Below are 209658 nucleotides of genomic sequence, written 5' to 3' on the forward strand. Positions count from 1 at the left end.
AACCACTTTCACAGGTTCCGCTCCATTACGGAACTCTGTTGGTGTCATACCAAACTCGCGTATGAATGCACGAATATAAGATTGATGATGGCCGAACCCATATTCTTGCGCAATATCAGAAATTCTTAGGCTGGTATGAATTAAATCAAGTAGACTTAAAGCTAATTTTCTGGATCTGACATATTCCAATAAGCTTAAACCCGTTGCTTGTTTGAATACTCGATGCAAGTAAAACTTGCTAAGGTATGCATTAGAAGCAATGTCGTCAAGAGTAATTTCTAATCGAATATTTGCCTCTATCCAATTAATGGTCTCCGACAATCTGTTTGTTAGGTATGGTTCGCTTTTCATTGACTGATTGTTCTCCTTAACAAAAGAGCAAGAAATGTTACTTGCGGAGTTTCAAAATGTTTATAATTTGATTATGTACTACATTGAGATAATTTGGAAGCCAAAGACTATCCCATTAGTAGTTTTAACCTGTTAAGGGGCCTGATTATGTGGGTTTTGAGGACGACACGAGCTACATGAACAGCATAAATTTGACCAAGGAGAACCAGGTATGAAAACATCCGTAAAAATAGGAATGATTATGATAGCTATGATTATGGCGGTTAGCGGGTTGTCACCATTTCTAGCCCATGCCGAGTCAAGCGACAAAATACAGAAAATTGAGAAATTTATTGAAAAACAACGAAATATCAGTAAAATCCCAGGGATCTCGGTCGTCATTGTTGAGAAGGGGAAGACGATATATCAGCAAGGCTTTGGATATGCAGATCTTAAAACGAAACAACCAGTAACTGCTGAAACGCGATTTGAAATCGGATCAACAACGAAGGCATTTACAGGGTTAGCTATTTTGCAATTGGAAAAGGAGGGATTGTTAAACCGAACGGATGATGTCCAAAAGTACATCCCTTGGTTGAAATTGAACTACAATGGGGAGCCACAAACCATTACGCTCAATCAGCTTCTTCATCACACGAGCGGAATCGCCTTCAATTCGATCACGCATATTCCGGAGAGTAATGCAGATAATGCCCTTGAACTAACCGTCAAGACATTGTTGGGTCAGGAGTTAAATCGCAAACCAGGAAGTTCTAAGGAATACGCAACAATCAATTACGATGTACTGGGTCTCGTTATAGAGGTGGTGACGAAGAAGCCTTATGATCAATATATGAAACAGCAGATTTTAGAGCCAATCGGAATGAAAGATTCTTTCGTTGGACGACATCAAGTGCAGTCCGCTGAAGTGGCAACGGGCTATAAAATAGGATTTATGAAAGCTCAGACTTACGAAGCGCCAATTTATCGAGGAAATATACCGGCTGGGTATCTAATCAGCAATACGAATGATATAGCAAAATGGATGAATCTTCAGTTAGGGAATGATCCGAGCAATGCAATCGACAAACAGATCGTACAAGCATCACATATCCCGGATCAATCCGTAGAGCCTTCTAAACACGATACCTACTATGCGAGCGGCTGGGTAGTCCAGATGAAAAAAGATAAGCCATACATATATCATGAAGGAGAAAATCCGAATTTCTCCACGTATTTCATCATGCAGCCTGACGAACAGGTGGGTGTAGCGATTTTATCCAATATGAATACGACCTTTACAACAGCTATAGGTCAAGGCGTAATGGATTTTTGGGAAGGAAATGACGTCAACATTCAGCATACCTCTATCTACCAAAAGCTAGACCAGATCTTGACCATTACATGTATCGTCGTCGGCTGTTTTGGTGCATTGTTTGCCTTATTAACTGTGAAAATTCTACGGAAGCTTGCTAAAAAGCAGCGCATGTGGACTTCGTTGAGCTTCAAGAGGATTCTCTTCCTTCTCCTACACACATTGATCGTGGCAGCCATATGGACAATCATGATCATGCTACCAAAGATTTTTCTTGGTGGATTGCCTTGGTCATTTATAAAAGTATGGGCCCCAACGACCATAACAGTGTTCCTTTATAGTGTCCTAGTCGCAAGCAGCATCTATTATATTTATAGCTTATTGCTTGGTTTTACCAAGAAAACGAAATTTTCTTAAAGTTAAAACAGTTCTTCGCGAGGGAGTTTAACTAATTATTGATCTCAAACCTCTGCAATCTATTGCAGAGGTTTGTTTACGACATTGTGGCGGATGTTGGTTTATTAATAAAATAAGGAGTAGTGATTTCATGGACGATTATGTAGGAATAATCATTGCGTTATTGCTAGGGTTTGGATTCCTGTTTATCAGGAAATCTAAACTGTATACAAGCAATTTGATAGCACGATTGACAGGCTATGCACTTATACTAATGAGTCTTTTAATTGTTATTTTTGTAGTAATAGCACATCTTTCCCAATCATCACACAGATATGGACACTAGAAAGAGGATATCACGATAGCGCATAAGCAACTTATCACTGGTGAGGATCAAGAAATTGTTTATGTCCAGGAGACTACTCCTTACCTAATAAGCACAAAAAAAGCCCGCCAACCAATTAAGGTCAGAGGGAATATTCGTACAAAACAATAATGTATTTAAAGTTTTGGATATCTGTGCTCTTTTTAAGGAAGGAACCTAAATTGATTAAGGTTTGATTGTATTTATTTACCACAGGTGATAATGTTTGAATATAAAACCAACTTAATTGGAATTATTTGATGGGAGGTTATGCTTCGTGTCAAGAATAGCGAAGAATCTAACAGAACTTATTGGAAACACTCCTTTATTAGAACTTTCGAATTTCACAAAACTGCACAGTGTCCAAACAAAAATTATTGCTAAACTGGAATACTTTAATCCTGCGGGAAGCGTAAAGGATCGTATTGGTTTTGCTATGATAAAAGATGCTGAGGAAAAAGGATTTATTAATCAAGATTCTATAATTGTCGAGCCTACAAGTGGTAACACAGGGGTTGGACTAGCCTTTGCGGCTGCAGCACTTGGTTATAAGTTAATTATTACTCTTCCCGAAAGTTTCAGCTTGGAACGCAGAAAACTCCTGATCGCCCTAGGGGCAGAACTAGTTCTCACACCCGCACCTGAAGGAATGTCTGGGGCGATAAAAAAAGCTGAAGAAATAGCTGCGGGCATTCCTAACTCATTCATTCCGCAACAATTTAAAAATCCAGCTAATCCCGAAATCCATAAGAGAACCACTGGTGAAGAAATTTGGAGGGATACAGATGGTGATGTGGATATTTTTGTTGGCGGGGTTGGAACTGGAGGAACAATCTCTGGCGTCGGTGAAATTCTCAAAGATCGTAAACAGTCAGTTAAGATTGTAGCTGTTGAACCTACAGATTCTCCAGTACTTTCTGGAGGGAACAAAGGAGCACACAAAATCCAAGGAATTGGTGCGGGTTTTGTGCCGGATAACTTTAATAGATCAGTGGTTGATGAGATTTTACAAGTGAAAAACGAGGAAGCATTTGAGACAGCTCGTCAGTTGGCTAGGAGTGAAGGTTTGCTCGTGGGTATTTCATCAGGAGCCGCAGTCTTTGCTGCTGTCCAGCTTGCGAAAAGACAAGAAAACAAAGATAAAAAAATAGTCGTGCTTCTTCCCGATACTGGAGAACGCTACTTATCGACAGCACTATATCCCGAAGCTTAGATTACACCATAGTTGGATAACCAAAAGAGGTTGCCTTACAGTAGCCTCTTTTGCACTCCCTCGAAATTATTTAATTCCCTCACGCAAGCTCGTGTATTCACAGGATTTCATCCCTATTAGAATTCAGTAGAAGAATGAGTGAGTGTGGGCTTGTAATGTTGAGTCGTTAGAAGGTGTGCGGGAATAGAGGTAGGGGTAGCCTCACCCAATTAGTTCCATATACTACACGTATTCTCCACAGTGCCCTTACCGATTCTCACTCCTATGTCTCATGTTTGAAACCATATGTTACACTTGACTACTAGAAGTTGGATAGGGGGAGCATATGAAAAAAAGCATACTGATGTTAGTTGTATTAGTCGGACTAATTTCTATAGGATATTTGGCTTTTTTGCTTACAACTAACGGAAATAATAGTAACAGTACAAAAATTATTGAGCAAAATATTGTTAAATTAAAGAATGAAAATCGTACTGCAAAATTCGCTGATATTACTCCTTTTGTTTGGGATAAGGCTTTTATAATCGAGGATCCTTTTCTCAATGAAGAGGCTCTAGATAGGATTGTTGGGGCTAAATGTAATTTGGATAGGTTAGAAACTGATATTAAACGTAGAATTATATTTGTGAATGAAGGGAAATTTGTATTCGATTACATTTATGATATCAGAGACTTCATGTATAAATATGTTGGAACAACAGTGCTAACAAAAAGTAGTTCCATTCTTGTAGAGAAAGGAACTACTGAAACCATCATCTTAAAAATAGAACAATGATTATATTTTGACGTAAAAAAGCCGCAGAAACGCGGCTTTTTCATTTTATGGGGTAAAGTTCTTGTCAATTGGTGATGACAAGAACTTTATCCCATTTCCGACAGATCACCTCTAACGGAATAGGAAGAATATATCCAAAGAGAGCAATTGCATGAGGCCCTCCTGATACTGGATGATCCCTATCGACGCGCTTATATATAGACATTATGGTATGATGAATTAGATGGAAATTTGAGGAATAAAAGGAGAGGCGAACATGTCGAAATCGACGGAATATTCGGAGTCGGGGAACCCGATCTATCGCTATAGCGATAGACAGAATGAATGGCGGCCTCCGGAGTACGGGGAAGAAGAATGGATCAAGAAAATCGAAGACCACGTGCGCCAGCATATCGGTGAAGTCGATTCCGTTTTCCACGAAATCCTATCGGATGTCGTTCATATTGATGTCCACATCATAAACCCGACTCCCGAACGCAATTATTATACTTTATTCACAACGGGCATGAGCTTTATGCCCATGAATACGCCAGAAGGAGCGGAAGGCTACGAATACGCGGAATTGATGATCTGCTTGCCGCCGGACTGGCGGATCTCGCAAGAAGATTTACAAAATCCGGATCACTATTGGCCTATTCGATGGCTGAAAATGTTGGCCCGTTTTCCCCATGACTACGACACTTGGCTAGGCTGGTTGCATACGATGCCTAATGGAGATCCGGCCGAACCGCTATCGCAGCAAACGGGGATGAGCGGAATCATTTTGCTGCCTCCCCTTGAAGTGAACGAAGATTTTCTTTCGCTAGACATGGAGGATGGGCGTACCGTACACTTCTATGCCATCGTCCCTCTCTATTCGGAAGAAATGGACTTCAAGTTGAAGCACGGCAGCGACCCGCTGTTGGATAAGTTCGAAGAATATGACATTAACGAGATTATCGATTTGAATCGGCGCAATACGTGCAAAGCTGACTAGAAGTTTTGAATAATGCCTTTGAAGATTAAGATGGTATGTCATGCAAGGAAAGAGGCAGTTGAGGGGCAATGTATGGAACATAAATTAACATTGATTAAGGTTTTTGCTGGCACAAATTCACAGGGAGCAGTTTTAGAGGAGCTTCCTGCAGAATACCTAAGCGATCAAAAATTCAAATTATGTGCATCTCCAGGGCTAGCTCTAGGCCTTGCGAAAGGAGATACAATAAAACTCCATCCCAACGGAGATTTTGAATTAATAAAACATGGTGGAAATTTCTGCATTCAAATTTACAAAGAGCAGCCTATCAAAGAAAAGATAGAAGCAGCTGAATCTATCGTCAAGCGAGAGCTTTCCGGTTCTTTAGATGGATTTCATAATGGCTCGATTGCTTTCACCGCTCCCATCAGCAATGGATTTTATGCCACCAATCATGTTTTCAATAAAATTAGAGATTTATTGGAATCCGAATACTATTACTCTAATATCTACAAAAATCTATATAATTTTGAAGATGAAGAGTTAGTTAGTTGGGCTAAAGATCTGGATTAATCGTTTCAAAACGTCAGTTCTTCCGCACCACGCACGATCTCTGGGATGGAAACCTCATGGTGCATACCCAAAAGCTCAAGATGCGCAGGAGCTACCCAACAATGATCAGAAACCACTGCGCATTTGTTTCAAAGGTTTGCTAAATACTAAAGTATGTTTTAGACTTGTCTTATGATGAAAAAACGATGTATAGATATCCTTATGATTATGGTGGGAGCGTTCCTTTTTGCCTTAGCGATTAATCTGTTTGTTATTCCGAATGAGTTTGGTGAAGGTGGGGTTACGGGGATTACCATCATCCTTTACTATCTTTTTGGATGGTCTCCAGGGCTCATGAGTCTGATTTTAAACGCCATTTTATTAATAATTGGTTATAAATTTTTGGATAAGACGACGACGGTTTACACCATTATTGCTGTCATATTCAATTCGCTTTTCTTATATGTAACAGCGAGTTGGCATATTGCCTCTAATGAATTGATGATCAACGCTATATTCGGAGGCGTATTCGCGGGCGTGGGGATAGGTTTGATCATACGAGTTGGCGGAACAACGGCAGGGAGTACCATCTTAGCTCGAATGATGCATAAGTATTTGGACTGGAATATTAGTTATGCGCTCTTGTTCTTTGATTTGATTGTTGCTTTCTCCTCTTATTTCATTATTGGTGCGCAAAGTCTGATGTTTACGATTGTCATGCTCTACATAGGGACCAAAGTGATGGATTTCATTATTGAGGGGATTAGCTCTAAAAAGGCGGTTACGATCGTATCCAAAGAGCAGAATCAAATTGCCGAACAGGTGAATGTGGTCATGGATCGTGGCGTTACTGTTATTTATGGGCATGGACATTATACAAAAATGCGGAAAGAAATCCTTTATATTGTGATTAGCAAACAAGAAGTGAGCACACTGAAGAAAATTGTGAAATCGATTGATAAAGAAGCGTTTATTACAATTCATGATGTTCGTGATGTATTTGGTGAAGGGTTTGTGGATATTTCAAAATAAGTAATAGAGGAAAGTACAAGCGTATCCTTTTAAGAGGGTACGCTTTTTTGTATGCAAGGAATAAAAGAGCAAGATTACGATAGTCATTTCTCGTAAATTAAGGATACACTATAGAGAGAGGCAAAGAACGGATTGTAAGGAGGAGATGGAATGACAGTTAACCAGGTATACAACGAGCACACCCTAACCATTGTGCCTACAGGGACATTCTCTTTTGCAGTGAATCTAGGTTTTTTGGCACGATCGGCAAATGAATGCATGTATGAGATCGACAATCATACTTTGTATAAGGTAATACCTGCTGCAGGTGATCACGTACTTGCGGAAATCAGGAGCACAGATGACAAGTCCATCGAGGTAAGGCTCTTAAGCAAAGGTGTTCTATCTGCGGAGCACATCCGCTCGGTGCAGCAGTATATGATGGATTGGTTCGACCTCGATACGGATCTGGAAGCATTCTATGAAGTAGCGAAGAGTGATGCGCTGCTCCGTGAGGTGGTTGGACCTTATGATGGGTTACGAATTTTAGGTATTTCAGATTTATTCGAAGCGCTGTGCTGGGGGATTCTAGGCCAGCAGATCAATTTGGCTTTTGCTTATACGTTAAAAAGAAGACTGGTCGAGCAGTTCGGCACTGCCTACTACTGGGAGGGACGCACGTTGTGGACGTTTCCTACGCCAGAGGTACTTGCTAAAGTCGCGGTTACAGACCTAACGCCGCTGCAAATTACGACCCGCAAGGCCGAATATATCATCGGGGTAGCGAAGCTTATGACAGAAGGTGAGTTGTCCAAGGAAAGCTTGCTGCAGCATGGAGATTTGAGATCGGCAGAAAAAGATTTAGTGAAAATCCGCGGCATTGGGCCATGGACAGCGAATTACGTCTGTATGCGCTGTCTGCGGTATCCGTCTTCTTTTCCAATTGAGGATGTAGGCTTACATAATGCGATCAAGCAGCTGCTTCGGATAGATAAAAAGCCCTCAATCGAAGAGATTCGAGGACTTTCTACAGGTTGGTCAGGCTGGGAAGCCTATGCGACTTTCTATTTATGGCGAACAATTTATTAATAGGCGTTTATGACTTCAAATTTTTTGTATTAGTGTGAACCAGTCACCTTATTTTCAACTTCCAACACATCAAGTAGGAACATAAAGATCGGAATACCGATGATCAGACCCCAGATGCCCATGAAATGTTCGGCGAAAATAAGTACCAAGAACGTATAGAAGATCGGCAGATTCGTCTTTGCAGACATCAGCTTCGGATTCAGGACATAGCTCTCAAGTGCGTGAATGAATGCAATGAAGATCAGGATATATACGACATACATGATGCCGCCAATACTGTAAGCAATCGTACAGAGTGGGAATAAGGAGATAACCACACCCGCAACTGGAATGAGTCCAAGCACGAAAATCATCAGTCCCAGACCGATTAATTGTGGGAAGCCCATGATCGATAGTGCAATGACAGACAGTATACAGTTTACAATTGCAATGATGAATTGTGCCTCAATCACTTTGCCAAAGGAGTTTACGAACTTACGACCGAAATAGGCTAACTCTTCATAAACGGCGCCCGCTTTACTTGATTGAAACTGTGAAGTGAATCGAATAATACGTTCCTTCTCAAGAAGAATAAATAGGCTGAGAATAAGAGCAATAAACACTTGGACGCCAAGCTTTCCAATGTTAGCCGCGTATTTGTATAAAAAGTTAAGGCCCTGCTCGATGTAAGTGGAAATATTAGCTTCTTTTGTCATCGAGATAATATAGTTGGCGATTTCATTTTCTTGTGGCTGATTAAAGAACCATTTTATTTGCACAACGAGCTGTGAGATTTGTTCGACGATGACTGGAAGGTACTTAATAATAACAAGGACAAATCCTGTGACGAATGCAATATAGAGTAAGATGACGATAATTTTCGAATTAATTTTGACAACCTTATCGAGCTGGGAAGAGATGAGTTTCTGCAGTTGATTCATTAAAAACGTGAAAATGAACATGATGAGAATTAAGTTGAGCATATCTCTTACTGCATACAGCATGGCAGCAACCACGACTAGGATAATCAGTCGTTTGAACTCTTTACTTTGAAAAAAGTTAGTAACCATAAACGCTCCTATCCGGGATTGTATTTTTATACCTAATTATACTGTTTAGAGTGTCTGTTATCAAATGACGAGCTGTATTTTTTTTCCTCTAAAGAGAAAAGCCACTTTTCTATAATGAGTCTTTCTCATTATGTGAAAAGTGGCTGTATTCATTCTAGATTATGCTGCTTCATCTTGTAGTATAACGCTCCCCGCGAAATTGCGAGTAAACGCGCCGTCTTAGACTTATTGCCCTTTGTTGCTGTCAACGCTTCTTTGATACGCGCTCGTTCAATCTGATCGGCCTGCACGTTAAGAGGCATGGCTTGTTCGGTCAGATTTGTTAACGTCGTTACTTTAATCGTGGGTGGAAGATCTTGTAGGGTAACGACCCCGCCTTGGGAAGCAATAAGAATATGCTCAATCGCGTGTTTAAATTGTGGAATATTGCCTGGCCAGTCAAATGAAGCCAGTGCAGTCACAATTTCAGCACTGAGTACAGGAGCGGGTTTACCCATACGACGAGCGGCATCACTTAGGAACATTCGACTAAGCTCAGGTATATCTTGTTTACGTTGTGAAAGGGAAGGCACCTGTTTAATCTGGAAAGCATAAAATAATTCCTTCAACAAAACGCCGCTTTCAACCAAATGTTCGTAGTCGCTAGGTAAGGATGCGAAGAGGCGACAGCGTAGAGGAATTGACGTCGAGCCACCAATACGTGTGAATTCGCCTGATCTTATGGCTTGCGCCAGCTTCTCTTGTACACTGTGAGGCATCGCTTGTAAATCTTTTAGAAACACACTACCACCTGCGGCTTCTTCTAACTTTCCTGCACGAGCTGCAGAATTGTCACTGAGCATACCGCCTTCAAAGCCGAATAGCTCCGAGTCCATCAGTCCACCTGGAACAGAGCTGCAGCTAATCGCGACGAAGCTATTATTTTTCCCTGCACTTCGTGATAACCATTGGGCAAGTGCCCGTTTACCGACACCTGCGTCACCTGTTAATAGAAGTGGGAAGTTGAGACGGCTGAGATCAGATGCTGCACCGATTTCTTCTTTTTTAAAAGGAAACGCAGTGTAGAGATGCTCATCGCTTGTTTTATCATAAAGCTCACCATTGAGCTGCACATATTGGGTAATATTTTGTTCGATCGATATCGCACCAAGCAGACTGCCATCATGATCAAAGACAGGAAGTGCATTGATCATAACATGCATGTCTGGCCGAGGCTCATGATAAACGTGATGAACGGGACTGCGACTTTCCATCACTTGATAGAGCATGACAGACTCTTTTTGAAAAAAATGGCCAACATGCTGTCCCACAATTTCTTGGGCAGTGATTTCATAGGTGCGTTCAGCAGCTTCATTCCAATACAACACGACGCCTTCCGTATCGACAACGGTAACGGCATCGTTGACACCAGCTAGAATTGCGGCCATAAATGATTTCATTTTGGACATTGTGTCGAACATCACGTCACCACCCTATCATTATGCGATTTTTAATTATCTCAATTATCGGTCTAAATAGTGATTCTAGTATATATAAGGAATTGTAAAAGTTCAATTACTAGGAGGAACAATATATTAACAGAATATTTAAATGATTTTGAATGTAAGGGTTTACAGGGATCTGAAAAATGATTATAATTTAATCAAAACATTCATAACTGTCTAAAAACTGACACTTTCCGAGAGAGGGAGGCACAATTAATACATGGAGACGTTACTGCAAAATGCGTTTCTCTTTTTATCCAAAAACGGGTTTGCCAATCGGGCAGCGAAGAAATACGGCCTGCGCTTTGGAGCTAGCCGATTCGTAGCTGGAGAACAGATTGCACAGGCTATCGATGCGGTAAGAGAACTGAATAAGCACGGAATTGTAGCGACACTGGATCACTTGGGTGAATTCGTATCGACCAAGGAAGAGACGCTGCACGGAACAGATTGCTGTATCCGCACATTAGATGCCATTCATGAAGCGCAGGTAAAATCGAATTTATCACTTAAGCTCACTTCGCTCGGGCTCGATATTTCAAGAGAACTATGCATGGATAACATGCGTCAAATCTTGGATCGGGCGAAGCAATACGGCAATTTTGTACGGATTGATATGGAAGACCATGCGCGCAATGTTGCCTCATTGGATATGTTCTATGAATTGCGCGAGATTTATGGAGAGACGATCGGCATCGTGATTCAGGCGTATTTGTATAAGAGTGAAGCGGATATTGAGGCACTTAATCGTTATAAGCCGAATTTGCGTCTAGTGAAAGGTGCTTACAAAGAACCGGCAGAAGTAGCGTTCCCTCGTAAAGCGGATGTAGATGCTAACTATATTAAAATTATTGAGCAGCACCTGCTCTATGGCAACTATGCAGCTATCGCAACGCATGACGAGAAAGTCATTGAGCATGTGAAGCAGTTCGTGAAGATGCATAATATCCCGAACTCACAGTTTGAATTCCAAATGTTATATGGCATTAAAGTCCAACAACAAAGATCGCTTGCCAACGAAGGCTACACCATGCGTGTGTATGTACCTTACGGCAACGACTGGTACGGCTATTTCATGCGTCGTCTGGCTGAGCGCCCTGCGAATGTTGGTTTTGTTCTGAAATCCATGTTTAAAAAATAATAAGTGTAAGGAGCGTGTTCAAAAAGTGTAACGGAGGAGAATAGAAGCAACTGTAGGAGCGAAGCGATCGCCTTTGAAATCGTGAAAACACCATATAATCTAATCAAATTTCACGATTTCAACAGCGACCGGAAGTGCTTCTTTTCTCCGCAGTGATCAGACTTTTTGAACACGATCTAATTAATAATTATTTTATAAAATATCACCCCAGGGGGAATGAAAAGTGGCAGTTACTCCATACCGTGTAGAACCATTTACAGATTTTACAAACCCAGTTCATAAAGAAGCAATGGAAGTTGCGCTTCGCAAAGTAAAGGGCCAATTGGGCCAATCTTATCCACTTGTTATTGGTGGGGAGAAGATTACAACGGAGCGTCTGATCAAATCGATCAACCCAGGCGATACGGATCAACTTGTGGGTACAGTATCCCAAGCGGATCAAGCACTTGCTGAGCAAGCGATGACAGCAGCTACGAAGACATTTGAAACTTGGCGTTTTGTGGATGCACAAGCACGCGCTGGATACTTATTCAAGGCAGCAGCTGTGATGCGTCGTCGCAAGTTCGAGTTCGCTTCTTGGTTAGTATACGAAGTAGGTAAGAACTGGGGCGAGGCAGATGCGGATGTGGCAGAAGCAATCGACTTCATGGAGTTTTATGGACGCGAAATGATTCGTTATGCAGAGCCACAACCACTTGTAGCACTTGATGGCGAAGACAATCGTCTTACTTACATTCCACTTGGTGTAGGGGTTGTTATTCCACCTTGGAACTTCCCGCTTGCGATTATGGCAGGTATGACATGTGCGGCGCTTGTATCTGGTAACACCGTGATCTTGAAGCCAGCCTCCACATCTCCTATTATTGCAGCTAAATTTGTTGAACTAATGGAAGAGATCGGTCTTCCTGCAGGCGTAATTAACTTTGTACCTGGCTCAGGTGGTGAAATTGGTGACTTCTTAGTCGATCACAACTCCACACGTTTCATCTCATTCACAGGCTCACGTGAAGTGGGTTTACGCATTAATGAGCGTATCGCTAAGCAAGCGCCTGGTCAGAAGTGGATGAAGCGTCTCGTTGCTGAAATGGGTGGTAAGGATGCAGTTGTTGTTGACGCATCTGCGGATGCTGAAGAAGCAGCAACGGCAATCGTACAATCTGCATTTGGTTTCCAAGGACAGAAGTGTTCCGCAGGTTCCAGAGCAATCGTACACCAAGACCTTTATGATGAAGTGTTGGAAAAGGTTATTGCGAAAACAAAGGCATTACGCGTAGGTTTAGCAGAAGAAAATGCACCGATTGGTCCAGTCATTGATGCTAGCGCTTATCATAAAATTTTGGAATACATTAGCATTGGCAAGGGTGAAGGTCGCCTTGTTGCAGGTGGAGAAAAAGCAGAAGGTAACGGCTACTACATCCAGCCAACTGTTATTGCAGACTGCTCTGAAGATGCAAAAATCATGCATGATGAAATCTTTGGACCTGTGCTTGCGGTTTGCAAAGCAACAGATTACAAGCATGCAATCGATATTTTCAACAACACAGAGTACGGTTTAACAGGTGCATTCTTGTCCAACAACAGAGAGCACTTGGAGTATGCACGTGACAACATGCACTGTGGTAACTTGTACTTTAACCGTAAGTGTACAGGAGCGCTTGTAGGCGTTCACCCATTCGGTGGATTCAACATGTCCGGTACAGACTCCAAAGCTGGCGGACGCGACTACCTGATGCTGTTTACACAAGCGAAGTTGGTATCGGAGAAATTCTAAGATAATTACAAAGGCGGTAAACGAGTAAATGAACGAACCTCTAACTGGAGGCACTGTTCGTAAGGCTCGTTTACCGCCTTTTTTACCCTAGATATCACTTGCTATGAATCGTATACTAGTAATAGAGTACGTGTAGCCATTTGGTGGTATGAAAGGAGAGATTCATAATGAGCAATGTGACGATTACAAAAGATACTTATGGCGATTGGGGTCAATGTTTATACGTATCCAATGGTACAGTTGAGCTTGTCGTGACGATAGATATTGGACCGCGTATTATTCGCTTTGGATTTGTTGGGGAAGAGAATCTTTTACTAGAAGATACAGAAGCGAAGATTAGACAGGACAGCGAAGCATTGGATGTATTTGGTGGTGGAGGTTGGAAGCTGTATGGGGGTCACCGTCTATGGACAAGCCCAGAAGCATCACCTCGTACATACTACCCGGACAACAACAAAGTAAGCTATGATCTGATAGATAACGGTGTTATCTTAACGGCAGATGTGGAAAAATGGAATGGCGTTCGTAAAATCATCACGATTCAAATGAACCCGACAGGTGAAGTTGAGCTTAATCACAAGATTGTGAACGAGAATGCTTGGCCGATTGAGCTTGCACCTTGGGCAATTACGGTGATGTCGACAGACGGCACAGCGATTATTCCGCAAACCACACGTGAAACAGGCTTTTTACCGAATCGTATCGTATCCCTATGGCCTTATAGCAAAATGGACGATCAGCGTGTCACTTGGGGCGAGAAATTTATCCTCGTTCAGCAGCAGCCAACTGCCAACAGTTCATTCAAGCTCGGGACAAATAACGAAGCAGGCTGGGCAGCCTATTACAAGAATGATAGTTTATTCGTAAAGTATCATAAGCATGATATCACTGCGACTTACCCGGATCATGGCGTGTCGTTTGAGTGTTATACGAATGAGATTATTTTGGAAATGGAAACGCTAGGTGCTTTGCAGAAGCTGCAGCCGCAAGAGGCGTGTGAACATCAAGAAAGATGGGTTTTAACCCGGGTGAGTGATCTGCCGCTTGGTGATCAAGAAGGGTTAGAACAAAAGCTGAAAAGCCTCGTGTAGTTGTGGAAATGAGGCAACTGAATAGCGCGTAATAGGAAGGAACTATTCTCAAATGAAGTTAAATTAGAGGATAGTTCTTTTTTTGTAGACAATATGTCAGAAAATACAATAAAATCAGTTATATTGGCGAATATTTGAAGATCATCCCGAAAGGAAATGTGATATGTCGATTCCACAGATTCCGATTACAAAAGATAAGGTCGCGGTACAGGCTCGTATCAAGCTTTCTAAAGCGAGAACGGCAAGAAAAAGTTTGATTAGCGGAGTTTATATTGTGGTTTTCTTTCTGCTGGTGCAGTGGGGGATTAGCTCCTGGTATTCCCTAGATCGTCTATATCACTATCGGATGGATTATAACATGTTCAAAGACAATCCACGCAATGTTGATGTGGTTCTAGATGCGATGGCTGCCAAGATTAAGAAGAACAAGTTAACCGACTATATCATCATCCTTGGGGATTCTGTGACGTTCAGTACACCAGTCCGCTCGGGCGATTCGTTATCGTATTTTTTAGAGCAAGAGATAAAGCAATCTTATCCAGGTGCTGCGGCACCACCTGCCGTATTTAATCTATCGATTCCAGCGATGCAGTCGGGTGATTTGTACACGCTCCTACTGAAGCTAGATGAACGCAACATCTCCACCGACAAAGTGATCATGGATGTACGGTATTCAAGCTTTGTTGCACGTACACCTGATCCACCGATCGTATTTTGGTTAAAAAATGATCTGAAGAACGCAAATCCGGCTACATTCGGGGACATTGAATCGCAGCTTAAGCAAAACGGCTATAAGGCTGGTACGGCGTGGGATCGCTTCACAGATTTCTTAGCACGCAGCGTATGGAGCCACATACCGATGTATGCATATCGAGATTTTATCCATCGCGATCTACTTGCTTCCTATAATAAGATCGTCAAAGGCATTGAGCCAGACGATGTGCTCGGAGATACTAGGCCCTGGTATGAGAAGGAAGGGCTTGCCGAGATGCTCAAAAAGCCCGAGTATATGAGCGGGTTTATCGATAAACCTTTTGACATGACCGAGAAGAACTTAAATGTGTATATGATGAACCGTATATTCGAACACCAGAAAGGCAAGCACACGCTGGTGTTCATGTCCGGGACGAATGAAGAATTGTCGAAGGAATTTATCCAGACTCCGGGTTATCGGGATAATTTGAAGCGTCTGGATGCTTATTTTGCCGATAAGCCCGTGGACTATGTGAATTTGCAAGGGGCTATTTCGACTAAGCTGTTCTCTGACCATACGCACTACATCAAAGAAGGTTATCAGATGCTTGCCCACCTATTATGGTCCAATTGGAAACAATAAGGAGTTGTGACAGAGGATGCAATTCAGCTCGCTGCTATTCATCGGGTTTCTCATTACCGTCTTTGCTTTGTATTATGCAGCTCCTAAGCTTCGTCTGCCGATGTTCGCGGTTGCTAATGCGGTGTTCTATGCGGTTGCAGGTGTTGGGTATCTAGTCCTGTTCTTCACAGTGGTCGCACTTGCATATGTATTATCTCGGAAGCTGGATAGTCGGCATGGGCGCAAGTACTTAATTGCGGGACTGGTTCTTGTTATCGGGAACCTCGTATTTTTCAAATATTCCTTATTCCTCCTACATAACTTGGAAAATATATTTTCGATGCATCTGAATGTAAAAGGGACGATTTTTGAAAATTTAATTTTACCGATCGGGATTTCCTTCTACACGTTTCAACTCATTGCCTATATGGTTGATGTGTATCAGAAGAAGCTGTCACCAAGTAAAAATCTATTGGAGTTCTGGGTGTTCATTTCGCTCTTCGCTCATTCGATGGCAGGGCCGATCTTACGCGGCAAGGAATTCTTCCCTCAGCTTCGCGCAATGAATACGGTACGATTTAACCACGTTAATATTAAAGTTGGGTTATTTTATATCGGGATGGGATTATGTAAAAAGGTACTGCTCGCCAATTTACTTGAACCGCATGTACGTGTGTTTTTTGAGCGGGGTGGGGAGCTTGGTGGAGCAGAAGCTTGGGTAGCGGCATACTTGTTCGCATTCCAGATCTACTTTGACTTCTCCGCTTATAGTGAGATGGCGATTGGAATCGGGCATCTATTCGGATTACGGCTTGATGTGAACTTTAGAACCCCGTATATAAGCAGCAATCCGAGCGAGTTTTGGCGCAGATGGCACATCACCCTATCCAACTGGATTCGGGACTATATCTATATTCCACTGGGTGGGTCCAGAACGGGTAAAGTGCGCGTCTATGTGAATCTAATCTTGGCGATGACGATCTCGGGGTTATGGCACGGAGCGGCTTGGAAGTATATCGTATGGGGCTTTTACCAAGGGGTATTGTCTGCCGGGCATCGGGGTTACAGCAAGTGGTTGACGAAGATCGGATTGGGATCATTAACGGGCAAGCTGTGGTATAAGCTGGTGACGGTCTTCATTTTCTTCCATATGACGGTGATCGGTTGGGTGTTCTTCCGCGCAGCGAATATGACAGATGCCTTGCATATGGTGAAGAATATGCTGTATTTCAATCCCTTGCATATACCTTCATCTCTTTATAAGTATTTGATTATGATCGTACTGCTCTATGCACTGCATGTATTGGAATATGTCATCGTGCAAAAGTTCCGTTCGTGGTCGTTCGTCTGGCAATCTCGGATTCCAACTTTCATCCGCTCAGCCGTATATACAGGTATTATCCTGATTTGTTTGTTTATGTTGTTAAAAGGAGAGCAGAGCACGTTTATCTATTTTCAATTCTAGGAATCAGGAACCTTGCTGCGGCGAGGTTTTTTTGTTGTTTGTGGTAAACTATACAGAAACATCTAGATCCGACATCAAGAAGCAGGAGGAAACAAGTTTGAATGCAACAACACTAACGATGCTGATGCAGCTTTTTGAGCGGGCTGCCTTATTGCTCATTATTATCTTTTTTATGATCCGCATATCGAATGTCAAACAAGTTCTTCAAAAGGATACACGCTCCCCGAAAGAATACGCCGTTATTACCCTCCTATTTTGTTTATTCGCCATCTTTGGGACTTACTCGGGCATCTCTGTAGAAGGATCACTCGTCAATGTACGTATTATTGTCATTATGTCCGCCGGAATTTTGTTCGGTCCATGGGTCGGTATTGTTGTCGGTATTGTGTCAGGTATTCATCGATATTTGATCGATATTGGCGGTGTGACGTCGATACCTTGTTTAATTACCAGCATAATTGCGGGCTTCGTAGCAAGCTATATTCATCTGCGAACGATTAGTTCCAAACGTTGGATCGTAGGGATTATCGCGGGGATGGCTTGTGAGGCGTTAACGATGGTACTTATCGTCTTCTTCGCACATCCCACAGAGCTTGGTTGGGATATCGTATCCAAAATCGCAGTACCGATGATTTTAGGTCAAGTGAACGTAGGTTTAATTGTTTTATTGATTCAGAGCGTCGAGTCGGAAAAAGAAGGAATCGCTGCCCGTCAGGCGAAGCTTGCGCTGGATATTGCAAACAAAACATTACCCTATTTTCGTTCCATCAATTCGGAGTCCCTACATAAGATCTGTGAAATAATAAAAGAAGACATACAAGCGGATGCTGTGGCAATTACGGACTTGCGACAAGTTCAAGCTTATGTAGGGTTTGGTGAGGAACGCTATTTGATGCGTCATGAAATTATTAGTGAGTTAACGAAGAAGACAATTCGGACAGGTCAATTCGAGATTAGCAATCACGCCTTGGACGAGTCGATGCCAGGCATTCAATCCCTTCTCGTTATTCCACTTCAGGAGCGAGATGAGGTGACGGGCACGCTTAAAATTTATTACCGCAAAGCACATAAAATTACGTATCCCTTACAGACGATGGCTGTTGGACTGTCCCAAATTATTTCCACTTTAATGGAAGTTTCGCGGGTTGAGGAAATGAAGGAGATGGCCAATAAGGCAGAGCTGAAGGCGCTCCAGACGACCATACAGCCACACTTTTTGTTCAATGCACTCAACGCAATTGGATCTTCCATTCGCACGAAGCCAGATAAGGCGCGTGAGCTAATTGTTAATTTATCGGGATATATGCGCTATAACTTGGAGCTGACGGATGAAGTGATTGATATCCATAAAGAACTGGAGCAGGTTCGTAATTACGTGGAAATCGAGAAAGCCCGGTTCGGCAATCGGCTGAACGTGATCTATGATGTGGATGAAGTGGCTGTCAAAATTCCAAGCCTTGTGATTCAACCTCTCGTCGAGAATGCCATCATTCATGGCATTTTGAAAGTGAAAGGCGCTGGAACCGTTACGATTTATGTCAAAGAAAAACGGGATACGGTTCGAATAGGCGTTGCAGATACAGGTATTGGGATTGATCAAGAAGTCATTGATAATGTGATGAACGAGCGAATCGCTGCGCATCATATAGGGTTATTCAATGTGCATAAACGTGTTCAACTGCTTTACGGCCAAGGGCTGAGTATACAGCGGTTAATGAAGGGGACAGACATTTGTTTTGATATACCAAAGGAGCCATCATGAGAGCCATAATTGTCGAAGATGAATTTCTCGCAAGAGAAGAATTGGAATTTTTGATCACTGCGCATAGTCGGATTGAGATTGTCGAGCGGTTTGAAGATGGGCTGGATGTGCTGAAATATTTGCAGGAGCACGAGGTGGATGCGATTTTCCTCGATATTAATATTCCGTCTTTAGACGGCATGCTGCTCGCGAACAATATAAGCAAATTTACCCGCAAACCACTTATTATTTTCACAACGGCATATAAAGAACATGCTGCGGAGGCTTTTGAACTCGAAGCTTTCGATTATATCTTAAAGCCTTATGATGAACGAAGAATTACAGCTATGCTGCATAAATTGGAAGCGGCGTTCGAAAGAACGGAGAATAAGGTCGTGAAAGGTGCAGGTGCTAACTCATCTTCTGGCAAACGAATCAATCTGCTGAAGAATGATAAGATTATCGTGACAGATTCCGCGGAAATCTATTACGCTGAGGCGCAGGAAAAGGTGACGAATGTGTTCACTAAAAGCGGATCGTATATTATGCCGATGAGTATCTCCGAATTTCATGCAATGCTGCCACAGGATCAATTCTATCGCAGTCATCGTTCCTATACGGTTAATTTGGCACAAATCCATGAAATTGTTCCATGGTTCAACAATACGTATTTGCTGCGGCTGCGAGATTGTGATACTGAAATTCCTGTTAGCCGCAGTAAAGTGAAGGAATTCAGGCAGTTAATGCACATTTAAAGGCAGTTCATTCCGATATTCTGTCATCTCATGACGCTAATGATTTGGGATTGCTTTAATCTTGTATGATAAAGCTACAACAAGAGACATTAGCAGAATGAAAGCGGGGGATCGTGGTGAAATCGAATGTTTCATTGACGCCTAAAGTAAATCGTTGGTTGATCGTGCTTGGTACGATTATTGTTCAAATGGGATTAGGTACCATTTATACTTGGAGTTTGTTTAATCAGCCGCTTGCAGATAAATTTGGTTGGGGGCTGAGTTCCGTCTCCATTACTTTTTCGATTACGAGCTTTGCGCTAGCTTTTTCAACGCTTTTTGCAGGTAAAATTCAGGAACGTATTGGTATTCGGCGTTTAGTTCTAATCTCGGGTATTGTGCTCGGGTCAGGCTTGATCTTCAGTTCCATGGTTTCATCCTTATGGCTCATCTATCTACTCATTGGTGTTGTCGTTGGTTTCGCAGATGGTTCTGCGTACATTACATCGCTTTCGAATTTGATCAAGTGGTTTCCGAATCGTAAAGGGCTTGTTTCCGGTATTTCAGTTGGTGCATTTGGGTCAGGCAGTCTGATTTTTAAATATGTGAATGCAGGCTTCCTTCAATCATACGGCGTTTCGCAGACATTCTTATTTTGGGGCATCATCGCCATGGTGATGATCGCGGCAGGTTCATTCCTACTACGTGAAGCTGTAGTAACTACTGATGCAGTGAATGGGAATGAAAAGCAAGGCGTGCAGCGGAACTTTACTGTACGAGAAATGCTGCGTACCAAAGAAGCTTATCTCTTATTCGTTATTTTCTTCACAGCATGTATGAGCGGTTTGTACTTGATTGGCATTGTAAAAGATGCGGGCGTTCAGTTGGCAGGGCTCGATGTGGCTACAGCAGCAAATGCAGTTGCGATGGTAGCGATCTTCAATACAGCCGGTCGTATTATCCTGGGAGCATTGTCCGATAAAGTGGGTCGGATGAAAGTGGTAGCAGGTGCCATATGTGCAACCGCGGTATCGGTTCTAGCTTTAAACTATGTACCTCTGAATGTGGGTGTTTTCTTCGCTTGTGTTTCCGTCATTGCGTTTTGTTTCGGCGGTAATATTACAGTGTTTCCTGCCATTGTGGCTGATTTCTTCGGATTGAAGAATCAGAGCAAAAACTATGGGGTCATTTATCAAGGCTTTGGTCTTGGGGCTCTAACAGGTTCGTTCCTGTCGGTGCTGCTAGGTGGATTCCACGTGACATTCATGGTCATTGCTGCAATGTGTGTGGTATCGCTTATCATTGCATTCTTTATTAGCTCTCCTAGTGAACGTAAGCCCGAAGAGAATAAGAAAGCCGTAACACTTCGTTCTCAGCGGCAAGCCGGATAAGGAATTGGTGATTATAAATATAGAGACAGGACCTTCGATCCGTTGTATGACGGAAAGGGGGTCTTTTTGTATTTTTAGATAAGAAAATAAAGATTAAAAGACGGTTTCATGGTATAAAGTTATTAAACTTATTGAATATTTCGCGTAAGAGATACGAATGAACGGGAGGTTTGAAAAAGATGAAATCCGGTAAAATTGTTTCACTTAATATTAGCAAACCAATCACAGTGCCATATAACAGAACGGAAGTCTCGACTGGGATTTTTAAGAAACCCGTACATGAGGGATTAATGTTGTCTAGAGAAGGTTTTGAGGGTGATGGACAGGCGGATACGAAGCATCATGGGGGACCCGATAAAGCGGTGTGCGGTTTCTGTTATGAGCATTTCCCATTTTGGTCACAAGAACTGGGTAGGGAATTGGAATTCGGCGCATTCGGTGAGAATGTAACAATAGAGGGGATGCTTGAGGATGACGTCTGCATCGGCGATACGTTCCAATTGGGCGAAGCGGTCGTGCAGATCACGCAGCCAAGACAGCCATGCTTTAAGTTATCTGTGCGGTACGATGCACCTAAATTACCTGTGCAGATGCAGGATACAGGGTATACCGGATATTATTTTCGCGTGTTAAAAGAGGGCTTGGTCACTTCCGGTTCCGAGCTTGAGTTGCTAAGTCGTCATGAATTGGGGATTACAATTAGCTACGCCAATCGCATCATGCACCATGAAAAGACGAATATGGAAGGTATGCAGAACATTCTCGCTGTGGATGCCTTGTCGGATAGCTGGCGTGCCACTTTCACAAAGCGAATCGATGGTGTTGTGATCGATACGAGTGAGCGTCTCCAAGGTAAAAGTTCATAATTATTTCATGATACAAATCGTACAATTTCGGTCTAGGTTGGAATGATTCTTATTAGATATAGAAGAGAGGAAGTGTTGTATTTCTAATTAATGAGGTGAAATGAATGACAGACAATAATCGCTTAACGACGAATCAAGGTACACCTGTGGGGGATAACCAGCATTCACGAACGGCTGGGCGCAGAGGACCAACATTGCTGGAGGATTATCATCTAATTGAGAAGCTAGCGCATTTTGACCGAGAACGTATTCCAGAGCGGGTTGTTCATGCACGTGGAGCGGGCGCGCACGGGGTGTTTAAGGTTGAGACGAGTATGGCGAATTACACGAAAGCGGCCTTTCTACAAGAGGTTGGACAGGAAACGGATGTACTGGTAAGGTTTTCAACGGTTATTCATGGTCAAGGTTCACCAGAGACGGCAAGGGATCCTCGTGGATTTGCGGTTAAGCTGTACACGGAAGAGGGCAACTACGATATTGTGGGTAATCACCTTCCCGTCTTTTTCATTCGAGATGCGATGAAGTTCCCCGATATGGTGCATTCATTAAAGCCTGCGCCGGATACGAATATCCAAGACCCGAATCGGTACTGGGATTTCATGACGTTGACACCGGAATCTACGCATATGTTGACGTGGTTATTCTCAGACTATGGAACGCCAGCGAATTATCGTCAGCTTGAAGGTTTTAGTGTACATGCGTTTAAGTGGATTAATGCAGAGGGCAAGTCTGTCTATGTGAAATACAAGTGGAATCCGCTCCAAGGTGTACGGAATTTGAGTGCGGAAGAAGTGAGTGAAGTTCAAAGCGGCGACTTCAACCATGCAACGAGAGATTTATTTAATCATATCAAGGATGGTAATTTCCCGCATTGGGAGTTCCTTGTGCAGATTATGGAGCCTGCAGATTACGATAAGCTGGATTTTGATCCACTCGATCCGACGAAGATTTGGCCGGAGGATCTGTATCCTTTTCAAAAAGTAGGGACAATGACGCTCAATCGTAATCCAGCTAACTTCTTCGCTGAGGTGGAGCAAGTTGCATTCACGCCAAGTGCGCTTGTGTCGGGAATTGAAGCTTCGGAAGATAAGCTGCTTCAAGGGCGATTGTTCTCCTATCCCGATACACAGCGCCACCGTCTAGGTCCGAATTACTTACAGATTCCAGTAAACTGTCCGTATGCGCCAGTACGCAATCATCAGCGGGACGGTTACATGCAGACGAAACAGGACCCTTCAACGATTAATTATGAGCCGTCGCGTCATCAAGACAATCCGAAGGAAGATGCTGCTTATCGGGATAGTGAGCCTGAACTAAATGGAAATATTACTAGGCAGCGTATTGATAAGCCGAATGACTTCGTGCAAGCGGGGGAACGTTATCGGACATTCTCAGAGTCAGAGCGGGCGAACCTTATTAACAACTTAGTGAATGACTTGAAGCAAGTGGATGAAGAAGTGAAGCTGCTTGCCATTTGCAACTTCTTCCGCGCTGATCGTGAGTATGGGGAAGTACTTGCGGAGAAGTTAGGCGTTGATATTGGGCCATTCTTGAGTAGAATGAGCTAAGGGATAAGGAACAGTTACAATCCTCCCCATCTTTTGATAGGTGGGGAGGTAAGGAGATCTACCTGCTAAGTAGTAGCGGGTAGTTTTTTTATTTGGGCTGCTTTCGGCTTTGGATGATAGTAAAAACCAGATTTGCAATAAAAATGACGATTAATATGCCAATCAAAAGATTGGTAGTAGAGAGGGACTTATCTAAATGTCTGATGGCGGTGTCGACTCTGAATAGTGAGTTATTTGTCGATGAAGAAACCTCGCCTAGCGATTGATTCATATCATTAAAAAATTGCTTGATTTGGGAAAGGTCCATGGTCATCCCCCTACATTTTAGATGATGTGATTCTGTACATAGCGTACCTTTTCAGAAGGGGAGAATATACAAATAATTGTAAAAAATATCATTAATTTAATGTTAATTTAGGCGAACTTTATAATTTCCATAACAAAAACCACCCACTATTTTGTGGGTGGTTCTGTATGTTTGAATCATTTTTTAATCTGCAAAAAATTATAAATCCCCTGCGCGCTTTCAGCGCGAGTAGTCGTCCCTTGCGGATTGAACGTAATCTTAGACTCCCCAACCATCAAACCTAGCTCTATTGCACGATGAACAGCATCTTTCGCCCAGGAGCTAATCGCGGCCTCATCGAGTAGAGCATGCTCAGCCTTAGCTTTGTCTGCTTCATCACGCTTGTTCACGAGAGTTACCCCGCAACCAAATTTATATTCCCACGCCCTTACCAGCATCGCAGCCATTTGTTCACGCGTCATTTGTGCATCGGGATTGAATGTATGGGTGTCGTACCCGTACACGAGCCCAGCTCCTGAAGCTGCATGAACTTCTCTGTAATACCAAGCATCTTCACTCACATCCGCAAAAGGAGTCGTCGGCACAATATGCGGCAGATGGAGCGCTCGCGTCAACATGGCTGCAAACTGTGCGCGAGTCAGCGAAATATCTGGTGCAAAAGCACCTGTAGATATTCCCGACACCAGATTCTGTTTCCATAGGGATTGAACAGCATCCTGTGCCCAATGTCCAGCCATATCGTCAAAAATAAGATTAGGGTCAATCGGCTTAGCAGGATTAGGTGTCAATTGCAAAGCCGCATAGGCATCTACACGTCCATGCCCATATAAATTGTTATTACCCAATGGAACAGCCGATTTTTGCAAAATATCCCGTACTTCTATATTCGATAATCCAGGATTTTTAGATAAGATGAGCGCCGCCACACCTGCGACCATTGGTGTAGCCATCGAAGTGCCAGATAAGCTTAAGAAACGACCATCGAGTCCGATGGAATAAATATCTTCACCCGGTGCCATAAGATCTGCACCCCGCGCAGAATAGTTAGAAATTAGATCCTTGTCGTTCACTGCGCCTACGGCGATGACTTCGGGATAGCGAGCAGGGAAGTCAGGCTTAGCCAGCCCTATATCGTTACCTGCTGCGGCAACGAGAAGCACGCCTTTGCTGTGAGCGTATTGAATCGCTTCACGAATGATCTTGGAATCACCATCTGAAGAAGGTGCGAAATCATTGCTGCCCAGACTCATACTTAAGATACGCACGCCTTGATCTGCCGCATAGCGGATCGCTTGGGCCGTACTTTCTTCCGTTCGCCCTTCTGGACCCCAGGCATTAATAGGTAGGATCCTAACCCCAGGTGCAACACCTGAGATGCCAATCCCATTACTCCCATCCGCTGCAAGGATAGCTGCAACATGCGTCCCGTGATTTTGCTTTACTTCATGACCTTCTTTACCAAACACACTATGAGATCCAGCGGTTTGTCTCGCCAACTCGGATAGTCCAGTGTTAATTCCAAGGTCAATAATCCCGACCTTGATTTGCGAAGCGCCTTTAGTGATCTCCCAAGCCTTTAAAACGTTCAACTGCGCCAAGTAATATTGGCGCTGTAATTGAGGATCTTCCAGCGGAAGCTGGGTCACACCATGCCGCTCATTCCAGCGCTTGAAGGCGGCGATTTGAGCCGCATATTTAGGGTCATTTTTCAACCAATATTCATGTTCAAGCCTTCCAGCTTCCTTAGGTGCAGGTGCGATCGGTTTTTGCTCGAGCACGGTGCCTGCCGAAGTTTCATCCGTTTCAAAAGGGGGCTGTAGTACGAGCGTATACGGTTCATTCACAACGGCTGGTGTTTGGTTGTCTGTATATACTTTAATCCAGTATTTACCTGGTGAGAGCGTTAGATCGACACTTAATAAATAGCCCCACTTGATTTCTAATAGAGATGCTTCCGCAATGACCTTCTGGTTGCAGTCTAATACATCGAAATGGATGCCTTGTGGACCATCAACGCTCAGGTTGCCCAGCTCAATATTTATCTTTTGTTCACGATCGATATGTAAAACGTAGTAATCAACATCAGTCACAACGTCATTAATCATGCCTGTCACATCGCTATTGGCGGTGATGGGTGTTGCAGTGAAAGGCGTATTATTGGGTTCTTGCTCATAAATTTGAATCGGATACAGCAGGGGATCAATCTCAGGTTCATTGGCAAGGCTCTGAGCGAGCGCAGAACTTGTTACATGAAGGGCGAGAAGCGCGCTTGTAGCCGTTAGAAGCCATTTGTTCAAGTGAAAGTCCTCCTCAAGTTGAGTCTTACACCCAACAATAACATAAATGGTCTGTTAAAAGTTTACTGAGAGGTTACAAATTATACAAAAAAAGGACGAGCAAACCACAAGGGCTTGCACGTCCTTTCCCAATCAAAATTCATTTATTATTTCTTAGCTGCAGCATAACGAGCGTTAACTGCTTCCCAGTTCACAACGTTCCAGAACGCTGCAATGTAGTCAGGACGTTTGTTTTGGTAGTTCAAGTAGTAAGCATGCTCCCATACATCAAGACCAAGAACAGGAGTTAAACCTTCCATGATTGGAGAGTCTTGGTTTGGAGTGGAGGAGACAACAAGTGCACCTTCAGCGTTCACGCTTAACCAAGCCCAGCCGGAACCAAAACGAGTTGTAGCTGCTTTTGCAAAATCTTCTTTGAACTTCGCGAAACCGCCAAGCTCGCTGTCGATTGCAGCTGCGATTGCGCCAGTTGGCTCGCCGCCGCCGTTAGGTCCGATGATTTCCCAGAATAGGGAGTGGTTCGCATGTCCGCCACCGTTGTTGCGTACTGCTGTACGGATATTCTCAGGAACCGCGTCCAAGTTAGCGATCAAATCTTCAACAGATTTAGCAGCAAGTTCGTCATGACCTTCAAGTGCAGCATTTACGTTTGTTACGTAAGTGTTGTGATGACGATCATGGTGAATCATCATTGTTGTTTCGTCGATGTGTGGTTCAAGTGCGTTGTTCGCGTAAGGTAGAGCTGGTAATTGGTATGCCATGTTAAATTCCTCCTTGGAATGTTAGATCTTATAGTCGTATTATCCATAACTTTCTATAAAAAGTCAATATAAATGTATAGAAAGTACATATAAAAAATAGCCGATCTCACGGCTGTTCTTTATTCGCTTTAGATTTATCTGGATTTGAGATGACATACACACATTTATTACCGTCTTTAGCCAAGCATTCCGTTCGGGTAATATCCACATCGAGCAACGACTCAAACAATTTTAATTCGCACTGACAAGCCTGATTATATTGATTCGCGATTTGCGAGATCGGGCAGTTGAATTCTTTTAGAATATAATCACCATTATCCGCTTGCTCCAGTTCGGTCATATAACCGCTCGCATTCTGAATTTCGGAGAGGATACTGACCTTTTCGCTTAAATCCTTGTTATGCATCGAAGCTCGATATTTCTCTTGAAGCTTTTGTTGGCGTTTTTCAAATAGCTTTTCTACCATCTCATCACCCTGCTCATCTGCAAGTACATCCAGAAAGTCCAGTGTGAGCTGATGATAATTTTTCGGAAAGAGGTCTTCTGCTTGCTCTGTTAATGTATATACAGAAGTAGGTCGCCCCATGGATTGACGCAGGAGAGAGGATTTAATTAATCCATCACGTTCCAAAGTCTGAAGATGACGACGAACTGCCATTTCAGTAATGTCTAGATTGTTTGTAATATCTCTTGCGCTTAGTGGACCGCTAGTTTTAAGCATGTTCAAAATGATTTTCCGAGTGGAGAGGTCTGGTTCGTTCGTTTTCATTTGAGGTCACCCCCTTCATATTGTTCTACAATTATTGACATTTTAACTGATCCATGGTGATAAGTAAATTATGAAACTAAAAAGTATAGAATATTGCAGAAACATAATTGACAGGTAAGAGGTATTTTTTATTCTAATATTAGTATACTTATATATATGATAATTATACGAAGGAGAGATTAAAATGTACGATATTATTATTATTGGAGCAGGTCCAGCAGGTGCGAGCGCAGCGATTTTCAGCAGCAAGGCAGGTCTGAAGACATTGGTACTCGACAACGATAAAGGCATGACAAAGCGTGCATGGATCGAGAATCATTATGGTGTGCTTGAAATCGATGGCCCAAGTATGGTGGAATTAGGGAAGAAACAAGCTGCTAAATTTGGTGCCGAGTTAATTGAGGCGAAGGTTACTTTTGTCGGAGAAGCGGAACAAGGATTTGTCGTTGAAACGGAAAATGAGAAATACGAGGGAAGCCATGTCATTCTAGCAACGGGTCTATCACCAGAGCTTGCAGAAAATAGTGGGCTTACAATCATAGATGGTACAGAACCACGCATTAAATATGTGGCTGAAGTGGATGAATTCGGTCGTACATCAACACCTGGAATTTGGGCGGCAGGTATTGCTGCTGGTGTGAGTGTCCATTCCATTATTACAGCAGGTGACGGGGCAAGGGTAGCGATTAACGTCATTAGTGAAATTAAAGGTCAACGTTATGTGGACCACGATGTGCTTCAAGCATAAATTGCTATCGTTTTAATGGGATTTTCACGTGATTACTTGTCTAATTTTTGATACAATTGGAGCTTCAACATGTATGAGAAAAAGGAGTGCTGTAAAGTGGTAAAAGAAGTGATCTCGACAACACAAGCGCCAGGTGCGATTGGTCCATATTCACAAGCGATTCGCTTAGGCGACATGGTTTATTCATCCGGTCAACTCGGAATTAATCCTGAAACAGGTGAACTTCCAACATCAATTGAAGCACAGACGATTCAATCTCTTAACAATATCAAAGGGATTCTTGCGGCATCTGGCATGGATATGGGAAATATCGTGAAAACGACCGTATTCCTCAAGGATATGGACGATTTCGTAGCGATGAACGATGTGTACAAGACCTATTTTGCAGAGCCTTATCCAGCACGCAGCACTGTAGAAGTTGCTCGCTTACCGAAGGATGGCTTGGTAGAGATTGAATTTATCGCATCATTTTAATTGAATTCAATTTTTGTGAAAATGAATGCTAAGAAAAAGGGAGCAGCCACATAGGCCGACTCCCTTTTTTTAATTCAAGTTATTCAAATACGTACTTAAGGCCACCATGTTAAGAATCGTAATTTTATGGTTCTTCATCGCGATGATGTTTAATTTCTTAAGCTGATTGAGAAAACGGTTGACGGTTTCACGGCTCGTGCTTGCCATGGAGGCGACATCTTGATTGGTAAGGGGAAGATTGATAAGTAGTCCTTCGGGTTGATCCACACCATGCTTGCTGCTTAGACGCTGAAGTACAGATGCCACACGCAAATTGACATCGCCACTACTGAATTCTTGGAGCTTGGTTTGCAGATCACGGATTTTGCGGCTCATCATTTTCATGACTTTGACAGAAATAACCGGGTTATCAACGAGTAGTTGCTCGAATGCTTGAATCGGGATAACCGAAACAATGGACTCTTCCACGGCTTCTGCCGTTGTATGGTAAGGCGATTCATCGAAAAAACCGGAATGAGGGAACATTTCACCCTCCTTAAGAAAGTTTAACGTATGTTCGTTACCAAGCACGTCGACTTTATATATTTTAATAATGCCGTTAATTAGGAAAAAAATACTTGTTCTTGGGTCGCCTTCTTTAAAAAGGTTCGATTTACGAGGGATTGTACAGGTATGCGCGATGTTCGCGAGTTGAAGCAATTCCTGTTCATCGAGCTCGCTAAATACAGGGACAGAAGAGAGCATCGCTTGAAATCGAATCATCTTATTCACAATATGAAATCACCTCAATAGATTATAGATGTATCTTGTTACATTACAAAAACGTGTGAAGAATGTAAAGTTGAAGTATGGTAATATAGGAGAAGGCATTATAAAATTTTCCAATTTAGGGCGGGAGGGATTATATGAATCTCGCAGGGCACAGGATGACCGGCTTTCGTTCTTGGGGTCGCTGGAAACGGTTCTTGTTCGTGATTGCGATTATGATCTTCGTAGGTTCCAATTTGTTGTATTTAACACCTGCGGGGGCCAAGCTTCGTATGTTGTTAGCGGAGACAGCGATAACGACACAACATCGAGATTGGGCATGGTTTTTCGTAGGTGGAGCAAAGCGCGATGAGATGGTGCAAGCTTTATTTGAACTCAGTGATAAAAATGCTGAGCTTCCCCAGGATATGAAAGAAGTAGCGGTAAAAGAAGAAGAAAAACGTCAAGGCGATTTAATCAAAGTTGAAGATATATCCGGCAGTCGTTGGGTCGGGAAAAAGATGTACGTCTATGATCCTAAAGCGATTCGGATCGTTGTACCGAGTAAGCAGGGCGCAGGAGAACGTGTATCGTCCATGGTGCAGCGAACGGGAGCCCTTGCGGGTGTGAATGCAGGTGGATTCATAGACCCAGGTGGATTCGGGAATGGATTTGCGCCGATTGGTGTTGTGATGTCGGGTGGGGAAGTTTTATTTAATGATACAGCAGAGACAACCCCGCAGCATATTGTCGGATTTACGAAAGATGGCGTACTTCTCATTGGGAAATATTCAACCAAAGAATTAAAAGAAAAAGAAGTCACAGAAGCCGTATCCTTCTATCCTCGTATCATTGCCAATGGCCAGCCTTTAAATGTTGACGGTGGAGGCATTCACCCACGAACGGCTGTTGGACAGCGCAAAGATGGTGTTGTGATCTTCGTCGTGATTGACGGTCGCCAAAAGCATAGTGTGGGTGCGACTTATCGTGATGTGCAAGATTTACTTCTTGCTGAAGATTGCGTGAATGCAGGGTTCTTAGACGGAGGTTCTTCAGCAGAATTAGTCTTAGATGGAAAAGTGGCATCGAAACCATCGTCTCCAGATGGTGGTGAAAGACCCCTTCCTACGGCATTCCTTGTATTCGAAAAATCGAGTGATGTGAAAGTGAATAATATCTGGGAAGGACTTAAGAGTATTGATCCAGGAGGTACATATGATCCCGAGAAGTCTTGGTACAATAAGAACAAATCTCCATCACCAAGTCCAAGTACAAAGCCAGGAACATCGCCATCTCCAGGTAAAAATTCACCAGGAACTAGTCCGTCGCCAGGTAGCAGTGTGAAGCCAGGTTCTAACTCACCACAACCTACTAAATCACCTGGAGCTTCGAAGTCTCCAGATCCGCAAAGCTCGAAGCAGCCTGAGAATCCGACTTCGAAACCTTCACCGAATCAGGCAAAACCAGAGACAAGTAAAAAACCAGATTCGTAGGCTACTCCTTGCAATTATTATAAGAGATTCCAGCTTATGATAGATTATCAAAAGATTTTATGAATTTTAACAACTTCCACACAAATTCACTAGATTATCGGTTAGAATAGGGATGTTGCTATATTTAAGTGATATAGAACCATTTTTTCTTGCCATAGTTAAAATTGAGAGGGGTATTTCAATTGAAAAGAAAACTTAGTGTCTTGATTTCTGCAGGTGTGCTTGCATCAGCGCTTGCTGTTGGTAGCGTAAGTGCAGCACCTCTACAGCCCGTAAAACATTCGGACTGGATGCAAAAGAAAGCAATCGTTGTAGGGGATCAAAGCGGAGATATTGCTTTGAAACGTTCTGTAACATTAGCAGAAGTTGTATCTTTAGTTGCTAGAGTAAATGGTAACACGACGAAAGCAGCTTCCGGTGCACACTGGGCAGCAGGAGCAATTGACGCAAGTCTAGCAGCAGGTGCTATCACAAAAGAAGAATCATTGAAACCTGAGGCAACTCTATCAGCTGGTCGCATTGCTGAAATTTCAGCTAAACTAGGTGTTAAACTTGATTTGACTGGTGACAGCGCCGTAACAAGAGAAGCATTCATCGAGGCGCTTGGTAATGCTGTTACTTCCCATATTACGATTGGACATACGAACGATGTGCATGGACATATCGTTGAGAATAAGAGTAGTAAAGAGTTTGGTTATGCTAAAATGGCAACATTGATTAACGAATGGCGTAAAGAAAACCCGAACTTCTTCTTGCTTGATGCAGGGGATACGTTCCAAGGTGCAATCTATGCGAATCAATTTAAAGGCGAGTCGCTCTTGCCAATTTTGAACCACTTGGCGTATGAGGCGATGGCTGCTGGTAACCATGAGTTTGACTTTGGTGCAGACCAATTGTTGAAACTTCGTGATCAATTGAAATACCCAGTAATCAACGCCAACGTATTTAAACAAGATGGTTCTGAGTTCTTGCAGCCCGTACATTTTGCTGAAATCGGTGGTAAGAAGTTTGCATTCCTTGGATTTGTAACAGAAGAAACGCCAATTCTTACACACCCGGATCATGTAAAAGGTTTAACGGTCAAGAACCCAGTTGAAATTGCTAAGAAAATCGTGCCTGAACTTAAAAAGAAAGCAGACCATGTCGTTGTTGTATCACACGTAGGTGTGGACATCGATGAGCAAATTGCGAAAAATGTTCCTGGCATCGACTTAATCGTTGGCGGACATACACATACACCTTTAAAAGAGCCGAAATTGGTGAACGGTACATACATCGTACAAGATTGGGAGTATGGTAAATCTTTGGGTCGCGCGGACTTGTTCTACTTCAAGAACGAACTTGTTCAATTCTCTGGCGGATTGAAAGAGTACGATGAGAAAGTAGCAGCAGACCCAGCCGTTCAAAAAATGGTGGACGAAGTAGCGAAAAAAATCGACGATGCACTTAACATTGTGATTGCTAAAGCTGAAGTGAACCTGGATGGAGATCGTACACAAGTACGTTATAAAGAAACAAACCTTGGTAACTTAACGGCTGATATTATGCGTGAGCGTACACAATCTATTCCTGGACATGAAGCAGATGTAGCCATCACGAACGGTGGAGGAATCCGTGAAAAAATCGCTGTAGGTGATATCACGAAAAAAGCGCTTCAAACGGTATTCCCATTCCCGAACACTTTAGCTGTTGTTGAAGTGAAAGGTAGCGACCTGAAAGCTGCTCTTGAGAACGGTGTGAGCCAAGTGGAAACAGGTGGCGGACGCTTCCCACAAATCAGTGGTATGTCCTTTACTTACAACCCTGCAAAACCAGCAGGTTCCCGTGTAGTTGAAGTGAAAATCGGCGGTAAAGAGCTTGACTTGAATAAATCCTACAAAGTAGCTACGAACGACTTCATGATCTCTGGTGGCGATGGCTACGAGACATTGAAGCAAAAGAATGCATTAAATACAGGCATAACGCTCTACGACTTGATGGAAGAAGCTATCATTAAAATGAAGACGCTAAATCCGAAGACAGAAGATCGTATTGTTGTTGTGAAATAATAAATGTATACGTAAAAATACTTCGCAAGCAGCGAGTGCCCAGCCTATTCAGGTTGGGCACTTTTTTTCCAATATTAAGGATATAAATAATTTACTAGATTAACCAAATGAGTTAAAATTGGTAGGAACATGCATGGATTAGGAGGATAAATTATTTTTATAAATTTCAGAAGAATGAATATTTTAACGGTGCATATACAAGGGGGCAAATCATGATGAAATCGAAAAAAGGAATATTGCTAGGCACGTCTATGTTAGTGGCAGTAGCTGGTTTTGGACTTATAGGTAATGGGAGTTTGTTGCAGGCTAAGAGTGAAGATACAAGGGTATCTGCAGTGGTTTCAAAAAGTTTTACAGATATACAGTCCCATTGGGCGGAAAAAGATATCGTAAAAGCAGTCGAAAGTGGAATCGCATCGGGTTATGAAGATGGAACATTTCGTCCTGATAACAATGTGACTAGAGCAGAATTTATTAAGTTGATGGCAAGTAGCTTAAAGCTACCTGTTCAAAATGGAGGTTCGAATTGGTATGACCGCTATGTAGAAGCTGCAACTAAAGCAGGATTTTATAAAAATGATTTCACAGTAACGAGCTTAGATGAAGTAATTCCTCGTAAAGAAATGTCGATGTTAGCAGGCAGAGCTGCAGGACTCAAATATGAATATGGTGCTATTGAGGACAAACAATGGATGTGGGAAGCAGCTAAGGTGGGGATTATTCATGGGGAAGGAAATGGCGAGGTATCACCTGATGGATCAACGACAAGAGCGCAAGCAATTGCAATTGTAAACCGAGTAACGGATATCAAAGCAGGGAAGAAGTTGCCGGTTGATAAATATGCGATTTCTGGGGCAGAAATTTACTGGCATAAGACGAATATTATGTCGATGTTGCCAAGGTATTTTTCCAAGATGTCTGTAAAAGGATCGAATAGTAATGAGTATGAAAAATTTCGAGATGATTTAATGTATGTGGAAGAAGCTGATGGGAATTACATTGCGGAGACGGAGAAGTTCGTGGTAATTGACCTAGACGATCCGAATGATCCGAATCGCCATTTAATTCCTGATGGATCTAAACGTTATGATGTATCCAACAGGAAAGTTGTAGATTTACCGACGAATAATGCGTATGTAGTTGTATCTGTCAATAAACTTACTGTGAAGAAAAACGTTGCTAACTTTGACTCAATTATGAGTGCATATGCAAAAATATCGAGTCGTCTAAGCGATGTAAATGATTCGACGAATAGGAGATTTCAACTAGATCCATTGGAAGTTAATGACCCGAATCAATTTTCAAATGGAGTACTGAAAGTAAAGGAAAATTCCATAACCACCTATGTTACAGGTCAAATTTTCCCTAAAGGAAACTATGTATCTGAACCTTTTGGAAAAATCATTTTTAACGTTATTAGCAAATTTAATAGACCAATCCCTGAATTAATGAACACAGGAACTAAATTAGAAATTAATAACTAGGAGGGACTATGAGAAAATATTGTTCTACTTTGCTTGCAATAAGTCTTATCATTGGGTTATTTCCTAGACTAGCTATTGCTGCTGAGCCTGACTATGTTGTTGATCTACAAGTGCCGGATTCTTATGTAATTCAAAAATATAAAGACAATATTATTAGTGGTTATTCTAAGTGGACCTATGATAATATCACCATTCCTGCCCCACCTCCAGGGAAGAATATAACTGAGGTTTCCTTAAGAAATAAAATTACTAAAGAAAAAATAGGGAAGCCACTTTCTAAAGTAGGTGGGAATATATTTAAAGTAGGAGATATCCCAAGTATTAATACGATCGAGGTAACAAACTCGGAAGAGACAAGTGTCGGAGATTTTACATGGTGGCGTGGGGAAAATAATCAAAATGTTTGGATGTATGACTTTGAAGGAAGGCGTATGTTCTATTGGAATAAAGGAGTATATGACCAACCCCAAGCTTCAGGAGCGTTATGGGCAAGCTTACCACGGACAGGTAATGAAACAGATGGAGGGCCATTTCCACCAGACAAATCAAGGTTTGTATCAATTGATTCCGGTGGAGCAAATAAAGGGGATACACCGATTACACGTGGAGATGAAGCATGGGATTATCGGAATCATGATATTAAAACTACTCAATTATCTGATCAAAGTGGATCTATAAAAGTTGATTTAGAAAAACTAAAGGATGTAAAAGTAGATTATGATCCGATAATTGGTGGTTCAAGCTATCCTTCAGTTAAAAAAGTTGTAACGAAACAGCTTGATTTAAAGTCAAAGAAATTACATTTTTGGTACTTGGCGTTATTTGATATTAAGGGGATAGAAATAAGTACCTCCCCGAATAGAAAAATTCAGTTTAACAACAATTGGGAATTGACTTTCTTAGATAAAGTATATGAGTTCCCTCAGATAGAAATTGTCGCATATTATGAAGATGGTGAAGAATGTAAACCTGGAGATCCCGGTTGTGATCCTGGTCCAGATCCAGGCGGCGGAGATTGTTCCGCCACCCTCACTGGTCCCAGCGACGCTTCATCCATGACTGGTGAAGCGAGCGATCCCCAATCCGATGGCGTCATCAAAGCCGACACGCGTCATGCCGAGCAATTCGATGTTCTGCAAGGCATCCCAACCTCAGAAAGCTTATATGCCAACGCCTTTGGACTCGAATATTTGTTCAAGAACAAATTTACGAACAAAAAGGGCAAATATACGTTTAAGGTAACGGTAACCAAAACGTATCACATGACGTGGGAAGAACCTGGTGGTAAGGATAAAGACGGCAAGCCACTACCTCCGGTTAAAAAGGAAGACACGAAGACCGTTAAGAAAGATTACGATATCAATCGAGATTTCTCGTATTGGGTGATCGATAATCTGGAAGTCAATAAGATTGAAAAAGCCACGATGGAGAACTATGCACTAAGTGGAAGTGTCGAACTTACACCAAGCGGTTACACGCCTCCAACAGTAGATGCTAGAAACGCGGATGCCGTATCCGACCATGTTAAGCCTGCATCTTGTAAAAGTGTGGATTTAGGCACGCAGGAGGTATCAGGTAAGACACCACCTTCCGAAGACTTTAAATCGAACGCGGATGGAGCTGTTGGAAAAAACCAAGTGAAGAATGATTTTCTTAACTTTAATGGATCTGTGATCATGGATGATTCAGCGACAGAAACTTCAGCACCTTCACCTAGCCAAATTCCACAACCACAGCGCATTAATGAAAATGTCCTCTACGGAAGTGGGTATGTAATCAGTAAATCGCTTATCAACAAGGCTGACCAGCCTTCAAGTGGGACCATTTATTATAAGCTCATCACACCCGGTAACATTAAGGGCGGGGCCGATAAGAATTTTCCGATCAACAACATCAATACCGTTACGGTACATACCCCAGTTGTTATCTATGCATCCATCTCGGATGATAAAGCACATAATCAGAAGACAGTACCTGCATGGGAGCGATCTGCGACTATTCTGGATCGACCATTCACGGTCTATATGCCGACAGATGGGCAGCATCGCAACATCCCAGGCTATGGAGATCGAGATTATGCGAAGTATGTAAGAGATAAGCAGGTATGGTTCCCTTTTGATGTATATAGTGGGGATAAGTCGATTTTTTACCCGAAGGAGACTTGGATCTCCATACCTGTTACACAAATAGCAACGACTTTTTTTATGCCAGTGTGGGTCGATGAAGGATTCTATGACGTGTTATTCCGTACGATTGCGGAGAACGCACCCGATCCTTTTACAAATGAGCGTCATGCGAACTTGGATCTGATACATCACGTCGCATCAGATGTAATTCCTGTTGATGTAGTTGGTAGACTTTATGATTTTCGAATCACAGACATTGCAGATTTTAATTGGGAAACTGTATTTAGAAAGAAGCAAGGCGATAGCACACATACCGGCAACTACTATTGGACAGGTCCGAATCAGATTGATGGTGATGCGAGAGGGAATCAGGCTCCATTCCTACTGCCAATTCGTCAAGGTAGTCATCCCGAGCAGGGACATCGCAATGTTGCGGTGAAGACGGGGTATACGTTCAAGTTTGATATGAAAACGAAGGGTGACATGTTCCGATTCGGGGATTCGATTCGCGTTACGCCAACCTTTTACTATGTAGATAAGAACGGTCAGAATAAGCAAGAGGTCGATCTGTATTATCATTCGGATGATAAACGTTTTATCCGCATTGGGTCCGTAGACGATGTTCTGAAGAAATACATGGTGCTGGATCAACGGCTGCGTAACATCCCTGCCAGCGAGATCGCAAGATCGTCCAACGCCCTGTGGGAGTTATATGCATCCCTTCAGAATTGGAAAATGGACAAAGCAACCTATGGCGGAGCCTATGCGGATCATGTAAAAGAAAAGACCTATATCGGCGGTTACAATATTGAATTACTGCCTTCGGACGTACGTACTTTCATAGGACAGCAAGCCGTACCACAAGGAGTGAATCCATATCGAGTAAATGCCGCAGAGCAGCAATGGTATGGTGAATACAGCATTCCAGCTGCGGCCTATGTGGTGAAGAAGGGTACGAACATTCCGGATTATGGCATCAAAAATGTACTGGACGAGAAATCACCGATATTCCTGAAAAATGGCTACATCATCGTCAATTTCAATCTAGAGACGATTCAGAACAAGGATCTCAATCATCCTCATCTCCAATATATTCACACGCCAGCGATGCTGCAAACGGATCCGAACCGGAATCAGTGGACCCTAGAAGGGTATCGTCGGAGCTTTACAGATCCATACGGGGTGACGTTTCAACTGCAAGATGGGGACGTGCTGTTCTACCACGCGGACCAATCTTCCTATGATGATTTCCGATCAGGGGGAACACACTAACGCACTACACATAGTCGTACAAGAGGTCATTGGATGAGTCGTCCAGTGACCTTTTTTGTGTAACTGTATAAGACTTTATTCCGAGGTCTGCCAGATGGTTGAACGATCTATAACCTGCCTTTGAATCGTTTTGTTGGCACGAATTATGGTATGATAATTGGATAGTAGACTAGGATTTAAGGAGGTTACACATAGATGAAATTAGATGGACAACCAACGATTACGATTTGTTCGGATTCGGTAGGGGAGACCGCGGAGACGGTGGTAAGAGCGACGATTCGTCAATTTTATAACCATCCCGTTCGTTTACGGAGGATTAGTCATCTTCACCAGGAATCAGACATTCGTATGGCGGTGCAAGAGGTTGCGAGCACAGGCGGTTTTATCGCTTATACACTCGTAGAGCCAGAGCTTCGCAAAGTGATGAAGGAAGAGGCAAGACGCCTTCAGGTGCATGCGGTGGACGTCATGGGCCCGATGATGCAAGCTTTTATCGATACGTTTGGGGACTCCCCAAGCCGTAAGCCAGGTCTGCTGCATACGCTGGATGAAGATTATTTCCGTAGGGTAGAAGCCATTGAATTTACGGTTCGGTGTGATGATGGACGTGAGACGAATGCGATGCCAGAGGCGGATATCGTCTTAATTGGGGTGTCGCGGACATCGAAGACACCCCTGAGTATGTTCTTAGCACATAAAGGCTTTAAAGTAGCTAATCTGCCGCTATTGCCTGAGATGAAACCCCCAGCGGAGTTGTTCCAAGTACCAGGTTCACGAATTGTGTGTCTGACGATGGACTTCGAGCAAATGTTTAAAATAAGAACGGAACGCCTGCGCGCGCTCGGCTTACCTGATGGCTCCAAATATGCGACCAAGCAGCGAATCACGGAAGAATTGGATTTTGCTAAAGAGCTTGCGAAGCAGCTAGGCTGCCCTATTATTAACGTGACCGATAAAGCGATTGAAGAGACAGCGGGTATTATCTTGGAATCGTTTATTATGCTATAAGTCCAAGCTCCTTATCGAATGAGCGTGAATAAATAACCGTATATCCCTACACTTAGCACGAGTAAGAGAGGGATCCCGAGGCGGAAGCTGAGATGCTTGGTTTTGTGACGTTTGCGAATCATCGCAATCTGTGCACCAATGGCACCGCCGCATGCAGCTAGCAGGAATAGCTTTTTCTCAGGAACGCGGCGCTGATGCTTGACCGCACGGCGCTTGTCGTTTGCCATGGTTCCATAACTTACGATATTCATGATGACGAATAGACCGATTAACAAGAGTTGTAGATTGTTCATCCATAACACCCCTCACTTCAAGATTAATGATGTCCATTATATACGATGTGAGGGTGGGTTAGCGATGTTCAAGGTTTATTTCGTAGACGACGTCTGAGTTAATTGCTTGCGCAGCAGTATCGTACAGACAATAGGCGAGCTGCCAATGACAAGAAGTAGAATGCTAATAATAAGCGGATCTGTACGCCAAGACAACACCATTATAAAGACGATAACCCCCAGTATGCGGCCTGCATTTGAAGCAAGTTCTCTTAGAACGATAAACTCCTCCCGTAATCTGACATTTTCATCATTACTGCCAATAAGGTCGAATACGGCTGAGGTAATGGGTAGGGTGTAAAGCGGAATGAATAAAGAAGTCCCGACACCAAAGAGCAGCAGAGTCGTATAATCGATCCGCCAGAAAAAAGGAACAATCAACCCCGCCATACTGATTGCACCGATTCCCATACTTATGCTTCTCCACGTTCTCTTCAAATAACGCCCTACAACCCAAAAGCTCACAAAAGCGACACCTGAAGAAATAAGTGCAAAGTTGCCAAGCTTTTGCTCACTAGAAGTCGCGATATAGACGAGCAGTCCGATTATAAACCCAAACACACCTTCTCTAAACCCTTGTGCCGCGAGCGCTCCACAAATTCTTTTCCAAGGCGTATTCTTATTCTTAAAATGGTCCCAGCTATGTGACCACGCATACACCCCAACTGGCTCACGCTTCGTCAAACAAAAGCTGACGATCACGCCAAGAATAAAGATGCCCATAGAAATGGAGAAAATTAGCGAATACCCCCGCTCATCGGGCATATGTACAATGATGAAACCGGAAATCCATGGCGCAATCATCCCGGATAATGAACCGAGTGCGCCAACCCATCCATTAAACCGATCTCGGTCATCTGGGCTTGTCACCTCAAAGTAGATAACATTATAGGCAACCCAGAATAACCCCGATGCAGCACCTTGCAAAATACCTAGTAACCACACATAGGACACGCTGCTTGTCCCTAGGATCAACACGCATAAATAGAATACCGCAGATGCAGCAACTCCAACTCGCAGACAGTTCATCTTATTCCCTTCCTTGACCCATTTGCCAGCAATCCAGAACGTGAGTGCCATTGTAAGATATGTCATGAGTGTGAACCAGCCGATTACGGTATAATCGTTACTAGCTTTCCACAAGTATACGCCTACGAATGTGCTCGATAGTGCATTGGCGGCAGCGAATAAGCTGTTAAGAATAATGAGCCAGAAGAAAGAACGGTCTTGTTTATTTTTCTTATCATCTTTTTCAAAATATGGCATGTGAACCACCTTTATTTCATCCTTGTGAATTGGACTATATTTCCACTTGTTTCCCAGGTGCAAAACATGTACTATGGTATAGTTTTGTGTCTAATTATTTTGAAAAATACTACGAGATGTACATCATGGAGGAAGATACGTATATGCAGATTCAACCTGTAAAAATTACGAACGCTGACCCGTCAGCGCTTGGATTATTCGGACTAGCGATGGTTACGCTTGTCGCATCCACACAAAAGCTAGGTTTAACAAGTGGTGTGGCATTTATATTGCCTTGGGCAATCTTTTTAGGTGCATTTGCCCAATTGTTTGCCTGCATTAACGATTCCAAACGCAATAATGTATTTGGAACAACTGCATTTGGTGCATTCGCATTTTTCTGGTTCGCAGTAGGTGCCGGTTGGATGATTGAAGCTGGCGTATTCGGTTCTACGCTTGCAGCTGCCGTGGATCATAAACAGCTAGGCGTAGCTTATATCGGGTATTTGATTTTCTCCTTATTCATGACTTTCGGCGCGATGGGTACGAACAAAAACTTGTTTATTATTTTCATCTTTATTGATTTCTTATTCATAGGTTTATCTGCTTACTCCTTTGAGATCGCACCTGAGACTATGAAAACTGTTGCAGGGATCTCGGAGTTATTGATTGCCCTTGCAAGTTTCTACGGTTGTGCAGGCAACGTGCTCAATCAGCATTTTGGAAGATCTGTTATCCCTTTGGGTAAGGCAATCATTCCCGTTACTAAAAAATAATGAAAATAAAAAACAGCGCAGGTCATAGACCTTGCGCTGTTTTTTTAGTGACCAATTGCGAAGTACATGCAATTGGTCTTTTTTTACATTGGATAATAAGTTCTGTATCATTAGAGGTAGGCTATTATTTCGTTTTACGAAGCGATTGAATTTCTTCCATCACAACAGCGGCAAGATCGGAATTATCGAACAGGGATAGAACACCAAGTAAGGTGTCATGCTCGATCTCACCGGCTTCTTCCTTGGGTACGGTTAGCTCCAACATTTCCACAAGTGCAGGGCTTGTCTCCTGATGCGGGTATGCTTTGCGATATACCTCTACAGGGTCGAGATTGTGATTCACGCACCACTGGGCGAACACAAGCGCCATCATGCGCTCATCACGTTCATAGTTTTGGCGAAGCTGCTGTTCCATTTCTTTTTGCGTCATATCCATCATTTATATTCCCCTTTAATTAGCTTGTTTCATGTACCTTTAAACATAGAGCGCAAGCTCATAAATGTCAAACCTACAAAGAGGCGGTTGTTACTTATGGCAAGAGAACGTTATGAGAATTTAGATGGTGTCCCAATGTCTAATTCATTCGGACAATTGATGAAATGGCGTCAGGAACGTCGGAAGAAAGTAAAGGATTTCTCATTCGCAGTCGCGGCATGCCCGAATAAAGAAGTTGCGTATCTCGGAGCTAATCGGACGGTAACGACCGTGACGTGGATCGGGCATTCTACATTTCTCATTCAGCATGGCGGATTAAATATCATAACTGACCCTGTCTGGGCAGGGAGTATGGCGCTTACGAAGCGACTTGCACCACCGGGACTTACGTTGGATGAACTGCCTGCCATTGATGTGATTCTACTCTCTCATTCCCATTATGATCACATGCATGTAGCGTCGCTACGAGCGATTGAGCGCAAACATCATCCGCTCTTGCTAGTACCAAAAGGCTTGAAGGTGAAGATGGTGCGTAAGGGATTTGCGAATGTGCAAGAGTTGGCTTGGTGGGAGCAGACGGCTGTAAAAGGAGTAGAAATTCATTTTGTCCCGACCCAGCATTGGACAAAACGTACCCTACTTGATACGAATACATCCCAATGGGGTGGTTATATAATTCGGACATCGGCAGATGATCCGCGTACGGTTTATTTTGCAGGAGATAGTGGTTATTTCCGTGGATTCAAAATGATTGGTGAGCGCTACAACATCCACACCGCATTAATTCCGATTGGAGCCTATGAACCAGAATGGTTCATGAAGGCGCAGCACGTTAACCCAGAGCAGGCGGTTCAGGCTTTCCTAGACGTTGGAGCGGAGCAGTTCATTCCGATGCACTATGGCGCATTCCGTCTAGCAGATGATACACCTAAGGAAGCGCTGGATCGGCTGAAAGCCGAATGGGATAAGCAGGGATTAGCGAAGGAACGACTGCATATTCTTTTACATGGAGAGACATTGGGAATGGAGCAGGGAAACGTATAGTGCTAATGTGCACAAGCTGTACATAGATATGAGGGAAAAGTTTAAGCGGATAGAAAGTAGGAGGTGGCGGTCGTCATGAGGAAGTTTTGGGTCTATTATATCGGACTGCTTGTTGGATATGGGACCATAGTCGCTTGGTATGTGTGGAAGGGGAACTTTTTTGGCGTAGACGCCAGTTTCTCCGGTACGCTGATTGATCCGCATACCTTTATGACAAATGATCAAATTCACCGTGCAGAGATGATGTCGAGGCTGGGAACGTGGTACTTTTTTGTACAACCTTTTTTGATGATTGGGGTATTAATTGGGTTGTTCCGATTTTCAACTGGTCTTCGGACGCTTATCGAAAAATGGTTCCGCTCACCGTTCCTGCAGTTTCCTGCATATGTGCTCTTTTTCTCGCTGGCGCTTACGCTTATTTTCGTTCCACTCCAATATGCTTTCCATCTCTTCAGCCGCACGTACGGGGTGTCTAAAGAATCTACAGCCATGTGGATCACGGATTTAATCAAGAGCTTTTGGTTGGAATGGCTTGGAACTGCATTTGTATTCGGCATTATTTACATTCTGCTGCGTAAAGTCCGTAAACGTGCGTGGCTCTGGATGTGGATCATTACGATCCCACTTACACTATTTGCAACATTTTTGCAGCCCGTTGTGATCGATCCACTCTTTCATACGTTTCAACCTCTTCAAAATGGGGAGCTTAAACAAAATATTTTACAATTGGCCAATCAAGCGCATATTCCGGCTAATGATGTGTACCAAGTGAACATGTCGGAGCGGACGGGCGGTATTAATGCGTATGTGAACGGAATCGGTTCAAATGCACGAATTGTGCTCTGGGATACGACACTTGAGAAACTGCGGACAGACGAAATTTTGACGATTATGGCACATGAAATGGGACATTACGTGGAGAAACACATTTACTGGGGGCTTGCATTTGGATTGATATCGAGTCTTGTGGTGATTGGCGGGGGCTTCTGGCTGTTTACCTGGGCGATAGGAAAGTGGGGCAGCCGATTCGAGATGCGAGGTCGGGGGGACTTTGCTGCGTATCCGATGCTGCTGGTTATCATTACTGTACTGAGCTTTGTGTCAAGTCCGATTCAGAATGGATTTTCTCGGATTTTGGAGCACAGGGCTGATGTGTATGCAATGCAACTGACACATGATGGCGATGCTGCAATCCGTGCTTTTCAGAAAATTGCTAAGGAATCACTTGCTCCTGTGACAGAGCCAACTCTCGTACAGTGGTTTACCGGCTCACATCCGACGATTGAGGAAAGAATGGTTTATTTTCGAACTTATTCCTCATCCATCGGCGATTGAAGATGATCGTCGTACGTATCGATGTATAACTGCTTGTTACCGCCAAGCACTGCGTAGGTGACGTCCTTCACTTCCAAGTGGTGTTTCATTAATTGCTTGTTGAGCCAATCGGGAGTAAGGTTATTCTGGGATAAGTTCTTATCAATGACTGTACCGTCCATAATGAGCTCGATCGGTAGTTTTTTCTCGGTTGGTGAAGCGATCCATAGATCTTTGCGGGTGACAGTCCGATACTCTGGTTTCTTTAATACGGTTAATATACCATTGATTTCTAATATGGCATACAGTACCTCATTAATATTGAAAATATCGCGCTCACGCAGCTCCTGATTCAAGGAATCCAGGGTGTAGCGCATTTTCCGCATGTTTTTTTCTAGTATTTTACCATTTTGAATAATGATTGTAGGGTCGCCTGCTAATAGCTTCCGAAACTTTCGGCTTTTGAGGGCAATTTGCGCGACGATTAGGATGATAGCGGCGAACAGTAAAAGGGAGAAGGCCAAGTGAAGCACTTTGTATGTAGTATTAAACACGATATTTGCCGTAATCACGACGAGTGTAATCGAGGATATAAAATCAAAATACGTCATTTGCGCTAATGTTTGCTTCCCTAAAACGCGTGAGGTGAGCATCAGAATTGTAAAAGCACATAGGGCGCGAAGCGTAATTTCCAAGTAAATGTTCATCATATTCCTCCGATAACGAGATAGGTTTAAGTAGTAAGATAACCTCTATCATTGTTACCACGTTGGAGTGAAAACAAACCCCCTCTTCTCTTTGTTCACAAGGTAAGAGGGGGTTATTTTGGAACAGATTATACTTCGTTGTTATTTGCACTTTGACGTCTTGTCATTTGCTGCCATACCGTGCCTTCGGCTTCTTGTCCGCTTTCGATGCGCTCAAGTGCGATATTCGCTTGCATGCGAACTTCAAATTCCACGTCTTCTGCTGCTTGGCGCAGTGCTTCTAGAGCTGTTTCATCGCCTACTTCGTATAAGAATCGAGCTGCACGCCAGCGAACGAGCTTGTTGTCATCTTGCAGGGCTCCGATCATGGCTGGAATGGCGGCTGGATCGCCGATATCGGATAATGAATCGCCTGCTGTGCGGCGAAGAACAGGAGAGCGATCTTGCAGCATTTCATATAGATGCGGCAGCACGGCTGGGTCTTTAATTTGACTTAACAAGACCATCGCCAGACGACGAATAGACGTTTGCTCATCTTGAAGAAGTTGGACAAGTGTCGACATCGATTCAGGTGATGGATCGATGGAGTCTAACGCTGCATAGCGCTTTTTCCAATCTTCATGTTGAAGTTGTGTTTGGATTTCTTCCGGTGTTAATTTGCGTTTCACAATCTTGCTTTCCTCAGACAGAGCTGCGTATTCGGCCACACTTTGTGCAGCTTGCTGCATCAACAACTTTAATGTCTCATCGTCGTAAGATGCATCGACCTCTTGAACAATGGTTTCTAGCACTTCGTTTAGTTCACCATAACGTGTGCCAAACTCGTCGAGATGACGCTCTTTCAATAAGCTGGGGGAGGCAGCGGTAGCTTGCATTGCAGCATCATTAAATCGTTGTGGCATAGCTGCTCGAACTTCCTCTGCTCCAGCACGAACCCGTACTTGCAGAGGGATGCCGCGGAATTTTTGAAGGAATACTTGTACTTCGCCCCATGCATCGGTACTAGCATCCACAGTTTGCACTTGAGCCCTTTGATCTTGATTGCCGAACACCTCTCTGGCTGCGGCTAAGATGAGCTGCCAGTCTCCTTTTGGCTTACGATCTAGCGCGATGAAATCTGCGGCCAGAAACACACTCTTCACATCAGGAATTTGAAGGAGTTGCTGCACATATTCGGGTGCGCGAGATGCATTGTCTTTGTCATATGTCATTCGAACGCCATTAGGCTGTGATTGATCCATCGTTAATTTCATGGAGTTAGGACTTGGCGTCGGTTCAATTGAAATGATCTTCATCGGATAAAATCCTCCTTAATCGTACAGGCGATGCTCGCAAAAATAAAAATAACCCCAAACGCTCAGCGTTTAGGGCTAGAATGAATCAGTCCAAATCGACTAGGTTGCGATTTAAGTAATTGTCTAAAGTTTTGGTAAGGTCAAAAACCGTATGGGCGAGATCAACATTCTCAAAGAAATGCTCGCACTGACTGCGATAAGACACTTCTTCATCATAATGAGACATGTAACGCTCGATATCAGTGTCAGATTCCCCATTTTCTTTCATACGCTGTAATAACGTTTTGCGGTCTACATAGATCAAGATCCGGACGAGTTTATCGCCGTACAATTCTTTTAATGTAGAAGCTCCGGCTGAGTTCAGGATCAGGAACGCGCTTCCACGCTCTCGCAGCATCGTAGCAACATCTTGGCTTTTTACACCGTAAAAATGATTGTCAATCTGTTTGACCTCAAGAAACTCATCGTTATTTTGCGCGTTTGCAAATTCGACAGGGGAGATGAATCGGTAGTCTTGACCCTCTACCTCCGTTTGGCGGGGCGGTCTAGTCGTATAGGATAACACCTGCTTAACGCCTAGTGTGGCACCAGACATTTCGGCTACTGTTTTGCGACCTGCACCATGGGGGCCCGTGAATACGAATAGTATTTCGTCATCTTTCAATCTGTACATAGAATGAACACTCCCTTCTTTGGAAAACCTCGTTGGGATAAATACTTGTGTCTTCGAGTCTCAACAGTCCAGCAATGGGTCAATGTTATTCTTTATTGTAGTTTATTTTATATGCGAATGCCAGTAATAAACATTCCGAGCGTTGATCTTTTTATATAATTACTGAATTTTTAATAAAAAAATGACATTGATGAAATATGATCCATCAATGTCATTCGGGTATCCTATCGTGCATTTAAATTAACGTTTACGGCTACCGCCTTGCTTGCGTCCGCCACCAAAGCTACTGCGTGCGCTGCCGCGACCATCACGTTGCTGCGCCTCGCCGCGGCCACCGAACCCGCCGCGCGTCGCACCGCGCTCAGCGGCATCGCGCGCCCCGCGTTGCTGCGCCTCGCCGCGACCACCAAACCCGCCGCGCGCCGTACCGCGCTCAGCACCATCGCGTCCATCGCGTTGCTGCGCCTCGCCGCGGCCACCAAACCCGCCGCGCGCCGTACCGCGCTCAGCACCATCACGCCCGCCGCGTTGCTGCGCCTCACCGCGACCACCAAACCCGCCGCGCGCCGCACCGCGCTCAGCACCATCGCGCCCGCCGCGTTGCTGCGCCTCGCCGCGGCCACCAAACCCGCCGCGCGCCGTACCGCGTGTATCGCTGTCGCGACCTTCCCAGCGCTGTGAACCGCCATCGCGTCCGCCACGCTTCGCTTGCGCTCCACCGCGTGTATTGCCACCACGCTCACTAGACCCCTCACGTTCAGCTCGAACACTGCGTGTAGCTACGCGATCTGCACTGTTGCGTGCTGCACGTTGTGCGGAACGCTCTACACGTTCGATGATACGCTCAGCTTCGCTTTCAGTGCTGCGGCGCCATGGACCTTGTGGCACCTCAGACTCACCATCACTGCTGCCGGAACGTTGTCCACGTTTGAGCACGTTGCGTTGGTACTCACTGCGTGTCTTACGTCCGCTATCACGTCCACCACGATCGTTCCCCGTAAAGCGACTGTTTCCACGGTCACTACGGGATTTCCCTGCGTTACGTCCTTGTGAAGTCGTATAGGACACTTCATCTTGACGCTCATTTGATTTTGTACTTGTGTACTGTCCGCGTTGCTTTTTAATCGAATGTCCTAATGTACGTTCAATCAATTCCAAGCTATTGCGATCTCTTGCTGTCGCAAATGTAATCGCAGTTCCGCGCTCTCCAGCACGACCTGTACGACCAATACGGTGAATGTAGCTCTCTGCATCAGGTGTGATGTCATAGTTGAACACATGTGTAACACCTTCCACATCAATACCACGTGCAGCAACGTCCGTTGCAATCAGAATTTGGATTTTCGCTTCGCGGAAACGTTTCATTACACCTTCACGTTTCGCTTGGCTTAGATCCCCATGCAGCTCATCCGAAGAGAAGCCACGTTCTTGTAAGGCTTCATTAAGAGCAGCAGCACGGCGCTTTGTACGGCAGAATACAACCGCCAAGAATGGTTTTAGATCAATTAGCATTTGGCAGAGTGTATCTTCCTTCGCGCGATCCGTAGTCTCGACAACAATTTGTTCGATTTCTTTGATTGTCACTTGTTTCGGCTCAATCCGAATTTCTTTTGGCTCACGCATATATTGCAACGCTAGTCCCCGAATTGCATTTGGCATCGTTGCAGAGAATAGCATCGTTTGACGGCGATAAGGTGTTGCTTGAATGATTTCTTCTACTTCTTTCAAAAAGCCCATGTGCAGCATTTGATCCGCTTCATCAAGAACAAGCATCTTAATTTGGCTAAGATCGACAGAGCCACGGCGCATGTGATCAAGCAGGCGCCCAGGTGTTGCTACAACCATGTGAATGTTGCCTTTTAACTTGTGAAGTTGTTTTTCAACATCTTGTCCACCATATGCAGCTAACACGCCGACACCCATTGTGGGTGCGAGTTTATTCATTTCGGCTGTAATTTGGATGGCTAACTCGCGAGTTGGAGTTAAGATCAATCCTTGAATCGCAGCATTCTCCGTCCGAATCCGTTCAAGCATCGGTAGTGCAAAAGCAAGTGTTTTACCCGTACCTGTCTGAGCTTGCGCAATAACATCACCGCCAGCTAGAGTAGGGGGGATCGCTTCTTTTTGTATTGGAGTAGGGTCTGTTATTCCATTTTTTGAGAGTACATTTACGAGCTCTGTACGTACGCCTAAATCGGCAAAATTCAATGTCATTTGGTTAAAAGTCTCCTTTTTCTCTACGATCAAATCCGTAATCGGAATATCTAATTATAACCTTTCACAGCAAAACCGCAAAAAATACTTGAATTGAGCGTTTTACTTTACATTTCTTCATTAATATAGAAAAAAACCTTGTAATAAATTTCGCATGTGATTGACTTTTTAGAACAATTTGTGAACTATGCTCAATGGGGCGTCCAATTCGATTGACAAAGAAGTATACTGAATTTATATTAAATGAAGTGTGATGTGGTTGGTTGACAATGGGTTAAGTTCGTGCTAAAAATAATGGTTTTGAAGTGGGGTTGATGAACTTTATGAGTCAGTGGAAAAAGATGTGGCGTCTTGTCCCCCTATTTGCGGTGATGTCGCTTTTACTTGCAGGCTGCGGTGATCCTTCTCAGTCAGCATTACTTCCAAGAGGTCCTTATGCGCAGGGCCAATTTGATCTGATGATGCTAAGTATTATCATCATGGTCTCGGTCGTAGTCGTTGTATTCTTAATTTATTTCTATGTTATTATTCGTTTCCGTAAGCGCAAGGGACAGACAGGCGTTCCAAAGCAAGTTGAGGGAAGCCATCTGTTAGAGGTGATTTGGACAGTTATTCCAATTATCCTTTTGGTCATCCTAGCGGTTCCGACAATTAACACAACGTTTAAAAGCTCAGAAGATTTGAGAAAAGACAAAGACGCTCTTCTAGTCAAAGTTACTGGACACCAATTCTGGTGGGAATTCGAGTATCCGACACTCGGCATACATACAGCACAAGATTTAGTTATTCCGGCTGGTAAGAAGATTGCGTTCGAATTATCATCCGCCGATGTAACGCACTCTTTCTGGGTTCCGTCACTTGGAGGTAAAATCGATACGAACGTAGGTAGTGGTGTGAATACGTTACCATTGCAAGCAGATGAGCCTGGTATTTATCGCGGGAAGTGCGCAGAGTTATGCGGGGACTCGCATAGTTTGATGGACTTTAAAGTTATCGCGAAGACGGATGCAGACTTCGATGCTTGGGTGAACAAGATGAAGACACCTGCTACGGTATCAGCAGATGCACAAAAAGGACAGGATCTGTTTAAACAAAATTGTATGAGCTGTCACGCAACAGATGTGAAAACAGGGTCATTCGGTCCGAACTTGAACGGATTTGCAAGCCGCGAGAAAATCGCAGGTATCCTCAAGCATGACGACGCGAATCTAAAAGCATGGATTAAAGATCCACAAGAAGAAAAAGTCGGCAATAAGATGCCGAAAGTGCCTTTAAAAGACAACGAAATTGACGAAATTGTGAAATACTTAAATACCTTGAAATAAGAATTTTTGGAAAAAAGGAGGTTAACACGTTGGCACATGCTCATGGGCATCATCAAGTGAAACGATATAGTGGATTAATGGATTGGCTAACCACCGTTGACCACAAAAAAATCGGTAAGCTTTACTATTTCGCAGGCGGATTCTTCTTCCTCCTAGGCGGACTTGAAGCATTACTTATTCGTCTTCAACTCATGTTTCCAGGTTCCAAATTGTTTATTGGTACGACTTTTAATGAATTGACAACGATGCATGGTACAACCATGATTTTCTTGGCAGCGATGCCATTGATCTTTGGTTTTATGAATGCACTCGTCCCTCTTCAGATTGGGGCGCGGGACGTTGCCTATCCTTTTGTTAACTCACTCGGATTTTGGTTATTCTTCTTCGGGGGAATCCTACTGAACGTATCTTGGTTAGTTGGCGAAGTGCCTGATGCTGGTTGGACAGCATATGCACCGTTATCTACGCTTGCTGAACATTCCGGTATGAACTTCTACGTGCTGGGTCTTCAGATTGCAGGTCTTGGTACACTAATCGGGGGCATTAACTTCCTCGTTACGATTGTTAATATGCGTGCACCAGGAATGACTTTCATGCGTATGCCGCTGTTTACTTGGACAGCTTTCATTACATCCGCGCTTATCTTATTTGCTTTTCCTGCGATTACAGTAGGTTTAGTTGAATTAATGTTTGATCGTATTTTTGGCGGTGCGTTTTTCGATCCGGCTAGAGGTGGTAACACCATACTTTGGGAACATCTTTTCTGGATCTTTGGGCATCCAGAAGTTTATATCTTGATCTTACCCGCATTCGGTATTATCTCTGAGATCGTAAGTACATTCTCATCGAAGCGTTTGTTCGGTTACAGCTCCATGGTATTTGCTACGATTTTGATCGGTTTCCTAGGTTTCATGGTGTGGGTTCACCACATGTTTACAGTAGGTATGGGTCCTGTTGCTAACTCGATCTTCGCGATTGCAACAATGGCAATTGCAATTCCAACTGGGGTTAAAATTTTCAACTGGTTGTTCACATTATGGGGGGGACATATCCGTTTCTCCGCCGCGAACTTGTGGGCAACAGCGTTTATCCCAACTTTCGTAATGGGTGGTACAACAGGGGTTATGCTTGCAGTTCCTGCTGCTGACTTCCAGTATCATGATTCTTACTTCGTTATCGCTCACTTCCACTACGTGTTAGTTGGTGGTTTGATTATGGGTATCTTCGCTGGTTCTTACTACTGGTGGCCAAAAATGTTCGGTAAAATGCTGAATGAAACATTAGGTAAAGTACATTTCTGGACGTTCTTTATTGGGTTCCATTTAACATTCTTCCCGCAGCATTTCCTAGGACTTATGGGTATGCCACGTCGTGTGTTTACATATGACGGTGATGTAGGTTTGAACGCAGGTAACTTAATTTCTACAGTTGGTGCGATGTTGATGGGTGTGGGTGTTATCATCTTCATTGTGAACATCCTAATTACGAATCGTAAGAAAGTGGATGCTCCTGCTGATCCATGGGATGGACGTACACTCGAGTGGACGATTCCTTCACCGGCACCAGAATATAACTTTAAACAAACGCCACTTGTTCGTGGTTTGGATGCATTGTGGAAAGAAAAAATGGCAGGTAACAAAGAGATGACATATACAGAGCCAGTTGGTCCCATTCATATGCCTTCACCATCCATCTTACCTTTCATGATGTCCGTTGGTTTAACAATTGCAGGTTTCGGATTTATTTATGCACATAAAATGAACAACACGTACTGGTTAGCAATTGCTGGTCTCGCAATGACTTTGGTTTGTATGTTCCTTCGTTCCATCAAAGACGACCACGGTTGGCATATTGAAGTGGAAGAACTTGAAGACAAGGAGGTCAAATCATAATGGCTGCTGATCATAACGGTGCATTACCAGCACATCCTGAGAGAGCAACGCTTGAAGGGAAGAATAAAATATTAGGGTTCTGGCTTTTCCTTGGTGGAGAGGTAGTACTCTTTGGTACTCTGTTCGCAACCTATATTGCTCTTCGTAATTCAGTTCCAGAAGGAGATCCGACTGCAAGTCACCTATTTAACTTAGGTACAGTTGGCCTTTCTACATTCATCTTGCTTACTTCATCATTAACAAGCGTATTTGCAATGATGGCGATGCATAAACAGAAAATAAAGCCTTTGCTTGCTTGGCTTGCAGTTACCGTATTGCTTGGACTGTCCTTCTTAGGACTTGAAATTTATGAGTTCGCTGAGTATATTCATGAAGGTCATACCTTTACGAAGAATGCTTTCTCAACTTCGTTCTATACGTTAGTTGGTTTCCACGGAGGTCACGTATTATTCGGGGTTCTCTGGATCACACTTTTAATTATACAAGGGATGAAAAAAGGATTGACGGTCGTTACGGCTCCGAAATTTTATGTTGCGTCCTTGTATTGGCACTTTATCGACGTCGTGTGGGTGTTTATCTTCACGGTGGTGTATCTAATGGGGAAGGTGGGTTAAGATGGAACAAGTACAAAATACTGCTTCATCGAACAGACGTCGTAAGCCTGAAAGCCCGGCTCCGCATTTCTTATCTTACATCGTATCGATTTTGTTAACGATGTTGGCATTCGCAGTTGTGATTTACGGGGATTTAGATCGTTCATTTATTCTGATCTTCATCTTTTCACTTGCGATCATTCAAGTTATTTTCCAACTCGCATATTGGATGCATATGAAAGAAAGAGGTCATGTCTACGCGGCAATCGGTCTCATCTTCGGATTCATTATTGCACTGACTGCAGTTGCGGCTGCTGTATATTGGACTTGGTGGTAATCAAGTAATCGTTTATTAAAGTTATTGTAAAAGTGGGGGTTAGCTTTGTTTAGAAGCGCCCCCTTTTTTATTAGGGGTTTTTTCGAAATCTCATTCAAAAAGAGCATAGAAAGGGAGATGTACGTGATGGATCACACAAATGCAATGGGGCATTCAGCTACTTTTTTTCAACTTTGGAGTCCTCTACTCATCTTGTTTCTCTTCGTTGTAGGTCTTCTGTATTATCGACTAGTAGGCTCCTGGAGAAAGAGCTTTGCCAATTCTGAACCGGTAAGCATAAAGCAAAAAGCGGCTTTTTTTACAGGGATCATTTTATTTTATATTGCACAAGGCAGTCCGCTAGATTATATTGGGCATCATTATTTGTTCAGCATACATATGTTGCAGCAATCGATTTTGTATCTAATTACACCGATATTTATCATTACGGGTTTGCCTTCATGGGCATTAGAACCTGTATTCAAAGTACGCTCGATCAGAGTGATTATGAGATTTTTCACAAGTCCATTAATCGCAGTATTGTTGTTTAATCTGCTATTTTCGGTCTATCATTTGCCTCTTGTGATGGATTTCGTTATGATGAATGAACTGGCACGGCTTGGCTATCACTCGATGCTGTTATTCACAGCATTTACAATGTGGTTCCCTGTATTTACGACAATCCCGGGTTATGGTTCTATGACGGGGCTCAAGAAAATGGGCTATATTTTTGTCAATGGTGTACTTCTAACACCAGCTTGTGCGCTGATCATATTCGCGGATACGCAGCTGTATGAAATGTACAAGGGTGTTGTACTACCGTTTGACTTCTTGCCGCTTATGGATGACCAACAGCTGGGTGGCGTCGTGATGAAGATTGTGCAGGAGCTTGCTTATGGGTTTGTACTGTATAATATTTTCCGAAAGTGGTACAATTCAGAACGGGTGCATGATGATGAGTTGTCAGATGAACCTCAAGAAGGTGTAGAATATAGCCATACTTGGGAGCCAGTGAAATCGTAGCGTTCATTCATTATTATTAGGAAATAGGTGAGTAATTCGTATGCAGATTATGCCAACGTTCTCCACACTTTGTATCGTCATTAGTGCTATCTTTGTCGGTTTTGGTTGGTATCATATTGTCAAAGGAAATCGTCAAACACACGAGAAGTTGATGCTTTGGGGAGCAGGGTTCGCGTTAACATTTTTTATCGTCTATGTGTCTCGTACCGTATTCGTGGGCAATACGATGTTTAACGGACCGCAGTCCATCAAGCTGTTTTATCATATCTTCTTGTTTTTCCATATTGGACTTGCTACAACAGGCGGTGTGCTCGGTTTAATTACACTGTGGTTAGCATTTAAGAAAAAGTTCATGAAACACCGTAAAATCGGGAAGACAGCCGCGATCGTCTGGCTGCTGACTGCTCCTACAGGAGTAGCGGTATATGTGTTGCTTTATATCTTATATCCAGGCGGCATGTCAGAGCCGGTATGGAAAGTTATTTTTGGTATTCATTAATTGAACATGCGTGTAGGAAACGAAAAACAACCTCGTGATGGGGTTGTTTTTTTGTTTTTTTCAGAGAATAATGATTGCAAAATTTTCTAATCCGAGTATACTGTTCATATAGATATACACACTATACAATGTATACACTTTGAAAAGTGAAGGTGATCATAATGACGAAGTGGCAAGGGATTAAATTTCTAACGAAGAGAGAGTTTACGAACAGTAAATCGATGTATGTAGGGGCAATTGTATTTATAGGAATCGCGTTTGTCGTGATCGTATCGATGATGATGGTGACGAGTGAGAGAGGGGTAAAAGGTTTAGATTCAGGTGCGGTCTATTTTCCGATTAATATGATTACTATATTTTACTTAGCGATGACGGGCTTTGGTATCAAATCATCCTATATGAAGAACTACTGGAAAACAGATACTTTTACAAAAGAAGTTTCGTGGCTCAAGCTAATGCCGATCTCAAGTAAACAAATCGTGATCTCTAAATTTATTAAATTTACTATTCTTATTGTTGCTCTCGATACAATTCTATTCTGCTTGTTGTATACGGTGAAATTGAACGGAGTGCTTGATTTCTATGGCGTAACAGGTTTGGAGTTTATTCAGATGGCGCTTGTCATTATTGGTTACTCCATGTTGACTGGCAGCTTGTATATGTGGATGGAGATGTCGCTATCAGGTAAATGGTACTTTATCTTGAACTTAATCATCCTAATCATTGGCACCATTCTCCTTATTGTATTTGGTTTAAAAATATCAGTTTGGGAGTTTATTGCAGATCAAGTTAAAACATATAGTTGGATTGCCCCCGGTGTGATGATTCTGCTAGGCATAGTTGCAATGATAGGCGCAGGTAAAATCATCGAATCCACGATGAACAGACGTGATTTGTATATTTAACAGATGTAGTTAGAAAGTAGGCGAGAAAGGTGCGTATACCTATTCAAATAACGAATGATAGTGCAGAGCCTCTATATTATCAGATTGAAGTGCAGCTGAAGGCTTTGATCTTAAGTGGTCAATTGGCTGAAGGAACATTGTTACCATCGATTCGAGAGTTAGCTCAACAATTATCTTGTAGTGTGATTACGATCCGCAGGGTGTATCAAGATTTGGAGAATGAAGGTATCTTACGAACGAGGCAAGGCACGGGAACATTTGTGGCAAGTGTGGGGCAGACGGTGAGAGATAACTATCGGACAGAAGCTGTTCTTAATGCCATGAAGGAAGCAATTCTGACAGGGATACGAGTAAAATGTACGGATGAAGAGCTGAAGGATATTTTTGCGAAGGCCTTATTAGAAGCAAGAACACATGAGAATGCATAGGGAGCGAAATGAGATGGGAGTTAATTACGCGGTATCCATGAATGGCGTGCATAAGCGTTTAGATACTTTTGAAATCGGACCGATTGATCTGAAGCTAGAGGAAGGCTTCGTGTATGCGATTGTAGGACCGAATGGGGCAGGGAAGAGTACTTTATTCTCGCTCATGATGAATGCCATCAAACCAGACCAAGGCCGTATTGCGCTTTTCGGTAAGTCTTACAAGAATGAGGAATCCGCAATTAAGCAGCGTGTTGCCTATACATCCAACCGTCACATGTGGCAAGAGGCAGAGGTTACGAAGGTAAAAGATTTGGTTGACTTTGAGTCGGCTTGGTATGCCAATTGGGATGCAGATCAATTTGGGAGACTTTCAGCGAAATTCGGGATCGATCGCAATAGCAAGCTTCAGAAAATGTCCACGGGTGAGCAGCAGCGTTTGGCAATAGCACTAGCCTTATCCAAAAATCCGGATCTTCTCATTATGGATGAAGCGACGAATGGGTTAGATTTTATGACATCGAAGTTAATCATGGAACAAATCGGACAGTTTATGGATAATGGTGGGAAAACAGTCGTATTTGCAACCCATATCCTAGACGAGATTAAGCGATTAGCAGATTATATTATTTTGCAGGAAAATGGAAAGATCATTGGAATATTTGAAAAAGATGAGCTCTTAAGCAGTTGTAAAGCGTATTGGATCGAGAGGCTACCACAGCATGCTGAAAAAATCCAAGGCGTGGTACGTGTGGAAGGAATGGGAGGAGCAACAGGGCCAGTTCGCATCATAACAACGCAGGCACAGGAAACCGAACGTGAGCTTGTGAAGCAGCAAATCCCGATCATCAATGTGGAATCACTTGAGCTAGATGAAATTTTATCATTTTATATCATGAATGAATAACGTCATGAACAAAGGAGAAAGATCGATGTTTAATCTTCAATTGGAAAATGTGACAAAACGATTTGGCGATAAGATCGCGGTGAATGGCAATCATTTTAACGTAAAACCGGGTGAAATTTATGGGCTATTAGGTGCCAATGGAGCAGGCAAGACGACGACAATGCGGATGGTACTTGGACTTACTGCACCGGATGAAGGGCGCATTTTGTGGAAGGGGAAGGGCTACAACAAAGAACTGCGCGCAATCATGGGGTATTTGCCAGAGGAAAGAGGATTATATCCCAAAGTGAAAGTTAGTGAACAGCTCGTGTACTTGGCACAATTAAAAGGGATGACGCGTAAAGCAGCAGATGCATCGCTCAAAGCATGGTTAGATCGCTTTGAAGTTCCTGAATATTATAACAACCGAGTGGAGGAACTTTCCAAAGGGAATCAGCAGAAGATCCAATTCATTGCAGCTGTGATCCATGATCCTGAAATTCTCATTATGGATGAGCCGTTCTCCGGCTTTGACCCTGTGAATGTGGAACTACTTAAGAAAACGGTGACGACACTTCGCGAGCAGGGGAAATCGATCTTGTTCTCCAGTCACCGGATGGATCATGTGGAGGAGTTGTGTGAGAATATCTCGATTCTACATAAATCACAGACGGTGCTGCAGGGTAATTTGAAGGAAATCAAAGCAACTTTCCCTAAAGAACGCGTGCTGCTGGAAACATCAGATAGCGTGGCGGGATTGGATCAAATTACAGGTGTACAATCAGTTAAGGAGAATGCGATAGGGTATGAAATTCGGATTGCGAAACCTACTGCTGCGCGTGAAATCTTGGAGCATGCGATGGCTCAGACGCAAATTAATCGATTCCAAGTGATGGAGCCGACACTAAATGAAATCTTTATTAAAAAGGTAGGTGGATCTCATGAATAGTATTTTTACAGTCATTAAGTTTACATTCATGACGGCGTTTACGGCGAAGTCGTTCAAAATATCATCTCTCATTATGGTACTTCTCGTTACGATTGGCATTAATCTTCCGGCTGTTATTAGTCAGTTTTCATCCAATGAGCCGGATAAAGTAGGGGTATTCGCAAGTCAGACGGAAATCGCAGCTAAACTGGATGCTTTCTATAAATCGCATAAAGCGCCAACCGTGCAAATTGTGACATTACCAGGTGGAAGTAAAGAAGCCAATGAGCAACTTGGAAAAGAAAAAATCAAATCCAAAGAGATCAAAGGTTATCTTGAAGTGAGTGACCAAATTGTAGGTGGCTTCCCGAAAGTCACTTATAAATCGGATGATACGAAGAATAGTGCGTTAATGAGAGAATTACAAATGGGACTACAGGCTGTGAAGACAGATGGTATCCTGAAAAATATCCCGAAAGAGCAGCTGGATATCATTCAAGCGCCGATCGCATTAGATACACTGCAAATTTCGACGAGTAATGAGGCAGTGGGTGGCGGTAAGACAGAAGGTGAAATGATCATGTCCTATATCATGGTGTATGCCATGTTAATGCTGCAATATATGAGTATCATGATGTATGGCACTGCCGTTGCGACAACGATTACACAAGAGAAAAGCACGCGCGTGATGGAACTACTGGTTACGAGTGTAGATTCCTTGAAACAAATGTTAGGAAAGATTATTGGAACATGCTTTATCGCTTTATCACAGTTGGGTGTACTCGGTATAGCTGCGGCTATTAATTTGATGCTGCCACATAATCAACAAGAGATTAGTTCCTTAGGTATTCATCTTTCGGATATTCCGGTAAGTACGTTCATCTATTTCATTATCTTCTTCTTGGGTGGGTTCTTCCTTTACGCTGTGTTGTATGCTGCTGTCGGATCGATCGTAAGTCGAGTGGAGGATGTCGGTCAAGCGGTCATGCCGATTATGTTCTTAATGATAGCAGGCTTCATGGTGAGTATGGTTGCTCTGCAAAACCCGAATGCAAGCCACGTTGTCGTGATGTCGTTCATTCCATTCTTCTCCCCACTGATTATGTTCTTGCGAATCGGTATGGGGAACCCGGAACAGTGGGAAATTCTTGTGTCCATTGCTATTCTGATCGTATCAACAGGCTTCTTCACTTGGCTCGCAGCGAAGATTTATCGTACAGGTGTCATGCTGTATGGAAAGCGTCCGACGATTAAGGAGCTTCGAAGAGCGATGAAGGCGTTTAAGGCTTAGGATATTGATAAATTAGAAAACCGATAAAAGAAGTCCTATAACTAGGGCTTCTTTTATTATTAAGACAAAAAATAATACTAAATTAAAAAGAAACAAATATAAGCTTATAAGCGTTAAAAGTAAAATAAAACTATTTTAAGGGAGCTGAATTTATAATGAAAAAATTCTTTTTATGAAGATCAAGATACGATTTCTATCATGAAAGAACCTACAAATCATCTCGATGAGATTTCTAAGAAAACTTGGTAAGTCGAATATCGATTAACCCCGGGGCAGGATCAGAATCAAGTTACAACTATTTTTGGGAATCCATCTAATACATGGGTAGATACGGCTACTCAGTCCACAGTTTGGGGATACGATTTCTCTGCAAGATCTGATTATCAATATAAGCAGAAGCTTCTTTTTGACGTGGATGGATTGTCAAAGAAAGATCTCGAAGCACAATTGTACATTACTTTGGCGCTAGATCATAAAATTAAAGAATTCTCATATGCCTATACACATTCATTAGGTTCTGAGAAGTATATTCGCTTCTACTATGTTCACCCTGATGGCTGCTCTACGACAAGAGGACTTTATGAATGAGAGTGAAACTAATTAAAAATATTCTAAGTGAAGGACTCGATCCTGATTGTAGAACGAATATATACTTTAATGCTCATTGGGGATTCTTCATTTAAATGGATAACATGTGAATGGAGTACTTCGTCTTTAAGATAGGAGAATAAAGCTCTCGACTTGACTTGGTGATTTAGGCTCTGGGCTCTAATCTGTGGTAGTATGTCTCGGTATGCATGGGATTCAGGTAGTACAACGTTAGATTTATTAAATGATATTCGAAATAATACTAGCAAAGAGAATGAACCCATTAGAAATAGATTACAGAAAGCAAATTTGGTTACAATCGGCATCGGAGCTAATGACCTTCTTCAAAGCTATAATCTAAAAGTGATAAATTCACAAAACGTAATAAAGACAATTAGTGTAAATCTTTCTGATATAATAGATGAAATTAAAATAATAAATCCATCCGTTAAAATTTACATTGTCGGGTACTTCAACTTACTACCACAGAAAATAAAAGAAGTTAGTGAAAAATTTAATTATGATTATCCAGAACTTAATACGGATTTAGAAGAAATAGCATTAAAGAAAGAAGCGGTATTTGTAGGAACAGAAGAGGTTTTTAAAGATAACTACAGAGACTTTCTGCCAGTGATTGGAGATGTTCATCCAAACGAGTTAGGTCATGAAATCATATCAAAAAGAATAATTAGAATTATTAATAAATAAATTTTAACTATCGAATGACTGTAAAGAAAAATGAATTAAACTAATGGAAAACTATAGTTTAGGATCTGCTTGGTGGCTGATCCTTTTTTGATTATTGAAGTAAAGGGCAGTTATCCAATGTTAATATCTTAGCGATACAAATGACTACATATAAATACACCATTATTAAACCGCGATAATATGCGAAGGACATAATGACTTTAGAATAAATAATTCCAATGATTTTTAAAGGGGCTCAATCCCTATGCTGTCTAAAAAAGAATAAAGGAGCTGCTGCTACGGTGAAACAGATTACTCTTCGTCTATCCCAAAATTCCGATGTTGAGACAATTGCTAATTTACGGGCAATTGTACTACGAAATGATTTAACTAGGTTAGGAAGGTTTGATGAAGAGAAGGTTCGTCAACGCTTCCGTAATTCATTTGACTCAGATCACACTTGGATTATTGAGTCAGATTCTTCATTTGTTGGCTGCGTAGCTTTTAAACCAACGTTAGATGGGTATTTATTGGAACATTTTTATATTTACCCCAATTACCAAGGTAAAGGGGTCGGTAGTCATGTATTAAAAAAATTGCTTGAACAAAAAGATGTAAAAGGAAAACGCGTAACATTAAATGTCTTACAAGGAAGCTCTGCTAAACGTCTTTATGAACGGTTTGGTTTTAAAGTTGAAAGTGAGGATCTCATAGACGTTTACATGTCTGTGAATGTAGAGGAAAATATTAGAACCGTCTAAGGAATGTAATAATGCTCTCCCTAAAGTGGTATATTCGATTACCTTGAATCTCAAGTAAATGTATCGGTGGTTAAACTAACGGGACACGATAGTTCCATCAAACAACCAGGACGAGGCTGCCAGTATGATCGGCGGCCTCGTAAAGCTATTGGGCAGGTTAGTTTGGTGGCTGTCTTGAATATATGGAATAGCATACTCAGTTACTTTTTAGTAAGGGGGCAAGCGAATGCATCAACTAATTTATGTTGATTGGAAAGGGAACATAATATAGCTTGTAGTAACGAAGACTGGTTGTGCTAACGCAGAACGAGAGCGCTGCGGTATTGACTGTCCGCAACTCCTCTTTTAACGTAAAGTAGTATACCAAAAAATATATTTTAAAAGGAGGAATTTATTATTGATTCTTAGAGAAAAAAGAAAGATAAGAGGATGGAAAAGGCTGAAGAAGAGAATAGAGAAATGGAAGCAAAGAGTGATTAATTTGGACATAGATCACCTAATCCAATACCAAAGGGACTACGCAAAGTTATGGATACATCCCTTTTATGCCATACCCCGTAGGACACCTCCAACCTGGTATAACAGGCTTTTGCTTGATGCAGTATTTGATGTTTATTTTCATTGGCATGAACGAATGAAGAGTACGAATGGGCAATTTTATCTGAAAATATGGCTATTTGATCCACATTTTATTAATACTCAGATTGTTGTAGCTAATAAGGATGCCCTTCATTTTTATGACAACACGTTTGATACAGCTATTCAAGACGAGAAGTTTCCTTTTCAAAAATTCACTTACCTTAAAGAAAAAATTGAGAAGTACACTTGGAAGTTACATATTGATAGTGACGTCTACACTGAAAGTGATTTGATTAACGATATAAAAAATGGTTGGAGAAGTGAAAAAGAAATACAAAAAGTAATGAACAAGGCATACAAGTCGGAAAGCATTAACTTACCAAACAATGAGTTTGACAGAACATTCAGTGTTAAAGTAGGTAATGTATGGATCGGTTCGTTAAAAAGTGATGATTGAGCTAACGCAGAACTATATCTACATAACTTGATCAAAAGCTGGCCATTGCGAAAGCCAGCTTTTTCTTATTACAAAAAACATTTTTTCATCTCCCGAGTGAGAGTTTTCGCTAATATTGCTCGTCTATATAGTATAGAACTCCAAGGAGGCTTAGCAGTGGAGGAATGTGTAGATCGAAATGAGAAAAATAGTGAAATACAATGGATTAGCAGTGTGCTTGATGGCCGTAAAGAGGATTACGCCTTTGTGGTGAACCGATACAAAAATAAAATATACGGCCTACTGCGGGGAATGGGGGCGGATCACCAGGATGCCCAAGACCTGACTCAGGAGACCTTTATTAAGGCATACCGAAAACTGGCTTCGCACGACACAAATAAAAGTTTTGCTGCATGGTTATATACCATAGCGGCTAACCTGCTGAAAGACATGCGGAGAAGATCACATCACACGGAGTGGCCAGCGGATCCACCTCCCGATCATCCGCCCAGTGAAAATCCGGAAATGGTTCTGCTTCAGGAGGAGCAGCGCACGGAGGTTCAGGTCTTGATCCAGCAGTTGCCACTCAATTACCGGATCGTGCTAGTGCTACGCTATACGAACGATTTGAGTTACGTGGAAATGAGTGAAGTTCTGGATGTACCACTAAACAAAGTCCAGAATGATCTTTATCGGGCCAAAAAGAGATTAAAACAAATGATGACTGTCGAGGAGGTGAGGACCGATGGAATGCTTAAGCCCCGTTGAGATGGAAGAATACGTCCTGGAAGCTCCTTCGTCCCATAAACAACAAATGGCCGAGCATATCGCCATCTGCCCGAGGTGCCGTTCCCTTTACCATGACAAACTCGAACAGCAAGCAAGATGGTCACAAAGGTTGTTCTCGGAAGCCTTACCTGATTCGTTTACCACCAAAGTGATGGCAGCGCTGGAGCAAGTAGATCTGGAGACAAATACAATGAAAGAATCGCTGCCAGAAACAATGACGACGATCATCGTAGGCTCCCATGAGCCCGCGACCATCAACGAAAATCCACCTACAGATGCCGGAAAAAGCTTGTTCAAGCAAAGAGGCGCAAACTTTTGGAAGCTATCGATCGGAGCGGCTTCGCTATTGATTCTTTTGAGTACCGTGATTTTGCATTCCGGTCCAACACTGGCGGAGACGCTCCGTTCCCTATTTACGCGTGATAACGTCGACATCGGACTACTTCGGGCGCAAGAGTTTGGTTTGGTGGAGCATCCGAACATTAAGGTTAAAGATAAAGGTTACACTGTCAAAATTGATGAAGCGGTAGCAGACCCTACCAGAGTTATCCTGGCACTACAGTTGTTCGGACCAGATGGAAAGCATGACAGAGATAGGCTTGTTTTGACTCCGGAGAACAGCATTAAGATTAGGGACGATAAGGGACAAATCGTTGGAAATATGTATGACATGGGAATGACGAATGATTATTACTATCTGGTCGCCAACTTTCCAGAACCTCTTCAAACAGAAAGGATTACGATAGAAGGTCGTATTACCCAGTTAGGCAACGAAATCCAAAATGTCCCTTATCTTATAGGACAATGGAACTTCAATTTTTCAATCGATATGAAAGAAGCTAACAAAAAAACGACCGTTACTCCACTGAAGGGAAGTTATACAGCTCCGGGCGGTATGACGGTTCGAATGAAGAGCTTGACCCGGATGGTGCAGGGTATCCGATTAGAGCTTGATACCGAGCTCAATGAGGAAGCACTAGTCCGCTCACCCGGTGAATTATGGAAGCAACAAGGCTTGAAGTTTCATTTCGAGGATATGCAGGGAGACGAGATTCATAGTGTCAACACGAGAAAGCGGCAGTATAGAGACAGTTTGATGACGGAGTCCCATCTCCCCGGCGACAAGCCTGGATTGATGCATTGGAGCTATACGTTCAAATATTTACCGCAAGACACCCCCAATACTTTCGTGTTAGATGGTTATTTTGTCTCAGAACGTGATGGTGCATCGGTCCAGTTTGAACCTACCAAATTGAAAGATCAACCAGTTCCTTTCCGATTTGACGGTGATGATCTCATGTTAGAAGATTTCACAGTAGAGTCCCCACCGAATACAAATGGAAAAGAAGCAGAAGGTGCCTTACATCTGAGCGGAAGATTACGGAATGAAGATAGCTACAGCCAATGGATATTAAGACTTCCTAATAGCAACAAAGATTATATGATCACTAAACGCGGTGCCTCGACCACGGAAGCATCAGGGTGGAAAAATGGCTATATTATACTGGGCGGAGCACAACTAGGAGGGGCATTCGATTTCCGTGCCAAAGACCTAACCGCAATACCAGATCGGCTCCAGCTGATTCGCACGGTAGTGGATCGACTTTATACCAACATAGATTGGTCCATAACGATGAAGGAAGAAGTCAAGCGACAGTAAATGCACTGTTGTGCTAACGGATAACAATAGATCAATAACGCTTATTTTACGAAGTCTAATAAATATTAACAGTAGTATTCATGGTCTTGCCAACAAAATGATGAAGTGATGAGAGTATGAAATGGTTATTTTTTGATTAAGTTCTTTATAAAAATAAGAAAAATATGGGTTCTTTTTGAGTGGGGGATTTTCATCTATAACAAATCTCATCTATAACTGAAATATCAACATAAAGTCTCTATTATTAAGCAACTAAGTCTCATTTAAAATAAAAAGATTACTCGTTTTTGCAATCTTTTTATCTCAACTATAGACGTTACTCACAATAGAAAACCTTGATAACCCAATTTATTGGTATATCAAGGTTTTTTCTGTTAGATAATTGATAGCCGCTCCTAAATTAGTAATATTTACAAGTAGCCTTTTAGTCACTATTTATAAATAATTTATTTATAAACTTGGGTGTAATTAACACATTCATTAAGGTGGAGAATTAAATGGCTAAAAAAAGGATATTAAAATTAATTGTGCTATTTATTATAGGTATATTTTCCGTCGTATACATAGCCCGAAAAGACGCGATATCTATTGCTACTAAAGGTCAGGGTAAAGGTAATTATGTTGTGACAAAAATGGATGTTGTTTGGTTTAAAATGTCCCCTTATTGGAGTATTACTCTTGAAGGAAATGGAACAAAGAGAACGATCCTCGTTGACCCCTTCTATCGAGAAGTATTTGCTGAATCTGGAGCATAGTAGGAACTGGAAATATATTTTGACGTTAATGGAATTATGGTAAGGACACTGGCCTTAAAATTATGAACGTTGTAAACAATTGTGGGGAGATAATTTCTAGCAATTGAAATTATTCTCTCTAAGTCTTTTTTTAACGCAAAGATAGCTGAATTAGCGAGTAGAGAACCTTGATAGCCTTATTATTTGGTATGTCAAGGTTTTTTGGTGATTTAAGGCGAAAAGGAAATCATCAAAAACAGTCACTTTTGGTAAAATTTTGTTGATAATAAATTGAGAATTGATATAATAGGTTTTGTAATATGAACCAATAATTAGGAGATCTATTTATAACGGCTGTAAAGGAGACTTTGTCACTCAATATTAACAGGCTTGTAGTTTAACAGGAGGCTGTTCAAATACAGGACGTTGTTGCTAGTCTTATAAGACTACAGCACTTGAAAAGCTATCGAGGGTATCCTTCGATAGCTTTTTAGTAATAAGCATGCTAGATGGTATTCATTTATCTATTAAGCTAGGCAAGCATTGCCATAGACGGAATCGATATTAAACATGAGTAAAGGGGAATAGCTATGAGTCAAATTGAAATCAGCGATTTAACCAAACGTTATTTAGGAGATGGGACGGAAACACAAGCAGTTCGCAGCATTAACCTCACATTGCAACAAAATGAGTTTACAACGATTGTGGGAGCATCGGGTTCTGGAAAGTCCACATTGCTTTCACTAATCGGTACGCTTGATGCCCCATCCAGTGGCAATATCTTGTTTGACAATGTGGATGTATTCAAATTGCGCTCGAACAAACTCGCAGATTTCAGATTCGAGCAAATCGGCTTCGTATTCCAACAGTTTCACTTGCTGCCGACATTGACAGCGCTGGAAAATGTTATGTCCCCGCTCATGGCAGGCCGTGTTACGTACAACAAAGTGGATCGAGCCAAGCAACTGCTTGAGCAGGTGGGTTTGGCTGGAAAGCTGCAATCGCTTCCATCGCAGCTATCTGGCGGTGAGCAGCAGCGTGTTGCCATCGCAAGAGCGTTAGTAAACGAGCCCAAGTGGCTGCTTGCCGATGAGCCGACAGGCAATCTTGATACCGAGAACAGTCGGTTAATATTCGAGTTAATAGGTGAACAGCATAAGACAAGACAATGTGGGGTTATTTTTGTCACCCATGACCGCAAGCTTGCCGACAAAGCAGACCGCATGATTGAAATGAAAGACGGTGAAGTGATACGTGATACCGGATCGACGATTTCTAATTCAACATCCGAGGTGATGTTGCCATGATCCGATTCATATGGAGCAACTGGTGGCGGCATAAGCAACGATTCATCTTACTGCTGGTAGGCATTCTCATCATTAGCTCCGGTCTGACATTCCTTTCTACACTAACAGAATCAAATTTTGGTACGGTGTCGGAGACGCTCGAGAAGAAGTGGAAGGCATCCTATGACATTGTTGTACGTCCGCCCGGCACCCGTAGCGTGACCGAAGAGGATCAATTGTTTGAGCCGAATTTCCTCAGTGGTATCGACGGTGGCATTTCTGTGCAGCAGTATGAGACCGTTAAAAAAATAACGGACGTTGACATTGCGGCACCGCTTGCAGTAGTTGGGTATCTGACGGACACTATTCGTTTTGAAAAATTTCCACTTCCAAGCGAAAAAGGCATATATCGGATTACAAATAGAGTTGAAGTCAAAGGCGGCATGTCGGGCGATTATTATGAGACTAAAAAATATTTTAATAAAGGGGTTGCCCTGCCGGAAGCTGGCAAACAATCTTTGTATGGTGTATATAATTTTAGCGAAGTAGATTTTTCAACTTTTTTTCAGCGGTTACTTGTCGGCATTGATCCGGAGCAGGAAGCACGGCTTGTTGGACTTGACAAGGCTATAATTGGAGTTGATAGAAGCCGCTATTTTAACGCTAATGATACTAGTACGGTCATATTCAATTCCAAATCTGATGTAGATGATGATAGTTGGGAAGCGCAGTTGCCTATTCTAGTTAGTAGTCAGCCTTTTGTAGATGAGAATTATACAATCAAGGTGGAACGTCTGGATTTGCCGCTGCAAAATGACGAACAGGTAAGGCAAACAATGGGGATGGTTAAAGAAAAAGGTGGAGAGCATTATTTAAATACGGTAAAAGCGGCTCAAAGCCTAATTGAACGCTCGAATAATTCTGCAAAGGCTTATGAAATTTTTACTCAATCCCTTACAGGTATAGACCCATCAACGGGAAAAAAGGTTCAGAATGTAACTGGTAGCATAGGGGGTACCCATTGGCTTATGTTCAAGCCATCAGCCTTGCAGATGGACAAAGTCACGAGTCCATTTGGGGAAAAGTGGCCCAATGCTTACCGCAGCCAACCTGTACCAAATATGGTTCCGGAAGAATTCGATAATCAGCGTTATGTGAATTCTTATCGCGATTTCAAACCATTCGTAGATCCTAAAAAGTTACCAGGTATTATCATTCATCCGAATTGGGTCGGAATCTATGATCCGGGTAAGCTGAGGCTATCGAAAGACCCAGCTAGCGAAACACCGCTTGAGACGTACCGAGTTGCTTCCGCCAAACATGTGCTGGACGAGAACGGCAAGCCGGTAAACCCGCCGGAAAGCGTATCTGCGACTTATAATCCACTTGGATTACTTACAAGTCCTCCAACGATGCTAACAACGATTGACGGTGCGACGAAGATGTTCGGCGACAAAGCCATATCCGCTATACGCGTAAAAGTGGCAGGCATTACTGATATATCGGAGGAGAGTCAGGCTAAGGCTAAGCGCGTAGCAGAAGAAATTGAGCGCCAAACCGGCCTTATCGCTGATGTGCTTCTGGGTTCTTCACCACACCCGACCCTGATCCAAGTGCCGACTAACGGCGATATACCTGCGGTTGGCTGGATTGAACAAACATGGATGAAGATCGGTGAAGTGACAGGGCTCTTCCAAGAAACACAAATGGGTTTTAGTATCATTATGCTGCTCATATTACTGGTTGCTGTGTTGTATGTGCAGGCGACCCAGCTCGTCTCTTTATTCATGAGACGAAAGGAATTTGCCGTACTGCTCGCCGTCGGTTGGCGACCTGCTAGACTGAAGCGAATGATCGTACAAGAAGCGGCCATTCTCGGACTCTTCGCAGCAGCAGTTTCCGGAATAATCGGCGTGGTTATGCATCTGTACAAACCAGATCAAATCGCACTCTCAAGAATAGCGTTGTTTGCAGGAATAGGCCTGGTTGTATACTTGCTTGGATCTATATGGCCCACTGTGCTTGCAGGTCGTATTAAGCCCTATGAAACGATGCGGACAGGGGAAATAACGAAACAAGCACGTAGGCTTGTAAGGACGAGAGGCATGTTCACGATGGCGCTTAATCATTTTCTCGGGAAAATCGGTCGCTATTCGCTTTCCATTGTATCGATCGCACTTCCGACAGCGCTGCTCGTTCTGCTCTTGTTTATTACGAGCAGACTAAAAGGTATTCTTTATACAAGCTGGATTGGTCAGTATATATCCGTACAGATCGGTCCGCAGCATTATGCTGCCGTAGCCGTGACACTCATGATCTGTATTCTTTCTACAGGAGAAATCGTCTGGCAGAACGTGAACGAGCGAAGAGTGGAATTGTTTCTTTTAAAAGCAATCGGCTGGAGAAGCGGAGCGGTCCGCAAACTTATTTTGCTAGAAGGATGGATCTGTGGTCTACTCGCGGGACTAATCGGATATGGCATTGGATTATTGTTTGTGTGGTATATGTACAATTCGGTTTCTTGGTCGGACGCACTGACCTTGCTGCCGATATGTGCATTGCCCATGCTTGTGGGACTCCTTTCTGCGTGGATTCCAGCGGAATTTGCCGTTCGCGGCTTTCCAGTAGGTTCAACTCAAACCATTTACTCATCTAGCAAACGGACGGAGCGGTTGTTCTTCGCAATTGCGACAGCAGTCGGTGTAATTGTGCTCGTGATTGGAGGTAAGCTGGCATATGATTATGTACCCAAGCTTATCGCAGCGAATGCTTCTAAAACGCCAGCCATACAAACTAACTTGATAAAAGAAAATACAGAGATGACTATAGGCGAGCTGAAAAACTTTCAGCCTCAACCCATACCAAACGGCAACAAAGCAGCGTACGATCTGTCTCTAGAGATGGAACAATCGGGACGTTTTCATGTAAAGGCCACAATCGATGTAACTAACGTTTCTTCTAATTCTTGGGATAAACTGGTATTTTATATGATCCCGAATATGTTTACGGCACAGAATAAAACCGTGGCAAACCTTGGGGAAGCAGAATTACGAATAAAAGAAGTACGAGTGAATGGCGCACAGGTGACTTACGACTTACATTTAGACACATTAGCCATTCCAGTATCGACACCCGTTCGTCAGAATGAAGCAGCAAAAGTAGAGATTGTTTATGATTTTACAATGCCTGAACCAGGCTACAGTTTTTCCAAAGTGCAAGACAACTATTATCTCGGACAATTTTATCCGATGCTTGCTGCTTATAACGGTGGATGGATCAAACATGAAATGTTTAAGGCTTATACCACGCACATGACGGATTTCTCTGATTTTACGGTTCGCTATCAACTGCCCGATGGATATACATTGGTTTCGTCTGCTGATGATGAAACCGCTGCTACTGCAGCCAAGGGGCAATTGGATATTAAGAAAGTTAGAGAATTGTTTATTGCCATCGTTAAAGATATGGTGATACGCGAACAAAAGGTAGGCAGCACAGAAGTGCGTGTCATAGGCAAGCAAGGCGACGAAGCTTACATCGAGAAGACGTTGGACGAAGCGGTTAAGGCGATGTCCTATTTTGAGCAGACGGTTGGTCTGTATCCGCGCAAACAACTGGATATTATCCGAGATGGATCGGCTAATGAGTATCCGGGTATTATCACAGTTGGAAATTTCACCAAGAACGAGCAATTCATGACTCTGTTGCATGGCGGGATAGCCAGGCAGTGGTTTTACGGAATTGTTTCAAGCGATCCGGATGATGCAAGGTTCTTAAGTTCAGGTTTCGCCGAACTCATGGCAGGATTGTATCGAATGGATCACGAGAAACTCGATGAAAACGCCAGCTTCCAGTACATGAAACAATGGAAGTCCAGATGGCAAGCAAACCGCAAACCGGCAAACTTACCGACTGCCGAATATGAAACTGAAATAGATGTTTTAAGTTATAGTGTCTCTCAACCCGCTCTCAAAATGTGGGAGCTTTTCACCCAATACAACGGTATTGAGACAGCCAAGGCTTATTTGAAAGCTTTTTATAGCACATACGGATTCAAAACAGTCGATACGAAGGAGTTCGTCCGATTCACCAAAGCGTACTTCTTGATGCAGGATGACAAGTTCTTTGAGTCATGGTTAAAGCTATAGAGCATATCGTTTCCGGATTATATGCCGATTTGAATGAAAGAGCTGAAGTTCCTTTTATGAAAGGGGCTTCAGCTCTTGTGTGTCTTCAGCAATGACTTCGCCACCAGCTTGTGCTTGGGAGTTGAGCTTATCTTGCAGCAAGATTCAGCCGATACATAAGTTGTACCAATTGTGTGATGTAAAAATATCTTTAAAAGAGATCTAGCTTATACGGCAAAAGGTTGCGATTAATGGCAGACTTCTCCGCACGACAAGATATGAAATCTGCCCAAATGCAATATTACCAAATTAATGGTCATGGTGACATTACGGGTATTACGGATAACAATGGCAAAGTCTTGAATAGTTATACTTACGACATATGGGGAGGTCCTGAGAAAGAAGAAGAGACTGTTCCTAACGTCCTTCGTTATTCTGGAGAGTACTGGGACAGCACAACAGGCTTACAATATCTTCGTGCACGTTGGTATGACCCAAGCATGGGCCGTTTTATGAGCGAGGATACGTATAAGGGACAGATGGATAATCCGTTGAGTTTGAATGGGTATACGTATGTGAGTAATAATCCATTGAAATATATTGACCCTACCGGTCATTGGGAAGAAACTGATGTTAAATACAGCTCAGCAATCCAAGATGAGATTAAATATCTAACTGGTTTGTGGTATGCCGCAGATGGCAATAGTGACATGCAGAAACAGATTCAAAATGCCGCAAGTGTTTTGAGGAATATTGGCGATACTAATGCAAATTATACTGTTTTAAGATTAAATACGTTTATACCATTAGATTCTGTTTCAATACCGGGTGGACCAACATTCTCGGGAGATGGAGCAAATAGAGGATTTGATGTTAATTCAATGGCAGTAAGAACTCAGCAGTACATTGTTGTTGATATTGATATGGGAGCAACAACAGCAAATTATGTTGGTGTAACCCACGACTTAACTTCTGGCGAGCAACAACGAGCATCTAATTCTGGAATGTCAGTAACTTCGCTTCGTCAAGAAGATACTACGTTTATACATGCTACCATCAGCGAAGGGAACCCTCTAGTTTAAAGGTGCACCCAAAATTGATTATGATGGTTTCATTAACACAAGTGATGGTAGAGCGGCAGGTGTTGCTAATAATTTCCGGGCTTATGAAATGTATATGAGAAGAAATGGTAGAAGCTATGGGATATTACATCAATAATCAATACTTGCCGGAAAACCCTAAAAGTATATTAGCCCCATTTATGCTAGTTGACATTTTTAACCATAAAATATTCCATAAATAAGGGGGGATGAATATGAGGTTTGCAGTTGGAACAATTTACTCAATAATCGTATCCGCAATTCTTATAATGGTTATAGACAGACTTACAGTATCACAAAATTCTCTAGGTACGGGCTTTTTTATTGCAACAATATATGTCCCTCCGATAGTATTTATCTCTTGTTTATTGGGAGAAGGGTGTATATATCTATTCAAAAAAGTTTCTATTGATAATGTTGCATTTATGTTTACCTTTTTCCTTGTTCTGGGCTTTTCTTCAGGAATCCTTGTATTAAAATTGTTTTTTTATCAGAGCGATAATTTAACTATTCCGTTAGTGGCAACAGTTGCATCCATAAGTTTCTATGTTGGAAGAAATTTCTTTCTGACTAAGTAACGGATCCTTCTTTTTCTATTTACCACAATGCGACTAACCATCGTGTTGTGGTTTTTTCTTTTTCCTGGTTCTTCGCTATACTCCAGACAGCCCTCAAGGAAAGCACTTGACCGCTGTTCTAATCTCTGAAATAGGGTAAGAAGGCGGTAAGGGTTATTGTGCTCTCGAGCTCCGAGCGTTGGAAGACGGAGCTTATAGGCGGTCATGTAGACCATCGCGATGCATGGGATGGAAATTTAGGTTATTGGAATTTTCTGGTGACTACACACCGCCAGGCTGATTTTTAAGGTCCAACTCTAGGAAATATTTCATATGGCTATTTAGGAAAAGTCTTTGGTTTTACAGATGAAAAATTATATTATGGAGCAGGGGTGGCCCAAAAAATATCTAGAACCTCATTGTCAGAGTGGGATGCAGCTCCTTATTATGGTGATGACCCATTCGAAAATTACAATATTCAATGGGGAATCAATATCTATAATAAATGGTATTCTAATTAATTTTTAAAAAGATTGGGTGATGCAATGAGAAAGAACCACAAGCAATGGCATTCTGATGATGAATTACATAATAATGAAAAAGCCGCTCGAAAAATATCAATAGGTGTTATTTCTGTCCTAATTTTTCTAGTAGTAGCTATAATATTAATTGCTTATTTTATTATCAGAAACATTTTTACAGGCATGTGCGGACTAACAAATTGCTAATTTGGAATATTTCCAAACCACAATGCGACTGAAGTGACCCCATAAAGTTAGACAGGTTATTTTCATTAGGCGACTTGTTGGGCATGAGTTCGGTACTGTTCCGGACTCATGCCTTTTAGTTTTGCCTTACTTTCAAATTCCTTTAAATACGGAAATTCAGATTTCATAATGCCAATGAAGCTCTCAATGACGGCGTTATCGTAGCAGTTGCCTTTGGGGGACATACTTTGCTTAATGCCACGTTCTTCAAGAGCATGGAATCAAGTGAATAGACTGGTCTAAAGTTGATCCAATTCAGCAAAAAAACCCTTTTTTTAAAAGCCTTTTCAAAGTATTTTTCAACATCATTACACTTCCTTCACCATTTATGGTTCATCCCATACACTTTTGTGAGTACGCGACTCGAAAGACTATTGTGTAGTAAAATAAGGATAGTGTTCAATGTATTACCAAATTGGAGATCGTCTACTAATTGAGCAGAGGAGCAAATAATCATGAATGTAAAAATATCTTTAATTGCCGCAATGGATAACAATCGGGTGATCGGTTACAAGAACGATATGCCCTGGCGTCTGCCTAAAGAGTGGGAATATGTAAAGAAGACGACAATGGGTCGTCCTCTTATTATGGGTCGCAAAAACCATGAATCGATCGGCAGAGCGCTGCCAGGTCGTCGCAATCTGATTTTGACAAGAGATCTAGCTTATACGGCAAAAGGCTGCGAGATTGTCCATACGGTTGAAGATGTGTTCACCAGTTGTGCGCAGGAGGAAGAGATTTTTATTTTCGGTGGGGAGCAAATCTATCGATTATTTCTTCCATACGTGACGAAGATGTACTTAACTAGGATTGACCATGAGTTCGAGGGAGATACCTATTTTCCAGAAATCAATGAAGCGGAGTGGAATGAGGTTTCCGTGGTACAAGGGGTGACGGATGAACAGAATCCGTATCGATATCGTTATCATGTGTATGAGAGGCGGAGTTGAATGAATGAAAAAGCTGATTTACTTAATGCTATTAATAATCGTATGGGGTACGACGGGCTGCAATGAACGCTCCGTAACTTCAACCATGGAGCCGACTCCAGCACCTGTAAGTACATCAGCTTCGACACCTAGTCCCACACCCAGCGCTGCTATCAATCATTTCATTCCTTATGCTGATCATGTACCTATCAATGAGGAAGTGATGAGTAGAGAAGAGCGTAAGAAGCTGGATGAGCTTGGACAGGAAGTAGTCGCATTGCTTGATGATTATGTGTACGTTTTTAATCTCAATATTCCACAAAAGGGAGAAGACAAGTTTGGATCCGTTGATCCTGCGGGCAATTTCTTTCCTGGCAAAGATTTTATCACCATCAAAGCGACGCCTACTATTACGAGTAATGGGTCTGATGTGAACATTGCTGCATACGTGGAAGTTCGGCACGAACCTCATGATGTAGATCCCTATTGGAAAGGGAAGAAAAAATTTAGATTTACAGTGTCAGGTGATGGTTCGCTGAGACTCGGGTACTGGAATGAATCCGCAGATGATATGGATGTGACACATTCGGATTATAGTCATTTAATTACCATAATGCCTAATGAAAAAAAGATCGCTGACCTGAATAATAATCGTACTTATATAAGTGTGAATAGCACTCAGCAAAATGGCGACTTCGGAATAAAAGTGTCAACACGTTACCATGATGGGGATACTAGGGTTACAGGATTCTTACCGACGACCGAAGATTGGGAGAATCACATCACGAAGAATAGCATAAGTATTTCAGCCCTCCCCAATATGGACAAAGCTTGGATCTTGCTACATTCCGACCCCGGAGCGGGTATGATGTCCAAATCCCTCTACACGACAGAGAATAACGGAACGAATTGGATCAAAGTGACTGAGCTTGATCAGACGATTGATGGCTATGTAACAGGTGTTTCTTTCCGCGATGAGAATGTGGGATGGATAACAGCAACCCAACATGGTGCAGAACTGCTTCCTTTGTATCGGACGAAAGATGGAGGAAAATCTTGGACACCTCAGAAGATTGAGATCCCCCAAGGCTATAAGTATGGAAACTGTTATCCACCTGTTTTTGATGCCACAGACTTAAATACAGGGCAATTAGTCATTGAATATGTATCCGATTTGGAGACAACACGACCAAGTAAAAGAAGGGTGAAATATACAACAAATGATGGAGGAGACACGTGGTTAACGAATGAAATTGTACCGATTCCACCAACTCACTATCTAAATCCCAATTCATTTTCAGATCCCATTAAACAGAAACTAATGAAGGTTATTGTTCAAAATTTGAAGGCGTTCAACGAAAGAGATAAAACCGCATTCGTGGATTCATTTTCAAAAAAGGCAACATACCAAAAAGAAAGTTTGTATGATTACCTAACTCAACAGGAAAATATGATCCTTATTAATATGGAAAAACCGGAGTTCGATCCTAAAAGTACTGGCGGTTCCTATTATGCGATTTCTCTTCAATTGAGTTATTATGATCTGGACACAAATGAAGTGAAAAAGAGTACATCCACCTATTATTTCGATAACGAAGAGAATAATAGTGATGCATGGAAAATAGGCGCAATCGATTAGTTCAAATTCATCGTATAAGGTGGGATTGAGATGAAAATTATCATTGCTCCGGATTCTTTTAAAGAAAGTATGACAGCGATGCAAGCAGCAGATGCGATTGAACAAGGCATGAGGTCAATTTTAACGGATGCCGAATTTGTAAAAGTACCGATGGCAGACGGTGGCGAAGGTACGGTGCAGTCTCTTGTCGATGCCACAGACGGGGAATTGATTCACCTTGAAGTGACAGGACCGCTTGGGGAGCCGGTAGATGCATTCTTCGGGATGCTTGGGGACGGAAAGACGGCGATTATTGAGATGGCTGCCGCATCAGGTCTTCACCATGTTGCGAGGGAGCAGCGTAATCCGGTTCTTTCAACAACCTATGGAACAGGTGAACTGATCCTTGCTGCACTAGATCGTGGGGCAGAGAAAATCATCATCGGACTCGGTGGCAGTGCAACGAATGATGGCGGAGCGGGTATGGCACAAGCACTCGGCGCAAAGCTGCTGAAAGAGTCGGGCGAAGAAATCGGCTATGGCGGCGGGATGCTGAATTTGGTAGATCGAATCGTACTGAACCAGATGGATGATCGCATTCGCGATGTACAGTTCGTAGCCGCGTGTGATGTAGATAATCCTCTAACAGGGGAGCGTGGGGCGTCAGCCATTTTTGGTCCGCAAAAAGGGGCTACCCCCGAAATGGTACAATTCCTCGATCATAATCTCGCACATTATGCCGTGAAGCTGACAGAAGCAACAGGCAAGGAAGTTGTGGAACAGCCGGGGGCAGGAGCCGCAGGAGGTATGGGCGCAGCCGTACTCGCCTACTTGGATGCGGAGCTGAAGTATGGTGTGGATATTGTGATTGAAGCGGTTGATCTGGCTAAACAAATGGAAGGTGCCGATCTTGTCATTACGGGTGAAGGGAAGATCGATCATCAGACTGCTTTTGGTAAAACCCCAATGGGCGTTTCGATGACAGCTAAAGCACAGGGTATTCCTGTCATTGCACTCGCAGGCATGGTCGCACCTGGTAGTGAGGCGGTTCATGAGTATGGTATTGATGCCTTGTTCTCCATCGTACCGGGTGTAACAACTCTTGAAGAGGCATTGAAAGATGCGGAATCAAATATGATTAGAACGGCTCGGAATATAGCGATATGTGTGAAGCTGGGGAAGGGGATGAAGTAGTATCCTATTAGCATCCAATCCATACAAAAAAAGCCCCGCATCCCATTAGCTGCGCGTTCTAATTCATGCGCTCAAGCCAAATGTCATGAGGGGCTTTAACCAACTTAACTCAACGCCTGAAACAACATGGCCTGCGAGCTCCCTGCACTAGGAAAGCGCATCACGAACGATGCCCCGCCACTGGCTAAGTTATGTGCGGTGATCTCCCCGCGACAACGTTCGACAATGGCGCGAGAAATCGCAAGACCAAGCCCGGTCTCGCCGTTATTGCCTTTAATAAATCGCTGAAACAGATGGGGGAGTAAGGAGTTTGGAATGCCTGCTCCATCGTCTGTTACTTCAATCTTAATGCTGCTATCTTGTTTGGATACATAGATCACAATCTGATGCTTCGCATGACGAATTGCGTTACCGACAATGTTAAGTAAGGCTTGCAGTAGTTTCTCATGATCGGCTTGAATGTGGAACTTGGATCGATATTCTATATTGTACAAAATTTTAATCTCCAGTCCTTGTTGGATAAGCAGTGGACTCACGCGTTCCACAGTCTCATTGAGCAGCTCAGGCACGTCAACATCACTTGGTTGAAAGATCCCATCCTCACTTTCAAGCTTGGCAAGAAGGGTCATTTCGGTCACGACTCGCTTTAAGCGTTCGCACTCATTTGCGATGATGTCTAATCCCTTACTTGCTTGTTCCCCTGTGAAAATCCCGTCTCGTATCCCTTCCGCATACCCTTGTATAGACATCAGTGGCGTTTTTAATTCATGGGATGCATTTTGGAAAAATTGCTTCTGCGCTTGGTTATAGCTGCCAAGTTCCGTGGCCAGTTCACAAACACTTCTGGAAACCTCACCAATTTCACCACTAGATTTCACCCACTGAACATCGGAAAACTGTCGATTTTTCACTTTCTTCAGTTCTTCTTTAAGTTTCGCAAGTGGTGTTACGATTCGATTCGTAATGAGCATGCTGATCAGGAATGCGATGACACCCCCGATGGATAAGATGAGCATCATTCGATTGAATAATGCTTGCTGCATGACTTTGATTTCGCTTATGGGCGTGGATAAGACGAGCATGGGCGCACTCGATACCACATTGCTAGGCTGTCGGTAGTTCCCGAAGGTTTCAACAATATATTTATCGTCGTTAATCTTGTCCTGTAAGAAATTTTGCATATCTTCCATATTCATTCGCAGCATATCTAGACCATTACTAATTGATTGGGAAGTGCTGATGCGAAGAGGGAGGATGTGCGTAGGTTCAATAAGTGCTAATGCTGCCGATATGACAGTTTGTTCGGTTGCTGTACCTGCCCGCTGTACGTGTTCTGCAAGCACGGGTGCACCCTCAGTTAGCTGCGCAATGTTATTCATGATGTTGCTGCCTTGCGAACGCATTTGGTTTCGTTGATTTTGGATTAAAGTATCGAACAGCAAGGGATAGATGGCTATAGCCGTCACAACCAATACGCATAGTAGCAAGGAGCCGAAAGCCAAGTACAAGTGATATTTGAGCTTCATTTAGGCCATTTCTCCTTCCATTCGCAAGCGATAACCGTACCCCCATACCGTTTCAATCAACAAATTTGGCAGTTTTTTTCGCAGTCGCTTCACAAGATCGTCAATTGCACGGTCACTGCCAAAATAATCGTTCCCCCACACGAGTGTTAAGAGCTCGTCCCGCGAAAATGCACGATTCGGGCGACCCGTTAACGATTGAAGCAGCGCGAACTCCTTGAATGTCATCTCAATTTCTTGATCCATCCAGAAGACGCGTCTTTCATCTAATTCCAGCTTTAAATGACCAATCTCTGTACATGGATTCGAAGATGGTGCGGGCAAGCTCTCTTTATACAGATTCATCAGTTCAAATCGATGGAATAAACGCTTTACCCGCGCAACAAGCTCCCGTGGGCTAAAAGGTTTCGTTAAATAATCATCACTACCAAGCTCAAGCCCCAATATTTTATCGACCTCCTCATCACGCGCAGAGATCATAATGATTGGCACCTCAGCTTCCTTACGAATATGACGGCATAGGTCGTACCCACTCATACCCGGGAGCATAATGTCGAGGATCCACATGTCAGGCGGCTTATTGTTCCACAACTCAAGAGCAGCTTCAGCATTATCCAGTCCGATGGTTTCATAGCCCTCTTTATGCAGATAGGCTTCTACAATTTCACGTATATGGTTATCGTCATCAACTACAGCGATTCTATAATTGCTCATGGTTTTATCTCCTGCGTTTTTATGGAGTGTGTTCAAAAAAGTCTAACTTACAGTCATTCTAACAAATATCGGGTCCAGAATGGGCGTTTCCATACTTTTTCCACACTTCTTCCAAAGTTTTGCCAGAGGTCATCTGTACAATATATGAATATCGAGTTGTTGCGGCTTCTCCAACTCAGCTTTTTACCTATGGAGGCGTTACTTTATGAGAACTAAACCTCTAGCACGGAAGGAGATCCTTGCAGCCCTGTGCTTCATAGCTCCGAGTCTAGTTGGATTTTCGATCTTTTATATCATTCCTTTTTGTCAAAGTGTTTTTAACTCCTTTATGGATGAATTCGGCACTGGCGGCCTGACGTTTGCTAATTATCAAGACTTGTTCACGAGCTCATCCTTTCAAAAGGCATCTAGCAACACATTCTGGTTTACACTCACGAGCGTGCCGATTATTGTGGTCTTGTCCTTAGGACTTGCGTTACTACTGAATCAACGTGTTTTTATTCGGAACTGGCTGCGTACTTCTTATGTACTGCCTCTCGTTGTGCCGGTCGCTTCAATTGTACTGATTTGGCAAATCTTATTTGATTGGAATGGTTCCTTTAACGCACTCCTTACTTACATGGGGTTCGAGCGTATCGATTGGATGAAATCCGACTATGCGAAGTATGTCATCATTCTTATTTATGTCTGGAAAAACGTGGGGTACAACATCATCTTGTTTTTAGCGGGTTTACAAAATATTCCAGATCAATATTATGAAATTGCGAATATAGAAGGCGCTAGCCCTACTCGTAGATTTTTTGGAATTACATTGGTGTACTTAACACCTTCAACTATTTTAGTTATTCTCATGTCGATCTTAAATTCATTTAAAGTATTCCGGGAGACGTATTTAGTTGCAGGAGCTTATCCTCATGACAGTATCTATTTGCTGCAGCATTATATGAACAACATGTTCCTATCGCTTGATATCCAAAAACTTTCCGCAGCAGCGACGCTGATGGCGATCTGTATCCTTGTTCTTGTTTTCATCTTGTTCCGCGTCGAGAAGTCGTTCCGGTCATTTATGGAGTAGTAGGAGGTAGTGATGAGAAAAGAACATATAATGCCTGCGCTGCGAACAATTATTTTGCTCGTAATCGCTGCCCTGCTTTTAGTACCTGTTGTACTTACATTCGTTAATTCTTTCATGTCTGAACGTGAAATTGTCGCGAATTACAGCATGCTAGGAAGCAAAACTACAAATGAGTTTGTCAATTTAAAATGGATTCCGGATTGGGTTTCTTTTGCTCAATATGCTAAAGTGCTTGTTTCCACACCGCAGTTCCTTCACATGTTCTGGAACTCGGTTTTCATGGTCGTGCCGATTATTATCGGACAAGTTGCTGTATCTGCACTTGCTGCATTTGCATTTGGTAAGCTGAACTTTCCGGGTCGAGACACGATTTTTTTCATCTATTTGATTACGATGTTGATGCCTTTCCAAGTTACCTTGGTGCCTAACTATATTATGGTTGACCGATTAGGTCTATTGAACAGCCCAAGTTCGATTATATTCCCTGGTATTTTCGCTGCTTTCGGAGTGTTTCTATTGCGCCAGTTCATGCTTCATATTCCATCGGTCTATATGGAAGCTGCCAAGATGGATGGAGCAGGGTATTTGCGGACGTTCTGGACCATTATTGTACCTATGGTAAAGCCAGGGCTTGCAGCACTTGTCGTCTTGTTGTTTGCTGATCACTGGAACATGGTGGAGCAGCCGCTTATCTTCTTGCAAGATGCGGAATTACAGCCGATGTCCGTATTCTTATCACGGATTCAGAAAGAAGCATTCGACGTTGCCTTTGCGGCTTCTGTCGTTTACATGGTGCCGATGATGCTGCTGTTTTTGTGTGCAGAAAGGTACTTTATTGAAGGTATACAGCTTTCGGGTATTAAAGGGTAATGAGAAGGGGGATTAGTCAATGGTAGCCAATCGACAGCGCCTGAAGATCATAGCTTTTGCTGTGTTCTTTCTCCTTTTGGCAGGCTTGACGTTATTCAGTAACACCTTTCAGACAGCGATGCTGCCGAAAGTAACAACAGGAAAGGCGGAGAAGAAAAGCTTAGCACATACCATTAAAGGAAGTGGGACGATAACAGCAAAAAACAAGTCCGATTTACCAAGTGAAAGTGGTGCGAAAGTAATGAAGGTTCAGGTGAAAAAAGATGACGTCGTGAAGAAAGGTCAAGTTCTCGCGACGTTCGATACGAGTGAAGCAAGCCAGGCGTTACTAGATGAGGAAGCGCGGTTTAAGAAAATGAACTTGAACCGTGACGCGTTAAAAGAACAATATATAACCGCCCAACAAGAGAGCAATGAAGAAGTCATTACGAAAGCAAAGCGTGATTTGGAAAGTGATGAGCTGGATATGGAAATTGCGCAGCGAAAAATCGCGAGTATGCGCAAGGATCTGGTGAAGAAAGGCTCGATTACGGCTCCTTTTGATGGAAGAATTATCAATGTGAATCTGACGGAAGGTATGAACGCAGGTCAAGGGCAACCTGCATTTACGATGATGAAGAATGAGGATGGTTTTGAATTCTCCTTCACCATTGATGCAGATGCAGCAGGTCATCTTGATATCGGCGAGGTCATTAAATTTGATACGAAAGGAGAGAAATTAGCACAAGGTGAAGGGAAAATTTCTGATTTCAAGGATGCTGCCGAGAGCAGTGGAGGCGGTGACATGAAGTCGAAGTCGAGTAAAGATACGCCTGCTGGTGGTGCTTCGGATGGAGCAGATGAACAAGCCGAGCCGAAGAAAAAAGTCGTCGTCACTGTAAGTGGAGGAGACTTCATCGGTGGTGAACGGGCGAATGTCTCCTTAGAGAAGCAAGCCAAAAAACAAGGATTAGTCATTCCAAAATCATGGGTGAAAAAAGATAGCAAAGGAAGCTACGTCTTTATCATTCAAGAGAATAAAAGTGCATTAGGCAATACCTATACTGTTAAAAAAACGTACATCACAACGGGAGAAACTAGCGGTGACGAAATCATCGTCCTATCTGGCATTAGCGCCAAAGATGAGATCATCATCGAGACAAGTGAACCCCTGCAAGAAGGCAATCGCGTTCGATTACAATAAAAAAAGGGTGATCTAAAGTGAGGAAAATAATCGCAATTCTCATACTTACAGCCATGATGGTCTTGACTGCATGTACAGGCGGGGGTAAACCATCCGCAGACGGTTCATTATCCAAAGAGACCAAAACCGTCACTATTGCAGTGATGCACGCAGACCCATTATTAAAACAAGCAGCAGCTAAATTCCAAGAACTTCATCCTAACATTCATATCGAAATCAAAGAGCATATGGCAACAAGTGCGTCCGAGGGTAACGCAATGAGTGCGGCGAATTCGCAGGCAGATATGGAGAAGTTCATTCAGACGGTAACGACACAGGCGATATCGGGTAAAGCTTCCGACATCATTGCGATGCAGGATTTGCCGCAAGACAAATTCGTCGATAAAAAAATGCTAGTCAACCTTAATGATCTCATGAAGAAAGATGCTTCTTTTGACAGCAATAAGTATTACACGAACATCTTGAAGTTTTCGCAAAATGGAGATGGGCTTTATGCAATGCCATTCAACTTTACACTTGAGGCCATTTCAGGTAATACAGAGCTGTTGAACAAAGCGAACATCACGATTAAGGACGATTCTTGGACTTGGGAACAGTTCCGCGATATTGCGAAGAAGTTGAGGGAGCATACAGGAAATGATCATTTTGCCTTCGTTAATGTGTTCCCGAATCAATTAATCGCCGAATATGTGGCAGATAATTACGCAGAACTCGTGAAGCAAGGAAAGGGGAACTTCGATTCTGATGTCTTCCGCGATATGATGCGCCAAATTAAATCCTTGTATGAGGAAGGCGTGCTCCAAGCAGAGTTTACGTATGACTACAGTAAGGCGTTATTTGCCAAGTCAGGTCTTTACGATCCAGAGCAAGCGTTGACGACTCTACTGACTCCGAATAACCAGTTGTATCTGAAACCAACAGCAAATGGAAAATCCAAAGGTGGCTTGTTCCAGACTTATTTGACTTTAGGGATCAACAGCAAGTCGAACGTTCAAGAAGAAGCATGGGCATTCATGAAGTTTCTACTATCCGATGAGATGCAATCTTCTCCGGATATGAAAGGTCTACCCTTATCTAAAAAAGTGCTTGAGAAGCAATTGGGAGATATGAAAGAGCAGATCATGAGCGGAAAGTTGGAACTGCCAAAGGGTAAACCAGATAAGAAGCAAGTAGAGGAACAAATCCTGGCCGTGGGAAAGCTTATTGCATCTGCAGGTATTAAACGTACAGGAGACTTTAAAGTCGAGTCCATCGTGATGGAGGAGTTTGAAGCTTACATGAACGGACAGAAATCGGCTGAAGATGTAAGCAAGATCATCCAAAATAGAGTAAATACGTACCTCGGAGAATAATGGATAGAGAAAGAGAGGGTGTAGTATGAAAAAGAGAATCGGCCTCCAAATAACCCACCTTGCATTAACGACGACACTCGTATTTACTTTGGCAGTACCATCTGCTTGGGCGTCATCGGAAGGCTCAGCACCTAATCTGATCACGGAGGTTGCTTCCTTGGCTGGACAAGATTCAGTTTCCTTTGTTTTGAAAAATATTCGGCTGCTGCCGCAAAAAGGTAACAGTACCGTTGCTTTCACCGTAACCGTTAAAAATGATAGCAGTGGATCTATTGTACTAAGTGATTACATGGCTCGGCTCAAAGATGCCTCTGGTAAGACCTATCTTACTCGAATTGCCCCACAGGATAAGACCAAGCGGAGACTAGCTGCGAACGCTACGCAGGACATTACCTACTATGCGCAGGCAGATGGCAAAGTGAATCTGAATGGCCTATCTGTAGAGATCATCAAATGGGACTTCAGTAAGCCCAAATACGAAGCAAGCCAAGGAGCCCTGACTGTTCCTGAGAATTTCACAGGTGTAGCAGCAGATGGAGGAAGTGAGGCCGTCTTCATTGGCGACACAATGATTCAGATGTCTGTCTCGAAATTCCATATGGTGAAAAGCGGTGAGAGTTACATCTCGAACCTATTCATAGATTTGGATAACAGGGGTCATGCAGCTGTTATACCACCGGAATATCAGTTCTTTATCCGTACTAAAGATGGCTCGACCTATCCGATTTCAAGAAGAGATGAGCTGCAGAGTATTAATCCGAATACTACAGTCAAGTGGCGTTTAGCAGGTTTGATCCCGGCATCTGTAAGCCTAGAAGGCTGGCAGCTGCTTGTAGCCGAACATTCAGAGGCAGCCAAGCTTAATGTGCCTATTGCGGCATTCGAACTAGCCGGTGTTGAGCAAAGTGCCGAGGGTACAGATAAGCAGCTTATGTTTTGTACGAACTCAGGGATGTACAAGGGTGAGCAGGGCAGTATGTACCGCGTGCCATGGGAGGATCAAGATGTTATCACGACGAATGTGACAATCTACAATGACGACAAGAATCATTCCCTTCCCGTGCCGAAACTTGAGGCTTATTATGTGCTTGATGGCAAAGCAAAAGTGAAAGTCAATGTCATTCAAACTTCACGTACGCTTGAAATCGCACCAGAGGGCAGTGAGACGTTACAAGTTGTAGGGAAAATACCGATTGATCAACAATTCAAGACGATTAAACTTGTGCTGCAAGAAAAAGCATCCAGTGCTGTGGATGCGAAGTCTGTTGATGTTCTGGCATTCTCAGACCGATCCGGGCTGCCACGAATCCCATTCTATCGTGCAGGCGATATCTATAAGACGACTAAAAATGGACTCAGCGTACGTCATGCCAGTTATGTTGTGAATGCTGTGAATCGCTATATGGGGACACATAGTGAAATATTTGCTGCGCAGGTCGAAGTAGAGAACTTAGAGAAACGTCCTACGAACCTTTCACAAATTGTGGCTTACCTCCGAACAGAAGAAGGCGAAGTATTCCCAACACAAGTGTCTGTTGCGAAGGGGAAGGTAGGTCCGAGAGGTAAAGCGATACTCGAAATTTGGAGCGAGATTCCACTTGGTTACATAACATCTTCCTTGCATCTCGTCCTAGGTGATGCCGTAACAGGCGATAAATTAACCGAGGGAGAGGCCGTAGCAGATAGCTACATCAATCCTGTTGGTATGTGGCTGCCAGATGAGAAAACGGCGGTAGCCAAGGACATCAAGCAAGTGGATATTTATCCGTACACGATAAAATTCAACAATCTGGATACGGGCAGTAAAGTGCACGACTTCTCCTTCAAGCTTGACTACGAAATTGCGAAAAGCAAGCTTGCGCAAGTAAGTACTGAAGGTCATAATCTCGTTATCTCCATCGAAGATGAAAGTAGGTTCAACTTCTTCGAGAAGTCATATAATGTGAATGAATTCGATTCACCCGCGAGTAGTGGCAAAGACGGCGGTAGCGTCATGAAGGTGGGTAAAGGCCAACTTTCCTTTACTATTCCGAATACGAGTACCTTCATGAACGAAGATACCTATAAGTCAGGTACAATTAAAATCTACGATGAATTCCAAGGCAAGCGTAAGCTCTTGGCTACGCAGAAAATTACCTTGTTCTCGATTATTGAGAAAAAGGGTAATAACTGAGTAACCCTCATATACAAGGTGCAGTCACTCAAAACTTTTGAGAAGATTGCACCTTTTTTCTGTATAATTTGATCATTCCTAAAGACAACATGTTACGTCAAATAAATGAACGGGTTGACTTCTCCTTTGTGTACGAAGAACTGAAAGAGCGTTACTGCTTGGACAATGGGAGAAATGTAATCGACCCGATTCGGAAGTTTAATTATTTGCTGTTGAAGGGCATCTTTTGAGCGTGGCATTGATGCCTTGTTCTCCATCGTACCGGGTGTAACAACTCTTGAAGAAGCCCTAAAGGATGCAGAAGCGAATATGATTCGAACAGCTCGTAGCGATGTGTGTGAAGCTGGGGAAGGGGATAAAGTAAGCTCGTCTAAGTTATGTACGATGATCTCTCCGCGACAACGTTCCACAATGGCGCGAGAAATTGCAAGAAGTTCTTCTTTAAGTTTCGCAAGTGGTGTTACGATTCGATTCGTAATGAGCATACGGATGCTCCTCACTACGTGTCAGGTTGACGGTTATTCAAATGGTCATATGTTACTACACATGAAGATAGAAAGTCCACTGCATCGCGCACTGACGCATTGTTTATTGGAGATCTGGATAAGAAATCAATGGATAAATTATCATTATTTACATGAGATGGTGGTATTATTGACTATGGAGATAATCTAGCCATAACTTTTATGAAACACCATGATATTAAGATGGTTACTGCATGGGATGGTAATTTAGGGTATTGGAATATATTAGGAGATTACACCCCTTGGAAATCGTTCGATCAAGAACAATTTTATATAAATCCATATACAGGGAGGTAGTGATGATAAAACGTTTTCTAGTAATTTTAGTAACATTAATAATTGTTGGTATGATGTTTTTGGGTTATTTCATCTGGTACAAGCCTTTATTTACAGCCAAAGAGATTAAGATAATAGAAATTACGCGATTACAGACAACTAAAAAGGTAGCCTCTGGAGGCTGGTGGACTTTTCAAAATGATAGTGTTTACGAAAATTATAATAGGAACAACGGTTATGGTATAACCCTACCCAAAGTAGATTTTTCCAAGAAAAACTTAATCTGCTCGGCAGGGCGTGAAATTGAAAAATTAACATACAGCGTAGGAAGTAGTAGAGAACTTGGCTATAAGGATGTTTACCTTGGAAAAGTTATCTACAAAACGGAATATAATCCTCATATTATTTATGTTTACGAAATAGATAAATTCCCAATAGTTAGTGATAATGCGTAACAAGCAAAGCCACCGTGTGACTAACCATCGTAGTTTTATTTTTCCTTTCAGGAAAAAGGGGGATTCATTTGAAAAGTGTTGTTTATTTCGGCCTTGCTTTGGTTATTTTTTCAATATATCCAATATATTTTATAACGCAAGAAATGTTGATCGATGCAAACATATCATCAAAATTCAAAATTGAGGTTATGTCTGTTGATATGAAGAACTCCAAAAATTCGGAACGCCAATGGTTAATAGCCTCAACTCAATTTAAACAGCATAATATTGAGTTTCTGGCAGAAGACATAGAGTCTGGACCTCCGACAGTAAAGAATGAGAGTAGGCTAGTTAATATAACTATAAAAGTTGATAAAACAGTGGAGTCAACTCCTGTAAGACAGGAGCTCTTTTTATATAAAAATGATTCACATTTTAAATATTGGAATTATACGTTCAGAGTCAAAAATACTGATGATAATCATGAGGAGATAGCGATCGTTCAAAACTTAACTCAAGGTAAAATAGTTGAAAAGCAAAAATGGAGAGTTATACACATTAATGAAAATGGGCAAATGAATGAAGAAGTATTTTCTTACCTTGATAGAGGAGAACATTTGTTAGGTGTGAAATTATTACAGCGATCCCAACAACCGGTTGGATTTAAATCTGATATCTTAATGTACTATCCCAGCATCATCTTTCCTAACATTTATCCTTTGGTGACCTTTATACTTGGGATTTTAATTATTATAGTTAGTGGGATTTTCTTACTAATTAATCGTAAATTCTAAATTCCGTTGCGATTATTTATAAAAGTGACAGCTCTTAATACACATTGCACAGAAACCTTGTTACTAATGAAAACCAATGAACTGTTTGACGCTTACTTTGATACAGATCCAAGATCCATTAAATTAATTGGAAAAATGGAACTGTAGGATATACAGGTAAAATGCTAGATGCGAAAACCGGCTTAATAGATTACGCTGCAAGATGGTATAGTGCAAGTAATGGTAGATTTACTACGCAAGATACGTTCAAGGGAAAGGTCATTGTTGTTCCTTCCGCATCAGGTGTTAAGACTGCTTATCCTATTCCATAAGATTTCATTAACCATGAAAGGGTTGAATCAAAATTTTCAGGATGGAGCTAATCTTAGAAGGGTCATTGGAAAAGGGAATAACCGAAGAGGATCTGTTAATGTATGAATTGGAATTAGATGATGTAGTGGCGATAATAATTAGTATATGTGAGGTTTTTGAATCGTCAGAAATTGTATCATTTTTTGTTTCCGGTTTTGGGCAAGAGAAATGGCCTGTTGATTGTAGAACTGATTTAGCGACAATCATTGAACAAATCCCGAACGTTCTAGAAAAAATAAGAAAAGGTAAATATTCTTTCCAATTGGATTTCTATGAACAAGGCATTGAACGACAGCTTTTGTTTGAAGAAGATAGTAGCTTGGTAAAAGTAACCTGTGTTAGTCGAACAAACTGGATACCCAATCCAAGTACTATCCATATGGAAAGAGACGAAGTTTTAACAATGTTTGAGAGTTTATACAAGAATTTTTTAGAGTATAGCCAAGTTCTCTGCATTGATTTAACCAAGAATCCTTTAATGGCTGATTGGAAAAAATAATATACTTTGACCGTGAGGGTAAAAAATCCTCAAGGTCTTTCTTTACCCCCACACAGTGCCGATTGAAGCTACCATTGTAAAAATGACACACATAACCCTTGCAATGCCGCTATAAAGTTTTCTTCAATTTGGTTATACGCACATCAATGCTTGAATTTTATACCCTAAATAACGCTTTAGCGTTACAGTTACAGGTTAATTATGGTCAGATACCACCATGATTAACCTGTTTTTTGTTATCTTCGTTTTCTTGTCGTTTTTTCAAAATCTATTGTAATTGTAGGATACCTTACTACGATATAGACGGTGGGAAGGAAATCAAACCCAAAAGTATAATCGCGACAAATCGGGAAATTCATGTGTTAAAGGCTAGCCACCTTGCCCTCTAATATAGCCCGAAATTCATTAAAAAATTTCGGTTTGGCACCAATTTCTCCACCAGATTTCACCCATTGCACACCGGAAAACTGTCGATTTTTCACTTTCTTCAGTTCTTCTTTAAGTTTCGCAAGTAGTGTTACGATTCGATTCGTAAGGAACATGCTGAGTAGGAATGCGATGACATCCCCATGGATAAGATGAGCATGCCGATGCTCCTAACCACTTGTCAGGTCGTCGGTGGTTGGGAAGGTTTGAGCTTCATTTAGGCAGAGAGTGATCATCGTCCTGGAGAGCGAAGCGCTCGCCTTTGAAAACATGTTCCAACCCTAGGCATCCTTCTATTCAAAAAGGGAACATGTTTTCAACAGCGATGGAAGGACGATGATCACTCTCCACCCAAGAAAACTTTTCAAAATTAGTTGTTGACGAAAAGTAAGTGATGGTGTATATTTAGTTTAAATTAAAGAATCTTGAATTAAAGATAAATATTCAAGCACAATGTACACGAATGACCGGAAGGCGCCAAGGTCATTTCGAAGCAGAGTAGAAGAGGCATTTAATCACTTTCGATCACATATCTTAATTTAAAGATAGTTAGTTGGAATCATACAAATTTTGAGGAGGAATTTATATCATGTTAGACACAGGTTTATTGATTATTCGTTTGGTTGTTGGTTTACTATTTGTAGGGCACGGTGCACAGAAGCTATTCGGCTGGTTTGGCGGATATGGACCGAAGGGAACAGGCGGTTGGATGGAATCCGTCGGCATTAAGCCAGGGGTAATGATGGCTGTTCTTGCAGGTCTCATGGAACTGCTCGGTGGATTGTTCTTCGCTGCTGGTTTGTTCACATGGGTTGCCGCGGCATTGATCGTTCTTGCCATGTTGGGCGCAATTGTTAAAGTACACATGAAGAATGGATTATGGGTAACAGCAAATGGGTATGAATATAACTTAGTGCTCGTTGCGGTTGCAGTTGGTGTTGCATTGACCGGAGCAGGCGCATATTCCATCGACGCACTGCTATAAGATAAATAATTTGTTACACATATAGAGCGTGTTTAAAAAGTCAAACGGAGGAGAAAAGAAGCAACTGAAGGAACGAAGTGTTCGCCTTTGAAATCGTGAAAATACCATATAATCTAATCAAATTTCACGATTTCAACAGCGACCGGAAGTGCTTCTTTTCCCCGCAGTGATCAGACTTTTGAACACGCTCATATAGAATGGGGGATTCCAACAATGATTCAATTATTTCCAGCTACATCACGATACACAGCCGACCATGGCTGGCTAAAAAGCAACTTCAGTTTTTCTTTTGCCGATTATTACGATCCTGATAATATGAGCTTTGGTGTTATGCGTGTACTCAATGATGATGTCGTACAGCCGCATCACGGGTTTGGAAAGCACTCACACCGTGAGATGGAGATCGTATCCATCGTTCTTCGCGGTCACCTCAAGCACGAGGATAGCACAGGTCAGTCGGCGGTAACGACATATGGTCAAGTACAGCGGATGTCCGCGGGCACGGGTGTCATGCACTCGGAGATGAACGGGGGCGATGACGAAGTCCATTTCTTACAATTATGGTTCATGCCAGAACGTAATTGTCTAGAGCCATCTTATGAGACAACGGATTTTGACCTATCCCGAATGAAAAATAATCTGCTGCCTGTCGTATCCAAGCAATCTGGTCCGAATGTTGCACATATTCATCAAGATTTAACGATTTATATGGGTGAGCTTGAAGCAGGTCAAACCATCGATTTTGTACAAAAAGAAAACCGACGTACCTTCGTATTTGTAACAGAAGGCTCTATCACCATCAACGACACGTCCGTACTTGGCAAGCGCGACTCCGCCCGTATAACAGAGGAAACCCTACTGAAGTTACAGTCTTCTTCTGGTGCTGTATTCATGCTGATCGATCTACCGTAAGGAAACATATTGGATTTCTAACAAAAAAACGCCATAATAGGACTATGGCGTTTTTTATTTTGCCTTCTGAATAAAGATAGAAAAGAGGTGTTTCGTGGTGAATCTTACGGTGACCAAAGATGCAGTTGCATGCTTTAAGGATGTCTGGGGATATCAATCAGGTGAACACGTTCGGATTTTTGTACGTTACAGTGGAGGCGGGGAGGATGCTTTTGCATTCGGCATTTCCAGACATAACCCGATCCGCATGGCAATTTCCCACGTTGAAGGCGAGATCACATTTTTCATGGAAGAAAATGATGTGTGGTTCCTGAATGATAAGAATCTGACAGTCGATTGTCAGAACGAAGAAATCAAGTTTGTGCTTACTTAAACTTGCTTTGTTGATAAGAGACTTGCACCGATGTGCAGGTCTTTTTTGATTGCGTAATTATACATATCTAGTGATCTACTAACATACATAAATAAGGATGAATCATAATCAAAGAGGTGATCAAGTGGACGACAGATTTGATCAGCAGGATATTAATACGAATAAATACATTGCGCTTGTGGGGTATATTCTCTTCTTCATTCCTTTGCTTGTTGCAAAAGACTCCCGGTATGCGACTTATCACGCAAATCAGGGGTTGATTCTGCTCATTTGCACAGTTGGGGTGAACTTCATACTTACCCTAATCCCGTTTTTCGGGTGGATGCTAGTACCATTGCATGGAATGTGTATGCTTATATTGTTCATCATCGGTGTTATGAATGCTGTGAGTGGAAAAGCAGTTCCGCTTCCTGTGATCGGTAATTTCACGATTATTCAACATCGTTAAGATTACTCGTTTTCTCGGTGACAAAACCAAGGAACGCAAACATTTTGCCACCGACTTCAACAAAGTGTACAGGCTCTACTCTTCACCGTATCCGAACCATAGGATAGCTGCCTTAATGGAATTCAGTTGATACATAATGGTCATGGATAAGTAAATCATTGCCGTTGGGCTGTTGCCTTGAACAATAATATAAATCTGCAAAGCTAAGTTAATAAAGTTAGCAAGAATCCAACCGATCCAAGAAATAGCTTTTCCTTCTACCATCAAATATTGGGAAATAACTTGGACTAAGAAAACCAAAACGTTAAGCACGATGACCCACATGGGTGCATCACCTGGCAGAATCGTACCGCCATAGAAGTAGAGAACAACAGAACCAACCAAAGCAATGATGACTGAAATATATAAATTGGATTTCGTGACTTTCGTGACTTCAATTTCTTTTCCCATCGTAAAGAAGCCTTTTAAGTACAGAGCAGCGCAATAGATACCTACGAAAACATTCCCTAACAAGCCAAATTTATAGTTATTAAACGTATCGAATAGAGCTCCAACTACACCCAAACCACTGGCAGTTTTCCCATATTGATTAGCGAAGAGCAACACGATCACCATACCTAGAATACCGCCAATAAAAGAGGTGACGAGAAGGAGATCAAGGGTTCCGCTATAACTGTAATAAGTACTAGCAATGACCAAAGTGATCCCAATAATGAGCCATAAAGTGTCCCACGTTTTGCTTTTTAAAACTTTATAAATTCCTTGTTTCATGCGCCTATTCCTCCTCAGTTAGAACTGCTAATGCCAATTTAATAGACTGCAATTCTCCAATTTTCATTTGCGTTTCTCCTGAAACTAATTCATTGACTCCATATGCCAGAGATTCCATATAAGGCACTACGTTATTGAGAATCGATAAGGTTTGAAGTCCTCTTAAACCGCCAACAACATAGAGGGTACTTGTTTCCATATCTGCGCCTAAAACTTGTTTATGCGACCAGAAATCTTCTACTTCCTTGTTGTTGTCCATATAAAAACCGTCATGGCTTCTTGCGATTCCAGACTTCACTGGAATTTCAGTTTGCTTTATTGCTCGCATCAGAAGCTCACTTGATGGAATCGCCGGGAAAAACTTTGGAACGTATTTTTCAGTTAAGCCTTCATCACGAACAGCGCCCGTTACGACCATAATTTCACCAACCTTGAAGCTACGGTCCATCGCACCACAGCTTCCTGCACGAATCACTGTTTCGACACCAATCGCTTTTAGCTCCTCCAAAGCAATGGCCATTGAAGGTGCTCCAATACCTGTTGACAGGACTAAAATCTTTTGTCCCTTAAAGGTACCGATCGCAGATTTGAACTCTCGATTGTACGTAATATCTTTTGGATTTTCCAAAACCGATTTCACAATATCTACTCGGGCTGGATCCCCTACCACAATCGCTTTTTTAACAGCCAACGATCCATCCAACTGAATATGGGGTTGCTTTTCCATCATTTCCACTCCTTTGAACCCAGCTCAATCAATAATTTAGGGTTCCGTATTTTGATAACGCCATTATCCATTTCAATCAACTCTAAATCCTTCATCTCTTTTAAAACGCGATCGACACTGCGTGGAGTAGAACTAATCTTTTTTAATAGCGTCTTTCTTTCTATATAATCGTTCTTGCTTAAAGAACTTAACACCGCAACAACTTGGCGTTTCGTGGAAAACAAACTATACGACTCGATTCTTTTGCTTAATTGATAAATTTGTTCACATAATGATTCTGTCAAATTTCTGGCAAAGCCTCGGTCTAATTCCATCCATTCCATAAAAGAATCTCGAGACAATTTTAATAACACCACATCACTTAAAGACTGCACAGAAGAGCTAAAAGGAATTTCCCGAAGGAGCTCATGCTCACCAATAAAATTTCCTGGTCCATAGATGTCCAACGTTATCTTTCGACCCGAATCACTTAAAATAAAAATGTCTATTTTCCCTTGAACAACGATGTAGAGTTCAGAATATATGGTTCCTTGCTCAAGATTAAACCTTCCTCTTGCGTACTCTTTAACTTGAAATTTTTTAAGAACCGAATAGGGGCAGTGTTTTAGCAGCTCTGCAATTTCTGGAGAACTTTCTATAATCTCAATCAGTCTGTTCACACATCTCTTCCTTTCTTCAGTAGTGGCAAAGTATGGACCCAGATATTGATTTTCGAATTCGTTTTATTTTTCACTAACATTGTATCAAAGAGGACATGTGAATTAAACGACAATTATCTTCATTACGAAGTAAAATGAAATCGTTTTCATATTTTCAGGTAGACAAATGTCTATATGTCGTGATTCCTCGTAATACATTCACCCTGTTCGTCTACCGAAGGGATCATGCTGCCAAGCTGCAGTCACGATCCCTTTTTTCTATTTTCCCCCTTACAACTCCGTCCCGCTATATGCAATCCGATACTCCCTTGGGGACATGTGGTACCGTGCACGGAACACCCGATGAAAGTAACTGTAATTCGCAAATCCTGCGCTCTCTGCAATGTCCTCCAGCAGCATATTTGTTAGCAGCATGCGCTCGCGTGCCATACTGAGGCGTACATCCAGCGCATACTGTCCAATACTCTGTCCGAACACTTCTTTAAAAAGATGAACTGCGCGGGACACGCTAATGTCGAGGTGCTGTGCAACATCTTCAAGCTTAAAAGAAGTTATTGCATGTTCTTCAATATAGTTTTTGATCCGGTAAGCGAGAAACGCGTTCCCTTTATTAGATGGCTGTTCCGAGAGAATACGGTCGATGTTGAGTCCTAATATTTTGAGCAAATACTGACTGATTTCATGGCTTGTATCCCACAGACGGCGCTGCTCCATCGTCATTTGACGAAAGATGGTGAGGATGCCCTCATTCAGAGGAACTTTAATCTTATGTGGGCGATGCTTTTGGTTCCACCATTCATCCATCCAAGCTCCCTTCGCAAAAATATAGTAATCCCCGCTCATAATACGCTTATCACCCGTGGCTTGCAGTTCTTGATCAATGATGAGTTCATAGGGATCGTTAGGCTTAAACAACATCATATCTCCTGGTTCGATGAGCGTTAGTTCGTTATGAATAAGGGCTCTACTGAAACCTTCGGTCTGAATACGGATTAAATAGTTCTTGAGTCGTTCAATGGTATGGAAAGGTCTAGAGTGATACGCATACCCAACATGCAGAACTTCGCATTCTTCACTTCCCAACTGTGTCAATGCCATAAGAACCTCCTGAAAAAAGATAGTAGCCAGATTGTGCATGTTTTTATTCGTTTCGTCATTTTATTATACTTGTTTTTTTACTATGATAATAATATGGATCATCATCATGAAATCACTATCAATTGACAATTAAACAGTTAGATTGAATAGGAGGAATGGAAGATGAGTGGGTATAAGATTGGGCTGCAATTGTACACGGTGCGTGATGCAGCGGAGCAAGATTTTGAAGGGACTTTACGTGAAGTTGCGAGACTTGGTTATCAAGGTGTGGAGTTCGCAGGTTATGGGGGATTAAGTGCCGATCAGTTAAAGACGCTGCTCGATGAACTGAAACTTGAAGTCGTAGGGACACATGTGAGTTATGAGCGCATGTTGGAGGAGCTTGATGACGAGATTGCTTATAACCAAACACTTGGCAACCGCTATTTAATTGTTCCTTATATGGTAGGGGAAAAGCGTTCAGATGCGGATGCTTGGAAAATAATTTATACCAATCTTCAAGAGATCGGTGCAAAATGCGCGGAGCAAGGTATGGTACTTTGCTACCACAATCATGATTTTGAATTGTTAGCGGATGTAGATGGGGCGCTTGCATTGGATGCAATGTTCGCGGCTGTGCCGGCATCTGACTTACAAGTTGAACTGGACACATGTTGGGTTTATGTAGCGGGTCAAGACCCTGTTGCTTATATGAAAAAATATGAGGGAAGACTCCCTCTCGTTCATTTTAAAGATATGAGAAGGTTGGAAAATGGGGACGTTCAGACTGTCGAACTTGGACTAGGCGAAGTGCCGCTTCAACCTATTGCAAATACAGCAGAGCAGATTGGTGTCAAGTGGCTCGTCGTCGAGCAGGATGAGTGTCAGAAGCCGTCGCTAGAAAGTATCGCGAACAGTATGCAGTGGATTCGTGAGCATTTGAATATAGGGGGACAAGGAAATGAGTAATCGTATTGTGCGTGTAGGGATTATTGGTTGTGGAGGAATTGGGGTAGGTAAGCATTTGCCAAGTCTGGCTAAATTGAAGCAAGTTGAGATCGTGGCGTTCTGCGATATTGTAGAGGAGCGGGCAGTAAAGGCGGCTGAACAATATGGTACATCGGATGCGAAAGTGTACACGCAGTATGAACAATTGCTGCAAGACACGAGCATTGAAGTGATTCATGTCTGTACCCCTAACGATTCTCACTGTGAAATCTCAGTTGCTTCGATGGAAGCGGGTAAGCATGTCATGTGTGAGAAGCCAATGGCGAAGACAGCGGCACAAGCAAGAGAAATGCTGGATGCATCGCGTCGAACAGGCAAGAAATTGACGATCGGGTACCAGAACCGTTTCCGCCCAGACAGCCAATACTTAAAGCAAGTGTGCAGCGATGGGGATCTTGGAGATATTTATTTTGCCAAAGCGTTAGCGGTTCGCCGTCGTGCTGTTCCGACTTGGGGTGTATTCTTGGACGAAGAGAAGCAAGGTGGGGGACCACTGATTGATATCGGCACACATGCCCTCGATTTAACACTTTGGATGATGGATAACTATAAGCCGAAGATGGTCGTAGGTTCGGTGTATCATAAATTAGGCCAGCGTGAAAATGCTGCGAATGCGTGGGGACCCTGGGACCCCAAAGAATTCCGTGTAGAAGATTCCGCATTCGGTTACATCACCATGGAAAATGGAGCAACGATTGTGCTAGAGTCCAGTTGGGCACTGAACACGCTGCAAGTTGGTGAAGCGAAGACCGTGCTGTGTGGGACAGAAGGCGGCGCGGATATGGAAAAGGGACTTCGTATCAATGGTGAGAAACACAGCAGAATGTTTGTGAATGAAATTGATCTCGCAGGCGGAGGCGTGGCCTTCTATGATGGCAATGTGGAGAAGGATCAAGACGTGGAAGCGCGTCAGTGGATTGAATGCATTATCAATGACACCGAGCCAGTTGTAGATCCCGCACAAGCGCTTGTTGTGACAGAGATTTTAGAAGCTATATATGAATCCGCTAAGAGCGGCAAACCAGTCTATTTTAATTAAGGAGGTGCAATTCCATGAAATTAGGCGTATTCTCAGTCCTATTGGGCAATCGACCATTAGAAGAAGCACTCGACTATATTGCGGCACAGGGGCTGACAGCAGTTGAGATTGGAACGGGAAATTATCCGGGAAATGCACACTGCAATCCAGATATTTTGCTAAACGACGAGCAAGCTTTGAAGCAGTTCAAGCATGCCATCGAATCACGCGGTTTGATGATCAGCGCACTAAGCTGCCACGGCAACCCTCTTCATCCGCAAAAAGACATCGCACAAGCGTTTCACGATACGTATGTGAAAACAGTTGATTTAGCAGAGCGTTTAGGCGTTGAAGTTGTGAATGCATTCTCAGGCTGCCCGGGTGATCACGAAGGAGCTAAGTATCCGAACTGGCCGGTGTCACCGTGGCCGAATGATTATCAAGACATTCTGAAGTGGCAGTGGGAAGAGAAGGTCATCCCATACTGGACCGAGTGGGGGAAATATGCAGCAGATCGTCATGTCAAAATCGGATTGGAGCTGCATGGCGGTTTCTCCGTGCATAGCCCAGGTACACTCCTTCGCTTACGTGAAGCTGCGGGTGAAGTGATCGGAGCGAACCTTGATCCAAGCCACATGTGGTGGCAGGGTATCGATCCTGTTCAGGCGATCCACATTCTCGGTAAAGAAGGCGCGATTCACCACTTCCATGCCAAGGACACATCCATTGATCCGGTTAACATTCATAAACACGGGATCACGGACATGCAATCCTATGCCTTAACTCAAGAACGTGCTTGGCAGTTCCGTACGGTTGGCTTCGGTCACGATCTCAAAACATGGGCCGATATGATGAGCGCCCTGCGTCTTGTGGGTTATGATTATGTTGTCAGCATCGAGCACGAAGATGGTCTCATGTCCATCAACGAAGGCTTCACTAAAGCCGTTCATAACCTCCAACAAGTTCTCATCGAGGAACCAGTTGGCGGTATGTGGTGGGTCTAATCGGGTAGTAATCATATTAATCGTGTAGTCATGAAAAAGCCAACCAGCTTACCCTGGTTGGTCTTTTTGCACTCTAACACTATTTTCCATGGTTATTTTATCTTTTAATGACACTTTTACCCTACAAACACGTATAATTAGGATAGACAACCCGAATAGGTGGTGAGAACATGGATGTATGGGTAATATGGGCAATCATTGGCGTGGTTCTGATCATTGCAGAGATGATGACACTAACCTTTTACTTGCTTTGGTTAGGGATAGGTGCTTTAGCTGCTGGACTAACTTCTATACTGCTCCCGGATTCGGTGGTGATTCAAGTATTAGTCGGCGCTATAGTCGCGATATTGCTGACGATCTTTACTAAACCATTAACTCGCAAAGTAAGGCATTCCAAAGGCTTTAAAGATGCCGCAGACGACATCATTGGCAAGCAGGGTGAAGTTATCCAGACGATTGAAGTCGGCACACTTGGCATTGTTAAGGTTGGGGGCGAGATGTGGAGCGCGACTGCTGCGGAAAATATTGAGCAAGGTGAGAAAGTAATTGTTGTAAGTAAAGGTAGCACTTTAATTGAGGTAACGAAAATGGGAGGTATTTAAATGACGTGGATTCTAATTGGTATCATTGTTGCGTTTGTCATTGTATTTGCTGCACTAACAATCAAGATTGTTCCTCAGCAGCGTGTAGGTGTTGTGGAGCGATTGGGTAAGTACAACCGTTTGCTTAGCCCGGGACTTAATATTGTCATTCCTATTATCGATCAAGTGCGTAAATATCATGATCTACGTATTCAACAAGCGAATGTACCCCCACAAACTGTTATTACTAAAGATAACGTGCAAGTGCAAATCGATACGATTATTTTCTATCAAGTAGTCGGTCCAGAGCAAGCTACATACGGCATTTCAGATTATGTATACGGGGTGCGCAACATCTCGACAGCAACCATGCGTCAAATTATTGGTAAGCTGGAGCTGGATGAGACATTATCCGGCCGTGAGAAAATTTCAGTGGAAATTCGGGTAGCCCTAGATGAAGCAACGGAAAAATGGGGCGTACGTATCGAACGTGTTGAGGTTATTGACATCAAGCCACCTTCCGATATTCAAGAAGCAATGGATAAGCAGATGAAAGCAGAACGTAGTAAGCGTGCGATTGTTCTAGAAGCAGAGGCAGCGAAGCAGGATATGATTCTCCGTGCTGAGGGGGATAAGCAAAGTAAGATCCTTAAAGCTGAAGGGGATAAAGAGGCACGTATTCGTGAGGCAGAAGGTCTTGGTCAAGCGCAAGAGCTTGAAGCCATTGGTCAAGCTAAAGCGATTCGTGCTGTTGCTGAAGCGGAGCGTAATCGGATTGAGATGTTGAAAGAAGCGGGACTTGATGAGAATGTATTAACTTATAAATCATTCGAAGCGCTTCAAGAGCTGTCCAAAGGACCAGCGAATAAAGTGTTCATTCCAACGCGTGCAGTGGAAACACTAGGCTCGATCGGGGCCATTGGTGAGATGTTCAAGGCAACGAAAGATAAGTAATTGCTAGAAGTGGAAAGCGGCCCAATGAGGGTCGCTTTTTATTTTGTAAGGAAATAAAGTTCCATTATCGTGCTTGAGACCGACATGCAATTCAACCTTCGGTTGCTAGGAAGAGGGGAGGAGATTTTCTACAATTACATTAAATAAACGATTGAACATGGAGGTAAGGATATGAAATTACAAATGTTAGGTAAGAAGCTTTCATTTACTAAAAAAGGCTTTAAGCATGCAGATAAAATCAATAAGAATTACAGGGCTCGAAAATACATCGGTCTAGAGACTGAGATTGATTTCAATCTCGGGAAGCTAGGACTAGAGCAAATTTTTGTGTACAATAATTTTAAATAATGGATGGAACAGTGGAGGTTAAGGTCATGAACCTACGATTTTTTGAAAGAAGTCTAGTTGGACTTGTGCTCATAGGAATTGGAGTATTGTTCGTACTTCAGTTTACAGGTGTGATCGAAGTGAATTTGAGCATCGGGTACATCATCAGAACGTATTGGCCGGTTATTCTGATTTATTCGGGGTTAAGAGGATTACTTGCACAGCGGAATTATGGCTTTGGAGCAAGTATTGGGAATATCGTGCTCCTAGGTATCGGTTTCATATTTCTATCAAGAAATTTAGATTGGATGTACTTCAGTTTTGGAGATATGTTTCGTTATATGTTACCCGCGATCTTAATTATTCTCGGCATTAAATTGTTATTCTCACATAATAAGAAAGATAATTCCAAGTATGACAAGTACGATATGAATGATAGTAAGTATGATTACAATGACGATGATTACAGCTCCAATACGGGTCAATACTCCTCGAAATATGATCCTAAGTCAGATCCTAAGCCAGATTACCATTATGTGAATACGTATTCTACATCGAAAGCGGAGAACCGCAGTACGTTTATCGGAGATGTACACATGGGTAACGATTATTGGGAACTGCGTCCAATGAATATTTCCCATTTTATCGGAGACACAACGATTGACTTAACGAAAGCAAGTATTCCTTATGGCGAGACGAAGCTGAATATTTCAGCTTTTATCGGGGATGTGAAGATTTTCGTTCCAAGAGATATGGACGTTGAAGTAAAAGTGACAGTGAATACGTTTATCGGGGATATGCGAGTATTCGAAAGACGTGAAGACGGGTTTATGCGCACGATGAACATGGAAACGCCATTTTACAGTGATGCCCCTCGTAAGCTGCGCATAAATGTGAGTATGTTTATTGGCGATGTTCGTGTTAAGAAGATTGGATAAGGTGAGTCGGATGCTGAAATTTCGGGGAATGAATATCAAGTGGCGGATCATGTCGAGTTTTTTTATTCTAAGTTTATTAGTCATTGCTGCAAGCTTTATCGCGGTGTACGGCTTATTCCCTAATTACAGTATGACGATGGAAATGAAGGCAAGCTGGGTCACGATCATCATTCTTCTCGGGCAAATTGCAGGCTATTTGGAAGGCAGATATGTACAGCGTAAGATGGATGCTTTGTACTTAGCCATGCTAGAGCTTTCCAAAGGTAATTTTAAGATGAGGATGAAGGAAGAGTCGGAGGATTCTTTTCAATATATCTACAATGCATTCGATCATCTGGCTGTCAGCTTTCAAGAGCAGGCAGCTTTGCTTCAGAAGATGGGGATGCAGGATATGATTGAGAAACAGCAAATTATTGAGGAGGCCGTGCTTGAAGAGCGCAGACGTCTTGCTCGTGACCTGCACGATACGGTCAGTCAAGAGTTGTTCGCGATTCACATGTCCGCCTCTTCTTTGCCGAAAATAATCGAGCTCAATCCGCAGGCGGTTTCGAGTGTCATGGATCAATTGATTGAAATGTCCAATCATGCCCAAAAGCAAATGCGAGGGCTCATTACGCAGCTTAGACCAATTGAACTAGACGGAAACTCTTTGGATGAAGCGCTAGAGAAGTGGTTTCCTGATTATTGCCGTGCGAATGGGTTGCAGGGGGAGATGGACATCGTTCTCCAAGAAGAGATTTGTACGGAAGCAATTGAACATCAACTGTTCCTCATTATTCAAGAGACGATGGCGAATGTCGTCAAACATGCGGCGGCCTCACACGTCACACTCAGTCTTCATGAGTTCGAGTATCAATACGTCTTGCAGCTAACGGATGATGGCATTGGCTTTGACCGCAGCACGATTGCCAATACATCACATGGTCTAAGCACGATACGTGAGCGAGCACAAAAGCTAGGTGGGGATGCACAAGTGATAAGCAAGCTTGAATCAGGGACAAGAGTAAAGGTGCAGATCCCGAAGTTCACAGACTCACCAGAAACAAATGAAGAGGAGAATGAACAATGAGTGCAGGGATTCGTGTCATGCTTGTTGATGATCACCAGATGGTGAGAGTCGGCTTAAAAACATATATTATGCTTGATCCGAGGTTTACCGTCATCGCTGAAGCATCGAATGGGCAAGATGCATTGAACCAATTGGCAGCGATGGATGCAGATGCACGGCCTCATGTCATATTGATGGATTTGTCGATGCCAGTGATGGATGGAATTGCAACAACACAAGAAGTGAGCGCACAATTTCCTGATTCCAGAATCATTATGCTGACGTCATTCCTCGAAGAAGATAAGGTCGTGAAGGCAGTTGAAGCAGGTGCACTCAGTTATGTGCTCAAGACGGTTTCTTCCGATGAATTGATTCGTGTGATCGAGAATGCGGCGCAAGGCATCCCGACGATGAATTCCGAGATTTCACTGGCGCTGACAAGAGGACTTCGACAACGGACAACGCAGCAGGATGATGCGGAAGGCTTGACACTGCGTGAGAAAGAAGTCCTGACGCTTATTGCCGATGGGAAGACGAATAAAGATATTGCGGAAGCCCTTTTTATTAGTATCAAAACAGTAAAAACCCATGTGAGCAACCTGCTCATGAAATGCAATCTGGACGATCGTACACAACTTGCGATTTATGCGCATCGCAAAGGATGGGTGGATGTCCAGAACTAATGTGGTAACGTTTTCCAATTTTTAACGCAAAAAATATGCGGTGTCTACTAAGCTAATTTTCGGTGCGGAAATAAGTCGAATGATGTAACTTTATAGATAGTTAACGAACCTTTCAGTCGACAAGCTTGTAGGAGGACACGGTAATTGATAAGACACGTATGGGGTTATATAGGGATCTTTGTGATCTGTGTACTTTTTTTTGTGTTCATTCTTCTAAGCATGGAACCGCCCTCGAAATCCCAGCCCTGTAAGACGAAAATTGAAACATCCAGGAGCGGGAATTGAATAGTGAAAAACCTGACTTCATCAGAGTCAGGTTTTTTAATTTGGATTGTCGCCTTCATCACGTTTATTTTTGAGTAAAGCAACTTCCTGAATGAGTCGGGTCATTTTACGATGCATTCTAGAGATGACGGTTGTGAGATGAAGGATAATAATAAGTGCGAATATGTACCCGAGGAAAAAGAGAAGAGAAGGCGCATACACAACATGAAGCATTCTTGCGATCCGCTCCAGTAATTTCGGAAATAGGGACAGTACAAGCATGATGATACCCACAATAAACCAGAGGATCGAGTAACGTTCCTCCAGTTTTTTTCGCCGTATCAGCTCAATGACGATAATTAAGAATAGAAGACAAAAGGTAATGGATACACGAAAAATAATCATACCTTTACTCTCCTTCGAGTTCGCAGCAATGTCATGAATACAGCAAGTGAGACTTTAATCATATAGTACACCGATTTAAGCGGTGTAATGGAAGACATGCCGGTCTCTCTATTGTGCATGAGGACAGAGGTTTCTTTCACGTTGTAGCCCAATCGCTCCAAGAGCACGATGGCTTCGACTTCGGGATAATCATCGGGGTAGTAATTCGCAAACACCTCGATGACGTTACGATTTGCTGCGCGAAATCCAGAAGTCGGGTCTGTAAAACGTTTATTGGTGCTAAAGGAAATAAGCCAAGAGAAAAATAAGATACCGATTCGGCGCGAAAAACTGGAGCGGTACTCCGTCTTCTCGACAAATCGGGAACCAATCATACAATCGGCATCCCCGGATTTAATCCCTTGTAATAAAGGCTCTAAATATTCAGGATCATGCTGTCCATCCGCATCCATCTGTACGGCAATATCATAGCCGTGACGTAAAGCATACATATAACCGGTCTGCATGGCTCCACCGATTCCGACATTCACTGGCATCGTAATGACATGAGCAAGTTTCGTGGCTTCTGCAATCTCGACTGTACGATCACGAGATCCGTCATTAATAACGACGATATCTACTTCGGGATGCAAACGTTTAATGGCGTGAATAACCGAATGAATCGATCCTTCTTCGTTATAGGCAGGAATAATGATGAGTGTGGACATAGTGACCTCCTTACCTTTTGGCAAAATACACGAGATTGCGGATACAAAGCTGCGCAAAATAGGCACAAATGATCATAAGAAACGGCATCATGCCGATGGTATAACGTGCTTCAGGAATGAAGAGTAATTGTACGGCGAGAAACAGCAGGAAATTGATAAATAAGAACCTTACACCACGAATCCAGAACGATCCAAGAAACCCGAGGGCAAAGCCGAAGTAAACAAGCCCATAATGTAAGCCCCTAAGGAACTTTGCGTACCAATAAGGAACAAATAACGGGTAGGGTCCTAAATATAAGGTTTTGATAAACATATTGCTTGTTTTTCCAATGGTAAACCACTTGATCCATAACCATGGATCGGTTCTTAAGCCTTCTTTTACACGACGAATACCTTCTGCCATCTCATCCTCTCTTGCAATTTCTTTCCATGGAATCGTACCTCTCAGATAAGGATCTGTACCACCTAAGAATGGATTAGCAGATCCGCCCTTGGAGATGAGAATGAGCTCATGGAAAGTTACGAGATTTCGAATCCACCAAGGGAGCATGACGAGGGCAAATGCGCTTAATCCCCATACAATTTGTTTGATGAACAGTCTATGCTCTCGAATCATCAAGAAGATATACGGTGTTGCAGCAACGATAATTGCATTCGGGCGAATGAGAACGGTAATTCCGAGTAAAATTCCACCCCAGATATGATCTTTAAACCGATTGTGCTGCATGATTCGTACTTGAAAATAAATAAGACCCATAAAACTAGTCAGGAAGATCGTTTCGGTTAAGATAAGTGAGGTCATCCAGACATAAGTCCCGTATACAGCGGCGAAGGAAGCAGCAATTAATCCTGTTGCGCGATTGAACAATCGCAAGCCGATTAAGTAAATGAGCCATATGTAGAGGAGCGAAATGAACGCTTGAAGATAACGGAATGCCATGTGTGTTTCTTGAATGTCTGAATAGCCGAATATAGAGAAAACCCCGACAAGGAATATCGGAAATCCCGGGGTAACAAGTGTATTGGATTCTTCGCGAATATAGCCGTATATGCCTTTTTCAATGATTTGAATGGCCATATTTGTATAATTTTTTTGATCCCAATTGACCGGTTCAAATTTAGTATTGGCTATGTAGTGCAGTCGGAGACAAAGCCCGATTAGGAGGATGATGAGAATAAAATATTTCCCAAAATCATGAGATATAGATTTGGCGGCTGACATGTTGTGAATCTCCTATCTATACTTGAAGTACTTTAAAATTCCCCTGTAATCATCGGCGTCCCGAGTGTGATAGACCATTTGTCCGTTTCCGAATTTAGATGCATCGAGACTTGTAGTTTTACGGTATGTCCACCGCTTGAGACTGCATCATTCAGGAGCTTCGTATCGTAAGAGACGACAATAGTGCGATCCTCGGCATAGCGTTCAACTTCTGTGGCTTGGAACTGATTATTCACCTGTTCAAGTAATGCGGATGCAGATGTCGGATCTTGAATTTGAAGCCCTTTTACAAGGAAGTTCCACTTGGCTGCCAGGTTATGGCTATGCATCGAAAGTTCGGATTGCTTGGTCCAATCCAATAATGTTTGTATCCCTTCAGCATGCGCCGCTGTACCTTTGACCAGTAGATAGGTGCTGTTATCGGATAATCCGACAAGTTTAAGTGTAACTTCCATTTGATCATCGTATTTCTGGGAGCATGTATATGTAGGATGCCCTTCTTCTTCGGTTAACATGCCTGCCGGGAGTTTAAATTGTTCACAAATGATTGCGCCTTGATCTTTTAAATCAGATAAATCCGTATAAGGTGTATAGGTAGTGCTGATTTTAGCGATAACATTCGGGTTTATCGTGCTTTGCTTCAAAAGTGGTCTCGATTGATCGAGCAAGATTGCGAAATCTTGGGTCGGAGTAGAGGGAAGGGGTTGTGCAGTAGTGACAATGACTTGTTGCTTACTCCATATGACGAGTAGCGTAATAATGAGGCAGCTAATGAATGAAAAGGATCTTTTCATAGGATGCAACTCCTTCTATGAATCTAGTAATCTCATACAAGTAGCATTGCCATAGAGAAGAGCATATATACCTTTATATTTAAAATCATTCTCAAAAAAAGAACCCATGCACATGGCATGAGTTCTATCAGACTATTAATATTAAAGCGCAATACGGCGCGCAGTTTGGTAGTTTTTATCCCAGTAGCCAGTTAGCTTGGAATACGTTACACCTTTAGAACCGGAAGCATTAAGCATGGTATTGTTACCTACGTAAATACCAACATGTCCAATATCATAAGGACGGCTAGGGATTTTGAAGAATACAAGATCGCCTTTACGTAAATCTTTACGTGCTACAAATGTACCTTGTTTAGCTTGATCACGTGCAGTACGGTTTAATTTAACCCCATAATTTTTAAATACATGCATCGTAAAAGAAGAACAGTCGAATGTTTTGGTTTGGTTGGTAGAAGCACCGAATTGGTAAGGTGTGCCTAAGTATTTCGCACCGTAAGCAATCATTTGATCGACTTTGGACTTGCTAGCTGTTACCGATTTATTCGTGCTCGTGGTTGCCGCTTGTGCATTTGCTGGCGTCATCGCGAACATTCCTGAAAAAGCGATTGTAAAGGTAATTGTTAATACTGTAATGCGTTTTGCCCATTTATTTGTAAAAGTAGGTGTCGTAGTTGTATTCATATGTTGTTACCTCCTTGGGTTGTCTGGTTGCTTGTCCGTTTGAACAACCCAAGTATAACAAATGAATTTACAGGGTATTTTTTACAAAAATGCATGCGTTATGGGCTTGGCGCGGGTTTGCGCCTTTTTATTAGAAAGCGATTAAAAACCGATTAAAATTAAAGATGCTTACAAAATCAATCTTTACGAGGGACGCGAATTGTCGCTGTTGTACCGACATCCACCTTGCTTGTAAAGCGGATTGTTCCTTCATGTAAAGTAACGATTTTCTCAGCAATAGCAAGGCCTAGGCCGACGCCTCCAGATTTACGATTACGTGCTTTGTCAGCTCGATAAAACCGATCGAACAAGCGGGGGATACTCTCCTCTGGAATACCGATTCCTTCATCAATGACTTCGATTTTGAGATGACGTTGTTCTTTTTCCACGACGAGCTGAATCGGTTTTTTACTGTATTTAATGGCATTATCCAGAAGGATGATAAGCAGTTGCTTGATTTTCTCTGGATCTCCGACCATCGTCAGTGGCGCATCCTGATCGTTAATAAAACGCGTCTGAATGCTGCGATTAAATGTATGTTGAATAGAGGAGGCAGTCGATTTAATTAAGGCTGTTAAGTCAAAAGGAACCCACTTATTTCGCTGCGCTTCATCCGTATCCATAATGGTAAGCAAGTTGCGTGTCATTTCTTTAAGTCGGATCGCCTCCGAATGAATGGCTTCAAGCGCTTCTTCACGAAGTTGTGGATCGTTAGCTGCCCAGCGACGGAGTAAGCTTGCGTAGCTTTCAATAATCGTCAGTGGCGTACGCAGCTCATGAGAAGCATCCGCAATAAATTGTTTTTGTTTCTCGAACGTTTCTTCCAGTCTGCCCATCATATCATTGAAAGTCATGCCAAGCTGAGAGATTTCGTTATGCTTCTCAGCAGGGTTAATTTCCAAACGGCGGAAAGTACCGCTTTTTTGAATGGCTTCCATCGTTTGCGCAAGCTTTTGAATTGGGTCAAAGATGATTTTGGCATAAAAATAACCACCCACAAGTGATACGATAATCGCACCGACTGATGCAAAGGCCAGAATGGAAATCAGCATGGCAATATATTTATCCAATGTTTCAAGCTGACGGCCAATTTCAAGAATCTCGGGTTCATTATTGATATCGAGAATCGGTACTTTAACGAACACAACAAAGCCCTTCCAAGGATTAAATCGGAGCGATGAGCTTGGATGAGTCAAGTTTGAATACTTGGCGGGTGTGCTCGTCAACGATTCTTCTGACCCCAGAACATGCTTAATATTTGAATTTTTATCAATAACACGAATCATTTCAGTGGGAAGCAGAAATTCTTTGATGAGAGTTGGATCTTTCCAGAACTCTGGCTTGTCCATAAGTCTTCTTTCGATCAGCGTCGCTGCTTTTTTTTGAAGTAACTCGATCTCTGAATTTGCACTCGCATTCACGAAGAAATAGAACACGAAGATGTTAAACAGAATCAGAATAATAATGAGCCAAAAAGAAAGAAGGATCGTGAGTTTTAATTTAAGACTCATTCCCGTCACTATCCTTTATGAGATAACCCACACCACGCAGGGTGTGAATGATTTTGGTAGGGAAACCTTTTTCTATTTTTTGACGCAAATAACGGATGTACACATCAACAATGTTCGTATCTCCAACAAAATCATAGCCCCACACATCGGAGATAATATCTTCACGCGTACGCACTTCACCCTTATGTTCCAATAAATAGTGCAAAAGCTCGAATTCTTTAGGCGTTAGCTCGATGGAATGTTCACCGCGTGTCACTTCACGACTACGTGGGTTCATTTGCAAATCATCCACAGATAAATATTGATCCGATTCTGCTGCTGTAATTTTCGTCGTAATGCGGAGTAAATTACGGATGCGTGCAAGTAATTCTTCAATGGCAAAAGGCTTTGTCACATAATCATTAGCACCTTGGTCAAGTCCAGATACGCGATCTGGCACTGCATCACGCGCAGTAAGTAAGATGACCGGCACAGTCGTATTTGTCTGTCTCACGCGGCGAAGCACTTCAAGTCCGCTAAGCTCTGGTAGCATGATGTCAAGTAGAATAAGGTCCCACTCCCCCCCTTGGGCAAGCTCTAGTCCTTTACGTCCGTCATCGGCATGTTCAACTTCATATCCTTCGTGTTGCAGCTCCAATTGGAGCACACGTGCAATTTTCGTCTCATCTTCAACAATTAATATTTTACTCAAGGTAAATAGCCCCCTTTGAACAACTTGGTGTAGTATTTGGGAAGTCGGATTAAACTATGTGGAAAAAAAGGCAAAAGCCTTACCCTTATTATACAGAAAATAAAGGTAAGGCTTAAATTTATCGCAAAATACAATATTAGGCTTTAGGAATTACGATTTCAGTTGAAGTCAATTTATCGTAGAAATCTACCAATTTGTTACGGTCTTCGGATGCAAGTTGAGCAATTGCTGATCGTGGATGCTCATCTAATACACCTGCGATCATGTAAGGAATGAGGTAGCCCCACTCAATTTTCTCGCGAAGTGCAATCATATGATGCTCAATAAGCTCAAGAACTGGTTTTACATCATAACGAGGGTTTTTCAAATATGAAAGAAGTAATTCTGTCGTACAGTTACCTGCCCCACGACCCATTCCATATACAGAAGAATCAAGGAATGTGACACCTTTGTCAGCACCCATAATCGTATTGGAGAAGGCAAGCTGCATGTTATTGTGCATATGGAGACCCAGCGTTTTCTCAGGAATTAAACGTTGGAACTTGGTTACCATGTAATCGACATCCTTGTGATCCATGGAACCGTAGGAATCCACAATATATACGAGGTCAACTGGGCTGTTGTTAATCGCAATGAACGCCTCATTCAGATCATTTTCCATGACATGTGAGAGCGCCATAATATTAAGGGAAGTCTCGTATCCCATGTTGTGGAATTTCTTTACAAGCTCAAGACCTTTATCGAGATCGTGATTATAGCAAGCAACGCGAATCAAATCCAGCATGGATTGTTCACGTGGTAAAATATCATTCTCATCAACACGACCGATATCCACTAGAGCAGATAGTTTCGTGTCAGTTTTTTGTGGGATAACTTCTCTTAGAAATCCTTCGTCTAGAAAACGCCAAGGTCCAGCGGGTGCGCCTTTTAAGAGTTTTGGTGAATTTTTATAACCAATCTCCATATACTCGACGCCAGCGGCGCTTAATCCTTTGTACATGTCTTGAACAAACTCGACACTAAAATCCCAATTATTAGTAAGTCCTCCGTCGCGGATCGTGCAATCTAGAATTTTGTGATCATATTGCTTCATGATTAATGCCCCTCTCCCGGGTAGTCCGGCGTTATTTTTTAGCAATCATTATCACATTTTGAGAGATGGCTTGTCAAACTATTTAGATAAAAGATAATTTGCCGATGATCGGCAGAGGACGCATCAAACCACCGATTGCATTTAAGATACCAATGATCGCAAGGAACACAAATCCAATATTAAGAACGGGCATAAGAGTCCATCCAATGACAGGGATTAATCCTAAAAATACGTTGCATGCGAGAAATGTTAAAAATAGCACGAGTCCTTGATTGCAGTGGTACATCGCATATCGGGAATGACGGGCTGTAAGTAAGGGAATGAAGAATAAAAGGTAGGCGCTGGCTGCAATTAATTTACCGCGTCTTGCATCTGGATTTCGATACATGGTAATTACACCTCGGTTTCCAAGCAGGATTTGTCCTTGATATAGAATTTATTTCGTCTAGCTCATAAATTCTAAGTATCACCTTAAGAAACGCATCCGTCTTTTAAGACGGTACAACCGTTTCTCCTTGTCTTCATCCTATGCGATTGCATGAAATGTATGAGTCTTGTGCAAGCTAGCAGAAGAAGATATCTGCATATGAAGGGAGAAATTATGATGAGCTCCGCTCCGATCTTTTTTCAATTTCAATCAGAGGCAGAAGCAAATCTTGCGTTAGGTACACTGGAGGAGTTGGGTTATCAGGCCGCGATAAGCAGCCAGACAGGTCAGCCTGTCGTGCATATTCACATCGATCGGCAAGATTTAACCTCTGCATTAGAAATTGCGCAATCCTTTGGTGGCAATCTAATGGAAGGTAACGTGGGGTCGGAAATTGATGTACTCGCAAATGCCTATAACATGTATATGTACAGTGACGTGTATGATGGCGTGCCAATCCCAGCGCATACCGTCAATGAGGATTGGCAGGATTCGTTCACATCATCTGTAGATGAGGGAGAGATAGAGGTCAACACCTTGTCAGCAGAAGAGGATTTAAACGGATTTGATGCAGGCATACATATTTGAAAATGGTGGATAGGAAAAGACGCTCAACACCTACGGTGAGAGCGTCTTTTCCTATATGAATTAATATTTTAGCACACGTTTTGCGTAAATATAAATAAATGGAATAATGACAACCCATTTAAAAGAGGTATCAATTTCATACATGCCGAGAAACCATTCTAGAAAAATACTAATAAATAGACTCCATATACCACCAATTAATATAAGAATGAATTCTCTTTTAGTTCTTTTTTTCATCATATCACCCATTTTAAAAAGCATTCAAAACCAATCATTTACAAATTTTACCACAAATTAATCTTTTTGAAAATCATTATTTACGAGGTGTTTATGCCATTGTTTCAGAAGGTCTTTCGTTCATATTCAGTTCATATTAGAGGGTTATGCTTCTTGTATAAAGAAATGATCTGGATAGGAGATAAGGAGAGATAGATATGAACAATGAAGTTGTAACAAGACAAGGTGAGGGGAACGATCCGAAACAAGCTTCGGCGGGATTGGGTCAGTTTTATCGGTTGATTAAGGAGACGAAGCCTTCCAGGCTGCTGCTGACGATCGCTTTAGCGATGAGTGTGATTTCCACATCCGTGGGGCTTATTATTCCACTTTTTACAAAAAACTTGGTGAATAGTTTTTCTCTAGCTTCTATGGATACGATGCAAATTGTGATGCTTGTTGCGACATTCATCGGGCAGGCGATTGCAGGTGGGGTATCGATTTATATTTTGAACCATATTGGGCAGGGAATTGTTGCAGGGCTTCGAGATCGGTTATGGAAAAAACTGCTCATTCTTCCCGTTCCGTATTACGATAATCACCGTACAGGTGAGACGATTAGCCGCATGACCAATGACACCGGTGTAGTGAAAACACTCATTACCGAACACCTTGCCAGCTTAGTGACAGGATTGATCTCCATTGTGGGTTCAACGTCCATTTTGCTCTACCTGGATTGGCAAATGACGTTAATTATGTTCCTAGCCGTACCTCTTGCTGCAGCTGTTCTCGTTCCACTTGGACGCAAGATGCACAAGATTTCGATTGGTATGCAGGATGAGACAGCAAGCTTTACAGCAACGATTAACCAAGTGCTATCTGAAGTACGTCTTGTTAAAGCCTCAAACGCAGAATCAAGAGAATACAAAAATGGTCAGAAAGGGATTAAGAGCTTACTTCGTTTTGGATTAAAAGAGGCGAAGGTGCAAGCTTTAATTTCACCGATTATCTCATTCGTTCTATTAGTATTACTTGTTGTTATTATCGGTTATGGTGGTGCTAGAGTATCGTCTGGTGTAATCACGGCAGGTGATTTAGTTGCCTTCATTCTGTACTTATTCCAAATCATCTTGCCAGTCACACAGTTGTCCACGTTCTTCACACAGCTGCAAAAGGCGATGGGAGCAACGGAGCGCATTATTACAACTCTCGACGCAGAGGAAGAAGATTTAACAACGGGACGCGAACTTCAAGTTGCTAATCAATCGATTACGGTGGAAAATCTCACATTTGCATATGATACAGGCGAGACGATTCTACAAGATTTGAACTTCACAGCGGATTCGGGTAAAGTGACAGCCATTGTCGGACCGAGTGGTGGAGGGAAGACGACGTTATTTTCAATATTAGAAAGATTTTATAAGCCGAGTAGTGGTACGATTAAGTTTGGAAACGAGCCAATTGACACGTATACGTTGCAGTCTTGGAGAAAGCAGATTGGGTATGTGTCACAAGAAAGTCCGCTTATTGCAGGGACAATTCGAGATAACATCTGCTACGGGATTGATAAAGAGGTAACTGAAGAGCAAATTCGACATGCGGCACAGATGGCGTATGCCAGCGACTTTATTGAAGAATTCCCGGATCAGTATGAAACAGAAGTGGGCGAACGTGGCGTAAAACTCTCTGGTGGTCAGCGTCAGCGCATCGGGATTGCACGGGCATTGCTTCGTGATCCGCAAATCCTGATGTTAGATGAAGCGACATCCAGTCTAGATACCAAATCGGAAATCGCTGTACAGAGTGCGTTGAACAATTTGATGGTAGGACGTACAACGTTCGTGATTGCGCACCGTCTATCCACCGTTGTGGATGCAGATCAGATTTTGTTTATTGAAAAAGGCCACATTACAGGTAAAGGTACACATGAGGAATTGTTTGATTCCCATGAACTATATCGCGAGTTCGCAACGGAACAGTTCCGTTTAGCTGAACAGGGGGAACTTGCCTATGACTCAATTGTTAATCGTTGATGATGACCCGCATATCCGTGAGCTGGTAAGGCTCTTCTTACAAGGGGAAGGGCTTGATATTAGCGAGGCATCAGATGGAGAAGAGGCCTTAAGGATGTTCGAATCAATGAAATTTGATATGGTCATTCTCGATATTATGATGCCGAATATGGATGGTTGGGAGCTGTGTCGTAGACTTAGAGAGTATTCCACAGCGTTGCCGCTGCTCATGCTGACAGCCAAGGGGGAGACAGCGCAGAAGGTGAAAGGGTTCAATCTAGGGACAGATGATTACCTTGTCAAGCCATTTGAGCCGCAGGAACTGGTTGTAAGAGTCAAAGCGCTGCTGAAACGCTACCGAATTGAGGTATCCCAGACGGTGCGCATTGGAGATTTAGAACTGAATCGGAAAACTTTTGAGATCAAGTCAGGGAATCACTCCCTGACCTTGCCGCTCAAAGAGTTCGAACTGCTGTTCAAGTTAGCAAGTAACCCAGGCAAAACTTTTTCCCGAGATCAATTGATCGAACAAATCTGGGGCTTTGATTACGAAGGTGACGATCGAACGGTGGATGTGCATATTAAAAGGCTCCGCGAACGGTTCCCGGAAGCGCAATCTAGCTTCGTCATTACGACGATTCGGGGACTGGGGTACCGATTGGAGGATCGTGGATGAAGAAGACAAAACTCTGGCGAGTTTTGAAAAGTATCGGAGGGTCCATTCTCATGCTAGGATTGCTGTCAGCCTGTTGGGTGGCAGCCTACTACGGTACGTCCTGGTTGTACGGTTTAATAGGAACACAGCCGAATGAGATTATCACGCAGCTCATCACAATGATCACGGGATTCTTTATTCTTGGTGGCATCATGATCACCATTTCACATTTTACCCGTTCGATGCATTTGGATCACTTCAAAGTGATGATTGATGCACTAAAACGGATGGCCAAAGGTGATTTTAGCGTGAAAATTAAGGTGGATGAACATAGGCACGAGCATCCGTTTCATGAATTAGCGCAGAGCATTAATGATATGGCGCTTGAACTGGGGCAGCTTGAGCAGATGAGGCAGGATTTTATCTCTAACGTGTCGCATGAAATTCAGTCGCCTTTGACTTCAATTAGTGGTTTTGCAAAGGTACTCCGCAGTGATCAATTGACGCCAGAGGAGCGAGATCATTACTTAACGATCATTGATAAAGAGAGTATGCGACTCGCAAAACTAAGTGAGAATTTATTGAAGTTGACGTCGCTGGAGTCGGAACATCATCCTTTTGAACAAAAAGAATATCGCTTGGACAAGCAGCTGCGCCATATTATCCTTGCGTGCGAGCCGCAGTGGGTAGAGAAATCGCTTGAGATGAACGTAGATCTTGAAGAAGTGGCTTTGCAAGCGGATGAAGATCAGATGAGTCAGGTGTGGATTAACCTTATTCATAATAGCATCAAGTTTACCCCCAATGGGGGAACGATTGGTATTAAACTTACCCAAAAAGGTGATGAGGTCGTGGTGCGAATCCGTGACACGGGTGTAGGCATTGCGACCGAGCATCATGCGTATATCTTTGATCGCTTTTACAAAACCGATAAATCTCGTAACCGAAGTCTAGGCGGCAGCGGGCTGGGATTGGCCATTGTAAAAAAGATCGTAGAACTGCATAGCGGCACCATTCAGGTGCAGAGCGATTTAGGTGCGGGAACGGTGTTTATTGTAAAGCTGCCCCGATCAGGGAAAGTTACGAATGAAAGATAAGACTGTCTATCGGTCCGAAAGGGGCTGTGGGGCGGTCTTATTTTTATGTAAGTCCAATGTCATGTGTTACTGCCATTTCTTCAGCGCAATGAGTGAAGCTTCAATTTCTGTGCGGGGCAGATTGCCTGCATCAAGTTGGTCATTATCCAGTGCAAGTAATCTCTCATAAAAAGAAAGACCATCCTCAACAAGAGTCGCAATTTGCATACCGCCAATGGATCGGTCATCTACAAGCATGGCAAAGAGAATATCCTCAGCTTGGGCATAGCGGCCTTGTTGTTCGTAGTGAGCCCATACTAATCTGCCAATCTCAATGGGTAAGACATAGGACCGCAGGTCGCTGATGATCGCATCGATTTCCTTTATTATTTCGGGTTCTGGCTCGTCGTTATTGGCACAAATGAGGTGAAGATGCAGGGCTTTGAGTAGGTTGTGGTGATGATCTTCTTGTTCTTTCTCTGCTTGCTTCGCACCACTAGATTGAGGGGCATTTGCAACTTGTAATAGTTTGGCTAAAGCCGTAAGTCTGTCTGTGTCTAGTACACCATGTTGGGTAAACATTTTCACAAGCTCATTAACTTGCAAGGAACGCAGTAGATTCAATGTTATGCCGTAATTTCGCTTAAGAAATTCATCGATCGTTTGCTGGGCTTGAATCGGTTTCTGCTCCTTCCGCAGTCCCATTACCTCTCCAACGACTTTTGTTAGTTGTTCAATTTGGCGCATTAGGTAATCACTTCGGAACATGGCAACACCTCCTATATATCTCATTATACTAATTATAAAAATAAAAGTTGCAATACTGCTAGTTTAACAGGGTTCCTTTTCGAGTAAGAGCAGCCTCTAAATCATATTCCGCTACAAATTCTCCGCCGCACTTTTCCCCGCCGTATACCCCGTCCATCAACTTCGAGCCCATTGGTGGAAATGAATTTATATAACAAAAATCGACATTATTTTACAATATTATATATTTATCTACAAAATAACCCTCTATTTTATTAATTTGTTTAACTATATGATTATAAACAGAATTTTAAAATAATTAATTCTGTTGGACAATTAGGAGATAGTAGGTAAGGAGAGTATTTATATGAATAATAAAGATACGAATGACGAATTAAAAAAGAAAGTGGCTGAACTTGAACAACAAATTAAAATAATACAGGAGGCTAGCAAGTCTAAGATTAGTTGGAAACATGTTATAGTGACGTTAATTATCTCAATTGCTTTAAGTAATATTTTCTTTATGATCCTAGTTAATTTGATAAGATGACACGTTGTATTACTTATAATGCCCACCAATTCGTAATGATCTTTCTCCAGCTTGCCACGCGGAAGTAAATGAAGATGCTTATAGAATAGCGATTTTTACAGCTTCATATATTGCGTTAGTGTTGTTTGACGGGTCAAGCAGTTTCATCTGTCTAGAGAAGCCTGTAGGACTTTAAAAGGGGCTACATATACAAATCGATATATTCCTGCACCAGAGTATCCAGGAACAAACATTGAAATGCAGGTAGGAGATATTTTATATTCACATAAAACTTTCGTATTATCTACTTGTTAAATGTTCTATAATGCCATTAGAAACAGAATTTTAAAAAGAAGATTGTAGTGGGTTTTATAGTTTTTTCAATAATTTCGCTCCAAATTAATGCAGGAATTGAGAGGAGTTATAAATGAGTAGGAAAAAAAAATTATAAATATTATTAAAATTATCTATGGTATTTTAGGAGTCCTTCTAATAATTCCGGAATTATTCATGATATACGGTTTATTTCAAACTATCCGCGAAGAACAAGTTATGGGTTTTTCGATCATGTGGGTATATGCAATGGGTTTCATCTTATTGTTCTTCTCAAGATCTGCTTGGAAGATAATGAGCTTAATAATCGTTTCCCTTCTAATTGGGTTATGGGCATTGTATGTTTTAAGTTCTGAGTTACCATCACGAGGATGGTAGTCGTCATTAAGAATCCGCCCAGCACGCAAGTCAATTAGTCCATCGAATCGCGCCTAGTGAACAATGTGTTATTCGTCAAAAAAAGCTGCTCTACAGTCACCATGAATGACCGTAGAGCAGCTTCTTTTATGAGGTGTACGCCGCACTCTTACCCGCCGTATACCCCGTCGTAAACGCCGCCGTAATGTTATATCCGCCGGTATATCCATGAATATCAAGAATTTCCCCACAGAAGTATAGCCCATCCATCACCTTGGAGCCCATCGTCTTCGGATCGATCTCCTTCAAATTCACACCGCCGCCTGTAACGAACGCCTCTTCAATCGATAACGTGCCATTTACGATAATCGGATATGCTTTGAGTAGATCGATCAGCGCGAGCCACTGTGTTTTCGGCAGATTGTGATATGTCAGGTCCTCCGCAAGCTCCGCACGCTGCAACAGAAGCGGGATCAGGCGGTCAGGAAGCAAGCCCTTCAGCACGTTCTTGATCGACTTCTTCGGTTCGTTAGCAAGCATCGCTGTTGCTTCTTGGTTCAGTTCCTCTTTATTGTGATTAGGGAATAGATCCACAGTGAGCGTAATATCCCGTACAGAGAACTGCTTACGCAGCTTGACGACGAATTGAGTCCATGCGTGAGTCCTAAGCTATTTTAATGCAACACTAGTGGGTGGAAATGAATTTATATAACAAAAATCGACATTATTTTACATTATTTTATATTTATCTACAAAATAACCCTCTGTTTTATTTATTTATCTAAATATATGATTATTAATATAATTAAATTCTGAATTTATAAATTATTTAATCGGTTTTTTAGAAAATTTATTAAGTTATTATTACTAATTGAGGTGTGAGGTGGATATTCCAAATCTAGTAAGAGAGAAGATTGTAGTAGGTTTTAGAGTCTATTTCAATAATTGAGAGGAGTTATAAATGAGCAAGAAACAGATATTTCTAGATATTGCTAAAGTTCTCTATTTTATTTTAGGACTCCTTCTGGCGCTTCCTGTTTTCTTATTGATTTACGGTTTATTTTCGACTACCCGCACAGAACAAGTTATGGGTTTTTCGATCATGTGGGTATATGCAACGGGTTTCATCTTGCTGTTTTTTTCAAAATCTGATTGGAGAGATAAAAGCTTAATAATCGTCTCCGTTCTAATTGGGATATGGGCAATTTATGTTTTAAGTTCTAAGTTACCATTAAGAGGATGGTAGTCATCCAATACCGGATGGCTTCTTGAATTCAAGCGACTACGTAGTAAGGAAGTAGAGAAGATTCGCTCCAAATTAATGCAGGAATTGAGAGGAGTTATAAATGAGTAAGAAGAAACAAATATTTCTAGATATTGTTAAATTCCTCTATGTTATTTTAGGATTCCGTCTGATACCTTCATTTTTTTTAATGATATTCGGTTTATTTAGCACTACCCGTGGAAACCAAGTAATGGGTTTTTCGATCATGTGGGTGTACGCAACGGGTTTCATTTTGTTGTTCTTTTATAGATCTGCTTGGAGAGATAAAAGCATAATAATCGTCTCCGTTCTAATTGGGTTATGGGCACTTTATGTTTTATGTTCTGAGGTACCATCACGAGGATGGTAATCAAAAAAAAGCTGCTCTACAGTCATGAATGACCGTAGAGCAGCTTCTTTTATGAGGTGCCCGCCGCACTTTTCCCCGCCGTATACCCCGTCGTAAACGCCGCCGTAATGTTATACCCGCCGGTATATCCATGAATATCAAGAATTTCCCCACAGAAGTATAGCCCATCCATCACCTTGGAGCCCATCGTCTTCGGATCGATCTCCTTCAAATTCACACCGCCGCCTGTAACGAACGCTTCTTCAATCGATAAGGTGCCATTTACGATAATCGGATATGCTTTGAGTAGATCGATCAGCGCGAGCCACTGTGTTTTCGGCAGATTGTGATATGTCAGGTCATCCGCAAGCTCCACGCGCTGCAACAGAAGCGGGATCAAGCGCTCAGGAAGCAAGCCCTTCAGCACGTTCTTGATCGATTTCTTCGGTTCATTTGAAAGCATCGTTGTTGCTTCTTGATTCAGTTCCTCTTTATTGTGATTAGGGAATAGATCCACAGTGAGCGTAATATCCCGCACCGAGAATTGCTTACGCAGCTTGACGACGAATTGAGAACAGCGAAGTACAGCAGGGCCCGAAATGCCAAAATGCGTGAACAGCATATCGCCTTCGTGCTGAATTGTTTTCTTTCCTTTTGGACTCCATACGGTTAACGTAATATCCCGCAGTGCCAACCCTTGCAGCTCTTTACTGTGCACCCAAGGTTCACTAGATGTAAGAGGAACTTCGGTCGGATACAAATCTGTAATCGTATGCCCCGCAGCCTCTGCCCAAGCATAGCCGTCACCAGTTGAACCTGTGTGCGGAACCGATTTACCTCCCGTAGCAATGACGACCGCACGAGCGTCTATTTTTTCACGAGAATGTAATTCGATGCCTTTAACCATGCCACCATTGTCATAGCGCACAGCCTTTACAGGGGAATTCGTGCGAATGTGCACACCAAGTGCACGAACTTTGGAAACGAGCGCGTCTACAACCGTCTTTGCTTTATCCGACACAGGGAACATGCGACCGCGATCTTCTTCTTTTAACGCAATACCCATCTCTTCAAAGAAATAGATAATATCTTGGTTCGAAAATGTATCTAAGGCGCTGTACAGAAACCGTCCATTGCCTGGTATATGTTTAATCAATTCATCTAAGTCCTTTGCGTTGGTCACATTGCATCTGCCGCCACCGGAAATGCCGAGCTTACGCCCAAGCTTGTCCCCTTTATCCACTAAGCAAACTTTTGCTCCATGCTCAGCTGCTGCGACACATGCCATCAGTCCAGAGGGACCACCGCCAATTACTATTACATCGTATGCCATAAAATCTCCTTGTATCGTTCGTTTTAGAAATAAGTGTTAACTATAAAAATCGATAATAAACTGCATGAATTGTGCTATTTCTTCGGTCTCATGTCGATGGATCAGATAGGTTGAAGCGACTGGAAGCACAAGATCATCCGTATTCACCTCTAGAATTCGACCTTCCATCAACTCCCGAATAACAGTGGATCGAGGCAAGAATGAAATCCCTAACCCTTCTTCGATAAAACGCTTCGTAATATGGACCTGCGATACTTTCATCGTCCGAATACGTGAGAACTTGATCCGAATTTCATTGAGCAGTCCATCCCAATATTCGGGGTGATTGTGAGTGAGAATGAGATGATTCTGCAGCAGCATTTCCAAGTCCATGTGAGGTGCCGTTTCAAAATCATTACCATCATGCGGTACGATCAGCAGCACAGGATCTTCTTTGAGCTTTTGTGTGTGCAAGCCGACTTGTGGAGCACGCATGCGAGTGAGTCCAATATCTGCTGTGCCGCGAATGACGGATTCTCCGATTTCGATGGATTCCATGACATCAATGGCAACTTCGATATCAGAATGTTGGGCAAGAAATCGGCTTACGATCGTAGGTAGTGTGGAGGCAGCAATCAGTGGGGATACCGCGATACGAATCTTTTTACGATAACCTTGTCTCCAGCTTTCTAGATCGTGAACACCTGTTTCTAATGTATGAATCATCTCCTGAGCATAAGGAAGAAACCTTCTTCCGGCTTGAGATAAATGTACATTGCGACCACGCCGCTCGAATAAAGCAATACCGAGCAGTTCTTCCAGATGTTTAATGTGCATCGTGACAGTCGGTTGAGCGAGATACAATTGCTCGGCAGCTTTGCGGAAATTCTCATGTTGTGCCGTTGAAACGAACGTTCTTAGCCATTGAATATCCATCTTAATCTCCTTGTGTAAATTAATAAAGAATTATAATCAAAAATAGCATTTTAATTTAATATTCATAACTATCTCGTTATTGTACACTAAACATAAGAATATTGAAAAGGAGTCATGAACAAGATGATGGTAACGGGATTAGCGGGAGTTGTGGCTGCAGATACGGCGATTAGTTTGGTAGATGGCGAGAAAGGTCACTTAGTATATAGAGGTCACTGGGCGAGCGATTTGGCAATTAACAAGACTTTTGAAGAAGTTGCTTATTTATTGTTGAACGGACATTTGCCGAATGAATCGGAGTTGCATGCATTCGATCAAGCTTTAAAAGCAGAACGTCAATTACCTGAATATACAAAGACGATCATTGATTCCCTGCCACAAGACATGGATATGATGAGCGTGATGCGTACCGTGATTTCCAGTCTAGGCACAAGCGATTATAGCTTTGAACCGACTTATGATCAAGCGCTTCGCATGATCGGTATCATGCCTACGATTATTGCATACCGTTACCACAGCAAGCAGGGGACAGACTTTGTCGAGCCTGATCTTGCTTTAGGTCATGTTGCTAATTATCTTTACATGCTAAAAGGTGAGGAACCTGTACACGCGCATGTGAGAGCACTTAGTGCCTATTTTGTTCTGACGATGGAGCATGGAATGAATGCTTCTACCTTTGCTGCACGGACGATTTTATCTACACAATCTGAAATTGTATCTGCGATCACAGGCGCGATCGGCGCGATGAAAGGTCCTTTACACGGTGGTGCACCGTCAGAGGTTATTGCGATGCTAGGCGAGATTGGAACAGTTGAAAACGCAGAGCCATGGATTCGTGGGGTTCTTGAAAATGGTGGTCGCCTGATGGGCTTCGGACATCGCGTTTACAAGACCAAAGACCCGAGAGCAGAAGCGCTTCGTGAAGTCACCAAGCAGCTTGAAGGCGAAGACCCCTGGCTTGACTTCGCAATTGAAGTGGAAGAAATCGCAATTGGACTACTTGATGAGTACAAACCAGGTCGCAAGCTGTACACGAATGTGGAGTTCTACGCAGCAGCTGTCCTTCGTGCGGTGAACATGCCAGAGGACTTGTACACACCAACATTCACAGCAAGTCGCGTTGTAGGTTGGTCTGCACACGTACTTGAGCAAGCGCCGATTAACCGCATTTTCCGTCCGCAATCTACGTATGTTGGTTCTATGCCAACGGAGTAAGGAATATAAGGGCATTATTTGATATCAAAATAGAAGCACGTCTCTTTCACGAAAGTTGTGGAGGGGGCGTTTTTGTTTATGATGAAACTCAGAATCTGAGTTTTCTTTCTGTTTTCTCGTTAGTTAACGAACACTCCCAAAACAAGTAAAGAGCAATCTCGAAAGAGTCTGCTCTTTATCCCTTTTTAGTTATTGTTTTGATTAGCTAACGATTGGACGGCATTAAGAAACGCTTCGCGATATTTCTTCTCTTCTTCCATTGCCGATTGAAGCATGGGAAGCAGTAAATTCATCTCCGCTTTCGAACTGTCACTCGCACCGGTTCCGTTTGCCAGGTTGAGCAGAAAAGTGTACACGAGCATTAAGCTGGAATAGTTATCCGTATAAGATAGCGTAATGGCTCGGCCCCCAGCCCCCCCAGTTCCCCCATTCGCAGTAGCATTGACTTGCGCCAAAGGGGGGACGACTTCTGATGATGTCGTATTCGTATTGATGTCTTCCACCATTGATCCCACTCTCGCTTTCATATGATTTTAATCATCGTCGACTTCAATTTCCACATCTCCGACGACCGTTACATTCCCGCCGTTACCACCGTTACCGCCGTTTCCAGCTCCGCCGGCTCCTCCGGTACCTCCAGCTCCGCCAATGCCGCCGTCACCGCCGTTTTGATTGGAGGAATTCGATAGAGTAATGTGAGTAACAGAGGTGCTAGCTCCTCCGTTACCGCCGTTACCGCCGGTAGCATTGCCAAATACTGAAGTAGCATCCCCTCCGTCACCGCCGAATGACGCCGATTGCGACGAAAAGGTGCTATTGGTTATTGTAGATACATTGGCCTGGTTCACGCTGTTGTGAGTGCTGTCGCCGCCGGCACCGACGCCGCCGACGCCGCCATTGCCGCCGTTACCACCACCGCCGTTACCGCCATTGCCGCCTGTGCTCTGAATCTGTCCTTCTTCTGAATCCGTCATTTCAGTTCACCCCCCTCTTTATTTGGATCGCTCGTTTTGAGCATTTTTTATTAATTCGTTTAAGTCTAGATCTACAATCGCAACTCCGTTAAACATAACCTGCAGTCTTCCATCGTCATTCTTTATGCTTAACGATTGGTTATGCGTTGAATTCAGTCTCTCAAGCAGTTGGTTCATAAAAATATCATTCAAACTCCCTGTCGAAGAAACTACATCTTGGCCATTAGCGCCGATGGAAGCAGGAGAGCCGTCCATACCACTTTGCCCATCAAAACCGTCCATACCAGGTTGCCCTTCACCATTCATTCCGTCGGACCCTTTAATCATCGCTTTCACCTCCCAATAGTACATGTTTATTCTAATTTCATGCGATGGTTTGTATATCTGTCTTTTAATCTAGCAAAAAGGGCGTATTAATATGTTTATATAGGTAGAGAAGATCGCAGATAATCAGTCATTAAATCTTAAATTGTTTTTATTCGACAGCACCATGCGAGAGATTTCGACAAAATAATTGTATATAATTTCTAATTAAGATAATCTAGTGTCAGCTCAACTATGGAGGGAAATGTGAAAATATGGTTACGGCTTTTATTTATAGCAATCATTATATTTAATGCGTTATCATTTGTATGGTTTCTTCTAGGATCAACAGCATATTTCCAAAGAGGTATGGATATTATTGGAACTACTGGTTTATGTGGAGTTGGTATTCCAGTTCTATTGTTCGCAATCGTATTTACGATACTACTCATTATAGGATGGACTCCGAAGAGTGGAGCAGATTATGTACGAATTTGTGTGGGTTTAGGATTATCAATACTACTCTCTGTCGCTCTGATTCAAAGTGTTAGCACCTATGGCTGGGTAAAAGAAAAAATAGAAAGTGACACTTTAAAGAAGACTTCAGACGAAAAGTATGAATATCGAGTGGATTTAATAAACTTGTTTCAAAGAAACAGTCGTGCACGACTTTATCTTAAGGATATTAGCTCAGGTAAGGAAACCTATATCCCGATTGAGATTCAGACAAGTAAGATAGTGGTTCTTGGGGTAGGTAAGGTCAATCACTGGGTAAAACTTGAGCTAACGGACAATTCATCACAGTATACTTTGTATACGACAAAGGAACTTGGCATACCTGAAGAGAAATTCAAAATAGACATCATAGCAGGAACATCAAATAGAATGAATTAAAATCAAAATTATTCAAACTACAGGCGATCTGAACTGCCCCCCAATTGTTAGACACAAACTAACAATTGGAGGTGCAGTTTTTTCTATGACCAAATAAAGTACAGTTAAAAATGGCTGCTATATTTAATATTGCTAGTCACAGTACCTTATTAAGCTGGCACTTCAGTTCCCTCCTCAAACCCTAGATTCACCGGATGGTCGGGAATCTCAATTTTCTCCTCCAAATTCGTCGAAGGTACCTCGTCCCCAACAATATCAAACTGCAAACTATCAATCCACACTTGACCTTTTCCCGTAAGCAATACGCCGAAATGAATGCTATCACTATCCTCAGCTACATCTAACACAACGCTATATCGTGTCCAGTTCGTGTTACCTGTGATCGGGCGATTGCTCATGTTATCGAACTGAATGTTATCAGTATCTTTTCCATCAATTCGCATCCACATGCCGCACCATTGTTCCACATTCTTAGTCGCGATGAATCCTGATAATTGCAGTCTTTGGCCTCTGTAGTTATTGGCTTTGAACATCTGCATGATCGTGCCAAACCCGCCCATACTATTGCCTTTTCCATGTAAATATCCAGATGCTTTGCCATGATGTGTTTTCGTATAATCGCTACCCATTTCATATTCAGATGGGTGTGTTTCATTAAGTGTCCAGCCATAAGGCTCTTTCGTTTGTTGGTTCATATTCGATTTTCTCTCCTTTTTTTGTGCAATACTAGACATCACGAGTCGGTACTGACCGGGTGTCATCTGAAACATTCTTTTAAAAGCACGGCTAAATGCCTCTTGGGATTCAAATTGGTAATCGAGCGCAACGTCCAAGATACGTCGATTTGATGTAATAAGCTCACTCGCTGCATTTGACAGCCTTCTTTTTCGAATGTAATTCGCAAGTGTCATCCCCATATAGCCATGAAACATGCGGTGAAAATGATACTTCGAAATCGCTGCATGATGCGCGATCGTTGTTAGATCTAATTCATTTTTCAAATGTTGTTCAATAAATTGAAGAGCTGTTTGAATTTCCGCTCCGCGTTCGTTAGGTATCAATTTTATATCACCTGCACTTTCTAAGGTAAGTATATCGCACTCGAAACCTCATTCATTTGATATTTCTTGCTCGATATGCATGATTCAATTCATTTTTATGATCATAATAATCTCGAAATAAGATGAAGGGATTTTGATATGAAAAATAAAATGAAAATCAACATCTCGCTTTTTGTTCCATTAATGGCTCTTCTCGTCATGGGTGGTTTTTACTGGTACTACTCGAGCAGCAGTCCGGATGAAGACAACAAAATAACGATTGCACAAGGAGATAGCCCACTGTTTCGATTTATAGTTACCCACCTCATGGATAAAAGTGGCGGCATCTATACGAATCTGCGAACAGATTTACCCAAAGTCGAACATGTGGCATCCAATCATGCTATGCTGCTGGAATCCAATGGCCTTTTGATGCAATATGCGCTACATACGGGGCGACGCGATTTATTCGATGGACAGCTTCGATTTATTACTAAACATATGCAAGGATCAGACGGGCTGTTGCGCTGGAAGTATGAGGGACCGCATGGAGAGAAAGCGAAGACGAATGCGTCACTTGATGATTTACGCGTAATCAGGTGCTTACTTGATGCACATGATAAGTGGGGAGAAGCAAGTTACCAGACATATGCCTTGTTGTTAGGAGATGCACTGCTCAAGGCAAATCGGCAGAAGGATCTGTTAGTCGATTACTATGACATGACAACAAAACAGCAAGCCAATCAGGTTACAGTCTCTTACTTGGATGTCCAGACTATGAAACGTTTAATGGCGTTCAATTCGAATTGGGCACCAATTTATGAAGCAACTCTATCCCTTCTGACGAAGGCTCAGCTTTCATCTGGACTTTTTATGAAGACATTTGATTTAAAGAGCAACCAGTGGATGCTATGTGAGGGTAAGTTCAACACGATTGACTCACTTATATCAGCTATACATGCAATGGAGGCCGGATTGCCTACGAGTCGAACGATAGATTGGCTGCAGATGACATGGGCACGAGATGGCAGGTTATTCGCCTATTATGATACATCCGGCAACAAATTGGATCAGATCGAATCACCAGCTGTGTATGCGTTAGCGGCGAGATTGGTGCATAAAGCAGGTCTTCATCAGCTTGAAGATCAGCTTGTACAACGGATGCAGCAATTCGCGGTGCAAGACTCTTCATCCCAATATGTAGGCGGGTATGTGGATCTGGCTTCGTTACAGTGCTATTCGTTCGATAATTTACAAGCTTTATTGATGGAGGCAGAAAGGAATTCCATACATGAAAAACAATGACCGCATCTATGTTAGACTACTTTTAGAATTCTTGTTCTTCATACTCATGGCATTATATTTGATGTTTACGATTCAGTGGCACCCACTTAACTATTTATGGTTCATGATTGTGGTTGTGCTTTCCTTATTTTCATTCATGAACACATTGTTGGCTGCACTTGTTAGCTCGATTATCGTGGTTTTTGGGTATAGTACGTATATCCTGATCCAGATTTTCATGCTTCAGACAATCGCAGAAATAACATTTAATGATTTGGTGTGGTTGATATCATTTCCAGTAGCGGCATTTGTCGCGGCTTATCTTGGTGAAGAAGTACAACGTATGGTTAACAGTATTAATCAATATGAAAATAAATATGAAGATCTTGTCTGGGTGGATGAAGTAACCGGTTTTATGAATAGGCGTAAATTCCAATTGGAATGGCAGGAAGAAGTGCAGCGTTCGATTCGCTACAAACGTAATGTGACTGTACTGCTGATGGAAATCGAGTATTTTGACCAGTTTCAAAAAGAATACGGATATGAGCAGACGAATGTTTTATTGAAAAAGGTTGCCGAGCATGTGGACGAGGTATTGCGTAGTATAGATAAAAAATATTATTTTGCTGACGGCATCTTTGCGGGCATCTTGCCTGAGACAGAAATCGGAAATATTGAAGTTGTCATGAATCGAATGGAAGAAAAGTTCGATAAGATCGAAGTGAATCGGGCAAATCGGAAGCGGAAAGTGAAGTTAAACCTGAAATTTGGATCTGCAGGATGTCCGGCTGATGGAACAGATCCCGATGAACTCTACGATCAAGCCAAACAAGGATTAATGCAGTATGTTAAATAAATCGCTGCCGATTAAAGTGATTATCTTGCTTAGCATTTTTATGGCAATGATCGGTCCGGTGAATCAAGCTCATGCAGCAGTCAAACAATGCTTAATCGTATACAATGACATCAAACAAGAGTCTATAGCACGGGCGATCTGGGATTTGACGGGGCATTTTAATGTGAATGCTCGTATTGTTTCGCAAACTCAAATAACCGCTAAAGCACTTGAAGGTATTGATTATGTGATTGCCGTTAGTGAACATGGGAAAACAGATTTCACAGCATTACGACCGATGCTAAAGGACAGGCCGATTCAAGTCATGTGGGTGGGTGGAGAATCAGGTGAGGCAGGGCTTCATAAACGAACCATTATTGATGTGACGTACCGAGGAATAAAGTATCCTATGCGTAATCATGTGATCTTGGACATACCCGCGCCTAAGAGTACGGATGTGAAAATAACAGCATCGGATGGGAGTCAATCCTATACGCTTGGTTACATGTCAGACCAGGAGTGGGGTTTTGCCTCCATTCAATTACTGGATAATATTGGATTGGTTTTTGCCGACTGGCTACATGATTTTTTCGGGGAACCTCATTCCAATAAGCATGAAGCTTTTCTACGTATTGAGGATGTCAGTCCGATTACAGACCCAAGTAAACTTAAGGAAATTACTGATTTTCTTGCCGAGAGGCAAATTCCATTTATGATTGCGACGATTCCTGTATATGTGAATCCAGACACGGGTAAGAAAATATCTTTGCAGGATCGACCTGAAATTGTAGATGCACTGAAGTATGCGGTAGCAAACGGTGGCAGCATCGTGATGCACGGATTTACGCATCAATATTACCAATCCGAGACAGGTGAAGGATTCGAATTTTGGGATGCCGAGAAGGATCAACCCATTCCCAATGAGGAGAGTTACACAACGGAGAAGCTGGAGCGGGGAATCGCTCAACTTATGCAAGTCGGTTTATATCCTTTAGCCTTTGAACCCCCTCATTATGCCATGTCACAACTTGGTTATCAGATTGCACATCGTTATTTTTCCACTATGATTGCTTCTGTTCAATTGACTGACAACACGTATAAAATCTCACACGCCGTTCCGTATCGAAGCCGTTACCAAAGTAGTGGTATGGCAATTATCCCTGAAACCTTAGGTTATGTACTCGATGAACCCGGTCATATTCCGTTAATGATCACGCATCTGGAAGAACTACTGCTTGTGAGGGACAGTGCACTGGGTGCATTTTACCACACGACTTTACCCATTGAGCTGTTAAAAGAATTAGTGGATGGTCTTCAGAAACACAAGCCAGCATTTATCGATCTGAAAAACGAGCATCATCAGGTGCACACTGATTATGCAACGATCAATTCGAACGATGGTCAAATCATTCCAATGATTACAAATCAAGAGAAGTTTGACGCAGCAGTGGGCAAGAATATAACACGTTCTGAACCTAAGTGGATTTCCAATTTCTCTTTCTTTTTTACATGGGGAATTGCTGTTGTGGTCGGTTTATTCATTCTTTTATTCCTTATTTTTATGATCCTACTCAAAAAGCGTAAAAAATATCGACTGTTTCAGGAGGAGGATTCTTCGAATGATCGGTAATTATTTATTTCTGATTGCCTTAATGTCGATCTGGGTTATGCTGCTTTATCATATGTTTTTAACGCTTGGTGGCTATTTATATTCAAATAAGCTGGAGATTGATGGTCCAGATCCGATGCCAGCTGACGAGAAAACATGGCCAAAAGTATCGATCATGATTCCTGCACATAATGAAGATATCGTGATCAGACAAACATTACATGCAATGGTGGCACTCGATTACCCGAAGGAACTACTCGAAGTGATCGTAATTAATGATAATTCGTCAGATCGAACAGGTGAGATTGTTGACGAGTTTGCTGCTCAATATTCGTTCATTATCCCCTTGCACACCTTCCCTCCAGATGGCGGAAAAGGCAAGTCACATGCGCTTAATCGAGCCTTGAAGATTGCCAAAGGTGAGCTTATTGCTGTATACGATGCAGATAATACGCCGGAGAAAGCTGCGGTTAAGAATTTGGTGTCGGGTCTTATTCATCGCCCTGATGTAGCCGCGGTTGTTGGTAAATTTCGCGTGATTAACGCTAAGAAAAACCTGTTAACGAAGTTTATTAATATTGAGACGATCAGCTTCCAATGGATGGCGCAGGCGGGTAGATGGTTCTGGTTCAGCATTACCACAATTCCAGGTACAAATTTTATGATTCGTCGATCGGTGCTGGACAAGGTTGGTGGTTGGGATGAGAAGGCCTTAGCTGAGGATACGGAGCTTAGTATTCGGGTGTATGAAGCCGGATATGTAATTCGATTCTACCCACTCGCAATAACTTGGGAACAGGAACCAGAGACATGGAAGGTCTGGTTTAAACAGCGGACACGATGGGCAATGGGTAACCAATATGTCATTTTTAAATACATGAAACAATTGTTTCGACTCAAAAGAAAACGGATCTTATTTGATATCATTTACTACTTTTTCACATACTTCTTATTTTTAGGTGGCGTGGCCTTATCCCATTTTTTATTTATCGCAGGGCTTGCAGGTTGGATGCAAGTATCAGTTCCGGGTCCATTTTTACTTATCTGGGTACTGGCTTATGTGCTGTTTATTGTTGAAATTATGATTACATTGGGAATTGAACGAACCGAGATGCATCCTCAAAATTTTTTCATCGTGATCCTTATGTACTTAAGCTATTCTCAGCTTTGGTTAGTGTTGGTCATTAGGTCCTTTTATTTACAAATTAGGCATGCAATTAAGAAACAAGAAATGAAATGGGATAAAACGCAGAGGTTTGAATCCTAAGTAAGGAGAATGGGCATGTCGAATAAATCTTGGAACTATACCATCAAGATAGGAATGACCATCCTGCTGCTGGGATCGCTCATTCTAACACCTACTGCACAAGCAGATGAGGCTACGGAGAATCTACCTCTATTTTCAAGTGATATTGTGAATAAGGAAATTCGCAATCGGAACGATTATTATTTTGAAGTAAATACAGCCAGACAAGTACTTGATGGTTCCTATCTAGAATTATTCATCAGTCATTCTAGCATGTTGAATCCGAAGCAGTCCGTTATTACGGTGCTGTTGGATGATGTGCCGCTGGATAGTAAATATTTAGATGAAAGCAATGTAGACCGGACGAGCTATCGTGTGGATCTAAGCAAGCATATAACGAAGTCAGGGTTTCATAATGTGTCGATCGTGTCTAATTTGGTGGCGAGAGGAAATGTCTGTGATGATTTGAATAACCCAGGGAACTGGATGATTATTCACAAGGACAGCGTCGTTCATTTGAATGTGGCGAATATCAACAATACGCCAGATTTAAAGTGGTACCCGAATCCTTTTATTGAAAAAGGAAGTTTAACACCCTTAAACACCATCTTCGTCGTACCCGATGCGATGAATACGGCTGAACTTCAAGTGCTCGGTAAACTTTCAGGGTTCTTTGCCAAGCAAGTACCAGACAGTCGTCTGAACTTTACGGTTTATGTAGAATCAGATGTTACAGATGATCTGCTAGCAGGTCGTCACAGTGTTTGGATGGGTCACAAGGGTGGTTGGAAAGACAAAGGAATTAAAGTATCGGATGAAGCAAGTAAACTTGTTACGGATCCTGCAAAAGGGTACATAGCACTTGCTCCCTCACCATGGAATTCAACCAAGTCGGTGCTCATGCTGGAGGCAGATGAGAAAACGATTGGTAGAGGGGGCGATTTGCTCACAGAGCCAACGTTCTATTCACAATTGCAGGGAGCGGGTATTCAAATTCCAGATACAATAAAGCTACCTAATCCATCTCCACAACCTTTAAATGCATCTGGAAATAAGGTCACTTTCGAACAATTAGGATATCCAGATATGGTGATGGAGAACGCGGCTATTGGGAATACACATATCGAATATACATTTCCTTCGGAATGGGAAGTGGACGATGAACTGAAATTGAAGCTCCTATATCGTCATTCCAAGGCATTGAATTTTGCGGAGTCTGTCTTGACGGTATCGGCAAATAACACACCCCTTGCAAGTAAATTCCTAAGTGCGGAATCCAGTGATACAGGCATTCTAGAATTGACAATTCCGAAGGATACCATTGCTGGAAAATCGAGCTTGGCTCTAGATATATCTTTTCAACTGTGGACTACGAAGGATCGAGATACTTGTGCAGAAGCGAGTCCTCATCTAGGGGAATGGGCGATTATTGATAAGACATCCTTCTTGACAGTACCTTTTCATGATCGGCAGAACTATCAGTTAAGTAACTTACCAGCACCGTTTATTAAAGGTGGAAAGTGGGATAGCACAACATTCGTTCTTCCTGAACATCCGACCTCCAAGGAACTAAGTTTATTTGCGGCTGTAAGAAGTGCGATGGGAAAAATGGCAAGTACAGATGAAGAAGCGACGATAACACTTACATCCGCAAATTTAAAATCTGAAGTTACAGATCGGAATATGATTGTAATTGGGGGAGTGGAGACGATCTCACCGCTGTTTTGGGAAGGGGGGACGATCCCTTTTCGAATGAATGGGAAGACAATAGTCCCAACGATGTCTGATGTTCAACTTCTTCCACAGGTGCAGAATCAAGCAGCGATACTAAGCCTTTCACCAGCACCATTTAATAAGTCTAAGTCATTACTGCTGTATACAAGCATAGAGCGTAATGGGATTAGCGAGTGGAACGAGATCCTTCGTAATCCGGAGCAAGATGGGAAATTGAAGGGGACTTTCGCGCTTGTCGATTCCATTGGCCGCGTTCACACTTTTGAAGCTAAGACAGAACCTAAGAAGCCAGGCTTTTTTAGTCATTTAGGAGACAAGCTATCACTTGAGGGACATCCTTTACTATTTAGGTTTGCCATTTCTATATTATTTGTTGCTGTAGTGGCAGTCATTGGTATTGCCTTATGGAAAATGAAAAAGCGCAAAAAAGGACAAAAGGGTCATTGACATCAAATTCAAATCGCGCTATAACTGAGAATATAATAGTATATTCCCATTTAATTCGTTGACGAGAAGGAGTACGCTTGCGTTTCTGTTCCCTAGAGAGTTGGCACCTGCTGAAAGCCAATGTTCAGAACCTAGTCGAATATCATCTCTGAGAAGTAAAGCTGAAATGGATAGTAAGCTTTAACGGTTTCCTCCGTTACAAGGAGCACGTATGATTGTACGTGACAAAAGATGCTGCCCTTGATCTTTGTTATCCATATCTATTTGGAACAAGAACCTCGGCAGAATTAGGGTGGTAACGCGAGCTTACAAATCTCGTCCCTTGCGGACGGGATTTTTTGTTATTTTAATCCAAATCAAAAGAAAGGGTGAGAAAATCATGGAATCGGTATACACGACATCTGCAGTCACAGCAGAATCAATTGTCCGCGCGCACCATACTTTGAAGGAAGTCGTCCAGAAGACGCCACTGCTTAGAGATCCGAACTTATCTGACAAATTCAATTGTAACTTGTTTTTAAAACGGGAAGACTTACAAATTGTAAGGTCATTTAAAATTCGTGGTGCCTATCACTTGATTCGGAGCTTAACAGATGAGCAATTAGCAAAAGGGATCGTTTGTGCGAGCGCGGGTAACCATGCTCAGGGGGTTGCATTTTCTTGTCAATCACTTGGTATTCATGGCAAAATATTTATGCCAAGCACAACGCCACGCCAAAAAATCTCACAAGTCAAAAAGTTTGGTGGATCCTATGTGGATGTCATTTTGATCGGTGACACTTACGATGATGCTTATGCGGAAGCAATCAAAACATGCAATGAAATGGAAATGACGTTTGTCCATCCGTTTGATGACCCGCATATTATTGCAGGCAATGGTACGGTTGCTATGGAAATCATGGAAAGCATGGATTCGCCAGTTGACTATTTATTTGTAACGGTCGGTGGTGGAGGATTAGCTTCAGGTGTCGGTACATTTGTCAAAATGTTCAGTCCACATACGAAGGTGATCGGCGTTGAACCAAGCGGTGCGACTTCGATGAAAGAAGCTTTCGAGCATAGCGGAGCGATTACAATGGACACCATTGATAAATTCGTAGATGGAGCAGCTGTGAAGCGTGCAGGTGATCTGACGTACCAGATCTGTAAGGATGTTATTGATGAGCTTGTTGCTGTACCAGAAGGTAAAGTATGTACAACTTTACTTGAGCTTTATAATGAGAATGCGATCGTGGCAGAACCAGCAGGTGCGCTTCCGATTAGTGCGCTGGACTTTTATAAAGATGAGATTGTTGGAAAGAATGTCGTCTGCATCATCAGTGGGGGGAACAATGACATTGATCGGATGCAGGAAGTAAAAGAACGTTCGCTGATTTATGAAGGATTAAAGCACTATTTTACCGTTAACTTCCCACAACGGGCCGGTGCTCTGCGTGAATTCCTAGATGAAGTGCTTGGACCCAGTGACGATATTACAAGATTCGAATATACGAAGAAGCATAACAAGGATAACGGACCAGCGCTTGTTGGTATTGAGCTTAAGAGCAGAGAAGATTATGAGCCACTGCTTGAACGAATGAAGCAAAAAGGAATTACGTATAATGAACTGAATAAAGATCCGTTCTTATATAATTTACTAATCTAATAGATACAATACGATTCAGGCTTCAAGTGATGTGAACACCGCGTCATTTGGGGCCTTTTGTTTATCTCATAATCCCTTGCCAGACAAGGGTCTGATCGGGACTTATCCTAGAGTCTGAGAGGTACCCCGACCTTGGTCTAGTACCAAATACCGTCGTGAGTCTGTTTTGGCAAAGATCGATTCGGTCTACAATAAGTACATGAAGCACACGAGAAACAAACGAAAGGTGGTGAAAAAGAAATGGCTTGGAATCGAAATTCAGGATTGGCATTAGCGCTTATCGCAATCGGTGGTATTATTTTACTTAACAAGTTCGGTTTCATCTTCGGCCCGATTATGTCATATGTTATTCCAGTAGTTCTCATCGCACTTGGTTATTATGGAATCAAGAGAGGAAGCACAATGGGCTGGATCGTAGCGACTGTGGGTGTATTGATTCTTCTAGCGAAGCTTTCAACAATCTTCATTATTATCACAGCGGTCGTGCTTGTAGGAATTGGTGTAACCATGTTAACAGGCAAAGGCAGATCGAGAGTATAGAAGCATAATATAAGCAGCATTTAAACATAAGGTAGGTGGAGTGATAACAATGAGTATATGGAAACGGATGAGAGACATCACAGTTGCTACATTGAATGAGCGATTGGAATCAGCAGAAGACCCAGTTCGGATGTTAGATCATTATCTCGCTGGAATGCGTGAGCAACTTCGACAGTCAGAGCGATTGCATCAGCAGTGCGCAATCCACGCGAATAGCCTCAGACAGCAATACTTAACAGCACTCGAAACAAAGGAAAAGCGCGAGTCGCAAGCACTGCTTGCACTTAAAGCAGGCGAGGATAACATGGCACGCATTGTTCTCCACGAGAAGATGCAAGCCGAAGAGCGCTGTGAGCAGTTTAAGAAATTATATGAGCAGACCAAAGAATCTCTAACGGATATGGAAGATCAGCTTGCTGAGCTTCGCTCCGATTACGAGGAGGCTGCAAGTAAACGCAGTTACTACATGGCTCGCATGGAATCGGCACGATTGCAGCATCGTATGAATGCACGTATGAATGCGATGGGTGGCAGCATGCCGCAGGTATATAATCGAATTGATGAGCGTGTAACAGATATGGAATTAGAAGCGAGAAGCATGCGTGATCTACGTAGAATGACACAGGAGGGCGCGTATAACCCCGGTTATGGTCAAGGGCATCCAGAACTTGAGCAAGAACTGGAGAACTTACGCAAGAAACTTAAAGGAGAGGGGTAAACATCGATGTCCACGTCAAAATTATATCGTTCACGTACGAATAAAAAAGTTGCTGGACTATGCGGTGGGCTATCCGAAGTACTTAATATCGATGTAACTCTGCTTCGTCTGGTCGTGGCAGTAGCGGCCATCTTTACAAGCGGCGCGGTCATCTTAGTGTACTTTGTAGCCGCCATGATAGTTCCTAAAGAACCCAAATATACGGATCACTATGATCCTTACGGCCACAGAGGGCCATATAACAATCCATTTAATGACGGTAATTTTGCAGGCAGATCGGACTTTAGAAGACCTGAGCCACCGCCAAGACCGGGCCAGTATCGTGCTACTTATGAAGCACCACAGCAAACCGACAATATCGATGCCATGATGAAAGATATCGAGAAAAAAGCGATGCAAAAAGAAATCGAAGAATTGCGTATAAAGCTGAATCAATTAGAAAAAAACCAAAACAAAAATAATGATACTAAGGGAGATGTGTAACAATGGGCGTATTTTCAAGAATTAAATCAATGACAGTAGCATCTATTAATGAAGTGTTAGATAAAGTGGAAGATCCGATCGTCATGCTTAACCAATACATTCGTGAGATGGAAGAAGAAATTGCGAAGTCTGAAGTGACTGTTGCTCGTCAAATGGCAAATGAGCGCAAGCTAAAAGGCCAAATGGAAGAAAACCTTCGTCTAGCTGCTGAGCGTGAATTCAGAGCAAGTGCAGCTCTCAAAAATGGTAACGAAGCTGCAGCGCGTCAAGCGTTGGAAGAAAAATTACACTATGCAGAAAGAGCAAATGATCTGGCTGATCTACATGCATCTTCCAAAGCACAAGCAGAAGAGTTGACACAACAATTGCACGAAATCAAGAATGAGTTCTACAAAATGCGTAACAAGCGCAACGAACTAGTAACTCGTGCTCAAATGGCAAAAGCGAAAAAACAAATGGCTCAAACGGTATACAATGGTTCCATCGAAGCAGGCACAGCATCACGCGGCTTCCACCGTATGGAAGAGAAGATCATGCAAATGGAAGCGGAAGCTGATGTGGTTCGCAGACCATACTCCGGTACAGGGGCATATGGCGGTCAAACTTTCGTTGACCCAACAAAGCAAGCACAAGTGGATGAGCAGCTTGAGTTGTTAAAACAAAAATTAAACGATAACAACTAATAGAGATCAGATAATTATCGGATAAGAAGATGAGAAACAGGCGGTTACTGCGAGGGCAGAGCCGTCTTTTTTCTTGGGTTTTTTTGATGGCAAATATAAGGTCCAATCCCAACAATTTAGCTTCCTCGGTTGTTTCCTTCTCGGTCATACTAGGTGTACAAGGGGGGAACGGCATGTGTAGACATTTGTTTACAGTAATGATAATCGGGCTTGTGATCAGTGCTTGCTTGACTGGCTGCCGAATAGGCATGAAAGCGAAAGATCAAGGATTAGATGGATCACATCTCATACCTACACCACAGACGTTGAGTACACCACAAGCAACGAAAGTGCCTAATCGTACCATAACACCATCTATACAGCCCTCACCTATACCTAAGTTAACCATTCAGAATAAGCCTGTTAAGAAAAGTAATGTGAAACCTGCAAAGTCAGTCAATAATTTACCGCGCACAGGTCGTAAAATTGCCTATTTGACATTTGATGATGGTCCATCGCCCATAACGATGCGCGTGCTCGATACGTTGAAAAAATATGGCGTTCATGCGACATTTTTTGTGAATGGCAATCCTTCTCCACTCGGGATCTCGTTATACAAACGAATGGCAAGTGAAGGACATGCTATTGGTAATCATACGTATTCACATCATTATGCTTCCATTTATCGATCCCCCCGTGCCTATCAACAGGACGTAGACAAACTTGGGAATTTGCTTGAACGTGTAGTCGGGTATCGACCTACTATTATGCGTTTCCCTGGTGGTTCGAACAATACAGTTAGCCACAGAGCTGGTGGTCCCTACGTGATGAATGCGATAACAGCCAAGATGATCGCAGATGGATACACGTATTTTGACTGGAATGTGGACTCTGAAGATGCTTCAGGGCGTAAGATGGGCAGTAACGATATTTTCCGATCTGTACGGTATTATACAACGGGTCAGCGCAGGGCGATCGTGCTCTTACATGATGCAGCAGGTAAACGGATGACGGCGGAAGCTCTACCTGATATTATTAATTATTTAAAGGGACAAGGATACGAATTTGATGTTCTAAGACGTACATCGTATACGTATCAGTTCTTAAGGCCGTAATTGAAAAGAGGGGGAACATGCCGTCCATTGTAGAAGTAGGACCATTAGTCATTAAAGGAGTCTTATTAACCCTTATATTGAGCTGCCTTGCTGGATTTTTATATTTGGCTTTGCAGCTTAGAAAAACAGCTTATGCCAAGTCACCGCTTTATGATATTTTTGCAAGCGCCCTGTTGATTCTTTTTTTAAGTTGGAAATTGGGTCCGCTATTATCTGAACCATCTTTATTGTGGGAAAACCCGATTAAACTGCTCGTAGTCGCGGGATCCGCAGATGGGATGATTTTTGGCGTCATATTAGCGCTTGTATTCGTGCAAGTAAAGATGAGAAAGAAAGGGCTTTCCGCACTTCTTGTACTTGATGCCGGGAGTTACTTTGCCATAGCTGCCACACTTGTATATCAAATATTGACACCCGTGTATGGATATGCAACAAAGTTGCCTTGGGGAATAGCGGACGAGTACTCGATCATGTCATACCATCCGATTCATCTCTATATGGGACTCTTGTGTGGAATCGGTATTGCGATTTTGTATGTAAAAAGGTCTGCATGGAAGCTCGGGGAGGGTGCTGTCGCACACTTTGTGCTCATGCTCTTCGGTGTTGGGGGTTTAGGTATTAGCTTATTGGCACCGCAGCAGATCGCTTTTCTTTATTTAAGCAAGATACAGCTCTTATACATTGTATTTGCACTTGCAAGTATCGCCCTTACTCGGCTTCATCCGGTAGGCATAGAGGCGGGAGGGGATGTACATACTAACGCTGGAAAGGAGTGAGAGCCACTATGCCAGCAAATAACGGAAATTCCAAAGAACAAGAGCGTCAAGCTCAACAAAACAAATCGAGACAAGATCAACCGGGAATCGATAAAAAATTAAATGGCCCTAACCGCCCTTCGACCTAAGTCGGAGGGTTTTGTATCCCACTATGAGTAACGATAAGCAGAAAAAGCCGTTGGATCCTTTTGAAATTGAATTCTTATCTAAGTTCGAAAAAGGGCGCGGTCCGAGAGAAGTATTCGTGAATGAACATGGCGTCGTCATTGGGGATCATGAATATGCATCTCCACAGTCACCGCTCGAGCAGTGGACAGCAAATACGGATCCTGCGATTATGTCAGGTGAAGAATGGGTACATCCGTTTAAAGATGTAGGATTTCAGATGGAGAAGAACCGCGATTATTTTGAAAAGGGGATTGAGCCGCAGGCCGGCATCCTTACACATCCCACAATAAACAGTTCGGAGCCTGAATCAAATAGGGATTAGCTCTTTGCTTTCACTTTGACTAAAGGTATAATAAGATTAGAATGATTATTAAATACTTTTATACGTTTAGAGGAGTGAATGTGCAGTGTCAATGTCGTTTGATGCATACATGAAAGATATGATTAGACCGATGCGCGAAGATTTAACTCGTGCTGGTGTAACAGAATTATTAACACCTGAGCAAGTAACAGAAGTGATGGACAATACAAAAGGAACAATGCTAGTTGTTATCAACTCCGTTTGCGGTTGTGCAGCAGGTCTATGCCGTCCTGGTGTTGTACGCGCTCTTGAGAATGAAGCGAAGCCGGAACACCTTTACACGGTGTTTGCTGGACAAGAGAAAGAAGCGACTGCTAAATTGCGTGAGTACATCACAACGTACCCACCTTCATCGCCTTCGATCGCTTTGTTCAAGGATGGCGAACTTGTTCACTTTATTCAACGTCACCAAATCGAAGATCGCTCTGCTGAAATGATCGCAGCTGATCTTGTTGGGGCATTCAACGAATTCTGTAAGTAATCACATCGTGAAGCTTGAGACCAGTCCAATGTGGGCTGGTTTTTTATTTTGGAAAAAAAGGGAAAGTGGTGCCGGGAGCGAAAGTAAAAGTACGATTAATAATCAATTACAGTTGGAAGAAAGGTTATCAGGTCATGAACAAATCCAAGACATCCATTTGGAGGCAAAATCATTTTCTTGCATTATGGGGATCAGAGAGCTTTAACGCCATGGCACTGCTCGTTATGCAAGTTAGTATTATGGTCAAAGTGTATGAGCAGACAAATTCCTTGATGGGGTCGGCTTCCGTACTTGCGCTTCGTTCACTTTGTAATTTTATTGGTGGACTGACGGGCTCTTATTTCATCGATAAGTTTCCCTTATTGCGCTTACTTCGAATCTTAAACCGTTCGAGGTTCGTGCTATCGGTTATTATGGGGACACTAGTCTTCATGGATGTTTCCATCATGTACATATTGATCTTGTATTATTCCTTTACACTCATCGCCTCGTGGTATGGTCCATGTCGCTTCGCACTTATTTCACTTGTCGTGGATCGTGAATCTTACATGCAAGCACGAAGTTCGATTACGCTTGTGAATCAACTGATCTCAACAGCAGGTTGGGGGATTGGCGGGGTCTTGACTATGTATGTGTCTTTTTCGACATTAATTTGGGTGACTTGCGGATTCTTTTTCCTGTCTAGTCTATTAAATAGTCGAATTCGTGTGACGACAACGTCTGAGACTCTGACTAGCAATAAGAAACAAATGTCTTCCTTGAACACGTTGTTCACAACGCCTATTATTCGTACGATTACGGTGATCGAAGGACTAGAGGGACTAGCAAATGTCATTTGGTCTTCTGCGTTTTTGCTGACTTTCACCCATGTTGTGCTGCAAGCAAATAAAGAGTGGTGGGGCTATATTAATGCTTCCTATTTCATCGGCGCGATCTTAGGGAGCTTGATGGTCATGGTCTATTCGCGAACTTTTCAGAATAAGATGGGGACGTTAGTTACGCTAGGTGCTGCGGGAATGGGCATCCTGACACTTCTATTCACATTTGTGCCGATTGCCCCTGTATCTGTTCTTTTGTGTATTCTGATGGGTCCCTGCTATCAAGCTAGGGATATGGGGCTGTCCGCTATCTTTATTGATAACGTAGATCCAGTGAAAAGGGCGAGTATATCGGCTGCGAAAAATGCTGTCTTATCGCCATGGAATGCTGTAACACTGATCTTAATGTCATATATGGCAGAGCTCACTAACATGACAACCGTCTATGCTTTTGCAGGCGTACTGTATTTAGTAGTTGCTGCGATGATCTATAGGCAACCTGGTTTCCGCAAGTCTAGTTATTTAAAACATGAAGCAGTAAAAGCTTAATAGGTAGAAAGGGTGCTTTTCCATATGGCTAATAAATCTAGTGCACTTCCGAAATGGTTTCTTGTTATTACATTAATTGTACTAGCCGTAGAGATTGTCAGTTTCTTCTTAATCAAAAATATGTATTGGCGTAGTGGCGGGCAGTTCGCCACGTCTGTTTTTTGCTGTGCGTTTGGTGTGAAAGAGTGGAGAGGCAATAGAAAGATTGCGATCGCGTTTATAGCCCTTGCTGTTATGTCCTTCTTCATATCTCTACAAACGTTATGGATTGGGAAGTAGATAAAAGTGGCAGTCATGGATGATGATCGATATCCTAGACTGCCACTTCTATTTGTGAATGAAGCTTATTTGGTTTGAGGCGCTTTGATCCAAGCGTTACCTAACCAGGATACGATTTCTACCCATTCCACATTATTTTTATCTTTCTTTTTGCCAATCACAGTCACGTTTTGCGGTGATGCTGCGAATAGAACTTTACCATTGATGCCATCGTACACATTTGTTAATGTCTTAAGTTGCAGTTTATTTACCGTTGGTTGTTGGGCATCTTGATTATCTTTCCACTCTTCAGGTGTCATAAAGAAGCTATACTTCAAACTCTTGATGTGTTTGAACAATTCATTATAAATTGCGAAATCTTCACCACCTGGCTCGAACGGGTTCGATTGAGGACCGTTGAATGTCACGACAAGGTTATTTTCTTGGGCAAGGACTCCTCCCATATTAGGCTCATCTTTATGCTGCTCCCAGAATGCTTTGTCATAGACCGTAATACCAGCAAGGAATTGTGGGGATTGATCGCCAGAAGCATCTTTATGCTTCGGTTTATACATCATGTACGTTGCAGATTTTCCTCCAGAGATGTCTTTTAATTGCTCAGCATTCCGTTCAACCATTTGCACACTGTCTTTCCAATCACGTGGAACGATAAAGGTATATCCACCTTTTTTGCTATGGTAAGAGTTAATCGCTTCATTCATGGAAGATTTCTTATTGGTTTGCGTAACACGGAATTTCCCCTTTTCTTTATCGAATGCAAGGGTGGATTGCTCATAGCCAAGTGTCTCTGCATTGGACTCCCCTGTAATTCTTGTTGTGCTAATGAGCTCGTATACGCCATCTCCGTTCTGATCCACAGGCTCTAAGTGGTTGAACACTTGTTCTTGAGTCATATCTTCAAAAATAACTTTTGGTGCATCGCCAGCAAAGGAAACAATTCGGTTACTTACGTATCCGCCACTTCCGCCAGTATCTGCTGTCACCATAATATCTTCTTTGTGATCTCCGTTAAAATCACCTACGAAAGAAATGTATGGGTCATATCCAGCGTACTCTGAAATTTTACTTTGTAAGATACGCTCTGTCTTTCCATCTTGTACGACCAAATTCAAGTTCTCAACATAAGCATCTTTGGGATCTTCTTTTGTACCAATTAGGACGATGTGATCTGCTATACCATCGTGGTTAATATCTGCCCAGTCTTGATTGATTACATACGTATTTGGCTTTGTATCTATACCCTTCATTACAAAAGGTTTACCAGTTTCAATTGAAGTCATTTGCTCCGCATAGGCTGCGGAAGAAAGAGTGGCAAGGGCGACAACGACGGATGTTGCGGTCAGGACTAATTTTTTCATTATGTACACCTCGTGTTTGGTTAGTTAGTCATATGAGCTTAGAAATAAAGGAAAGTATTTCATAAACTGAATGACTTAATCACATCTTACAACAAGATTTCCCCAAGCGAGTTACAACATGGTTACAACCTATTTTATGCCTCGTTCTTCCATACTTCGCCGTTAATAAGGGAGGGAGGTCGAACGCCTTGCACAGCACATAACAGATTTCGAACAGCCAGTTTTTGCATTTCGATGCGTGTGGCTATTGTTGCAGAGCCCACGTGCGGAAGCGTGACAACCTTGTCCATACGAAGCAGCGGATGGTCTTGCGGGAGTGGTTCCTTTACGTAAACATCGAGTCCTGCAGAAGCAATTACGTCTTCTTCCAATGCGCGAACTAGCGCAGCTTCATCGACTGTTTTACCCCGTGAGCCGTTGATGAAAATAGCGGATTTTTTCATGAGCGCAAATTCACGCTCACCCATAAGATTCGTCGTCTCTGGCGTTAATGGTGTCATGAGACAGACGTAATCAGAGCGGGTCAACAGCTCATCTAGGGAGCAATAGCTAGCATCAAGTTCTTGTTCAGCTTCGACTGCACGTGAACGATTGTGATACAGAATCGGCATATGGAAACCGAGTTTTCCACGTCTGGCGATGGCTTGTCCAATTCTTCCCATCCCGATAATACCGAGAGTTTTGCCATAAACATCATGACTGTACAGATCGGTTCCGACAGAACCGGTCCACTTGCCTTCTTTTACATAACGATCAAGTTCTGGTATACGTCTTGCTGCTGCCATAAGCAGTCCGAACATCAGGTCTGCAGTCGTTTCGGTGAGTACATCTGGTGTATTGGTCGCCATGATGCCGCGAGCGGTAATAGCAGGCATGTCGAGATTGTCATACCCAACGGTGATATTGCTGATAACACGAAGCTTAGGTGCGAGTTCTAGACGTTCATTGCTCACCTTTAATCCACTGCCAATAATGGCGTCTGCCTGTGGTAAAGCTTGATTCATTTGATCACGAAAATCGGGTGCCTTCGGGTTCAGGGCAATGACCTCACAGACTTCGCGAATTTCTTCTAACAGATAGGGTTCAAGCTTGGAATAGACGATAACAACGGGCTTGATGGACATGAATAAACACTCCTTTTTCCGATAAAATAACAATTGATTTCATGCTAGCACAACCCTGTAAGCGTTGTCGATGCTCGTAGAGGGCAAAAAGAGGAAAGGCGCATTTTGTAATCTCAGGAGTTAGGATTATACTAAGTGAATAAGCACGAATTTGCGTACATATTTAAAGGGGGTCAAGTACATGAGCTTGCAACAAGAGATTATTGCCAGACTTGGCGTACAGCCAGAGATTGATGTCGATCAGGAGATCCGCAAGCGGGTCGATTTTTTGAAGGATTATGTATTAAAAACGAACGTTCGCGGGCTTCTAATTGCGATCTCAGGCGGGATCGATTCAGCGGTCGCGGCCGGGTTGTGCCAGCAGGCAACAGATGAGCTAACGGCAGAGCAGGGGAAGGAATACAAGACAGTTGGCGTGTTCCAACCGTATAGCACACAAGAAGACATCGAAGACAGTTATGCGACAGCACGTGCGTTCAATATGAAGCACCAGGTGGAGACGAACATTGAGGATGCCGTCGATGAGATCGGTATCTTAACGGAGTACGGGATGAAGCAGATCGGTGTGCATCAACATATTAGCCGTGCAGGAAAAGGCAATGTGAAGGCGAGAACGCGAATGGTTGTGCAGTATGCGCTTGCGTTCGACTTGAATTTGCTGGTAGTGGGAACCGATCATGCCTCGGAAGCAATTACAGGTTTCTACACCAAATGGGGCGATGGTGCGGTCGATATTACACCGCTTAGTACGCTGAATAAACGCCAAGTACGTATGCTAGCTGCGAAGTTGGGTGTGCCGCAGAGCATTCTGGATAAAGCGCCGACAGCGGGTCTCTGGGAAGGTCAGACCGATGAGAATGAGCTGGGTATCACGTACGAAGATAACAGCAATTACTTAGAGGGCAAACAAATTGCGCCTGAGATTCAAGAAAAGTTAGAGCGTCAGTACAAGAAGACAGAGCACAAACGTTCATCGATTCCAGGTATTTAAGAAAAAAATAAACGAGCCATCAGGATTTTTATGTCCAGTGGCTCGTTTTCATTATTGTTTCACCATGTACTTATTTTTGAATTCGTGTGCCAGCATACTCATCGTAATGGAATCATGATATTCGTAATTGTAATAGAGCACATCTCGCATTCTGCCTTCTTGTACAAATCCAATCTTCTCATAGGCGCGAATCGCACGTTGATTAAACGCATACACATTGAGCTCAATACGATGGAGATTGAGTACACCGAATGCATGATGGAGCAGTAAGCGAATCGCTTCAGGTCCATATCCTTTACCGTAATCTTCTTCGTCAAAAATGGTTATGCGCATATGCGCACTTCGATTGGTTTCATCCATGTCCATGAGTACAATATCGCCAACGCTTTTTTCATCCTGCTTGCGAATAAGAAGTAGATCGATTCGAGTCGAATCGGAAGAGATGCGTTCTACGAATTTTTCAATCATATCCTGTGAAAATATTGTTTTCGTGCCAGTCAATCTTCGCGATTCTTCATGAAATAAGGTGCTGTGGTAAGCTTCTACATCTTGCAGAGTGAACGGTCGGAGATACAATCGTTCACCTTCAAGTACTCGTTTATTGGTCTGCATATCTGCACAGTCTCCATTTCTTTTTTCACAATAAAATCTTATGCAATAACATACGAAGAATAAACAACGATCCCTACTATAACAACGATAAGCACCAATAGTGAGATCCAGCTAACAGGTCTGGCAAAATTGAGCGTCCAACCAACCCCCATTCTTTTTTCAACAAAGATGGAAGGGTCATTCGGATTGAAGTAAATAGCGCCAAGCTTCCAAAAAGCATCATCATTTCTAAAATGTTGACCAGCTCCTGCATGGGTATTGTGAGCTGCAACGCGGCTGCCACCTTGACCCGTCGTGAATGCCAGCCATATTATGCCAAGCAGGACGATGGATACGAACAAATGAATGATATAGGTCAGGATTTGAATGTCCCAAGGATATACAAAATTCCACTGAATGATTCCCAAGAGCAGGATGACGGATAGACCTATGACCAACAATAAGGTGGAAGAACGACGACGAAACAACAAGTCTTGCTGACGAGACACTTCAGGCTTGGAAACATCGATGATTTGTTTACTTGAACGAATGGAGTAGTTCAAAATGAAAAATAAAATGAACATGAAAATTTGAAGAACTTGAGGCATGAATACAATGCCATACGATTTGTTTGCTATGGAGATAATATTACCTTCAAAATCGAACTTCATTGCAATTTGCGCTGGAATTTGGTCATAGTGCGATAAGGTGAAAAAGAAACATCCAACGATGATTGCTGCATGAAGCACATACCACCAATTCGAACGGAGTGCCTGTTTACGAGAAGAGAGATCAATCGCAATACGACTGAGCTGCTGTGAGTTCCAATTATGAATGATCTTTAACTTCTTCATCCGGCTATAGAATAGGAAGGACACAATGGAAGAACAAGCAATTATTCCAATTATGCTTAGCGGAAATACGGTCCCCAAAGCATTCGTCTTTCCACCAATTAGATACAGACATCCTGAAAAAAGAATAATCATAAGCACCGTCATGATAAGCGCATATTGTTTTCTTAACGCTTTTAAAATAGGTGAATGGTAGATTTCCTCGGAGATCGATATGCCGAAGCTGACAGTTTTCCTTGTAAAATAAGGACTGAATATCAATAAGATCGACATCGGTACGAACATCGTCACCATATACAACCAGATCCAAGTATTCATCTGGATCGCTCCCTTACTTAGGATTTTTGATTTGTTGATACATCTCACTCACAATTTCTTGAAGCTGCTCCACTGACATCGTTCTACAGATTGCTTCGGCGATGATAGGTCGAAGCTCCTGTTGCAGCTTTTCTTCATATTCCTTCGTTACACCTGGCATGCTATCTGGCTGAATGACGACTCCTTTTTGTCGGTGAATTTGAATGAATCCATCTGCTTTCAGTAGGGTGTAGGCTTTATTCACTGTATGCAGGTTAATGCCAATATCAGCGGCTAAACTCCTTACAGATGGGAGTGGGTCACCGGGTTTGAGTTGTCCACTCGCAATCCCCTCCATGATCTGATTGACAAGTTGTGCGTAAATCGGTGTCTCGGATTGTAAGTCTAATTGAATGATCATCTGTACAGCTCCTTTAATTGGTTGAGCAACTGTTATACATAATATATAACAAATATTATTTGTATGCAAGAGTTAATTGCCATGTGCATGTGAATTTTTCCTCGTCTATTATAACGTAAAAAAAACACCTATGGATGTCCATAAGTGTTCATGTTTCGATATCATACGATTTTTTTGGAAAAATCACAGAACAACAGGTTCTTGTCCAAAATCATCCCGCATGAGCAGTTCAATTAAGCGGCTCGCGGCAGCTTCGGCTGTTAGAAGGTCGCCAGATTGTTTCAGATCGATAAATCGTTGTACTTGTTTAAAATTTTCTGCGCTCGTCTGCCGAATTTGTTCCTGCATTCCCGTATCGATCACGCCTGGAGAGACAGAAGCGAGCCTGACGGGATGCTGCGCTTCGGACTGTTCCATGGCTGCGCAGCGGGTAAAATGATCGAGCCCAGCTTTCGCTGTGCAGTACGCGCTCCATCCGTGGTAAGGTTTTTTGCCTGCGCCGGACGAGATGTTCAGCACACGCTTATCAATCGGGGATTTTTCCGCCCATTTGATAAAGTTCGTCGTCAGCAGCATTGGGGCAATGAGGTTGATCTTAATATTTTGATCGATGGATTCAGAATCACATTTGTTGAGGGGAGCCATGGGATGCAGGGTCCCCGCATTGTTGATAAGGTAAGCGGCCGTTAATTCAGAGAGCTTCACCTTAGCAAATATACGAGCTGTCAGTGCATCGATATGCTCGGTTGCTGTGAGATCGAATTCCAGGTTGTCCAGCTTCACTCCAGCCTCGGATGCAAGCGCGATAAGCTTCATATTCTTGTGACGTGAAATGCAAATAATGTGACGGTTTGGTGCAAGCAATTGCTGGGCAAAGGCTTCGCCAAGCCCACGTGATGTACCTGTAAGGATGATAAGTTCCATGGATTTTCCAGCCCCCTATTTTCTCTAAACCAGCAAGTAAGTGATGATTTCATTGTACCAAATACATATAATAAATACCATTAATGTAAAAAGTTCGGTGTATTTAAGGTGGTTAGCTTTGCCTGTCGCTTGACCTTTCATGTGTGTTAAGTAATGATGAATGTGAGTAAATGATCTTGCAAGTGAAGGGAATAGGACCTTAATGATTAGTGGTATTGGTAACGATATTATTCAGATTGATCGGATTCGCCGTGTACTAGAGTCGACTGCTTCCGAACGTTTTCTGGAAAAAATATTAACACCTGCCGAGCGTCAAATGGCTGCGAAGCGGCAAGGGCGCTTGTTCGAGTTTGTAGCAGGTCGTTTTGCAGTGAAAGAAGCCATTGTCAAAGCGCTTGGCTGTGGGATTGGTTCGGTGGTCGGTTTTCAAGATATGGAGATCACACCAGATGAGCTAGGGAAACCGTATTGCAAGTTATCTGATACTTGTGTCGAGCGATTAGGCTTACCCGAAGGTTATCGAATTCATGTTAGCATTTCACATAGCGAAGGACTAGCAGCAGCATTTGCAGTCGTTGAAATTTAGAGCTTTCACATATTTACATCCGCTACAAACTCCATTATGATAAAAATATTCATATTTATGAAACTTAGTTTCATTTAGTGAAACTTTGAATCGTGGGAGGCTGTTAAGGATGAGTTATGCTTTCGTAGGAATTGATCATGTACAACTTGCTGCACCAGCAGGGTGCGAAGAACAGGCAAGAGCTTTCTATGCCGATTTATTGGGGTTACCGGAAATTCCGAAGCCCATTAATTTGCAAAAACGTGGTGGCGTCTGGTTTAAATGTGGCAATCACGAAATCCATATTGGGGTGGAAGCTGCTTTCAAGCCTGCACGCAAGGCACATCCAGGTTTTGAAGTGAATGACCTTCCAGCTTTACGTGATAAATTTATTCAAGCAGGCTTACCTGTTGTTGAAGAAGAGCAGATCGAAGGTAGACTGCGGTTCCACACGGAAGATCCATTTGGTAACCGCTTGGAGTTTATAGAATATTTATAGGTCACTTATCTTATTCAGATTAGTCAACGATCTGCTGCTTGAAAAAGAAAAAAGGAGCTTACGCTCCTTATCTTGTATTAACTATAGGTGTCCTTCTGTATAGTAACCGTGTTGGGTTGCCATATAGAAGGATTTTTTATTTTTTCCACATCTTAAGCTGTACAGCCGTAGCTAACATCGAAACGCCGCCACATGCGGAAAGAATAAGTGGGGAGTAGCCGAGATAGAGGATGCTGAGTGCAGCAGTCAATGCGAAGAACCATATTCCGATCCAAGCTAAGGTTCGTCCGAGTAATAGACCAAGTGCTACGAGACCAGTAGCAAGTAAGAATGATTGGAAGATTGGGATAAAAAATAGGTTGACTGCACCGATTCGTTGCAGGATCCAGCAAGCCAGAAGGAACAAAAGCATCGGAATAATGAATAAGGCCGTTACTTGCGAATTTGTACTCCATGCGGGTTTGCGTAAGTTTAAGCAAATCACAATCACACTGATGACGATGGCGGTGAGAAAAAGATATGTATTCCATCCTTCAACATTGTACTTTTTTTCAGCAAGTAAAATAGCTGCTCGGACAATCCACTCCAAGCCCCAAATGAAGAAGAGCGGGATGAGGACGGATAGGTTGTTGACCATGTTTTTTCTTTGGTTGAACAAAATAACAAGCCTCCTAAACGGGTTTCAAGTATAATTATTATAACGCTTAACGGATGGAGAAGAAAGAAACGATGACAGAGCTTACTCATAATATACAAAAAAACTATTTTTCAACGCATTTATTAGCATGGTATCGCGAGCACAAGCGTGATTTACCTTGGCGCCGCAGCCGTGATCCTTATTATATTTGGGTATCTGAAGTGATGCTGCAGCAGACCAGAGTGGATACTGTAATTCCGTATTGGCACAGATTTTTGGACAAGTTCCCGACTGTTCAGGCATTGGCAGAAGCACCGGAAGAAGAGGTGTTGAAAGCTTGGGAAGGGCTTGGTTATTACTCCCGTGCACGTAATTTGCAGTCAGCTGTTCGTGAGGTGCATGAATGTTATGGCGGGGTGGTGCCAGATGAGAAAGAAGCGATTTCGTCTTTAAAAGGGGTCGGTCCTTACACCTCAGGTGCAGTACTTAGCATTGCCTATAACAAGCCAGAACCTGCAGTAGATGGCAACGTGATGCGGGTGCTGTCCAGATATTTTAATTTGGATGACGATATTGCGAAGCCGCGTACCCGTGTCAGGATGGAAAGCCTTGCACAGGAGCTCATTCCCGAAGGTGCGGCAGGCGATTTCAATCAAGGTTTAATGGAACTTGGAGCAACTGTATGTACGCCGAAGTCACCGAGCTGTCTGACTTGTCCCGTTATGGAACATTGTGCAGGGCGCATTGCAGGGAAGGAAGAAGTTCTGCCGGTGAAGACGAAGGCGAAACCGCCGCGTCCGGAGAGACGACTTATGGCTTTGATCGAAGGGACAGGCGAGCATGCAGGCAAAGTGTTGATTCGTCAACGTCCACAGGAAGGATTGCTTGCACGTATGTGGGAACTGCCGCATATGGAGCTTGAGGCTGATGGGAATCTGATTAAGGCCGACCCGAGTACGAAACTTGAAAAGAAGAATACGAAACCGAGCAAGTGGGTGAAACGTGATACGGAGTCCAATCCACTATTATTTAACCAACAAGATGAAAATTACGGTACACAGCTACGTGAACATATGCTGACACAGGAGCATATTCCCCTAGAGATCGGTGAGTGGATGATGGATGTGGAGCATATTTTCTCCCATATTCAATGGCAGATGAGCGTGTATCGCAGTCGCATTGCGGACGAGCAAGCTGGATTACCAGGATTCTTACCTTTTCATTACCGCTGGTTGTCGCAGGATGAGATGGAGCGGTATGCCTTTCCGAATGTATTCTTACGCGTATTAGAAGCCTATTTTGATCGATAAAATCGGATGAAGTGAGGATGTTTATATGGTTAAGGAAGAGTATATCATTCGCATGAATAAGGTCATTAATTATATCCAGCATCACTTGGATCAAGACCTGTCTTTGCATAAATTAGCTGAGCAGGCCGCGTTCTCCCCGTTTCATTTTCACAGGGTGTTCAAGCAGGTGATGGGTGTGAGTGTGAATGAATTCGTACGCCGTGAAAAGATCGAGCGTGCGGCTAAGATGTTACTTCATAACCCCAGTGCGGCACTCACTTCGGTTGCACTAGATTGTGGGTTCTCTTCTGTATCGACATTTTCACGTGCATTCAAAGAACGATTTGGCGTCAATGCGACGCAGTATCGGGAGCAATATCTTAAGCGACGAAATAGCAAGATTTGCAAAGTGGATAGCAAGAATGGAAAAGCAGAATTCCTTGCGGGCAGTTATGATAGTCGTACAGCAGCGGCCGCTGAGACTACGATCCAAAGGGGTTATGAAGCGATGAATGTTGAAGTAAGAGATTTGTCCAATTTACATGTAGCTTATGTTCGAGTTTATGAAGGTTATGAACCAGGTGAACTAAGCTCGGCTATTGATCAATCATTTAACAAGGTATGTGGATGGGTTGAGGCAAGAAATTTATTCACACCGGATACAAAGGTAATGGGCGTATTTTATGATGATTCGATAGTGACTTCGAGCAGCAATCGCAGATATGATGCAGCGGTCACGATTCCAGACACCATTCAAGCAGGAAGTGATGGCGTAGATACTCAGGTTATTCCTGCTAGTCAATATGCGGTTTGTAGGATCGAGGAGAGCTCGATGGGATCAGCAATCGCGAAGATGGATGATGCATTTGGCTATATGAAAAATGATTGGCTGCCATCAAGTGCTTATCAACTTGTCGATCAGCCATTAATTGAGATTTATGTCAGCGGGCCGAACGCACCGACGATCGTTATTGAGGCTTTAGTGCCGATTGCACCGAAGTAAGATCAAGCACATTCAAGCTCATGAACATAAAACAAGCACACAAGAATCCGTGAAGCGGCATGCTTCCTGCGAATATCTGGTGTGCTTGTTTATTTATTATAAAAATGACTTACTTCTTAGCTGCAGCATAACGAGCGTTAACTGCATCCCAGTTCACAACGTTCCAGAACGCTGCGATGTAGTCAGGGCGTTTGTTTTGGTAGTTCAAGTAGTAAGCATGCTCCCAAACATCAAGACCAAGAACAGGAGTTAGACCTTCCATGATTGGAGAGTCTTGGTTAGGTGTGGAGGACACAACAAGTGCGCCTTCAGCGTTCACGCTAAGCCAAGCCCAGCCGGAACCAAAACGAGTTGTTGCTGCTTTTGCAAAATCTTCTTTGAACTTCGCGAAACCGCCAAGCTCGCTGTCGATTGCAGCTAGGATTGCGCCAGTTGGCTCGCCGCCGCCGTTAGGTCCGATGATTTCCCAGAACAAGGAGTGGTTCGCGTGACCGCCACCATTGTTACGTACTGCTGTACGGATGTTTTCAGGAACCGCGTTCAAGTCAGCGATCAAATCTTCAACGGATTTAGCAGCAAGCTCATCATGACCTTCAAGTGCAGCATTGACGTTAGTCACGTATGTGTTGTGGTGACGATCATGGTGAATCATCATTGTCGTCTCGTCGATGTGCGGCTCAAGTGCGTTGTTTGCGTAAGGTAGAGCGGGTAATTGGTATGCCATCATTAAAACCTCCTAAAGGGTATGTATGGTTGTGAAGCGATACTATAAATTATGGCGTATTTCCATTCGTAAAGCAATCTTTCGTTTTACTCTATAAAGCGATTGAGGGCTTATTAGTCCTGTTTTTATTATAAAAATACCGCCTCCAACAATCGCATCAAGCGATCGAGGGGAGCGGTTTTATTTTAACCCATTATTTGTATGTCACTTGAATGGGCGTCCATTCTCCAGCCACTGTCTGACCGTGTAGGGATGTGCTGCCTTCAGGCGAAATGTCTTTCTCTGTCATAATACCAAGTGCAATTTTGAAGCCGTTAAATTTGATTGGCACGCGCTGCTCGCGGCGTACTTCCACACCGTTCACGAAGAAAATAATCTCGTCTGTTCCACGATTGTACGTAATGCGATACGTATTGAATTCACGAGGTTTAAAGTCTGTTGCTTCTTTAAACACGCAGAAGTAACGCGTCGCATCCATTGCGGGAACCGTGACACCTGGGAATGGCAGAATCGCATACACACTTGCATACTTGTCATTGCTCACGAAGAAATCGAGCGCAGCACCTGTGGAGAAGTCCATCAAGTTCAAGGACACGAAACCATCATACAAGTCGCCGGGTGCTGTACCTTGTGTACGCGAGCGAATTTGTAATTCAAAGCTAACTTCCTGCTCATCTTCGACAGGGAATGTTTCCACGGAATAATACATGTGCTTCGCATTATCGAGGAATTGGATCTTGTCATTGGAACGGCTAAGCGGCGCACGCACATATAGAATGCCATTACGCACAATAACGGTTGCATCAGGTTCGCGGAACGTCCAGAATGAACCGTCCGGAAGTGGGAACCCACCCATCTCCCATACTTGACCTTCATTAAGAATGGTATCAAAGCTGCCAACAGTCAGTTGTTTTTCCATTCGAATAAACTCCTCTCAGATGTAAATGTATATTAACCAATTAATCTTTGAATTAGTAAGCATACGATCATAATCATACCGCTTCGAAGTGTCAGCTTGAGTGAAGCGACCATGAGGGGACCGTACGCGTGAGATGGATTGTGTGTGCCCAGTTTTCGGTAGATCGCCCAAATCGGGTAAAACACAATAAGTGTCAGTAGGGCATATAGCGGAAATGCCTTGAACCATACAGCAACGCCGAGTGAAATGGCAGCTAGAATCAGGATAAAGCGTGAGAATATAAGCGCGCGCTTTTCACCCCATACGACAACAAGTGTCCGTTTGCCAGATTCTTTGTCTGCTTGCCAATGTAAAAAGTGATGGTTAAACAAAATTAATGTCGTTAAAAGTCCGATCGGGAGTGATGCAAGTAGTGCTTTTATATCGTAAGTGCCTGTCTGAACGTAGTAGCTGCCAAGCACAGGAAGAACTCCGAATGCAATTAGAATTGCAATTTCACTATAACCTTTGCCACGATAACCGAAGCGAATAGGTGGAGCCACATAAAAGTAAGCAATGAGAGCACCTAGAATCCCATACACCCATACCATGGGTCCGCGTGACACGGCGAGTATGACCCCGCATACGACAGTAAGCAGCAGCATGCTCCATGTCCATGTCGCAAACTTTTTCTCTGGAACGAGATTCCCAGTTAATAGACCCGAGTGCGTTCGTAGTGTGTCCTCCGTGACGGCTTGTACTTTATCTACTCCATTGCGATAGTCCCACAAGTCATTGACCATATTCGAGAAAAGATGGAGACTGCACGCACCAAGCAGTGTGAGCAGGAACCAGCCTACAGAGAACGTTTTGTTCCAAGCAACTGCGCCAACGGCTCCAATTAAGACAGGGAGTACCATCACAGGTATGACTTGAAAACGCGTGGCTTTAACGAAAAGAGCCCATTTGGTCATGCCATTACCTCCTATACCTGATGACTATGAAAACATGAAAAACTTAGGAAGTAGGAGTGACCCGATCCCTAAGTTTAAGTATGTTTTGATAATATCAAATATATAGGAGATTATCTATATCGTTATTATGGGAAAATACGAATCTAGTCTAGTGATGAGCAGATTTCAATTAGATTGCCATCTGGATCGCTCACGTAAGACACAATTTGTCCCCAAGGTTTCTCCAAAGGTTCCTTAACAACCGTAACACCTGCTTGGCGGAGCTGCTCAATTGTAGCTGCCACATCCGTGACAGTGAATCCAAGTTCATAGGTACGAGAGTGGTGGTCAGGGATGTCTAGACCTGTTATTTCACGAACACTTTCTCTTGTATTTATAGCTAGAATCGTCGAGCCTGTATCAAATTCGATATAACTATCATGTTCACCGCGGATTGGCAATCCGAGCAAATCTCGGTAAAAGGTGAGAGATTCTTGCGGATGATTCGTGTACAAAATCACATAGCGTAGCGTTAGTTGCATAACAAACAGCTCCTTTATAATAAGTTAGAACATACATTCGTCATATTGTGTGAAATTCCTTCTTAAGGAAATGTAAACGCTTGATATAAAGCGCTTTCACGAGAAAAACGGAGAATTTTGACGATTTTTGCGTTTTCGTTTAAAATAACAGCAGGATTTCGTAAAATATTGTCGTAATCTTTTTCTAAATATCATCGTGTTGTTTGTCGTACTGATCGACTTCCATTGCCTTGACGGTAGCCGATTGAAAAATACCAAAAAGTGGGAGCGATTTCAATGCTTATTCGTGATTTTCAACTGTCTGATCATGGTTCAGTTTCTATGTTACTAGAAGATACACTTAGCGAAGAATGTTTTGTAGAAACGATGCAAGCTTTAGGTAGACAATTATCATGGGATAGCGAATTAATTTTGGTGGCAGAAGTAGAAGGTCAAGTCGTGGGTACGATTATTGGAACGATCGATAACAATAAGGGATATTTTTATCGTATCGCCGTGACAAACGGGTATCAGGGCAAGGGGATTGGCATGTCCATGGTCAATGCGCTTAAGCAGCGTTTTCAAATGAGACATGTACAGAAGATCTTGATTAGTATTGATCGTCATAATGAAGTAGCGATCCCGGTATATTTATCGGCAGGCTATCAAGAAACCGATTTTGCCAGATCACCTGAGCGTCTTAGTATCGTCAAAAAAGTCATGTAAGAATTGACAAATAATTTTAACTTTTATATCATATCGATTCTCTAGTTTACCTTGGGAAATGATATGATTTTTTATTTTTATAGGGTACAATTATAACAAAGATTAGACCAATAAATAAGGTGAAAGGGGCTGTCGTAAAATGAATCCATATTCTTCTTGTGTGATTAAAAGCTATAAACACGACGGTCACTTGCACCGGATGTGGGTGGAGAATTGGATGGTTCCCAAACAGCTTCTGCATGCGGATCATGCGGCTAGGTCCATCACTGTTACCATTAATGAATATACGAAGATTATTGAAGGGGATGGCAAGGAGTGGACAAGCCGGATACCTGGCGTCACTTTTTTCATACCGAATGAATGGTTTAATATTGTGGCCCTATTGGTTGATGAGGGTGTTAGATATTACTGTAATATCGCTTCGCCACCAGAGATCAGCGAACATCTAGTGACTTATATTGATTACGACCTCGACGTCACGGTGTCACCAAGCGGATTCGTACAAGTGGTGGATCAGGATGAATATGAACTGCACAGGATGCAGTATACGTATACGCCAGATGTGGAAGAACACGTAATGCGGGGACTTGATAGCCTTCTAGAGCGAATTAAGGAGCATGCTCCACCGTTTGGGGAAGAGCAGGTTATGACCTATTATCAAATGTGGAAAGAGAGTATGCCTGATCGGCAGAGGTGAATGGCTTGCAATGGGATATAGACGAGGCTTCGCCTCAGGCATGGAAACAGCTTAAACAAGAGTTAAAAGACGCAGCATCGGAACTTGGCATTGATTCGATTGGATTTACATCAGGGAAGCCTTTTGAGGGTTTGAAGGAAATTTTACAGAACCATCGGGATAAAGGGTTTGAGTCGGGCTTTGAAGAATCGGATTTGGATAAAAGGGTACAACCGGACCTCAGCTTCGATGGTCCGTTATCCATACTTGCGATTGCTGTTGCATATCCGTCAAAGCTCCAAGATCCGCCGCGCTCCGAACCGGGCGCTTATCGGGGAATGATTGCAAGAAGCGCATGGGGAATCGATTATCACCATGTCCTTCGCGATCGCTTGGCTAAACTTGAAAATTGGCTAAAAGAAAGAGTTCGCGGCGTACGGACGTTAAGCATGGTGGATACCGGCGCTTTCGTGGATCGGGCTGTGTCGGAACGTGCGGGCGTTGGTTTTATCGGAAAGAACTGTGCGGTTATTACCCCTGAATGGGGCTCTTGGGTGTACTTGGGGGAAGTCATTACGAACATTCCATTTCCTGAGGATACGCCGATAACTCAATTGTGCGGGGAATGTACGAAGTGTATTGATGCATGCCCAACAGGTGCGCTAGTAGGACCAGGACAATTGAATGCGTCGCGATGCGTATCCTTTCTTACACAGACCAAGGGTGTTATTGAAGATGATGAACTGAAGAAAAAGATCGGTAATCGGTTATACGGATGTGATACGTGCCAGATCGTATGCCCTTTTAACAAAGGGAAGAATTGGACCCATCATGAGGAGCTGCAGCCCGATCCAGAGATCGTAAAGCCGCTGCTCATTCCACTGTTAACGATGGGTAATCGCGAATTTAAAGAAACATATGGCATGAGCGCTGCCGCTTGGCGAGGCAAAAAGCCGATTCAACGCAATGCGATTCTCGGGTTAGGTAATTTCAAAGATCGTTCAGCAGTACCTGTTCTTGGGAAGTTATTGAAAGATGATCCAAGGCCCGATATTCGGGCGACAGCAGCTTGGGCACTTGGCAACATTGGTGGCGAAGAAGCGTTGGATGTCATTCGCAAGGCGAAAGCATTTGAAAATGATGACCTCGTACTTAAAGAGCTTGAGCGTTCACAAGAGAGGTTGATGCAGGTCATCACAAGTGATGAGGGAGAGTGAACCGATGAAATCAACAACGGTAACAAAGCTGTATTGGGACGAAATGCTGCATACACCAATCGGATCACTGGCGTTAGCCGCAACGGATCAAGGACTGTGTTCGATCGAATTTTCAGGACAAGCAGATGCGGAGTCTAAGCTGTCTGCTTGGGCAGCGCGATATATCGGCAATTATGAGTGGGAACATTCGCCTGAGCAGCTTCGCGCTGTTCGTGAGCAGTTGGAAGCTTATTTTGAAGGTGATTTAACAACATTCGACGTGCCACTAGATTTATATGGCACCGGCTTTCAGCTGCGCGTATGGAAGGCCTTGCAGGACATTCCTCATGGCCGTGTAGCTTCTTACAAGGACATCGCAATCGCAGTCGGTTCTCCCAAAGGTGTCAGAGCGGTTGGCGGCGCCAATCATAACAATCCAGTGCCACTCATCATCCCTTGTCACCGCGTCATTGGTGCAAACGGCGCGATGGTCGGTTTCGGTGGAGGCCTACCCATTAAGGAAGCCCTGCTGCGGTTAGAAGGTTATTTAACAAATTAATTTCATCATGTTCAGTCACCTCCCCCATCACAGAAGACATCCCCAAAATCTTCCCTTCATACATTCAGCAAGTTACTTCAAATCGATAAGGAGTTCCTATGAAATTAAGATCAGGTTATACCATTGCACGACTTCTTCTCATCACATCCTTACTTTTTATTACCGCATGTAAACAAACATCATCTTCAAACGTACATACCGAACATGCAAGTTCCAAAACGCCAGATATTGTTGTGATCGGCTCTGAAATTGAAGGTGTCTATCTCGCTCGAGCGGCCAAAGATGAAGGCTTATCGGTTACGATTCTCGATCCACGAGAAAAGCTTGGCGGTCAGCTGATTCAAGGTGAAATGCTCTATCTGGATGAACCTTTTGATGATAATGGCAAGTCATTGCTGCAAGGGCGTGTGAAACAACTATTTGATGATTACAAAAAAGGAACGATCCGTAAAAGTGAAGATTTCCAAAAATACTATCATTCACTTTTAGATGGCATTCAGATTGAATCCGGCATTCGCATCACAGGCGTCGAAATGGATCCAAAATCAGATCCAAAGAAGATCAAATCGATCTCCTACCAAACACCATCTGGTGAAAAGAAACAAATCTCTGCGCAATATTGGGTCGAAAACACTGATTTCGCTGCCTTATCCAGTCAACTGAACGTTACACGCATTCCTGGAATTGAAACGGTATTCGGCGGTTCTCCGAAAGAGCATATGGCCTCGACCTATATGATGAAGTTCAAGAACGTGAATTGGAGCGAGTTCGAGCAGACAGTAAATGCATTAAGTAAAGAGGAAAGAGAAGAAAAGTACGGGGGTAATACCCATGTAAACCACACCTTTACTTACGGGTTTGGCAATGTCGGAAGAAGTTATAAGCCGACTAATAATCAAGTGTTCTTGCGGGGATTGAATACGATCAATATGCGAGATGGTGAAGCTGCGATTAATGCTCTTCTCGTATTTAATGTGGACCCGTCCGATCCAGCAAGTATTCAAAAAGCAGTAGATATTGGAAAGTCAGAATCTGAGCTTGTCGTCGAACATCTTCGTAAAACTTTGCCAGGATGGGAGAAGGCGGAGATAAATGGCACGACTCCTTATTTGTATGTTCGAGATTCGGATCGATACGAGACGAATTATGTCTTACAAGCTTCGGATCTTTTATCAGGCAAAATGTTTGAGGATAACGTCAGTATTGGCGGCTATTCAATCGATTTACAAGGCATACAATCGAATCCATGGGGTAAAACCATTGCCAAGCCAGATAAATATGGCATGCCGCTGCGCTCTTTTATGATAAAAGGATATAGCAATGTACTTGTTGCAGGTAAGAATGTCGGTGCATCCGCTGTTGCTTATGGCAGCGCGCGTATTCAACCTAATACATCATTAGCTGGGGAAACCATTGGTTACATACTGGGGCAGATCCATGGTAAGAAGATGCTAGGGGATTTAAAAGAGAAAGACTTTGCGCAGCTAACAGAATACATTCGCAAGAAACATAATATTACCCTGCAAAATGTAACCGCAAATAACAAGATTAAAGACTGGACCGAGCAGCAAGTTGAAAGTCTGAATAAAGGGATAATAAACCCGAAGTAATCTTTAGTTTTCCCTACTAAAAGCCGACATAAACTCTGAGGGGAGCGACCTATTATGAAATATGTACATATTGACTCCGTAGAGTCTGGGCAATATTTGGGAAGAACCATTTTTACGAGTAACGGTGTGGTTATGTTATCCGAAGGTGTACAGTTAACGGTCTATATGATTACGACGCTGCGCAGAATCGGTGTTACGATGATATATATTAAAGATCCGAACTACCAGGATATTGTGATCGAAGATGTTGTATCCGATGAGACGAAGCAGATTGTAATGAAACAGATGGGGGATACGTTTGAATCTCTCCGCTCTGGTAAGGAATTAAATACACGTTCCTTATCTCAATCAATCGATAAAATGCTCGATGATTTGTTTCGGAATAAAGAGATTTTGCTGCAACTAACGGATATTAGGACAAAAGATAATGAGATGTATGTACATGCGCTCAATGTGTGCATGATGTCTACGCTGATTGGGATATCCATGGAACTTAATGCGCTGCAATTAAAGGAACTAGCAACAGGCGCGCTCTTACATGATGTTGGGAAGGTAGAAGAGAATACTGATGATAGCGCGGAAGATCTGAAACAGCATCACACATGGCGAGGATATGAACTGCTCAAGAGTAAGCGTGAATACTCGTTGCTTATTGCGCATTGTGCATTCCAACATCATGAGGCGATTGATGGCACAGGAATGCCACGGGGACTTAAAGGTGAGGACATTCACCTCTATGCGAAGATCGTTGCGGTGGCTAACGCCTACGATAATTTGTTATTTAACCAGATGGATGGGAAAAATATGCTGCCCCATGAGGCTTGTGAACATATGATGGGTTGGTCGAATACGATGCTGGATCGGGAAGTGATGATTCATTTTCTTAAGACGGTATCCATTTACACGACAGGCTCGTCGGTTCGCTTATCAACCAAGGAAACAGGCGTAGTCGTTGGGCAGCACAGAGGCTTGCCGGGACGTCCGATTATACGAATTATTAAAAACGACGGGGGTCGGGATATGGATGTGAAAGAAGTCGATTTATCCAAGCATACAACCGTGTTTGTAGAGGATGTCCTAGCGTAATGCCACCATAAATATTGCTATTTGTGAATGGTAGGACGACATGGTATGATGTTTTTAAAATTTATCATTATTCAAGCTTTCGGAGGGATTACAAGATGGTGTGGCTTTATATCGCAATTGCTTTAATCGTAGGACTAGCAGGGGGATTTTTCATCGGCGTATTCTACTTGCGTAAACAATTAGAAAAAATGCAAAATGACCCAGAAATGATCCAAAAGATGGCCAAACAAATGGGGTACAATCTTAATAAGCAGCAAATGAATAAGATGCAAGGCATGATGAAAAAACAAAAGTTCAAATAAACAATGAATGATGTGTAGGCATGCGATAACAAGCAATCGTCTGCACATTATTATGTTTATAAGGGAGTAGAGGAGGAATTAAGAATGCCAGCTAAAGAATATAAGAATGAGCATGTCGGTAACAACCGCGAGCAGATTGAGTCGCATATCCGAGAGATTCTAAGGCTCATTGGGGAAGATCCTGATCGGGAAGGTCTACTAGATACACCTGCTCGAGTGACGCGTATGTATGAGGAGATCTTTGCCGGGTACAGTGCGGATGTTGAGGATGTACTTGGTGTTACATTCGATGAGCAGCATGAGGAGCTTGTCATTGTAAAAGATATTGTTTATTACAGCCAGTGTGAACACCATATGGCACCATTCTTCGGTAAAATCCATATTGGTTACCTGCCAAGCGGTAAAATTACGGGACTAAGTAAATTTGCTCGTCTTGTTGAGGCCGTAACACGTAGATTGCAAGTCCAAGAACGTATTACATCCGAGATTGCGGACATCTTGGAAAAGGTGCTGAAACCGCACGGTGTGATGGTTGTGGTTGAGGGTGAGCATCTATGTATGTGTGCAAGAGGCGTGAAAAAGCCGGGCAGCAAGACGATAACATCAGGCGTACGCGGTCGTTTCCGTTCGGACTCCAATTTGCGAGCTGAATTTTTGTCCTTAATTAAAGAGTAGTAAATAAGATAAGAGCTGAATGGGTAGAAAATCTACCTGTTCAGCTTTTTTAGTTCTAATTATTTGCCTTTGGCATGCTGCCGAAATTGTAGGGGAGGCATTGCCACGACAGCGCGAAATGCACGACTGAAGTGGGCTGACGATGAGAAGTGTAGCGTGAGTCCTATCTTTTCGATACTCCACTCTGTAGTAACTAACAGATGCTTCGCTTCACGGATGCGTACATGACGGAGAAAGTCACTCGGTGCGATGCCATATACACATTTAAAGCAGTGATGCAGGTGGGTACGGTGTACGCTTAGATGCCGTGCCAAATGGCTCATACGAACGTCTTCTAGCACATGCTCCTCCATCCAACAAGCAGCTTCACGAGCAAGTTTCAGTTGAGAGGGCTTAATTTTCGATAAGGTTAAACTACCTTCTTTTGTCTTTAAAAACCAGCTTGCTAGAATACCGATAATCTCAAGTAAGCTGGAGTGGATGTGCAGCAGCTGGATCGATTTCTCCATCTGAATTCGAATGTCATCTTGTTGAACGAAACCTTTTTGGTCCTTAAATGCCCCATCTCTACTCATCTGCTGCAAGCTTTCCCCAAACTCCGTTAAGAACCGCCGTACGCGATCGATCAGTTCCGGGTTTTCGGCATGGCGAATGACAGGATCGACAGCAAGTTGAAAAATGGCATGAATATCGTGTTGTTCCGCATCAAAATGGAAGCCGAAGAACGAACAACTTTCTTTGATTTCCATGTGATGAAACATATCTGATCCGATCATAATGGCATCTCCCGGATACAGCACATAGAGTTGACCGTTTACCCATTGATAAATTTCACCCTCTACACAACATAGAACTTCGAAGAAGGGATGGCGATGGTTCGGATACGTCCAACCTGCTGGCTGTTTGGCATACTCCATGCCTGGTAATCGAATGGCACTGTATAAATTCGGTAACGCAAATAAATTATCCATCCGTCTATCCTTTCGGCTCACACATTGTTAGATGCAAATTAACTACAATTATATAAAAAGTCAGGACGATCTGAAATGGTGAATTTACTTTTCTGGTGCTAGGATGAAGTCATCGTTTAAAGTGAACTGAATTAGGGGGGGGAATACCTAATGGCAAAGGAAGCATCATGGTCGAAGGTTGCTCAGATGAACACATTTGGCATTGAAGGTAAACATTTTGTAAGCAATGGTAAACCGGTGCAGCTTATTTCGGGTGCGATTCATTATTTTCGTGTACTACCTGCGTATTGGGAAGATAGACTACTAAAGCTCAAGGCATGTGGCTTTAACACCGTTGAGACGTATGTAGCTTGGAATATTCATGAGCCGAAAAAAGGTGAGTTTCAATTTGAGGGTATGACTGATCTGGTTCGTTTTATTGAAATGGCAGGTGATCTGGGGCTTCATGTCATCGTTCGTCCGAGTCCATACATTTGTGCAGAGTGGGAATTCGGCGGGATGCCGGCATGGCTGCTAGCTGATCCGGGTATGCGCTTGCGCTGCTATCACAAGCCATTCTTAGACCATGTGGATGCTTATTACGATGTGTTGTTACCAAAGCTTGTTCCACTGCTTTGCACGAATGGTGGTCCGATTATTGCCATGCAAATTGAAAATGAATATGGCAGTTATGGCAATGACATTAAATATCTGAATCATCTGAAAGAAAGTATGATTCAGCGTGGCATTGACGTTCTTTTGTTCACATCAGATGGTCCAGAAGACTTTATGCTGCAAGGCGGCATGGTTCCAGACGTCCTAGAGACGGTTAACTTCGGCTCCAGACCCTTGGAAGCATTCGAGAAGTTGAAGGAATATCAATCGGACAAGCCGCTGATGTGTATGGAATTTTGGAATGGATGGTTCGATCATTGGAGTAAGGAGCACCACACCCGTGATGCTGATGAAGTGGCACAAGTATTCGAGGCCATGCTTGCTGCAGGAGCGTCGGTGAATTTTTATATGTTCCATGGAGGTACGAATTTTGGCTTCTATAATGGAGCGAACTATGCAGATAAATACGCACCAACGATTACAAGCTACGATTATGATGTCTTATTGGATGAGTCTGGTGAACCAACAGATAAGTTTTATAAAGTACGTGATGTAATTAGCAAATTTGTAGATTTACCTGAGTTGAAACTACCCGTTCAGATGCCGAAGCGGTGTTATGGGGAGGTATCATTCACGCAGCAAGTAGGGTTATTTGATTCGTTACATGTATTATCATCGCCGATTCAGTGTACATGCCCAGAGACGATGGAAGCGCTTGGCCAGGACTACGGTTTTATTTTATATACAACGCATGTATCAGGTCCAAGACAGGAAACGGAGCTAATCTTGCAGGACGTGCATGACCGTGCCCTCATTTTCTTGGATGGTCAATATCTAGGTGTGATTGAGAGATGGAATCCGCAAGATCAGATCCATCTTGCAATTCCTGCTGGTGGGGCGACCTTGCAAATTTTAGTTGAGAACATGGGCAGAGTGAACTATGGTCCGTTTCTGAAAGATCAGAAAGGGATTACAGAAGGCGCACGCTTAGGGAATCAATTCTTATACGATTGGACGATTCATACGCTGCCATTAAATGATTTAAGTCGATTAAATTTTGGCGAAAATAATACGGATGTGCAGGCCCAGCCTACTTTTTATAGAGGAAATCTCCAAGTTGATGTACCGGGTGATACATTCATAAAGTTATCGGGATGGACCAAGGGAGTCGTTTATGTGAATGGGTTTAATTTAGGACGTTATTGGGAAGTTGGACCTCAGCAAACCCTCTACGTACCGGCTCCACTGCTGCGTGAGGGTGAGAATGAGATCGTACTATTCGAACTGCATGGTGCCAAAGATTACTGTGTTACGCTGCAAGATCGGGCGGAATTGGGCTAATTGAGGGAATCTGCTATTTACGTTCCTTTCCATTTTCAGTTATACTATAAGAAACTGTGTTTCATATGGTGAAACATTTATTGAAGGTGATAAAGGGATGGAAGATGGTAAATTAACGGTTCGTGCTGTAGAGCGGGCCTTGGATATTTTGTTATGCTTTACCCAGGTTCACGAGCTTTCATTGACGGAGATTTCGCAGCGCGTGGACTTGCACAAGAGCACTGTTCACCGGCTGCTTGCTTCTTTAGAAGTTAAAGGTTTTCTTATACGAGACGCTGCCAGCGATAAGTATCGCTTGGGATTCAGCTTATGGGAGCTGTCAGCGAATCTATCCCAGAGCGATGATCTCGGAGTGATTCTGCTGCCAGAAATGGAACGGTTGCGTGATTCACTTGGCGAGACGGTATCTCTTTACTTGCGTGATGGGATGGAACGCGTCCGCATTCAAGCGGTGCAAAGTAATCACGCCATCCGGCGTGTTGCACCGGTTGGGGCTCGGATGCCCCTCTTCGTGGGGGCATCAAGCAAAGTGCTCACCGCCTATGCGGACGAGGCGGTGCAAGAGCAGGTGCTGCAGGAGGCGCAGCGGTCGACCCCAGGGTTCGACCGTGACTCGTATCTGCAACATCTGCGGGAAACCCATAGGATGGGCTATGCCACATCCTTTGAAGAGCGCGAGCCCGGTGCAGCGGCAATCGCCGCACCGGTGCTCGGCCGCAGCGGCAAGCTCGCTGCAGCGCTTGCGGTGTCAGGTCCGGCGAATCGCCTGACACCGGAGATGATGTTGGCGTACGCACCGATCATCATCGAAGCAGCTCGGCGCATGGGCACGATGCTGCCTTAATCGCAACTAACATCCACACTTCTTTGGATCAGACCTTGCCGACAAAGCGCAGGGTCTGATTCCTATTTATCCCCTCCAAGAGATAACTTCTACTCCTAAACACGATCTAAATTTCAAATCAAATAAATTATCATGGAATCGAAAAAAAGATCATTACAGATAATTTCATGTAAGCGCTATTATTGGAATGTGCTTAACAAAAGATTTTATTCTTTTTAGGGGGATAACGAAATGAAAAAACGAGTTGTGACGAAGAAACTTTTTGTCGGAGCAATGGCAGTTATGATGGGTACAGGGCTGGCTGCATGCGGTTCGAAAGAAGAAACAGCAGCAACAGCAACCCCAGGAGCGGCATCACCTTCAACAGCTACACAACAACCTACACAAGCACCGACAGCCAAACCTGTTACATTGAAATTCCCAATTTGGTCTACGGTTACTCAAGATAATTTTGCAAAATTAAAATTGATTGAAGAATACAAGAAAGTGAAGCCGAATGTGACGATCGAGGTCGAACTGCTGAAAGATACAGAGTTCGAGAATACGATGAAAATTCGTAATGCGGCCAATGAGCTTCCAGATATTTTAACATTGAAACCATCTTGGCTCTTGAACTTCAAAGATAACATCATCCCACTGGACGATTTGAAAGCAGCACAGAACAATTTGTTCGCAAAAGACTACGCAATCGACGGTAAAATCTACGGTGTTCCGCAAGACCGTTTTAACGAATTTGTCTGGTACAGAAAGAGTGTATTTGCAGAATATAACCTTCAAATTCCAAAAACATGGGATCAATTCATTGAAGCAGCACAGAAAATTAAAGACGGCAAGAAATATACACCTTTACTGATGGGTGGTAAAGATGGATGGCCAGATTACCCGTTCAATGAATTCATGCCAGCACTTGAAACGGGCGACGGTCATATATGGAACTCTATGGCTGCTGTAGATGAGCCATTCTCGAAAGATCAACCCTTCTACAAAGCCTATGCGAAAATAAAAAAATTGTATGATGCCAAAGTAATGGGTAAAGACCCACTTGGTATTGGTTGGGATCAAGCGAAGGCTGCATTCGGCGCCAAACAAGGTGCTATGATTGCTTCCGGTCAATGGTTCGTCTCCGATGTTGAGAAAATGATGAATGGTGACATGAGCGACATCGGTGCATTCTTGCTGCCAGTCAGAGAGAAAGAAACCGATAAATTAAATACCATCACAATGGTAGATACATTCTTCACGATCCCTAAAGCATCCAAAAATCAACAAGAAGCGAAAGAATTCTTAGAGTGGTTCTTCAGCAAAGATTGGTATACAAAATTGATGACAACGTCCAAGATTGCATCAACGATGAAAGGTATAGATATCGACTTAGGCGCTACTTTCAAACCGGCATATGAGAACATAGACCTGAACTACGTTGTATATGCTGGCACGAACGAGAGCTACAAGAAAATCGAGTCCACTATTAAATTTGATGTGAAGAAAATGGGTCAAGACATGATGGCAGGCAAAGATTTTGAGAAGATGATGACAGACATGAACAAGCAATGGAAAGATGCTAAATCTAAAATCAAGTAATCGCATAACAAATTAATTTCACCAAATATAGTGGCTGCTGAATGATAGCGGTCGCTATATTTTTATATTATTTAAAATAATAAATCTATTATAATTAATTAAGATATCACGAGGCTGATAGACCAAGAGGAGAGTGGGCGCCATCAAACGTAAGGGTTTGACATATAAGTATTTAAAAGTGTTTATCCTGCTCATTGTGATCCCCATTTTCTTTATCAACTTTTTAATTTATACCGTTTACTCGCAGATTTTAATGAACAATTCGATTGATCGTAACTTGCAAGCGATGGAGCAGATTTCGTTTGCGGTTGAGAGTGAGATTAAGCGGTTAATATTCGCTGCTGCGAGCATTGCCAACGGTAATAAGAATGAAATTGTCGAGCTGGTGACGAATTGGAATCGAGCCGAAGATTTATCTACGAAGTTCCATTACTCGGATGATATTGACGCACGACTTGGTTATTTATTTAACTATCGAAGTGATTTACAGGCTGTCATATTCTTTTTCCGAGATCAAGGTCATTATTTTTATAAAAGTGGGTTAAGTCTGTCCGAAGATGATGTTCGTGAGCTGCAACCCTATCGGGCCGCACTTCAGCACAAAGGAAGGGCTGTCGTTCCTGGAGCACTGAAGACGATTACGGAGAACACGAAGGATAAATATTTACTCTCTATCTTGCTTAGTCCTGATGTCAATGGCGCGCGCAACGATGTAGAGATGATTTATATGGCATTGCAGACGAGCTACTTGGATACTTTTTACTCGGGTTTTAAGTACAATCGGATCGGCGAAATGCTCATTTTGGATGAGAATGGAACGGTTGTCGTCAGCCAAAATAAGAATCTGATGGGTACAAAGCTTGACCATTATGATGCACTTAAGCCGTATTTAGGTACGGATGCGAAATCCGTTAAAATGGATATAAATGGTAGTAAGAAGATGATTACAACGTTCCCGATCGAGACGACGAACTGGAGCATTGTGAACGAGATGGATTATCAAGTCATTACGCAGGATATCTCCAAAGTCTTCCGTATTTCGATCCTGATTTCAGTAGCGATTATTGTCCTGTTTTTTGTCTTTTCTATCTTGTTCTTTAGAGGGATATTAAATCCTGTTAATGATTTGATTCGTAAAATGAAAGATGTGGAACGCGGCAATTTTGATGCCAAAATTGATTTGAAGGGGGATGGTGAAATTCGTCATCTGAGTCATACCTTTAACAAAATGACGACCGAGATTAAGCTTCTAATGGAAGAGCGAGACTTGAAGGAACGAGAGCGAAGTCAGGCTGAGATTGAAGCCTTACAATCGCAGATTAACCCGCATTTTATTGCAAATACATTAAATTCAATTCGGCTTATGGCCATGATTGCTAAGGTTGACAGCATCCGAAAGATGATCGAAGCTTTTACGAAGTTACTCTCGAATTCTTTTGGCAGGGGAGGAACGCTAGCGTCGGTTCAACAAGAAATGGAAAGCTTGGAGAACTATATCTACATCATGAAAGTTCGATATGGAGAGCAGTTTGATGTTCAGTTCGATATGGAAGATCAGATTCAAGATTACATGATGCTCAAGATGCTGCTTCAGCCGATTATTGAGAATGCAATCCTACACGGTGTGAATCAAATTGAGCACAAAGGGATGATTACCGTTCGAGGTTACAAGCAAGGTGAGGGATTGTATTTTGAGGTTACGGATAATGGGGTAGGGATGACAGAGCAGCAGCTTCAGCAGTTAATGGCTCGTGGCAGTCGGATTAAATACGGCTTTAACAGCATTGGAATGCGGAATGTAGATCAGCGTATCAAGCTGAACTATGGTCAGCAATATGGACTTGAAGTTGAGAGTGTCATTGATCAATTCACACGGGTTCAGATGTATCTACCGATCATTATGAATGAAGGCGAGGAGAATCCGCATGTATAAAATGTTAATTGTGGAAGATGAGCACATTGTCAAAGTGGCACTGAAGTCATTAATTAACTGGAACGAGTATGGCTTTGATTATACATACGAAGCGTCTAACGGCAAGCAGGGTTTGGATATCCTGAAGCAGCATCCAGACATTGATGTTGTGATTACGGATATTAATATGCCTATTATGGATGGTCTGCAGATGATCAAAGAGATCCGGAATTTGGGGCTCTCTCCGCAGATTATCATTCTAAGTGCGTATGATGATTATGTGTTAGTTCGGCAAGCCCTTAAATTACAAACGTCCGATTACATGTTGAAAAATGAGATGGACTCCGATCATATGATTCATTTACTGAAAGAAATGAAAATCAAGTTGGAAGCCAAAAGCTATGAGCGTCAAAGTATTCATTACCCACCGAGTGTTAATAAATTGTCTAAAGAGCATGTGTTCAAGCAAATGACGAGCAGCAAATGGACTTCGGAAATGCAAGAGAAGATCGAAGAGCAGCAGATTCGTTTGACATCACGTAATCTTATTGTCTGCTACATCTGGATTGATGACTATGATGCAATAACGGATAAATATGATGAACCGACACAGAAAACGTTCGAGACGACCGTTCTGAATATTATGTATCAATGTTTGGATGAGGCCAATGTGGGAGAAGCCTTTCATCTAACGAAGCAGCAGTATGCCTGTGTTGTCTCACTGCCGAGTACCGGACTTAGTCAAATCCGACATGCGCTGACGGAATTGTTATCCCAAATCGCTTCCAATTTAAAGCATTACATGAATATTAGTGTTTCAATCGGAATTAGTGATGTGCGCACAGGCTTTGAACAAATTCAATCTCTGTTTACACAGGCGCAGAAACATGCCAGTCTTCGCTTTATTTTTGGGAAATCAAGGCTTATTTTTCCAGAGCATGCAGCAGCCTTTGTTGGAACGGCAAGTACTCGACTTTCAGGTAAGGAAGCTGCATATATCCAAGCTTTAAAAGATGCAGATCAAGATCAGGCATTACTCGAACTTGAACACTTATTCTCGATTATTGTTCAGACGATGTCAGATCAAATCGATGATTTGTATGGGCAATATAGGGAACTGCAATTTATCGTAATGCGATATATTTATGATCTAGGAGAAGAAGCGGAAGAAATGAATCGGATCGCAAAGCAGTTGTATTATACGATGACGAAATTTGAGACATGTGAAGAGATACATATGTCTATGCGTGACATGACAGTGAATATTATTACGTTCATGAAAACTCGTAAAGATACGACAATCATTAGTGCTGTTAACCGCGCCCAGCAATTTATCAGAGCGAATTATTGTGAAGACTTAACCTTGAAGATGGTTAGTGATTTTGTGGAATTAAGTGAGAGTCATTTCAGTCATATGTTCTCCAAGGAAACCGGAGGGACTTTTACCGATTTTCTGACCAAGACTCGGGTAGAGCGGGCGAAGGAGCTTATTGCGACGACGAATATGAAGGTGTATGAAATTGCGGAGAAAGTGGGGTATACGAATACGGAGCATTTTAGCCGTGTATTCAAAAAAGTAACGGGCTTTTCACCTGCACATTTTAAGCAATGCGAATCGATGCCGGGAATCCAATGATATATCATGTTAACCGAAAAATACATCATTAATTCCGCTAGTTGTAAGCGCTATTATTAGTGTGTACATACGTCATGCATGCTTTATTTCGAGGAGGCGGACAGGATCATGCTTACACTAGCTAGGCAAAAAACGTTATTGCTTATTACTTTCTTGTTTATCCCGGTCATTCTGCTTATCTTATTCGTTATTTATCCGACATTCGAATTGTTTCGAATTAGCCTTACAGACTGGGATGGTCTGAGTAAGACGCAAAATTATGTTGGAATAAGTAATTTCGTTAAGGTATTTACAGAATCAGCTGATATTTGGCTTTCACTGAAGAACAATTTGATTTATTTTATTGCACATTTGATTTTTATACCGATTGAATTAATGATAGCTATTGTGCTTGATAGTAAGATTCGCGCCAGTAAATTTTTTAAGACAATGGTATTCATGCCCTATATTATTAATGGGGTTGCCATTTCGTATATTTTCGCTTTCTTTTACAGTCCGATGAATGGTGGATTGAACGGCATTCTAGAGATGCTAGGTCTTGATTCTCTCATTACAGGTTGGTTAACGAATGAACATGTCGTCAATTTCAGCTTGGTGATTGTGTCCTTATGGCGGTTTAGTGGCTTTCACATCATTTTATTTCTCGCAGGTCTACAATCGATTCCGCGGGATCAGATTGAAGCTGCGATGATCGATGGTGCCACGGTTATCCAGAGATTTAAGTACATTATGATTCCAGGCGTTATGCGTGTCCTGCAAATCTTATTGTTCCTTAATGTTAATGGTGCGCTGCAAGTGTTCGATATTCCTTATATTATGACGCAAGGTGGACCTGGTCACGATAGCAGTACGTTTACACTCTACACGCTAGAGACTGCCTTTAAGTTTAACAGTTTTGGAATGGCTTCTACGATGGGAATTACGATGTTGTTCTTTATTATCATATTGAACTGGATTCAGAATCGGGCGTTAAGAACGAAAGGAGTGGGTGAAGAATGAAGGTAGATGTTGGACTTAATCGGAACACACCTGCCATTTCATTTAATCGCACGCGGTTTTTTAGTCTTGCTGCTAGGTATGTCTTGCTTGCAGCAATCTGTGTGATTGTTGTTATCCCGCTGCTGATTGCCATCTTTTCTTCTTTTAAAACTTCGGTTCAGATCGGTTTAGAATTTTCGTTACGACCGCCCTCAGAGTTCAATTTGGACAATTATAAAATCGTATTTACACAAGGTAATATATTTACCGGCTTTTTAAACTCTATGATTCTTGTCGTGGTAAGTGTCGTGGTCAATGCGTTATTGAGTGCGATGACGGCTTATTGTTTGAATCGCTTTGATTTTAAATTAAAAAAAGTCATACTCGGTTTATTCGTAGTCGGAATGATTATGCCTGCGATGATCACGGAAATCTCAAGATTCACAGTCATTAAGAACTTGCATCTGTACAATACGATCTGGGCACCCATTGTGATCTATGCGGCAGCAAATCTGATGCAGCTGTATATTTATTTTCAATTTATGGAGAAGATCCCTCGCTCGTTAGATGAGAGTGCGTTGATTGACGGAGGGAATTATTTTACTGTTTTTTGGAAAATTGTATTCCCGCTCATGGCACCCGCTACAGCTACACTGGCGATTATTAAGGCTGTTGATGTCATCAATGATATGTACGTACCGTACTTGTATATGCCTTCGGAGAAGCTGCGAACCTTAACGACGACATTGATGTATTTTAGCAGTTCGAAATTCGGGGCATGGGAATACTTGAGTGCGGCAATTGTAGTTGTTATGCTGCCGACATTGCTTATTTATCTGATCTTTCAAAAGTACATTTTTGCAGGTATTGTTGCCGGGGCAGTTAAAGAATAATGCTATAGGTATGGCATTATTATCCCGTCAGCGGCTATACTAAACATGAAGGAGGGATCCTTATGTCTGTACAAAGCCGCTCATCACTCATCGCAGTTTGGATTTCACTCCTAGCTAATATTGTGTTAACGGGTATGAAACTGATTGTCGGTTTTTTGTTTCAATCGCAAGTATTAATTGCAGATGGTATTCATAATGCGGGCGATGTGATCGCAGTTGCGACTGCTTATAGTGCAATGCGAGTATCGAATAAGCCAGCGGACGATGATCATCCTTATGGACATGGGAAGGCAGAAGTGCTTGGCGCTTTCATGGTCGCGATTATCCTCGGATTAGCTGCAGTTTATATGGGCTTCCATGCCGTTGATGCATTCTTTGGACCTGCGCCAAGTGTACATATTATCGCCTTTATTGCTGCCATCGTATCTTTAATAATCAAACAGGTATTGTACGTTTATACCATGCGTGTAGGACGAGAAGCGAATTCCAAGGGACTCATTGCAACGGCTTATGATCATCTTGCAGATGTTTATGCTTCTATTGCAGCAGCTGCGGGTATTGGGATTGGGCTTTTAGGCGACTTCTATCATATTCCGATCCTTGCTTACGGGGACCCCATTGCGGGACTTATCGTTTCTTTTCTCGTATTAAAACTGGCTTGGGAGATGGGGAAGGAATCGTACGATATTCTAATGGAGAAGTCCGTGGCACCAGAGGAACTGGATGCATTTGCTGCATTGATTAGTTCCGTACCTGAGGTTAAAAGGATTGATCGTCTTCGTGCACGCGAGCATGGTCACTATACGCTGGTTGATGCACGAGTTAGTGTGCTAGGAACGTTAAGCATTCAGGAAGGCCACGATGTTATTCGTGTGATGAAGAACAGTATTATGATGGCTTACCCAGAAGTGGATGAAGTACTTGTTCACTTAAATCCGTGGTATCCAAAAGACGATAATCGAGGGTGAGTAGAAATAGAGGTAGCTCCTGCTTAGGGGCTACCTCTATTTTATAGCTGGGAAGGACAGAGTTACGATGGTGCCTTTTCCAATTTGACTGTCAAAATGAATCGTCCCCTCCATCTCTGTGACAAGTCGGAATGTAACCATAACCCCAAGACCCGTTCCCGTTGTCTTAGTGGAATAGAATGCTTTACCGATGGAAAGAAGCTGTTCTTTGGACATCCCTTCCCCTGTGTCTGTCACTTTAATAACAATCCTCTCATTATCGATGCTTGCTGATACCATAATCATGTCGCCATAATGGCTTGCTTCGATTGCATTCTTCAGGATATTCATCAATATTTGCTTCAACTTTGCACGATCACCCAATAGGAAGAGATCCGGCTCAGATAGGACTTGTATTTCAACCCGCTGCAGTAAGCCATAGGCTGTCATGACCTGTACAGTCTCCATCAGATGTGTATTTAAATGGAGTGGTTCAATTTTATCATCACCGGATAGTTTGGCGAAGTTTAAGTAGTCAGTAATGATAAATTCTGCTCGGTCGAGCTCAGAAAGAACCAGATTCATATACTGGAGATGTTGGGCCTGTGCATCGCGCTTCATTAATTGCAGAAAGCCTTTCATTACCGTAAGAGGGTTACGCACTTCATGTGCGACAGATGCTGCAATTTCACTAATCGTATGCATTTTATCGGAGTGTTCAATAGATATTCGTAAGTACATGCGTTCATAAATATTTTCCATGAAAATGATGCAGATATGTACTGTAATGTTAGTTGCAACAAAAAAAATGATGAAATGTCTTAGAAAATCCAGCTTATCATAGTAAGTATTTAATAGATCTAGATAGAATAGGCTGGAAATAATAATAAGAAACATGACCGTATTCGACACAAGGTGGATGATCCATTTGCGGCGATAAGGGAGTGCACGTTGATAATGCGCTTTATAGATGAATACAAGAGGGACTAATATGATCATGCATGTAAAAGCGAGTAATAAGGCATCGCCTCCGACCAAGATGCGGGTGAAGATCATAAGTACACATCCGATTACGCAGGCTCTAAGCCCGCCATAAAGCATGCAAATGATGATTGGAATGAAACGAAGATCCAAGATGATCCCACCTACCGTATATAAAGGGAAAAGCATGCATAACGAAGCTGAAATGCCACAGGCAATTCCGAGTAGGACGTGATTCAGATGGGGATGTTTCGGTTTGAGCTTCACGAAGCAATACTCATATAAATAAAGTGAAATCGTGACTAAGCTAAACTGGATAAGCACGTCTTTCAACATATTATTTTCCTTATCTTAGTAGGTTTGATGTAATATGAATAATGCTATATCTAGTTTATATTTTATACATTTTACAATTAATTACAATATATTGATAGTTATTTCTATAAATTATTTATTAGAGAATGTTTGTGCAATTGGAGTCATTCACATGGTATATTGAAGGTGGTATTAAGTAATCTGTTCCATCTAGTATTGAAGGAGGCACATATCGTGAAGACAGTCAGAATCGGACTAATCGGTGTTGGACTAATTGGTAAAATGCATTTGGATGAGTATGCGAATATTCCTGGGGCAGAAGTTGTTGCTGTTTGTGATATTAACGAGGCTGAAGTGAAACTAGTAGCAGCTAAATATAATATATCTCATGTATATACTGATTTCAGACAATTGCTTGAGCGTGATGACTTGGATTGTATTGACGTGTGCTTACATAACAATTTCCATGCACCTGTCACGATTGCTGCGCTTGAAGCGGGTAAACATGTATACTGCGAGAAGCCGATTGCAGGTTCTTACTATGACGGAAAAGCGATGGTTGACGCGGCCATTCAATCTGGGAAAATGCTGCACGTTCAAATAGCGACTTTGTACCATAAAGAAACCAAGCTTGCTAAAGAGCTTATTGAAGCTGGGAAATTAGGAAAGTTATATCATGCCCGTTCGAATGGATTCCGCCGCCGAGGCCGTCCTTACGTCGATGGCTACGGAACACCGAGCTTTACACGTAAAGAGACAGCAGGTGGCGGGGCATTGTTTGACATGGGCGTTTATCATATCTCGCAAATTTTGTATTTATTAGGGATACCGAGTATTAGGACGATTACAGGTCAAACCTATCAGGAGATGGGCATGGATCCAGAACGTAGAGAGATTAGTGGCTTTAATGTGGAGGAGCTAGGTCTGGGGTTTGTTAAATTCGATGGAGGAGCATCACTGGATATTATGGAAGCCTGGTCGGTTCACCTTGGAGGGTTCGAAGGTAGTTGTGTGATCGGGTCTGAAGGTGGGATTCGTCTGCCAGCCTATAAGAGTGGTCAACCACAGACTCCAATGACGTTCCATAGCACTGTTAGCGACATGGATCTTGATAGTACGATTGACGTACATTCCAACAATAATAGACGAGAGCTTATGTCAGCGGACTATGACGCCTATCGTTCTTCCCAGCACCATCTTATTGCGGCAATACAAGAACGTGTGCCGATGCTGCCTACGGCGGAGATTTCTTTGCAAACGATGCTCATTAGTGAGGGGATCTACATGTCGAGTCAGCTTGGCCGCGAAGTAACAGCTGAGGAAGTCATTGCAGAGTCGAAGTCTACGGCGATTAAGTTGTAGGAACGTTCACAAAAAGTCTGGTCACTACGAAAAAAGAAGCACTAAGCATATGCTTACGAAGCAGGTTTTCCTAAGGAAAACCTATCAGGTCGCTGTTGAAATCGTGAATTTATGAATTGTTTATGAGGTATTTTCACGATTTCAAAGGCGAATGCTTCGCTCCTCCAGTTGCTTCTTTTTTCTATGTTTTTACTTTTTACTCACTTCGTATTTTAACAAGGAAAGCCCCGATTCATCTCGGATAAATCCGCAGATGATCGGGGCTTTTCATATCTATGCGATTATTCAGCCATAATTTGACGCAATACCGTCTGTAAAATACCGCTGTTGTGGTAGTAATCGACGTCAACCATGGAGTCAAGACGATTCACCGTGTTGAATTCAAGTGTTGTACCGTCTTCACGAGTTGCAACAACTTTCATTGTTTCACCTGGTTGTACATCATTGCTTAGGCCAGCGATGTCGAATGTTTCACGACCAGTCAAGCCAAGGGATTTCCAAGAATCGCCATTTGTAAATTGAAGAGGAAGAACGCCCATACCCACAAGGTTGGAACGGTGAATACGCTCGAAGCTCTCCGCAATAACAGCTTTCACGCCAAGTAAGAATGTACCTTTAGCTGCCCAGTCACGGGAAGAACCTGTACCGTATTCTTTACCTGCGATAACAACAAGTGGCGTACCGCTTGCTTGATACTTCATGGAAGCATCATAGATGGACATCACTTCACCCGTTGGTAGGTAAGTCGTTACGCCACCTTCAGTTCCTGGAGCTACGGCATTACGGATACGGATATTCGCGAACGTACCGCGCATCATCACTTCATGGTTACCACGGCGGGAGCCATAGGAGTTGAAGTCTTGACGCTTCACGCCGTTCTCGATCAAGTATTCGCCAGCAGGGCTGTCAGCTTTGATGTTACCCGCAGGGGAAATGTGGTCAGTCGTTACGGAATCACCTAGTAAGGCAAGAGTTTTCGCGCCACGAATTTCTGCAATGTCTGTAAGCTCAGGGCTTAGGTTTGTAAAGAATGGAGGCTCTTGAATGTAAGTGGATTTTTTATCCCAAGCGTACAATTCGCCTTCCGGTACATCGATTGCATTCCAACGCTCATTTGCACGGAATACATCATTATATTTTTCACGGTACATATCTGCATTCATGGCATGACCCATTGCCGCATCAATTTCCGCTTTAGTTGGCCAGATGTCTTTCAAGAATACAGGCTGGTTATTGGAATCATAACCAAGCGGCTCCGTGGACAAGTCAATGTTCACTGTTCCAGCGATTGCGTAAGCTACAACAAGTGGCGGGGAAGCCAGGTAGTTTGCTTTTACCTGTGCATGCACACGACCTTCAAAGTTACGGTTACCAGAGAGAACAGCCGCAACTGTCATATCATTGTCAGCGATCGCTTGGTTTACTTCGTCTGGCAATGGACCGGAGTTACCAATACATGTTGCACAGCCGTAGCCAGCTACGTGGAATCCAAGGTCTTCTAAAGAATCCATCAAGCCTGATTTGTTCAAGTACTCCGTAACAACAAGGGAACCTGGTGTTAAGGAACTTTTCACATAAGCAGGTTTTTTAAGTCCACGTGCTACTGCTTTTTTCGCAAGAATACCAGCGCCTAGCATTACGCTTGGGTTGGAAGTGTTCGTACAAGAAGTGATTGCAGCGATAACAACCGCGCCTGCTTTCATTTTCTCTGTTACGCCATTTGCATGTGTAACTGGAACTTCTTCCGCTATTTTCTCATCAGACAAGCCGTAGCCGCCTTTATCGATTGGTGTGCGGATGATGGAGTTCCAGGATTGTTTCATTTCAGTCAATTCAACGCGGTCTTGTGGACGTTTAGGTCCAGCTAAGCTCGGTACGACTGTGGAAAGATCGAGTTCAACTTTATCTGTAAAAATAGGATCTGGAGTTGCATCCGTACGGAACATACCTTGCTCTTTATAGTAAGCCTCAACAAGGGCGATTTGCTCTTCTTCACGTCCTGTTGATTTCAAGTAGCTAAGTGTCTCGCTATCCACTGGGAAGAATCCAATCGTTGCGCCATATTCAGGTGCCATGTTCGCAACTGTTGCACGGTCAGCTAGGGAGATGTTGCTAAGTCCTGGTCCAAAGAACTCAACGAACTTACCAACTACACCTTTCTTACGAAGCATTTGTGTAACGGTTAGTGCTAAGTCAGTTGCTGTGGAGCCTTCTGGCAATTGTCCAGTTAGCTTGAAGCCGATAACTTCAGGTGCAACGAAGTAAAGAGGTTGTCCAAGCATACCTGCTTCAGCTTCAATACCGCCAACACCCCAGCCCACAACACCAAGACCATTAATCATTGTTGTATGAGAGTCCGTACCTACAAGGGAATCTGGGTACACAACTGTGTCACCATCGATTACTTTCGTAGCAGCTACGGAAGCAAGGTACTCCAAGTTGACTTGGTGAACGATACCTGTTGCTGGTGGAACGGCACGGAAGTTATTGAATGCAGTTTGTGCCCAACGAAGGAAACGGTAACGCTCTTCATTACGCTCAAACTCTACATTCATGTTGTAGTCTAATGCGTCTTTGGATCCGAACGCGTCAACCATTACAGAGTGGTCGATTACAAGATCAACGGGAACAAGTGGATTAATGCGCTTCGGATCTCCACCGCTGCGTGCTGTTGTATCACGCATTGCAGCAAGATCAACGACAACCGGCACGCCTGTAAAGTCCTGAAGAACGATACGTGCTGGGATGAACGGAATTTCTTTGTTATCATCGCGGCCTTCCGCCCAGCCTGCGATTTGTTTTACGTGTTCAGGGGTAATTGCTCTGCCGTCATATTGACGAATAGCTGCTTCAAGCAACACTTTAATGGAAAAAGGCAGGTTTGCAATCGAACCGTTACCTTGCTCCTCGAAGCTTTGTAAGCTGTAATAATGGTAAGGCTTGTTTCCGACTTGAAGCTCTTTACGAACGGAAAAATGATCGTTTTTCGCCATGATGGGTTGCCTCCTTGAGATAGGTCATTCTGCAAACTTTCATTGTGTTTCACTGTATGAAACGTGATTTCATAATTTGCTCTACATTAAGTATACTCGCTGTGGCACTGTGCGTAAAGATGATTTCTATCATTTTTTTCGCAATTTTTTCATATATTGAATGGAATTGAGCCGTCTTTCGAGTAAGTTGCATGGAGGGGATTCGAAGATGTCATGGACACATACGCTTTATGGCTATGTACAGAGTAAAAACCAAATCTGTATCGAGTTTTCGGCAGATAGGCTAACGGATTATATTGCTGACGAATCCTATATTAGGCGTGAACACTCCATGCAGCACGGTTTGCATGAAATGGCACGTGAGCGCAATGTGTGGCCCTATTCTGGGGAAGTCAAGCTCCGCATTACGGATGCTGAGATTCTAAAAGATAGTGTAATCGCGCAAATTGTGCTGAACCATGTGCTGATGTATGACTCACCTCGGGGTCAGTATACCGAAGAACGTGTGACTTATGAACGTATTACCATGCATTATTTCCAGAATAGATGGTGGATAACGCGCATCGAACATCCTCAGTCAGAAATGGATGCCACTAGACATGTATTAGAGGAAGAGGGTCAGACAGCACCATCGCTTCCTTTTTATAACTATAGTATACTAAAACGAGGTTTTGACGTTTATCCAAGCCGAGTGTCGTATAGTCGTGACAAAGTAGCTCAGTATGCAGAAAGATGGTGGGATTCTTACAATCCCGCTTATCTTAAATTTGAGGTGGATTGCACGAATTTTGTCTCCCAATGTCTCTTTGCAGGGGGAGCGCCAATGAACTATACTGGGAAAAGGGATCAAGGCTGGTGGTATGTCGGAAAAAACTATAACCAAGAGCTGTGGAGCTTCTCATGGGCTGTCGCGAATGCGCTTGAGTCCTATGTGCCTCATAGTAATAAAGGTTTACGGGGGAAAATCGTATCCTCTCCGAGAGAGCTGGACATTGGTGATATGATTTCGTATGACTGGGAAGGGGATGGGAAATACACCCACTCAACAGTCGTCGTAGCCAAAGATGATTACGGCATGCCGCTTGTTAATGCACATACGAACAATAGCAGACATCGCTTCTGGGCGTATCGTGATTCATATGCATGGACAGCAAACACGAGATATGCTTTGGTACATATCGATGATATCATGGAGACATAGCAAGGGTTTACGTAGTCATTAACTACGTAAACATTTAGGGGGATAATATGACTACGAAAACAAGAGTTGGACTTATTTATGGTGGTAAATCTGGTGAACATGAAGTTTCTTTGCAAACGGCGTTCGCTGTATCGCAAGCAATGAACTATGATAAATACGAAATTATACCTTTTTATATAACGAAGCAAGGGGAATGGAAAAAAGGAACGCCTTTATTAAGCCCACCTGAATCTCCACTTGCCCTAGCCAGCCCAACAGCTTCAAGTGCGAAGGCAATGGCATCGATCTTTAGTGGTCTTCAGACCGAAGAGAAGGTGCAAGTTTCTAGTGTATCTTCAACTGTTTCTCAGAGTCAGGCAGCAGGTGAGGATACCCTTGATGTGTTTTTCCCGCTGCTTCACGGAACGTTCGGAGAAGATGGTACCATTCAAGGATTGCTAGAGATGGCCAATATGCCTTACGTTGGAGCGGGGGTTCTTGCTTCTGCTGTGGGTATGGATAAAGTGTTTATGAAAAAAGCATTTGCCGCAGAAGGCTTGCCGCAGTGTGTGTATCGTCATTTTACAAGAAGTCAGTGGGAGAAAGCGCAAAGTGATCTCATTATGGAAACGGAGATTTCCATTGGCTATCCAAGCTTCGTAAAACCTGCGAATTTAGGCTCCTCTGTAGGTATTACGAAGGCGAATAATCGTGATGAGCTGATTCAAGCTGTTGAATATGCGCTTCGCTTTGATCGTAAGGTCATTGTGGAAGAAAATATTGATGCTCGTGAGATAGAAGTGGCTGTTCTCGGTAATGATGAGCCTCAGGCTTCGGTACCAGGCGAAATCGTGTCTTCGAGTGAATACTATGACTATAAAGCGAAGTATGTGGATGGTAAATCTACGATGATTATTCCTGCAGAGATCCCTGCTGAATTAGCGAGTGAATTGCGGGAGATGGCGATTCGTGCATTTCAAGCAGTAGATGGCTCAGGGTTGTCTCGTGTGGACTTTTTCGTGCGAAGAGAAGATCAGGCTGTCATGATTAATGAGATCAACACCATGCCAGGATTTACGCCATTCTCCATGTATCCGCTCTTGTGGAAAGAAACGGGGAAGTCTTATGGCGAACTGCTTGACGATTTAATTCGTCTTGCTCTTGAGCGTCATGCGGCGAAGCAGAAGATCCAATATACGATGGATGAGTAGTCAGTATATAGCGTAATAACAGGCGGTAGCAGACCATGCTATCGTCTTTTTTTTGGATAAAAAAGCAAACACCTTATTGACAATGAGAATCAATATCAATTAAGATGAATAAGTAATTATATGATAATGATTATCATTATTAATTAAGGAGTGGTCAGCAAGTGAGAAAACAGTTCGTTATTTTCATCGTTGTTGCATCAATTGTTATAACAGCAGCAGGTTGTGGGAAAGAAACAGCTAAAAATGCTTCATCTACACAAGTTCCTGCAACCATAGCACCAGTTACGAGTACACCCGTACCAACAGCAGGGCAAGTAGGCTTGAAGGTTAAAGATTTCGCAAATCGCGAGATTTCGTTGGAAAAGACACCTCAGACGATCGCTTCCCTTAGTTCTGGGGATATGGAAATCATACATAAGCTGGGTGGTAAGATCGTAGGCCGTCCCACTTCCAAATCACCGCTACCAGCAGAGGAGTTAAAGTCCGCAGTAGAAATCGGTAGCGCGCATCAAGTGAGTATAGAGAAGATTGTAAGTATAAAGCCGGAGTTGTTAATTGCAGGCTCAGGTATTGAAAAAGATATGAAAACCCTTGAAGCACAAGGGATTAAAGTGTTCGTGTCTGCGGCAAATTCCATTAAAGATATTCAACAGAGCATCGATTTATATGGCACGATTTTAAATAAAAAAGATCAAGCCAAAGAAATCAACAAGCAAATTAGTGATAAAGTGAGCAGCTACGAGAAAGCAGCTAGTAAGAAAGCGAGAGCATTGCTTGTATATGGTGCACCTGGTTCTTACATGATTGCACTTCCGAACTCGCTAACGGGCGATTTGCTTGCGAAGGCAGGCGGAGAGAACGTTGCAGCGGATTATCCCAAAGCGAAGGACTTCCCTCAATACGCCTCATTAAGTGTGGAGCGAATTATTGAGAGTAAGCCAGATATTGTGTATTTGATTACACATGCGGATCCTGAAGCAGTGAAGAAGGCTTTTGAAGAGGAGATGTCTAAGAACGCGGCGTGGAAAAATCTCGATGCAGTGAAGGCGGGAAGAGTCGTCATCTTACCTGCACAACTATTCGGTGCAAATCCGGGAACCAAGATCACAGAAGCATTGGACTACATGTACACAAGTTTGCAGAAGGTAGTCAAATAAGATGAACACCTCCAAACGATGGCTTATCGTTATCCTGATGAGTTGCTTACTGCTGCTGGCCTGCTTGTATGGGTTAATCGTCGGCGCTGTGAGCTTTTCTTTTGATCAGATTATGAAAGGAATAGGGAACAAGGAATCATCGATGGCACGTGCGATTATTTGGGATTTACGCGTGCCAAGAGTACTTGTGGGGGTTATTGTGGGCATGTGTCTGGCAACTGCGGGTTCGTTATTGCAAGGCGTGATGCGCAATCCGCTTGCTGACCCTGGCATTATTGGTGTATCATCCGGGGCAGGGCTTATGGCAACGCTCGTTATGGTCGTGTTCCCGGAGTATACGATTTTTCTGCCCCTAGCTGCATTTGTTGGAGCATGTGTAACGGCATTTGTGATTTATGGATTGGCATGGAACAAGGGGGCGTCACCAGGTCGGATTATATTAGTCGGTATTTCGATTAATGCCGTCATTGGAGCGAGTATGTCAGCGCTTATGCTTCTTTATAGTGATCGTGTTCAGTCCGTACTGCCCTGGCTTGCAGGTGGGATATCCGGCGTAAGCTGGTCGCAGTTTAATATGATCATTTATTATGCGGTCATTGCTCTTGGATTATCGGTATTTGCGGTTAAACATGTGCGTATTCTAATGTTGGGGGATGAAGTTGCAAAGCTGATCGGTCATAAAGTGGAGCGCAGCCGTTTCTTCTTAATTGTACTGAGTACGTTGTTGTCGGGAATTGCCGTAAGTGTTTCAGGGTTAATTGGTTTTGTCGGTCTTGTCGTTCCTCATATCGTCCGTCTGCTTGTCGGAAATGACTATCGCTTCTTGCTGCCAATCTCGGCGCTTGGTGGTGGACTGCTCGTTGTTATAGCGGATGCCATTGCAAGAAGCTGGTTCGATCCGATTGAGCTGCCTGTTGGTATTCTGCTATCATTCCTTGGTGGCCCGTTCTTTTTGTTTATTTTGCAAAAGGGAGGAAAGCAAGTTGGACAACGTTCTGCATACTAAAGAACTTGGTTATCGACATTCTGAGCATTTTCAGCTTGGTGCTATCAACTTGGAAGTTCGCGAGGGTGAAATTCTGAGCTTGATTGGTCCGAATGGCTCTGGTAAATCGACCCTATTACGGCTGTTGGCTCGATTGTTAGACCCTGTACGGGGAGAGGTGTGGCTTGATGGCAAAGTGTTGCGGAATATGAGTAGCAGCGATATTGCAAAGAAACTCGCGATGCTGCCGCAAATGCATGATCATCAGCTTGAATTTACCGTGCGTGAGCTTGTGGAGTTCGGGAGGCATCCGCATAAGAAATGGTTCGAACGTCTTAGTGATGCGGATGAAGAAATCATTGCATGGGCACTGTCGGTCACGAACCTCACACCATATGAGAATCGCGCTTTGCCTTCCTTATCCGGTGGGGAGCGGCAGCGAGCATGGATTGCGATGGCGATCGCACAACGTCCGAAAGTGCTGCTGCTGGATGAACCGACTACTTATCTGGACATTTCGCATCAATTGGAAGTGATGGAACTTGTCCAAAGCTTGAATAGACAGTTCAACATGACAGTCATAATGGTGCTGCATGATATTAATCAGGCGGCACAATACAGCGATCGGCTTGTTGTGATGAAGAAGGGTGAAGTGGTCTACGATGGCATTCCACAGTGTGTGTTATGCAAGCCGATGTTCCAAAACGTTTTTGATATCGAAGTAGATATTTATGATGACGGCGATAAGCCATTTTTCACACCCAAAAGATCCAATTGCTGTGAGACACCTACAACACATAAGGAAATTAGAGGAGGCGCATTAGGATGATTATAGTTACGAATACGATTCAAGTGAAGCTTGGTTTTGGTGATAAGATCATAGAGGGCTTCAAGCAGGCAAAAGGAGTTCAATCTTTCAAAGGATTTGTACGCTTAGAAGTACTGAGAACAGAAGGGCTTGAGGAAAATGAGGAAATCAAGGTAAATACAACATGGGAATCTAAAGAAGATTTCCAAGTTTGGGTAACCAGTGATTCCTTTAAGCAGTCTCATTCTAGACAAAGAAGCGAGGGTGCAGGTAATGGAGATGGAGAGAAGAAAGAAAGTCCAGTACTCAGCTCTAAAATCTCGTACCACGAAATTGTCATCACCCATCTGCCGCAACAAGTAACAGCGGGAAGTGAGCAATAGCTAATAGAGAGCCGAAATTCCTACTTTTAAGGGAGAATCGGCTCTTTTTTATGGAAAAAGGGAATCCTACCTCTCATCAATTCTTCCTAGGAGGTACACCTTTGATCGTCAGATTCGGCTATGTGGCGATGTCAACCATTGTAGAGAAGGCATCACCTTCACGGACAATGACAGTAACATCGTTTAACAAACTTAATGATCGAGAAGCAGCGCTGCGTAAGCTGGAGCGACTAGCAGCAGAAAACTTGCATAATACGCTTCGCTTACTTAAGCATAATCGGGCGCATAACATCGCGGTCTATCGATTTTCCTCTAAGCTCATTCCGCTCATTGGGCACGAATCAGTTGCCGGGTGGGACCCAATGCCGGTTCTTGTGGATGATTTCAAAGCAATCGGCGATTATGTGAAGCAGCACAAGATGAGAGTCAGTTTCCATCCGGATCATTTTACCGTGTTATCCACGCCCCGCCAGTCCGTACTTCAGTCATCGATTGGAGATTTAGAGCGCCATACAGCGATGTTTGAAGCTATGGGACTTAATACCGATGCGAAGAGCAACATTCATATTGGCGGCGCTTATGGAGATAAACAGCAAGCCAGTCAGCGCTTTGTGGAGCATTTTGCGATGCTGCGTCCTGAGGTGCAGGCTCGTCTCACGTTAGAGAATGATGATAAGACGTTTACTGCTTTGGAAACGTTGGAAGTATGTGAGCAGGTAGGAGTGCCAATGGTGATGGATATTCATCATGATGAAGTGAATCCGTGCGAGCTGACAAGTGTCGAGCTGTGGCCGCGAATATTGAAAACGTGGGGTATCGGAATGAATGAGACCACTCTCCTGAGAACGGATTCCAATTCAGAATTCCCGCTACCACCGAAAATCCATGTCTCTTCACCTAAAAATGAATCAAGCCCTCGCAGTCATGCCGACTATGTGGTCCCTGAACGATTGTTGCAATTTATGCGAGGTATCGCTCCCATGACATCACGATTGGATGTAATGATTGAAGCGAAACACAAGGATCGCGCATTGATCCAATTGGTTCAAGATCTCTTGAAACAGTCGGATGTGGAGAAGATAGATGATGCTTCCATTTCCATCAAAACTTGAAATAAGAGGGGAAATCGGTTAATTTGTAGAATAAGTAGAACAGAGCATAACGACGTTAATATACAGTTCGAGAGGGGAATATTCAATCAATGAATGGATTAATGACTGGTAAAAATGTACTTGTAATGGGCGTTGCTAATGACCGTAGTATCGCATGGGCAATTGCACAATCCCTTGCAGCACAAGGTGCGAGATTGGCATTTACGTACGAGAGCGAGCGTGTAGAGGAGCGAGTTCGTAAACTGGCTAACACGCTTCCAGGTTCGGTTGTTCTGCCATGTAACGTAACCGTTGACGCGGAAATCGACACACTTGTGGACAAGCTGAAAGAGGAGTTTGGCGTTCTGCATGGCTTTGTACATTCCATCGCGTTTGCAAAAGGTGAAGAACTCGATGGTATGTTCGTGGGCACTTCTCGTGATGGATTTGCGCTTGCGAATGACATCTCCGCGTACTCCCTAGTTGCAGTTTCGAAGCGCGTGTACCCGTTAATGACAGAAGGCGGCTCCATCATGGCAATGACTTACCTAGGTGCTGAGCGCGTAATGAAGAACTACAATGTAATGGGTGTGGCAAAAGCAGCGCTAGAAGCAAGCATTCGTTACTTAGCGGCTGACCTGGGTCCATTCAACATCCGTGTTAATGGTGTATCCGCTGGCCCAATCCGTACACTAGCGGCTAAAGGAATTAAAGACTTCAACTCCATCCTTCATACGGTTGAAGAGAGAGCACCACTTCGCCGCACAACTGAAGTTGCAGAAGTGGGCGATACAGCGATGTTCTTGTTAAGCCCTCTGGCTCGTGGTATTACAGGCGAAGTGATCTATGTAGATGGTGGCTTCCACATCATGGGTGTTTAGTACCCATTAGACACGATCGATCATTCTTAAACATCAAGCGCGTACTGAACTCGATTCAGTGCGCGCTTGTTTACTTAAATCTTAATGAAACATCCCACTTTCTTCTCGCGTATTATCGACTATAATGGAAGTGATAACTGTAGAAAGAGTTGATTATAGATGTACACCATTGGATCAAAAAGCTTCACGGCGGTTGCGATTAACACGGCTTCTAAAGCAGGGGAATGGATTAAGAGTAAACTTGGAGGCATTCGTGAAATTAACTTAAAGCAATCCTCACAAGACTTAGTAACTGAAATTGATAAAGGTGCTGAAAAGCTGATTCGTAATTTAATTTTGACTCATTTTCCAGATCATTCAATCCTTGGAGAAGAAGGCGTAGAACCGGGACCTGCTGCTTCGGCAAAAGCGCTACAAGATATGAGTGATGCCGAATATTTATGGATTGTAGACCCAATAGACGGGACGACAAACTTTGTGCATGGATTCCCATTTTTCTGTGTATCGATTGCACTTGCTCATCGTGGTGAAGTTATTGTCGCAGCGATTTATGATCCCATGAAAGATGAATTATACGTCGCTGAAAAAGGAAAAGGTGCGTATCTGCGGGGCAAAGTGCTTCAAGTATCTGGTGAACAGACCTTAGCGCAGTCTTTAGTTGCAACAGGCTTCCCACCAGATCAACAGTATGCATTGCCATTAAATCTTGCTGGCGTGGCTTCTATTGGTCCGAAAGTGCGTAATCTGCGTGTAGCAGGCTCAGCTGCGCTGCACATGGCTTATGTAGCTGCAGGTAGATTAAGTGGATTTTGGGAAATTGGGCTCAACTCGTGGGATGTTGCTGCTGGCGCACTATTGATTCAAGAATCGGGTGGGCGAGTAACAGATACAGAAGGTAGACCTTACACCCTTGCCGTTCGTAATATGCTTGCTACCAACGGACATATCCATGATGAGATGGTGACTGAATTAACGAAAGTTCAATAAGCGCTTATATAAAAGGAAAAGCATGTGATCCCCATAGGAGGATGACATGCTTTTTTTGTGTCATATAACATTAATCTTGTTCGAATCGGAAAACTTTCGTTTTCTTCTGCAAGTTCGATGAGTACTCTCGTAAAACTTCGGATGATGCTGCGATTTCTTCCATGATGGCCGTCTGTTCTTGTGTAGATGCAGCCATATCCCGTGCGCCTTCTGCGATTTGTTCCGCAATCCCGGCAATACCAGAGGCTTGATCCAAGGTTTGCTTAATTTGTACATTCTGATCAGAGACCACTTCTACGATGCTTGTGACCGATTCGGAAGTTTGTTGAATCGATAGGTTGATCCCGTGAAGGGCTTCTTGCATATCTTCACCTTTAGAGGCTTCTTTTTCGACAATATTCATTTGCTGATTCGTTTGTGCAACTACACTTGACACTTGCTCTTGAATTTTCACAATGAGCTCCGTGATGTGATTTACTGCATTCGAGCTCTTCACAGCAAGTTTGCGAATCTCCTGGGCTACAACCGAGAATCCTTGACCATGTTCACCTGCACGTGCGGCTTCAATAGAGGCATTGAGCGCAAGTAAGCTAGTCTGATCCGAAATTTCTCTAACCACTTGGATAATCTCGCTAATTTCCAGCGTGTGAAGCTCTAGGCTGCGTACATCTTCCATGGTCAGGGCATTGGATTTGGCGATGGTGTTCATACCGTCAATCAGTGATTGTATGGACTGCATACTTTCTTCTAAAAGGTGAAACAAATCCTGTGTCGTATGGAATGTATGTGTGGCCTTTTCACTCACAACATTAGCGGCATCAGAAATTTGCCCAATTGACGCTAAAGCATGCGTAACGGTAACTGCTTGAACATCGGCTCCTTTGGAAACGTGATCGATGGTCCTGGCGATACTTTCAACTTGAAATGCAGCTTGCATGATGGCTTGACTTACGGTATCCGCACTTTGATTCGTGACAACCGCATTTTCAGCAATTTCTTTGATCATCTGTTTTAAATTATGTAGCATCGTATCAAAAGAAAGCGTAAGCGTCTGAATTTCATCGTTAAAAGGGTGCTTGGGCACATCCACTTCTAAGTTCCCACTAGCGGCTTCATTCATCGAACTCGCAAGTGCAATAAGTGGGCGAGTAAACCATTTGGCAGCTAAATAAGCGAGTAAACTCGTCCAGAAAATTCCGAGCGCAAGTACGCCGCTGTTAAATATCCATTGAGGCATGGAAGGGGCAATGATATCTTTGAGATAAAAAATAAAAAATGCACTCGTTCCATAAGTGATGATCGACACTGCAATAATGCCGAGCAATATCTTTTTAACTAATCCCAATTTCACTAGATCACCTTCACATGATAAAATGCTAACCATTTCCATGATGCAACAAACGAATAGTCTTCACTGTGACAAATATCACACAAAATGACGAAAGTGCATGTATTATCAGATAATTCAATGATATTTCACAAATTAGGAGATGATATAGTCTTGTAGAATGGACTCTACGCTGTTCACGAAATTTTGGCTTGCACCCCAATCGAATTTGAAAAACAACCCTTCCGAGCTTCCAGTTGAGATTACCCGAACATTGGTAACGCCTTGTAAATCATCAATTAAGACAACTAAAGCAACTTGATTTTTAGTACGGAAGTAATATTTTTCGAAAATAAGTGTTCCCATCTTCCTTCCATACTCGAGGTTATGGAACTCTTCATGGACGAGATCAGCATCTTGATGCTGAATAACGAGCGCATAAGCATCAGCAGGGGATAGGTTCACATTGAAACTGATTTTACTCATAGCAGATCACCTTTCTTTTGAAAAGGATATAACTTCGATATGCTTATATACGCAAATGACTTTCATTTGTTTCGTACAAAAAGAAGTGCCCGCTATAATTAAGGGGCACTTCTTCATGTTATAAAGTTATTCAGTTGCAACGGATTGATCCGCTTGTAACCCAACTGGTGCGATACGCACGAAGTTGTGCGCTAGATCAACAAGCAGGGCATCGATGCTCGCAGCTGCATCCGCTTGACCGGAGCTCGCAAGTTCGGTGCGATAAGCACCAAGTAACTCGGATAAGTCTTGTTTACTTTGCGGTCCGACAAATTCGATCTTAACCTTAGCACCTTTCGCGATACGGCGCTGGATTGCTTGAAGATCAAGACCCATCTTCTCGTTCAGTCGTTGATAAATCACACCACCGGTCATGCCTGCACACATCCATGGACCTGGATCGCCGAGTACAACTGCACGGCCGTTCGTCATATATTCAAAGGCAAAGCCCTTGAGATTTGCACGAGATGCGAGTCCACCAAGTTCATCACGGATTGGTTCTTTGATTTCACCACCGAATACCACATCCGCACCGGAGAAGCGAATACAAGCACGAGTATCGGCATTGCCTTGGATAAGGAACAAGCCTTTTTGCGCGCCATATCCGAATGATTTACCGACAGAACCGTCGATGTAAGTGCCATGTTGACCCGGTGATTTCAGGATCGCCACTTTACCCCCAAATGCGACTTTACCAACGCCGTCTTCAGCACCGCCGTGAACAGTAATGTTTACGCCACGTGCGTTAAAGGCTGCCAAACCATTACCAGGAACAGATCCATCATGCATGTGCAGGGATACGCTCGGCAATTCATCATAAGAGCCATCAAAGCGATCTCTAACACGGTGAGAAGCATATCTTGCACCTAGTATGCGTGATTCAGCATTGACCTTACTCCAGTTCCGCTCGATTGGAGTATCCCAAGCAAGTGCATCTGGGAAGAACTCTTGACCGAGGTTTCCTTCCGCAATTTTGATGTCAGAAGATGCAATAGCAACCTCAGCTTGTGCATGTGCCAGTTCCAAGGAAGCTGCTGCAGGCATTGGAGCAGCGCGTAGAATGTCCGATAAGTCAATGCGCTCAAGGTGACTGACTTGCTCAAGCAGGTCCGAGTGTCCCACGAGTTCTTGTAAATCTTTATAGCCTAAAGCAGCCACAATTTCACGAATTTCATCAGCCATTCCGCTGAATAAACGAACGAGTGAATCGACAGCTAGATCAAATTGACGAGGTACGAAGCGGCGAAGACCTTTTTCTTCGGCTTCTTCCAAGGAGTCAATTTGTGTTGCAATACCGACATGGCAAGTATCCAAGTGACAACCACGGCAAGTCGTGCAGCCAATCGCTTGCATAGAGAGGGAACCGAATCCGCAGCGGTTAGCGCCTAGCAGTACCATTTTGACAACATCCGCACCTGATTTTAATCCACCATCCGACCATAACTCCACTTGATTGCGTAGACCTGCTTCAATCAGGGCAACATGCGCCAGCTTTGTGCCAATTTCAGTTGGTAAGCCAACGTGGGTCAAGGAGTGTACCCGAGCAGCACCTGTACCGCCATCAAAGCCAGAGAGCGTAATGACATCTGCGCCGGCTTTGGCTACGCCGACAGCAATTGTTCCGATACCGGGTACAATCGGGATTTTCACGATAATTTTCGCTTTGCGACCGCTTGCTTCTTTCAGTTCCGAGATCATTTGCGCCAAGTCTTCGATCGAATAAATATCATGATTGTTAGATGGTGAGATCAGATCCGAACCAATCGTTGCATTACGAGCTGCAGCGATTTTTGCTGTTACTTTAGAACCTGGAAGATGTCCGCCTTCACCGGGTTTCGCGCCTTGACCTATCTTGATTTCCAAGAAAGCTACGGCATTTGCAAGTTCGATGTTGACGCCAAAACGTCCGGAAGCGACCTGCGCACCACGGGTCTTTTTGTAACGGCCAAGCATATCTTTAATTTCTCCGCCCTCACCGTTCATCGTCACCATGTTCAGACGCTCACCAGCTTCTGCGTAAGCTCGAAATGCTGTTTCATTCTGAGAGCCGAAGGACATGGAGGAAATGAGCATCGGCAAGGAATGATCGCCGACTGCAAGGTTTACATCTGAAGGTTGGAATGGTGTGCGGCCATCTTGAAGTGCTTTTGCATAATTAAAATCAGCCACGTGACGGATCGAAATTGGGTTTTTCTGTTCTTCCTCACGTAATTTATCACGGTAATCCGCATAAGGTGCAGCTCCAGAAGAAGCATCCCCGAGCGCTTTCCACATCCGTTGGAAGAAGCGGAAGTTTTTCGCAGCTTTCGCTTTAGGATTCGTGTAATCGAAGTAGCGCTTTTCAGCATCTGCCTCTAGTTCGCTAAAACCGGTTCCAACTTCTTGACTACCTAAATAGTTAACAATATCAAGTACTTCCGCAATTTCAGGCTTCAATCCAATGGAAGAGAAGAAGCGGGTATAACCGCGTAATTCATGCGTACCAATCGTTGAGATAACTTTCTCAAGACCTTTGGACAAGGCTGTATATACTCTGCGTGCTGCAACAGCACCTTCTTTAACGGATGCCGTTTGGAACAAGATATAAGGTGAGATGATGTCCGCGCCTAAGCCGCAAGCAACGGCAATGTCATGTAGGTTTCGAATCGCGGCTGAGCGAAGTACGATTGAAGCTTGACGACGTAGATTGTTACCAAGCGCAATTTTTTCAGCACGCAGGCGGATATCAACTTTGGATACTGCTAAGTGAGGTTCAATCCATAGACGGTCATTCTGATGAGCGCCTTTATCATCAAGCACTAAGAGCGAAGATCCGCCACGTACAGCAGTAGCTGCTTCTTCAGCGAGTGTATCTAACGCATCGCTAAGGGATGTGCCCCGAGCAAATGTTGTGGATAACACCGTCGTTTGACCACTGAACATCGTAAGCAAAGCCTCATAGCTAGGTTGTAATAAGTGCTGCTCGGAATCGACCCCATTAGCGCCCTCAAGCACTAGTGGTGCAAGTAATTCAACACGAAGACGTTGGTCCAAGCTGCCATATACAGCAGGACGCGGACCTACAACGATACGAGTAGAGAAGTGCTCCATTTCCCGGTCGCGGTCAATCGCAGGATTTGTTACTACAGCGACGCTTTCTTTTATGAAATCTGGAATGTTCTGACGTTCCCAGTGTAAAGCCGCGTGAGGCGCATCATGTCCGAGAGAGCGAATCGGTTCTGCACCCGTTTCTGCCATTTGTTCGATCATCGATATGCCATCCCGATCCCAACCAAATGCGCTGTATACCGCATCGGTTACATCAGCAGCTTCATCTGCTGCACATCCTACAATTCCATCTAGATCAGGACTCAGGTGCTTGCGCATGCCAGTAAAGTCAACACGCTTGGAAGCACGCTCTAATACGAGATTTTGTACTTCATAATACGGAACCACTTGAACAGGTTGACCTGCTGTTAATTGAACGCCGATTTTTTCCCCGGGTGCAATTGGCTTTGGTTCTGCGACCATGTTACCAACATTCACTACCCCTTGCTCCGAAGAGAAATAGAAGGATTCTGCCGTTTCAACCATCCATACGGGGCGAAGTCCTAGCGCATCAACAGAGAATATACACTCATTGCCATAGCGGGATACGATACCTGCTGGACCTTGTGCATAGTGACCCCAAATTTGGCGGAAGTACACATATAAATCTTGAAGCTCCGGACGGAAACTTTTCATTTCATTAATAATAGGAGGGAAGATGAGTTCCATGGCTTCGAACAAACTCATGCCAAAACGGTGAATGAATGTTTCAATTACACGGTTCATATCCTGCGAGTCAGAGCCGCCATCTACAAGTGGAACGCCGATCATATCCGCTTCAATGCGCATTTTCTTAACGGTATTAATCTCACCATTATGCCCGAGCAGTGAGAACGGCTGCACACGGAAGAACGAAGATAGGGTGTTCGTGGAATAGCGATTATGTCCAACTGTTACTTGAGAAGCAAACAATGGATCGCGTGTATCGTTAAAATATTGCTGTAAAATTGTTGCTGATCCCATTACTTTATAAGCAGCTGTCACATGGCTAAGCGTAGCAACGTGAACGCGGAATTGATTATCGATGGCAATATGAAGCTCGTAAAGTGCATTTGCAATGTCCTCATGAGACGAATCACTGAGAGCGGCAATTTGCCAAAATAAAGGTTCATCATTCAACCCGTTTGCACCAAGAACCGAGCGGTTTACGCCGTTTTCTTGCTCAAGAATAATGGAAATATTGTGTTTCGCGAACAATTTACGAATACCCGCTTGAATCGTATCGACCGACAAATCATCTTTACGCGGTACAAAAATATGTGCGACGGAGAATGCTTCATCATAAGCGAGAGAGCCATTCAGATTTGCATCTTGGAGTTTACGCTGCCATAAAGCGCGGGGGATATCAGTTAGAATACCGCATCCGTCTCCTTCGCCAGCGATAAAACCAGATCGGTGCTCCATTTTGACGAGGGCATCAATCGTTTTTTGAATGTTGCTAGTGGAAGGATGACCATCTTTTTCGATGATACATACAATGCCGCAGCTGTCGTGTTCGGTAAGTAATAAATTTTCAAAACGGCCTTCATTACGCATGGATTCGTTCATAGATCGGGGTCAGTTTCCTGACCTTCACCTCCTCAAAATGTTTGCAAAAATCAGAATGATAGCATATACATTTATTTTGCATAAATATACATATTGTAGAATATTTATGTTTGTTAAAAATAATAGATTCCTTATAAATGGCTATTGCTGAATCTTGCAAGGTGGGTAGTGAAAATGATCTTAATCGTATGAAAAATAAGTACAATAAGAATATCATGAACATCCTTTAGGAGACAATAACTCATGTTAGGTTTTCTAACGTGGAAACGATTACATTTTGCATAATTATGAATGAATTTATTTATATGGCTGATAAATAATTCATTAAACGCAAACGAACTATACCCGTATATCGAGTATAGTTCGTTTGTTGGTGTGTTTATGGTGATTTTTGAAGATCGATCTAATTGTTCATTTTAGCAAAAGCTCGTTCAGCCGCTTGAATCGTTACTTCGATATCTTCATCTGTATGCGCTAGCGTGACGAACCATGCTTCATATTTAGAAGGAGCCAGACAAATGCCTTCTTCCAGCATATAGCGGAAGAACATTGCAAATTGCTCGCCATCCGTATCTTGTGCCTCATTATAATTGGTTACTTGATGATTACAGAAGTGAGTCGAGATTGCACCGCCAATGCGGTTGATCGTCAGTGGCACGCCATGTTTTGCTGCCGCCGCGGCTAATCCTTCTGCGAGGCGTGCGCCTAAGCGCTCCAGTTTCTCATAACCGCCTGCCTCTTGAAGCACTTCAAGGCAGGCAATACCTGCGGCGATGGAGGCAGGGTTGCCTGCCATCGTACCAGCTTGATACGCAGGTCCGAGCGGAGCGACCTGCGCCATCACTTCCTTGCGGCCCCCATAAGCGCCAATCGGCAGTCCACCGCCGATTACCTTGCCTAGGGCCGTCAGGTCTGGCTCAATGGCCGCTGGGTCTGCGCCCAGGCCATTGTAAGTTTGCACCGTTCCGTAGTGGAACCGGAACGCTGTGATTACCTCGTCGTAGATGACGAGGGCGCCATGGCTGCGTGCCGCTTGGCAGAGCCCTTCGAGGAAACCTGGCTTCGGCATCACCATGCCGAAGTTTCCGACAATAGGCTCAACCATGACGGCAGCGATCTCGCCCTGCCAACGATCAAGCGCGGTGTTCAGCGCATCGAGATCGTTGAAAGGCACGGTTATCACTTCTTGTGCAATGGAAGCAGGTACACCTGCACTATCTGGCGTCCCCAGCGTGGAAGGACCAGAGCCTGCTGCAACAAGTACAAGATCCGAGTGACCGTGGTAACAACCTGCAAACTTTATTATTTTCGTTCGTCCTGTGTAAGCACGGGCAACGCGAATCGTTGTCATCACAGCTTCTGTGCCAGAGTTAACGAAGCGTACTTTATCGAGTGAAGGAATCGCTTCTTTTAACATTTTGGCAAATTTAATTTCAAGCGCAGTAGGAGTTCCGTACAAAGTTCCATTATGTGCAGCTTGGCAAATCGCCTCCGTAATATGAGGGTGAGCGTGCCCCGTAATAATGGGTCCGTAAGCAGCGAGGAAATCAATATACTTATTGCCATCCTCGTCCCAGAAATAAGCACCTTCGCCGCGTTTCATAAACACGGGGGCACCGCCACCGACTGCCTTGAATGATCGCGATGGAGAGTTAACTCCGCCTACAATATGTTCTAATGCCTCTTCATAAAGCTGTTCCGATCTTATACGTTCCATATTGGTATTTTCCCCTTTATTTCATAATTAAGCAGCAGACTAGCTGTTACTTCTTCCCATTTGAAGTGCCTTTGCTTGTTGTACTGCTTGAAGTTGCTTTATTTGTGGGTTGCCCCTCAGTTGTTATCGTGCCGTCAAAGATACCTTTGACATATTGTTGAAGCTTCGTTTTATCTGTCGTCACAACCGCCATGCCATCAATCATCCGGTCGGTATACAAATGCATCGGAGGCAATTGAATCGAGCTCATTTCCTTCGTATTCACCTCAAAAGCAAGTCCTGCCAGCTTCGTTAAGTCACTGATCTTTAAGTTCGTTTCGATGAAAGGCTCAACTTTGTTTAGAATCGTTGGCATTTTTAAAATAGAGGATGTTGACTGCATTTTCTGAGCAACAGCAGAGATGAATTTCCGCTGCCTTTCGGCACGACCGATATTATGCTGGTTATCGTGTCGGAATCGCACATATTGCAGCGCTGTTTTACCGTCCATTTGTTGAACACCTTTTTTCAGGTTAATGTCAAAAAGATGATTATCCGCTGCATCCGTGTATTTCATATCCTTCTCGACATCGATTGTAACACCACCTATGGAATCGACAAGGGCAATAAAACCTTTAAAGTCCGTGTACACGTAGTATTGAACCGGAATATTGAGCAGTTCACTTACGGTTCGCATTGCAAGATTTGGGCCGCCAAACGCAAGCGCTGCGTTAATTCGATTCTGGCCTTTGTTTGGAATCTTGACATATAAGTCACGCAAGATGGACATCATCGTTGCTTTCTTCGTCACGGGGTCGACAGAAAGCAGAATCATCGTATCCGATCGTGGCTTCTCCTTAATCGTTGATACGCGGGCATCGCCGCCCATAAGAAGGATGTTGACACGATCCTTCTTTTCCCAAACTGGAGGTAAGTTTTCTTTCTGCTGCTCCTTGGAAAAAAACGAATCTTGCTCTGACTTGTTGGAAATATTATTGGCGAAATTATAAAACGAATAAGCATAATACCCAACCCCAGCCAGTATGACAATGAGAAGTAAAAGCAGAAACCATTTCCACTTTCTTCGCAAGCTGTTCCCTCCTTTTCCATTCACTATGTCTTGTTGTATGATGTAAAAATGTACTTTTGCGGTGAGGGTCCCGCATATTATGACTCAATTATAGAGGTTTCAAAACAGGGATAGCAACCCAACTGCATGAAGTGGGAAGCAAGATAGGAGGAAACATATGCTAGCAATTGATGTGCATGATTTACGTAAGGAATTTAATGTACAAGTCAATCGCGGTGGGTTAAAAGGAGCCATGCGCGATTTATTTAATCGACAATATAAGCAAGTTACAGCGGTTAAAGATATTTCTTTTTCCATACCGAGTGGTGAGATTTGTGGTTATATTGGAGAGAATGGGGCAGGGAAGTCGACCACGATCAAGATGCTTACGGGGATTCTAGTACCCACATCAGGAGATATCAAGGTTAACGGATTTATACCCTATAAGGAACGTGAGAAATTTGTAAAAGAAATTGGTGTTGTTTTCGGTCAACGCTCACAGTTGTGGTGGGACTTAGGGGTTATCGAATCTTTTCAATTATTACGTAAAATTTATCGTGTGCCCGAAAATGATTTCAAAGCGATGCTCGATGAACTTGTGGAACGATTAGACTTAGGGGAATTGTTATCTAGACCGGTACGAAAGCTGAGCCTTGGACAACGGATGCGCTGTGAACTGGCAGCTTCGCTGCTTCATAATCCGTCTATTGTGTTCCTCGATGAGCCTACGATTGGATTAGATATTGTCGTAAAGACCGAAATTCGTGAATTTCTAAAAGATCTGAATCGCCGCTATGGGACGACAATCCTGTTAACCACCCATGACTTGCAAGATATTGAAGCGCTATGTTCACGGGTTATCATGCTTGATGATGGCCGCATTATTTATGATGGCGGTTTAGAAGAACTGAAGGAACGTTGGGGTCAAGGGAAAGAAGTTGTGCTGAAGTTCGAGCAATCCGTCACCCTGGAGCGTTTAGTGGAATTAACGGCAGGGTTAGACGTGGCATGGAAAATGAATGATGATCAAAGCGCGACCGCCTTCGTACCTCAGAAAACGGCTAATGTATCGGAAATGCTTGCTCGGGTTGTTGGCATGCTAGCGATTCGTGATATTCAAATTATTGAAACGAATACGGATGATATCGTTCGTGAAATTTATAAGTCCGGTTCAGCAAGCATACAGCGCGCAGAGGTGGAAGAGAGGTTAAGTGTCCATGTTTAGCGCGTATGTAGAAATTATTCGGATGCGGTTTTTGATGATGCTCGCTTACCGCGTCAATTATTATAGTGGCATTTTAATTTATGCCATTAACATTGGGTCTTATTATTTTCTATGGAAAGCGATATATGGTGGGACTGAGCAGCTTGGGGGACTCACGTTAACTCAGATGACCACGTACGTCGTGGTGTCGTGGATGAGTCGAGCGTTTTATTTTAACAACTTAGATCGTGAGATTGCCAATGACATTCGGGATGGTTCTGTCGCGGTGCAATTCATTCGTCCTTACAATTATATTATCGTAAAAATGATGCAAGGCTTCGGTGAAGGGATGTTCCGCTTACTGCTGTTCACAACACCCGGTCTTGTCATTGTATCCTTGCTATTCCCCGTTGAATTGCCAAGGGACTTGAGTGTATGGGGGATATACTTGCTGATGCTAGTGTTTGCTTTCCTGATTAACTCGCAAATTAACATCATCACCGGGTTATCTGCCTTTTTCTTAGAAAATGCAGAAGGCTTGATGCGCATGAAACGTGTTGCAATTGATTTATTTTCAGGACTGATTGTTCCGATTGCTTTGTTCCCAGGTTGGGCAGAGCGCATACTCGTATACTTGCCATTTCAAGCGATCACGTACTTACCGGGATCTGTCTTCACAGGTCGGGTGACGGGAAATGCGGTTTGGGGTCTGATTGGATTGCAGATCATATGGTTCTTGGTGCTTATCATTCCGATGATCTTGTTATGGAGAGCAGCACGTACGCGGCTGTTCGTACAAGGAGGGTGAAGCGATGTTTTATTTAGGACTGGCAGCTGGGTATTTGAAAAATTATATCAAAACACGCCTCACGTACCGTTCGGACTTTTGGATCGAGGTGCTGTCTGATTTATTATTTAACGGACTAAATTTATTGTTCATTCTTGTTGTATTTAATCAAACGGATTCACTCGGGGGTTGGAATCGAGAGCAAATTTTGTTCATTTATGGCTTTTTTATGATTCCGTATGGCTTATTTTCAGCTGTCTTTAATTTATACGGATTTTCGGAGCGCTATATTGTAAAAGGGGAAATGGACCGTATCCTAACACGCCCCGCGTATAACTTGTACCAGATTATTTTGGAGAACTTGGACCCAGCCGCCTTGTTTAGCTCACTTGCAGGTGCGGTCGTTATGGGATATTCCTGGACGAAGCTAGATATTTCATGGTCGTGGTACGATCCATTCGTGTTTATTGCACTTATAATCGGAGCTGTAATGATTTACTTCGGCGTATTTATTGCCATTACAGCAACAGCTTTTTACTCGGATGCGCCGACAGGCATTATGCCACTCATCTGGAACATTCAGAACTATGGGCGTTATCCGATTACGATCTACAACAAGTTGTTAAAAGGGTTATTAACATTCCTGCTCCCGTTTGCTTTTGTCGGCTTTTATCCTGCAGCATATTTCCTTGATCCAGACAATTGGATGGGCTATGCCCTAATGACACCTGTCGTGGGTATTGTCTTCTTTATTCTCGGTTTGTTTATCTGGAATACAGGCGTACATCGTTACCGCGGAGCGGGTTCGTAGAGAATGTGTTTAGAACATAGAACTTTTTGCAAAAAAGGAGTTAATACTTCATGTCTACACTGGAAATAGGTCAAGTTGTTCCAGATTTCACCTTACCAGCTTCGACCGGTGATGAGATATCACTTCGTGATTATCGTGGTAAGAAAATCATTATCTATTTTTATCCGAAAGATGCAACACCAGCTTGCACACAAGAAGCATGCGACTTTCGCGATCTGTATGGATCCTTTGGAGAGCATAACGCAGTCGTGCTCGGAATATCGCCTGATCCATTAAAGTCTCATGAGAAATTTACGACTAAACACACCTTACCATTCCCACTACTGTCAGATCCGGATCATAAAGTTAGTGAGTTGTTTGGTGTATGGAAACTAAAGAAATTATACGGACGTGAATATATGGGCATTGAACGTTCGACGTTTTTAATCGATGAACAGGGTAATCTTGTGCAAGCATGGCGTAAGGTTCGAGTAAAAGGTCATGTCGAGGATGTATTGAAAGTGTCAATGGAATAATATTTTTTCATTTCTAAATGAAGGGCAGTTTCCGTAAGGGGACTGCTTTTTTTGTTATGGGAAAAAGAAGGGAAAATGCACATTGATGTTTAATTCTCCATATAACAATCATGTGCACAGTCGCTCAGCAGGTGTCTTATCCATGAAGCGAAGGCAGGTATGCTAGATGAGGTAGGTTTTTCTATGAGTCGAAGTCATACTCTAGTTCCTACCAACATATAATCTAGCATCGGGCAAAATAGTAGATTGTATGGAGGGACCCCTAGTTATGCGAAAATTTGATCTGAACCGAAAATGTTTGGCTGTACGATTTAATCTTCTTTTTCTTGCTGTTATTGTTTTCGTTACACTTGTTCCTCCTAGGGATGTTTCTGCAAAAGATACATCTGATTCTGTTTATGAGCAGCTATTATCAGGTAAGAAAATTTTGCAGCCTCGTACCTATGAAAAACCTGAGAAACCAACGGTATACCTTACTTTTGACGATGGTCCAAGTGATCTGACACCTAAAGTGCTGGATATATTAAAAAAGGAAGGCATTCAAGCCACTTTTTTCGTATGCGGCGATCAAGTTGTTACAAGGAAAGATGTCTTAAAGCGTATTGTTGATGAAGGCCATGCCATTGGTAATCATTCCTATAATCATGTTTATAAAGAGCTTTATGGAGATTTCAATAACTTCTGGTCCCAAATTCAAAAGACCGAGAAGATCATTCAAGAGGTAAGTGGGGTTCGAACACCTTTAATTCGTGCACCTGGGGGAACGGCAACAAACTTTGACGCCTTTTATTTCTATTATTTAGATCAAGCTGGATATACGGTATACGATTGGAATATCGACAGTGGAGACTCTCGTAGAGTTAACGTGCCTGCAAGTGAGATCACTACGACTGTGGAGAATAGCCCGTTACGGCATGAACTAACTGTACTGCTGCATGATGGCACAGGACATAAGGGATCAGTTGATGCATTGCCAGCTATTATTCATCACTTTAAAAATAAAGGTTATTCCTTTGCGCCTATTACAACGAAGGTAAATCCAGAGCAATTCGCTGTGAAGAAGCTGAAATGGACGCGTAGTGTGAGCGACGCTTCTTTTAATAAGCAGCTTGGAGAGGCTCGTCAATATGCAGTTGAACACGCCGAGACTAAACCAGTAGCTATCGAGGAACCGGAACAAGAGGTGCGTCCTTCATTAGAACTAAATGTAGGAAAGCAACGGATGAACATGCCGCCAACACAGTACCTTTTGGATAATCATAAGGTATTAAAGGTGCCTTTACGGACGTTGGTTGAGAGCATGGGTGGTACGATTAAATGGGATGAAGTGAAGCAGAGAGTCATCGTGCATTTTGGGGCAGTGAATCTGGAATACGACACGGTGCATCGTAAAGTGGATACGTTTTATATGGGGCAGCGAGTAAAGACGTATGTATTAGCAGATCTCCAGTGGCAGGATGGCAGTATCTATGTGCCTTGGCGTACACTGATGGAACAATTGGGGCAGAAAGGTTCTTTTTCAGAGGGGGAGAAGATGCTTAATCTGACGATTACACCACGAAGTCTATTTCAACTTCTCAAAGTCTAGCATAATTATGATGTGACACGTCTAAATAGATAGGGAATAGGAAAAGCTAGAAGCATAACCTTTTAAAGGCGAATAAAGGAGGCTTCTTCATCATGCGAATTCCTATTCTATTATATGATCAACCCGCCAAAATTGTGGAGAGAATGATTCAACAACTAGAGAAAGTGATGATTGGCAAAAGAGAAATGATTGAAAAATCGCTCATTGCGATGTTAGCAGGTGGCCATTTGCTGCTAGAAGATGCGCCAGGCGTAGGTAAAACAAGGCTTGCACGTGCTCTGGCACGAACAATGGGCTGCGATTTGAAACGTATACAATGCACACCCGATTTGATGCCTTCGGACATCACAGGCATATCTGTGCTCAATCCGCTGACACATGAATTTGAATTTCGGCAAGGTCCTCTATTTACTTCTTTTATCCTCGCAGATGAACTCAATCGGACGACACCTAAGACACAAGCTGCTTTTTTGGAAGCGATGGAAGAGCGCAAGGTGAGTGTGGATGGCATCAGTTACACCTTACCTGAACCCTTTCATCTTATAGCGACACAAAACTCTCTTGACTATGAAGGGACCTATCCGCTGCCTGAAGCGCAGCTTGATCGATTTATATTACGCTTAAGTATTGGCTACCCAGCTATTAAAGATGAAATATTAATGCTTGATCACATTCTAAATCAACGTGCGATAGAAGATTTGAAGCCGGTTGTTCTGCCAGAGGAGTGGCTGCTTCTGGAGAAGGAGGCTTCTGCTGTCCATGTCGATCAATCTGTAAAAGTGTACATTGTCGGTCTCACATCATCCACAAGGAATCATCCGCATCTCCGTAGTGGCGCAAGTCCACGGGCATCTTATGCATTGATGCGTGCTGCACAAGCGAGAGCTTTAATGCTCGGTCGCAGTTACGTCATACCCGATGATGTCAAAGCACTTACTTATGATGTATTGGCACATCGCTTATCTTTAACCCCACAAGCCGAGATGGCAGGATATGATGTAGCGAACATTTTGGGTGAATCGATTGCCAGCGTTGCGACTCCGTTTATGCCTCATGTCTCGTCTAGGTAGGTGAGGACATGAAAACAGGAGGAAAATGGTTTTTTCTACTCGTTATGAGTGCGATCTGGCTTACAATGAGCTTGTCGTTTGGTGGAGTGGCAAATTGGTTTCTCGTTGGTGTTTTTGGTTTATTAACGATTAGTGCGTTGTTATTTCCACTATTAACTCTGATTCAAGTCGAAGTCTCTCACACGTTGTCTGCGAAGTGTGTCGTTAGCGGTAATGATATATTCGTGTCTGTTGATGTTAAGCAGCGCTCCTTACTCCCATTGCCTTGGCTAATTATAAAAGAAACATGGCAGCATGACGGTGGTGGGGGAGATTTAGAGTTTCAGCAGCTCATATTTCCTTGGTTTCATTCTCGAATGAATGTCTCGTATGTTTTGAATGGATTGCATCGGGGAACATATCGACTTATTCGCACAGAGCTTATTGCTGGGGATTTTCTTGGATTCACGGTGCGTAAACGGAGTTTGGTCCAGAAGAAGACATGTCTGATTACACCCAAGCCTTGGCTAGGACAGTGGAATGGGGCATTATCAGCAGGAACTGAGGGTCGGCGATTTCAGCATGTGACGATGCCAACGCACAATCTGATTCGTTCTGGTGTTCGCGAATATACGAATGGTGACCCACTTAATAGGATTCATTGGAAAGCAACCGCTCGAACTGGGAAGCTGCACACCAAGGAAGAAGGCAATTCGCAAACGGACAAAATCTTGCTGCTGCTTGATGGTGGAATGGCTAAAGGATCGGATGAAAAGTATGAAACATATAAACGTACCGGTTTCCCTTCCAAAAAAGAGCCTGTGAAGCGGTTAGATTATTTGTTCGAGCAACGTGTTGAACTTGCAGCTGGTATTTTACAAGAAACCAGATATGTGGGTACGGAAGTGCGATTTGCTACCAATGCGATTCAGGGTGAAGCTACAGGTGCTTATTTCTCTATGCCTAGCACAATGGATTGGAATGTTTGTAATGAGGGTTTGTCCCATTTGCAGGTTGGAGCGGGAATGTCTTTTGCAGACCTGCTAGTGAAAGAAAGTTCGCATATCCATACACAGATCTCTCTAATCTGCATCGTCTCTACCTTGGATGAGAATATCGTCGAAGCTTTGCATCGATGGATCAGACGTAAACGTTCAATAAAGCTTTATGTTGTACAAGATAGCATTCAGACCCTGTATTATATAGAACGCTTGGAAAATCTCGGATGCCAAGTTGTTTTATTGGAACCTAGGAATCCTTACATGAATACACAGCAGACTCCTACATTAGGAGGTGCTGCTGATGTCAGAATCTCTTAACCCAACCGTCTTAAGTCGATTTATCTTATCTATCGGACTCTTTTTTCTCATATGGGAATGGCTGCGTCCGATGCACGATATGATTGAGTTGAACGAACAGCAATTTGTCTATCCCGTCTTAATAATGAGTGGGCTCTTTCTATTGATGAATTGCATATCTGTTCCCATTTATTTAATGTGGCTAATAAAATGTATGGTGTTAATCGGTACGTTGGGTTATATGTTTAGTCCTGTTTTTGGAGTGCAGTGGATCGTTGATATAGGCGACATCTTGGTGCAGGATTTTATTCGCCTAACACTAGGGGATTGGCTTTCCATTAGTTCGGAGTTAAGAATGCTATGTTTTTTAATATGTTTAACATTAATGCTCCACCTGGTTCAGCATGTTATGGTGCAATATAACGCAATCGTTTGGTTTGTAGTCTTGACGCTCCTATATTTAGCATTGCTGCAATTGTTTTTGGAACTCGATACGGTAATTGCTATGTTCCGTGTGAGTGCAATAGGGCTAGCGATGGCGAGTCTTTTGCATTTACAAGAAATTAAATGGATTTACAATATTAAGATAAGGCCTAACGGCTGGCCAACCCATTGGTTCATTGCCAGTTTTATTCTAGGTGCCCTTATTTTCGTTGGTGGTTTATATGCAGCGCATACGCAGTCAAAGCCGCTTATGCAGCCTTTTTCCTCTGAACGACTTGTGGATAGCTTAGGAAAGATTACAGGTGTCAATTTCTCGGATTGGTCGAGCAATAAGTTAGCGGCGTCGAAGCATGCAACAACAGGTTATGGTGAGGATGATTCCAACCTAGGCGGCCCAACTACTGCGGATAACGAAATTGTCTTTACCGCTCGAACACCATACCTTACTTACTGGCGCGGTGAATCGAAGAGCTTTTACAATGGAACCGGTTGGCAACAACTTACAAATAATCAGAATAGAGTCACTTACTCAAACGATACCCCATCATCTTCTTCATTAATTGAGCAAGAAGTCATGTGGAAAAACAACACTGCTAATTATCAATTGTTTAGTGGAGGAACTCTTCGACGTATAGAGACATTGCTTTCGATTGATGGACAGGAAATTCAGACTAATTCGATTTATATGGATTTGTCCTCAGGTGAAACTAAATTAACATCTACAGCAACACCAATTAGCTTTTATAAGCTAGGGGTACAACCGCTGCAATGGGCGGACAGTGCTTCCTCGAATCGGACAGCGAATTTTTCACGCAATGACTATGATCAGGTGCCAAATGCATTTATGGAGGAATACTTACAGCTGCCTTCGCAGCTTCCGACTCGTATTCGCGAATTATCGGAGCAAATCACAGCAGGTGTAGTGACAGATTCCGATAGAGCAAGAGCGATTGCCAATTACCTGCGGACAAATTATGCCTACAGTCTCGACAAACCAACATTTCCCGGGAAAAGTGAAGACTTTGTCGATCACTTCTTATTCGTAGATCGTGCAGGCTACTGCAATCATTTTTCAAGTGCAATGGTTGTCATGCTGCGTTCGATTGGAATTCCAGCAAGATATGTAAAAGGATTCGCTCCAGGCGAAATTGTTGATCGTTCGGAAAATGGTAAACTGACTGTCACTGTTCGTAATCGCGATGCCCATTCTTGGGTTGAGGTATATGATTCTACACAAGGTTGGATATCCTATGAACCGACACCGGGATTTACTTTGCAGCAAGGCAATAAATCACAGGAAGTAGCTAATCGTGTGATTGCCGAACAAGGAACACATAATGAAGTCATGCCAATAAGGGCTAATTCATTTGGGGATCAAGTTCCTAATATGTACGAATTGAATCAAGTTATGAAAGCATCATCAGAGTTTGTATATATGATAGGTGGCGTACTGCTTCTCATCATTTTTTGGCTATTGCTGATATGGCGTCGATCCATAAAGCGTCGAAAAGTGGAGGTTGATCCACTTTCTATTTCATATCGGTTTTATCAAGCACCATCGCAGCATCGGCTTATCTTAAATAGTATGGATCGTATGTGGCGGCAGTTATTCCGTAAATATGGTCGTAAAATACCTAATCAGACTGCCCGTGAATATGTTCTGTCGCTAACAACAACAGGCGATACAGCTCGAAAAGCCTTAGATGAGTTTGTTTCCTTGTATGAAGGTATTCGACATGATCAAACCTCGAACACCATTTCAACACAGGAGTTGACAAATTTATGGAGACGCATAAATAGCGAGTAGATTCCTTGACCCTCCTCCAGACGTTATATATAATGGACAAGATTAAAGTGGTAGCTTACGTGGTTAAGCTCCCTAATAAGCCAGAGCATTTTTAAATATAGGAGGATTGCGGATTATGTCTAAACCGAATGAAATGATCGTCGTAATGGACTTTGGCGGTCAATATAACCAACTTATTGCAAGAAGAATACGTGATCTTGGTGTTTATAGTGAATTAGTACCATTTAATACACCAGCGGAAAAGATCAAGGAAATGAACCCGCGTGGTATCGTATTCTCGGGAGGACCGTCATCTGTATATGGTGAAGGCGCACCTCAAGTAGATCCCGGTGTATACGAGCTTAATGTTCCGATTATGGGAATTTGCTATGGTATGCAGCTAATGGCTCACCAAATGAACGGTAAAGTAGAGAAAGCAAGCAAGCGCGAGTACGGTAAAGCTGAAGTTGAGTTTATTGCAGGTTCCCGCCTAGTTGAGGGCTTAGAGGGCAACCAAGTGGTATGGATGAGCCATGGAGATCACGTTGTTGAACTTCCTGAAGGCTTCGTACTTGACGCAAGCACAGAGCACGCGCCAATCGCGGCAATGAGTCATCCGGAAAAAAGTTTCTATGCGGTTCAATTCCACCCAGAAGTGCGTCACTCTGTTCAAGGTAACGAAATGATTCGTAACTTCGTTTACAATGTATGTGGATGTACAGGTGACTGGAGCATGGTTACATTTGTTGAGGATGCCATTCGTGAAATTCGTGAACAAGTCGGCGACCGTAAAGTACTTTGTGCACTAAGTGGCGGCGTAGATTCATCCGTTGTTGCGATTCTTATTCACAAAGCAATTGGTGATCAATTGACATGTATGTTTATTGATCATGGTTTATTGCGTAAAGGTGAAGCAGAGAGCGTAATGGAGACGTTCGTAGGCAAATTCGATATGCACGTTGTTAAGATTGATGCTCGTGATCGCTTCTTAGGTAAGCTTGTTGGCGTTGATGATCCAGAACAAAAACGTAAAATTATCGGTAACGAATTTATCTATTGCTTCCAAGAAGAGTCCGAGAAATTGGGTCAATTTGATTTCTTAGCGCAAGGTACACTGTACACGGACATTGTTGAAAGTGGTACAGCAACTGCACAAACAATCAAATCCCATCATAATGTGGGCGGATTACCAGAGGACATTAAATTTGAACTGATTGAGCCACTCAAAACATTGTTCAAAGACGAAGTTCGTAAAGTAGGCGAGGAGTGCGGTCTTCCAGCTGCAATCGTTTGGCGTCAGCCATTCCCTGGACCAGGTCTTGCGATTCGAGTTCTAGGTGAAGTAACGGAAGATAAACTGCAAATTGTGCGTGAGTCCGATGCGATTTTACGTGACGAAATTGCAAAAGCAGGTCTAGACCGTGAGATCTGGCAGTACTTCACTGCACTTCCGAATATGAAAAGTGTTGGTGTAATGGGCGATGCTCGTACTTACTCCTACACAGTTGGTATCCGTGCAGTTACTTCCATCGATGGAATGACAGCAGACTGGGCTCGTATTCCTTGGGATGTTCTTGAGAAAATCTCTGTGCGGATTGTAAATGAGGTTGATAACGTAAATCGTATCGTTTACGATGTTACTTCCAAGCCACCAGCAACAATTGAGTGGGAATAAATAATTTGATAAAATAAACCATAACCCGGAAGTGGGACCTTTGAAAAAAGTGCCCATACTCCGGGTTTTTTGTATTTTAGAAGGCTAAAACCAATCCATCTTCCTGATCATCTTCTATTCGCATAGAAGTTCTTATTTAGTTTGTTAACGGATAATTTATTAAAACCGAACGGTAATTGAATTTTTAACAATTAATGTTCGGATTAATTATTGACAAAATTCGAGCTTTTCCCTTACAATAAGCGAATACTATAATCTCAGGAATGGGCCTGGGAGTATCTACGAGATCACCGTAATGATCTGTATCTAGGAGGAAAAATACAAATGGATCGCTTTTTTAAGTTGAAGGAAAATGGTACGAATATCCGTACCGAAATCATGGCGGGTATTACAACTTTTATGGCAATGGCATATATTCTTGCTGTAAACCCGAATGTTCTTACTGCATTTAGATCGGGAGCTACTGGTGGCGATTGGAACCAAGTATTCTTGGCCACTGCGATTGCAGCGGGTGTCATGACCATTATTATGGGTCTTCTTGTTAACTTCCCAGTTGCACTTGCACCGGGTATGGGGTTAAATGCTTATTTCGCTGCAGTAATCCTTGGTTCACAAGGGAAATTTACATTTGAAATGGCCTTAACAGCAGTGTTTATCTCGGGAATTATCTTCCTTTTACTAACAGTAACGAAAGTTCGCCAGTTAATGATTGTAGCTGTACCCGATGCTTTGAAGCATGCAATTACAGTCGGAATTGGGTTGTTCATCGCACTACTTGGAATTAAAAATTCTGGGCTGCTTACAATTGCAGTTGAAACGAATAATGATATTGCGGCACATGCGCATACTAAGCTTAAATATTTTGAAACCATCTTTTCACTTGGAAGCCTTCATGACCCAGAAGTCCAAACTGTTATTTTCGGATTAATTCTAATTGCAGTCTTGATGGTATTACATGTTCGTGGTGCAATCTTGTACGGTATTTTAGGATCAACGATTTTCGCGATTTGTGTGGGTCTTGTTGATTTCAACTCACTGAGCGCTTCAGGAACACAATGGGTTCCTGACTTTAGACAAATTCGTTTTGCGGATTTTGACTTCCCTGGCATCATGAGTACTGGGATTATAACAGTCATCCTGACATTCACTTTCGTGGAATTATTCGATACATTCGGTACGATGGTTGGTACGGCAAATCGTGCAGGTATTATGAAGAATAAACAAGAAGGTACGAAAAGAGTCGGTAAAGCAATGTTGGTTGACGCAATCGGTGTTAGTGGTGGTGCGTTATTAGGTACATCAACCGTAACAGCTTTCGTGGAAAGTACGGCTGGTATCGCTCAAGGTGGTCGTACAGGCCTAACAGCTGTAACAACAGGCGTTTGCTTCCTATTATCTTTGTTCTTAGCACCTGTAGTTTTCTTGATTCCTGGAGCTGCAACTTCGGCAGCGTTGATCGTTGTAGGGGTTCTTATGATGCAATCCATCCGCGAAATTGATTTCTCGGACATGGTAATAGCAATTCCAGCTTTCTTAACAATCGTATTGATGCCATTCACTTTTTCAATTG

Annotated in this window: 193 protein-coding genes, 4 pseudogenes, 1 riboswitch and 1 other annotated feature (2 of these 199 running past the window's edge); of the genes and pseudogenes, 140 read left to right on the forward strand and 57 right to left on the reverse strand. The window is 42.9% G+C overall.

Annotated features, from left to right (window positions below):
• Window positions 1-351, reverse strand: the beginning of a protein-coding gene (locus tag ACSBOP_RS02135) for an AraC family transcriptional regulator (RefSeq protein WP_442602858.1). Its footprint begins 546 nt before the window's first position; the window shows 351 of its 897 coding nt (coding positions 1-351); the start codon lies at window positions 349-351; its stop codon lies beyond the left edge, outside the window.
• Between the two features lie 211 nt (window positions 352-562).
• Here ACSBOP_RS02135 and ACSBOP_RS02140 point away from each other — a divergent pair, with 211 nt between their 5' ends.
• From ACSBOP_RS02140 to ACSBOP_RS02170, 7 genes are all read left to right on the forward strand, one after another.
• On the forward strand, window positions 563-2062 hold the full coding sequence (locus ACSBOP_RS02140; protein ID WP_442602859.1) for a serine hydrolase domain-containing protein: 1500 nt from the start codon (window positions 563-565) through the stop codon (window positions 2060-2062).
• A 620-nt stretch (window positions 2063-2682) separates the two neighbouring features.
• Window positions 2683-3618 (forward strand): cysteine synthase A, encoded by a 936-nt coding sequence (gene cysK / locus ACSBOP_RS02145; protein WP_442602860.1) that lies wholly within the window; start codon window positions 2683-2685, stop codon window positions 3616-3618.
• A gap of 325 nt (window positions 3619-3943) precedes the next feature.
• Entirely contained in the window at window positions 3944-4393 is a 450-nt protein-coding gene (locus tag ACSBOP_RS02150) for a hypothetical protein (RefSeq protein WP_442602861.1), read from the forward strand.
• A gap of 256 nt (window positions 4394-4649) precedes the next feature.
• Complete coding sequence (locus tag ACSBOP_RS02155) at window positions 4650-5369, forward strand: suppressor of fused domain protein (protein WP_442602862.1); 720 nt, start codon at window positions 4650-4652, stop codon at window positions 5367-5369.
• Between the two features lie 72 nt (window positions 5370-5441).
• Complete coding sequence (locus ACSBOP_RS02160; protein ID WP_442602863.1) at window positions 5442-5921, forward strand: DUF4265 domain-containing protein; 480 nt, start codon at window positions 5442-5444, stop codon at window positions 5919-5921.
• A gap of 174 nt (window positions 5922-6095) precedes the next feature.
• Window positions 6096-6932, forward strand: coding sequence for a YitT family protein (locus ACSBOP_RS02165; RefSeq protein WP_442604340.1), 837 nt, complete (start codon window positions 6096-6098; stop codon window positions 6930-6932).
• A 150-nt stretch (window positions 6933-7082) separates the two neighbouring features.
• A complete protein-coding gene (locus ACSBOP_RS02170; protein ID WP_442602864.1) occupies window positions 7083-8000 on the forward strand; it encodes a DNA-3-methyladenine glycosylase family protein in 918 nt (305 codons plus the stop codon).
• A gap of 29 nt (window positions 8001-8029) precedes the next feature.
• Here ACSBOP_RS02170 and ACSBOP_RS02175 read toward each other — a convergent pair whose 3' ends face one another.
• Both ACSBOP_RS02175 and ACSBOP_RS02180 read right to left on the reverse strand, forming a co-directional pair.
• The gene (locus tag ACSBOP_RS02175) at window positions 8030-9049 is read right to left on the reverse strand and encodes an AI-2E family transporter (RefSeq protein ID WP_442602865.1); all 1020 of its coding nucleotides are present in this window, start codon (window positions 9047-9049) and stop codon (window positions 8030-8032) included.
• Between the two features lie 149 nt (window positions 9050-9198).
• On the reverse strand, window positions 9199-10509 hold the full coding sequence (locus ACSBOP_RS02180) for a sigma 54-interacting transcriptional regulator (RefSeq protein ID WP_442602866.1): 1311 nt from the start codon (window positions 10507-10509) through the stop codon (window positions 9199-9201).
• A gap of 244 nt (window positions 10510-10753) precedes the next feature.
• On the opposite strand from ACSBOP_RS02180, the gene ACSBOP_RS02185 reads away from it, so the two are divergent.
• The 10 genes from ACSBOP_RS02185 to ACSBOP_RS02230 all read left to right on the forward strand — a co-directional run bounded on the left by ACSBOP_RS02185 (window position 10754) and on the right by ACSBOP_RS02230 (window position 23616).
• On the forward strand, window positions 10754-11674 hold the full coding sequence (locus ACSBOP_RS02185; RefSeq protein ID WP_442602867.1) for a proline dehydrogenase family protein: 921 nt from the start codon (window positions 10754-10756) through the stop codon (window positions 11672-11674).
• A gap of 289 nt (window positions 11675-11963) precedes the next feature.
• Entirely contained in the window at window positions 11964-13445 is a 1482-nt protein-coding gene (pruA, locus tag ACSBOP_RS02190) for an L-glutamate gamma-semialdehyde dehydrogenase (protein WP_442604341.1), read from the forward strand.
• A gap of 167 nt (window positions 13446-13612) precedes the next feature.
• Window positions 13613-14536 carry a hypothetical protein gene (locus ACSBOP_RS02195; RefSeq protein WP_442602868.1) on the forward strand — a complete coding sequence of 308 codons (924 nt, stop codon included), beginning with the start codon at window positions 13613-13615 and terminating at the stop codon, window positions 14534-14536.
• Window positions 14537-14699: 163 nt separating this feature from the next.
• Window positions 14700-15872 (forward strand): hypothetical protein, encoded by a 1173-nt coding sequence (locus ACSBOP_RS02200; protein WP_442602869.1) that lies wholly within the window; start codon window positions 14700-14702, stop codon window positions 15870-15872.
• A gap of 16 nt (window positions 15873-15888) precedes the next feature.
• Window positions 15889-17316: an MBOAT family O-acyltransferase gene (locus ACSBOP_RS02205; protein ID WP_442602870.1), complete on the forward strand. Its 1428-nt coding sequence runs from the start codon at window positions 15889-15891 to the stop codon at window positions 17314-17316.
• Between the two features lie 118 nt (window positions 17317-17434).
• A complete protein-coding gene (locus ACSBOP_RS02210) occupies window positions 17435-19078 on the forward strand; it encodes a LytS/YhcK type 5TM receptor domain-containing protein (protein WP_442604342.1) in 1644 nt (547 codons plus the stop codon).
• Window positions 19075-19812, forward strand: a complete 738-nt coding sequence (locus ACSBOP_RS02215) for a LytR/AlgR family response regulator transcription factor (RefSeq protein WP_442602871.1) — start codon at window positions 19075-19077, stop codon at window positions 19810-19812. The genes ACSBOP_RS02210 and ACSBOP_RS02215 overlap by 4 nt, the downstream gene beginning before the upstream one ends.
• A 116-nt stretch (window positions 19813-19928) precedes the next feature.
• Complete coding sequence (locus tag ACSBOP_RS02220) at window positions 19929-21182, forward strand: L-lactate MFS transporter (protein WP_442602872.1); 1254 nt, start codon at window positions 19929-19931, stop codon at window positions 21180-21182.
• Window positions 21183-21361: 179 nt separating this feature from the next.
• Window positions 21362-22048 (forward strand): MOSC domain-containing protein, encoded by a 687-nt coding sequence (locus ACSBOP_RS02225; RefSeq protein ID WP_442602873.1) that lies wholly within the window; start codon window positions 21362-21364, stop codon window positions 22046-22048.
• 104 nt (window positions 22049-22152) lie between these two features.
• Window positions 22153-23616: a catalase gene (locus ACSBOP_RS02230; RefSeq protein WP_442602874.1), complete on the forward strand. Its 1464-nt coding sequence runs from the start codon at window positions 22153-22155 to the stop codon at window positions 23614-23616.
• A gap of 483 nt (window positions 23617-24099) precedes the next feature.
• On the opposite strand, the gene ACSBOP_RS02235 is transcribed toward ACSBOP_RS02230, so the two are convergent.
• The 3 genes from ACSBOP_RS02235 to ACSBOP_RS02245 all read right to left on the reverse strand — a co-directional run bounded on the left by ACSBOP_RS02235 (window position 24100) and on the right by ACSBOP_RS02245 (window position 27750).
• Window positions 24100-26220: a S8 family peptidase gene (locus tag ACSBOP_RS02235; RefSeq protein WP_442602875.1), complete on the reverse strand. Its 2121-nt coding sequence runs from the start codon at window positions 26218-26220 to the stop codon at window positions 24100-24102.
• A 146-nt stretch (window positions 26221-26366) separates the two neighbouring features.
• Window positions 26367-26981, reverse strand: a complete 615-nt coding sequence (locus ACSBOP_RS02240; protein ID WP_442602876.1) for a superoxide dismutase — start codon at window positions 26979-26981, stop codon at window positions 26367-26369.
• Window positions 26982-27087: 106 nt separating this feature from the next.
• Window positions 27088-27750, reverse strand: coding sequence for a helix-turn-helix transcriptional regulator (locus tag ACSBOP_RS02245; protein ID WP_442602877.1), 663 nt, complete (start codon window positions 27748-27750; stop codon window positions 27088-27090).
• A 184-nt stretch (window positions 27751-27934) separates the two neighbouring features.
• Here ACSBOP_RS02245 and ACSBOP_RS02250 point away from each other — a divergent pair, with 184 nt between their 5' ends.
• Both ACSBOP_RS02250 and ACSBOP_RS02255 read left to right on the forward strand, forming a co-directional pair.
• Window positions 27935-28498, forward strand: coding sequence for an FAD-dependent oxidoreductase (locus ACSBOP_RS02250; protein WP_442602878.1), 564 nt, complete (start codon window positions 27935-27937; stop codon window positions 28496-28498).
• A gap of 69 nt (window positions 28499-28567) precedes the next feature.
• Window positions 28568-28972, forward strand: a complete 405-nt coding sequence (locus tag ACSBOP_RS02255) for a RidA family protein (RefSeq protein WP_442602879.1) — start codon at window positions 28568-28570, stop codon at window positions 28970-28972.
• A gap of 69 nt (window positions 28973-29041) precedes the next feature.
• Here ACSBOP_RS02255 and ACSBOP_RS02260 read toward each other — a convergent pair whose 3' ends face one another.
• Window positions 29042-29734: a Crp/Fnr family transcriptional regulator gene (locus tag ACSBOP_RS02260; protein WP_442604343.1), complete on the reverse strand. Its 693-nt coding sequence runs from the start codon at window positions 29732-29734 to the stop codon at window positions 29042-29044.
• 143 nt (window positions 29735-29877) lie between these two features.
• Between ACSBOP_RS02260 and ACSBOP_RS02265 the strand changes: the two genes are divergently transcribed.
• The 5 genes from ACSBOP_RS02265 to ACSBOP_RS02285 all read left to right on the forward strand — a co-directional run bounded on the left by ACSBOP_RS02265 (window position 29878) and on the right by ACSBOP_RS02285 (window position 39150).
• The gene (locus tag ACSBOP_RS02265; protein WP_442602880.1) at window positions 29878-31212 is read left to right on the forward strand and encodes a phosphodiester glycosidase family protein; all 1335 of its coding nucleotides are present in this window, start codon (window positions 29878-29880) and stop codon (window positions 31210-31212) included.
• 182 nt (window positions 31213-31394) lie between these two features.
• Complete coding sequence (locus ACSBOP_RS02270; RefSeq protein WP_442602881.1) at window positions 31395-33260, forward strand: bifunctional metallophosphatase/5'-nucleotidase; 1866 nt, start codon at window positions 31395-31397, stop codon at window positions 33258-33260.
• A 212-nt stretch (window positions 33261-33472) separates the two neighbouring features.
• Window positions 33473-34744: an S-layer homology domain-containing protein gene (locus ACSBOP_RS02275; protein WP_442602882.1), complete on the forward strand. Its 1272-nt coding sequence runs from the start codon at window positions 33473-33475 to the stop codon at window positions 34742-34744.
• Between the two features lie 8 nt (window positions 34745-34752).
• A complete protein-coding gene (locus ACSBOP_RS02280; protein WP_442602883.1) occupies window positions 34753-38142 on the forward strand; it encodes a DUF5704 domain-containing protein in 3390 nt (1129 codons plus the stop codon).
• Between the two features lie 195 nt (window positions 38143-38337).
• Window positions 38338-39150 carry a pyruvate, water dikinase regulatory protein gene (locus ACSBOP_RS02285; protein WP_442602884.1) on the forward strand — a complete coding sequence of 271 codons (813 nt, stop codon included), beginning with the start codon at window positions 38338-38340 and terminating at the stop codon, window positions 39148-39150.
• An 11-nt stretch (window positions 39151-39161) separates the two neighbouring features.
• On the opposite strand, the gene ACSBOP_RS02290 is transcribed toward ACSBOP_RS02285, so the two are convergent.
• Both ACSBOP_RS02290 and ACSBOP_RS02295 read right to left on the reverse strand, forming a co-directional pair.
• Complete coding sequence (locus tag ACSBOP_RS02290) at window positions 39162-39443, reverse strand: DUF1294 domain-containing protein (RefSeq protein ID WP_442602885.1); 282 nt, start codon at window positions 39441-39443, stop codon at window positions 39162-39164.
• 75 nt (window positions 39444-39518) lie between these two features.
• A complete protein-coding gene (locus ACSBOP_RS02295; protein ID WP_442602886.1) occupies window positions 39519-40748 on the reverse strand; it encodes an MFS transporter in 1230 nt (409 codons plus the stop codon).
• Between the two features lie 143 nt (window positions 40749-40891).
• On the opposite strand from ACSBOP_RS02295, the gene ACSBOP_RS02300 reads away from it, so the two are divergent.
• Complete coding sequence (locus ACSBOP_RS02300; RefSeq protein WP_442602887.1) at window positions 40892-41503, forward strand: acetate uptake transporter; 612 nt, start codon at window positions 40892-40894, stop codon at window positions 41501-41503.
• A 124-nt stretch (window positions 41504-41627) separates the two neighbouring features.
• Here the strand turns inward: ACSBOP_RS02300 and ACSBOP_RS02305 are convergent, their stop codons facing one another.
• Window positions 41628-41933: a hypothetical protein gene (locus ACSBOP_RS02305; protein ID WP_442604344.1), complete on the reverse strand. Its 306-nt coding sequence runs from the start codon at window positions 41931-41933 to the stop codon at window positions 41628-41630.
• Between the two features lie 102 nt (window positions 41934-42035).
• Between ACSBOP_RS02305 and ACSBOP_RS02310 the strand changes: the two genes are divergently transcribed.
• Together ACSBOP_RS02310 and ACSBOP_RS02315 are read left to right on the forward strand one after the other, a co-directional pair.
• The gene (locus ACSBOP_RS02310) at window positions 42036-42983 is read left to right on the forward strand and encodes an MBL fold metallo-hydrolase (RefSeq protein WP_442602888.1); all 948 of its coding nucleotides are present in this window, start codon (window positions 42036-42038) and stop codon (window positions 42981-42983) included.
• A gap of 75 nt (window positions 42984-43058) precedes the next feature.
• A complete protein-coding gene (locus tag ACSBOP_RS02315; protein ID WP_442602889.1) occupies window positions 43059-44318 on the forward strand; it encodes a M48 family metallopeptidase in 1260 nt (419 codons plus the stop codon).
• Here the strand turns inward: ACSBOP_RS02315 and ACSBOP_RS02320 are convergent.
• The 4 genes from ACSBOP_RS02320 to ACSBOP_RS02335 form a co-directional block, all read right to left on the reverse strand.
• Window positions 44294-45004, reverse strand: a complete 711-nt coding sequence (locus ACSBOP_RS02320) for a DUF421 domain-containing protein (protein ID WP_442604345.1) — start codon at window positions 45002-45004, stop codon at window positions 44294-44296. The two genes, ACSBOP_RS02315 and ACSBOP_RS02320, sit on opposite strands and share 25 nt — an antisense overlap.
• A 128-nt stretch (window positions 45005-45132) precedes the next feature.
• Window positions 45133-46299 carry a conserved virulence factor C family protein gene (locus tag ACSBOP_RS02325; RefSeq protein ID WP_442602890.1) on the reverse strand — a complete coding sequence of 389 codons (1167 nt, stop codon included), beginning with the start codon at window positions 46297-46299 and terminating at the stop codon, window positions 45133-45135.
• 85 nt (window positions 46300-46384) lie between these two features.
• Window positions 46385-46972 (reverse strand): guanylate kinase, encoded by a 588-nt coding sequence (locus tag ACSBOP_RS02330; protein WP_442602891.1) that lies wholly within the window; start codon window positions 46970-46972, stop codon window positions 46385-46387.
• Window positions 46973-47212: 240 nt separating this feature from the next.
• Window positions 47213-49186 carry a DEAD/DEAH box helicase gene (locus tag ACSBOP_RS02335; RefSeq protein WP_442602892.1) on the reverse strand — a complete coding sequence of 658 codons (1974 nt, stop codon included), beginning with the start codon at window positions 49184-49186 and terminating at the stop codon, window positions 47213-47215.
• Between the two features lie 323 nt (window positions 49187-49509).
• Here ACSBOP_RS02335 and coxB point away from each other — a divergent pair, with 323 nt between their 5' ends.
• The 22 genes and pseudogenes from coxB (at window position 49510) to ACSBOP_RS02445 (ending at window position 73094) form a co-directional block, all read left to right on the forward strand.
• Window positions 49510-50511, forward strand: a complete 1002-nt coding sequence (coxB, locus tag ACSBOP_RS02340; protein ID WP_442602893.1) for a cytochrome c oxidase subunit II — start codon at window positions 49510-49512, stop codon at window positions 50509-50511.
• 77 nt (window positions 50512-50588) lie between these two features.
• On the forward strand, window positions 50589-52403 hold the full coding sequence (gene ctaD, locus ACSBOP_RS02345) for a cytochrome c oxidase subunit I (RefSeq protein WP_442604346.1): 1815 nt from the start codon (window positions 50589-50591) through the stop codon (window positions 52401-52403).
• Window positions 52403-53017, forward strand: coding sequence for a cytochrome (ubi)quinol oxidase subunit III (locus tag ACSBOP_RS02350; RefSeq protein WP_442602894.1), 615 nt, complete (start codon window positions 52403-52405; stop codon window positions 53015-53017). The genes ctaD and ACSBOP_RS02350 overlap by 1 nt, the downstream gene beginning before the upstream one ends.
• Window position 53018: 1 nt before the next feature.
• Entirely contained in the window at window positions 53019-53333 is a 315-nt protein-coding gene (locus tag ACSBOP_RS02355; protein WP_442602895.1) for a cytochrome C oxidase subunit IV family protein, read from the forward strand.
• A 126-nt stretch (window positions 53334-53459) separates the two neighbouring features.
• Entirely contained in the window at window positions 53460-54335 is an 876-nt protein-coding gene (locus ACSBOP_RS02360) for a cytochrome c oxidase assembly protein (RefSeq protein ID WP_442602896.1), read from the forward strand.
• A gap of 40 nt (window positions 54336-54375) precedes the next feature.
• The gene (locus tag ACSBOP_RS02365) at window positions 54376-54834 is read left to right on the forward strand and encodes a DUF420 domain-containing protein (RefSeq protein WP_442602897.1); all 459 of its coding nucleotides are present in this window, start codon (window positions 54376-54378) and stop codon (window positions 54832-54834) included.
• A gap of 161 nt (window positions 54835-54995) precedes the next feature.
• Complete coding sequence (locus tag ACSBOP_RS02370; protein WP_442602898.1) at window positions 54996-55739, forward strand: hypothetical protein; 744 nt, start codon at window positions 54996-54998, stop codon at window positions 55737-55739.
• Between the two features lie 29 nt (window positions 55740-55768).
• A complete protein-coding gene (locus tag ACSBOP_RS02375) occupies window positions 55769-56167 on the forward strand; it encodes a GntR family transcriptional regulator (RefSeq protein WP_442602899.1) in 399 nt (132 codons plus the stop codon).
• Window positions 56168-56180: 13 nt separating this feature from the next.
• Window positions 56181-57071 (forward strand): ATP-binding cassette domain-containing protein, encoded by an 891-nt coding sequence (locus ACSBOP_RS02380; RefSeq protein ID WP_442602900.1) that lies wholly within the window; start codon window positions 56181-56183, stop codon window positions 57069-57071.
• Between the two features lie 25 nt (window positions 57072-57096).
• Complete coding sequence (locus ACSBOP_RS02385) at window positions 57097-57999, forward strand: ABC transporter ATP-binding protein (protein ID WP_442602901.1); 903 nt, start codon at window positions 57097-57099, stop codon at window positions 57997-57999.
• Complete coding sequence (locus ACSBOP_RS02390) at window positions 57992-59269, forward strand: ABC transporter permease (RefSeq protein WP_442602902.1); 1278 nt, start codon at window positions 57992-57994, stop codon at window positions 59267-59269. Before ACSBOP_RS02385 ends, ACSBOP_RS02390 begins: the two co-directional genes overlap by 8 nt.
• Window positions 59270-60052: 783 nt before the next feature.
• Complete coding sequence (locus tag ACSBOP_RS02395) at window positions 60053-60565, forward strand: GDSL-type esterase/lipase family protein (protein WP_442602903.1); 513 nt, start codon at window positions 60053-60055, stop codon at window positions 60563-60565.
• 281 nt (window positions 60566-60846) lie between these two features.
• Window positions 60847-61305, forward strand: coding sequence for a GNAT family N-acetyltransferase (locus ACSBOP_RS02400; RefSeq protein WP_442602904.1), 459 nt, complete (start codon window positions 60847-60849; stop codon window positions 61303-61305).
• Window positions 61306-61702: 397 nt separating this feature from the next.
• On the forward strand, window positions 61703-62341 hold the full coding sequence (locus ACSBOP_RS02405) for a hypothetical protein (RefSeq protein WP_442602905.1): 639 nt from the start codon (window positions 61703-61705) through the stop codon (window positions 62339-62341).
• A 156-nt stretch (window positions 62342-62497) separates the two neighbouring features.
• The gene (locus tag ACSBOP_RS02410) at window positions 62498-63088 is read left to right on the forward strand and encodes an RNA polymerase sigma factor (RefSeq protein WP_442602906.1); all 591 of its coding nucleotides are present in this window, start codon (window positions 62498-62500) and stop codon (window positions 63086-63088) included.
• Window positions 63066-64769: a DUF4179 domain-containing protein gene (locus tag ACSBOP_RS02415; protein ID WP_442602907.1), complete on the forward strand. Its 1704-nt coding sequence runs from the start codon at window positions 63066-63068 to the stop codon at window positions 64767-64769. Before ACSBOP_RS02410 ends, ACSBOP_RS02415 begins: the two co-directional genes overlap by 23 nt.
• A 497-nt stretch (window positions 64770-65266) precedes the next feature.
• The gene (locus tag ACSBOP_RS02420) at window positions 65267-65524 is read left to right on the forward strand and encodes a hypothetical protein (RefSeq protein ID WP_442602908.1); all 258 of its coding nucleotides are present in this window, start codon (window positions 65267-65269) and stop codon (window positions 65522-65524) included.
• Window positions 65525-66093: 569 nt separating this feature from the next.
• Entirely contained in the window at window positions 66094-66810 is a 717-nt protein-coding gene (locus ACSBOP_RS02425; RefSeq protein ID WP_442602909.1) for an ABC transporter ATP-binding protein, read from the forward strand.
• Window positions 66807-70937, forward strand: coding sequence for an FtsX-like permease family protein (locus tag ACSBOP_RS02430; protein ID WP_442602910.1), 4131 nt, complete (start codon window positions 66807-66809; stop codon window positions 70935-70937). Before ACSBOP_RS02425 ends, ACSBOP_RS02430 begins: the two co-directional genes overlap by 4 nt.
• Window positions 70938-71209: 272 nt before the next feature.
• A pseudogene (locus tag ACSBOP_RS02435) lies at window positions 71210-71533 on the forward strand (RHS repeat-associated core domain-containing protein); the annotation flags it as partial.
• A gap of 698 nt (window positions 71534-72231) precedes the next feature.
• A complete protein-coding gene (locus tag ACSBOP_RS02440; protein WP_442602911.1) occupies window positions 72232-72594 on the forward strand; it encodes a hypothetical protein in 363 nt (120 codons plus the stop codon).
• A gap of 305 nt (window positions 72595-72899) precedes the next feature.
• Complete coding sequence (locus ACSBOP_RS02445; RefSeq protein ID WP_442604347.1) at window positions 72900-73094, forward strand: polymorphic toxin type 44 domain-containing protein; 195 nt, start codon at window positions 72900-72902, stop codon at window positions 73092-73094.
• Window positions 73095-73366: 272 nt separating this feature from the next.
• Here ACSBOP_RS02445 and ACSBOP_RS02450 read toward each other — a convergent pair.
• A pseudogene (locus ACSBOP_RS02450) lies at window positions 73367-73558 on the reverse strand (integrase core domain-containing protein); the annotation flags it as partial.
• 237 nt (window positions 73559-73795) lie between these two features.
• Here ACSBOP_RS02450 and ACSBOP_RS02455 point away from each other — a divergent pair.
• Genes ACSBOP_RS02455 through ACSBOP_RS02465 form a run of 3 tightly spaced genes read left to right on the forward strand, consistent with a single transcriptional unit; the run spans window position 73796 to window position 77081 of the window.
• On the forward strand, window positions 73796-74290 hold the full coding sequence (locus tag ACSBOP_RS02455; protein ID WP_442602912.1) for a dihydrofolate reductase: 495 nt from the start codon (window positions 73796-73798) through the stop codon (window positions 74288-74290).
• 4 nt (window positions 74291-74294) lie between these two features.
• Window positions 74295-75908 carry a hypothetical protein gene (locus ACSBOP_RS02460; protein WP_442602913.1) on the forward strand — a complete coding sequence of 538 codons (1614 nt, stop codon included), beginning with the start codon at window positions 74295-74297 and terminating at the stop codon, window positions 75906-75908.
• 30 nt (window positions 75909-75938) lie between these two features.
• Window positions 75939-77081 (forward strand): glycerate kinase, encoded by a 1143-nt coding sequence (locus tag ACSBOP_RS02465; RefSeq protein ID WP_442602914.1) that lies wholly within the window; start codon window positions 75939-75941, stop codon window positions 77079-77081.
• Between the two features lie 104 nt (window positions 77082-77185).
• On the opposite strand, the gene ACSBOP_RS02470 is transcribed toward ACSBOP_RS02465, so the two are convergent.
• Together ACSBOP_RS02470 and ACSBOP_RS02475 are read right to left on the reverse strand one after the other, a co-directional pair.
• Window positions 77186-78607: a sensor histidine kinase gene (locus ACSBOP_RS02470; RefSeq protein WP_442602915.1), complete on the reverse strand. Its 1422-nt coding sequence runs from the start codon at window positions 78605-78607 to the stop codon at window positions 77186-77188.
• A complete protein-coding gene (locus tag ACSBOP_RS02475; protein ID WP_442602916.1) occupies window positions 78608-79318 on the reverse strand; it encodes a response regulator transcription factor in 711 nt (236 codons plus the stop codon).
• Window positions 79319-79523: 205 nt separating this feature from the next.
• On the opposite strand from ACSBOP_RS02475, the gene ACSBOP_RS02480 reads away from it, so the two are divergent.
• The 14 genes and pseudogenes from ACSBOP_RS02480 to ACSBOP_RS02545 all read left to right on the forward strand — a co-directional run bounded on the left by ACSBOP_RS02480 (window position 79524) and on the right by ACSBOP_RS02545 (window position 91993).
• The gene (locus ACSBOP_RS02480; protein WP_442602917.1) at window positions 79524-80393 is read left to right on the forward strand and encodes a carbohydrate ABC transporter permease; all 870 of its coding nucleotides are present in this window, start codon (window positions 79524-79526) and stop codon (window positions 80391-80393) included.
• A gap of 12 nt (window positions 80394-80405) precedes the next feature.
• A complete protein-coding gene (locus tag ACSBOP_RS02485) occupies window positions 80406-81263 on the forward strand; it encodes a carbohydrate ABC transporter permease (protein ID WP_442602918.1) in 858 nt (285 codons plus the stop codon).
• Window positions 81264-81282: 19 nt separating this feature from the next.
• On the forward strand, window positions 81283-82446 hold the full coding sequence (locus ACSBOP_RS02490) for an efflux RND transporter periplasmic adaptor subunit (RefSeq protein ID WP_442602919.1): 1164 nt from the start codon (window positions 81283-81285) through the stop codon (window positions 82444-82446).
• Between the two features lie 17 nt (window positions 82447-82463).
• The gene (locus ACSBOP_RS02495; protein ID WP_442602920.1) at window positions 82464-83798 is read left to right on the forward strand and encodes an ABC transporter substrate-binding protein; all 1335 of its coding nucleotides are present in this window, start codon (window positions 82464-82466) and stop codon (window positions 83796-83798) included.
• A gap of 25 nt (window positions 83799-83823) precedes the next feature.
• Entirely contained in the window at window positions 83824-85971 is a 2148-nt protein-coding gene (locus ACSBOP_RS02500) for a hypothetical protein (RefSeq protein WP_442602921.1), read from the forward strand.
• Window positions 85972-86030: 59 nt separating this feature from the next.
• Window positions 86031-86198, forward strand: a pseudogene (locus ACSBOP_RS02505) (IS5/IS1182 family transposase); the annotation flags it as partial.
• A gap of 596 nt (window positions 86199-86794) precedes the next feature.
• Window positions 86795-87226: a hypothetical protein gene (locus ACSBOP_RS02510; RefSeq protein ID WP_442602922.1), complete on the forward strand. Its 432-nt coding sequence runs from the start codon at window positions 86795-86797 to the stop codon at window positions 87224-87226.
• 68 nt (window positions 87227-87294) lie between these two features.
• Window positions 87295-87999 (forward strand): hypothetical protein, encoded by a 705-nt coding sequence (locus ACSBOP_RS02515; protein ID WP_442602923.1) that lies wholly within the window; start codon window positions 87295-87297, stop codon window positions 87997-87999.
• Window positions 88000-88160: 161 nt separating this feature from the next.
• Complete coding sequence (locus tag ACSBOP_RS02520; protein ID WP_442602924.1) at window positions 88161-88310, forward strand: hypothetical protein; 150 nt, start codon at window positions 88161-88163, stop codon at window positions 88308-88310.
• A 98-nt stretch (window positions 88311-88408) separates the two neighbouring features.
• A complete protein-coding gene (locus tag ACSBOP_RS02525; protein ID WP_442602925.1) occupies window positions 88409-88849 on the forward strand; it encodes a hypothetical protein in 441 nt (146 codons plus the stop codon).
• Between the two features lie 1015 nt (window positions 88850-89864).
• The gene (locus tag ACSBOP_RS02530) at window positions 89865-90260 is read left to right on the forward strand and encodes a DoxX family protein (RefSeq protein ID WP_442602926.1); all 396 of its coding nucleotides are present in this window, start codon (window positions 89865-89867) and stop codon (window positions 90258-90260) included.
• Between the two features lie 213 nt (window positions 90261-90473).
• Window positions 90474-91172 carry a pirin family protein gene (locus ACSBOP_RS02535; RefSeq protein ID WP_442602927.1) on the forward strand — a complete coding sequence of 233 codons (699 nt, stop codon included), beginning with the start codon at window positions 90474-90476 and terminating at the stop codon, window positions 91170-91172.
• Window positions 91173-91269: 97 nt separating this feature from the next.
• Complete coding sequence (locus tag ACSBOP_RS02540) at window positions 91270-91545, forward strand: HesB/YadR/YfhF family protein (protein WP_442602928.1); 276 nt, start codon at window positions 91270-91272, stop codon at window positions 91543-91545.
• 124 nt (window positions 91546-91669) lie between these two features.
• Complete coding sequence (locus tag ACSBOP_RS02545; protein WP_442602929.1) at window positions 91670-91993, forward strand: hypothetical protein; 324 nt, start codon at window positions 91670-91672, stop codon at window positions 91991-91993.
• A 75-nt stretch (window positions 91994-92068) separates the two neighbouring features.
• On the opposite strand, the gene ACSBOP_RS02550 is transcribed toward ACSBOP_RS02545, so the two are convergent.
• From ACSBOP_RS02550 to ACSBOP_RS02565, 4 genes are all read right to left on the reverse strand, one after another.
• Window positions 92069-92764 carry a nicotinamide mononucleotide transporter gene (locus tag ACSBOP_RS02550; RefSeq protein ID WP_442602930.1) on the reverse strand — a complete coding sequence of 232 codons (696 nt, stop codon included), beginning with the start codon at window positions 92762-92764 and terminating at the stop codon, window positions 92069-92071.
• A gap of 4 nt (window positions 92765-92768) precedes the next feature.
• A complete protein-coding gene (locus tag ACSBOP_RS02555) occupies window positions 92769-93494 on the reverse strand; it encodes a nucleoside phosphorylase (RefSeq protein WP_442602931.1) in 726 nt (241 codons plus the stop codon).
• Window positions 93491-94150, reverse strand: coding sequence for a Crp/Fnr family transcriptional regulator (locus ACSBOP_RS02560; protein WP_442602932.1), 660 nt, complete (start codon window positions 94148-94150; stop codon window positions 93491-93493). Before ACSBOP_RS02560 ends, ACSBOP_RS02555 begins: the two co-directional genes overlap by 4 nt.
• Window positions 94151-94420: 270 nt before the next feature.
• The gene (locus ACSBOP_RS02565) at window positions 94421-95248 is read right to left on the reverse strand and encodes an AraC family transcriptional regulator (protein WP_442602933.1); all 828 of its coding nucleotides are present in this window, start codon (window positions 95246-95248) and stop codon (window positions 94421-94423) included.
• Window positions 95249-95410: 162 nt separating this feature from the next.
• On the opposite strand from ACSBOP_RS02565, the gene ACSBOP_RS02570 reads away from it, so the two are divergent.
• From ACSBOP_RS02570 to ACSBOP_RS02610, 9 genes are all read left to right on the forward strand, one after another.
• Complete coding sequence (locus ACSBOP_RS02570) at window positions 95411-96196, forward strand: sugar phosphate isomerase/epimerase family protein (protein ID WP_442602934.1); 786 nt, start codon at window positions 95411-95413, stop codon at window positions 96194-96196.
• Window positions 96189-97274 carry a Gfo/Idh/MocA family protein gene (locus tag ACSBOP_RS02575; protein WP_442602935.1) on the forward strand — a complete coding sequence of 362 codons (1086 nt, stop codon included), beginning with the start codon at window positions 96189-96191 and terminating at the stop codon, window positions 97272-97274. The genes ACSBOP_RS02570 and ACSBOP_RS02575 overlap by 8 nt, the downstream gene beginning before the upstream one ends.
• A 14-nt stretch (window positions 97275-97288) precedes the next feature.
• A complete protein-coding gene (locus tag ACSBOP_RS02580) occupies window positions 97289-98257 on the forward strand; it encodes a sugar phosphate isomerase/epimerase family protein (protein ID WP_442602936.1) in 969 nt (322 codons plus the stop codon).
• A gap of 170 nt (window positions 98258-98427) precedes the next feature.
• Window positions 98428-98859: an NfeD family protein gene (locus ACSBOP_RS02585; protein WP_442602937.1), complete on the forward strand. Its 432-nt coding sequence runs from the start codon at window positions 98428-98430 to the stop codon at window positions 98857-98859.
• Window positions 98860-99792 carry an SPFH domain-containing protein gene (locus ACSBOP_RS02590; protein ID WP_442602938.1) on the forward strand — a complete coding sequence of 311 codons (933 nt, stop codon included), beginning with the start codon at window positions 98860-98862 and terminating at the stop codon, window positions 99790-99792. It begins immediately after the preceding gene.
• 171 nt (window positions 99793-99963) lie between these two features.
• Window positions 99964-100140, forward strand: coding sequence for a hypothetical protein (locus tag ACSBOP_RS02595; protein ID WP_442602939.1), 177 nt, complete (start codon window positions 99964-99966; stop codon window positions 100138-100140).
• Window positions 100141-100166: 26 nt separating this feature from the next.
• On the forward strand, window positions 100167-101057 hold the full coding sequence (gene liaF / locus ACSBOP_RS02600) for a cell wall-active antibiotics response protein LiaF (protein ID WP_442602940.1): 891 nt from the start codon (window positions 100167-100169) through the stop codon (window positions 101055-101057).
• A 10-nt stretch (window positions 101058-101067) separates the two neighbouring features.
• Entirely contained in the window at window positions 101068-102126 is a 1059-nt protein-coding gene (locus ACSBOP_RS02605) for a sensor histidine kinase (RefSeq protein WP_442602941.1), read from the forward strand.
• Window positions 102123-102788, forward strand: coding sequence for a response regulator (locus tag ACSBOP_RS02610; protein ID WP_442602942.1), 666 nt, complete (start codon window positions 102123-102125; stop codon window positions 102786-102788). Before ACSBOP_RS02605 ends, ACSBOP_RS02610 begins: the two co-directional genes overlap by 4 nt.
• Window positions 102789-103109: 321 nt before the next feature.
• Here ACSBOP_RS02610 and ACSBOP_RS02615 read toward each other — a convergent pair whose 3' ends face one another.
• From ACSBOP_RS02615 to ACSBOP_RS02655, 9 genes are all read right to left on the reverse strand, one after another.
• A complete protein-coding gene (locus ACSBOP_RS02615; RefSeq protein WP_442602943.1) occupies window positions 103110-103457 on the reverse strand; it encodes a DUF2304 domain-containing protein in 348 nt (115 codons plus the stop codon).
• Window positions 103454-104164, reverse strand: a complete 711-nt coding sequence (locus tag ACSBOP_RS02620) for a glycosyltransferase family 2 protein (protein ID WP_442602944.1) — start codon at window positions 104162-104164, stop codon at window positions 103454-103456. The genes ACSBOP_RS02615 and ACSBOP_RS02620 overlap by 4 nt, the downstream gene beginning before the upstream one ends.
• 10 nt (window positions 104165-104174) lie before the next feature.
• Complete coding sequence (locus tag ACSBOP_RS02625) at window positions 104175-105386, reverse strand: ArnT family glycosyltransferase (protein ID WP_442602945.1); 1212 nt, start codon at window positions 105384-105386, stop codon at window positions 104175-104177.
• A gap of 32 nt (window positions 105387-105418) precedes the next feature.
• Complete coding sequence (locus ACSBOP_RS02630) at window positions 105419-106180, reverse strand: YwmB family TATA-box binding protein (RefSeq protein WP_442602946.1); 762 nt, start codon at window positions 106178-106180, stop codon at window positions 105419-105421.
• Window positions 106181-106321: 141 nt separating this feature from the next.
• Window positions 106322-106861, reverse strand: a complete 540-nt coding sequence (locus ACSBOP_RS02635; RefSeq protein WP_442602947.1) for a C40 family peptidase — start codon at window positions 106859-106861, stop codon at window positions 106322-106324.
• A gap of 176 nt (window positions 106862-107037) precedes the next feature.
• Window positions 107038-108411, reverse strand: coding sequence for a sensor histidine kinase (locus ACSBOP_RS02640; protein ID WP_442602948.1), 1374 nt, complete (start codon window positions 108409-108411; stop codon window positions 107038-107040).
• Window positions 108401-109102 (reverse strand): response regulator transcription factor, encoded by a 702-nt coding sequence (locus ACSBOP_RS02645; RefSeq protein WP_442602949.1) that lies wholly within the window; start codon window positions 109100-109102, stop codon window positions 108401-108403. Before ACSBOP_RS02645 ends, ACSBOP_RS02640 begins: the two co-directional genes overlap by 11 nt.
• Window positions 109103-109238: 136 nt before the next feature.
• On the reverse strand, window positions 109239-110195 hold the full coding sequence (locus ACSBOP_RS02650) for an aldolase catalytic domain-containing protein (RefSeq protein ID WP_442602950.1): 957 nt from the start codon (window positions 110193-110195) through the stop codon (window positions 109239-109241).
• Window positions 110196-110277: 82 nt separating this feature from the next.
• Entirely contained in the window at window positions 110278-110583 is a 306-nt protein-coding gene (locus ACSBOP_RS02655) for a hypothetical protein (RefSeq protein WP_442602951.1), read from the reverse strand.
• A gap of 198 nt (window positions 110584-110781) precedes the next feature.
• On the opposite strand from ACSBOP_RS02655, the gene ACSBOP_RS02660 reads away from it, so the two are divergent.
• From ACSBOP_RS02660 to ACSBOP_RS02675, 4 genes are all read left to right on the forward strand, one after another.
• Window positions 110782-111210: a hypothetical protein gene (locus tag ACSBOP_RS02660; protein WP_442602952.1), complete on the forward strand. Its 429-nt coding sequence runs from the start codon at window positions 110782-110784 to the stop codon at window positions 111208-111210.
• 434 nt (window positions 111211-111644) lie between these two features.
• Window positions 111645-113459 carry an ABC transporter ATP-binding protein gene (locus ACSBOP_RS02665; protein ID WP_442602953.1) on the forward strand — a complete coding sequence of 605 codons (1815 nt, stop codon included), beginning with the start codon at window positions 111645-111647 and terminating at the stop codon, window positions 113457-113459.
• Window positions 113437-114114 carry a response regulator transcription factor gene (locus tag ACSBOP_RS02670; protein ID WP_442602954.1) on the forward strand — a complete coding sequence of 226 codons (678 nt, stop codon included), beginning with the start codon at window positions 113437-113439 and terminating at the stop codon, window positions 114112-114114. Before ACSBOP_RS02665 ends, ACSBOP_RS02670 begins: the two co-directional genes overlap by 23 nt.
• Complete coding sequence (locus ACSBOP_RS02675) at window positions 114111-115190, forward strand: HAMP domain-containing sensor histidine kinase (RefSeq protein WP_442602955.1); 1080 nt, start codon at window positions 114111-114113, stop codon at window positions 115188-115190. The genes ACSBOP_RS02670 and ACSBOP_RS02675 overlap by 4 nt, the downstream gene beginning before the upstream one ends.
• Window positions 115191-115256: 66 nt before the next feature.
• Here the strand turns inward: ACSBOP_RS02675 and ACSBOP_RS02680 are convergent, their stop codons facing one another.
• Window positions 115257-115937, reverse strand: coding sequence for a DUF6483 family protein (locus tag ACSBOP_RS02680; RefSeq protein ID WP_442602956.1), 681 nt, complete (start codon window positions 115935-115937; stop codon window positions 115257-115259).
• A 346-nt stretch (window positions 115938-116283) separates the two neighbouring features.
• On the opposite strand from ACSBOP_RS02680, the gene ACSBOP_RS02685 reads away from it, so the two are divergent.
• On the forward strand, window positions 116284-116466 hold the full coding sequence (locus ACSBOP_RS02685) for a hypothetical protein (RefSeq protein WP_442602957.1): 183 nt from the start codon (window positions 116284-116286) through the stop codon (window positions 116464-116466).
• Between the two features lie 816 nt (window positions 116467-117282).
• Here the strand turns inward: ACSBOP_RS02685 and ACSBOP_RS02690 are convergent.
• Window positions 117283-117786: pseudogene (locus ACSBOP_RS02690) on the reverse strand (NAD(P)/FAD-dependent oxidoreductase); the annotation flags it as partial.
• A gap of 310 nt (window positions 117787-118096) precedes the next feature.
• Here ACSBOP_RS02690 and ACSBOP_RS02695 point away from each other — a divergent pair.
• A complete protein-coding gene (locus ACSBOP_RS02695; RefSeq protein ID WP_442602958.1) occupies window positions 118097-118381 on the forward strand; it encodes a hypothetical protein in 285 nt (94 codons plus the stop codon).
• A 437-nt stretch (window positions 118382-118818) separates the two neighbouring features.
• On the opposite strand, the gene ACSBOP_RS02700 is transcribed toward ACSBOP_RS02695, so the two are convergent.
• The gene (locus ACSBOP_RS02700; RefSeq protein ID WP_442602959.1) at window positions 118819-120081 is read right to left on the reverse strand and encodes an NAD(P)/FAD-dependent oxidoreductase; all 1263 of its coding nucleotides are present in this window, start codon (window positions 120079-120081) and stop codon (window positions 118819-118821) included.
• 36 nt (window positions 120082-120117) lie between these two features.
• Window positions 120118-120996, reverse strand: a complete 879-nt coding sequence (locus tag ACSBOP_RS02705; RefSeq protein WP_442602960.1) for a LysR family transcriptional regulator — start codon at window positions 120994-120996, stop codon at window positions 120118-120120.
• 114 nt (window positions 120997-121110) lie between these two features.
• On the opposite strand from ACSBOP_RS02705, the gene ACSBOP_RS02710 reads away from it, so the two are divergent.
• Complete coding sequence (locus ACSBOP_RS02710) at window positions 121111-122211, forward strand: citrate synthase (RefSeq protein ID WP_442602961.1); 1101 nt, start codon at window positions 121111-121113, stop codon at window positions 122209-122211.
• Between the two features lie 185 nt (window positions 122212-122396).
• Here ACSBOP_RS02710 and ACSBOP_RS02715 read toward each other — a convergent pair whose 3' ends face one another.
• Genes ACSBOP_RS02715 through ACSBOP_RS02725 form a run of 3 tightly spaced genes read right to left on the reverse strand, consistent with a single transcriptional unit; the run spans window position 122397 to window position 123512 of the window.
• Entirely contained in the window at window positions 122397-122738 is a 342-nt protein-coding gene (locus ACSBOP_RS02715) for a hypothetical protein (protein ID WP_442602962.1), read from the reverse strand.
• A gap of 6 nt (window positions 122739-122744) precedes the next feature.
• A complete protein-coding gene (locus tag ACSBOP_RS02720) occupies window positions 122745-123185 on the reverse strand; it encodes a hypothetical protein (protein WP_442602963.1) in 441 nt (146 codons plus the stop codon).
• 18 nt (window positions 123186-123203) lie between these two features.
• A complete protein-coding gene (locus ACSBOP_RS02725) occupies window positions 123204-123512 on the reverse strand; it encodes a hypothetical protein (RefSeq protein ID WP_442602964.1) in 309 nt (102 codons plus the stop codon).
• A gap of 243 nt (window positions 123513-123755) precedes the next feature.
• Between ACSBOP_RS02725 and ACSBOP_RS02730 the strand changes: the two genes are divergently transcribed.
• Window positions 123756-124382: a hypothetical protein gene (locus ACSBOP_RS02730; RefSeq protein WP_442602965.1), complete on the forward strand. Its 627-nt coding sequence runs from the start codon at window positions 123756-123758 to the stop codon at window positions 124380-124382.
• 149 nt (window positions 124383-124531) lie between these two features.
• Here ACSBOP_RS02730 and ACSBOP_RS02735 read toward each other — a convergent pair whose 3' ends face one another.
• On the reverse strand, window positions 124532-125440 hold the full coding sequence (locus tag ACSBOP_RS02735; RefSeq protein ID WP_442604348.1) for a helix-turn-helix transcriptional regulator: 909 nt from the start codon (window positions 125438-125440) through the stop codon (window positions 124532-124534).
• A gap of 141 nt (window positions 125441-125581) precedes the next feature.
• On the opposite strand from ACSBOP_RS02735, the gene ACSBOP_RS02740 reads away from it, so the two are divergent.
• The 16 genes from ACSBOP_RS02740 (at window position 125582) to ACSBOP_RS02815 (ending at window position 141172) form a co-directional block, all read left to right on the forward strand.
• A complete protein-coding gene (locus tag ACSBOP_RS02740; RefSeq protein ID WP_442602966.1) occupies window positions 125582-126727 on the forward strand; it encodes a glycosyl hydrolase family 8 in 1146 nt (381 codons plus the stop codon).
• Window positions 126714-127562, forward strand: a complete 849-nt coding sequence (locus ACSBOP_RS02745) for a GGDEF domain-containing protein (protein ID WP_442602967.1) — start codon at window positions 126714-126716, stop codon at window positions 127560-127562. Before ACSBOP_RS02740 ends, ACSBOP_RS02745 begins: the two co-directional genes overlap by 14 nt.
• Entirely contained in the window at window positions 127552-129171 is a 1620-nt protein-coding gene (locus tag ACSBOP_RS02750; RefSeq protein ID WP_442602968.1) for a DUF2334 domain-containing protein, read from the forward strand. Before ACSBOP_RS02745 ends, ACSBOP_RS02750 begins: the two co-directional genes overlap by 11 nt.
• Window positions 129164-130417: a glycosyltransferase family 2 protein gene (locus ACSBOP_RS02755; RefSeq protein ID WP_442604349.1), complete on the forward strand. Its 1254-nt coding sequence runs from the start codon at window positions 129164-129166 to the stop codon at window positions 130415-130417. The genes ACSBOP_RS02750 and ACSBOP_RS02755 overlap by 8 nt, the downstream gene beginning before the upstream one ends.
• 15 nt (window positions 130418-130432) lie before the next feature.
• The gene (locus tag ACSBOP_RS02760) at window positions 130433-132577 is read left to right on the forward strand and encodes a cellulose biosynthesis cyclic di-GMP-binding regulatory protein BcsB (protein WP_442602969.1); all 2145 of its coding nucleotides are present in this window, start codon (window positions 130433-130435) and stop codon (window positions 132575-132577) included.
• 49 nt (window positions 132578-132626) lie between these two features.
• Window positions 132627-132903: a binding site (T-box leader), on the forward strand.
• A 53-nt stretch (window positions 132904-132956) separates the two neighbouring features.
• Window positions 132957-134222 (forward strand): threonine ammonia-lyase IlvA, encoded by a 1266-nt coding sequence (gene ilvA, locus ACSBOP_RS02765; RefSeq protein WP_442602970.1) that lies wholly within the window; start codon window positions 132957-132959, stop codon window positions 134220-134222.
• Window positions 134223-134462: 240 nt separating this feature from the next.
• The gene (locus ACSBOP_RS02770) at window positions 134463-134762 is read left to right on the forward strand and encodes a LiaF transmembrane domain-containing protein (RefSeq protein ID WP_442602971.1); all 300 of its coding nucleotides are present in this window, start codon (window positions 134463-134465) and stop codon (window positions 134760-134762) included.
• Window positions 134763-134811: 49 nt separating this feature from the next.
• The gene (locus tag ACSBOP_RS02775) at window positions 134812-135480 is read left to right on the forward strand and encodes a PspA/IM30 family protein (RefSeq protein WP_442602972.1); all 669 of its coding nucleotides are present in this window, start codon (window positions 134812-134814) and stop codon (window positions 135478-135480) included.
• 6 nt (window positions 135481-135486) lie between these two features.
• On the forward strand, window positions 135487-135963 hold the full coding sequence (locus tag ACSBOP_RS02780) for a PspC domain-containing protein (protein ID WP_442602973.1): 477 nt from the start codon (window positions 135487-135489) through the stop codon (window positions 135961-135963).
• Between the two features lie 2 nt (window positions 135964-135965).
• Window positions 135966-136646: a PspA/IM30 family protein gene (locus ACSBOP_RS02785; RefSeq protein ID WP_442602974.1), complete on the forward strand. Its 681-nt coding sequence runs from the start codon at window positions 135966-135968 to the stop codon at window positions 136644-136646.
• Between the two features lie 173 nt (window positions 136647-136819).
• Complete coding sequence (locus ACSBOP_RS02790; protein ID WP_442602975.1) at window positions 136820-137740, forward strand: polysaccharide deacetylase family protein; 921 nt, start codon at window positions 136820-136822, stop codon at window positions 137738-137740.
• 17 nt (window positions 137741-137757) lie between these two features.
• Entirely contained in the window at window positions 137758-138516 is a 759-nt protein-coding gene (locus ACSBOP_RS02795; RefSeq protein ID WP_442602976.1) for a hypothetical protein, read from the forward strand.
• A 151-nt stretch (window positions 138517-138667) separates the two neighbouring features.
• On the forward strand, window positions 138668-139006 hold the full coding sequence (locus tag ACSBOP_RS02800) for a DUF3905 domain-containing protein (RefSeq protein ID WP_442602977.1): 339 nt from the start codon (window positions 138668-138670) through the stop codon (window positions 139004-139006).
• Window positions 139007-139091: 85 nt separating this feature from the next.
• Window positions 139092-139526: a BrxA/BrxB family bacilliredoxin gene (locus tag ACSBOP_RS02805; RefSeq protein WP_442602978.1), complete on the forward strand. Its 435-nt coding sequence runs from the start codon at window positions 139092-139094 to the stop codon at window positions 139524-139526.
• A gap of 134 nt (window positions 139527-139660) precedes the next feature.
• Window positions 139661-140893, forward strand: coding sequence for an MFS transporter (locus ACSBOP_RS02810; protein ID WP_442602979.1), 1233 nt, complete (start codon window positions 139661-139663; stop codon window positions 140891-140893).
• A gap of 24 nt (window positions 140894-140917) precedes the next feature.
• A complete protein-coding gene (locus ACSBOP_RS02815; RefSeq protein WP_442602980.1) occupies window positions 140918-141172 on the forward strand; it encodes a hypothetical protein in 255 nt (84 codons plus the stop codon).
• Window positions 141173-141237: 65 nt separating this feature from the next.
• Here ACSBOP_RS02815 and ACSBOP_RS02820 read toward each other — a convergent pair whose 3' ends face one another.
• Window positions 141238-142530: a hypothetical protein gene (locus ACSBOP_RS02820; protein ID WP_442602981.1), complete on the reverse strand. Its 1293-nt coding sequence runs from the start codon at window positions 142528-142530 to the stop codon at window positions 141238-141240.
• A gap of 134 nt (window positions 142531-142664) precedes the next feature.
• The gene (locus ACSBOP_RS02825) at window positions 142665-143648 is read right to left on the reverse strand and encodes a 2-hydroxyacid dehydrogenase (protein ID WP_442604350.1); all 984 of its coding nucleotides are present in this window, start codon (window positions 143646-143648) and stop codon (window positions 142665-142667) included.
• A gap of 187 nt (window positions 143649-143835) precedes the next feature.
• Between ACSBOP_RS02825 and nadE the strand changes: the two genes are divergently transcribed.
• Window positions 143836-144645: an ammonia-dependent NAD(+) synthetase gene (nadE, locus tag ACSBOP_RS02830; protein ID WP_442602982.1), complete on the forward strand. Its 810-nt coding sequence runs from the start codon at window positions 143836-143838 to the stop codon at window positions 144643-144645.
• A gap of 51 nt (window positions 144646-144696) precedes the next feature.
• On the opposite strand, the gene ACSBOP_RS02835 is transcribed toward nadE, so the two are convergent.
• The 4 genes from ACSBOP_RS02835 to ACSBOP_RS02850 all read right to left on the reverse strand — a co-directional run bounded on the left by ACSBOP_RS02835 (window position 144697) and on the right by ACSBOP_RS02850 (window position 147729).
• On the reverse strand, window positions 144697-145257 hold the full coding sequence (locus tag ACSBOP_RS02835) for a GNAT family N-acetyltransferase (protein ID WP_442602983.1): 561 nt from the start codon (window positions 145255-145257) through the stop codon (window positions 144697-144699).
• A gap of 38 nt (window positions 145258-145295) precedes the next feature.
• Entirely contained in the window at window positions 145296-146405 is a 1110-nt protein-coding gene (locus ACSBOP_RS02840; RefSeq protein ID WP_442602984.1) for a DUF1648 domain-containing protein, read from the reverse strand.
• A gap of 13 nt (window positions 146406-146418) precedes the next feature.
• Window positions 146419-146805: a GntR family transcriptional regulator gene (locus tag ACSBOP_RS02845; protein WP_442602985.1), complete on the reverse strand. Its 387-nt coding sequence runs from the start codon at window positions 146803-146805 to the stop codon at window positions 146419-146421.
• Between the two features lie 183 nt (window positions 146806-146988).
• Window positions 146989-147729 (reverse strand): (S)-benzoin forming benzil reductase, encoded by a 741-nt coding sequence (locus tag ACSBOP_RS02850; protein WP_442602986.1) that lies wholly within the window; start codon window positions 147727-147729, stop codon window positions 146989-146991.
• Between the two features lie 202 nt (window positions 147730-147931).
• Here ACSBOP_RS02850 and acpS point away from each other — a divergent pair, with 202 nt between their 5' ends.
• Window positions 147932-148315 (forward strand): holo-ACP synthase, encoded by a 384-nt coding sequence (acpS, locus tag ACSBOP_RS02855; protein WP_442602987.1) that lies wholly within the window; start codon window positions 147932-147934, stop codon window positions 148313-148315.
• Between the two features lie 109 nt (window positions 148316-148424).
• The gene (locus tag ACSBOP_RS02860) at window positions 148425-148793 is read left to right on the forward strand and encodes a VOC family protein (protein ID WP_442602988.1); all 369 of its coding nucleotides are present in this window, start codon (window positions 148425-148427) and stop codon (window positions 148791-148793) included.
• Window positions 148794-148929: 136 nt separating this feature from the next.
• On the opposite strand, the gene ACSBOP_RS02865 is transcribed toward ACSBOP_RS02860, so the two are convergent.
• Window positions 148930-149451: a hypothetical protein gene (locus ACSBOP_RS02865; protein ID WP_442602989.1), complete on the reverse strand. Its 522-nt coding sequence runs from the start codon at window positions 149449-149451 to the stop codon at window positions 148930-148932.
• Between the two features lie 71 nt (window positions 149452-149522).
• On the opposite strand from ACSBOP_RS02865, the gene mutY reads away from it, so the two are divergent.
• Window positions 149523-150740, forward strand: a complete 1218-nt coding sequence (gene mutY, locus ACSBOP_RS02870; protein ID WP_442602990.1) for an A/G-specific adenine glycosylase — start codon at window positions 149523-149525, stop codon at window positions 150738-150740.
• 25 nt (window positions 150741-150765) lie between these two features.
• Window positions 150766-151722: an AraC family transcriptional regulator gene (locus ACSBOP_RS02875; protein ID WP_442602991.1), complete on the forward strand. Its 957-nt coding sequence runs from the start codon at window positions 150766-150768 to the stop codon at window positions 151720-151722.
• A gap of 109 nt (window positions 151723-151831) precedes the next feature.
• On the opposite strand, the gene ACSBOP_RS02880 is transcribed toward ACSBOP_RS02875, so the two are convergent.
• The 4 genes from ACSBOP_RS02880 to ACSBOP_RS02895 all read right to left on the reverse strand — a co-directional run bounded on the left by ACSBOP_RS02880 (window position 151832) and on the right by ACSBOP_RS02895 (window position 154839).
• On the reverse strand, window positions 151832-152446 hold the full coding sequence (locus ACSBOP_RS02880) for a superoxide dismutase (protein WP_442604351.1): 615 nt from the start codon (window positions 152444-152446) through the stop codon (window positions 151832-151834).
• A 193-nt stretch (window positions 152447-152639) separates the two neighbouring features.
• Window positions 152640-153365, reverse strand: a complete 726-nt coding sequence (locus ACSBOP_RS02885; RefSeq protein ID WP_442602992.1) for a DUF6081 family protein — start codon at window positions 153363-153365, stop codon at window positions 152640-152642.
• A 32-nt stretch (window positions 153366-153397) separates the two neighbouring features.
• Window positions 153398-154318, reverse strand: coding sequence for a prenyltransferase (locus ACSBOP_RS02890; RefSeq protein ID WP_442602993.1), 921 nt, complete (start codon window positions 154316-154318; stop codon window positions 153398-153400).
• A gap of 143 nt (window positions 154319-154461) precedes the next feature.
• Window positions 154462-154839 carry a VOC family protein gene (locus ACSBOP_RS02895; RefSeq protein WP_442602994.1) on the reverse strand — a complete coding sequence of 126 codons (378 nt, stop codon included), beginning with the start codon at window positions 154837-154839 and terminating at the stop codon, window positions 154462-154464.
• Window positions 154840-155115: 276 nt separating this feature from the next.
• On the opposite strand from ACSBOP_RS02895, the gene ACSBOP_RS02900 reads away from it, so the two are divergent.
• The 8 genes from ACSBOP_RS02900 to folE all read left to right on the forward strand — a co-directional run bounded on the left by ACSBOP_RS02900 (window position 155116) and on the right by folE (window position 161648).
• Window positions 155116-155544, forward strand: coding sequence for a GNAT family N-acetyltransferase (locus tag ACSBOP_RS02900; protein WP_442602995.1), 429 nt, complete (start codon window positions 155116-155118; stop codon window positions 155542-155544).
• 139 nt (window positions 155545-155683) lie between these two features.
• The gene (locus ACSBOP_RS02905) at window positions 155684-156241 is read left to right on the forward strand and encodes a DUF402 domain-containing protein (protein WP_442602996.1); all 558 of its coding nucleotides are present in this window, start codon (window positions 155684-155686) and stop codon (window positions 156239-156241) included.
• A gap of 5 nt (window positions 156242-156246) precedes the next feature.
• Window positions 156247-157437: a tRNA epoxyqueuosine(34) reductase QueG gene (gene queG, locus ACSBOP_RS02910; RefSeq protein ID WP_442602997.1), complete on the forward strand. Its 1191-nt coding sequence runs from the start codon at window positions 156247-156249 to the stop codon at window positions 157435-157437.
• A gap of 4 nt (window positions 157438-157441) precedes the next feature.
• On the forward strand, window positions 157442-157975 hold the full coding sequence (locus tag ACSBOP_RS02915; RefSeq protein WP_442602998.1) for a methylated-DNA--[protein]-cysteine S-methyltransferase: 534 nt from the start codon (window positions 157442-157444) through the stop codon (window positions 157973-157975).
• Between the two features lie 98 nt (window positions 157976-158073).
• A complete protein-coding gene (locus tag ACSBOP_RS02920; RefSeq protein WP_442602999.1) occupies window positions 158074-159585 on the forward strand; it encodes an FAD-dependent oxidoreductase in 1512 nt (503 codons plus the stop codon).
• 54 nt (window positions 159586-159639) lie between these two features.
• Entirely contained in the window at window positions 159640-160671 is a 1032-nt protein-coding gene (locus tag ACSBOP_RS02925; RefSeq protein ID WP_442603000.1) for an HD-GYP domain-containing protein, read from the forward strand.
• Window positions 160672-160766: 95 nt separating this feature from the next.
• Window positions 160767-160973 carry a YneF family protein gene (locus tag ACSBOP_RS02930; protein ID WP_442603001.1) on the forward strand — a complete coding sequence of 69 codons (207 nt, stop codon included), beginning with the start codon at window positions 160767-160769 and terminating at the stop codon, window positions 160971-160973.
• 84 nt (window positions 160974-161057) lie between these two features.
• Window positions 161058-161648 carry a GTP cyclohydrolase I FolE gene (gene folE / locus ACSBOP_RS02935; protein ID WP_442603002.1) on the forward strand — a complete coding sequence of 197 codons (591 nt, stop codon included), beginning with the start codon at window positions 161058-161060 and terminating at the stop codon, window positions 161646-161648.
• Window positions 161649-161707: 59 nt separating this feature from the next.
• Here the strand turns inward: folE and ACSBOP_RS02940 are convergent, their stop codons facing one another.
• Window positions 161708-162619: an AraC family transcriptional regulator gene (locus tag ACSBOP_RS02940; protein ID WP_442603003.1), complete on the reverse strand. Its 912-nt coding sequence runs from the start codon at window positions 162617-162619 to the stop codon at window positions 161708-161710.
• Window positions 162620-162805: 186 nt separating this feature from the next.
• On the opposite strand from ACSBOP_RS02940, the gene ACSBOP_RS02945 reads away from it, so the two are divergent.
• The 8 genes from ACSBOP_RS02945 (at window position 162806) to ACSBOP_RS02980 (ending at window position 173366) form a co-directional block, all read left to right on the forward strand.
• Window positions 162806-164554, forward strand: a complete 1749-nt coding sequence (locus tag ACSBOP_RS02945; protein ID WP_442604352.1) for a glycoside hydrolase family 35 protein — start codon at window positions 162806-162808, stop codon at window positions 164552-164554.
• A gap of 97 nt (window positions 164555-164651) precedes the next feature.
• Complete coding sequence (locus ACSBOP_RS02950; RefSeq protein WP_442603004.1) at window positions 164652-165398, forward strand: IclR family transcriptional regulator; 747 nt, start codon at window positions 164652-164654, stop codon at window positions 165396-165398.
• A gap of 231 nt (window positions 165399-165629) precedes the next feature.
• Window positions 165630-166979: an ABC transporter substrate-binding protein gene (locus tag ACSBOP_RS02955; RefSeq protein WP_442603005.1), complete on the forward strand. Its 1350-nt coding sequence runs from the start codon at window positions 165630-165632 to the stop codon at window positions 166977-166979.
• A gap of 133 nt (window positions 166980-167112) precedes the next feature.
• Entirely contained in the window at window positions 167113-168912 is a 1800-nt protein-coding gene (locus tag ACSBOP_RS02960; RefSeq protein ID WP_442603006.1) for a cache domain-containing sensor histidine kinase, read from the forward strand.
• The gene (locus ACSBOP_RS02965; RefSeq protein ID WP_442603007.1) at window positions 168905-170527 is read left to right on the forward strand and encodes a response regulator; all 1623 of its coding nucleotides are present in this window, start codon (window positions 168905-168907) and stop codon (window positions 170525-170527) included. Before ACSBOP_RS02960 ends, ACSBOP_RS02965 begins: the two co-directional genes overlap by 8 nt.
• A gap of 108 nt (window positions 170528-170635) precedes the next feature.
• Window positions 170636-171526 carry a carbohydrate ABC transporter permease gene (locus tag ACSBOP_RS02970; protein ID WP_442603008.1) on the forward strand — a complete coding sequence of 297 codons (891 nt, stop codon included), beginning with the start codon at window positions 170636-170638 and terminating at the stop codon, window positions 171524-171526.
• Window positions 171523-172398 (forward strand): carbohydrate ABC transporter permease, encoded by an 876-nt coding sequence (locus ACSBOP_RS02975; RefSeq protein WP_442603009.1) that lies wholly within the window; start codon window positions 171523-171525, stop codon window positions 172396-172398. The genes ACSBOP_RS02970 and ACSBOP_RS02975 overlap by 4 nt, the downstream gene beginning before the upstream one ends.
• A gap of 62 nt (window positions 172399-172460) precedes the next feature.
• Complete coding sequence (locus ACSBOP_RS02980) at window positions 172461-173366, forward strand: cation diffusion facilitator family transporter (protein WP_442603010.1); 906 nt, start codon at window positions 172461-172463, stop codon at window positions 173364-173366.
• A gap of 36 nt (window positions 173367-173402) precedes the next feature.
• Here ACSBOP_RS02980 and ACSBOP_RS02985 read toward each other — a convergent pair whose 3' ends face one another.
• Window positions 173403-174662: an ATP-binding protein gene (locus ACSBOP_RS02985; protein WP_442603011.1), complete on the reverse strand. Its 1260-nt coding sequence runs from the start codon at window positions 174660-174662 to the stop codon at window positions 173403-173405.
• Window positions 174663-174875: 213 nt separating this feature from the next.
• On the opposite strand from ACSBOP_RS02985, the gene ACSBOP_RS02990 reads away from it, so the two are divergent.
• A complete protein-coding gene (locus tag ACSBOP_RS02990; protein ID WP_442603012.1) occupies window positions 174876-176003 on the forward strand; it encodes a Gfo/Idh/MocA family protein in 1128 nt (375 codons plus the stop codon).
• Window positions 176004-176284: 281 nt separating this feature from the next.
• On the opposite strand, the gene acnA is transcribed toward ACSBOP_RS02990, so the two are convergent.
• Window positions 176285-178996: an aconitate hydratase AcnA gene (gene acnA / locus ACSBOP_RS02995; RefSeq protein WP_442603013.1), complete on the reverse strand. Its 2712-nt coding sequence runs from the start codon at window positions 178994-178996 to the stop codon at window positions 176285-176287.
• A 208-nt stretch (window positions 178997-179204) separates the two neighbouring features.
• On the opposite strand from acnA, the gene ACSBOP_RS03000 reads away from it, so the two are divergent.
• The 9 genes from ACSBOP_RS03000 (at window position 179205) to ACSBOP_RS03040 (ending at window position 187679) form a co-directional block, all read left to right on the forward strand.
• Window positions 179205-180197 (forward strand): amidase domain-containing protein, encoded by a 993-nt coding sequence (locus ACSBOP_RS03000; RefSeq protein WP_442603014.1) that lies wholly within the window; start codon window positions 179205-179207, stop codon window positions 180195-180197.
• Window positions 180198-180244: 47 nt separating this feature from the next.
• On the forward strand, window positions 180245-181387 hold the full coding sequence (locus ACSBOP_RS03005) for a D-alanine--D-alanine ligase (protein ID WP_442603015.1): 1143 nt from the start codon (window positions 180245-180247) through the stop codon (window positions 181385-181387).
• Window positions 181388-181548: 161 nt separating this feature from the next.
• Window positions 181549-182544 (forward strand): ABC transporter substrate-binding protein, encoded by a 996-nt coding sequence (locus tag ACSBOP_RS03010; RefSeq protein WP_442603016.1) that lies wholly within the window; start codon window positions 181549-181551, stop codon window positions 182542-182544.
• Between the two features lies 1 nt (window position 182545).
• A complete protein-coding gene (locus ACSBOP_RS03015; protein ID WP_442603017.1) occupies window positions 182546-183550 on the forward strand; it encodes a FecCD family ABC transporter permease in 1005 nt (334 codons plus the stop codon).
• A 43-nt stretch (window positions 183551-183593) separates the two neighbouring features.
• Entirely contained in the window at window positions 183594-184358 is a 765-nt protein-coding gene (locus tag ACSBOP_RS03020) for an ABC transporter ATP-binding protein (protein WP_442604353.1), read from the forward strand.
• Window positions 184355-184720, forward strand: a complete 366-nt coding sequence (locus ACSBOP_RS03025; RefSeq protein ID WP_442603018.1) for an antibiotic biosynthesis monooxygenase — start codon at window positions 184355-184357, stop codon at window positions 184718-184720. Before ACSBOP_RS03020 ends, ACSBOP_RS03025 begins: the two co-directional genes overlap by 4 nt.
• 101 nt (window positions 184721-184821) lie before the next feature.
• On the forward strand, window positions 184822-185832 hold the full coding sequence (uvsE, locus tag ACSBOP_RS03030) for a UV DNA damage repair endonuclease UvsE (RefSeq protein ID WP_442603019.1): 1011 nt from the start codon (window positions 184822-184824) through the stop codon (window positions 185830-185832).
• 89 nt (window positions 185833-185921) lie between these two features.
• On the forward strand, window positions 185922-186692 hold the full coding sequence (locus ACSBOP_RS03035) for an enoyl-ACP reductase FabI (protein ID WP_442603020.1): 771 nt from the start codon (window positions 185922-185924) through the stop codon (window positions 186690-186692).
• A gap of 159 nt (window positions 186693-186851) precedes the next feature.
• A complete protein-coding gene (locus tag ACSBOP_RS03040; RefSeq protein WP_442603021.1) occupies window positions 186852-187679 on the forward strand; it encodes an inositol monophosphatase family protein in 828 nt (275 codons plus the stop codon).
• A gap of 70 nt (window positions 187680-187749) precedes the next feature.
• On the opposite strand, the gene ACSBOP_RS03045 is transcribed toward ACSBOP_RS03040, so the two are convergent.
• From ACSBOP_RS03045 to ACSBOP_RS03065, 5 genes are all read right to left on the reverse strand, one after another.
• Window positions 187750-189030 carry a methyl-accepting chemotaxis protein gene (locus ACSBOP_RS03045; protein WP_442603022.1) on the reverse strand — a complete coding sequence of 427 codons (1281 nt, stop codon included), beginning with the start codon at window positions 189028-189030 and terminating at the stop codon, window positions 187750-187752.
• 132 nt (window positions 189031-189162) lie between these two features.
• On the reverse strand, window positions 189163-189492 hold the full coding sequence (locus ACSBOP_RS03050) for a DUF6054 family protein (protein WP_442603023.1): 330 nt from the start codon (window positions 189490-189492) through the stop codon (window positions 189163-189165).
• Between the two features lie 126 nt (window positions 189493-189618).
• Complete coding sequence (locus ACSBOP_RS03055) at window positions 189619-194166, reverse strand: glutamate synthase-related protein (RefSeq protein WP_442603024.1); 4548 nt, start codon at window positions 194164-194166, stop codon at window positions 189619-189621.
• Between the two features lie 403 nt (window positions 194167-194569).
• Window positions 194570-195883 carry a glutamate-1-semialdehyde 2,1-aminomutase gene (locus ACSBOP_RS03060; RefSeq protein ID WP_442603025.1) on the reverse strand — a complete coding sequence of 438 codons (1314 nt, stop codon included), beginning with the start codon at window positions 195881-195883 and terminating at the stop codon, window positions 194570-194572.
• 46 nt (window positions 195884-195929) lie between these two features.
• Window positions 195930-196952: an LCP family protein gene (locus ACSBOP_RS03065; protein ID WP_442603026.1), complete on the reverse strand. Its 1023-nt coding sequence runs from the start codon at window positions 196950-196952 to the stop codon at window positions 195930-195932.
• Window positions 196953-197109: 157 nt separating this feature from the next.
• Here ACSBOP_RS03065 and ACSBOP_RS03070 point away from each other — a divergent pair, with 157 nt between their 5' ends.
• From ACSBOP_RS03070 to ACSBOP_RS03115, 10 genes are all read left to right on the forward strand, one after another.
• Entirely contained in the window at window positions 197110-198156 is a 1047-nt protein-coding gene (locus ACSBOP_RS03070) for an ABC transporter ATP-binding protein (protein WP_442603027.1), read from the forward strand.
• The gene (locus ACSBOP_RS03075) at window positions 198149-198943 is read left to right on the forward strand and encodes an ABC transporter permease (protein ID WP_442603028.1); all 795 of its coding nucleotides are present in this window, start codon (window positions 198149-198151) and stop codon (window positions 198941-198943) included. Before ACSBOP_RS03070 ends, ACSBOP_RS03075 begins: the two co-directional genes overlap by 8 nt.
• Before the next feature lie 4 nt (window positions 198944-198947).
• The gene (locus ACSBOP_RS03080; protein ID WP_442603029.1) at window positions 198948-199733 is read left to right on the forward strand and encodes an ABC transporter permease; all 786 of its coding nucleotides are present in this window, start codon (window positions 198948-198950) and stop codon (window positions 199731-199733) included.
• A 50-nt stretch (window positions 199734-199783) separates the two neighbouring features.
• On the forward strand, window positions 199784-200248 hold the full coding sequence (gene bcp, locus ACSBOP_RS03085; RefSeq protein WP_442603030.1) for a thioredoxin-dependent thiol peroxidase: 465 nt from the start codon (window positions 199784-199786) through the stop codon (window positions 200246-200248).
• A 268-nt stretch (window positions 200249-200516) separates the two neighbouring features.
• A complete protein-coding gene (locus ACSBOP_RS03090) occupies window positions 200517-201836 on the forward strand; it encodes a polysaccharide deacetylase family protein (protein WP_442603031.1) in 1320 nt (439 codons plus the stop codon).
• A 92-nt stretch (window positions 201837-201928) separates the two neighbouring features.
• Window positions 201929-202906: an AAA family ATPase gene (locus ACSBOP_RS03095; protein ID WP_442603032.1), complete on the forward strand. Its 978-nt coding sequence runs from the start codon at window positions 201929-201931 to the stop codon at window positions 202904-202906.
• An 8-nt stretch (window positions 202907-202914) separates the two neighbouring features.
• Complete coding sequence (locus ACSBOP_RS03100) at window positions 202915-204204, forward strand: DUF58 domain-containing protein (RefSeq protein WP_442603033.1); 1290 nt, start codon at window positions 202915-202917, stop codon at window positions 204202-204204.
• Window positions 204188-206434: a DUF4129 domain-containing transglutaminase family protein gene (locus ACSBOP_RS03105; protein WP_442603034.1), complete on the forward strand. Its 2247-nt coding sequence runs from the start codon at window positions 204188-204190 to the stop codon at window positions 206432-206434. The genes ACSBOP_RS03100 and ACSBOP_RS03105 overlap by 17 nt, the downstream gene beginning before the upstream one ends.
• 115 nt (window positions 206435-206549) lie before the next feature.
• Window positions 206550-208088, forward strand: a complete 1539-nt coding sequence (gene guaA / locus ACSBOP_RS03110; protein ID WP_442603035.1) for a glutamine-hydrolyzing GMP synthase — start codon at window positions 206550-206552, stop codon at window positions 208086-208088.
• Window positions 208089-208315: 227 nt separating this feature from the next.
• Window positions 208316-208417: riboswitch (purine riboswitch) on the forward strand.
• On the forward strand, window positions 208413-209658 hold the 5' portion of the coding sequence (locus ACSBOP_RS03115) for an NCS2 family permease (RefSeq protein WP_442603036.1). It continues 149 nt past the right edge of the window; the window shows 1246 of its 1395 coding nt (coding positions 1-1246); the start codon lies at window positions 208413-208415; its stop codon lies off the right edge, out of view. (Overlaps the previous riboswitch by 5 nt.)

It is taken from the genome of Paenibacillus sp. KN14-4R (assembly GCF_052180255.1).
Lineage (GTDB): Bacteria > Bacillota > Bacilli > Paenibacillales > NBRC-103111 > Paenibacillus_AM.

Bases quoted from the DNA above. Each gene is read 5' to 3' on its own strand.
- ACSBOP_RS02140 (WP_442602859.1), top strand. From the start codon at position 563: ATGAAAACATCCGTAAAAATAGGAATGATTATGATAGCTATGATTATG.
- ACSBOP_RS02150 (WP_442602861.1), top strand. From the start codon at position 3,944: ATGAAAAAAAGCATACTGATGTTAGTTGTATTAGTCGGACTAATTTCT.
- ACSBOP_RS02155 (WP_442602862.1), top strand. From the start codon at position 4,650: ATGTCGAAATCGACGGAATATTCGGAGTCGGGGAACCCGATCTATCGC.
- ACSBOP_RS02160 (WP_442602863.1), top strand. From the start codon at position 5,442: ATGGAACATAAATTAACATTGATTAAGGTTTTTGCTGGCACAAATTCA.
- ACSBOP_RS02165 (WP_442604340.1), top strand. From the start codon at position 6,096: ATGAAAAAACGATGTATAGATATCCTTATGATTATGGTGGGAGCGTTC.
- ACSBOP_RS02170 (WP_442602864.1), top strand. From the start codon at position 7,083: ATGACAGTTAACCAGGTATACAACGAGCACACCCTAACCATTGTGCCT.
- ACSBOP_RS02175 (WP_442602865.1), bottom strand. From the start codon at position 9,049: ATGGTTACTAACTTTTTTCAAAGTAAAGAGTTCAAACGACTGATTATC.
- ACSBOP_RS02180 (WP_442602866.1), bottom strand. From the start codon at position 10,509: ATGTTCGACACAATGTCCAAAATGAAATCATTTATGGCCGCAATTCTA.
- ACSBOP_RS02185 (WP_442602867.1), top strand. From the start codon at position 10,754: ATGGAGACGTTACTGCAAAATGCGTTTCTCTTTTTATCCAAAAACGGG.
- pruA (WP_442604341.1), top strand. From the start codon at position 11,964: ATGGAAGTTGCGCTTCGCAAAGTAAAGGGCCAATTGGGCCAATCTTAT.
- ACSBOP_RS02195 (WP_442602868.1), top strand. From the start codon at position 13,613: ATGAGCAATGTGACGATTACAAAAGATACTTATGGCGATTGGGGTCAA.
- ACSBOP_RS02200 (WP_442602869.1), top strand. From the start codon at position 14,700: ATGTCGATTCCACAGATTCCGATTACAAAAGATAAGGTCGCGGTACAG.
- ACSBOP_RS02205 (WP_442602870.1), top strand. From the start codon at position 15,889: ATGCAATTCAGCTCGCTGCTATTCATCGGGTTTCTCATTACCGTCTTT.
- ACSBOP_RS02210 (WP_442604342.1), top strand. From the start codon at position 17,435: ATGCTGATGCAGCTTTTTGAGCGGGCTGCCTTATTGCTCATTATTATC.
- ACSBOP_RS02215 (WP_442602871.1), top strand. From the start codon at position 19,075: ATGAGAGCCATAATTGTCGAAGATGAATTTCTCGCAAGAGAAGAATTG.
- ACSBOP_RS02225 (WP_442602873.1), top strand. From the start codon at position 21,362: ATGAAATCCGGTAAAATTGTTTCACTTAATATTAGCAAACCAATCACA.
- ACSBOP_RS02230 (WP_442602874.1), top strand. From the start codon at position 22,153: ATGACAGACAATAATCGCTTAACGACGAATCAAGGTACACCTGTGGGG.
- ACSBOP_RS02240 (WP_442602876.1), bottom strand. From the start codon at position 26,981: ATGGCATACCAATTACCAGCTCTACCTTACGCGAACAACGCACTTGAA.
- ACSBOP_RS02245 (WP_442602877.1), bottom strand. From the start codon at position 27,750: ATGAAAACGAACGAACCAGACCTCTCCACTCGGAAAATCATTTTGAAC.
- ACSBOP_RS02250 (WP_442602878.1), top strand. From the start codon at position 27,935: ATGTACGATATTATTATTATTGGAGCAGGTCCAGCAGGTGCGAGCGCA.
- ACSBOP_RS02255 (WP_442602879.1), top strand. From the start codon at position 28,568: ATGTATGAGAAAAAGGAGTGCTGTAAAGTGGTAAAAGAAGTGATCTCG.
- ACSBOP_RS02260 (WP_442604343.1), bottom strand. From the start codon at position 29,734: ATGATTCGATTTCAAGCGATGCTCTCTTCTGTCCCTGTATTTAGCGAG.
- ACSBOP_RS02265 (WP_442602880.1), top strand. From the start codon at position 29,878: ATGAATCTCGCAGGGCACAGGATGACCGGCTTTCGTTCTTGGGGTCGC.
- ACSBOP_RS02275 (WP_442602882.1), top strand. From the start codon at position 33,473: ATGATGAAATCGAAAAAAGGAATATTGCTAGGCACGTCTATGTTAGTG.
- ACSBOP_RS02280 (WP_442602883.1), top strand. From the start codon at position 34,753: ATGAGAAAATATTGTTCTACTTTGCTTGCAATAAGTCTTATCATTGGG.
- ACSBOP_RS02285 (WP_442602884.1), top strand. From the start codon at position 38,338: ATGAAATTAGATGGACAACCAACGATTACGATTTGTTCGGATTCGGTA.
- ACSBOP_RS02290 (WP_442602885.1), bottom strand. From the start codon at position 39,443: ATGAACAATCTACAACTCTTGTTAATCGGTCTATTCGTCATCATGAAT.
- ACSBOP_RS02295 (WP_442602886.1), bottom strand. From the start codon at position 40,748: ATGCCATATTTTGAAAAAGATGATAAGAAAAATAAACAAGACCGTTCT.
- ACSBOP_RS02300 (WP_442602887.1), top strand. From the start codon at position 40,892: ATGCAGATTCAACCTGTAAAAATTACGAACGCTGACCCGTCAGCGCTT.
- ACSBOP_RS02305 (WP_442604344.1), bottom strand. From the start codon at position 41,933: ATGACGCAAAAAGAAATGGAACAGCAGCTTCGCCAAAACTATGAACGT.
- ACSBOP_RS02310 (WP_442602888.1), top strand. From the start codon at position 42,036: ATGGCAAGAGAACGTTATGAGAATTTAGATGGTGTCCCAATGTCTAAT.
- ACSBOP_RS02315 (WP_442602889.1), top strand. From the start codon at position 43,059: ATGAGGAAGTTTTGGGTCTATTATATCGGACTGCTTGTTGGATATGGG.
- ACSBOP_RS02320 (WP_442604345.1), bottom strand. From the start codon at position 45,004: ATGAACATTTACTTGGAAATTACGCTTCGCGCCCTATGTGCTTTTACA.
- ACSBOP_RS02325 (WP_442602890.1), bottom strand. From the start codon at position 46,299: ATGAAGATCATTTCAATTGAACCGACGCCAAGTCCTAACTCCATGAAA.
- ACSBOP_RS02330 (WP_442602891.1), bottom strand. From the start codon at position 46,972: ATGTACAGATTGAAAGATGACGAAATACTATTCGTATTCACGGGCCCC.
- ACSBOP_RS02335 (WP_442602892.1), bottom strand. From the start codon at position 49,186: ATGACATTGAATTTTGCCGATTTAGGCGTACGTACAGAGCTCGTAAAT.
- coxB (WP_442602893.1), top strand. From the start codon at position 49,510: ATGAGTCAGTGGAAAAAGATGTGGCGTCTTGTCCCCCTATTTGCGGTG.
- ctaD (WP_442604346.1), top strand. From the start codon at position 50,589: ATGGATTGGCTAACCACCGTTGACCACAAAAAAATCGGTAAGCTTTAC.
- ACSBOP_RS02350 (WP_442602894.1), top strand. From the start codon at position 52,403: ATGGCTGCTGATCATAACGGTGCATTACCAGCACATCCTGAGAGAGCA.
- ACSBOP_RS02355 (WP_442602895.1), top strand. From the start codon at position 53,019: ATGGAACAAGTACAAAATACTGCTTCATCGAACAGACGTCGTAAGCCT.
- ACSBOP_RS02360 (WP_442602896.1), top strand. From the start codon at position 53,460: ATGGATCACACAAATGCAATGGGGCATTCAGCTACTTTTTTTCAACTT.
- ACSBOP_RS02365 (WP_442602897.1), top strand. From the start codon at position 54,376: ATGCAGATTATGCCAACGTTCTCCACACTTTGTATCGTCATTAGTGCT.
- ACSBOP_RS02370 (WP_442602898.1), top strand. From the start codon at position 54,996: ATGACGAAGTGGCAAGGGATTAAATTTCTAACGAAGAGAGAGTTTACG.
- ACSBOP_RS02380 (WP_442602900.1), top strand. From the start codon at position 56,181: ATGGGAGTTAATTACGCGGTATCCATGAATGGCGTGCATAAGCGTTTA.
- ACSBOP_RS02385 (WP_442602901.1), top strand. From the start codon at position 57,097: ATGTTTAATCTTCAATTGGAAAATGTGACAAAACGATTTGGCGATAAG.
- ACSBOP_RS02390 (WP_442602902.1), top strand. From the start codon at position 57,992: ATGAATAGTATTTTTACAGTCATTAAGTTTACATTCATGACGGCGTTT.
- ACSBOP_RS02395 (WP_442602903.1), top strand. From the start codon at position 60,053: ATGTCTCGGTATGCATGGGATTCAGGTAGTACAACGTTAGATTTATTA.
- ACSBOP_RS02415 (WP_442602907.1), top strand. From the start codon at position 63,066: ATGGAATGCTTAAGCCCCGTTGAGATGGAAGAATACGTCCTGGAAGCT.
- ACSBOP_RS02420 (WP_442602908.1), top strand. From the start codon at position 65,267: ATGGCTAAAAAAAGGATATTAAAATTAATTGTGCTATTTATTATAGGT.
- ACSBOP_RS02425 (WP_442602909.1), top strand. From the start codon at position 66,094: ATGAGTCAAATTGAAATCAGCGATTTAACCAAACGTTATTTAGGAGAT.
- ACSBOP_RS02430 (WP_442602910.1), top strand. From the start codon at position 66,807: ATGATCCGATTCATATGGAGCAACTGGTGGCGGCATAAGCAACGATTC.
- ACSBOP_RS02440 (WP_442602911.1), top strand. From the start codon at position 72,232: ATGAGGTTTGCAGTTGGAACAATTTACTCAATAATCGTATCCGCAATT.
- ACSBOP_RS02455 (WP_442602912.1), top strand. From the start codon at position 73,796: ATGAATGTAAAAATATCTTTAATTGCCGCAATGGATAACAATCGGGTG.
- ACSBOP_RS02460 (WP_442602913.1), top strand. From the start codon at position 74,295: ATGAAAAAGCTGATTTACTTAATGCTATTAATAATCGTATGGGGTACG.
- ACSBOP_RS02465 (WP_442602914.1), top strand. From the start codon at position 75,939: ATGAAAATTATCATTGCTCCGGATTCTTTTAAAGAAAGTATGACAGCG.
- ACSBOP_RS02470 (WP_442602915.1), bottom strand. From the start codon at position 78,607: ATGAAGCTCAAATATCACTTGTACTTGGCTTTCGGCTCCTTGCTACTA.
- ACSBOP_RS02475 (WP_442602916.1), bottom strand. From the start codon at position 79,318: ATGAGCAATTATAGAATCGCTGTAGTTGATGACGATAACCATATACGT.
- ACSBOP_RS02480 (WP_442602917.1), top strand. From the start codon at position 79,524: ATGAGAACTAAACCTCTAGCACGGAAGGAGATCCTTGCAGCCCTGTGC.
- ACSBOP_RS02485 (WP_442602918.1), top strand. From the start codon at position 80,406: ATGAGAAAAGAACATATAATGCCTGCGCTGCGAACAATTATTTTGCTC.
- ACSBOP_RS02490 (WP_442602919.1), top strand. From the start codon at position 81,283: ATGGTAGCCAATCGACAGCGCCTGAAGATCATAGCTTTTGCTGTGTTC.
- ACSBOP_RS02500 (WP_442602921.1), top strand. From the start codon at position 83,824: ATGAAAAAGAGAATCGGCCTCCAAATAACCCACCTTGCATTAACGACG.
- ACSBOP_RS02510 (WP_442602922.1), top strand. From the start codon at position 86,795: ATGATAAAACGTTTTCTAGTAATTTTAGTAACATTAATAATTGTTGGT.
- ACSBOP_RS02520 (WP_442602924.1), top strand. From the start codon at position 88,161: ATGCTAGATGCGAAAACCGGCTTAATAGATTACGCTGCAAGATGGTAT.
- ACSBOP_RS02525 (WP_442602925.1), top strand. From the start codon at position 88,409: ATGTATGAATTGGAATTAGATGATGTAGTGGCGATAATAATTAGTATA.
- ACSBOP_RS02530 (WP_442602926.1), top strand. From the start codon at position 89,865: ATGTTAGACACAGGTTTATTGATTATTCGTTTGGTTGTTGGTTTACTA.
- ACSBOP_RS02535 (WP_442602927.1), top strand. From the start codon at position 90,474: ATGATTCAATTATTTCCAGCTACATCACGATACACAGCCGACCATGGC.
- ACSBOP_RS02550 (WP_442602930.1), bottom strand. From the start codon at position 92,764: ATGAAACAAGGAATTTATAAAGTTTTAAAAAGCAAAACGTGGGACACT.
- ACSBOP_RS02555 (WP_442602931.1), bottom strand. From the start codon at position 93,494: ATGATGGAAAAGCAACCCCATATTCAGTTGGATGGATCGTTGGCTGTT.
- ACSBOP_RS02565 (WP_442602933.1), bottom strand. From the start codon at position 95,248: ATGGCATTGACACAGTTGGGAAGTGAAGAATGCGAAGTTCTGCATGTT.
- ACSBOP_RS02570 (WP_442602934.1), top strand. From the start codon at position 95,411: ATGAGTGGGTATAAGATTGGGCTGCAATTGTACACGGTGCGTGATGCA.
- ACSBOP_RS02575 (WP_442602935.1), top strand. From the start codon at position 96,189: ATGAGTAATCGTATTGTGCGTGTAGGGATTATTGGTTGTGGAGGAATT.
- ACSBOP_RS02580 (WP_442602936.1), top strand. From the start codon at position 97,289: ATGAAATTAGGCGTATTCTCAGTCCTATTGGGCAATCGACCATTAGAA.
- ACSBOP_RS02585 (WP_442602937.1), top strand. From the start codon at position 98,428: ATGGATGTATGGGTAATATGGGCAATCATTGGCGTGGTTCTGATCATT.
- ACSBOP_RS02590 (WP_442602938.1), top strand. From the start codon at position 98,860: ATGACGTGGATTCTAATTGGTATCATTGTTGCGTTTGTCATTGTATTT.
- ACSBOP_RS02595 (WP_442602939.1), top strand. From the start codon at position 99,964: ATGAAATTACAAATGTTAGGTAAGAAGCTTTCATTTACTAAAAAAGGC.
- liaF (WP_442602940.1), top strand. From the start codon at position 100,167: ATGAACCTACGATTTTTTGAAAGAAGTCTAGTTGGACTTGTGCTCATA.
- ACSBOP_RS02605 (WP_442602941.1), top strand. From the start codon at position 101,068: ATGCTGAAATTTCGGGGAATGAATATCAAGTGGCGGATCATGTCGAGT.
- ACSBOP_RS02610 (WP_442602942.1), top strand. From the start codon at position 102,123: ATGAGTGCAGGGATTCGTGTCATGCTTGTTGATGATCACCAGATGGTG.
- ACSBOP_RS02615 (WP_442602943.1), bottom strand. From the start codon at position 103,457: ATGATTATTTTTCGTGTATCCATTACCTTTTGTCTTCTATTCTTAATT.
- ACSBOP_RS02620 (WP_442602944.1), bottom strand. From the start codon at position 104,164: ATGTCCACACTCATCATTATTCCTGCCTATAACGAAGAAGGATCGATT.
- ACSBOP_RS02625 (WP_442602945.1), bottom strand. From the start codon at position 105,386: ATGTCAGCCGCCAAATCTATATCTCATGATTTTGGGAAATATTTTATT.
- ACSBOP_RS02630 (WP_442602946.1), bottom strand. From the start codon at position 106,180: ATGAAAAGATCCTTTTCATTCATTAGCTGCCTCATTATTACGCTACTC.
- ACSBOP_RS02635 (WP_442602947.1), bottom strand. From the start codon at position 106,861: ATGAATACAACTACGACACCTACTTTTACAAATAAATGGGCAAAACGC.
- ACSBOP_RS02640 (WP_442602948.1), bottom strand. From the start codon at position 108,411: ATGAGTCTTAAATTAAAACTCACGATCCTTCTTTCTTTTTGGCTCATT.
- ACSBOP_RS02650 (WP_442602950.1), bottom strand. From the start codon at position 110,195: ATGAAGCAATATGATCACAAAATTCTAGATTGCACGATCCGCGACGGA.
- ACSBOP_RS02655 (WP_442602951.1), bottom strand. From the start codon at position 110,583: ATGTATCGAAATCCAGATGCAAGACGCGGTAAATTAATTGCAGCCAGC.
- ACSBOP_RS02660 (WP_442602952.1), top strand. From the start codon at position 110,782: ATGAAGGGAGAAATTATGATGAGCTCCGCTCCGATCTTTTTTCAATTT.
- ACSBOP_RS02665 (WP_442602953.1), top strand. From the start codon at position 111,645: ATGAACAATGAAGTTGTAACAAGACAAGGTGAGGGGAACGATCCGAAA.
- ACSBOP_RS02670 (WP_442602954.1), top strand. From the start codon at position 113,437: ATGACTCAATTGTTAATCGTTGATGATGACCCGCATATCCGTGAGCTG.
- ACSBOP_RS02675 (WP_442602955.1), top strand. From the start codon at position 114,111: ATGAAGAAGACAAAACTCTGGCGAGTTTTGAAAAGTATCGGAGGGTCC.
- ACSBOP_RS02680 (WP_442602956.1), bottom strand. From the start codon at position 115,937: ATGTTCCGAAGTGATTACCTAATGCGCCAAATTGAACAACTAACAAAA.
- ACSBOP_RS02685 (WP_442602957.1), top strand. From the start codon at position 116,284: ATGAATAATAAAGATACGAATGACGAATTAAAAAAGAAAGTGGCTGAA.
- ACSBOP_RS02695 (WP_442602958.1), top strand. From the start codon at position 118,097: ATGAGCAAGAAACAGATATTTCTAGATATTGCTAAAGTTCTCTATTTT.
- ACSBOP_RS02700 (WP_442602959.1), bottom strand. From the start codon at position 120,081: ATGGCATACGATGTAATAGTAATTGGCGGTGGTCCCTCTGGACTGATG.
- ACSBOP_RS02705 (WP_442602960.1), bottom strand. From the start codon at position 120,996: ATGGATATTCAATGGCTAAGAACGTTCGTTTCAACGGCACAACATGAG.
- ACSBOP_RS02710 (WP_442602961.1), top strand. From the start codon at position 121,111: ATGAACAAGATGATGGTAACGGGATTAGCGGGAGTTGTGGCTGCAGAT.
- ACSBOP_RS02715 (WP_442602962.1), bottom strand. From the start codon at position 122,738: ATGAAAGCGAGAGTGGGATCAATGGTGGAAGACATCAATACGAATACG.
- ACSBOP_RS02720 (WP_442602963.1), bottom strand. From the start codon at position 123,185: ATGACGGATTCAGAAGAAGGACAGATTCAGAGCACAGGCGGCAATGGC.
- ACSBOP_RS02725 (WP_442602964.1), bottom strand. From the start codon at position 123,512: ATGATTAAAGGGTCCGACGGAATGAATGGTGAAGGGCAACCTGGTATG.
- ACSBOP_RS02740 (WP_442602966.1), top strand. From the start codon at position 125,582: ATGAAAAATAAAATGAAAATCAACATCTCGCTTTTTGTTCCATTAATG.
- ACSBOP_RS02745 (WP_442602967.1), top strand. From the start codon at position 126,714: ATGAAAAACAATGACCGCATCTATGTTAGACTACTTTTAGAATTCTTG.
- ACSBOP_RS02750 (WP_442602968.1), top strand. From the start codon at position 127,552: ATGTTAAATAAATCGCTGCCGATTAAAGTGATTATCTTGCTTAGCATT.
- ACSBOP_RS02760 (WP_442602969.1), top strand. From the start codon at position 130,433: ATGTCGAATAAATCTTGGAACTATACCATCAAGATAGGAATGACCATC.
- ilvA (WP_442602970.1), top strand. From the start codon at position 132,957: ATGGAATCGGTATACACGACATCTGCAGTCACAGCAGAATCAATTGTC.
- ACSBOP_RS02770 (WP_442602971.1), top strand. From the start codon at position 134,463: ATGGCTTGGAATCGAAATTCAGGATTGGCATTAGCGCTTATCGCAATC.
- ACSBOP_RS02775 (WP_442602972.1), top strand. From the start codon at position 134,812: ATGAGTATATGGAAACGGATGAGAGACATCACAGTTGCTACATTGAAT.
- ACSBOP_RS02780 (WP_442602973.1), top strand. From the start codon at position 135,487: ATGTCCACGTCAAAATTATATCGTTCACGTACGAATAAAAAAGTTGCT.
- ACSBOP_RS02785 (WP_442602974.1), top strand. From the start codon at position 135,966: ATGGGCGTATTTTCAAGAATTAAATCAATGACAGTAGCATCTATTAAT.
- ACSBOP_RS02790 (WP_442602975.1), top strand. From the start codon at position 136,820: ATGTGTAGACATTTGTTTACAGTAATGATAATCGGGCTTGTGATCAGT.
- ACSBOP_RS02795 (WP_442602976.1), top strand. From the start codon at position 137,758: ATGCCGTCCATTGTAGAAGTAGGACCATTAGTCATTAAAGGAGTCTTA.
- ACSBOP_RS02800 (WP_442602977.1), top strand. From the start codon at position 138,668: ATGAGTAACGATAAGCAGAAAAAGCCGTTGGATCCTTTTGAAATTGAA.
- ACSBOP_RS02810 (WP_442602979.1), top strand. From the start codon at position 139,661: ATGAACAAATCCAAGACATCCATTTGGAGGCAAAATCATTTTCTTGCA.
- ACSBOP_RS02815 (WP_442602980.1), top strand. From the start codon at position 140,918: ATGGCTAATAAATCTAGTGCACTTCCGAAATGGTTTCTTGTTATTACA.
- ACSBOP_RS02820 (WP_442602981.1), bottom strand. From the start codon at position 142,530: ATGAAAAAATTAGTCCTGACCGCAACATCCGTCGTTGTCGCCCTTGCC.
- nadE (WP_442602982.1), top strand. From the start codon at position 143,836: ATGAGCTTGCAACAAGAGATTATTGCCAGACTTGGCGTACAGCCAGAG.
- ACSBOP_RS02835 (WP_442602983.1), bottom strand. From the start codon at position 145,257: ATGCAGACCAATAAACGAGTACTTGAAGGTGAACGATTGTATCTCCGA.
- ACSBOP_RS02840 (WP_442602984.1), bottom strand. From the start codon at position 146,405: ATGAATACTTGGATCTGGTTGTATATGGTGACGATGTTCGTACCGATG.
- ACSBOP_RS02845 (WP_442602985.1), bottom strand. From the start codon at position 146,805: ATGATCATTCAATTAGACTTACAATCCGAGACACCGATTTACGCACAA.
- ACSBOP_RS02850 (WP_442602986.1), bottom strand. From the start codon at position 147,729: ATGGAACTTATCATCCTTACAGGTACATCACGTGGGCTTGGCGAAGCC.
- acpS (WP_442602987.1), top strand. From the start codon at position 147,932: ATGATTAGTGGTATTGGTAACGATATTATTCAGATTGATCGGATTCGC.
- ACSBOP_RS02860 (WP_442602988.1), top strand. From the start codon at position 148,425: ATGAGTTATGCTTTCGTAGGAATTGATCATGTACAACTTGCTGCACCA.
- mutY (WP_442602990.1), top strand. From the start codon at position 149,523: ATGACAGAGCTTACTCATAATATACAAAAAAACTATTTTTCAACGCAT.
- ACSBOP_RS02875 (WP_442602991.1), top strand. From the start codon at position 150,766: ATGGTTAAGGAAGAGTATATCATTCGCATGAATAAGGTCATTAATTAT.
- ACSBOP_RS02880 (WP_442604351.1), bottom strand. From the start codon at position 152,446: ATGGCATACCAATTACCCGCTCTACCTTACGCAAACAACGCACTTGAG.
- ACSBOP_RS02885 (WP_442602992.1), bottom strand. From the start codon at position 153,365: ATGGAAAAACAACTGACTGTTGGCAGCTTTGATACCATTCTTAATGAA.
- ACSBOP_RS02890 (WP_442602993.1), bottom strand. From the start codon at position 154,318: ATGACCAAATGGGCTCTTTTCGTTAAAGCCACGCGTTTTCAAGTCATA.
- ACSBOP_RS02895 (WP_442602994.1), bottom strand. From the start codon at position 154,839: ATGCAACTAACGCTACGCTATGTGATTTTGTACACGAATCATCCGCAA.
- ACSBOP_RS02900 (WP_442602995.1), top strand. From the start codon at position 155,116: ATGCTTATTCGTGATTTTCAACTGTCTGATCATGGTTCAGTTTCTATG.
- ACSBOP_RS02905 (WP_442602996.1), top strand. From the start codon at position 155,684: ATGAATCCATATTCTTCTTGTGTGATTAAAAGCTATAAACACGACGGT.
- ACSBOP_RS02915 (WP_442602998.1), top strand. From the start codon at position 157,442: ATGAAATCAACAACGGTAACAAAGCTGTATTGGGACGAAATGCTGCAT.
- ACSBOP_RS02920 (WP_442602999.1), top strand. From the start codon at position 158,074: ATGAAATTAAGATCAGGTTATACCATTGCACGACTTCTTCTCATCACA.
- ACSBOP_RS02925 (WP_442603000.1), top strand. From the start codon at position 159,640: ATGAAATATGTACATATTGACTCCGTAGAGTCTGGGCAATATTTGGGA.
- ACSBOP_RS02930 (WP_442603001.1), top strand. From the start codon at position 160,767: ATGGTGTGGCTTTATATCGCAATTGCTTTAATCGTAGGACTAGCAGGG.
- folE (WP_442603002.1), top strand. From the start codon at position 161,058: ATGCCAGCTAAAGAATATAAGAATGAGCATGTCGGTAACAACCGCGAG.
- ACSBOP_RS02940 (WP_442603003.1), bottom strand. From the start codon at position 162,619: ATGGATAATTTATTTGCGTTACCGAATTTATACAGTGCCATTCGATTA.
- ACSBOP_RS02945 (WP_442604352.1), top strand. From the start codon at position 162,806: ATGAACACATTTGGCATTGAAGGTAAACATTTTGTAAGCAATGGTAAA.
- ACSBOP_RS02950 (WP_442603004.1), top strand. From the start codon at position 164,652: ATGGAAGATGGTAAATTAACGGTTCGTGCTGTAGAGCGGGCCTTGGAT.
- ACSBOP_RS02955 (WP_442603005.1), top strand. From the start codon at position 165,630: ATGAAAAAACGAGTTGTGACGAAGAAACTTTTTGTCGGAGCAATGGCA.
- ACSBOP_RS02965 (WP_442603007.1), top strand. From the start codon at position 168,905: ATGTATAAAATGTTAATTGTGGAAGATGAGCACATTGTCAAAGTGGCA.
- ACSBOP_RS02970 (WP_442603008.1), top strand. From the start codon at position 170,636: ATGCTTACACTAGCTAGGCAAAAAACGTTATTGCTTATTACTTTCTTG.
- ACSBOP_RS02975 (WP_442603009.1), top strand. From the start codon at position 171,523: ATGAAGGTAGATGTTGGACTTAATCGGAACACACCTGCCATTTCATTT.
- ACSBOP_RS02980 (WP_442603010.1), top strand. From the start codon at position 172,461: ATGTCTGTACAAAGCCGCTCATCACTCATCGCAGTTTGGATTTCACTC.
- ACSBOP_RS02985 (WP_442603011.1), bottom strand. From the start codon at position 174,662: ATGTTGAAAGACGTGCTTATCCAGTTTAGCTTAGTCACGATTTCACTT.
- acnA (WP_442603013.1), bottom strand. From the start codon at position 178,996: ATGGCGAAAAACGATCATTTTTCCGTTCGTAAAGAGCTTCAAGTCGGA.
- ACSBOP_RS03000 (WP_442603014.1), top strand. From the start codon at position 179,205: ATGTCATGGACACATACGCTTTATGGCTATGTACAGAGTAAAAACCAA.
- ACSBOP_RS03005 (WP_442603015.1), top strand. From the start codon at position 180,245: ATGACTACGAAAACAAGAGTTGGACTTATTTATGGTGGTAAATCTGGT.
- ACSBOP_RS03015 (WP_442603017.1), top strand. From the start codon at position 182,546: ATGAACACCTCCAAACGATGGCTTATCGTTATCCTGATGAGTTGCTTA.
- ACSBOP_RS03025 (WP_442603018.1), top strand. From the start codon at position 184,355: ATGATTATAGTTACGAATACGATTCAAGTGAAGCTTGGTTTTGGTGAT.
- ACSBOP_RS03035 (WP_442603020.1), top strand. From the start codon at position 185,922: ATGAATGGATTAATGACTGGTAAAAATGTACTTGTAATGGGCGTTGCT.
- ACSBOP_RS03040 (WP_442603021.1), top strand. From the start codon at position 186,852: ATGTACACCATTGGATCAAAAAGCTTCACGGCGGTTGCGATTAACACG.
- ACSBOP_RS03050 (WP_442603023.1), bottom strand. From the start codon at position 189,492: ATGAGTAAAATCAGTTTCAATGTGAACCTATCCCCTGCTGATGCTTAT.
- ACSBOP_RS03055 (WP_442603024.1), bottom strand. From the start codon at position 194,166: ATGAACGAATCCATGCGTAATGAAGGCCGTTTTGAAAATTTATTACTT.
- ACSBOP_RS03060 (WP_442603025.1), bottom strand. From the start codon at position 195,883: ATGGAACGTATAAGATCGGAACAGCTTTATGAAGAGGCATTAGAACAT.
- ACSBOP_RS03070 (WP_442603027.1), top strand. From the start codon at position 197,110: ATGCTAGCAATTGATGTGCATGATTTACGTAAGGAATTTAATGTACAA.
- ACSBOP_RS03075 (WP_442603028.1), top strand. From the start codon at position 198,149: ATGTTTAGCGCGTATGTAGAAATTATTCGGATGCGGTTTTTGATGATG.
- ACSBOP_RS03080 (WP_442603029.1), top strand. From the start codon at position 198,948: ATGTTTTATTTAGGACTGGCAGCTGGGTATTTGAAAAATTATATCAAA.
- bcp (WP_442603030.1), top strand. From the start codon at position 199,784: ATGTCTACACTGGAAATAGGTCAAGTTGTTCCAGATTTCACCTTACCA.
- ACSBOP_RS03090 (WP_442603031.1), top strand. From the start codon at position 200,517: ATGCGAAAATTTGATCTGAACCGAAAATGTTTGGCTGTACGATTTAAT.
- ACSBOP_RS03095 (WP_442603032.1), top strand. From the start codon at position 201,929: ATGCGAATTCCTATTCTATTATATGATCAACCCGCCAAAATTGTGGAG.
- ACSBOP_RS03100 (WP_442603033.1), top strand. From the start codon at position 202,915: ATGAAAACAGGAGGAAAATGGTTTTTTCTACTCGTTATGAGTGCGATC.
- ACSBOP_RS03105 (WP_442603034.1), top strand. From the start codon at position 204,188: ATGTCAGAATCTCTTAACCCAACCGTCTTAAGTCGATTTATCTTATCT.
- guaA (WP_442603035.1), top strand. From the start codon at position 206,550: ATGTCTAAACCGAATGAAATGATCGTCGTAATGGACTTTGGCGGTCAA.